Origin of the sequence: Brevibacterium aurantiacum (assembly GCF_007558825.1) — a bacterium.
GTDB classification, from domain to species: domain Bacteria; phylum Actinomycetota; class Actinomycetes; order Actinomycetales; family Brevibacteriaceae; genus Brevibacterium; species Brevibacterium aurantiacum_A.
Map to the genome: position 1 here is coordinate 57,004 of NZ_VLTK01000002.1, position 230,686 is coordinate 287,689.

195 protein-coding genes and 1 pseudogene (2 of these 196 running past the window's edge) are annotated in these 230,686 nt (G+C 62.0%); 105 read left to right on the top strand and 91 right to left on the bottom strand.

The genetic code is table 11. The features are described from left to right. On the bottom strand, window positions 1-180 hold the 5' portion of the coding sequence (locus tag FO013_RS02755) for a DUF202 domain-containing protein (RefSeq protein WP_143921063.1). It extends 171 nt beyond the left edge of the window; only the first 180 of its 351 coding nucleotides appear in the window; its start codon is at window positions 178-180; the stop codon falls past the left edge of the window. Continuing rightward, window positions 177-590 carry a YidH family protein gene (locus tag FO013_RS02760; RefSeq protein ID WP_143921064.1) on the bottom strand — a complete coding sequence of 138 codons (414 nt, stop codon included), beginning with the start codon at window positions 588-590 and terminating at the stop codon, window positions 177-179. Before FO013_RS02760 ends, FO013_RS02755 begins: the two co-directional genes overlap by 4 nt. Window positions 591-722: 132 nt before the next feature. On the opposite strand from FO013_RS02760, the gene FO013_RS02765 reads away from it, so the two are divergent. The 3 genes from FO013_RS02765 to hrpA all read left to right on the top strand — a co-directional run bounded on the left by FO013_RS02765 (window position 723) and on the right by hrpA (window position 7,107). Next, window positions 723-2,063 carry an Nramp family divalent metal transporter gene (locus tag FO013_RS02765; RefSeq protein ID WP_222103565.1) on the top strand — a complete coding sequence of 447 codons (1,341 nt, stop codon included), beginning with the start codon at window positions 723-725 and terminating at the stop codon, window positions 2,061-2,063. Between the two features lie 66 nt (window positions 2,064-2,129). Further along, window positions 2,130-2,717: a DinB family protein gene (locus FO013_RS02770; protein ID WP_143921065.1), complete on the top strand. Its 588-nt coding sequence runs from the start codon at window positions 2,130-2,132 to the stop codon at window positions 2,715-2,717. 106 nt (window positions 2,718-2,823) lie between these two features. Further along, window positions 2,824-7,107, top strand: coding sequence for an ATP-dependent RNA helicase HrpA (gene hrpA, locus FO013_RS02775; protein ID WP_260847944.1), 4,284 nt, complete (start codon window positions 2,824-2,826; stop codon window positions 7,105-7,107). A 150-nt stretch (window positions 7,108-7,257) separates the two neighbouring features. Here hrpA and FO013_RS02780 read toward each other — a convergent pair whose 3' ends face one another. Continuing rightward, window positions 7,258-7,632 (bottom strand): hypothetical protein, encoded by a 375-nt coding sequence (locus FO013_RS02780; protein ID WP_143921066.1) that lies wholly within the window; start codon window positions 7,630-7,632, stop codon window positions 7,258-7,260. A gap of 197 nt (window positions 7,633-7,829) precedes the next feature. Here FO013_RS02780 and FO013_RS02785 point away from each other — a divergent pair, with 197 nt between their 5' ends. Both FO013_RS02785 and FO013_RS02790 read left to right on the top strand, forming a co-directional pair. After that, window positions 7,830-9,422, top strand: a complete 1,593-nt coding sequence (locus FO013_RS02785; protein WP_143921067.1) for a peptide chain release factor 3 — start codon at window positions 7,830-7,832, stop codon at window positions 9,420-9,422. 186 nt (window positions 9,423-9,608) lie between these two features. Then, on the top strand, window positions 9,609-10,694 hold the full coding sequence (locus FO013_RS02790) for an inositol-3-phosphate synthase (protein WP_143921068.1): 1,086 nt from the start codon (window positions 9,609-9,611) through the stop codon (window positions 10,692-10,694). Window positions 10,695-10,780: 86 nt separating this feature from the next. On the opposite strand, the gene FO013_RS02795 is transcribed toward FO013_RS02790, so the two are convergent. After that, window positions 10,781-11,317: a hypothetical protein gene (locus tag FO013_RS02795; protein WP_260847945.1), complete on the bottom strand. Its 537-nt coding sequence runs from the start codon at window positions 11,315-11,317 to the stop codon at window positions 10,781-10,783. Window positions 11,318-11,586: 269 nt separating this feature from the next. Here FO013_RS02795 and FO013_RS02800 point away from each other — a divergent pair, with 269 nt between their 5' ends. The 7 genes from FO013_RS02800 (at window position 11,587) to FO013_RS02830 (ending at window position 19,007) form a co-directional block, all read left to right on the top strand. After that, complete coding sequence (locus FO013_RS02800; protein ID WP_143921069.1) at window positions 11,587-13,170, top strand: AbgT family transporter; 1,584 nt, start codon at window positions 11,587-11,589, stop codon at window positions 13,168-13,170. A gap of 235 nt (window positions 13,171-13,405) precedes the next feature. Continuing rightward, the gene (locus FO013_RS02805; RefSeq protein ID WP_143921430.1) at window positions 13,406-14,200 is read left to right on the top strand and encodes a Bax inhibitor-1/YccA family protein; all 795 of its coding nucleotides are present in this window, start codon (window positions 13,406-13,408) and stop codon (window positions 14,198-14,200) included. A 63-nt stretch (window positions 14,201-14,263) separates the two neighbouring features. Next, complete coding sequence (locus FO013_RS02810) at window positions 14,264-14,611, top strand: hypothetical protein (protein WP_143921070.1); 348 nt, start codon at window positions 14,264-14,266, stop codon at window positions 14,609-14,611. Between the two features lie 150 nt (window positions 14,612-14,761). Then, complete coding sequence (locus FO013_RS02815; RefSeq protein WP_143921071.1) at window positions 14,762-16,336, top strand: molybdopterin-dependent oxidoreductase; 1,575 nt, start codon at window positions 14,762-14,764, stop codon at window positions 16,334-16,336. A gap of 235 nt (window positions 16,337-16,571) precedes the next feature. Further along, complete coding sequence (locus FO013_RS02820) at window positions 16,572-16,871, top strand: hypothetical protein (RefSeq protein WP_260847946.1); 300 nt, start codon at window positions 16,572-16,574, stop codon at window positions 16,869-16,871. Next, entirely contained in the window at window positions 16,868-18,406 is a 1,539-nt protein-coding gene (locus tag FO013_RS02825; protein WP_143921072.1) for a sodium/proline symporter, read from the top strand. Before FO013_RS02820 ends, FO013_RS02825 begins: the two co-directional genes overlap by 4 nt. Next, window positions 18,399-19,007: a hypothetical protein gene (locus FO013_RS02830; RefSeq protein WP_143921073.1), complete on the top strand. Its 609-nt coding sequence runs from the start codon at window positions 18,399-18,401 to the stop codon at window positions 19,005-19,007. Before FO013_RS02825 ends, FO013_RS02830 begins: the two co-directional genes overlap by 8 nt. A gap of 44 nt (window positions 19,008-19,051) precedes the next feature. Here FO013_RS02830 and FO013_RS02835 read toward each other — a convergent pair whose 3' ends face one another. Further along, window positions 19,052-19,462 (bottom strand): VOC family protein, encoded by a 411-nt coding sequence (locus tag FO013_RS02835; RefSeq protein WP_260847947.1) that lies wholly within the window; start codon window positions 19,460-19,462, stop codon window positions 19,052-19,054. 18 nt (window positions 19,463-19,480) lie between these two features. On the opposite strand from FO013_RS02835, the gene FO013_RS02840 reads away from it, so the two are divergent. Further along, a complete protein-coding gene (locus FO013_RS02840) occupies window positions 19,481-20,398 on the top strand; it encodes a helix-turn-helix transcriptional regulator (RefSeq protein WP_143921075.1) in 918 nt (305 codons plus the stop codon). A 70-nt stretch (window positions 20,399-20,468) separates the two neighbouring features. On the opposite strand, the gene nhaC is transcribed toward FO013_RS02840, so the two are convergent. The 8 genes from nhaC to FO013_RS02880 all read right to left on the bottom strand — a co-directional run bounded on the left by nhaC (window position 20,469) and on the right by FO013_RS02880 (window position 30,343). Further along, complete coding sequence (nhaC, locus tag FO013_RS02845; RefSeq protein ID WP_186292970.1) at window positions 20,469-21,914, bottom strand: Na+/H+ antiporter NhaC; 1,446 nt, start codon at window positions 21,912-21,914, stop codon at window positions 20,469-20,471. Continuing rightward, window positions 21,911-23,053 (bottom strand): beta-aspartyl-peptidase, encoded by a 1,143-nt coding sequence (gene iadA, locus FO013_RS02850; protein ID WP_143921076.1) that lies wholly within the window; start codon window positions 23,051-23,053, stop codon window positions 21,911-21,913. The genes nhaC and iadA overlap by 4 nt, the downstream gene beginning before the upstream one ends. A 35-nt stretch (window positions 23,054-23,088) precedes the next feature. Continuing rightward, window positions 23,089-23,907, bottom strand: a complete 819-nt coding sequence (locus FO013_RS02855) for an ABC transporter ATP-binding protein (RefSeq protein ID WP_143921077.1) — start codon at window positions 23,905-23,907, stop codon at window positions 23,089-23,091. Next, the gene (locus tag FO013_RS02860; protein ID WP_143921078.1) at window positions 23,907-24,698 is read right to left on the bottom strand and encodes an ABC transporter ATP-binding protein; all 792 of its coding nucleotides are present in this window, start codon (window positions 24,696-24,698) and stop codon (window positions 23,907-23,909) included. Before FO013_RS02860 ends, FO013_RS02855 begins: the two co-directional genes overlap by 1 nt. Then, complete coding sequence (locus tag FO013_RS02865) at window positions 24,695-25,636, bottom strand: ABC transporter permease (protein WP_143921079.1); 942 nt, start codon at window positions 25,634-25,636, stop codon at window positions 24,695-24,697. Before FO013_RS02865 ends, FO013_RS02860 begins: the two co-directional genes overlap by 4 nt. Beyond that, on the bottom strand, window positions 25,633-26,733 hold the full coding sequence (locus tag FO013_RS02870; RefSeq protein WP_260847948.1) for an ABC transporter permease: 1,101 nt from the start codon (window positions 26,731-26,733) through the stop codon (window positions 25,633-25,635). Before FO013_RS02870 ends, FO013_RS02865 begins: the two co-directional genes overlap by 4 nt. A gap of 2 nt (window positions 26,734-26,735) precedes the next feature. Beyond that, complete coding sequence (locus FO013_RS02875; RefSeq protein WP_143921080.1) at window positions 26,736-28,301, bottom strand: ABC transporter substrate-binding protein; 1,566 nt, start codon at window positions 28,299-28,301, stop codon at window positions 26,736-26,738. A 362-nt stretch (window positions 28,302-28,663) separates the two neighbouring features. Continuing rightward, window positions 28,664-30,343: a malate:quinone oxidoreductase gene (locus tag FO013_RS02880; protein ID WP_143921081.1), complete on the bottom strand. Its 1,680-nt coding sequence runs from the start codon at window positions 30,341-30,343 to the stop codon at window positions 28,664-28,666. Window positions 30,344-30,407: 64 nt separating this feature from the next. Here FO013_RS02880 and FO013_RS02885 point away from each other — a divergent pair, with 64 nt between their 5' ends. After that, a complete protein-coding gene (locus FO013_RS02885; protein ID WP_143921082.1) occupies window positions 30,408-31,307 on the top strand; it encodes a LysR family transcriptional regulator in 900 nt (299 codons plus the stop codon). Between the two features lie 130 nt (window positions 31,308-31,437). On the opposite strand, the gene FO013_RS02890 is transcribed toward FO013_RS02885, so the two are convergent. Genes FO013_RS02890 through FO013_RS02900 form a run of 3 tightly spaced genes read right to left on the bottom strand, consistent with a single transcriptional unit; the run spans window position 31,438 to window position 35,552 of the window. After that, window positions 31,438-33,597 carry an iron ABC transporter permease gene (locus FO013_RS02890; protein WP_260847949.1) on the bottom strand — a complete coding sequence of 720 codons (2,160 nt, stop codon included), beginning with the start codon at window positions 33,595-33,597 and terminating at the stop codon, window positions 31,438-31,440. A 3-nt stretch (window positions 33,598-33,600) separates the two neighbouring features. After that, window positions 33,601-34,656, bottom strand: coding sequence for an ABC transporter substrate-binding protein (locus FO013_RS02895; RefSeq protein WP_260847950.1), 1,056 nt, complete (start codon window positions 34,654-34,656; stop codon window positions 33,601-33,603). Window positions 34,657-34,706: 50 nt separating this feature from the next. Then, on the bottom strand, window positions 34,707-35,552 hold the full coding sequence (locus tag FO013_RS02900; RefSeq protein ID WP_260847951.1) for an ABC transporter ATP-binding protein: 846 nt from the start codon (window positions 35,550-35,552) through the stop codon (window positions 34,707-34,709). 192 nt (window positions 35,553-35,744) lie between these two features. Between FO013_RS02900 and FO013_RS02905 the strand changes: the two genes are divergently transcribed. Continuing rightward, a complete protein-coding gene (locus FO013_RS02905; RefSeq protein ID WP_143921083.1) occupies window positions 35,745-36,878 on the top strand; it encodes a metallophosphoesterase family protein in 1,134 nt (377 codons plus the stop codon). Beyond that, on the top strand, window positions 36,875-39,523 hold the full coding sequence (locus FO013_RS02910; RefSeq protein ID WP_143921084.1) for an AAA family ATPase: 2,649 nt from the start codon (window positions 36,875-36,877) through the stop codon (window positions 39,521-39,523). Before FO013_RS02905 ends, FO013_RS02910 begins: the two co-directional genes overlap by 4 nt. A 132-nt stretch (window positions 39,524-39,655) precedes the next feature. On the opposite strand, the gene FO013_RS02915 is transcribed toward FO013_RS02910, so the two are convergent. Genes FO013_RS02915 through FO013_RS02930 form a run of 4 tightly spaced genes read right to left on the bottom strand, consistent with a single transcriptional unit; the run spans window position 39,656 to window position 44,540 of the window. After that, a complete protein-coding gene (locus FO013_RS02915; RefSeq protein ID WP_143921085.1) occupies window positions 39,656-41,392 on the bottom strand; it encodes a class I adenylate-forming enzyme family protein in 1,737 nt (578 codons plus the stop codon). A gap of 49 nt (window positions 41,393-41,441) precedes the next feature. Then, window positions 41,442-42,647, bottom strand: a complete 1,206-nt coding sequence (locus FO013_RS02920; RefSeq protein ID WP_143921086.1) for an acyl-CoA dehydrogenase family protein — start codon at window positions 42,645-42,647, stop codon at window positions 41,442-41,444. Beyond that, window positions 42,631-43,509 carry an SDR family oxidoreductase gene (locus FO013_RS02925; protein ID WP_143921087.1) on the bottom strand — a complete coding sequence of 293 codons (879 nt, stop codon included), beginning with the start codon at window positions 43,507-43,509 and terminating at the stop codon, window positions 42,631-42,633. Before FO013_RS02925 ends, FO013_RS02920 begins: the two co-directional genes overlap by 17 nt. After that, window positions 43,506-44,540 carry a phosphotransferase family protein gene (locus FO013_RS02930; RefSeq protein WP_143921088.1) on the bottom strand — a complete coding sequence of 345 codons (1,035 nt, stop codon included), beginning with the start codon at window positions 44,538-44,540 and terminating at the stop codon, window positions 43,506-43,508. The genes FO013_RS02925 and FO013_RS02930 overlap by 4 nt, the downstream gene beginning before the upstream one ends. 153 nt (window positions 44,541-44,693) lie before the next feature. On the opposite strand from FO013_RS02930, the gene FO013_RS02935 reads away from it, so the two are divergent. Further along, a complete protein-coding gene (locus tag FO013_RS02935; RefSeq protein ID WP_143921089.1) occupies window positions 44,694-45,665 on the top strand; it encodes an NADPH:quinone oxidoreductase family protein in 972 nt (323 codons plus the stop codon). Here FO013_RS02935 and FO013_RS02940 read toward each other — a convergent pair whose 3' ends face one another. Beyond that, window positions 45,666-46,832: an acyl-CoA dehydrogenase family protein gene (locus FO013_RS02940; protein WP_143921090.1), complete on the bottom strand. Its 1,167-nt coding sequence runs from the start codon at window positions 46,830-46,832 to the stop codon at window positions 45,666-45,668. It abuts the gene before it with no gap. Between the two features lie 37 nt (window positions 46,833-46,869). Continuing rightward, entirely contained in the window at window positions 46,870-48,012 is a 1,143-nt protein-coding gene (locus FO013_RS02945; protein WP_143921091.1) for a thiolase family protein, read from the bottom strand. Window positions 48,013-48,222: 210 nt separating this feature from the next. Here FO013_RS02945 and FO013_RS02950 point away from each other — a divergent pair, with 210 nt between their 5' ends. Genes FO013_RS02950 through FO013_RS02960 form a run of 3 tightly spaced genes read left to right on the top strand, consistent with a single transcriptional unit; the run spans window position 48,223 to window position 50,847 of the window. Next, the gene (locus FO013_RS02950) at window positions 48,223-48,546 is read left to right on the top strand and encodes an SDR family NAD(P)-dependent oxidoreductase (protein WP_143921092.1); all 324 of its coding nucleotides are present in this window, start codon (window positions 48,223-48,225) and stop codon (window positions 48,544-48,546) included. Window positions 48,547-48,548: 2 nt separating this feature from the next. Then, the gene (locus tag FO013_RS02955; protein ID WP_222103566.1) at window positions 48,549-49,235 is read left to right on the top strand and encodes a TetR/AcrR family transcriptional regulator; all 687 of its coding nucleotides are present in this window, start codon (window positions 48,549-48,551) and stop codon (window positions 49,233-49,235) included. A 49-nt stretch (window positions 49,236-49,284) separates the two neighbouring features. After that, window positions 49,285-50,847 carry an AMP-binding protein gene (locus FO013_RS02960; RefSeq protein WP_143921094.1) on the top strand — a complete coding sequence of 521 codons (1,563 nt, stop codon included), beginning with the start codon at window positions 49,285-49,287 and terminating at the stop codon, window positions 50,845-50,847. A gap of 28 nt (window positions 50,848-50,875) precedes the next feature. Here FO013_RS02960 and FO013_RS02965 read toward each other — a convergent pair whose 3' ends face one another. Continuing rightward, window positions 50,876-52,492, bottom strand: coding sequence for a nuclease-related domain-containing DEAD/DEAH box helicase (locus FO013_RS02965; protein ID WP_143921095.1), 1,617 nt, complete (start codon window positions 52,490-52,492; stop codon window positions 50,876-50,878). Window positions 52,493-52,517: 25 nt separating this feature from the next. Next, entirely contained in the window at window positions 52,518-54,467 is a 1,950-nt protein-coding gene (locus FO013_RS02970) for a TRAP transporter permease (RefSeq protein WP_143921096.1), read from the bottom strand. Between the two features lie 274 nt (window positions 54,468-54,741). Between FO013_RS02970 and FO013_RS02975 the strand changes: the two genes are divergently transcribed. Together FO013_RS02975 and FO013_RS02980 are read left to right on the top strand one after the other, a co-directional pair. Beyond that, window positions 54,742-55,857 carry a TAXI family TRAP transporter solute-binding subunit gene (locus FO013_RS02975; protein ID WP_143921097.1) on the top strand — a complete coding sequence of 372 codons (1,116 nt, stop codon included), beginning with the start codon at window positions 54,742-54,744 and terminating at the stop codon, window positions 55,855-55,857. 186 nt (window positions 55,858-56,043) lie between these two features. Further along, on the top strand, window positions 56,044-56,958 hold the full coding sequence (locus tag FO013_RS02980) for a LysR family transcriptional regulator (RefSeq protein ID WP_260847954.1): 915 nt from the start codon (window positions 56,044-56,046) through the stop codon (window positions 56,956-56,958). Between the two features lie 30 nt (window positions 56,959-56,988). On the opposite strand, the gene FO013_RS02985 is transcribed toward FO013_RS02980, so the two are convergent. Beyond that, window positions 56,989-58,074: an MFS transporter gene (locus FO013_RS02985; protein ID WP_143921098.1), complete on the bottom strand. Its 1,086-nt coding sequence runs from the start codon at window positions 58,072-58,074 to the stop codon at window positions 56,989-56,991. A gap of 119 nt (window positions 58,075-58,193) precedes the next feature. Next, the gene (locus FO013_RS02990) at window positions 58,194-59,195 is read right to left on the bottom strand and encodes a helix-turn-helix transcriptional regulator (RefSeq protein WP_186292971.1); all 1,002 of its coding nucleotides are present in this window, start codon (window positions 59,193-59,195) and stop codon (window positions 58,194-58,196) included. Window positions 59,196-59,355: 160 nt separating this feature from the next. Here FO013_RS02990 and FO013_RS02995 point away from each other — a divergent pair, with 160 nt between their 5' ends. Genes FO013_RS02995 through FO013_RS03005 form a run of 3 tightly spaced genes read left to right on the top strand, consistent with a single transcriptional unit; the run spans window position 59,356 to window position 63,283 of the window. Then, on the top strand, window positions 59,356-61,239 hold the full coding sequence (locus FO013_RS02995) for an FAD-dependent oxidoreductase (RefSeq protein WP_143921100.1): 1,884 nt from the start codon (window positions 59,356-59,358) through the stop codon (window positions 61,237-61,239). Next, window positions 61,236-62,306, top strand: a complete 1,071-nt coding sequence (locus FO013_RS03000; protein ID WP_143921101.1) for a maleylacetate reductase — start codon at window positions 61,236-61,238, stop codon at window positions 62,304-62,306. The genes FO013_RS02995 and FO013_RS03000 overlap by 4 nt, the downstream gene beginning before the upstream one ends. A gap of 59 nt (window positions 62,307-62,365) precedes the next feature. After that, the gene (locus FO013_RS03005; RefSeq protein WP_143921102.1) at window positions 62,366-63,283 is read left to right on the top strand and encodes a dioxygenase family protein; all 918 of its coding nucleotides are present in this window, start codon (window positions 62,366-62,368) and stop codon (window positions 63,281-63,283) included. Window positions 63,284-63,301: 18 nt separating this feature from the next. Here FO013_RS03005 and FO013_RS03010 read toward each other — a convergent pair whose 3' ends face one another. Next, on the bottom strand, window positions 63,302-63,739 hold the full coding sequence (locus FO013_RS03010; protein ID WP_143921103.1) for a type 2 periplasmic-binding domain-containing protein: 438 nt from the start codon (window positions 63,737-63,739) through the stop codon (window positions 63,302-63,304). 253 nt (window positions 63,740-63,992) lie between these two features. Between FO013_RS03010 and FO013_RS03015 the strand changes: the two genes are divergently transcribed. After that, window positions 63,993-64,967, top strand: a complete 975-nt coding sequence (locus FO013_RS03015; RefSeq protein ID WP_222103567.1) for an NADP-dependent oxidoreductase — start codon at window positions 63,993-63,995, stop codon at window positions 64,965-64,967. A 29-nt stretch (window positions 64,968-64,996) separates the two neighbouring features. On the opposite strand, the gene FO013_RS03020 is transcribed toward FO013_RS03015, so the two are convergent. Genes FO013_RS03020 through FO013_RS03035 form a run of 4 tightly spaced genes read right to left on the bottom strand, consistent with a single transcriptional unit; the run spans window position 64,997 to window position 69,707 of the window. Further along, window positions 64,997-65,728, bottom strand: coding sequence for a DeoR/GlpR family DNA-binding transcription regulator (locus FO013_RS03020; protein WP_143921104.1), 732 nt, complete (start codon window positions 65,726-65,728; stop codon window positions 64,997-64,999). Window positions 65,729-65,738: 10 nt separating this feature from the next. Continuing rightward, a complete protein-coding gene (gene pdxA / locus FO013_RS03025; RefSeq protein WP_186292972.1) occupies window positions 65,739-66,782 on the bottom strand; it encodes a 4-hydroxythreonine-4-phosphate dehydrogenase PdxA in 1,044 nt (347 codons plus the stop codon). Between the two features lie 34 nt (window positions 66,783-66,816). Then, on the bottom strand, window positions 66,817-68,199 hold the full coding sequence (locus FO013_RS03030; RefSeq protein WP_143921105.1) for a four-carbon acid sugar kinase family protein: 1,383 nt from the start codon (window positions 68,197-68,199) through the stop codon (window positions 66,817-66,819). Further along, on the bottom strand, window positions 68,196-69,707 hold the full coding sequence (locus FO013_RS03035; protein WP_143921106.1) for a GntP family permease: 1,512 nt from the start codon (window positions 69,705-69,707) through the stop codon (window positions 68,196-68,198). The genes FO013_RS03030 and FO013_RS03035 overlap by 4 nt, the downstream gene beginning before the upstream one ends. 237 nt (window positions 69,708-69,944) lie before the next feature. Here FO013_RS03035 and FO013_RS03040 point away from each other — a divergent pair, with 237 nt between their 5' ends. Continuing rightward, window positions 69,945-72,086 (top strand): heavy metal translocating P-type ATPase, encoded by a 2,142-nt coding sequence (locus FO013_RS03040; protein ID WP_143921107.1) that lies wholly within the window; start codon window positions 69,945-69,947, stop codon window positions 72,084-72,086. Window positions 72,087-72,190: 104 nt separating this feature from the next. Here the strand turns inward: FO013_RS03040 and FO013_RS03045 are convergent, their stop codons facing one another. Further along, window positions 72,191-73,141: a VOC family protein gene (locus FO013_RS03045; protein ID WP_143921108.1), complete on the bottom strand. Its 951-nt coding sequence runs from the start codon at window positions 73,139-73,141 to the stop codon at window positions 72,191-72,193. A gap of 225 nt (window positions 73,142-73,366) precedes the next feature. Between FO013_RS03045 and FO013_RS03050 the strand changes: the two genes are divergently transcribed. Beyond that, complete coding sequence (locus FO013_RS03050; RefSeq protein ID WP_143921109.1) at window positions 73,367-74,971, top strand: acetolactate synthase large subunit; 1,605 nt, start codon at window positions 73,367-73,369, stop codon at window positions 74,969-74,971. 16 nt (window positions 74,972-74,987) lie between these two features. Here FO013_RS03050 and FO013_RS03055 read toward each other — a convergent pair whose 3' ends face one another. After that, a complete protein-coding gene (locus tag FO013_RS03055) occupies window positions 74,988-75,218 on the bottom strand; it encodes a hypothetical protein (RefSeq protein WP_143921110.1) in 231 nt (76 codons plus the stop codon). A 157-nt stretch (window positions 75,219-75,375) separates the two neighbouring features. On the opposite strand from FO013_RS03055, the gene FO013_RS03060 reads away from it, so the two are divergent. Further along, complete coding sequence (locus FO013_RS03060) at window positions 75,376-75,873, top strand: hypothetical protein (protein WP_143921111.1); 498 nt, start codon at window positions 75,376-75,378, stop codon at window positions 75,871-75,873. Between the two features lie 128 nt (window positions 75,874-76,001). On the opposite strand, the gene rraA is transcribed toward FO013_RS03060, so the two are convergent. The 4 genes from rraA to FO013_RS03080 all read right to left on the bottom strand — a co-directional run bounded on the left by rraA (window position 76,002) and on the right by FO013_RS03080 (window position 79,664). Then, window positions 76,002-76,469 (bottom strand): ribonuclease E activity regulator RraA, encoded by a 468-nt coding sequence (rraA, locus tag FO013_RS03065; RefSeq protein ID WP_143921112.1) that lies wholly within the window; start codon window positions 76,467-76,469, stop codon window positions 76,002-76,004. A 70-nt stretch (window positions 76,470-76,539) separates the two neighbouring features. Further along, window positions 76,540-77,565 (bottom strand): D-cysteine desulfhydrase family protein, encoded by a 1,026-nt coding sequence (locus FO013_RS03070; RefSeq protein WP_143921113.1) that lies wholly within the window; start codon window positions 77,563-77,565, stop codon window positions 76,540-76,542. A 37-nt stretch (window positions 77,566-77,602) separates the two neighbouring features. Further along, window positions 77,603-77,875, bottom strand: a complete 273-nt coding sequence (locus tag FO013_RS03075) for a hypothetical protein (protein ID WP_143921114.1) — start codon at window positions 77,873-77,875, stop codon at window positions 77,603-77,605. Beyond that, window positions 77,835-79,664 carry a dicarboxylate/amino acid:cation symporter gene (locus FO013_RS03080; RefSeq protein ID WP_260847957.1) on the bottom strand — a complete coding sequence of 610 codons (1,830 nt, stop codon included), beginning with the start codon at window positions 79,662-79,664 and terminating at the stop codon, window positions 77,835-77,837. Before FO013_RS03080 ends, FO013_RS03075 begins: the two co-directional genes overlap by 41 nt. Window positions 79,665-79,827: 163 nt before the next feature. Here FO013_RS03080 and FO013_RS03085 point away from each other — a divergent pair, with 163 nt between their 5' ends. Further along, window positions 79,828-81,684: an acyl-CoA dehydrogenase family protein gene (locus FO013_RS03085; RefSeq protein ID WP_260847960.1), complete on the top strand. Its 1,857-nt coding sequence runs from the start codon at window positions 79,828-79,830 to the stop codon at window positions 81,682-81,684. 137 nt (window positions 81,685-81,821) lie between these two features. Continuing rightward, entirely contained in the window at window positions 81,822-82,727 is a 906-nt protein-coding gene (gene thpD, locus FO013_RS03090; protein ID WP_143921115.1) for an ectoine hydroxylase, read from the top strand. Between the two features lie 61 nt (window positions 82,728-82,788). Here thpD and FO013_RS03095 read toward each other — a convergent pair whose 3' ends face one another. Continuing rightward, a complete protein-coding gene (locus FO013_RS03095; protein WP_143921116.1) occupies window positions 82,789-83,046 on the bottom strand; it encodes a hypothetical protein in 258 nt (85 codons plus the stop codon). A gap of 216 nt (window positions 83,047-83,262) precedes the next feature. Between FO013_RS03095 and FO013_RS03100 the strand changes: the two genes are divergently transcribed. After that, window positions 83,263-83,445 (top strand): hypothetical protein, encoded by a 183-nt coding sequence (locus tag FO013_RS03100; RefSeq protein WP_143921117.1) that lies wholly within the window; start codon window positions 83,263-83,265, stop codon window positions 83,443-83,445. A gap of 150 nt (window positions 83,446-83,595) precedes the next feature. On the opposite strand, the gene FO013_RS03105 is transcribed toward FO013_RS03100, so the two are convergent. Next, a complete protein-coding gene (locus FO013_RS03105; protein WP_143921118.1) occupies window positions 83,596-84,525 on the bottom strand; it encodes a LysR family transcriptional regulator in 930 nt (309 codons plus the stop codon). A 126-nt stretch (window positions 84,526-84,651) separates the two neighbouring features. On the opposite strand from FO013_RS03105, the gene FO013_RS03110 reads away from it, so the two are divergent. The 4 genes from FO013_RS03110 (at window position 84,652) to FO013_RS03125 (ending at window position 88,550) form a co-directional block, all read left to right on the top strand. Continuing rightward, window positions 84,652-85,671: an MBL fold metallo-hydrolase gene (locus FO013_RS03110; protein ID WP_260847961.1), complete on the top strand. Its 1,020-nt coding sequence runs from the start codon at window positions 84,652-84,654 to the stop codon at window positions 85,669-85,671. A 7-nt stretch (window positions 85,672-85,678) separates the two neighbouring features. Next, on the top strand, window positions 85,679-87,058 hold the full coding sequence (locus FO013_RS03115; RefSeq protein WP_143921120.1) for an MFS transporter: 1,380 nt from the start codon (window positions 85,679-85,681) through the stop codon (window positions 87,056-87,058). A gap of 413 nt (window positions 87,059-87,471) precedes the next feature. Beyond that, window positions 87,472-87,975: a DUF805 domain-containing protein gene (locus FO013_RS03120; protein ID WP_260847963.1), complete on the top strand. Its 504-nt coding sequence runs from the start codon at window positions 87,472-87,474 to the stop codon at window positions 87,973-87,975. Window positions 87,976-88,043: 68 nt separating this feature from the next. Then, a complete protein-coding gene (locus FO013_RS03125; protein WP_143921121.1) occupies window positions 88,044-88,550 on the top strand; it encodes a DUF3237 domain-containing protein in 507 nt (168 codons plus the stop codon). A 59-nt stretch (window positions 88,551-88,609) separates the two neighbouring features. Here FO013_RS03125 and FO013_RS03130 read toward each other — a convergent pair whose 3' ends face one another. Further along, window positions 88,610-89,956, bottom strand: coding sequence for an MFS transporter (locus FO013_RS03130; protein ID WP_143921122.1), 1,347 nt, complete (start codon window positions 89,954-89,956; stop codon window positions 88,610-88,612). Between the two features lie 281 nt (window positions 89,957-90,237). Between FO013_RS03130 and FO013_RS03135 the strand changes: the two genes are divergently transcribed. The 10 genes from FO013_RS03135 to FO013_RS03180 all read left to right on the top strand — a co-directional run bounded on the left by FO013_RS03135 (window position 90,238) and on the right by FO013_RS03180 (window position 100,321). After that, the gene (locus tag FO013_RS03135; RefSeq protein ID WP_143921123.1) at window positions 90,238-91,089 is read left to right on the top strand and encodes a methylenetetrahydrofolate reductase; all 852 of its coding nucleotides are present in this window, start codon (window positions 90,238-90,240) and stop codon (window positions 91,087-91,089) included. Window positions 91,090-91,133: 44 nt separating this feature from the next. After that, on the top strand, window positions 91,134-92,537 hold the full coding sequence (gene ligM, locus FO013_RS03140) for a vanillate/3-O-methylgallate O-demethylase (protein ID WP_143921124.1): 1,404 nt from the start codon (window positions 91,134-91,136) through the stop codon (window positions 92,535-92,537). Window positions 92,538-92,607: 70 nt separating this feature from the next. Next, window positions 92,608-93,210 carry a PadR family transcriptional regulator gene (locus FO013_RS03145; protein ID WP_143921125.1) on the top strand — a complete coding sequence of 201 codons (603 nt, stop codon included), beginning with the start codon at window positions 92,608-92,610 and terminating at the stop codon, window positions 93,208-93,210. A 312-nt stretch (window positions 93,211-93,522) separates the two neighbouring features. Next, complete coding sequence (locus FO013_RS03150) at window positions 93,523-94,080, top strand: helix-turn-helix domain-containing protein (protein ID WP_186292974.1); 558 nt, start codon at window positions 93,523-93,525, stop codon at window positions 94,078-94,080. Window positions 94,081-94,087: 7 nt separating this feature from the next. After that, a complete protein-coding gene (locus FO013_RS03155; protein WP_143921127.1) occupies window positions 94,088-95,200 on the top strand; it encodes an ABC transporter substrate-binding protein in 1,113 nt (370 codons plus the stop codon). A 24-nt stretch (window positions 95,201-95,224) separates the two neighbouring features. Further along, on the top strand, window positions 95,225-96,067 hold the full coding sequence (locus tag FO013_RS03160) for an ABC transporter permease (protein ID WP_143921128.1): 843 nt from the start codon (window positions 95,225-95,227) through the stop codon (window positions 96,065-96,067). Next, entirely contained in the window at window positions 96,064-96,849 is a 786-nt protein-coding gene (locus FO013_RS03165) for an ABC transporter permease (protein WP_260847964.1), read from the top strand. Before FO013_RS03160 ends, FO013_RS03165 begins: the two co-directional genes overlap by 4 nt. Beyond that, window positions 96,846-97,949: an ABC transporter ATP-binding protein gene (locus FO013_RS03170; protein WP_143921129.1), complete on the top strand. Its 1,104-nt coding sequence runs from the start codon at window positions 96,846-96,848 to the stop codon at window positions 97,947-97,949. The genes FO013_RS03165 and FO013_RS03170 overlap by 4 nt, the downstream gene beginning before the upstream one ends. Next, window positions 97,946-99,325: an NAD(P)/FAD-dependent oxidoreductase gene (locus tag FO013_RS03175; protein WP_143921130.1), complete on the top strand. Its 1,380-nt coding sequence runs from the start codon at window positions 97,946-97,948 to the stop codon at window positions 99,323-99,325. The genes FO013_RS03170 and FO013_RS03175 overlap by 4 nt, the downstream gene beginning before the upstream one ends. Window positions 99,326-99,340: 15 nt before the next feature. Then, entirely contained in the window at window positions 99,341-100,321 is a 981-nt protein-coding gene (locus tag FO013_RS03180; RefSeq protein WP_143921131.1) for a D-2-hydroxyacid dehydrogenase, read from the top strand. 138 nt (window positions 100,322-100,459) lie between these two features. Here the strand turns inward: FO013_RS03180 and FO013_RS03185 are convergent, their stop codons facing one another. Continuing rightward, on the bottom strand, window positions 100,460-101,119 hold the full coding sequence (locus FO013_RS03185) for a phosphatase PAP2 family protein (protein ID WP_260847965.1): 660 nt from the start codon (window positions 101,117-101,119) through the stop codon (window positions 100,460-100,462). Window positions 101,120-101,355: 236 nt separating this feature from the next. Between FO013_RS03185 and FO013_RS03190 the strand changes: the two genes are divergently transcribed. Both FO013_RS03190 and FO013_RS03195 read left to right on the top strand, forming a co-directional pair. After that, on the top strand, window positions 101,356-102,357 hold the full coding sequence (locus FO013_RS03190) for an acetamidase/formamidase family protein (protein ID WP_143921133.1): 1,002 nt from the start codon (window positions 101,356-101,358) through the stop codon (window positions 102,355-102,357). Between the two features lie 33 nt (window positions 102,358-102,390). Beyond that, entirely contained in the window at window positions 102,391-103,149 is a 759-nt protein-coding gene (locus FO013_RS03195) for an SDR family NAD(P)-dependent oxidoreductase (RefSeq protein WP_096161645.1), read from the top strand. A gap of 24 nt (window positions 103,150-103,173) precedes the next feature. Here the strand turns inward: FO013_RS03195 and FO013_RS03200 are convergent, their stop codons facing one another. Genes FO013_RS03200 through FO013_RS03230 form a run of 7 tightly spaced genes read right to left on the bottom strand, consistent with a single transcriptional unit; the run spans window position 103,174 to window position 111,159 of the window. Further along, window positions 103,174-103,380: a hypothetical protein gene (locus tag FO013_RS03200; protein ID WP_133066725.1), complete on the bottom strand. Its 207-nt coding sequence runs from the start codon at window positions 103,378-103,380 to the stop codon at window positions 103,174-103,176. A gap of 53 nt (window positions 103,381-103,433) precedes the next feature. Next, window positions 103,434-104,318 (bottom strand): amidohydrolase family protein, encoded by an 885-nt coding sequence (locus FO013_RS03205; protein WP_143921134.1) that lies wholly within the window; start codon window positions 104,316-104,318, stop codon window positions 103,434-103,436. Window positions 104,319-104,371: 53 nt separating this feature from the next. Next, entirely contained in the window at window positions 104,372-105,310 is a 939-nt protein-coding gene (locus tag FO013_RS03210; RefSeq protein ID WP_143921135.1) for a 3-hydroxyacyl-CoA dehydrogenase NAD-binding domain-containing protein, read from the bottom strand. After that, window positions 105,307-107,334, bottom strand: coding sequence for an acetoacetate--CoA ligase (locus tag FO013_RS03215; protein ID WP_143921136.1), 2,028 nt, complete (start codon window positions 107,332-107,334; stop codon window positions 105,307-105,309). Before FO013_RS03215 ends, FO013_RS03210 begins: the two co-directional genes overlap by 4 nt. Window positions 107,335-107,345: 11 nt before the next feature. Continuing rightward, complete coding sequence (locus tag FO013_RS03220) at window positions 107,346-108,170, bottom strand: crotonase/enoyl-CoA hydratase family protein (protein ID WP_143921137.1); 825 nt, start codon at window positions 108,168-108,170, stop codon at window positions 107,346-107,348. Beyond that, window positions 108,167-109,777, bottom strand: a complete 1,611-nt coding sequence (locus FO013_RS03225; protein ID WP_222103568.1) for an acyl-CoA synthetase — start codon at window positions 109,775-109,777, stop codon at window positions 108,167-108,169. The genes FO013_RS03220 and FO013_RS03225 overlap by 4 nt, the downstream gene beginning before the upstream one ends. Beyond that, on the bottom strand, window positions 109,774-111,159 hold the full coding sequence (locus FO013_RS03230) for an MFS transporter (protein ID WP_143921138.1): 1,386 nt from the start codon (window positions 111,157-111,159) through the stop codon (window positions 109,774-109,776). The genes FO013_RS03225 and FO013_RS03230 overlap by 4 nt, the downstream gene beginning before the upstream one ends. Window positions 111,160-111,327: 168 nt before the next feature. Here FO013_RS03230 and FO013_RS03235 point away from each other — a divergent pair, with 168 nt between their 5' ends. Next, a complete protein-coding gene (locus FO013_RS03235; protein WP_143921139.1) occupies window positions 111,328-112,134 on the top strand; it encodes a PaaX family transcriptional regulator in 807 nt (268 codons plus the stop codon). Between the two features lie 385 nt (window positions 112,135-112,519). Further along, window positions 112,520-113,263, top strand: a complete 744-nt coding sequence (locus FO013_RS03240; protein ID WP_143921443.1) for a hypothetical protein — start codon at window positions 112,520-112,522, stop codon at window positions 113,261-113,263. Window positions 113,264-113,364: 101 nt separating this feature from the next. Here FO013_RS03240 and FO013_RS03245 read toward each other — a convergent pair whose 3' ends face one another. Next, window positions 113,365-114,036, bottom strand: a complete 672-nt coding sequence (locus tag FO013_RS03245; RefSeq protein WP_143921140.1) for a response regulator transcription factor — start codon at window positions 114,034-114,036, stop codon at window positions 113,365-113,367. A 63-nt stretch (window positions 114,037-114,099) separates the two neighbouring features. Then, a complete protein-coding gene (locus FO013_RS03250; protein WP_260847966.1) occupies window positions 114,100-115,503 on the bottom strand; it encodes a sensor histidine kinase in 1,404 nt (467 codons plus the stop codon). Between the two features lie 226 nt (window positions 115,504-115,729). Between FO013_RS03250 and FO013_RS03255 the strand changes: the two genes are divergently transcribed. Further along, window positions 115,730-116,485, top strand: coding sequence for an Ltp family lipoprotein (locus FO013_RS03255; RefSeq protein WP_260847967.1), 756 nt, complete (start codon window positions 115,730-115,732; stop codon window positions 116,483-116,485). 137 nt (window positions 116,486-116,622) lie between these two features. Here FO013_RS03255 and FO013_RS03260 read toward each other — a convergent pair whose 3' ends face one another. Next, entirely contained in the window at window positions 116,623-117,546 is a 924-nt protein-coding gene (locus FO013_RS03260) for a LysR substrate-binding domain-containing protein (RefSeq protein WP_143921141.1), read from the bottom strand. Between the two features lie 137 nt (window positions 117,547-117,683). Here FO013_RS03260 and FO013_RS03265 point away from each other — a divergent pair, with 137 nt between their 5' ends. The 4 genes from FO013_RS03265 to FO013_RS22605 are packed head-to-tail and all read left to right on the top strand — an operon-like array spanning window position 117,684 to window position 121,558. Next, the gene (locus FO013_RS03265; protein ID WP_260847968.1) at window positions 117,684-120,818 is read left to right on the top strand and encodes a cytochrome P450; all 3,135 of its coding nucleotides are present in this window, start codon (window positions 117,684-117,686) and stop codon (window positions 120,816-120,818) included. 43 nt (window positions 120,819-120,861) lie between these two features. Further along, window positions 120,862-120,990 (top strand): hypothetical protein, encoded by a 129-nt coding sequence (locus FO013_RS22760; protein WP_260847969.1) that lies wholly within the window; start codon window positions 120,862-120,864, stop codon window positions 120,988-120,990. A 4-nt stretch (window positions 120,991-120,994) separates the two neighbouring features. Beyond that, window positions 120,995-121,144 (top strand): hypothetical protein, encoded by a 150-nt coding sequence (locus FO013_RS22600; protein WP_222103569.1) that lies wholly within the window; start codon window positions 120,995-120,997, stop codon window positions 121,142-121,144. 45 nt (window positions 121,145-121,189) lie between these two features. Beyond that, the gene (locus FO013_RS22605; protein ID WP_222103570.1) at window positions 121,190-121,558 is read left to right on the top strand and encodes an MFS transporter; all 369 of its coding nucleotides are present in this window, start codon (window positions 121,190-121,192) and stop codon (window positions 121,556-121,558) included. 242 nt (window positions 121,559-121,800) lie between these two features. On the opposite strand, the gene FO013_RS03275 is transcribed toward FO013_RS22605, so the two are convergent. Genes FO013_RS03275 through FO013_RS03295 form a run of 4 tightly spaced genes read right to left on the bottom strand, consistent with a single transcriptional unit; the run spans window position 121,801 to window position 125,910 of the window. Next, on the bottom strand, window positions 121,801-123,318 hold the full coding sequence (locus FO013_RS03275; protein ID WP_143921142.1) for a gamma-glutamyltransferase: 1,518 nt from the start codon (window positions 123,316-123,318) through the stop codon (window positions 121,801-121,803). 54 nt (window positions 123,319-123,372) lie between these two features. After that, window positions 123,373-124,152 (bottom strand): amino acid ABC transporter ATP-binding protein, encoded by a 780-nt coding sequence (locus tag FO013_RS03285; RefSeq protein ID WP_313900565.1) that lies wholly within the window; start codon window positions 124,150-124,152, stop codon window positions 123,373-123,375. 46 nt (window positions 124,153-124,198) lie between these two features. Then, complete coding sequence (locus FO013_RS03290) at window positions 124,199-125,026, bottom strand: amino acid ABC transporter permease (RefSeq protein ID WP_143921144.1); 828 nt, start codon at window positions 125,024-125,026, stop codon at window positions 124,199-124,201. After that, window positions 125,023-125,910: an ABC transporter substrate-binding protein gene (locus FO013_RS03295; RefSeq protein ID WP_143921145.1), complete on the bottom strand. Its 888-nt coding sequence runs from the start codon at window positions 125,908-125,910 to the stop codon at window positions 125,023-125,025. The genes FO013_RS03290 and FO013_RS03295 overlap by 4 nt, the downstream gene beginning before the upstream one ends. Before the next feature lie 313 nt (window positions 125,911-126,223). Here FO013_RS03295 and FO013_RS03300 point away from each other — a divergent pair, with 313 nt between their 5' ends. After that, a complete protein-coding gene (locus FO013_RS03300; protein ID WP_143921146.1) occupies window positions 126,224-126,901 on the top strand; it encodes a FadR/GntR family transcriptional regulator in 678 nt (225 codons plus the stop codon). A gap of 208 nt (window positions 126,902-127,109) precedes the next feature. Here FO013_RS03300 and FO013_RS03305 read toward each other — a convergent pair whose 3' ends face one another. Together FO013_RS03305 and FO013_RS03310 are read right to left on the bottom strand one after the other, a co-directional pair. After that, complete coding sequence (locus FO013_RS03305; RefSeq protein ID WP_143921147.1) at window positions 127,110-127,898, bottom strand: fructosamine kinase family protein; 789 nt, start codon at window positions 127,896-127,898, stop codon at window positions 127,110-127,112. Window positions 127,899-127,952: 54 nt separating this feature from the next. Then, a complete protein-coding gene (locus tag FO013_RS03310) occupies window positions 127,953-129,395 on the bottom strand; it encodes a YfcC family protein (RefSeq protein ID WP_143921148.1) in 1,443 nt (480 codons plus the stop codon). Window positions 129,396-129,560: 165 nt separating this feature from the next. On the opposite strand from FO013_RS03310, the gene FO013_RS03315 reads away from it, so the two are divergent. The 7 genes from FO013_RS03315 (at window position 129,561) to FO013_RS03345 (ending at window position 135,766) form a co-directional block, all read left to right on the top strand. Beyond that, a complete protein-coding gene (locus FO013_RS03315; RefSeq protein ID WP_143921149.1) occupies window positions 129,561-130,562 on the top strand; it encodes a LysR family transcriptional regulator in 1,002 nt (333 codons plus the stop codon). A 118-nt stretch (window positions 130,563-130,680) separates the two neighbouring features. Further along, the gene (locus FO013_RS03320) at window positions 130,681-130,944 is read left to right on the top strand and encodes a (2Fe-2S)-binding protein (protein WP_143921150.1); all 264 of its coding nucleotides are present in this window, start codon (window positions 130,681-130,683) and stop codon (window positions 130,942-130,944) included. Then, on the top strand, window positions 130,941-131,246 hold the full coding sequence (locus FO013_RS03325) for a (2Fe-2S)-binding protein (protein WP_143921151.1): 306 nt from the start codon (window positions 130,941-130,943) through the stop codon (window positions 131,244-131,246). The genes FO013_RS03320 and FO013_RS03325 overlap by 4 nt, the downstream gene beginning before the upstream one ends. After that, on the top strand, window positions 131,243-132,451 hold the full coding sequence (locus FO013_RS03330; RefSeq protein ID WP_186292975.1) for an NAD(P)/FAD-dependent oxidoreductase: 1,209 nt from the start codon (window positions 131,243-131,245) through the stop codon (window positions 132,449-132,451). Before FO013_RS03325 ends, FO013_RS03330 begins: the two co-directional genes overlap by 4 nt. After that, a complete protein-coding gene (locus FO013_RS03335; RefSeq protein WP_143921153.1) occupies window positions 132,448-133,638 on the top strand; it encodes an NAD(P)/FAD-dependent oxidoreductase in 1,191 nt (396 codons plus the stop codon). The genes FO013_RS03330 and FO013_RS03335 overlap by 4 nt, the downstream gene beginning before the upstream one ends. Further along, the gene (locus FO013_RS03340) at window positions 133,635-135,056 is read left to right on the top strand and encodes a TRAP transporter large permease subunit (RefSeq protein ID WP_143921154.1); all 1,422 of its coding nucleotides are present in this window, start codon (window positions 133,635-133,637) and stop codon (window positions 135,054-135,056) included. The genes FO013_RS03335 and FO013_RS03340 overlap by 4 nt, the downstream gene beginning before the upstream one ends. An 8-nt stretch (window positions 135,057-135,064) precedes the next feature. Then, complete coding sequence (locus FO013_RS03345) at window positions 135,065-135,766, top strand: aspartate/glutamate racemase family protein (protein ID WP_143921155.1); 702 nt, start codon at window positions 135,065-135,067, stop codon at window positions 135,764-135,766. Window positions 135,767-135,849: 83 nt separating this feature from the next. Here the strand turns inward: FO013_RS03345 and FO013_RS03350 are convergent, their stop codons facing one another. The 8 genes from FO013_RS03350 to FO013_RS03385 form a co-directional block, all read right to left on the bottom strand. Beyond that, window positions 135,850-137,298 (bottom strand): dihydrolipoyl dehydrogenase family protein, encoded by a 1,449-nt coding sequence (locus FO013_RS03350; RefSeq protein WP_143921156.1) that lies wholly within the window; start codon window positions 137,296-137,298, stop codon window positions 135,850-135,852. Between the two features lie 18 nt (window positions 137,299-137,316). After that, window positions 137,317-138,216, bottom strand: coding sequence for a macrolide 2'-phosphotransferase (locus FO013_RS03355; RefSeq protein ID WP_143921157.1), 900 nt, complete (start codon window positions 138,214-138,216; stop codon window positions 137,317-137,319). 71 nt (window positions 138,217-138,287) lie between these two features. Next, the gene (locus tag FO013_RS03360) at window positions 138,288-139,289 is read right to left on the bottom strand and encodes a sugar kinase (protein ID WP_143921158.1); all 1,002 of its coding nucleotides are present in this window, start codon (window positions 139,287-139,289) and stop codon (window positions 138,288-138,290) included. Beyond that, a complete protein-coding gene (locus tag FO013_RS03365; RefSeq protein WP_143921159.1) occupies window positions 139,289-139,933 on the bottom strand; it encodes a bifunctional 4-hydroxy-2-oxoglutarate aldolase/2-dehydro-3-deoxy-phosphogluconate aldolase in 645 nt (214 codons plus the stop codon). Before FO013_RS03365 ends, FO013_RS03360 begins: the two co-directional genes overlap by 1 nt. Before the next feature lie 14 nt (window positions 139,934-139,947). Beyond that, window positions 139,948-141,192, bottom strand: coding sequence for a D-mannonate dehydratase ManD (gene manD / locus FO013_RS03370; protein ID WP_143921160.1), 1,245 nt, complete (start codon window positions 141,190-141,192; stop codon window positions 139,948-139,950). A 76-nt stretch (window positions 141,193-141,268) separates the two neighbouring features. Further along, window positions 141,269-142,669, bottom strand: a complete 1,401-nt coding sequence (locus tag FO013_RS03375) for an MFS transporter (protein ID WP_143921161.1) — start codon at window positions 142,667-142,669, stop codon at window positions 141,269-141,271. A 117-nt stretch (window positions 142,670-142,786) separates the two neighbouring features. Beyond that, entirely contained in the window at window positions 142,787-143,791 is a 1,005-nt protein-coding gene (locus FO013_RS03380) for an L-idonate 5-dehydrogenase (protein ID WP_143921162.1), read from the bottom strand. A 17-nt stretch (window positions 143,792-143,808) separates the two neighbouring features. Beyond that, entirely contained in the window at window positions 143,809-145,284 is a 1,476-nt protein-coding gene (locus tag FO013_RS03385) for a mannitol dehydrogenase family protein (RefSeq protein ID WP_143921163.1), read from the bottom strand. 185 nt (window positions 145,285-145,469) lie between these two features. Between FO013_RS03385 and FO013_RS03390 the strand changes: the two genes are divergently transcribed. Next, a complete protein-coding gene (locus FO013_RS03390; RefSeq protein ID WP_143921164.1) occupies window positions 145,470-146,249 on the top strand; it encodes an IclR family transcriptional regulator in 780 nt (259 codons plus the stop codon). Between the two features lie 167 nt (window positions 146,250-146,416). On the opposite strand, the gene FO013_RS03395 is transcribed toward FO013_RS03390, so the two are convergent. Together FO013_RS03395 and FO013_RS03400 are read right to left on the bottom strand one after the other, a co-directional pair. Continuing rightward, complete coding sequence (locus FO013_RS03395) at window positions 146,417-147,139, bottom strand: DUF998 domain-containing protein (protein ID WP_143921165.1); 723 nt, start codon at window positions 147,137-147,139, stop codon at window positions 146,417-146,419. Between the two features lie 149 nt (window positions 147,140-147,288). Further along, on the bottom strand, window positions 147,289-148,770 hold the full coding sequence (locus tag FO013_RS03400; protein ID WP_143921166.1) for a hypothetical protein: 1,482 nt from the start codon (window positions 148,768-148,770) through the stop codon (window positions 147,289-147,291). Between the two features lie 211 nt (window positions 148,771-148,981). Between FO013_RS03400 and FO013_RS03405 the strand changes: the two genes are divergently transcribed. Further along, complete coding sequence (locus FO013_RS03405) at window positions 148,982-149,443, top strand: nuclear transport factor 2 family protein (protein ID WP_143921167.1); 462 nt, start codon at window positions 148,982-148,984, stop codon at window positions 149,441-149,443. A gap of 149 nt (window positions 149,444-149,592) precedes the next feature. Here the strand turns inward: FO013_RS03405 and FO013_RS03410 are convergent, their stop codons facing one another. After that, on the bottom strand, window positions 149,593-150,120 hold the full coding sequence (locus tag FO013_RS03410) for a Dps family protein (RefSeq protein WP_143921168.1): 528 nt from the start codon (window positions 150,118-150,120) through the stop codon (window positions 149,593-149,595). Between the two features lie 125 nt (window positions 150,121-150,245). Between FO013_RS03410 and FO013_RS03415 the strand changes: the two genes are divergently transcribed. Beyond that, window positions 150,246-151,499: a phospholipase D-like domain-containing protein gene (locus FO013_RS03415; protein ID WP_143921169.1), complete on the top strand. Its 1,254-nt coding sequence runs from the start codon at window positions 150,246-150,248 to the stop codon at window positions 151,497-151,499. A gap of 24 nt (window positions 151,500-151,523) precedes the next feature. On the opposite strand, the gene FO013_RS03420 is transcribed toward FO013_RS03415, so the two are convergent. Together FO013_RS03420 and FO013_RS23220 are read right to left on the bottom strand one after the other, a co-directional pair. Next, window positions 151,524-152,243: a LysR substrate-binding domain-containing protein gene (locus FO013_RS03420; protein ID WP_222103571.1), complete on the bottom strand. Its 720-nt coding sequence runs from the start codon at window positions 152,241-152,243 to the stop codon at window positions 151,524-151,526. A 94-nt stretch (window positions 152,244-152,337) separates the two neighbouring features. After that, window positions 152,338-152,451, bottom strand: a pseudogene (locus FO013_RS23220) (helix-turn-helix domain-containing protein); the annotation flags it as partial. 223 nt (window positions 152,452-152,674) lie between these two features. On the opposite strand from FO013_RS23220, the gene FO013_RS03425 reads away from it, so the two are divergent. The 3 genes from FO013_RS03425 to FO013_RS03435 all read left to right on the top strand — a co-directional run bounded on the left by FO013_RS03425 (window position 152,675) and on the right by FO013_RS03435 (window position 157,008). After that, window positions 152,675-154,087, top strand: coding sequence for an MFS transporter (locus FO013_RS03425; protein WP_143921170.1), 1,413 nt, complete (start codon window positions 152,675-152,677; stop codon window positions 154,085-154,087). Further along, on the top strand, window positions 154,084-155,388 hold the full coding sequence (locus FO013_RS03430) for an amidohydrolase (RefSeq protein ID WP_143921171.1): 1,305 nt from the start codon (window positions 154,084-154,086) through the stop codon (window positions 155,386-155,388). The genes FO013_RS03425 and FO013_RS03430 overlap by 4 nt, the downstream gene beginning before the upstream one ends. A 114-nt stretch (window positions 155,389-155,502) precedes the next feature. Then, window positions 155,503-157,008: an acetyl-CoA hydrolase/transferase family protein gene (locus FO013_RS03435; protein WP_143921172.1), complete on the top strand. Its 1,506-nt coding sequence runs from the start codon at window positions 155,503-155,505 to the stop codon at window positions 157,006-157,008. Between the two features lie 81 nt (window positions 157,009-157,089). Here FO013_RS03435 and FO013_RS03440 read toward each other — a convergent pair whose 3' ends face one another. The 3 genes from FO013_RS03440 to FO013_RS03450 all read right to left on the bottom strand — a co-directional run bounded on the left by FO013_RS03440 (window position 157,090) and on the right by FO013_RS03450 (window position 161,041). Then, entirely contained in the window at window positions 157,090-158,385 is a 1,296-nt protein-coding gene (locus FO013_RS03440; protein ID WP_143921173.1) for an ArgE/DapE family deacylase, read from the bottom strand. Between the two features lie 159 nt (window positions 158,386-158,544). After that, window positions 158,545-159,672 carry an RsbRD N-terminal domain-containing protein gene (locus FO013_RS03445; protein WP_143921174.1) on the bottom strand — a complete coding sequence of 376 codons (1,128 nt, stop codon included), beginning with the start codon at window positions 159,670-159,672 and terminating at the stop codon, window positions 158,545-158,547. Between the two features lie 112 nt (window positions 159,673-159,784). After that, window positions 159,785-161,041 (bottom strand): SLC13 family permease, encoded by a 1,257-nt coding sequence (locus FO013_RS03450; protein WP_143921175.1) that lies wholly within the window; start codon window positions 161,039-161,041, stop codon window positions 159,785-159,787. Window positions 161,042-161,369: 328 nt separating this feature from the next. Here FO013_RS03450 and FO013_RS03455 point away from each other — a divergent pair, with 328 nt between their 5' ends. The 3 genes from FO013_RS03455 (at window position 161,370) to FO013_RS03465 (ending at window position 165,786) form a co-directional block, all read left to right on the top strand. Continuing rightward, window positions 161,370-161,837, top strand: a complete 468-nt coding sequence (locus FO013_RS03455) for a YybH family protein (RefSeq protein ID WP_143921176.1) — start codon at window positions 161,370-161,372, stop codon at window positions 161,835-161,837. Beyond that, window positions 161,834-163,204 (top strand): purine-cytosine permease family protein, encoded by a 1,371-nt coding sequence (locus tag FO013_RS03460; protein WP_260847972.1) that lies wholly within the window; start codon window positions 161,834-161,836, stop codon window positions 163,202-163,204. Before FO013_RS03455 ends, FO013_RS03460 begins: the two co-directional genes overlap by 4 nt. Before the next feature lie 230 nt (window positions 163,205-163,434). After that, entirely contained in the window at window positions 163,435-165,786 is a 2,352-nt protein-coding gene (locus FO013_RS03465) for an HNH endonuclease signature motif containing protein (RefSeq protein ID WP_143921177.1), read from the top strand. Window positions 165,787-165,961: 175 nt separating this feature from the next. Here FO013_RS03465 and FO013_RS03470 read toward each other — a convergent pair whose 3' ends face one another. Both FO013_RS03470 and FO013_RS03475 read right to left on the bottom strand, forming a co-directional pair. Then, window positions 165,962-166,648 (bottom strand): response regulator transcription factor, encoded by a 687-nt coding sequence (locus FO013_RS03470; RefSeq protein ID WP_143921178.1) that lies wholly within the window; start codon window positions 166,646-166,648, stop codon window positions 165,962-165,964. 205 nt (window positions 166,649-166,853) lie between these two features. Further along, a complete protein-coding gene (locus FO013_RS03475; protein ID WP_260847973.1) occupies window positions 166,854-168,137 on the bottom strand; it encodes a sensor histidine kinase in 1,284 nt (427 codons plus the stop codon). A gap of 366 nt (window positions 168,138-168,503) precedes the next feature. Here FO013_RS03475 and FO013_RS03480 point away from each other — a divergent pair, with 366 nt between their 5' ends. From FO013_RS03480 to FO013_RS03495, 4 genes are all read left to right on the top strand, one after another. Next, window positions 168,504-169,412, top strand: a complete 909-nt coding sequence (locus FO013_RS03480; protein WP_260847974.1) for a DUF4352 domain-containing protein — start codon at window positions 168,504-168,506, stop codon at window positions 169,410-169,412. A 314-nt stretch (window positions 169,413-169,726) separates the two neighbouring features. Further along, complete coding sequence (locus tag FO013_RS03485; protein WP_143921179.1) at window positions 169,727-171,175, top strand: histidine kinase; 1,449 nt, start codon at window positions 169,727-169,729, stop codon at window positions 171,173-171,175. Next, complete coding sequence (locus FO013_RS03490) at window positions 171,172-171,912, top strand: response regulator transcription factor (protein WP_143921180.1); 741 nt, start codon at window positions 171,172-171,174, stop codon at window positions 171,910-171,912. Before FO013_RS03485 ends, FO013_RS03490 begins: the two co-directional genes overlap by 4 nt. Window positions 171,913-171,999: 87 nt before the next feature. Next, window positions 172,000-173,151, top strand: coding sequence for a fatty acid desaturase family protein (locus tag FO013_RS03495; RefSeq protein WP_260847975.1), 1,152 nt, complete (start codon window positions 172,000-172,002; stop codon window positions 173,149-173,151). A gap of 131 nt (window positions 173,152-173,282) precedes the next feature. Here FO013_RS03495 and FO013_RS03500 read toward each other — a convergent pair whose 3' ends face one another. Then, window positions 173,283-174,110 carry an MBL fold metallo-hydrolase gene (locus FO013_RS03500; protein WP_143921181.1) on the bottom strand — a complete coding sequence of 276 codons (828 nt, stop codon included), beginning with the start codon at window positions 174,108-174,110 and terminating at the stop codon, window positions 173,283-173,285. 213 nt (window positions 174,111-174,323) lie between these two features. On the opposite strand from FO013_RS03500, the gene FO013_RS03505 reads away from it, so the two are divergent. The 6 genes from FO013_RS03505 to FO013_RS03530 all read left to right on the top strand — a co-directional run bounded on the left by FO013_RS03505 (window position 174,324) and on the right by FO013_RS03530 (window position 181,738). Next, complete coding sequence (locus FO013_RS03505) at window positions 174,324-176,456, top strand: CocE/NonD family hydrolase (protein WP_222103572.1); 2,133 nt, start codon at window positions 174,324-174,326, stop codon at window positions 176,454-176,456. Between the two features lie 6 nt (window positions 176,457-176,462). Next, the gene (locus tag FO013_RS03510) at window positions 176,463-177,416 is read left to right on the top strand and encodes an ABC transporter substrate-binding protein (RefSeq protein WP_222103573.1); all 954 of its coding nucleotides are present in this window, start codon (window positions 176,463-176,465) and stop codon (window positions 177,414-177,416) included. A 7-nt stretch (window positions 177,417-177,423) separates the two neighbouring features. Beyond that, the gene (locus tag FO013_RS03515; protein WP_143921183.1) at window positions 177,424-178,467 is read left to right on the top strand and encodes an ABC transporter ATP-binding protein; all 1,044 of its coding nucleotides are present in this window, start codon (window positions 177,424-177,426) and stop codon (window positions 178,465-178,467) included. Further along, the gene (locus tag FO013_RS03520; protein ID WP_143921184.1) at window positions 178,464-179,183 is read left to right on the top strand and encodes an ABC transporter permease; all 720 of its coding nucleotides are present in this window, start codon (window positions 178,464-178,466) and stop codon (window positions 179,181-179,183) included. Before FO013_RS03515 ends, FO013_RS03520 begins: the two co-directional genes overlap by 4 nt. Then, a complete protein-coding gene (locus FO013_RS03525; protein WP_222103574.1) occupies window positions 179,180-179,845 on the top strand; it encodes an ABC transporter permease in 666 nt (221 codons plus the stop codon). The genes FO013_RS03520 and FO013_RS03525 overlap by 4 nt, the downstream gene beginning before the upstream one ends. 90 nt (window positions 179,846-179,935) lie before the next feature. Beyond that, window positions 179,936-181,738, top strand: coding sequence for an ABC transporter family substrate-binding protein (locus tag FO013_RS03530; RefSeq protein WP_143921185.1), 1,803 nt, complete (start codon window positions 179,936-179,938; stop codon window positions 181,736-181,738). Window positions 181,739-181,747: 9 nt separating this feature from the next. On the opposite strand, the gene FO013_RS03535 is transcribed toward FO013_RS03530, so the two are convergent. Beyond that, window positions 181,748-183,436 carry a DUF885 domain-containing protein gene (locus FO013_RS03535; RefSeq protein ID WP_143921186.1) on the bottom strand — a complete coding sequence of 563 codons (1,689 nt, stop codon included), beginning with the start codon at window positions 183,434-183,436 and terminating at the stop codon, window positions 181,748-181,750. A 138-nt stretch (window positions 183,437-183,574) separates the two neighbouring features. Then, window positions 183,575-184,777 (bottom strand): ABC transporter permease, encoded by a 1,203-nt coding sequence (locus FO013_RS03540; protein WP_143921187.1) that lies wholly within the window; start codon window positions 184,775-184,777, stop codon window positions 183,575-183,577. A gap of 89 nt (window positions 184,778-184,866) precedes the next feature. On the opposite strand from FO013_RS03540, the gene FO013_RS03545 reads away from it, so the two are divergent. From FO013_RS03545 to FO013_RS03555, 3 genes are all read left to right on the top strand, one after another. Continuing rightward, a complete protein-coding gene (locus FO013_RS03545) occupies window positions 184,867-185,469 on the top strand; it encodes a TetR/AcrR family transcriptional regulator (RefSeq protein ID WP_143921188.1) in 603 nt (200 codons plus the stop codon). A 132-nt stretch (window positions 185,470-185,601) separates the two neighbouring features. Next, window positions 185,602-186,972, top strand: a complete 1,371-nt coding sequence (locus FO013_RS03550; protein WP_260847976.1) for a metal-dependent hydrolase family protein — start codon at window positions 185,602-185,604, stop codon at window positions 186,970-186,972. An 89-nt stretch (window positions 186,973-187,061) separates the two neighbouring features. Beyond that, entirely contained in the window at window positions 187,062-188,252 is a 1,191-nt protein-coding gene (locus FO013_RS03555; RefSeq protein WP_143921189.1) for a M20 metallopeptidase family protein, read from the top strand. 30 nt (window positions 188,253-188,282) lie between these two features. Here FO013_RS03555 and FO013_RS03560 read toward each other — a convergent pair whose 3' ends face one another. Next, window positions 188,283-189,020 carry an MgtC/SapB family protein gene (locus tag FO013_RS03560; protein WP_143921190.1) on the bottom strand — a complete coding sequence of 246 codons (738 nt, stop codon included), beginning with the start codon at window positions 189,018-189,020 and terminating at the stop codon, window positions 188,283-188,285. A gap of 156 nt (window positions 189,021-189,176) precedes the next feature. Beyond that, complete coding sequence (locus tag FO013_RS03565; RefSeq protein ID WP_260847977.1) at window positions 189,177-191,630, bottom strand: ABC transporter permease; 2,454 nt, start codon at window positions 191,628-191,630, stop codon at window positions 189,177-189,179. A gap of 202 nt (window positions 191,631-191,832) precedes the next feature. Between FO013_RS03565 and FO013_RS03570 the strand changes: the two genes are divergently transcribed. Further along, window positions 191,833-192,489 carry a TetR/AcrR family transcriptional regulator gene (locus FO013_RS03570; protein ID WP_143921191.1) on the top strand — a complete coding sequence of 219 codons (657 nt, stop codon included), beginning with the start codon at window positions 191,833-191,835 and terminating at the stop codon, window positions 192,487-192,489. A gap of 40 nt (window positions 192,490-192,529) precedes the next feature. Here FO013_RS03570 and FO013_RS03575 read toward each other — a convergent pair whose 3' ends face one another. Continuing rightward, window positions 192,530-193,240: a DsbA family oxidoreductase gene (locus FO013_RS03575; protein WP_143921192.1), complete on the bottom strand. Its 711-nt coding sequence runs from the start codon at window positions 193,238-193,240 to the stop codon at window positions 192,530-192,532. A 58-nt stretch (window positions 193,241-193,298) separates the two neighbouring features. Then, the gene (locus FO013_RS03580; protein ID WP_143921193.1) at window positions 193,299-194,420 is read right to left on the bottom strand and encodes an Rv2578c family radical SAM protein; all 1,122 of its coding nucleotides are present in this window, start codon (window positions 194,418-194,420) and stop codon (window positions 193,299-193,301) included. A gap of 77 nt (window positions 194,421-194,497) precedes the next feature. On the opposite strand from FO013_RS03580, the gene FO013_RS03585 reads away from it, so the two are divergent. Continuing rightward, a complete protein-coding gene (locus FO013_RS03585) occupies window positions 194,498-195,409 on the top strand; it encodes a phosphotriesterase family protein (protein ID WP_143921194.1) in 912 nt (303 codons plus the stop codon). A 46-nt stretch (window positions 195,410-195,455) separates the two neighbouring features. On the opposite strand, the gene FO013_RS03590 is transcribed toward FO013_RS03585, so the two are convergent. Further along, window positions 195,456-195,980 carry a flavin reductase family protein gene (locus FO013_RS03590; RefSeq protein ID WP_143921195.1) on the bottom strand — a complete coding sequence of 175 codons (525 nt, stop codon included), beginning with the start codon at window positions 195,978-195,980 and terminating at the stop codon, window positions 195,456-195,458. 271 nt (window positions 195,981-196,251) lie between these two features. Here FO013_RS03590 and FO013_RS03595 point away from each other — a divergent pair, with 271 nt between their 5' ends. The 3 genes from FO013_RS03595 to FO013_RS03605 all read left to right on the top strand — a co-directional run bounded on the left by FO013_RS03595 (window position 196,252) and on the right by FO013_RS03605 (window position 200,537). Continuing rightward, window positions 196,252-197,592 (top strand): MFS transporter, encoded by a 1,341-nt coding sequence (locus FO013_RS03595; protein WP_143921196.1) that lies wholly within the window; start codon window positions 196,252-196,254, stop codon window positions 197,590-197,592. Between the two features lie 72 nt (window positions 197,593-197,664). Beyond that, on the top strand, window positions 197,665-199,044 hold the full coding sequence (locus tag FO013_RS03600) for an LLM class flavin-dependent oxidoreductase (RefSeq protein WP_143921197.1): 1,380 nt from the start codon (window positions 197,665-197,667) through the stop codon (window positions 199,042-199,044). A 209-nt stretch (window positions 199,045-199,253) separates the two neighbouring features. Further along, a complete protein-coding gene (locus tag FO013_RS03605; RefSeq protein ID WP_143921198.1) occupies window positions 199,254-200,537 on the top strand; it encodes an MFS transporter in 1,284 nt (427 codons plus the stop codon). A 123-nt stretch (window positions 200,538-200,660) separates the two neighbouring features. Here FO013_RS03605 and FO013_RS03610 read toward each other — a convergent pair whose 3' ends face one another. Continuing rightward, a complete protein-coding gene (locus tag FO013_RS03610; RefSeq protein WP_143921199.1) occupies window positions 200,661-201,587 on the bottom strand; it encodes an endonuclease domain-containing protein in 927 nt (308 codons plus the stop codon). 572 nt (window positions 201,588-202,159) lie between these two features. On the opposite strand from FO013_RS03610, the gene FO013_RS03615 reads away from it, so the two are divergent. The 3 genes from FO013_RS03615 (at window position 202,160) to FO013_RS03625 (ending at window position 206,324) form a co-directional block, all read left to right on the top strand. Continuing rightward, window positions 202,160-203,671: an MFS transporter gene (locus FO013_RS03615; protein ID WP_143921200.1), complete on the top strand. Its 1,512-nt coding sequence runs from the start codon at window positions 202,160-202,162 to the stop codon at window positions 203,669-203,671. 348 nt (window positions 203,672-204,019) lie between these two features. After that, window positions 204,020-205,537 (top strand): NCS1 family nucleobase:cation symporter-1, encoded by a 1,518-nt coding sequence (locus FO013_RS03620; protein ID WP_143921201.1) that lies wholly within the window; start codon window positions 204,020-204,022, stop codon window positions 205,535-205,537. Between the two features lie 61 nt (window positions 205,538-205,598). Further along, on the top strand, window positions 205,599-206,324 hold the full coding sequence (locus FO013_RS03625; RefSeq protein WP_143921202.1) for an aspartate/glutamate racemase family protein: 726 nt from the start codon (window positions 205,599-205,601) through the stop codon (window positions 206,322-206,324). Between the two features lie 79 nt (window positions 206,325-206,403). Here FO013_RS03625 and FO013_RS03630 read toward each other — a convergent pair whose 3' ends face one another. After that, on the bottom strand, window positions 206,404-207,111 hold the full coding sequence (locus tag FO013_RS03630) for a GntR family transcriptional regulator (RefSeq protein WP_143921203.1): 708 nt from the start codon (window positions 207,109-207,111) through the stop codon (window positions 206,404-206,406). Window positions 207,112-207,144: 33 nt separating this feature from the next. After that, window positions 207,145-208,815: a DUF885 domain-containing protein gene (locus FO013_RS03635; protein WP_143921204.1), complete on the bottom strand. Its 1,671-nt coding sequence runs from the start codon at window positions 208,813-208,815 to the stop codon at window positions 207,145-207,147. Window positions 208,816-209,059: 244 nt separating this feature from the next. Between FO013_RS03635 and FO013_RS03640 the strand changes: the two genes are divergently transcribed. The 5 genes from FO013_RS03640 (at window position 209,060) to FO013_RS03660 (ending at window position 214,464) form a co-directional block, all read left to right on the top strand. Then, complete coding sequence (locus FO013_RS03640) at window positions 209,060-210,256, top strand: MFS transporter (protein ID WP_143921205.1); 1,197 nt, start codon at window positions 209,060-209,062, stop codon at window positions 210,254-210,256. 153 nt (window positions 210,257-210,409) lie between these two features. Continuing rightward, window positions 210,410-211,207 (top strand): carbon-nitrogen hydrolase family protein, encoded by a 798-nt coding sequence (locus FO013_RS03645; protein ID WP_143921206.1) that lies wholly within the window; start codon window positions 210,410-210,412, stop codon window positions 211,205-211,207. Between the two features lie 329 nt (window positions 211,208-211,536). Next, a complete protein-coding gene (locus tag FO013_RS22765; RefSeq protein ID WP_260847978.1) occupies window positions 211,537-211,695 on the top strand; it encodes a VOC family protein in 159 nt (52 codons plus the stop codon). Between the two features lie 112 nt (window positions 211,696-211,807). Beyond that, window positions 211,808-212,638 carry a TetR/AcrR family transcriptional regulator gene (locus FO013_RS03655; protein ID WP_143921207.1) on the top strand — a complete coding sequence of 277 codons (831 nt, stop codon included), beginning with the start codon at window positions 211,808-211,810 and terminating at the stop codon, window positions 212,636-212,638. After that, window positions 212,635-214,464 (top strand): MDR family MFS transporter, encoded by a 1,830-nt coding sequence (locus FO013_RS03660; protein WP_143921208.1) that lies wholly within the window; start codon window positions 212,635-212,637, stop codon window positions 214,462-214,464. The genes FO013_RS03655 and FO013_RS03660 overlap by 4 nt, the downstream gene beginning before the upstream one ends. 121 nt (window positions 214,465-214,585) lie before the next feature. Here the strand turns inward: FO013_RS03660 and FO013_RS03665 are convergent, their stop codons facing one another. Together FO013_RS03665 and FO013_RS03670 are read right to left on the bottom strand one after the other, a co-directional pair. Continuing rightward, complete coding sequence (locus tag FO013_RS03665; protein WP_143921209.1) at window positions 214,586-214,867, bottom strand: hypothetical protein; 282 nt, start codon at window positions 214,865-214,867, stop codon at window positions 214,586-214,588. Beyond that, window positions 214,864-216,444 carry an acyl-CoA carboxylase subunit beta gene (locus tag FO013_RS03670; RefSeq protein WP_143921210.1) on the bottom strand — a complete coding sequence of 527 codons (1,581 nt, stop codon included), beginning with the start codon at window positions 216,442-216,444 and terminating at the stop codon, window positions 214,864-214,866. Before FO013_RS03670 ends, FO013_RS03665 begins: the two co-directional genes overlap by 4 nt. A gap of 67 nt (window positions 216,445-216,511) precedes the next feature. On the opposite strand from FO013_RS03670, the gene FO013_RS03675 reads away from it, so the two are divergent. Further along, window positions 216,512-217,459, top strand: coding sequence for a biotin--[acetyl-CoA-carboxylase] ligase (locus tag FO013_RS03675; protein ID WP_143921211.1), 948 nt, complete (start codon window positions 216,512-216,514; stop codon window positions 217,457-217,459). Next, window positions 217,456-219,186 carry an adenylate/guanylate cyclase domain-containing protein gene (locus tag FO013_RS03680; RefSeq protein ID WP_260847979.1) on the top strand — a complete coding sequence of 577 codons (1,731 nt, stop codon included), beginning with the start codon at window positions 217,456-217,458 and terminating at the stop codon, window positions 219,184-219,186. The genes FO013_RS03675 and FO013_RS03680 overlap by 4 nt, the downstream gene beginning before the upstream one ends. Before the next feature lie 163 nt (window positions 219,187-219,349). On the opposite strand, the gene FO013_RS03685 is transcribed toward FO013_RS03680, so the two are convergent. From FO013_RS03685 to FO013_RS03695, 3 genes are all read right to left on the bottom strand, one after another. Further along, entirely contained in the window at window positions 219,350-222,097 is a 2,748-nt protein-coding gene (locus FO013_RS03685) for a DNA gyrase/topoisomerase IV subunit A (RefSeq protein WP_143921212.1), read from the bottom strand. A 286-nt stretch (window positions 222,098-222,383) separates the two neighbouring features. Continuing rightward, window positions 222,384-222,938, bottom strand: coding sequence for a TetR/AcrR family transcriptional regulator (locus FO013_RS03690; protein ID WP_143921213.1), 555 nt, complete (start codon window positions 222,936-222,938; stop codon window positions 222,384-222,386). Between the two features lie 239 nt (window positions 222,939-223,177). After that, a complete protein-coding gene (locus FO013_RS03695) occupies window positions 223,178-225,850 on the bottom strand; it encodes a bifunctional acetate--CoA ligase family protein/GNAT family N-acetyltransferase (protein WP_143921214.1) in 2,673 nt (890 codons plus the stop codon). A 122-nt stretch (window positions 225,851-225,972) separates the two neighbouring features. On the opposite strand from FO013_RS03695, the gene FO013_RS03700 reads away from it, so the two are divergent. From FO013_RS03700 to purE, 5 genes are all read left to right on the top strand, one after another. After that, window positions 225,973-226,560 carry a DUF5998 family protein gene (locus FO013_RS03700; protein WP_143921215.1) on the top strand — a complete coding sequence of 196 codons (588 nt, stop codon included), beginning with the start codon at window positions 225,973-225,975 and terminating at the stop codon, window positions 226,558-226,560. Continuing rightward, window positions 226,560-227,723: an alkaline phosphatase family protein gene (locus FO013_RS03705; protein ID WP_143921216.1), complete on the top strand. Its 1,164-nt coding sequence runs from the start codon at window positions 226,560-226,562 to the stop codon at window positions 227,721-227,723. Before FO013_RS03700 ends, FO013_RS03705 begins: the two co-directional genes overlap by 1 nt. A gap of 69 nt (window positions 227,724-227,792) precedes the next feature. Continuing rightward, window positions 227,793-229,073: a methyltransferase gene (locus FO013_RS03710; RefSeq protein WP_143921217.1), complete on the top strand. Its 1,281-nt coding sequence runs from the start codon at window positions 227,793-227,795 to the stop codon at window positions 229,071-229,073. A 54-nt stretch (window positions 229,074-229,127) separates the two neighbouring features. Further along, window positions 229,128-230,372: a 5-(carboxyamino)imidazole ribonucleotide synthase gene (locus FO013_RS03715; protein WP_143921218.1), complete on the top strand. Its 1,245-nt coding sequence runs from the start codon at window positions 229,128-229,130 to the stop codon at window positions 230,370-230,372. A gap of 136 nt (window positions 230,373-230,508) precedes the next feature. Further along, on the top strand, window positions 230,509-230,686 hold the start of the coding sequence (gene purE, locus FO013_RS03720) for a 5-(carboxyamino)imidazole ribonucleotide mutase (protein WP_143921456.1). The gene runs 296 nt beyond the window's last position; only the first 178 of its 474 coding nucleotides appear in the window; its start codon is at window positions 230,509-230,511; its stop codon lies beyond the right edge, outside the window.

The window sequence follows — 230,686 nt, forward strand, 5'->3', positions numbered from 1 at the left end:
TGCGATGCAGACGACGAAGATCACGACAGACAGTCCTTCGAACACGTTGATCCAGCGGATGAACAGGAGGCTGACAACGGTCATCGTCAGGCTGGTGCGCAGCCAGGACTGGGTCGTCCGCTCGGGTTGCAGGCCCGGATCGGCATGTGGCTGGGGCCGTCTGGGGCGCGGAGTGGTCATAGGACTCCGGCGAAGACCAGTACGAGGAGGCCGGCACCCAATGCGGTGGCCAGGCTGACGATGGGAATGATGAGAGGCAGCGGCAGCGACGTCTTGTGGCGCATGGCCGATTCGATGCGGTGCCATCTGAATGCCGCACCGGCGGCGAGGATGAATCCGATGACCATGAGCACGATCGATAGGGTCGCACGCAGGCCAGAGGTGAAGATCTCCGAGGTGAAGGCCTCGACCGCAATGCCGCCGCCGATGAATGCCAGCGCCGTGCGGATCCATGACAGGAATGTGCGTTCGTTGGCGAGGGTGAAACGCGGATCGGGATCTTCGCCGTCGGGAAATATCTGACGGGCGATCCTGCTGCGTGAGTCGTCGTGGGTCACGTATCGAGGATAACTGCTGTGGTCGAATACCATGTCAAGGTACGACGATTTCCGCTGAAGTTCGCCTCCAGACGCGAAGTCGCCGGTAGTGCGATGTGGGCGCGACGGTGAGTTCGATGTCAGTGGTGCGGGCGGTGCAGCCGAAGATGAAGGTGAAGACGCTACATGACTGACAGTGAAAACGGGCCGCAGCCATCCGGTCCCGGCGATCCGACAGCCCCCGGTCCGGCAGACCCAGGTGCAGGCACGGGTGTGCCCGAGGCCCAGGGGCCAGCCAAATGGAAGGTGATCGGCCCCGGCCTGGTCGTGGCCGCGACCGGTGTCGGCGCCGCCGACATGGTGGCGACTCTTGTAGCCGGCAGCCAGTTCGGCTACGGACTGATGTGGGCGGTGATCGTCGGTGTGATCCTCAAGATCGTCCTCGTCGAGGGCGCTGGTCGATTCACTCTGGCCACGGGGAAGACGATCTTCGAAGGTTGGACGTCTCTGGGACGGTGGACGACCTGGTACTTCGGGCCCTACATCATCATCTGGGGATTCGTCTACGGTGCCACCGCGATGAGTTCTGCCGCGCTCCCTCTGGCCGCACTGTTTCCAGGAGTCAACCTCACAGTCTGGGCGATCCTCATGGGCCTGGCCGGTTTCGCCATGGTCTGGTTCGGGCGGTACTCCGTCTTCGAGAAGATCACCGCGGCCCTCGTCGGAATCATGTTCGTCACCGTTGTGGGCCTGGCCATCATCGCCGTTCCCAACATTCCGGAAATGCTCACCGGACTCATCCCGCTGATTCCGGAAGGCGGCGTCATCTACACCTTGGCTCTGGCCGGCGGTGTCGGCGGCACCATCACCCTGGCTGCCTACGGATACTGGCTGCGTGAGAAGGGCTGGCACACACCCAAATGGATGCGTGTGATGCGCATCGACAACTCCATGGCCTACGTGCTGACAGGAATCTTCGTCATCGCTATGCTCATCGTCGGAGCCGAGGTCGTGCGCGCAGCCGGAGTCTCCATCTCTGCCGATGACAAGGGTCTGATCGAACTCGCAGAAGTCCTCAAAGCCAAATACGGCGATGTGGTCGGAACCGGCTTCCTCGTCGGCTTCTGGGCCGCATCCTTCTCCTCGATCATCGGAGTGTGGAACGGTGTGTCGCTCATGTTCGCCGACTTCTGGGGACACATGCGCAAGAGGCCCAGCGGTCACCCCGACACGCTGACCGGCGGAAAGTACTTCAAGTTCTACGTGTTGTGGCTGACCTTCCCACCCATGCTGCTCTTCCTGCTGGGCAAGCCGATCGGTCTGATCCTGGCCTACGGTGTGCTCGGATCGCTGTTCATGCCGTTCCTGGCAATCACACTGCTCGGTCTTCTCAATGGTAAGAAGATCCCGAAGAAGTGGGCCAACAAGCTGCACACCAATATCGCTCTGGCCATCACAGCGCTGCTCTTCATCATCCTCGGCGTTCAGCAGCTCTATTCGAGCCTGGCTCCGCTCTGGGGCGGATGAGATGTCGCCTGCCGCACCGGCGGGAAGACTCTGTTCTTCTTCTCGCCGGTACGGCAGACTGGAGACATGGCCCGCGACGATGCGATGAAGACGATCCTGAAGAACCACCTGCAGACATGCCGCAACGATCTGATGTGGAAGTTGGACGGTCTCGACGAACGTGACCGGCGGCTGCCGCGCACGGGCACGGGCCTCAATCTCGCCGGTGTCGTCAAACATATGGCCAACGTGGAGATCGGGTACTTCGGCGACACCTTCGGCAGGCCCTGGCCGAACCCCGCCGAGACCGTCTCCTATGAGCAGTTCGAAGCCGATCCGCAGGCCGACTGGTACGCGACGGAGAGCGAAACGGCGGAATCCGTCATCGACTTCTACAGACGTGTGTGGACCTTCGCCGACGAAACCATCGACACGCACTCTCTCGATGCGCAGGGCACGGTTCCACATTGGCCGACGGAGAAGGCTGCAGTGTCTCTGCAGCAGATCATGGTTCACGTCATCGTGGACCTTGCGCGGCATGTCGGACAGGTCGACATCGTTCGCGAAAGCATCGACGAGCAGGTCGGACTCAACCCGCGCAGTCTGAACATGCCGGAGGGCCATGACTGGGAGGCCTACCTCGCCAAGCTGCGGTCGTTGGCCGATAACGCCTGAGCACCCTCGAACACCGCTGCCGGGCGAGTCCGCGCACGTGGGACTGGATGCGTGCACCCACGGGAGGTGCCTACCTCGGCGGGTCAGGCGATAAGCTGGGACTGAAATGGCACATGAGAACTCAGCATCCTCGACCCCGCGCACTGAAACGTCGACCCCGAGCAAGGACGCGCAAACGCCGCGCCAAGACTCTCAGCCCTCACCCAAGGGCTCCCAGTCGGGCAAGCGCTCGCCTCGGCGGAAGAATCAGCGGCGCAAGAACACCGGTGCCGGTCACCGGGAGCGCCGGGCACGGCTGACCGCTGCCCGCCGGTCACAGTCCGTCGATGTCACCTACCCGTCCAACCTGCCGGTCTCCGCGGCGAAGGACGAGATCGCCGCGGCCATCCGTGACAACCAGGTCGTCATCGTCGCGGGTGAGACGGGATCGGGCAAGACCACCCAGCTGCCCAAGATCTGCCTCGAGTTGGGGCTGGGAGTCAACGGACTGATCGGGCACACACAGCCTCGGCGAATCGCCGCCAGGACCGTGGCCGATCGCATCGCCGACGAGCTCGGTGAGGACCTCGGCGGGACTATCGGCTACCAAGTTCGCTTCACCGCGCAGGTCGCGGATTCGACCCGAGTCAAGGTCATGACCGACGGCATCCTGCTCTCAGAGCTCTCTCGGGACAAACTGCTGCGCGACTACGAAGTCATCATCATCGACGAGGCTCACGAACGCAGCCTCAACATCGATTTCCTCCTCGGCTACCTCAAAGAAGTGATGGGGAAACGGCCTGAGCTCAAGGTCATCATCACCTCGGCGACGATTGATCCGCAGTCCTTCGCCGCGCACTTCGACGACGCACCGATCATCGAGGTCGCTGGCCGAACCTATCCGGTCGAAGTGCGCTACCGTCCGCTCGTCGACGACGAGGAAGATGACGAGGTCGATGGACCGGGGGAGTCAGGAAGCTACGAAACTGGGCCGGAGGAACAGACCGAAGGCATCATCGCAGCCTTCGACGAACTCAGCGCCGAAGATCCCGGCGACATCCTCGTCTTCCTCTCCGGCGAACGCGAGATCCGCGATACCGCGGATGCTCTCGAGGCCCACCTGCGCAAACGGCCACGCCTGAGCAATTGGGAGGTCGTGCCGCTCTTCGCCAGACTCTCCGCAGGTGAACAGCAGAAGGTCTTCAAACCCCACTCCAGGCCACGCCTCGTGCTGGCCACGAACGTCGCCGAAACGTCACTGACCGTGCCCGGCATCAAATACGTCATCGACGTCGGCACCGCCCGCATCTCCCGGTACTCCAACCGCACCCGCGTCCAACGTCTGCCGATCGAACGCATCTCCCAGGCGAGCGCGAACCAGCGCAAGGGCCGCTCGGGCCGTACCAGCGACGGCATCTGCATTCGCCTGTATTCGGAAGCTGACTTCGACTCGCGACCCGAGTTCACCGACCCGGAGATCCTGCGCACCAACCTGGCCAGCGTCATCCTGCAGATGACCGACCTCGGGTTCGCGTCGAGTGACAAGGAGATCCTCGAATTCCCGTTCCTCACTCCGCCGGAGGCCAAGGCCGTCCGTGACGGACGCACCATGCTCTCCGAACTGGGTGCCCTGACCAGCGATAAGGCCGGAACGATCACGGTCACCCCCACCGGTCGGCAGCTGTCACTGCTCCCGATCGACCCGAGGCTGGCACGCATGGTCATTGCCGGCGCCGAGGCGGGATATGGGGGAGAGGTCACCATCATCGTGGCCGCGCTGTCCATTCAGGACCCCCGCGAACGTCCCACCGAGGTGCGAGCCGCCGCCGACGAGAAGCACGCCCGCTTCACCCACCCGGGCAGTGACTTCCTCTCATACCTCAACTTGTGGAACTACCTGGACGACCAGCAATCGACGCTGACGAGTTCGAAGTTCCGTCGCCAGTGCAAGGCCGAATTCCTCAACTTCGTGCGCATCCGCGAATGGCAGGACCTCGTCGGCCAGCTGCGCTCTCTGCTCGGATCCGCCGGCATCCGCGTCAACAAATCTGTGTGGCGCCCGGTCGACGCGTCTGCTGCCGAGAATTCGCCGTCGTCCGGCTCGACTTCTGGGCCCAATGGCCCCGCCGAGGCGAGGCCCGGGTCCACCTCGAACACTGCCGCAGCGGCGACAGGGGCGAAAAGCGCCAACGGCAAGGTCGGATTCGCCGAACTCAGTGCGCAGAAGCGCAGCGCCAAGAAGAACGGAGGACACGACGACGCGAATGACTCCGGGCAGAGTGCTGCCAGCGCGCGGCTCGACCCGCATGCCGCGGCCATTCACCGTGCCCTGCTGACCGGGCTGCTGTCGATGATCGGCTCCAGGTCCGAGCGCAACAAGGACTATCAGGGGGCCCGAGGCACCCGCTTCGCGATCTTCCCCGGTTCTGGTCTGTTCAAGAAGAAGCCCGACTTCGTCATGGCCGCCGAGCTGGTCGAAACCTCCAGGCTGTGGGCACGCACCGTCTCAGCGATCGAACCCGATTGGGTCGTCGAAGCGGCCGGTGACCTGGTGACCAGACAGTATTCGGACCCGCACTGGTCGAAGAAGGCCGGCGGCTCGATGGTCTATGAGAAGATCTCGCTCTACGGCGTCACCCTCGTCTCCGACCGCCGCGTCGGATACGGCACCTTCGACCGGGAGGCTGCGCGTGACATGTTCATCCGCAAGGGCCTCATCGAAGGTGACTGGCACGAACGCTTCGGATTCCTCGACCACAATGCGACGATCATCGATGAGGCAGAGGCGCTGGCCTCACGCACACGCAACCGCAGGGTCCTGGATCAGGACGACGCCCTCTTCGAGTTCTACGATGAGCGGATACCGGCCACGACCACCTCGGCGGCGGACTTCCGCTCCTGGTGGAAGAAGCAGAAGCGTCGCGACTCGCATCTGCTGGATCTGACCACGTCGATCCTGCTCAGCGACGACAGTGAGGAACTGACCGCCTCGGTGGCCGACGACTTCCCGATGGAATGGGAACTGGTCGACGGTTCGATGGCGAAGCTGCGATACTCCTTCGAACCAGGCAGCACCGAGGACGGGGTGACCGTCGAGCTGCCTGCAGCCTCAGTGCCCCTCGTGGATTCCGACGAATTCACTTGGCAGGTCCCGGGACTGCGGGAGGAACTCGTCGCGGCCTACATTCGGTCGCTGCCGAAGAACAAGCGCCGCTACTTCGTGCCCGCACCGGACGTCGCCCGCGACATCCTGCCTGTCCTCACCCCCTATCGCGGGGCTCTGCCCGAGGTGCTCGCGGCTCAGCTGAGCGAACGCGCAGGCGGGGGAGGTCTGAACGACCTGGTGCCCATCACCGTTACCGCCGAGGACTTCGACCACGACCGCATTCCACCGCACCTGAGGATCCGATTCCGCGTCATCGACGGGACGACCACAGTCGGTATCGGCGAGGATCTGAATACACTGACGGCGACGGCGAAGCCCCAGGTGCGCAAGGCTCGGGCGAAGCAGGTTTCGTTCAACGCCAGAACCGGGCTGACCTCATGGTCGTTCGCCACACTGACCGACCCAGACGAGGCAGAAGTCGGTGCAGTACCGGGCCTGGCCGACCGTGGCAGCAGCGTCGACCTCATCGCCTTCGACACAGCTGCCCAGTCGCGCCTGGCCTCGCGTGAGGGATTGATCACCTTGCTGAGCCTGCGCACGACCGAGTCACTGAAATACCTGCGAGACGGACTGACGACCGATGAGAAACTCGTCCTCGCCGGCCACCAGAAGTCCTCGGACGAAATGCTCCACGCACTCATCAGAGCCGGCATCCGCACTGTCGTCGAGACTGATTTGGGACCAGCAGAGACCGCCTGGGTGGCAGATGCCGATGAGTTCAGACGTCTCGAAACCACCATGCAGGCCACGCTGACCGACATTTGCTCGAACATGCTGCCTCACCTGATGAAGGCGCTGCGGTCCACGAGCGAACTCGACCGGCATGTGTCGAAGGCCTCGTCCCTGGCGATCCTGTCCAACCTCGCCGATGTGCAGGCATGGCGCGGATCGCGAGTCACGGGTGCGTCGGTTGCCGCGATGTCCGGGCAGATGGTTCGCGACCTGCCGAGGTGGGTGCAGGCGGAGGTGGTCCGCATCGACGGAATGCAGAACTCGCCGATGCGTGACAAGCAGCTCATGGACCGTGTCAGCGGCAGCGCCGACTCTGTGATGAAGAAGGTCGGCAACAGGTTCCCCGAACTGGCCAAGTCAGACTGGTCGAAGATTGTGGTCTCGGTGCCCAGTGAGTGGCGGGACGTGATCATCATGCTCGAGGAGCTCCGCGTCAGCCTCTACGCGAACTCGCTGGGAACGGCCCACCCGGTGTCGGAGAAGAGGATCGCAAAGGCCCTCGCACAGTTGTGACGCGCACGCTACCTGCACGCACCCTGTGCCGTCAGTCGCTGAACGTACCTTTGCAACGAGATGTTCTGGTGCTGCGGGTGTGGGGTGAGTTGTGTAATAGAGGTGCCGAGTTCCGAGCACTGATGAGCGCCGGACGACGCGGCTGCGAAGCTAGGCGGGAGCGGAGGTGAAGTAGCCGGCGAACAGCCACCAGATGGGGAGGATGGCGGCGGCCAGGAACGCCGCGACAGACCACCAGATGCGCCACTTCCACGTTCGCCGGCGGGTGCCGATGAACAGGAACACGAGGTAGAAGACGAGGCAGAATGCACCGGAGAGACTGAGCATCACCATGCTGAAGGCCTCCAGGCCGGAGGTTCCGAGGTCGAAGAGGTAGCTGGTGACCTGACCGATCTCGAGTGAGAACTTGATCGCCAACACGAGGAAGGGGATGCCGAGGATCGCTGCGAGAATCAGCGGTAGGGCCTTGAGCAGGCGTTCCTTCGGTTCAGAGCGTCCGGCGTATTCAACAAATTCCTCATTCATCGCCACCCAGCCTAAACGCAGAATCCGACAGGACGCTGGACGCCCCTGCTGGACCGCTCACGCAGGCCGAACACAGCCGCAGACGCGCGCCGAACACAGCCGCAGACGCGCGCCCAACTCAGCCGCAGACGAGCACCGACCACAACTGTGACTGACCGGACACCCGGTCAGTCACAGAAGAGAGATAAGATATTTTGGTGACTTCTGGCCAGTATTCTGACAAGGACATTCGAACCCAGGCGGCTCGCCGCCGGACGTTCGCTGTCATTTCGCACCCCGACGCGGGTAAATCGACGACCACCGAGGCGCTCGCTCTGCACGCGCGAGCCATCGGCAAGGCAGGCGCCACCCACGGCAAGGCCGGTCGCCGCGCAACTGTCTCCGACTGGATGAAGATGGAGCAGGACCGCGGCATCTCGATCTCCTCGGCCGCGTTGCAGTTCGAGTACCGGGATGCGGTCTTCAACCTCGTTGACACCCCGGGCCACGCGGACTTCTCCGAGGACACCTACCGTGTGCTCTCAGCCGTCGACTGCGCCGTGATGCTCATCGATGCGGCCAAGGGCCTCGAGGCGCAGACCATGAAGCTCTTCGAAGTCTGTGCCCACCGCAACATTCCGATCATCACCGTGGTCAACAAATGGGACCGTGCCGGTCTCGACGCTCTGGAGCTCATGGACGAGGTCCAGGAGCGCACCGGCCTCCTGCCCACCCCGCTGACCTGGCCTGTCGGACAGTCCGGTGACTTCAGAGGAGTCCTTGACCGTCTCACCGGTGACTACACGAAGTACGACCGCACCAACGCCGGTGCCGCCATCGCCGGGGAAGAGACCTACGCCGCGGACAAAGCCATCGAGCTCGAAGGTGATGCCTGGCAGACCGCGGTCGACGAATCCGATCTCCTCGACATGGAAGATCAGAACCACGATCAGGAGACGTTCCTGGCCGGTAAATCGACACCGGTGATGTTCGCCTCGGCAGTGCTCAACTTCGGCATCCACAAACTCCTCGACATGCTCGTCGACCTGGCACCTGCTGCAGAGGCCCGGCTGGACAAGGACGATGACCCCCGTGACGTGGCCGATCCGTTCTCCGGATTCGTCTTCAAAGTCCAGGCTGGAATGGACTCCAACCACCGTGACCGGCTGGCCTATATCCGTGTCTGCTCCGGCGTCTTCGAACGCGGTTCCGTGCTCACCCACGCCGCGACCGGCAAACCCTTCGCCACGAAGTATGCGCAGCAGGTCTTCGGCCGCGATCGTGACGTCGTCGACGAAGCATTCCCAGGAGACGTCGTCGGTCTGGTCAACGCCAGTGCTCTGCGAGTCGGCGATTCGCTCTACTTGGACAAGAAGGTCGAATTCCCCGGGATTCCGACGTTCTCTCCCGAACACTTCATGGTCATCCGGGCCAAGGACTCCTCGAAGTACAAGCAGTTCCGCCGCGGCATCGAACAGCTCGACCACGAAGGCGTCATCCAGGTGCTGCGCTCTGACCTGCGCGGCGACCAGGCCCCAGTCCTCGGAGCCGTCGGGCCGATGCAGTTCGAGGTCGCCGAGGACCGGATGAACAACGAATTCCATGCACCCTGTGCGCTGGAGCGCCTCAACTTCTCGTTGGCCAGGCGCACCACACCGGAATGCGTGCCGACTCTGGCAAGGGAACGATCAGTTGAAGTTCTGCACCGGTCTGACGGTGAGCTGCTGGCCCTGTTCTCGGATCGGTGGCGGCTCCAGGGTGTGCAGAAGAATCACCCGGACCTGGTTTTGGAACCGCTCGTCGTCAGCTGAGCGCACATACCGCGATCGGCGGAGGCCAACCGCCAAGCCGATCACACGTCTCGCCGTTTCGACGAAGACGTCTCGCCGTTTTGACGAGGACATTAAGATGAATAGTCGGGGTCATTCCAAGGTGGCCCCAGTCGGGGAGACCCGACGCTCGGGGAGACCCGGAATGACAAAGGAGATATCACAGACGTGGGAACGAAATCGATTCGAGTCGCGATTGCCGGATTGGGCAACTGCGCCTCTTCCCTGATCCAAGGTGTTGAGTATTACCGGGAGACAGCCCCGGGCAGTAAAGTACCGGGCCTCATGCACGTTGAATTCGGGGACTATCACGTCGGTGACATCGAATTCGTCGCCGCATTCGATGTCGACGGCAAAAAGGTCGGCGCGGATATTGCTGAGGCGATCACGGCCAGCGAGAACAACACGATCAAGATCGCAGAGGTGCCATCTACCGGCGTCGAGGTTCAGCGCGGACCGACCCTGGACGGACTCGGCGAGTACTACCGCGAGACCATCGACGAATCCGAGGTCGAACCGGTTGACGTCGCGCAGGCGCTGCGCGACGCGAAGGCCGATGTTCTCGTCTGCTACCTGCCAGTGGGTTCGCAGGAGGCCGTCGAGTACTACGCACAGGCAGCAATCGATGCGAAGGTCGCCTTCGTCAACGCCCTGCCCGTCTTCATCGCCGGCACCAAGGAATGGGACGAGAAGTTCCGTGCCGCCGGTGTGCCGATCGTCGGCGACGACATCAAGAGCCAGATCGGTGCGACCATCACCCACCGTGTGATGGCCAAATTGTTCGAAGACCGCGGCGTCGTCCTTGATCGGACATACCAGCTCAACGTCGGCGGCAACATGGACTTCAAGAACATGCTCGAACGCAAGCGCCTCGAATCGAAGAAGATCTCGAAGACCCAGGCCGTGACCTCGAACACGACGGCCGAGCTCGCTCCCCGCAACGTCCACATCGGACCCAGCGACTACATCGAGTGGCTCGATGACCGCAAGTGGGCCTTCGTCCGCCTCGAGGGACGCAACTTCGGTGATGCTCCGGTGTCGCTTGAGTACAAGCTCGAGGTCTGGGACTCACCGAACTCGGCCGGAGTCATCATCGACGCCGTCCGTGCGGCGAAGATCGGCCTCGACCGCGGTGTCGGCGGAGCCCTCATCTCGGCATCCTCGTACTTCATGAAGTCGCCCCCGGAGCAGAAGGGCGACGACGCAGCACACGATGCCGTCGAAGCCTTCATCCAAGGAAACCTCGACCGTTGAGCTGAACTCCGCAGCAACCTGAGAATGCCGATCGCACCAACGTGTGGTCGGCATTCTCTCTGCCCGGCGGAGCGTCGGTGGTTGCGTCAACCGTGCTCCACTGCGGCGGATTCTGTACGGCTGCGTCTCAGCAGTCGGTCGAGGATCCAGGTGAGGAGCCCGACCCCAGCCCCGACGGCAGTGCCCGTGATCAGGCTCGAGGCAGCGGCGAATGTCCGAACTATCAGGTTCGATACCAACGGATCGAGATCCGAGAGATTCCCGCCGAGGCTGGGCGGCGCCCCGTCGAATTGCGCAGTCCAGAAGATCTGATGACCCACAGCCAGGAAGACTCCGTAGAAGACTCCGACCGCGAGCAGCGTGAGGAAAGCGTTCGGCACCGACGCCCACAGTACGACTCCGATCCAGACGAGGATCGGCACGAAGACGAAGGCAGCGTTTATCAGGGTGCCGGCTGCGATGATGTCGAGGTCGTGGAGGACGACGCGCGGTACGGCGAGCAGGGCGAGGGCGATGATCGCCCACAGCGGCAGCCCGAGGCGCCGAAGCGGTCGTGGAGGACGTGGCGAACGCTGGGGTGGAAAGGCAGATGGGTGCCCGTCGAAGGCAGCATGTGAACTCATGGTTCGAGCCTAGGGTTCGACGCCGAGCTGCACAGTCCGCGTCCGGCGACACATGGGTACGTCGACGGGCGACATGCACTCACCACCTCGGCGGATGCCCGCAGGCGATCCAGGATATGAGATCGGCTCGCCGCAATCGGCATTGTCTATGACACTGAGAACTTGCACACAGTGGTCCCTGCCACACTCAGGTCGTGACCGGCCGCCGAGGTGAGCGGCTTCGTCCGGCTCATCTGCACACCCCATTGACGAACCACCGAGGAGCATCGATGTCGCGCAACACCGCTGTCACCGACACGAAACCGAAGCAGCCAGCCGAACTCAGTTGGCTGATGCGCCTGCTGGTCATCATCGAGAAGGCCGGAAACAAGCTTCCGCACCCCTTCTGGCTGTTCCTGTCACTGGCCGTCGTGGTCATGATCCTCTCGGCAATCTTCTCCGCCTCCGGCCTGCAGGCCGTCAATCCGGCCACCGACAAGACGGTGACGGTGACCAACCTCTTCAGCACGGAATCCCTGCGTGAGATCGTTGCCGGAGCCACGAACAACTTCGTCACGTTCCCACCATTGGGCCTGGTCCTCATCGTGCTCATCGGCGTGGCCGTGGCCGAGCAGTCCGGGCTCATCCCGGCAATGCTGCGCGGAACCATCGCCGGTGCCTCACCGAAGTGGATCACGTTCATCGTGGCACTCGCCGGTACCGCCTCGTCGATCGCCTCCGACGCCTCCTACATGATCATGATTCCCCTCGGCGGGCTTGCGTTCAAAGCTGTGGGACGCAATCCGCTGCTCGGCTGCCTCGTCGCCTACGCCGCCACCTCGGGCGGATATTCGGCAGCACCCATGGTCAACTCCTTGGATACGATCCTCGGCGGGCTCTCCACATCGGCGGCTCAGATCATCGACCCGGAATATGTGGTCAGCCCCGTCGCGAACTTCTACTTCAACTTCGTCTCGATGTTCGTCGTCGCAGCCGCGGTCACCCTGGTCACTGAACTCCTGCTGACCAAGCGCGCCGACCAGATCGAACTCGACGAACCGGATGAGAACGACCCCGACAACTTCGACGTCAAATTGGCACTGGACTCCAACGAGAAGCGCGGAGTGGTCTTCGCTGTGCTCAGCATCGTCGCCTGCGCCGCCATCCTGTTCTTCCTCGCACTGCCCGAAGGCTCCTTCCTGCGCGATGAAGCCGGCGGCTTCGGCCCCGAATCGGGCCTGATGGCGGGTATCGCTGCCATCATCGGCTTCGGCTTCTTCATCATCGGCATCGTCTACGGCTACGCCACCGGATCGATCAAGAAGACCTCCGACATCCCCGACATGATGGGCAAGGGGCTTCTTCCTTTCGTGCCCGTCATCGTCCTGTTCTTCGCCGCCAGCCAGTTCCTCGCGCTGTTCAAGATGTCCAGCCTCGGCGAGATCCTCGCGATCCGCGGAGCCGAGTTCTTCGGTTCACTCGACACCGGAACGTTCGTCATCCTCCTCGGCGGATGGCTGTTGGTTGCCCTCGGCGCACTGTTCCTGACCTCCGGATCGGGACTGTGGACGCTCATGGCACCGGTCCTCGTTCCGATGTTCATGCTCCTGTCCATCGCCCCGGAGACCACGCAGGCCCTCTACCGCATCGGTGACTCGACGACGAACATCATCTCCCCGATGAGCCCGTACTTCGTCGTGGTCCTCGGCTTCATCCAGCGGTATAAGAGGGATGCCGGAATCGGCACCGTGCTGTCGTTCACCATTCCGCTCTCATTCGCGATGTTCGTTCTCTGGGGACTGCTCTTCTTCATCTGGTGGGCCACCGGAATTCCATGGGGCCCCGGAGCCGCCACGAGCTACCACATGGGCTGAGGGCTCTGGTTCGGCTCGCGAGGTGGGGCGGTTACAACGCCTGCCGTGGAAGTGGGAATAACCTGGCCGCCGACGAGCGTTACGATCGTGCAACGCTCGTTGGCTCGGGCACTGGTTCTTCAGTGACTGTCCAGCTCAGGTGATTAGACTGAGACCATGATTCAACTCTCGTGCGGCATATCGTCTGCGCGAGCAACCTGCTCAGATCGAAAGGATCTCGACCGTGAGTAACCCCATGATGAACCGGGCTCTCAACCAGGGAGTCCAAGCCGGACGCAACGAACCGGTCATGTCCGACCAGGATCTCAACAACCTGTTCGACCAGCCTGCCGCGCAGAACCGCAACGCCGGCCCGCAGACCGCCGAACGCGCAATGACCTACGACGACGTCATGATGAAGACCGGTGTTCTCTTCGCCATTCTTCTCGCCGGTGCCGTCGTCGGCTGGTTCGTTCCGCCCCTCGCCCTTCCCGCGATGCTCATCGCCCTGGTCCTCGGCCTGGTCAACGCCTTCAAGAAGGAACCGAGCAAGGCCCTGATCATCGGCTATGCGGTCTTCGAGGGGGTCTTCCTCGGTGGCATCTCCGCGATCTTCGAAGCCCAGTTCTCCGGAATCGTCGTCCAGGCCGTTCTGGCCACGCTCTGCGTCTTCGGCGTCATGCTCGCCCTGTTCAAGTTCAAGGGCGTGCGCTACGGCTCGAAGATGAAGAAGTTCATGATGATCGCCATCGGCGGTTATGCGATCTTCTCGCTCATCAACTTCGGCATCGCGATGTTCACCGGCACTGGTGGTGCGCGCAGCATCGAAATCAACATCATGGGATTTGAAATGCCGCTCGGTGTCATCATCGGCATCGTCGCCACCGTGCTCGCAGCCATGACACTCATCATGGACTTCCAGATGATCGAGCAGGGTGTGAAGCAGCAGATCCCGGAGAAGTACTCCTGGATGTGCGCATTCTCCCTCATGGTCACCCTCGTGTGGCTCTACATCGAAATCCTGCGCCTCATCTCCTACTTCAGGAACTAGACACCTCGGATCCCGGGACCACCCCAACTGCACGGTTCCGGAAGCAGTGTCTATGATTGAGCCATGAACAACGTGACGGCGGACCTCGACACAGAGGTCCGCCGTCTGCGTATCCGCATCATCGGACTCAACCCGCGTCAGCTCGCCGAGGCGGGTCCGAATTCCCGTGTCACTACAGCGGGCGCGCACTCCCGCAGGGACACGATCGCCGAGGCGCTCGCACAGTTCTCGTCGATCGGCTCCGATGGCAGGGCGGTCCCGGATCTGGGCGATCAGAGCCTGGCCGATCAGGTCGTCGTGCTCATCGAAGAGGGTGCGGCCTCGGCCGAGGATCTCCCAGAGGCGCAACAGCAAGAGCGGTTGGCTCAGCTTCTTGACGCGGCAGTGCGACTGCGTCGGCGCCTCGCCTAGGATCGATCGGACCTCGATGTCGAGCGCCGTCGATTTTGGGCCGTGAACCCACCCGTCATCGTTCTGTAAGGTTTCCCGTCCCCACCGGCAGGCGAAGACGAGGATAATCAACAGCACCATCCGCTGCTTTGAGAAGGTGCCACACTGACGATGACAGATCGCCGCCCGCTGCTCTTCACTCTCGCCGGAATCGTCGCGACCCTCGTGTACTTCGGCGCCGCCGAGTTCATCGCCGGCGCCTTCTCCGCCACCTCGGCGCCGCTGCTGATCCTGGGGCAGACGATCATCCCGCTCGTGCCGACAGCCATGATCAAGGCCGCCATCAGCATCTTCGGCACAAACGACAAACTCGCCCTCGTCATCACTCTGGTCATCGTCGGAGCGATACTCGGAGGAGTGATCGGCCGGGTCGGCCTGCACCGGCGTACCCTGTCCTTCGTCCTCCTCATCGGCCTCGGGATTCTACCCGTGGTCCTGCTGGTGAGCACTGGCGGATCGCTCCTCGACGCGGTCCCGGCCCTTGGAGGAGTGGTACTGGGCTGCGCGGCATACGTAGGGTTGATCCGCCTCGGCGATGGCCGAGAACTGCGAGCCGAAGACTCTCAGGACAGAGACCGGAGTGCCGACATCGACGGCCAGCCGGACAGCGACCGTCGTGCCTTCTTCGGTCTCGTCGCAGGACTGAGCGCGGTCGGCATCGCCGCGATCGCGGCAGGCCAGTCGGCATCGATTCTCGCCCGGAATGCGGCAGGAGCGGTAACGAAGCTCGTGCTGCCACGGCCGGCCACCTCGGCGCCTAAGATCCCAGCTGGAGCCGAGCTGGACATCGACGGACTCGCACCGATCATGACACCCACTGACGACTTCTACCGCATCGACACCGCGCTCATCCCACCGTCCGTCGACGCTTCCTCGTGGTCGCTGCGAATCCACGGCATGGTCGACGAGGAAGTGACGATCACCATGGCACAACTGCTCGAGCTGCCGTTGGAGGAACACCGCGTGAGCCTGACCTGCGTATCGAACGAAGTGGGCGGTGACCTCGTGGGCAACGCCACCTGGTTGGGCTACCCGGTCCGAGACCTGCTCAAACGTGCGCAGCCGAATGACGAGGCTGACATGGTGCTCTCGACATCCGATGACGGCTTCACAGCCTCGACACCTCTCGAGGTGCTCACCGACGACCGAGCGTCCCTCTTGGCAGTCGGCATGAACGGCGAACCGCTGCCCCGCGACCACGGATTCCCCGCTAGGCTCGTCGTGCCCGGACTCTACGGCTTCGTGTCGGCGACGAAATGGGTGACGGAACTCGAAGTCACTCGATTCGCCGACAAGGAGGCCTATTGGACGAAGCGCGGCTGGTCCACGCACGGGCCCGTGCTCGTGGCCTCCCGTGTTGATGTTCCCCGCGCCGGTGTCCATGTCAGCCCGAACAAGGACGGGCAGATCATCACCGCGGGGATGGCCTGGGCCCAGCACGTCGGCATCGCCGAGGTGCGCGTGCGCATCGACAACGGCGACTGGCACACAGCGGAGCTGAGCGAGGAGCTGACCACCGACACCTGGCGACAATGGCGATGCCACTTCGACGACGTGGAACCGGGCACCCACACCGTGACTGTCAGAGCGGTCGACAAAGACGGCAACGAACAGATCGCCGAACGTCGCCCCGCGATCCCCGGCAGCGCCACCGGCCTCCATGAACGGGACTTCACCGTCGACTGAGCACCCGGATCGCAGGGACCGACCAAGCGAGCGGGCCGGACGCCGAGCCAAGTCGGAGGCGCGCCCGATTCACTGTGGACAAATGGTCGTTTCGGCCGACGAAATCGACCATTTGCGGACAGGGAAATCCGTTTGTCGACAGCGAAGGACCGATGTTGCCGGACCGCTGGGCCGAGAAGCTTGAGAACTATCTGACAAAACGATGTATCCTCGCCTCAACATGGTGGTGAGCTCCGTGGAAGCACAGGTCGCCCAACGCAGCCTGTGGTTCGGCACGGTTCCGACACTGCCGCATCCTGTTCAGCGTCACAATGAGGTGGTCTCAATGTTCGGTCTCCCGACGGCAACCGTCGTCGTCATCTTCGGCATCCCCGCGATATGGGTGATCTACACGTTGGTCTTCGTCTACCTCTCGCGCGGTTGGAAGGCCGAGGACGTCGCCGAAGACCAGGACCTGACCTCACGCAATGCCAGTGGAGGGAACGGGCCAAACGGCCCGGCCACCTCGGCAGATGAGAACGGGGGACTGGCATGAACCTCGAAACCTGGTTCCTCGTCATCTACTTCGCCGCCATGGCCGGCATCGGCGTGTGGACGCTCAAGGTCGGCAACAAGGACAGCGAAGGCTACTTGCTGGGCGGGCGCAGCCTGGGTCCGGCCGTGACGGCGCTGCGCCTGCAGAGTTCGTCGATGTCGGGGTATATGTTCCTCGGTGCCGGATCGCTGGCGTACACCAAGGGTTACTTCTCACTCTGGTACGCGATGGGCGACATCGGCGGCGGAGTGCTCAACCTGTCCATCCTCGGCAGGCGGATGCGCAAACTCTCCCAGATCTTGGGGTCCCTGACCTCGATCGAATACCTCGAGCACCGCTACCCGTCGCCGTGGATCCGCGCCATCGCGGCCCCCGTCGCCGTATTCTGCATCTTCTTCTACGTCATGAGCCAGTTCATCGCCGGAGGCCGCGGCCTCGAGATGGTCACCGGCATCCCCTACGCATGGGCGCTGCTCATCGCCGTCGGCGTCATCGTCTTCTACACGTTCCTCGGCGGCTACCTTGCCGTGGCCTACACCGACTTCGTGCAGGCCATCATCATGCTCATCGGCATGGTCTGGATTCTCATCGGCACGTTGCAGGCAGTCGGCGGTTGGACGGCCGGCAACAACGCCGTCGGTGAGATCAACCCGAATCTGCTGACCATGTGGGGCCCCGACGGCATCGGTTCCGTACAGTGGGGCGTCATCATCGGCGCGGTCCTCGTGTTCTCCATCGGCTACATGGGCTGGCCGCACGTCAACGTCAGCCACATGGCTATGAAGCGGCCCTCGGTCGCGCGCACGGCGAGCATGTACGCCACCGGTTTCAACCTCCTGTTCATCCCCGCCCCCTACATCGTGGGCATCATGGCGCTCATCATCCTGCCCAACCTCGACAACCCCGAACTCGCGGTCTTCCAGGTCGCGGACACGGTGCTGCCGAACTTTGCCGTCGGCATCGTCATGGCCGGCATCATGGCGGCCATCATGTCGACCGCGGACGCGCTGCTTCTGCAGTCGGGCACGATCGCCAGCCAGGACCTGTTCCAGCGCTTCATCAAAAAGGACATGTCCGACAGCCAGTCCGTGTGGGTCTCGCGCTTCACCGTCCTCATCCTCGCCATGATCGGCTACATCGTCGCCGTCAACGATCCGCCGGCCGTCGCCGAGGTGGTCATCTTCTCCACGACCGTGCTCGGTGCCGCATTCGTCCCCGTCTACGTGGCCGCAGCGTGGTGGAAGAAGGCCAATGTTCCTGGTGCGATCTCCTCGATGGTGCTCGGAACCGTGTCCTCGGTCGTCTGGCAGCTGACCGGGCTCGTCGATGTCACCGGTGTCGACCCGATGGGAATCGGCATCGTCTGCTCAACCCTGGCACTCATCCTCGTGTCTCTGGCCACCCAGAAATCCCACCCGGTGCCCGCACACGTCGTCGCCGCTTTGAAGGAGACGGACAAGATCGGTGCCATCCCAGCCCACATGCTCACCGGGCAGAACGATGCGCTGGCAGCACAGGTGCCCAAAGATGCGTGAGCATTCTGCTTCCGGTTCTGCTGGCGAATCCAGTCTGATCGCTCCCGATTCGGTGCTGAAGCTGGCGCCGAACATCACCGCCGCCGAGGCGCTCGCCGTATTCCAGCGCAAGCTCCCCGACACGGAGGCTGAGGTTCGGGAGGTGCTCCACCCGTTCTGGTGGACGGCGCTGCGTGCCCGGACCCGCGGCGTATTCACCCGATCCGCGAAACCAGGGTCTGCGGTGTCGCTGGGCCAACGGATGAACGTTCTGGTCAACGCCTGCTCGGGCAAGGGCTACATCGCGGACTTCGAACCCCGTGGAGAAAGTGTGGCCGTCGTTGATTGGGTCGGTGCTCTCGATTCCTCGGATCAGGGCGGCCCCCAGCCGGGTGTGGACCAGGTGAGGCGAACAGCGCGTTCACTGGTGCGCACGAAGGTTGTGAAGACGGTGAAACTGGGTATGAGCATCAGTATTGACGAAGCCGCCGCACCAAGCGGGGTCCTCAAACCGAATTGGATCGTGACAGGAGCCAACGAGAAGTTCTCGGCGACGATCCTCGTCGACGGCCTCGATTCCTCCCATTACATCGTTCGGGTCGAGAAGCTGACCCGGGACTGAGACGCGTCCCTGCGGGGACGCATTGGTGGGACAGCACAGATGCGTCAGCCCCAGTTCTTCGCGTCAGAAAGGCAGAACGGGTGGCCGGCCGGATCGATGAGCACCACCCAGGTTTCGCCTGGCTGTGGATCGGCGAGGGTCGCTCCGAGTTCGATGCAGCGAGCGGCCGCGGCGTCGATGTCATCGGCGGCGAGATCGAGGTGGAACTGCTTGTGCCCGTCGTCGGGCCAATCGGGGCGTTGGTAGTCCGGTATCGTCCCGATGCCCAGAGCGTTGCTGGGGCCGGTGAGCATTGCGTAGTTCTCATCTGAGTACGCCACCGGCCAACCCAGCACCGCGGAATAGAAGTCGCCGAGCGCCGAAGCGTCCGGGGCGTCGAGCGTGACCATCGCGAGCTTCGCGACAGGGGTCGTCGAGGAGGTGGAATCGGAAACTTTCATCTCTGAGTCAGTCATGTCTGCCATTCTTGTTCCATGGACGAGGTCGTCGATAGGAAAAACCCGCCACGCGGCGAATCACCGCCCGACCACTTCTACGGGCGGGTGCTCAAACCGGCAGAGATGCTCGAGCACGCTCACTACTGCGCCGTCATGGAAGTTGCCGAAGAGCTGCGGCCATGGGTGAAGCGCTATTGGTCGGTGAACTGGGATCTGGCCGCTGACGAGCGTTATCAGACAGCGACGGTTTCGGAGCCTACGATCAATCTCACTCTCGAATACGGTGACATCGGCCGAGCGAACACGAACGGTGCAGGAATCTGGCTGACCGGTCCGGTGACGGGACGTCGTTTCGATGTCGGACTCTTCGGCCGCGGCGGCGTCATCGGAGTCGATTTCCACCTCGGCGGCACTGTGGCCTTCGCGAACGAATCACCCGCGACGATTCGGGATACGACGGTGCCTGCTCGGACCTGGTTCCCGGGCATCGACGGCGACCTGCCGGTCCTCGGCGTTCTGCCTGTCGGTGATCACGTGAAAGCCGAGGACGGCCTGGTCGCTGCCGTGAGTGCGATCGAGAGTTGGCTGCTGTCCCTTCGCCCACAGATGACCGAGAGCTATGCCAGGTTCCGCCAGATCCTCGGCCGACTCGATGACCCGGCGATCATCAGCCTCGGCGATCTGGCGCTGCACAGCGGGACAAGCGAGCGTTCGCTGCAGCGACTGTTTCAAGCTCACTGCGGTGTCGGGGTCAAACAGATCCTGGTCCGGGCACGGATCAGGGACGCCATTGCCGCGTTCGACCGGGGTTGGGATGGAGCTTTCGGTGACTTGGCTGCAGAGCTCGGATGGTTCGACCAATCGCACTTCACGGCGGATTTCCACCGCGTCACCGGGTACACACCGGCCGAATACATCCGTGCTCACGAGAGGAGTGGCCAGCCACAGAAGTGAATCAGTGTGGCACGCTTGATCAGCGGCGCTTGGCCATCACTGGCAGGGCCGGAGTCGGGTCCATCGCAGGTCAGCGGCGTTTGGCGATGCCGATTCCGGTATAGCCGAGGATGATTGCGAAGGCGAAGCCGACATAGCAGAACACTGCCCACGGGGCGTAGTCGAGGACGGAGACTCCCAGCACTCCGGCCATGTACACGCCTGCCGAAGACCACGGGACGAGCGGAACGACGACGGTGCCGGAATCCTCAAGTGTGCGTGAGAGGTTCTTGGCGTCCAGGCCCCGATCGGCGTAGGCCGTCTTGAACAGCTCGCCCGGAACGATGATCGACAGGTAGGAATTGCCGGTCACGATGGCCATCGTGATGCATGAGAGCACCGTGGAGAGGACAAGATCTCCAGTGCGCTTCACGAATTTCAGCAACGAGCGGATGATGGTCTCGAGAGCACCGGACTTGGACATGATGCCGGCGAACGCGAAGGCACTGAACGCGATGAGGATGACACCGGTCATCGACGCCATCCCACCCTGTGAGACCAACTCGACGACCTGAGGATCCAGATTCTTCAGGGTCGTGGGCCCGACCTCGAGCATGTCCGGGGTGAACCCGTCGACAGTGGACGCGAAGATCGATTCGAGGCTGACCTTCTGGAAGATGGCAGCGAGGATACCGGCCACCAGAGACGAGCCGATGATCGTCGGAAGTGTGGGCAGTTTGAGAACCGCTCCGCCGAGGACGATGAGCATCGGCAGAAGCAGGAGGACGTTGAAGGAGAAGAGACTGTCCAAGGTTCCCGTGACGGCATTGATCTGCTCCGAATCGGTCCCGCCGGACTTCTGATTGATGCCGACGAACAGATAGAGCGCCAGCGCCACGACCGTGGCCGGAATCGTGGTGTAGAGCATGTGCCGAATGTGCTCCCACAGGGTGGTGCCGGCAGCGATCGGAGCCAGGTTCGTGGTGTCCGACAGCGGGGAGAGCTTGTCGCCGAAGTACGCACCGGCGACGATGGCGCCAGCGGTGGCCGCCAGCGGTGCGTCGAGGCCCGCGGCGATTCCCATCAGGGCGACTCCAACAGTTCCGGCCGAACCCCACGACGTTCCGGTGATGACGGAGACGATCGCGGAGATGACGAATGCGATGAGAACGATGAACTGTGCGCTGATGAGCCCAAGGCCGTAGTAGATCATCATCGGAATGGTTCCCGCGATCATCCACGTGCCGATGAGGATGCCGATCGAGATGAGCACGAGCAGAGCCGGCATCGCAGTGTCGAGCTTCTCCCTGATGCCCAGCAGCATCTCGTCCCAGCTCAGCCCCATCCGCAGAGCCACCAGGCCGGCGATGATCGCGGAGAGGATCAGCAGCGGTTCGGGTGCGAGCCCGAGAACACCGTAGCCCACCGCCAACAGGACGAGCATCGCGACCAGGGGGATCAGTGACCAGCCCAAGGGCGGACGCTTCTCCTCCACATCGACGGAGGTGGGAGTCGTCGTGTCGTGCTCGTGGCTCATTCGAAGGTTCCTTGGATCTGCGGGGCGCCGCTGCGGACGCTCTCTCGTCCGCGGGCGAAGGCGAGCTGAATGGTGTGGCTGTCATCGGTGAGGAGGATATCGGCATCTGCTCCGACGCGGAGGCGTCCCTTGTGTTCGAGGCCGAGGACATCTGCCGTATTGGAGGTGACGAGAGAGATAGCCTGAGACAGGTCGACACCGGGCAGGTCGGCACACGCCCACACCTGCTCATACAGAGTCGCCTGCTTGGCGACATCCATGCCGATGAGCCGACCATCGGAGTCGAATTCCGGCAGGCTGCCGTTGGCATCGGAGGAGAGAGTGAGTCGGCTGAGATCTCCGCCGAGGTCGATGTAGCGTTTCAGTGAATCAGTCGTCGTCGACGAGGCCGTCATATCGACCATGGCACCCTTGGCAGCCAGATCCACCGCGTCGGCCAGAAGCTCGGGGGACCGGGTGATGTGGGTGGCGTAGATGGTCTGGGGCGCGATCGGATACTCGTCGAGGAGCCGGTGAAGTGGGGCAAGTCGGGTCGAGTAGGGACCGACGTGGAAGTGAGTGATTCCGGCCTTGCCGGACAGCAGCCCACCGACATGTGACTGGCTGACGAGTTCGGCAAGAGCCTCGACGGTGGGTTGGAACGACCGCCGATCCGAGATCGCGACCTCTCCGACACCGATGACCTTGTCGATGAGGACGAGATCATCGACGACAGCGCCGGTCAAAGTCCGGGCCGGGACCTGGTAGCTGCCCGTATAGATATAGGTGGTGATGCCCTCGGTCTCGAGAGCTCGGGCCTTGGCGAGGAGATCAGCGTGACTGCGGGTGACTCCGTCGGTCCCCAGGCAGCCGATGACGGTGGTGACTCCGGCGCTCACGATGTCGCCGATGCGGATCTCGGGGGTGCGGTTTGCGTACCCGCCTTCGCCCCCACCGCCGGCGATGTGGACATGTGGGTCGATGAAACCGGGAGTGGCCGTCAGTCCCTGGGCATCAACGACTGTGGCGTTGGGAAGACCCTGGAGCGCTTCGGCAGGTAGGTCACCGATGAAGGTGATCTGCTGTCCCTCGATGAGGATGTCCTGCTTCCCGAGCCGTTCCGGGGCGCAGATGTCTGCTCCGCGCAGCAATATCACCATGTTTCGCTATCTCCTTGCGACGTCTCCTGCAGCACTTACCCGGGAATGATCCCCTTGCCGTCGACCTTCGGGATGGCCGCGAGCAGCTTCTTCGTATAGGGATGCTGCGGGTCATTCCAGATCTGATCTGTCGAACCGACCTCGACAATGTTACCTGCCTCCATCACGGCTACGCGGTCCGCGATGTCGCGGACGACCGAAAGATCGTGGCTGATGAAGATCATGGACGCACCGGAGTCGATGGCAAGGTCCCTCATCATCCGCGCGATCCTGGCTTGGAGGAAGGCATCCAGGGAGGCGATCGGCTCATCACCTACGAGCACCTTGGGCCCGGCAGCCAGTGCCCGCGCAATGGCGATGCGTTGCCGCTGTCCGCCCGAGAACGAATGCGAGAACCTCTGCGCAGCATCGAGGGGCAGATCGACCGCTTCGAGGAGGGACTCCACTGTCCAATTGTGTTCCGGGTCGAGGGCGAGTGCGTCAGTGAGCTGATCCCTGATGCGTCTGCGCGGATTCAACGATGCGTAGGGGTTCTGAAAGACCATCTGGACTCCCAGGAGATTCTTGGGCCGACGGCCAAGGCCCAAGGGCTTCACCGGGTGGGATTCGAAGGTGATGGTGCCGCCTGCGGTTTTCTCGAGTCCGCAGATGAGCTTGGCCAGCGTGGACTTTCCGCAACCGGATTCGCCCACGAGGCCAAGCACCTCTGAGCGGCCCAGCTGCAGTGAGACGTTGCTGACGGCACGGAATCGGCCGCCGCCGTTGAGCTTGTATTCGCAGGAGACGTTGTCGAGTTCGAGCAGTGGAACCTTGGATGCCCGAGGAGTGTCCTCGGTCGTTGTCGTGGTTGTCATCAGCGTGGGACCTCCGCTCCGGGCAGTGATTCGATGAGCGATCTGGTGTACTCATGCTTCGGTGCGGTGATGACAGGTTCACGATCTCCGGTCTCGACCACCAAACCGTTCTTCATCACGACGATGGTGTCGGCCACCGAGGACAGCACTCCGAAGTCGTGAGTCACGAGGAGGACGGCCAAGTTGAGGTCATCGCAGAGTTCGCGCAGCAGGCGCAGGATTCCAGCCTGCACAGTCACATCGAGGGCGGTGGTCGGTTCATCGGCGATGAGCACGTTCGGATCGCAGATGATCGCCGAGGCGAACGCGATGCGCTGCAGTTGACCACCGGAGAACTGGTGCGGGTACTTCCCGATCGCTTCATCGGGGTGGGGGACATGAGTGCGTTCGAGGATGTGGACGGCGCGCTCGAGGGCGTCCTTCTTCGAGGCCTTCTTGTGGTGCCGGTAGTGATCGGTCATCTGATCGCCGATGGTGAGCATGGGATGGAATGCTGAAGCTGGATCCTGGAACACCATCGACAGCTGCACGCCGCGCAGGCGGTTGTGGACCTTGGCAGGCATCCCGACCAACTCGGTGCCGTCGAAGTCGATGCTGCCGCTGAGTTGGGCACCGGCGGGGGAGAGGCCCATGATCGCCAGTCCTGTCTGCGTCTTGCCCGAACCGGAGGCACCGGCGACACCGGTGATCTTTCCCGCCTCCAGATCGAATGAGACATTGCGCAGGATGTGCTTCTCCACCTTGCCCGTCGTCACCGACAGGTTGAGGTCTTGGATGCTGATCATGCTCATGAGGTGGTTTCTCCCACTTCCTGTGCGGTATGCGGGTCAAGGGAGTCGCGCAGGCTGTCTCCGATGAAGTTGAAGGCCATGACGATCGTGAGGATGCACAGGCCGGGGAAGAACGCGATCCACCAGGCGGCGAACTGCGAGACCCCCTCGCTGATCATGGCACCCCAGTCCGGTGTCGGTGGGACGACTCCCAGGGACAGGAACGAGAGACCGGCCATCGTGAGAATCGCCGAGCCCACATCGAGGGTGGCAAGAACCACGACGGGGGAGAGCACATTCGGTGAGATCTCCCGGATGAGGGACTTTCCGGCGCTGAAGCCGAGCAGGCGTCCGGCGACGACGTATTCGCTGTTGCGAGCAGACATGACCAGAGATCTGGTGACACGGGCGTATGAAGGCCAGGAGACGAGGAGGATGGCGATGATCGCGTTCTTCAGGCCCGGGCCTAATGCTGCGGCGATGACCATGGCGAGGATGATCGTGGGGAAGGCGAAGACGAGGTCGGCGATGCGCATGATGATCTCGTCGACGGCTCGTCCGAAGTAGCCGGCGATCGCACCGAGGACGGAACCGAGCACGGCCGAGCAGATGACGACGAAGACGGCTGCCGGCAGTGTGGTGCGTGCGGCCACGATGAGTCGCGACAGAACATCACGACCCAAGGTGTCTGTGCCCAGGAGGTTTCCACCTCCGGGAGCACTGAGCCGGGGGAAATCCTGCGCCAGCGGATTGAACGGTGCCAGAAGTGGTGCGAAGAGTGCCACAATCAGCCAGATGCTCAGGATGATGGCTCCGATGAATCCCAGCGGAGTGCGCAGTGCCTTCGGAAAGCGAAACTGCCACCGTTTGACACCGCGGTCGACAGGATTGCGATCTGCCACCTCGGCGCTGGCAGATGTGGTGTTCGTCGGCGGCTGTTTGGGGGTCCCGATGCTCATCGCACCCTCACTCTCGGATCCACGAAGCCGTAGATCAGGTCGACGATGAAATTGACGATGATGTAGACGATGCCGATGACGAGTCCGACTCCCATGATGACGGGCAGGTCGAGTGTCGTCGCACCGCGGAAGGCGTACTGTCCCAGGCCGTTCCAAGCGAACACGGTCTCTGTCAGGACTGCGCCGGACAGGAGCGAGCCGAAGGCCAGGCCGACGACCGTGATGATCGGGACGAGAGCACCACGGAAGATGTATTTGAAGACGACCGTGCGAGCCGGCAGCCCCTTTGCTCTGGCAGCGGTGACGTAGTCGAGTCGGATGATGTCGAGAACGCTTGAGCGGCTGAATCGGGTGAGCAGGCCGATCGTGAACAGGGCCAGCACACACGAGGGCAGAATCAGATGCCCGAATGCGTTGATGAACGTCGACATCTGACCGGCCAAGAGAGAGTCGACGGTGTAGAGACCGGTGACCCTCGGCGGTGGGGTGATCCACGGGTCAAGGCGCCCGGCGCCGGGGACGACGCGGAGTTTGAAGAAGAAGACGTAGTAGCCGACCGCGGCGATCCAGAATGTGGGTGCTGAGATACCGATGAGGCTCAAGGCGCGGATGGCGTGATCGAGGATCGTGTTCTGCTTGAGCGCGCTGGCCAGTCCAAGCAGCAGACCGATGATGACCGAGATCAGGATGGCTCCGATGCCCAGCTCGATCGAGGCAGGGAAGACCTGGCCGATCGACTGGAGGACTGGTGTCCGGGTCTGGTTGGATACACCCATATCGCCTTGGAGCAGGTTGCTCAGATACGTGAAGTACTGGACGATGAGTGGCTGGTCGAGACCGAGGCGCTCACGGGTCGCGGCGACGATCTCCGGGTCCGCCGCCGCCCGGTCGCCGAGGATGGCGGCGACCGGGTCGGTGGGGACCAGGTTGGTCATCAGGAACGTCACAATCGTGACACCCCAGATGAGGATGAGGCTGATCCCGATCCGAATGAGGATGTAGCGCAGCAGCGGGGGCAGCAGCGGTGGCTTGATGCGCTGTGCTTCGTCGCTGCTCGGCGGGTGGGCGGTGGAGCTATCGGTGGTTGAGACCGACATCCTCACTCAGCTTTCGCGAAGTCGAATGTGATGTCGGCGTTGGAGACGTACGTGTTGATGCTCGATCCCACTGCCACGGTGTTGACGGGCTGGACGAGAGGAATCCAGACTCCGGTGTCCGTGGTCGCCTTGTAGAGCTTGGCGTAGGCGGCGTCACGGTCACTGTCCTTGGCCTTCTCCGCTTCGGCTGCGAGCTTCTTCAGCTTCGGATCGGACTTCCAGTTGACGCGGTCGGCGACGCTGCCGCCGGGGATGAAGACGTTGTAGTTCGTGGGATCCGGGTAGTCCGCACCCCAGGTGCCGATGCCCATGGGCTGCTTGGCCGAGCGGAATCCGTCGAGCTGTGTCGAACTGGGTGCCGGTTTCAGCGCGAGGTTGATGCCGGCCTCTTTCAGCTGAGCCTGCAGGGTCTCCGCCAGCTGAGCCAAGTCGACTCCGTTGACTGACTGGTCGCTCGAATAGTGGAAGGGAATCTTCTCACCGTCGTACCCAGCCTTCTTCAGCAGTTTCTTCGTCTTGGCTAGATCCTTCTCTGGTGCCTGATCTTTCGGAACGGCACCGACGAACTCGTTGGGGACGAGGCTGGCCATGCGCTGCGATCCTTCTCCGGCGAGGTCGGTGAGCTTGTCGTAGTCGATGGCAGACATGACGGCCTTGCGGAAGTTCGGATCGGCGGCAGGTCCGCCGAGCTTCTCGTCGGTGTTGTTGAAGATGTAGAGGCTGCGCGTCGAGGGCAGGCTCGCGATCTCACCCATGGAGCCATCGATCTGCTTCGCCTGCTCGGAGTTGAGGTCGTAGGCGACCTGTGCCTGGCCGGACTGGATGTCGGTCAGCTGGGTCTCTGCGGAGACGTTGCGCAATACGACGCGTTTGTACTTCGGTTCCGGGCCGTTGTAGTGCTCGTTCGCCGTCAGCACCACCTGACTGTCGGCATCGTACTTCTCAACCTTGTACGGACCCGAGCCCTGCGAGTTCTCGTTGAGGAAGGCTTCGGCGCCGTCCTTCTCGTCGGTGGTGCCTTCATTCTCCTTCACGACCTTCGAGTTCACGATTCCGATCGAGGCGTTGGGGAGAATGTAGGGGAGTGCAGGATTGGGCTTCTTGCTGGTCAGCTCGACGGTCTCCTCGTCGACCTTCTTGATGGAGACACCGTCGAGGAAGAACGAAGGATTGCCCTTGATGCCCTTGAGTCGTTCAAAGGAGAAGACGACGTCATCCATGGTGACAGGATCGCCGCTGGAGAACTTCGCGTCCTTCTGCTTGAGCTTCAGCGTCATCTTCTTGTCGTCTTCGGACATCTCGAAGGAGCACAGGCCGTCGGTCGGCTTGGTCAGGTCGCCGTCCTTGAATTCCAAGGCGGTCTGATAGATGGCAGTGTCGATTGTCGACCCGGTGAACTCGAACTGCCGGTGGGGATCGATCGTCTTGAGGTTGAACGCGGTCTCAGCCACGATCGTGTCGCCGGCCTCGCCTCCTCCCTGGTCTCCTCCGCTGCAAGCAGCCAGACCGAAGGTGAGAGCGAGAGCTGATCCGATTGCGAGCGCTCGGCGGGGGAGGCGGACCTTCATGTGAGATTCCTTACGTTAGGTGTTGTAGCTCACACTAAATCCCAACCGGCCCCCGTTCAATCAGCAATGCCACAACGCTGAGTGTTTTCTGCTGTGGCATTCTGCCAATGTCTCACCAGGTGGGAGCCTTGACCCGACGGCGCTCCAGGCAGGCGTCGGGGCTCCCGCAGCAACCGCTAGGCAGGCGTGCATACGTGCGTCACTTGTGCTCGACATTCACACCTTTGGCTAGCGGTCACAGCCTGCGGGCCCGGGAGGAGAAGGCAGCCTCGCCGAGGTGGGCCCGCATGCCGTGCGTGCTGGGCGGTGTTGCACGGGGTGCGCGGCGTTGCACGGGGCTGCTCAGTGTTGCATCGGGCTGCTCAGTTTCGCATGGATGTGCCCACGTGGGATGTGCCCGGGCCGGAAGCCCTCACGTGGGATGTCCCTCGGTGGGATGTGCCCGAGTCGGAAGCGCCCGGGCCGGAAGCCCGCACGTGGGATGTGCCGGGGCAGGAAGCACCCAGGTCGGAAGCCCGTGAGCCGGATGCGCCCAGTCCGAGTGCGACGTCGGTGGCTGCGGAACTGGCCCCAACCGCCTCGGCGTTCCAGTCGGTCCTCTCGATGTCGGGGATCGCTTGGCTCATGGCATCTTTCCAGCCGCGATGCCATTGGGCTGGGAAGGCCGAGCGCAGCAGGTCGAGCATGATCGGCACGGCCGTCGACGCGCCGGGCGAGGCTCCGAGCAGTCCGGCGATCGACCCGTCTGCGCCGACGACGAGCTCGGTGCCCTGCTGCAGGGCACCGACGCGCTTCGGGTCAGGTTTCACCAGCTGCGCACGCTGCCCGGCTGGCACCAGGGTCCATTCGTTGAATCTGGCCTTCGGGTAGAAGCGGCGCAATTGCGAGAACTTCTTCTTTGGCCCCGCCGCCAGCTCTGTGACGAGGAACTTCACGAGGTCGAGGTTCTGCAGGCCGGCGGCCGCGATCACATGGAGATTGTCGGGTCGCAGGGTCGTGAAGAAGTCTCTGAGGTGACCGTGCTTGAGCAGCTTGGTGCTGAACGTCGCATAGGGGCCGAACAGCAGGTGCTCCTCATCGTCGATGATGCGTTTGTCGAGGTGAGGAACCGACATCGGCGGAGCGCCGACATCGGCTTGCCCGTAGACCTTGGCGTCATGGCGGCTGACGACGGCAGGAGTGGCGCTGCGGTAGAACGAGGCTCCGACGGGCAGCACGGCATAGCCTCTGACCTCGGGGATTCCGCTCTTCTGCAGGAGTTTGAGGGCGAACCCGCCGGCGCCGACGAAGACGTGCTTCGCATTGACAGAGAAGGGCCGGGTTGGCCTCGACGCTGTGCCCGAGGCCGTTGCCGGGGCAGCAGTCTTCCCGCTGACAGTCCAGCCTGCTTCGGTGCTGTGCAGTCCGGTGACCCCGTGGTTGGTGTGGACCTCGTTATGGGCTTGGTCTGAGACGATGTCCAACAGGCCTCGGGTCAGGGCGCCGAAGTCGACATCCGTGCCGCGCGGATTCCTGGCCGCGGCAATCGGCTCACCGTCATCGGGGCGACCCTCCATCGTCAGCGGCGCCCACTGTGCGATCTCACCGCGATCTGTGGTGAAGTCCATGTCTGCGAACAGGGGGTCAGCACGCAGCGTCTCCACACGCTGTCGCAGGTAGTCCACGTCGCGGTCACCGAAGACGAGGTTCATGTGAGTTGTGGAGTGAACGAATTCGGTGGGGTCCAAACGCCCGGACTGGGCCAGGTGAGCCCACCACTGCCGGCTGAGGTGAAACTGCTCGGCGATTGAGGCGGCCTTCGTCCCATCACCGGGGTCGGGCATGTAGTTGAGTTCGCAGAAACCGGAATGTCCGGTGCCTGCATTGTTCCAGGCTCGGCTGCTTTCGCCGGCGATGTCGCTGGCCTTCTCAAGGACGACGATGCGCATGTCAGGGTTGAGATCGGCGAGCATCGATCCCAATGTCGCCGACATGATGCCCGCCCCGATGAGAACGACATCGGCGTCGGGCAGGTGCTGTGGTGTGACGGGGCTTCGCTTCATATATTCACCATGAGCTTTCTGTAATCATCCGTCCAATGAATAAGAACATCGATACAATCCGTATATGGATGAAATGCGCCCCGGTCAGGCCCCGCAGTTGGCGGCACTGCTCGAGCTCGTCGAACAGAACGGACATATGACCGATGCGGCGGCAACCCTCGGCATCCCGCAGTCGACGATGAGCCGACGCATCCACGGTCTGGAGGACCACCTCGGCGTGCCCCTCATCGTTCCCGACGGTCGGGCGATCAGCCTGACCGCCGCAGCACGCGAACTCGCGGATTCGATCAGGGGACCGCTGCGAGAGATCGAGATCGCGATCACGGACATCGCCGAGGCTGCCGACCCTGATCATGGTGCCATCCGGTTCGGCTTTCCGCTCACAATGGGAGCGGGCCAGATCCCCGATCTGCTGGCCGCCTTCAGCTCCCGGCACCCGGGCATCAGACTCGACCTCAAGCAGGCACACGGTGCTGAGCTCGCCCGCGACCTGCAGAAGGGAGCGCTGGATCTGGCAATCATCATTCCGCCCCCGGTTGAGCTGCAACATGAGGTTCTCGCCTCACAGGAAATCGTGGCCGCACTCCCTGCTGACCATCGGCTTGCCGGTAGGCGCAGCATTACCGTTGCTCAGTTGGCGAGAGAAGAGTTCATCGCCAACCCCGCGACCTACAATCTGCGCAGCCTCACTGATCTGTGGTGTGCAGACGCCGGGTTCGTCCCGCGGGTCAAGACCGAAGTCACCGAGTTCTCGACGATCCGCGAATTCGTCAGCCGGGGGATGGGAGTGGCGCTGATCCCGCGCAATGTTCGTTTCATGGCGGGCATCGCCGAGGTTGAGCTGCATGGCGGTGACTATGTCCGTGAGGTCTCACTGTGCTCCGCGGTGCGCCGACCCAGTCGCGTCGTCGCTCGCCTGCGCGACTTCATCCACGAACGTGCCCAGGAGTGGGCCGCTCCGTAGCCGCGGTACCGGCCGTCGCACCGTGACAACCGCTTGGCAAAGGTGCGCAGGTGCGTCATTTGTGCTCTACCTCCACACGTTTGGCAAGCGGTTGCGAAGAGACAGCCGTCGGGGAGTTCGGGGTCGCTTCTCACGCCTTCGAGCGTGCCAGCAGGTACACGAAGTAGGGGGCGCCGATGAGAGCGACGATGAGACCGGCGGGAATCTGTGCAGGAGCGATGACCGTGCGGCCCAATGCGTCGGCGACGACAAGGCCAAGGGCGCCGAGGAGCATGGCCGTCGGGACCACCCGGGCGTGCTGAGCGCCGACCAGAGCCCTGGCGGCGTGCGGGGCGACGAGGCCGATGAACCCGACCACTCCGACTGCGGAGACGCTGACGGCGGCGAGCACCGCGGCCGTGATGAGCACGCCCAGGCGAACGGGTTCACGTGGGACTCCGACCAGCCTCGGCGTATCGTCGTCGAGGGCCAACAGATCCAGCTCACGCGTCCACACGAAGGCCAGGGGGATTGCAGCCAGGAGGACGAGTGCCACGGGCGCGACATCGGCCCAGACGCGGCCGTAGGTGGAGCCGGAGAGCCAGGTGAAGAGTGCCGGTGTATCCCAAGGGTTCGCCCGCACGAGGAACAGTGTGGTCAGGGCGGTGAAGCCGAACCACATGCCGATGCCGATGAGCACGAGCCTGTCGGTGTTCATCCCCCCGCGCCAGGAGAGTCCGTAGACGATGGCGAATGCCACGAGCGCACCAGCGACCCCCGCACTTGAGATCAGCACGACGGTGGCGCCGGGAACAAGGGTGATGACGATGACGGCACCAAGCCCGGCGCCGCCGGTGATGCCGAGCAGGCCCGGCTCAGCCAGCGGGTTGCGGGCGCTGGCCTGGACAAATGTTCCCGACAATCCGAGGGCGGCACCGGCGGCAAGTGCTGCGGCCACGCGTGGGGCCCGGGAGTCGAAGGCGAAGGAGATCACCGGTGCCGCCTGGTCCTGCATCCACAGCATCACATCACCGAGGAGGTAGAAGCGTTCCCCTGAGAGCAATGAGAGGACTGCACCCACGATGAGCACGACCGTGCCCAGCACGATGACGAGCACGGCGCGACGTGGTCCGTGGACCCGGGACCGAGCCGCAGACGTTGCCTGAGCGGGACCCGAAGACCGCATGGACCGTGCCAGTAGGACGAGGACGATCGCTCCGAGCACCGTCGTCGTCACCCCCGAAGGCAGAGTGATCGCCTCGGTAGCTCCGACGATGGCGCGCAGCACGGCGTCGGCGAGGATGACGATGATTGCGCCGATGAGCGCTGTGGCCGGGATCATCACTGCATGCCGGCCCAGCGCCGGCACCAGGCGAGCGAGCAGCCGGGCGATGACCGGTGCGCACAGGCCGACGAATCCGATCGGCCCGGCCAAAGTCACAGCCGTTGCGGTGAGGGTGACTGCGAGCAGAATCCCGATCGCTCGAGTCGACCGGATCGGCACACCGAGGACAGAGGCGGCATCATCGCCGAGGCTGAGCAGATCCAGGCGTCGTGACAGCAGGATTGCAGCAGCGACGATGATGGTGATGACGGGAATGCTGCGGATCGCGGCGGTCCCATCGAGCTGATTCAAGGTGCCTGAACCCCAAGAGTAGAGGCTCGTCGTCTCCTCTTGGAACAGGATGAGCAGGGTCGAGGTGCCGGCTTGCAACGCCAAGGCGGTCGCAGTGCCGGCGAGCACGAGGCGGGTCGTCGAGGATGCCGCACCACCGGCAAGCCCGAGCACCAGAGCTGCGGCGAGCAGCCCGCCTAGGAAGGCGACGCCTCCGGAGGCCCATACCGGGATCGCGATGCCGAAGGCGGTGACCACGGTGACTGCGAAGTACGAACCACCGGTCACGGCAAGGGTGTCTGGTGAGGCCAGCGGGTTACGGGCCAGCGACTGGAACAGCGCACCGGCAACGCCGAGGGCGACGCCGACGAGTATCCCCGCGCCCACGCGCGGAAGCCGGGACCCGATGAGGACGTCACGGGCACTCGGACCCACCTCGGCGGGGGAAGACATGGATCCGGTCAGGGCCGCGAACAGGTCCCGGAATCCGATCCCCGAGGTGCCCTGCGTGATGTGCCATGCCGAGAGCAGAGCAAGGACGATGACCAGGCTGAGCAGGATCCCGGTGGCCGAGAGCGCGCTGAAGAGTCCAGCCTTCCGCTCGGTTGCGGCAGGATTCGGCTCCGAGCCATCGCTCGCCGAGATCGTCGTAGGCATGGTCGTGGGTGAGACGGTCGTGGGTGAGGGAGGAGTCATGGACTACTTGGTCAGTGCCTCGACGTAGGCGTCGAGAGCCTGTTCGGACGATTTCGGTCCGCCGAAGGTCCAGATCCCGGAGGGGAACGCAAAGGTGCGCTCATCCTTGACGGCGGGAATGTTGGACCAGATGTCGTTCTTCTGCAGCAGCTTCACATAGTCCTCGGACTCGGGATCATCGGTGCCGGTGTAGAAGAAGTTCGCATCGCCGACCTTCGAGATGCCCTCGATGTCTGTCTGGCCCAGTCCGTATGCGGGATCGACCTCGCCGGTCCATACGTTCTTCAGGCCCAGTTCCTCGCCGAGTTCACCGAAGAGCGATCCCTGGCCGAAGGGACGCAGCGCCACATTCGAGCCGTTGACCCAACCGTCGAAGTAGACGAATTCCTTTGTTTCGAGGTCGGCGGATTCGAGAGCCTTCTTCGACTCCTCGACCTTCGCATCGAACTCGGACAGCACGGTGTCGGCGCGCTCGCCGCGGCCGGTGACCTCGGCGATGGTGGAGAAGGTGTCCTTCATGTAGGCGATCGGGTCCTTGCCGTCGGCACCGGTCATCGCCATGACAGGGATGCCCTGGTCCTCGAGCTGGCTGACGATCTTGTCGTCACGGGACGTTGTCTCGATGATGACGAGATCAGGGTTGGCCGAGAGGACCGACTCCACATTCGGCTCCTGCCGGGTGCCGACGTCGGTCGTGTCCTCGGGCAGCTTCTCAGCCGTATCCCAGGTGGTGAAGCCCTTCGCATCGGCGACGGCAGCGGGATCGACGCACAGGGAGAGCAGGTCTTCGGTGTACTGCCATTCGAGTGAGACGACCGTAGATGCGGGCTTGTCGAGTTTGATCTGGTGGCCGGTGTCGTCCTTGACGGAGACCGGGTCCGCCGAGGTGGTGCTCGAGTCGTCCGCGCATGCTTCGGAGATCGACTCGGAGTTCCCGTCATCGGCCGAAGCGTCGGTGCCTGTAGTGCCGCAGGCAGACAGTGCGAGGGCGCAGACGGCGGAGAGGGAAGCCAGGGCGAATAGGGGCTTGCGCAGAGGGGCAGAGGGCGGAGTTGTCACAGAGGTGTCTCTTTCTTGAGAGGTGAAACGGCGGTATTTCAGTGAAGATGTCAGGAGGCCGCGGCGAGGGTGCGACGGCGGCGTCGCGGCAGTGCCTCGATGCGCACCATCCCGGTGTCCTCATCGACGAGCGTGCGGATCGGCAGTCCGTAGACCTCGGTGAGCACATCGGCGGTGAAGACCTCTTCGCAGGTCCCCGTGGATCTGACTCGGCCCTGGCTGAGCAGGACGACGTCATCGGCGACGGCGGCAGCATGGTTGAGATCGTGGAGAACGACGCCGACGGCCGTTCCGTGATCGTCGGCGAGGTCGCGCATGAGGTCGAGAATCTCTGCCTGATAGCGCAGATCCAGGTGATTGGTGGGCTCATCGAGGAGGAGCACCCCGGTCTCCTGGGCCAGGCAGGTGGCCAGCCAGACGCGCTGGAGCTCGCCACCGGAGAGCTGATCGACGGAACGCTCGGCCATCGTGTCGGTGCCGGTCAGTTCCAGAGCCTTATCGATCGCGGCCCTGTCGGCATCGGTGAGTGAGGCGAAGCGGCGCCGGTGCGGGTGGCGACCGAACGCGACGATCTCGCGCACACTCAGCCCGGAAGGATGCGGTCGGGACTGGGAGAGCAGTGTGACCGTACGGGCGAATTCGCGTGCCGACAGTGCAGGCGTCGGAGTGGTCGACCCCGGCGTGGCGATTGTGACTTCACCGGAGCTGATCGGATGCAGACGAGCCAGGGACCGCAGGACGGTCGACTTTCCGCTGCCGTTGGGTCCGATGAGTGCCGTGACCCGACCGGGAGTGATCGAGACGGACACGTCATGGACAACCGGTGCACGTTCATAGCCCAAGTGCAGGCCCGAGGCGTGCAGCGCAATGGAGTTCATCGTCCCCGTCGTGTTCATAGTGCATAGCCTAACCTAAGTAAGGGTGGGCTGGGTCTCACGTCGAGGCGGTGACGGTCCGAGGAACCTGCAAGAGCGGCGGAATCGCTGACTTCGCGCGTGTGGAACATGACGTACCTCACGTTCCATGTCAGTGCCCGTCCGTAGGGTGGATGTGCATACATAGGATGGGGGAGAGCCTAGGAGGAACCCATGAGATTCGTCGCCACCGGAGACTGGCAGTTGGGCATGACGGCGCACTATCTCAGTGCCGAAGCCCGCCCGCGGTTTCACCGTGCCCGCCTCGATGCCGTCAAACGCATCGGTGAGATCGCTGCCGAGCAGTCATGCGAATTCGTCGTCGTCTGCGGTGACGTGTTCGAGTCCAACCAACTCGACCGAGCCATCATCTCCCGCACCTTCGAGGTTCTGGCCGCCTTCACCGTGCCCGTCGTCCTGCTGCCGGGCAATCACGATCCCCTCGACGCAGCCTCCATCTACGATTCCCCCGCCTTCACCTCACGGCAGCCTGACCACGTCCACGTTCTGCGCGACAGTGAACCGTTCGAAGTCATCCCGGGCGTCGAAATCGTCGGTGCTCCGTGGTTCTCGAAACGTCCCCAAGGCGACCTGGTGGACCAGGCAACTCAGAATCTCGCCGAGGTGGCCCCAGGTCGCGTGCGCATCGTCGCCGGTCACGGTGCCGTGAGCACCTTGGACCCCGACCGGGAGTCTTTGGCCACGATCGACACCGACAGCCTCAAGGCTGTGGTGAAAGAGGGCCGTGCCCAGTTCGTCGCACTCGGTGACAGGCACGCCACCTACTCCGTCGACGAGAGGATCTGGTACCCCGGCGCCCTGGAGGTCACCTCTCGACGCGAGGACGATCCCGGCAACGTCCTCCTCGTCGATGTCGACCCCCAGACGCATGCAAGCACGGTGGAGAAGGTGCACATCGGCCGCTGGACCTACCTCGTCGTCGAGGAGGACGTGAACTCGGATGAGGACGTCACCCGCCTCGAACAGCGACTGACGGACATCCCGAATAAGGACAGCACCGCAGTCTGGCTCGTCCTCAGAGGCACCCTGTCCACAGCAGCGAAGGCGCGCCTCGACGAAGTCCTCGACCATGCCGCAGACCTCTTCGCCCTCGTCTCGCTGTGGGAGCGGCATACGGACATTGCAGTCGTCGCCGCCGACGAAGACTTCGCCGGCCTCGGTCTGAGCGGATACCTGCAGGAGACCCTCGACGAATTGGCGGAATCCGCGGCAGGAGAGGACCCAACTGCTGCAGCGGCACAGGACGCTCTGGGGCTGCTGTATCGATTTGCGAGGAGCGGATCATGAAATTCCATTCCATCCACCTGCGCAACTACCGCGGTATAGCGGACTCCCGGGTTGAGTTCGGCGATGGCGTCACCGTCGTCGAAGGACCCAACGAGGTCGGCAAGTCCTCAATCCATGAAGCCATCACCCATCTGCGCGAAGACAAATCGAGCTCACGCAAAGCCAGCGTCAAAGAGACCCAACCCGTCGGTGTCGATGCCGGACCCGAGGTGGAACTGCACCTGAGCACAGGGGACTACGAACTCAAGTACCGGAAACGGTGGATCAAACAGCCTTTCACCGAACTCAGCGTGATCAGACCCAGACCGGAACAGCTGAGCAGCGATGATGCCCACGACCGGTTCCTCTCGATCCTCGCCGACACCGTCGATGTCGATCTCCTCGTCGCCCTCGACGTAGCACAGGGAGAAAGCCTGGCCCAGGCACCGCTGGCGCAGATCAAGGCACTGCACTCCGCGCTCAACGAATCGGGCATCGAGGTCGCCGACCACGATGACTTCCTCGATCGGATCGAAGCCGAGTATTCGAAGTACTTCACAAAGTCCGGAAAGGAGACCGGTGACTACAAGGCGGCGAACGCTGAAGTCCCCAGTGCCGAAGCTGCGTTTGAAGAGCTGCGCGAACGCAGCCACGAGATGGACGAGCTCGTCGACAACCACGCCAGGGCGGCTGCCCGCCTGGAATCTGTCCGGGGGCAGCTGACGCAGGCCCTGAGCGACCGTGACGAAGCCGAACAGGCGGCGAAGGCTGTGGCTGAACTCAAGGCAGTGCTCGATCAGACAATGGAGCAGGCGAAGTCGGCACAGCGTGATGAACAGATCGCACGGGAAGCTCTGGACCGACGCACACGGCTCATCGATGATGTCGCTGCGGCCGAGGAGACTGTGACTGCGACCCGGTCTTCGGTCACTGACCTTGAAGCGACGCAAAATGACATCGACTCGGACTTCGCTCACGCACAGAAGACCCTCGAGGACAAGCAGAGCACGCTCGACGAGGCACGTGCACTGGCGAAGGCTGCAGCCAAAGACGTGACCGAGGCGCGTGCCCGAACTGAACTCACCGAACTCACACGTCGACTCGACACTATTCGTGACCATGATGAGAAGAAGAGCCGGGCACAGGCGACGATCGGATCGATTGCGGTCAGCACCAAGGACGTCGAGGCGCTGATCTCGCTGGACACAGAGGTGAGGATCGCGGAGAACGCGAAGACCTCCGCCGCGGCACAGATCGTCGCGAAACGCCTCGGCTCGCAGGCCGTCGATGTCGATGGAACCGAGTTGGGTGATGGTGCAACTGGAGAATTCGCCGCAGTCAAGGACGTGCGAATCACGATCGAGGGCATCGCTGACATCACTGTCCGCCCGGGAGCATCACACGTCGAGCTGGACAAGGCACTGACCTCGGCCAAACAAGCATTCGACGCAGAGTTGCAACGCCTCGACGTCGACTCCGTGGCCCAAGCCCGGGAAAGAGCCGATGTTCGTGCTGATGCAGAAGCCGTCAAGGCAGAGGCCGATTCGACGCTCAAGGTGCTGCTGGGCCAGGATAGGCGCGACAAGCTTGAAGCTGCGCTCGCTCGGGCACAGCAGATCCTCGGAACCGATGGAACCCGCCCAATCTCCGATGGCAAACCTGTGGACGGCGCCGAAGCAGAAGGCAGTCATGATGAGAGGAGCCTGCGCGAGCTCGAAACGGCAGTCACCGAGTCCGAGAAGACTGCCGACGACGCTCAATCCGCGGTGGATGCCGCCCGCGTCGAACTCGAACGAACTCGCACGAACAGAGATGACGCGCGCGTGGAGACGGTCCGGGCACAGACCAGCCTGAAAGAAGCCGAAACTCAGCACGAGCGATTGACGAGCAGCCTGGCTGAGGCAAGGACGACGAACTCTGACGCCGACCTGGCAGAAGCGGTGAAGTCTGCGAAGGCTCGAGCGTCGAATGTCGACTCACAAGTCAGCGAAGCACGAGTCGCCTACAAGGCAGCCGATCCCGAGTCCTTGGAGATGCAGCTGCAGAACGTGCGGCAACTTGTCGGCAGCAAGGAAGCCCAGCGAGAGGAAGTGCGGCAGGAGGTCGATCGTCTCTCGGCCCTCATCGACGATCGTGCCAGCGAAGGCATCTACGAAAAGCTTGCGACTGCCGAAGAAGCGCTGGAATCGGCTCTGAGGAAGCAGGCACGACTGCGCCGTCAGGCGACGGCAATCAACCTGCTGCGCACTGCAGTCCTCAAACACAAGGAACAGTCCCAGCGGAAGTACGTGGCTCCTTTCAAGGAGCAGATCGAGCGTCTGGGCAGGCTGGTATTCGGTCAGGGACTGTCGGTTGAGGTCTCCGAAGACCTCGAGATCGTCTCACGCACCTTGAACGAACGAACCGTGCCCTTCGAATCACTGTCGGGCGGGACGAAGGAACAGCTTGCGCTCATCGGCAGGCTCGCAGTGGCAACACTCGTCGACAGCGATTCTGGGGCACCTGTGGTCCTCGACGATGCCTTCGGCTTCGCCGATGCGCAGCGGCTGAACGCGCTGAACGTCATCCTCTCCACGGTGGGCCAGAGCGCCCAGGTCATACTGCTCACCTGCCAGCCGGACCGTTTCGCCCGCCTCGGTGGGGCGAAGACCGTGAGCCTGACGTAACCCAGCATCATGCAACAGACCCAGACGGACCCGACAATAGGAGTCTGTACAGGCAGTCACGGCCGCCGCGTCAAGCAGACGCGACGGCCGTGACAGGCTGACATCATTGGCAGAGTTTCGGCGACTTCCAGTTCACTCGGAGCCGGTTGCGCTGGCTTTCGCCTCCTGAGCCGCAGCAACGGCATCGGCGCGAATGGTGCGGCGCAGAATCTTGCCTGAGCTGGTTTTGGGCAGCTCGTCGATGATGGTCACCTGCCGTGGTGCCTTGTATGAGGCCAACTTCTCGCGACAGAACTCGATGATCGCGGCCTCGGTGACCTCGTCGGCTTCGGGCCCCGACTGAAGAGTCACGAATGCGGCAACACTCTCGCCGCGATACTCGTCGGGAATGCCGACGACTGCTGCCTCTTGGATTGCAGGGTGTGTGTAGAGGACGTCCTCAACCTCCCGCGGCCAGACCTTGAAGCCGGAGGCGTTGATCATGTCCTTCTTGCGATCGACGATGAAGAGCCATCCTTCCTCATTCATGTAACCGACATCGCCGGTGCGCAGCTCCCCGTTCGGGATCTGTTCGGCGGTGGCCTTCTCATTGTTGATGTATTCGGAAACGACCTCAGGTCCCGAGATGGCGACTTCGCCGATCTCATTGGGCCCCAGAGGTTCGCCGAAGTCATCGAGAATGCGGATCATGGTGTCTGGTTGGGGCAGACCGCAGGAGAGATTGCCGCTGTCAGGGTCAACCGGTGCTCGCAGTCCAGGTGGGACGGTGGCGACTTGCGCGCAGGTCTCTGTCAGGCCGTATCCCTGGCCGATGTAGACGCCGGTTTTCTGCTCGAACTTGTTGACCAATCCCTCGGGCAGCGGCGCACCCCCGGACATGATGCGTTTGAACGATGAGAAGTGATCGGGTGTCGCAGACGGATGAGCCAGCATCGCGGTGTAGACCGTCGCCGGTCCGGCCATATAAGTCGGCCTCTCGCGCAGGAAGAGTTCGAGAAGCGATCCCGGGTCGAATCGATAGTTGAGGACCAGACGTGCGCCACCGCTGACTCCAGCGATGAACTGGCAGACGAACCCGGTGATGTGGAAGATGGGGGCCAAGGTGAGGAAGCCATCGCCTGGCTCGAACGACGGTGTTCGCACACAGTAGCGGGAATTGCTCGACACGGAAGCGTGAGTCCCCGATGCTCCCTTCGACCGGCCCGAAGTTCCCGAGGTGTAGACGACAATCGCTCTGTCTTCGGGATTCGGAGCAGCCGGTATGAAATCGGTATCCAGCCTCGACTGGACGACGGCTTGGAAGTCGGGAAGATTCGGCACCTGGTCAGGACCAGGATTCTCACCAGGGGTTCCGGGCAGCTTATCGAACATGGAGAAGATCGCCTCGGGGCCATCGGTCTGGAAGCCGCGATCATCATTGAGCACAACCACAGGAAGCGACGCCGCATAAGGAGCGACGCGATTCAGGAATGCAGCCTTCGAGACCATGAGCCCCTTCACCTCTGCATCGGCGAAGATATGCTCGAGCTCGCCCCGATACATGGGATTGAGCGGGACAACCACACCACCGACCTTCCAGATGCCATAGGTGGCGATCATGAAGGCAGGAGTGTTCTGATCATAGATGGCGACTCGGTCGCCGAACCCGATGCCCTGCTCCGACAGATAGGCAGCGAACGCGGTGGAGTACCGGTCGAATTCCGACCAGGTCAGCGTGAACCCGTAGTAGCTGATGGCCTCTTCGCCGCCGTACGCAGCGACCGTCGCGGCCAGGTCGCGCAGCGTTGTGGATTTCTCCAAGGTATAAGGCTCGTTCGCAAGATCTCCCCAGGTCTTCAGCCAGGGACGGGTGTCTGTCCACGTGCTCATCTCTTCACTTCCTTCATCGTTGAATGGGGTGGTGCACAGCTTGTGCCAGCTACTTGCGGTACTTCTTCATCTCGTTCCGAGCGATTGAGCGTTTGTGCACCTCATCGGGGCCATCTGCCAGACGCAGGGTGCGCATGTGCGCCCACATGCTGGCCAATGGGAAGTCCTCGGTGACACCGGCACCGCCGTGGACCTGAATCGCGCGATCGATGATCTTCAGAGCCATGGCCGGTGCGACGACCTTGATCTCAGCGATCTCGTTCTTCGCGACCTTGTTGCCGTGCTTGTCCATCATGTCCGCCGCATGCAGCGTCAGCAGCCTGGCCTGATCGATCTCGATCCGGGCCTCGGCGATCCAGTCCTGGATGTTCGCCCGAGACGACAGCCTCTCACCGAAGGTCACCCTTTCCTCGGCGCGCTTGACCATGAGCTCCAGCGCCCGTTCGGCCGCACCGATCGCACGCATGCAGTGGTGGATTCGGCCCGGGCCCAGGCGGGCCTGACTGATCGCGAAACCCTCACCTTCGCCCTTGAGGATGTCGCTGGCGGGGACGCGGACGTCTTCGAATGTGATCTCGGCATGTCCCTCCCGATCGTGGTAGCCGAAGACGGGGAGGTTGCGCACCACGGTGACACCGGGGGCATCGATCGGGACGACGAGCATCGACTGCTGACGGTGCACCTCGGCGTCGGGGGAGGTTTTGCCCATGACGATGAGGACACGGCAGTGAGGGTGCATGCCGTTCGAGGCGAACCATTTGCGGCCGTTGAGGACGAACCCGTCATCCGTGGGCTCCATGCGCATCTCGACGTTCGTGGCATCGGAGCTGGCGACCGCGGGTTCGGTCATGGCGAATGCCGAGGCGATCTCACCGTTGAGCAGCGGCCCCAGGTACTTCTCCTTGTGCTCATCGGAGCCGAAGCGGGTGAAGACTTCCATGTTGCCCGTGTCAGGGGCGTTGCAGTTGATGGATTCGGGAGCGATCTCGATGCTATGCCCGGTGATCTCGGCCAGGGGAGCGTATTCGAGGTTCGTCAGCCCCGGTCCCCACTGGGGATCGGGGTGGAAGAGGTTCCACAGTCCCTGGCTCTTGGCCTCGGCCTTGAGGTCCTCGAGGATCTGCGGCTGAGTGTGCGGGCTGTCTGCCGCGGCCATCTGCTGAGCATAGACGGACTCCGCGGGGTAGACGAAGTCGTCCATGAACTTCCTCAGACGTTCCTGGTAGTCGCGGCCGCGTTCAGTCGTTTCCAGCATGTGTGGTCTCCTCGTTGAGTCGGTTCGCTTCGTTGAGTCGGTTCTGATAGCGGCTCATGCCCTTGAGCCAGCGGTCGTAGTCGCTGCCCTTCATGCGGTACATGTCGAGCACCTCGGGGTGGGGGAGGATGAGGAACTGCTCTGCTTCGACGGCATCGAGGGCGACGTTCGCGACGGCGGCGGGTGTGAGCACCGTGCCGGCTTCGGTGACTGCTGCCTGTGCCGGCCCGTCGGCTCCACTGGCCCGCAGCAGGTCGGTGTCGACGCCCATCGGAGCGATGACCGAGGCCCGGATTCCGTCATCGCGGTAGGTGAGGGACAGCCATTCGGCGAACCCGACCGAGGCGTGCTTGGTCACCGAATACGCGGCCGATCCGATCTGTGTGAGCAGGCCCGCCGCCGAGGCGGTCGCGACGAAATATCCTGCCCCGGCCTCCTGCCAGCGGGGGACGAGTGCTTGGGCGGCGCGGATATGGGCGCGCATGTTGACGTCGATGATCGCGTCCCAATCGCCGTCGGAATCACCGAGTCCCGTGGGACCGATGATGCCGGCGTTCGCGAAGTACATGTCGACCCCGCCGAGGCGGTCATCGGCGAAGGCGATGAGCTCGGCGATCCCGTCGACAGAGGATACGTCGCCCACCCACGCGTGCACTGCGGCGGGGGAGCCGAGTCCCACGGCGGTGTCGGTGACCGCGGGGGAGAGATCGGCGAGGACGACTCGGGCACCTCGTGCGGTCAGCTCGGTCGCCAGCGCCGCACCGATCCCGCCTGCGGCGCCGGTGACGATGACGCGCTTATCGGCAACAGGGTTCTTCGCGCTGTCGACGGAGGCCGTCGCATTGTTCACAGGCGCGGTCATGACTTCTCCAGAAGTGTCAGGGCCTGCCGGGCCAGGTCTTCGACTCCTGCGCCGGCGACTTCCGGATCAAGGTCGAGGTCGCCCATCTTGCCGGTCACCAGGCGCGTGTAGACACCTTCGCGGATGCACGCGAGCTTCCACATCGCGAAGGCCTCGTAGTAGCCGACGTCGTGGACCTCGTGTCCGCTGACATCTTGGTAGCGGTCGATGAGCTCCTCGGCTTCCGGGAAACCGAGGTCGGGGGTCGGCACCCAGATGCTCGTGTAGTCCGTGGGCACCGTGAGCATCGCGACGAAGTACCCCAGATCGGTGAGCACCTCGCCGACTGCTGTGAGCTCCCAGTCAACGACCGCGTTGACTCCGCCGTCGGGAGCGAAGATCATGTTGTTGGGTTTGAAGTCGCCGTGGGCCAGACCAACGGGGCTGCCAGCCGGATCTGGCATACTCTGGGCCAGAGCGTCGTGGACCTCACGGATGACGGGGATGTCGCGCATGGAGATCTCTTCGACCTGCCCGAGCCAGCGTCGCAGCTGCCGTTCGATGAGACCGCCGTTTCGGCGCAGATCTCCGAGCCCCACGTCGTCGATGTCGACGCGATGGATCGCCGCCAGCGTATCGACCATGCCGAACGCGCACGCCCGCTTGTCGTTCGGTCCCGGTCCGGCAGGTATCCGCGCCCAATCAGAGGGTTCATTGATGGCGAACCCGGGGCAGTGATCCATGAAGACGAAGGGCACGTCGAGGACCTCAGGATCGTCGACGATGTCGATGACGTGGGGGACGGGCACGGGGCTGTCAGACAGCGCTGCCATGATCCGACCCTCACGGGAGACATTGTGGGCACTTCCACCGGAGTGACCGAGCGGCGGACGTCGGAGCACCCAGCGGGGGAGCCCGTCCACGGAGATCGCGAAGGTGAGATTTGAGCGTCCGATGGACATGACTTCGACGTCGAAGTCTGTGACTCCGAACCGGTCCTCAAGCCATCGCCCGATGGTTGAGGGATCGAATCCTGCAGGTGCTGTGGTCAACGTCGACCCTCCCGAGTGAACAATCGTTCAGTTTCCATCACAGTATTCAACCCGAGCGTGCGAGTCAAGCTGAAATCGTGATGCCGGTCACCACCGAATGTGATAGTGATGAGTGGGTCATCCCACGCTTCTTTCATCCACAGTGAGGAAATCATGAGAGCCATTCGCGTTGCCACCCTGACCGGACCAGACGATGTAGAGCTTGCGGAAGTCGACCGGCCTGCTCCGGGACAGGGCGAGGTCCTCATCGAGGTCGCCTATGCCGGCGTGACGTTCCCCGAACTGCTCCAGACCAGGGGCATGTACCAGGTCAAGCATGACCTGCCCTTCGTCCTCGGGTCGGAGGCAGCCGGCATCGTCGCCGAAGCGGGCCCTGGGTCCCGGTTCTCGGCAGGTGACCGTGTGGCTGCGATTCCCGGCAAAGGCTCGTTCGCCGAGTTCGTGGTCGCCTCCGACGAGCAGACAGTGCCCGTGCCTGACGGAATCAGTTTGGCCCACGCTGCTGGAATGCCGATGAACGTGCTCACCGCGGACTTCGCGCTGCGCCTGAGGGCGCAGGCGAAGGCCGGACAGGCCATCCTCGTCCATGGCGCAGCCGGGGGACTCGGATCGGCGGCGGTGCAGATGGCGCTGGCCATCGGCCTCGAAGTCATCGGCGTGGTCTCAACCGAGGCCAAGGCCCAGACCGTGCGCGAGCTCGGCGCCACACATGTGGTCATGGCAGAGGGCTTCAAGGACGCGACCAAGGAGATCTACCCGAACGGGGTCGACTATGTCTTCGACCCGGTCGGCGGGGACCGCTTCACGGACTCGACCCGAGTCCTCGCGCCCTACGGTCGACTTCTCGTCCTCGGATTCACCGCCGGTGAGATCCCCTCGGTCAAGGTCAACCGTCTGCTGCTGAAGAACATCTCCGTCGACGGCGTGGCCTGGGGTGCCGCGACCCGCGAGCGGCCCGGCTACATCGCCGAACAGTGGGACGCGATCGCTGACTATGTGGCTGCTGGCAAGCTCAATCCCGCGATCCACGGCACCTACCCGCTCAGCGACGCTGCGACCGCGATCGGCGAACTCGACTCACGCAACGTCAGGGGAAAGGTCCTCCTCGAAGTCAACGGCGAGTAACTACTTCCTGCGGTAGCGCTTGGCGATATCGCGGCCGACGAGTTCCTTCATCACCTCGTTCGATCCGCCGAAGATGGCCTGGACGCGGCTGTCCTTGAACGCCCGGGTGATCGGGTATTCGAGCATGTAGCCATAGCCGCCGAATAGCTGCAGACACCGGTTGATGACCTCGATCTCGAGATCAGACCCGAGGTACTTCGCCTTGGCCGCATCGACGGGGGACAGTTCTCCGGCGTTGAGCGCCAGGGCGCAGCGGTCGACGAATGCCTCGAGGGCATCGACGCGGGTCTCGAGCTCGGCGAGCTCGAAGCGGGTGTTCTGGAAGTCACCGATCGTCTGCCCGAAGGCCGGCCTGGTGAAGACGTACTCGCCCGTCCATGCAAGTGCTGCTCGGGCGCCCGCCAAAGTCCCGGATCCGATGAGCATGCGTTCGGTCGGCAAGTTGACCATGAGGTGGATGAAGCCTTGGTCGAGCTCGCCGAGGAGGGCATCAGCGGGCACACGCACATCGGAGAACGACAGCTCCGAGGTGTCCTGGGCATCCATGCCCAGCTTCTTCAGCTTGCGTCCTCGTTCGAAGCCCGGTGTGCCGTCATCGACGATGAACAGGGACGTGCCCTGGGACGGTTTGGCATCGGGGTTTGTGCGTGCGACGACGATGACGAAGTCGCAGTGATAGCCGTTGGTGATGAAGGTCTTCGCACCGTTGATCACCCAGTCGTCGCCGTCGCGTACGGCCTTGGTCGTGATGCCCTGGAGGTCTGAGCCGGCATTCGGTTCGGTCATGGCGATCGCACCGATCGAATCGCCTGAGGCCAGGCCCGGCAGGTACTTCTCCTTCTGAGCCTGAGTGCCGAAGGCCAGAAGATAGCCGGGAACGATGCCGTCGGACACGCCCCATCCGCTCGTGGTCCCGCCGACACCTCGGCGGGCGATCTCTTCGGCCCGGACCATCTCGAACCGGAAGTCATCGACCCCGGCCCCACCGAATTCCTCGGGGATGGTCAGGCCGATGACGCCTGCCTCGGCGGCCTTCTTCCACATCGATCTGTCGACGAGATGGTCTTCCTCCCAGGCCTCGACATGGGGTATGACCTCACGGTCGAGGAAGGTGGCGACGGTGCCGCGGAAGGCTTCGTGGTCCTCGTTGTACAGGTTTCTCTTCACAGGTGGTGTCCTCTTCGTCGATCGGGTTCAAGCAGCTTCAGAGCAGTTCGAGGATGGTGGCGTTGGCCTGTCCGCCACCCTCGCACATCGATTGCAGACCGTAGCGGATCCCCTGCTGCCGCATGTGGTGGATCATCGTCGTCATCAGCCTCGCACCCGAGCCGCCGAGGGGGTGGCCCAGCGCGATGGCCCCGCCGTTCGGGTTGAGGCGGTTGATGTCGGCACCGGTCTCCTCCAGCCAAGCCAGGGGCACCGAAGCGAAGGCTTCGTTGATCTCGAAGACTCCGATGTCGTCGATGGAGAGCCCGGATCTCTTCAGCGCCTTCGCGGTCGCGGGGATGGGGCCGGTGAGCATGATGACGGGATCGGCGCCGGCGAGGACTGCTGTGTGCACCTTCGCAATCGGAGCCAGGCCCAGTTCCTTGGCCTTGGCCGAGGTCATCAGCAGCAGGGCCGCCGAACCGTCGGAGATCTGGGAGGCGTTGCCTGCAGTGACGACGCCGTCCTGTTTGAACACGGTGTCGAGACCGGCCAGCGTGTCCACACTTGAACCGCGGCGGATGCCCTCATCGGTTCTGACCTCTCCGGCCTGCGTCGGGACGGGGATGATCTGTGAGTCGAAGCGACCTGCATCGGTGGCTGCGGCTGCGAGTTCATGGGAGCGCACGGCGAGTTCGTCGAGCTGGGTTCGGCCCAGTTTCCACTGTTCGGCGATCATCTCAGCGCCGATGCCCTGGTTCGGCTTGACGTTGTCATAGCGGGCGTTGAACTTCTCCCCGTACGGGGACGCGCCGGCGGCAGATGAGCCCATGGGTACGCGGGACATGGACTCGACGCCGCCTGCGACGACGACATCGTACTGACCGGCGATGAGCCCGGCGGCAGCGAAGTGCACGGCCTGCTGCGAGGAGCCGCATTGCCGGTCGACGGTGACGCCGGGAACTGACTCGGGGAGTCCGGCGGAGAGGGCGACGGTGCGTGCGATGTCACCGGTCTGTTCGCCGGACTGGGACACGCATCCGAAGATGACGTCATCGATGGCTGCCGGATCGATTCCGGTCTGGGCAACGACGTCGGCCACAGCGGTGGCACCCAGGTCGGCCGGGTGGATGCCCGAGAGCATGCCCTTGCGCTTGCCGGTCGGGGTGCGTCGTGCGGCGACGATGACTGCGTCGTTCATCTGTGCTCCTCTGTGACGGTGATCGTGCCGTGCCGGTTCCTGTGCCGGCTTCTGCACCGAGTGACGAAAAGATCTGCTGTGATAAATGTGACCCAGATAACTGATCGTGCGTTAAGATTTTCACGAAGATGAGAAACAGTCAAGACGGACCGTAAGTTCGCCAGGTGTTGGTCTCGGCGAATGCAGAGTCGCATGCAGAGGAGTCATCAGATGGAGATTCGCGACCAGGTTGCGCTCATCACCGGCGAAGCCTCGGGGCTCGGCCTGGCCACGGCGAAGCGACTGCTGGCGGCCGGGGGCAAAGTGCTCATCGTCGACCTGCCGAACTCTCGCGGGGACGATGCGGCCGCCGAGCTCGGAGAGAACGCCCGTTTCTTCGCGGCCGACGTCACCAGTGAAGAGCAGGTGCCCCATCCCTCCCGCCTCGGCGACCCCGATGAGTACGCGTCACTGGCTGAGCACATCGTGTCCAACCCGATGCTCAATGGGGAGGTCATCAGGCTCGACGGTGCGATCCGGATGGCCCCGAAGTGACTGTGAGTCAGCCCGAAGCAGCTGGCGTCGGAAGCCGCCAGCCCGACCGCGTGGGTCAGGCGGATCGGACCGCGCGATCGAAGGAACTCATCCTCGATGCGACGATCGAATGCCTTCTCGCCGAAGGATATTCGGCGACGACCACGATGAAGATCCAGGCCAAGGCCGGCGTGACCCGGGGCAGGCTTCTGCACCATTTTCCGTCGAAGCGGGAGCTGCTCACGGCTGCGGTCGCGCGCCTCGGGAAACAGCGTCTGAACCGGAATCTCGAAGACCGCACCGACGGCTTCAGCCGGTCCCTGGTCAGGGGGCGTCCGCCCGTCGGCGAGGTGGAGGCGCGCTCCGACTGGGCCGTGACGACCCTGTGGGCGGGACTGATGCACTCGAGTTTCTTCACTGCACTCGAGCTGTGGATCGCGTCGCGGACCGACGATGCGCTCGCCGACAAGGTCAGAGCTCACGAGAAGAACGTGTTCGAGAGAGTGAGGGAGAACGCCCGCGAGCTGTTCGGCCCGGTCGTCGCAGCACAGCCAGGGTACGACCACCTGTTCTCCGTGCTCTTCTCGAGCATGCGGGGGATGGCCGTGACCTACACGTTCTCCCATCTCGACCCCCAGACCGAACCGATGATCGCAACCTGGCAGCAGATCGCACGATCTCTCCTGACCGATGCACCTGTCGAGGACTGACCTGAACCGACCCGATGACCACCGATGTCGACGATGACAAGGAAGTGACATGTATCCAGGAAAATGGGCCGTGAAGAACCCCGACAAGCCCGCCCTCATCATGGCTGATACCGAGGCGGTGCTCACCTTCGGCGAGCTCGAGGACCGGTCCCTGCGGCTGGCCAACCACCTGCGCTCGATAGGCTTTGAGAAGGGCGATCACATCGCGGTCATGGCAGAGAACCGGTTCGAGATCGTCGAGGCCCTGTGGGCAGCACTGCGCACCGGGGTGATCATCACAGTCGTCAATTCTCACCTGACTGCAGCGGAATCGGCCTACATCGTCGATGACTGCGATGCTCGAGCTCTCCTCCTGTCGACCCGGTTGGAGAAATCGAGCGAGGTCGCCGCCGGGTGCCAGCAGGTCGAGAACAGGATCCGCATCGATGCTGTTCCCGACGGTGAGGCGGGGGAGGTCTTCGCCGGCTGGGATGAGTATGAGGCGGTGCTTGCGGCCGCCTCGGCAATCAGACCCGAAGTCGAACCTCGCGGCGACGACATGCTCTACTCCTCGGGCACGACCGGACGACCGAAGGGCATCCTGCCCGGAGCCACCGAACTGCTCATCGAGGACGAGGACGTTGCGCTCATCAGCCTGTTCCGCGCCCTCTACGGGTTCGACGATGAGACGATCTACCTCTCGCCTGCGCCTCTCTACCATGCGGCACCGCTGCGGTTCGTGATGACGACTCACTCACAGGGCGGGACCGTCGTCGTCATGCCCCGGTTCGACGCTGAGGAGGCACTGGGCCTGATCGAGAAGCACCGTGTCACGCACTCGCAGTGGGTGCCCACGATGTTCATCCGGATGCTCAAGCTGCCCGAGGAAATTCGATGCTCCTTCGACGTCTCCAGTCTCAAAGTCGCCATCCACGCCGCCGCACCGTGCCCGCCCGAGGTGAAGCGGGCCATGATCGAGTGGTGGGGTCCGGTGGTCTATGAGTACTATGCCGCGACAGAGAGCAATGGATTGACCATCATCAACAGTCAGCAGGCGCTGGAGAGGCCGGGCTCGGTCGGCCGTGACGGGGTCAAGGGCGTCGTCCACATCTGCGGACCAGATGGAGAGGAGCTGCCTGCCGGTGAGGTCGGAGTCATCTACTTCGAGGCTACGTCGGCACTGTTCGAGTACTACAAGGACCCGTCGAAGACCGCGGCCTCCAGGCACCCGAATCATCCCGACACGTGGGCGACGACAGGGGACATGGGCTACCTCGACGAGGACAGGTTCCTCTACATCGTCGAACGCACCACGGGCCTCATCATCGTCGGGGGAGTCAACATCTACCCGCAGGAGATCGAGAATGCGTTGGCGCTGCGGCCTTCGATCGCCGATGTCGCCGTGGTGGGCAAGACCGATGATGAGCTGGGGCAGGTTCCGGTCGCGTTCGTGCAGTTGGCCGATGGCGTCGCCGAGGCGGGGCAGGCCGAAGAGATTCGCAGCTGGCTCAGCGATCGCTTGGCTCGGTTCAAGATTCCCCGCGAGATCTACTTCGTCCCTGAACTGCCGCGAACTCCGACCGGGAAGCTGATCAAGCGCAATCTGCCGGATCCTGCGACGCTGGCCGGGTGAATCGCACTGTGCTGATGGTCAGTTGTTCTCACGCACCGTAGACCTGGTCGAAGACACCCATTTCACCGACGATGACGAGTTTCGTCGTCGCCCGCGACATTCCGACGTAGAGCATGTCCAATGCGCGGTCAGGGTCGCGGAACCCGTTGATACACAGCACCACGACGGGGCGTTCGAGGCCCTTGAAGCCGAGGACGTGTCCGTAGAAGACGTCCTCGGTGGCGAAGAACTGGTCCCAGTAGGCCGACGTCCCCTCGGTCTCGACGATCTCTCGTTGGACCGGGTGTCGGCTTCCGGTCGTCAGCAGTGCGATGTCGCCGGGGTTCCAGCCGGCGTCCATGAGGGATTCCACCTGTGAATCCGCCTCGGCGAGGGCGTCGTCGATGTCGACCTCGCTCCACTCGATCTCCTCACCGGGCCCGTTGCGGGAAATGGGCGGTTCGAACGCGAGGTCAGCGAAGCCGGCGACGATCTGTTCGGAGTTGCGCAGATTCTCATCGAGTTGGATGGGATTCATCGTGATCGGTGATGCTCCCTCACGGCCGAAGATCCGCTGTCTCTCGTCGGTGAAGACATAGAGAATACCCTCGACCTGATTGCGCAGACAGGACTGGACCGCCTCCCACCACAGCAGGCTGAAATCCTGACCCTCGTCGATGACGATCGCGTCGAAGAGGCTCGTGCGCGGCCGCTCATCGGCAAGGACCTTGAGCTGCAGAGGAAGATTGTGCTCCCAGTAGTCGGAGTCGTCATCGCTGCCGTGAGCCGCTCCCCAGGAGATCGGCAGGTCGTGGAACAGGCCCACATATGCGGGACGATCCTCCTCCGGCCATTGAGTGGTGAAGAGTTGGAGGAACCGGCCCAGGCCACGCGAGTAGCACATGAGCGCGACCTTCTTGCCTGCCTGAGTCAGCGCCCTGGCCTTGTGCAGCGCCAGGTAAGTCTTCCCCGAACCCGCACCGCCGCTGATCTCCGCACGATTCTGATGGCGCAGAATGCTGATGAGCTTTGCCTGTTCCCGGCTCAGCGCATCGGCGCGGTCGGAGATTTCGGAAGCTCTGAGGCTGACGTTCTCGACCGCCTGATTCGTCCGGCGCAGGTTCTTGAGGACGAATTCGTGTGGCGTATCGAGATTGTCACGCGCAGGGTCGAAGTCGAAGCGCAGCTGAGTGGAGATCGCCGCTGCGATCGAGTTGAGCTGGGTGGAGTCGACGAGCTGCCGCCTCGGTGCATCCGGTTGGTCCCAGTCCGGCGGCAGCTGAGTGTATGGGAGGACGGCGAGGTGACTGATGGGGCCCGGCATTGCCGAGACTCGAGTCCGCAGATAGCCGACGAGGGTGTGCTTGGCGACCATCGCCTGCTCAAGGGGGGAGACCTTGAGCCGATTGCGATGACCTTGAGTATCCTGCGTGATCCAACGACCGTCCTCGACTCCGACCCGACCGCCCTTGACCTCGACGACAGCGATGCCGAAGCCTGGCCAGAGCACGAGGATGTCGATCTCGACGTCCTTATCATCTCCGGTCAGGCGCTGGCCGTGAACCATCGTCGTCTCGTCGGGAAGCTGCTCGCACAGGGCATTCCACACTGCCTCCTCGGCGGTGGAACCATTGAAATCAGGCTGCTGCGGGATCACCGTGACCATAGCCTGAGACTAGCCGAGGATAGGACTATTTCTCAGCAAGCACGGATTCTTCTGAAGGAGCGTCTTTGTCGATTCCGAGCGGAGTATGCTCACCCCCGAGGTTCCAGAAGCGGGTGACGAGGAAGCAGATGGCTCCGATGGCAACTCCGATGACCGAGAATGCGAACTGCGGCGCAAAGGTCAGCAATCCAGCCACGATGAGGAGGGCCCGCATCACCCAGTTGGGCCTCCGTCCGACGATGACCAGCCAGCCTTCGAAGGCACATCCGAGGAAGAAGACCCCGACGATGGCGAAGACGAAGGTGATGAAGACTTCGGGCAAAGGTGCCTGCGCGACGAGGGCAGGATTGAGGGCGAAGGCGAACGGGACCACATATTTCACGGCGCCCAAGCGCATCGCGACCAGGGAAGTCTGCATCGGTGGAGTTCTCGCGATGTTCGCCGCGGCAAAGGACGCGAGGGCAACTGGGGGAGTGATGTAGGAAACCGTTGCCCAGTAGATGACGAAGAGGTGGCCCGCGATGGGATTGACGCCCAGCTCCACGAGCGCCGGGGCCATGACAATGGCGAGGAAGACGTATACCGCAGAGACCGTCATGCCCATGCCGAGAACAAACGACGTGATGGCTGCGGCGATGAGGACAAGGAAGAGGTTGCCGGAGAATGCGTTGACGAGTTCGCGAGCCAGCGACAAGCTCACTCCGGTCATCGACAGACCGCCGACGATCAGACCGACGCCGGCGATGATGCCGAGAATTTCGGCAATTGTCTTACCCGAGCTGAAGAGGAATTCTCCGAATCCCTTGATGCCCATGCGGTACTTCTTGGAGAAGACCGCCACGACGAGAAGGAACCCAACGATCCAATAAGGAGCCTGGCTCTCATTCTTTTGGATCACCAGGAGGAGGACGAGGCCGACAAGGGCAGCCAGATATGCCCAACCGAGCACGACGACTTTGCCGACATCGGGAAGAAGACTCTTCGCAACACCTTTCAGGCCCGCTTTGGCAGAATAGGCGTCAGCCTGAACGAAGATTCCGATGTAGTACAGAAGAGCCGGGATGGCAGCGGCGAGTGCAATCTGTCCGTAGGGGACGCCGACGAAGGACACCATGAGGAACGCGGCGGTGCCCATGATCGGCGGCATGATCGTACCGCCGGTGGCAGCCGTCGCTTCGATGCCAGCCGCGTAGCGTCCGGTGAAGCCCGCCTTCTTCATCGCCGGGATAGTCATCGGACCAGTGGTGAGCACGTTGGAGACGGCGGACCCACTCATCATCCCCATGAATGCCGAAGAGATGACTGAGACTTTGGCAGAGCCGCCTCGGAAGCGGCCGAACAGGCCCATCGCCAGATCGTAGAAGAACGTGGCCCCGCCGGAGTGCTGAAGCGCGACGCCGAAGAGCAGGAAGCCGACGAGAATAGTCGCACCGGTCTGGAGAGGCAGTCCTAAGATGGAATCCACTCCCATGGCGTGGATCTGTGCAGCAGTCTTGATGTCAAAGGGGATTCCCTGCAGGAACGGGATCGGAATGTAGGCCGTGAATATGGGGTACAGGGAGAAGACCAGGGCGATGATCGTGACGACGAGGCCCGCAGTGCGGCGCAGCGCTTCGAGCACAACGATCCAGAACACGAATGACAGCACTGAGGCAGTGGGCACTGGTGCGTAGTCCCATCCCAGGGTCACGATATTCTCTGCGTTGACGCAGAAGTAGGCGCAAGTGGCCAAGGTGATGACGGCCAACGCGATGTCGTAGAAGGGGACCGGTCTGTCATTCTGCGACTTCTTCGCAGGGAAGACGATGAAGACGACGGGAAGAAACGCGGCGAGGACGGCGTACATGTACGCGTTCTTCAGCAACGAGATCCCGCCCGGATTCCAGAAGAACGCCTGGTTCATCGCAACGAGCACGCCGATCACGGTGAGCGTGATGACGATGGCTTTCCAGAAAGGGGTGATTCGGACGTTCATTGTCGTTCCTCAACTGATTCGCGGCCTGGGCACTGGCGGTGTCGTGGTGCTGAGTCTGATCCGTCGGCGTGAACGTCTGCACTTCTTCCTTGAAAGTTGCAGACGTGCCCGAACGAATAGTGTGGTGTGTTGCATATATTACTTGAATGACAATAATCTAGGTTTATATATTCTGCAATATCTGTCAGCGGAACGTCCGTGTCTGAATTACTGAGACTTCGCTCGTGCCACTGAGAACGACACCGTGATCCATGCCGATGTGGAAGGCCGAACAATGAAGTTTCGCGCATTACTCGCAATTCTCTTAGCTCTTACGCTGGCGCTGAGCGCCTGCACCCCGCCGACGAAGAAGGTGAACGGGATCCGCGACCCGTTGGTATTCGCCACCTACGGCACCGGAACGTCGACCTATGCGGACTTAGCCGCAGTCACGGATGCGGTGTCGACGGATACCGACGCGCGACTGCGCATCATCACCTCCGACACGGCGATCGGCCGACTGGCGCCGATGAAGGCCGGGATCGCCCAGATGGGCAGGCTCGGTGATGAGTACATCTTCGGGTTCGAGGGCCAGAACGAGTTCGCCAGCGAGAACTGGGGGCCACAGGACCTGCGGGTCGTCTGGGCTCCGCTGTCGCCGCACTCGCTGCTCACCCGCAAGTCTGACGGGATCAAGACCCCCGCCGATCTCAAGGGCAAGAAGATCCCCAACGTGACCGCAAACCCCTCAGTGAACGGAAAGATCGAAGCCTACCTCGCATATGCGGGGCTGACGCTGAACGATGTGGAGCTGGTCGACGTCGCCTATTCGGAGCAGCCGGCAGCGCTTGAGTCCGGCCAGATCGATGCTCTCTATCAGCAGGTCTATGGTTCTTCGCTCTTCGAGCTCGAGTCGAAGTTCGACGTCAGTTGGATTGAACTCGACCCCAAAGACAAAAAGGGAATCGAACGGGTGCACAAGTTGGCACCGCAGCTCAACATCCTGCCGTTCGAAGATGCACCAGGTCAGGAGAAGGGCGCCAGCACACATGGATTCGTCTACACCTTGCCGATTTCCACGTATGCGGATGCGTCGGATGACGAGGTGCAAAAGCTGGTGAGCTCGATGGCATCGACATTTCCGAAGTACGAAGCGTCAACGCTGAACACACCGAGGTGGAAGCCCGATGAGGTTGAGACCACACCTCGAGTCATTCCCTACCACCCGGGCACTATCGCGTGGCTCAAGGAGAACGGTCAGTGGACGGACGAAGCGCAGAAGCGCAATGACGCGCTGATCGAGCGTGGCGAGAAGCTTCGCGCGGAATGGAAGAAGTTCATGGAGACCAAACCGAAGAAGGACGACATTCCCAAGAAGTGGGGCGAGTGGAAGGCCTCGGCTGATCTGTAAGAGGCGAGGCTCAACAGGGTCTAGAATTTGAGACCACCAGTCGGCCAGGCGCGGATCTGCGACTGACTGATCGCGTACTGGGCCGACTGCAACATCGCCGACCTGCGTTTCACGCAGTAACAGACGTCATTGCGGGGAAGTCCTTTCGTCCAAGGCGGCGAGTACGAACGGCGTGGAAGGTGAAGAGTGGAAGTTCAACAGGCGCGTGTGTTCATGGCGCTCGCAGAAGAGCTGCATTTCGGCCGGGCTGCGGAACGTCTGGGGATGGGGCAGTCGTTGCTGAGTCGGACGATTCGGCAACTTGAGGAAGAGCTCGGCGCTACCCTGTTCCAGCGGACGACTCGACACGTGCGCCTGGCGCCGGCAGGGTTGGCACTTTTCGAACCAGCTCGACAGATGATCAGTCTGCAGCGCGTGGCGGTCGATTCGGTGAAACGCGCGGCGACTGGAGAAGTCGGACAATTGGGCTTCGGATTTGCACGCGCTTCCTCGCGTGGCATGGCCGCCTCATTGGTGGCGGCGGCATACGAAGACCATCCCGGCATCACTTTCGCCATTGAATCCAATGTCTTCGCCGACGAAGGACTGACCCGGCTGGCTGATGGGAGCCTCGATCTTGCTCTTGTGAGGTGGACCCGGCAGCCGCCGACCATCACCGGGCGGCCCGTGTTGATCGAACGCCCCGTCGTCACCCTGCCTGACTCGCACCGTCTCGCCCGGAGGAAACTCATTCGCGTCGATGAACTGGCAGATGAAGACCTGCTCTCTCTCCCAGCGAACCCGAACTCGACGCTTCGAGAGACGACAATCCGACTGTGCCACAACGCAGGCTTTTCACCTCGGGTGATTCTAGAGCTTCCCGACGCTCAGACGATCTCTGCCCTGATAGCTGCGGGCATGGGAATCACCATCACCTTTGACTCAGTCGCGGAAACCATGCGTGAGCCCGGCACTGTGACAGTTCCACTCGACGTTGTGGACGAAGCGTCGGTGGTCTACCTTGCGCATCTGCGGACCCATGGAAGTGCGTCGTTGTCTGCCGTGTTGGCAATTGCAGAGACCGTCCTGCCGACGGTGAGCAGCACCAGTGAACGATTTTGACTGGTGCTGCTCGTTGGGTTCACTCGATTCTCACTTCGACTCGTCGACGAGTTCCTGCTCTTCGAAGACAATGTCGGCGCCCTCTTCGGGAAGACCAGAGCCGCGCAGCGACACGCCCTTGGTCTCCTTCATGAAGATGGTTGCCATGAAGCCGATGACACACGCACCCATCACAAAGTAGGCGGGCACGACCGTGTTCCCTGTGGCCCCGATGATCGCTTCATTGGCTGAGGGCGCGGTGCCGCCGAAGATTGCGGGCGAGACGTTGTAGGAGATCGCGAATCCCGCGAAGCGCACCGGTCCGGGGAACATTGCCGGGAACGTAGCCGAGATCGTCGAAATCTGCGGAATGTAGAGGATGCCGAGAACGGTCAGGCCGATGAGTGCCCAGACGAAGCCGTTGGCCATGAGCGTAAACATCGGAATGGCTGCAGCGAACAGGCCGATGAGAGAGAAGTACCAGACCGGTTTGCGTCCGACCTTGTCCGAGAGTATTCCGCCGAACGGAATGAGGATCATCATGAACGCCTGGGCCAGGAACATCACCGTCAGCGCGGAGTTCGAGTCCATGCCGACCGGATCCTGCAGGTAGGCGGGCATATAGGACAGCAGCGTGTAGTTGACGACGTTGACGGCGACTACCATGCCGCCGAGGATGAGCAGCTGCTTCCAGCAGTCGGTGAAGAGAATTAGGAAGACTTCCTTGACCGACTTGCCCTGGTCGTTGTCGTCGAGCTCCTCATAGACAGGGGATTCGTCGAGCTTGGTCCTCATGTAGAGACCAACCACGCCGAGGACGCCGGCGAAGACGAAGGGAATCCTCCAGCCCCAATCCATCATGGTCTCTTCACCGAGACCCAGCTGCAGCAGCAGAACGAAGAGCGAGCCGGCGGCCATGCCGACCAGGGTGCCGAATTCGAGGAAGCTGCCGAAGAATCCGCGGCGGTTGTCTGGGGCGTATTCGGCCATGAACGTCGCGGCACCGCCGTATTCGCCGCCCGAGGAGAAGCCTTGGATGACGCGGAGGAGGACGAGGATGATCGGTGCGACGGGTCCTCGGTGCGTGGGCCGTTGGGGCGGATCGTCCTCGGCAGTACGACCGATCGTCTCGTCCACTGCTCACCGCTGCCGATCTCGCTGGTGCCCCGCTGCCACAACTCGGACCGCGCGCATATCATGCGCCACTCGCTGGCTCCGATGGTTCTGCTGGCCCAGCCCCGGCGCTGACCGTGCAGCTATCCCGCGTCCTCCAGCAGCTGTTTCCGGTGACGTAGCGGACCGATTCCGAAGCGAAGGCGATAGCCGCGCGAGAGTTGAGCCTGCGAGCCGAACCCGCAGGTAGAGGCGATCTCGGCCATGGGCGCCGTGGCCCATGCAGGGTCGGCGAGTGTGCGGCGTGCCGTGGTCAGGCGCGCATCGAGAATGGTCTGCGGGACACTGCGACCAGTGGCGGAGAACAATCGGGAGAGTTGGCGTTCTGAGACGCCGATGAACTGTGCGAGGCAAGAGGCGTTCAGCTTCGGATCGCAGTGTGACTCGGAGATCACGGCCAAGGCTTCCTGGATGGGCCCGGTGTCCGTCAGCGGTCGTGAGATGACCCCGGAGAGAAGATCGAGCAGGCGAGTCTCGAGTCTCTGCCCGTGACGCAGCCCGCGGTCCAGAGCACCAGCGGCCAGCTGTGTGAGTTCACGAGCCGCATGGTTGGAAGGATGGTCGGGATCAAGATAGAGCGGTGTCGGCCGTCGCAAGGAGGCTGTGTCGGTGAGCTGGGACAGCGTCTCGCGGGGGAGCTGGATGACCAGTTCACTGACGCCCTGAGGGAAGGTGCGGGCGAACGCCGTGTCGCCGTCGCAGACGAGACCGCGTCCGGGCCCGACGGTGATCGACCCGGTGCGGTGGGTGAATTCGTTGATGCCCTGCAGGGGGATGTAGACGATGACTCCCGATACTGGGTGTGCGGCGACGTCTTCGGCCGTTCTGCGCACGGAATGCGGGCTGCCGTTGACCTTCGCGACCCGAATCCGGGGCAGTCGCAGCGTTGAGGTCTGTGCACGCAGCTGTGTGCCTGTGCCCAAGCGAGTTCTCAGCCCGACGAGCATGCTGGCGTGGTGAGTCTCCCACTCCGCGATCCGGCGGCTCGGCGGCACGGAGTCGGTGGAGAACCAGGTCTGTTCTGGTGCGGCCAGGGAACGCGAACCGTCGACTGTGCTCGCCGTTGCCCTGCCTCCGCTGACCATGCCCACCATGGTAGTCGTGACTGGGCACTGACGTGTGAGCACTCACATTTTTGACGATTTCGGCCATGTTCTCTCCACGCTCGTGCTCCGAAGGGGCCGGAATGGCAGGCTGTGGGATCAACGCCATGTTTCACCGCAGCAGCAGGCAAGGAGCACCATCATGGTCATCTTCAACGACGGAGTCGCAGAGACCCGCACCCCCGAATCGCAGGTCGTCGACACCGACGTCCTCATCGTCGGCTCAGGCCCGGCAGGAGCCTCGGCAGCACTCTTCCTCTCCACCCTCGGGGTGGACAACATCATGATCACGAAGTATCGGTGGACGGCAAACACGCCGCGGGCACACATCACCAACCAGCGCACGATGGAGATCTTCCGCGACGTCGGGATCGAAGATCAGGTACTGGCGGACGCGACCCCGCATGACATGATCGGCGACACCGTCTTCTGCACCTCGATCGCCGGCGATGAGATCGGCAGGATCCTCACGTGGGGCAATCATCCGGCCAGGCACGCCGACTATGAGCTGGCCTCACCCTCACTCAACTGCGACATTCCCCAGACCTACCTCGAACCCATCCTCGTCAGGAATGCGACGATGCGTGGGACGCAGACGCAGTTCTCCACCGAGTACCTCTCCCATGAACAAGACGCCGAAGGCGTGAATGTGCGTGTGCTCAACCGGCTCACCGGAAGCGAATACACCATCCGTGCCAAATACGTCATCGGAGCCGACGGGGCACGGTCGAAGGTGGCCGCAGACATTGAGCTGCCACTCGAAGGAGAGATGGACATCGCCGGATCGATGAACATCACCTTCAAGGCAGACCTGGCGGAGCTGGTCGGACACCGCCCCTCCGTCCTCTATTGGGTCGTCCAGCCGGGGTCGAACATCGGCGGCATCGGAGCCGGACTCGTCCGCATGATCCGACCGTGGAACGAATGGCTCATCGTCTGGGGGTTCGACATCAGCCAAGGCGCCCCGGACGTCACCCAAGCCGATGCCCTGGAAGTAGTGCGCAACCTCATCGGTGTGCCCGACCTCGACGCGGAGATCACCGGCATCTCCCTGTGGGGAAACAACGAACAGTATGCGACCCACCTGCAGAATGGAAGTGTCTTCTGTGCCGGGGACGCGGTGCACAAGCATCCGCCGTCGAACGGACTGGGATCGAACACCTCGATCCAGGATTCCTACAACCTGGCGTGGAAGATCGCAGCAGTCGTCAACGGACAGGCCGAGGACTCGCTGCTTGAGACCTACAGCGTCGAACGAGCACCGGTGGCCAAACAGATCGTCACCCGCGCCAACCAGTCCGGCCGCGAGTTCGGACAGCTCTTCGAAGCTCTCGGACTCGAACCAGGCCAATCCGAAGACGAGATGCATGCCGCCATCGCCTCCCGGAAGGACAACTCGGCCGCAGGAGCGAACAAGCGGGCAAAGGTCAGAGAGGCCATGGAGCTGAAGAACTACGAATTCAACGCTCACGGCGTCGAACTCGGACAGCGCTACGCTTCAACCGCCGTCGTCACCGATGACCGGGAGCCGACCCCGAACCCACGGGACCCGCAGCTCTACTACGAGGCCTGCACCGACCCCGGGGTTCGTCTGCCTCATGTGTGGATCGGGGATTCGGCCGACAAGCACTCGACCCACGACCTCGCTGCCTACGCACGCTTCACCGTGTTCACCGGCACGACAGGGGCAGCCTGGGAAGATGCAGCACTCAAAGTCAGTGACCGCCTCGGCGTTCGCATCGACACGATCGTGATCGGACCCGACCGGGACACCACCGACCTCTACTTCGATTGGGATCGAGTGCGCGGCATCGCCGAGGATGGTGCCATACTCGTACGCCCCGACAAACATATCGCTTGGAGAATCCAGAGCCTGCCGGACAATCCGGCAGCGGAGCTGGAACAAGCACTGTCATCGGTTCTGGGCCGAACAACCAGCAGGACGTCGAACCTCGGTGGGAATCCGAGCGTCGGAGGCAGCCGGGCACACGCAGACTCGCACGACAAGGAGACAGTTCGCTCATGACTTTGAACTTCGAACACACGACACTGGGCCAACGGGTCATCTTCGGCGCAGGAGAAGCCGCGGAGAAAATCGCCGCTGAGATCGACCGACTCGGCGCAGATAACGTCATGGTCATCATCTCCAAGTCGGCAACCGAGAAGGTCGCTGACTTCGACGAGCACTTCACCGTGGCCCTGTGGCACCGGGAGGTCGTCATGCACGTCCCCGCCGAGGTGGCTGATCGGGCCGTTGTCGCAGCTCGTGGCAAGGACATCGACCTCGTCGTCACCGTCGGAGGCGGTTCAGCGACAGGACTGGGCAAAGCGGTGGCGCTGGAGACGAAGGTCCCGATCATCGCCGTACCGACCACGTTCTCTGGTTCGGAAGCGACGAACGTGTGGGGCCGAACCGAGAACGCCCGCAAAAAGACAGGCATCGACGATGCGGTTCTGCCGGCGACAGTCGTCTACGATGCTGAACTCATCCGTGACCTGCCCGGCGACCTCGCCGTGGCCTCCGGGCTCAACGCACTGGCGCACTGCATCGACTCGCTCTGGGGTCCTCGAGTCGACCCGATCAACCAGGCGCTTGCCGTCGAAGGGATTCGGGCGCTGAACGAGGGGCTGCCGTCGGTGCGGGCAGACTCGACGGACCTCGACGGACTCGAACGCACCCTCTACGGCGCTTATCTCGCTGCGGTGGCGTTCGCCTCGGCGGGGTCGGGGATGCATCACAAGATTGCCCATGTGCTCGGCGGAACCTTCAACCTGCCGCACGCGCAGACGCACGCCACGATCCTGCCCTACGTTCTGGCCTTCAATGCTCCGGCCGCCGGAGACGCGGAGCAGCGCATGGCCGCAGCCTTCGGCGCACCGACTGCACTCGACGGGCTCCAGAGACTTCGCGGCGTCGTCGGCGCACCGACGGCGCTGTCGGAACTCGGCTTCACCGCCGCCGACGTCACCCAAGCAGCCGAACTGTCGCTGCAGGCCATTCCCGCGAACAACCCGCGTGAAGTCACCGCCGAAGAGCTGAGTGAACTGCTGACCGCGGCACTGAACGGCAGCGACCCCGCAACCCTGAGCTGAACACCAACCGCTGAGCCGAGCACCGGCCCCAGTTCTGACGCACCACGGGAGGACACACCATGACGAACGACAATGACACCACACCAGCCAGCGGAGCCCAGGGGCTCACCCCGGCCGAAGTGGAAGAGAGGCTCATCGACACGGTGACGGCCTCGTTCGCAGGCTGCACCGACGAACGACTCACCCAGCTCATGACCTCCCTGGTCAAGCACCTGCACGGCTTCATCAGGGACGTGCGTCTGACCGAGGCCGAATGGACCGCCACGATCGAGTTCCTCACGAAGGTCGGGGACATCACGGATGACCAGCGACAGGAGTTCATCCTCCTCTCCGACGTCCTCGGCGCCTCCATGCAGACGATCAATGTGAGCAATCAGCCATACAAGAACGCCACCGAGGCGACTGTCTTCGGTCCCTTCTTCGTCGACGACGCACCACTGATCGACAATGGTGGCGACATCGCCGGGGGAGGGGCAGGCCAGCCCAGCTGGGTCGAAGGGGTCGTTCGCGACACCGAGGACAATCCGATTCCCGGCGCCCGCATCGAGGTGTGGGAGGCCGACGAGGAAGGACTCTACGACGTCCAACACGACGACGACCGGGTCTATGGACGGGCACACCTGTTCGCGGAGGAGGACGGTTCGTTCCGCTTCTGGGGCCTGACTCCGACGCCGTACTCGATTCCAGACGACGGACCGGTCGGTCAGTTGCTTGCCGACACAGGGCGCTCGCCGATGCGGGCCAGCCACCTGCACTTCATGGTCACCGCACCCCAGATGCGCACGCTTGTCACCCACATCTTCGTCGAGGGCGATGAGCTGCTGACCTCGGACACCGTCTTCGGGGTCAAAGAGTCACTCATCAAGAACTTCGAACAGCAATCCGCGGACACCCCCACTCCGGACGGTCGTGACCTGGCAGGCCAGACCTGGTCGCGGGCGCGCTTCGACATCGTGCTGGCACCTGACGGGGCCTGAAGCCGACGGAATGTCGGCCTAACCGAACCACGATTCTTCGGCCTTGTCATACGTTCCGTCGTTCTTGGCGATATGCAGCCAAGTGTTCACGTACTGGAGCATTTCCCCGTCGCCGAGGCGCACGGCGTAGCCCTGCTCGCTGAAGGACAACGGCTTGCCGGGATTGACTGCGCACAGTTCCTTCTCGGTGTGCGCGACCCATTTCGTCTCCGGTGCATCCGTGACCATGACGTCTGCGTCTCCAGCGATGATCTGGTCGAAGATCGTGTTGTTGTCGTCCCACTTGATGTCGTTGGCATCGGGGAAGTTGTCCTCGGCGAAATCTTCATTGGTGCCGCCTACAGGTGTGATGACGTCGACCGCTTCATCATTGATCTTCTTCACCGAGTCGTATCTGCTCTTGTTCTCACACAGGGTGATCGGGGTCTTCCCGTCCTGAACAGTCGCAACTGACATGTAGAGCTGTGAAGCTCGCTCAGTGTATTGAAAAGCCAGTGATGGTCTGAGCGATCGGTTTTCGGTCAGTCATGTTCTCGTCTTCCTCGTCGGGAACGCCTCTTGCAGGACGAGGCAGCCTTGTTGGAATCCTAGCCCGAAGAGGGAAGCCAGCCGTGGACATGCACCCGTTTCGACATTGCGCCAGCACCTGAATGGGCCTGAGCACCCCGATGCACTGGTATCGATCTTCGGCATCGGACATGATGAGGATATGACTGACGCAAACAGGAGTGCCCACACAGACACAGCGATGATGAAGGCCATGAGTCAGACCGAATTCGGTGGACCCGAGGTTCTTCACCAGGTGGAGCTGCCCAAGCCGAAACCGGGGCCCAGCCAGATCCTCATCGAGGTCAAAGCCTCAGGCGTGAATCCCACGGATTGGAAGCACCGCAGCGGCCCCCGCTTCCTCCCCGACCCACCATTCGTCCTCGGCTGGGACGTGTCAGGGGTCGTTGAACAGGTAGGTGTCGGAGTGACTCTCTTCAAGCCCGGCGATGAGGTCTTCGGGATGTTGCCCTATCCCTTCGGCGTCGGTGCGCACGCCGAATACGCGGCGGGTCCGACACGAGCCTTCGTACCGAAGCCGGGCACCGTCGACCATGTGCAGGCGGGAGCCATCCCACTCGTGGCGCTGACCGCGTGGCAGTCCCTGGTCGACACTGCGAAGATCGCTGCGGGCGACCGGGTTCTCGTCCATGCCGCGGCCGGCGGAGTGGGGCACGTGGCGGTGCAGATCGCAAAGGCGCGTGGAGCCTATGTGATCGGAACAGCGAGTGCGCCGAAGCACGATTTCGTCCGCGGCCTGGGTGCTGACGAGATGATCGACTATCGCGAGGAGGACTTCGTCGAGGCGGCTCGCGATATCGACATCGCCTTTGACACCATCGGCGGTGACTACCAGCTGCGTTCTCTTCGGACTCTCAAGCCAGGTGGAATCATGGTGTCGACGGTTCCTGTCCCGGCCAAGGGCCTCTTCGAGGAGGCCGAGGCCCTGGGAGTCAGGGGTGAGACCATCCTTGTCGAAGCCGATCAGGCGGGCATGCTCGAAATCGCTGCTCTTGTCGAGACCGGACAGCTGCGGGCTACGATCGCAGACACGTTCGCACTGACCGATGCCGCGAAAGCTCATGAGGCAGGCGAGACCAACGCGACGACTGGCAAACTGGTGCTGACCATGGAATGAGCCAGGAGGTGACCCCCTCTGCGCAATGTTCAGCTTTGATTCCGGCCATGCACTCCGAGCTCGTTGATCCAGATCCACCCCTCGGGCAGGGGCGCCCATGCAGCCACATCGCGTCTGGCCTTCGAGCTGTCCGCGAGGACAACGACGTGCCGGGCGCGTTCGGCGATGAGCTCCTTCGTCCGGGCCTCGTCGAGGGTCGGCTCGCCGAGTCCCTTGGCAGGATCCACCGCGTCGGCACCGAGGAAGGCGGCATCGACGTGGAGTCGGCTGAGCGCATGGTCGCTCAGCGCACCCGTCGTCCCATGGGACATCGTCGAGACCTCACCGCCGACCATGATGACCTTCGGTCCCATGGGGTGGGCAAGAGCCAGCGCAATCTCGAGCCCGCGCGTGATGATGGTGAGATCACGACGATCGCGGATGCGCTCGGCCAAACGCACCGTCGTCGACCCCGCGTCGAGGAAAACCGTGCGCACAGTCCCCTCGCCGAGGTGGTTCATCGCGGCCGCGGCAATCGCATCCTTGGCCTCGGCGTTGGCCTCCATCCGCTGACCCAGCGGAGGTTCGACATAGCCGGCGGCAGTGGCTCCGCCGATGGTGCGAATGACCTCCCCGGTCTCCGACATCTCGCGCAGGTCGCGACGGATCGTCGACTCTGAGGTCTCCAGCTCGTCGGCCAGCCGGGAGATTGTCCACGAACCGGTCTTGAGCAGAGACAGGATGTCCTCGCGGCGTTTCTGTGTGCCCGTGCGAATCGCCATGGTGAAAATCCTACTTGGGCAGGTATTCGGCGCGGATGCCGTCGACGAACGGTGCGTAGCCGATCGCTGCAGTGTAGGCCGAGCGCATGGTGCCGGCATCGGCGATGCCCTGACCAGCGATGTCGAAGGCCGTGCCGTGATCGACCGAGGTGCGCAGGATCGGCAGGCCCACGGTCACGGAGATCGTGCCGTCGAAGTCGAAGGTCTTCGAGGCGATGTGACCCTGGTCGTGGTACTGGGAGAGGATTCCGTCGAAGCGGCCGGACAAGCCCTGGTGGAAGACCGAGTCCGCTGGAATCGGACCGGTCACCTCGAGACCGGAGTCGACGACGCGCTCAACGGCGGGACGCAGAATCTCGATCTCCTCGTCACCGAAGGCACCATTCTCACCACCGTGCGGATTGAGCGCGGCGACGGCCAGCCTCGGCGAGGCCACACCGTAGAGCTGCAGGGCCCGGTGGGCTCGTTCGATGGAATCGACCTGGGTGTCGATCGTCAGCGCGTCGATGGCCTTGCGCAGCGACATGTGGCGGGTGGCGAAGAAGATCTGCAGCTTGTGTTCGGGGACCTTCGTGTTCTCGACGACGAACATCGTGTCCTGCTTGGTCACGCCGGTGAGCTCGCCGAGCATCTCCGTGTGGCCCAGGTGCTTCGACCCGGACTTCCACACGGCTTCCTTGTTGATGGGGCCGGTGACGATGCCGGCGATCTCACGATTCATCGCGGCCTTTGTGGCGACCTCGATCGCGGTCACTGCGGCCTGACCTGCGCGAGCATCTACGACGCCCCATTCCGGCAGATCATCGCCGAGCACGCCGATGTCGAAGACGTCGATGACGCCCTGCCCTGGAGCGGGTGTCGACCAGTCGGTGATGGTTCTCAGTTCCACGTCGAGTCCCAGGACGTCGACGGCGCGTTTCATCACGGCCAGATCGGCTACTGCGACACCGTGTTGGTCCTCGCGGCCGGAGAATTCGGCGAGCACGGTCGCGGTGATCTCGGGGCCGATGCCCACAGGGTCGCCCACGGTCATGGCGAGTACGGGTGCGGTCATGTCAGTCTCCTTGTGTGGTTTCATCTGTGAAATGTCATCCTTGTCCGACGCGAGAGGTCGCCATGAGGTAGTCGAGGCACTTGGCAGCCGTACCCGAGTCCCCGATGAGTCCGCCTTTCGTCACGATCGGCAGACCGTCTGCGCTTCCTCCGACGAGGCGACCGCCCACGGCCAGTGGGACGATCTCCTTCTCGATCTCCATGCCGACTGCGCCCACGGCTCTCATCACCATGGCCGTGACATCGCCTCCAGTCGTATAGAGACCAGTGATCACGAGGGAGCTCATGACAGCGGCCGCAATCATGGCCAGTCGCTTCGTCGTCACCTCCGATTGCTCATTGCTGAGATCGAGCAGATCACCGGGCTCGAGTACGGTGGCGATGATGATCGCCCGCGCCGAGGTGACCTCCTCGACCCGTTTGAGCGTGGCGTCGACATCGGGGAGGTTCTCCTCATCGAGGATGGTGCGGATCAAGGCGATCGTCGGATCCTCGGCGAGCTTGGCCAGCTGGGCTCGTGTCACCTCAGTGGCCGATCCCGAGATTCCGAGGATGGCACCGGCGGGACGAGTCGGCAGCAGGGACAGTGCGAGGGCGAGGCTGCCGGGACCGGGGTCGACGGTCACCCAGTCGAGGATCTCGCCGTTGTGCAGACCGGCCCGTGCTCGGGCGCCGAAGCTGTCCGCCCCGGTGGTGTCTTCTGCAATTTCTCTCGTGACCGAAGCGACGACAGATCCGACAAGTCTGACGTGGTCCTCAGTCAGGGCATCGGCGATGATGATGTCAGCCCCATTGGAGATCGCATCGAGGACCTCGGACCGAATCGCCCAGTGCCCGGACAGCACCGTCGAGATCTCGATGAGGTGAGCATCGAGATCGGTGCCGGTTCGCAGGATCGCGTCGACATCGGACGTGTGCATAGGGGAGCGGACATCGTGTTTGAGTTCAGTGTGCTCGAGCAGTCGGCCCTCAAGCAGCTGTTGGCCCTGGACGGTGGTTCGACCCGCTGTGGGAAACGCAGGAACGCAGAGACCCATGACCCGCTTCTTCTGTCCTCCGCGTCCAGCGGCCGCTTCGGCTGCCCTTCTGCGAGCGTTGAGCGCCGCCTGGGCAGAAGGGCCGACATTGCCTCGCAGCGTTGTGTCGATGCGGCAGGCAACGAGGTCTATGTTGCTGGTGATGCCGATCAGCGATTCGGTGAGCTCGGCGGCCTTCTCCGGCGGCAGATGCCGGGAGTCGGCGTTGAGCACGACTGCGTCGTAGTCGTCGAGGAGGTCATCGAGGTTGACCGTCTCGGACCGACTCGTCCCGGTCACGGTGATGGTCCGCAGACCCGCCTCGGCGAAGAGAGCACCGCAGGCGTTGCCGCCGGTGAGGTCGTCGGCGACGATGAGAATACGAGGGCTGCGCTGGCTCATACGATCAAGTCGAGCACGAACAGCAGCGGAATGGAACCGGCCCACACGGCGGTGGTGATGCCCGACCAGCCCTTGATGGCGTTGATGCCGTCGAGGCCGGTGAAGCGGGTGACGACCCAGAAGTAGGAATCGTTGAAGTAGGAGAAGACCATCGAGCCGGCGGTGCAGGCCATGACCGCGACCAGTGGGCTCAGACCCAGCGGGGCGATGAGTGGGGCGGTGACCGAGGCCGCGGTGATCATCGCGACCGTGCCGGATCCCTGTGCGATGCGCACCAGGGAGGCGATGAGGAAGGGCACGAGGAAGGCCGGCAGGCTGATCGAGGCGATCGCCTCGGCCAGGGCATCACCGACGCCCGACTCGGTGAGCACCATGCCGAAGGCTCCACCGGCACCGGTGATGAGCAGGATGAGACCCGCCGAGGCAGCTGCATCGGCCAGCCAGTTCTGCACCTTATTGCGAGAGGTCACGCGGGGCAGCAAGGTGTAGACGGCGAGGACGAGGCCGATCATCAGCGCGATGACCGGGTTGCCGAGGAACGCCAGCGGGGCGACCCAGGACGAAGGCTCGTAGGCGTCGCCGGAGAGTTCACCCTGATTGCTCTTGTCGATGGCCGTCGACACGGTGTTGGCGACGATGAGCAGCAGGGGAACGATGAGCGGGAGGAATCCGAGGAAGGCTCCGGGCTTCTTCGTCGAACCGGTTTCGCTGTTGACGGTGTCCGCGTCGTCACCAGAGCCTGCGGCGTCCGCGTTGTCATCAGTCGCGGTGGCAACTCCGCCGTGGCCGGCATCCTCGCTGCCGCTTTCGCGTGTCTCGCCTGTGGCATGTCCTTCCGCCGAGGTGGTCGTGACCGAGCCGTATACATCGTGCTTGACCGTTGCGTTGAGCACGGGTTCGAGCTTTGGTCCGATCCAACGGGCGTAGATGACGACGACCGGGAGGAGGAAGACGGTGAAGATGACGCCGGTGAGGATGACGGCACCGATGTCGGCGCCGAGGATGCCTGTCGCGGCAAGCGGTCCTGGGGTCGGTGGGACCATATGGTGGGTCAGCGTCATGCCGCAGCCCAGGGCGAGAGCGAGGGTGACGTAGCCGCCGCGCTTGACGCGGGCGATCGAGCGGGCCAGCGGGTTCATGATGACGTAGCCGGAGTCGCAGAAGACGGGGATGGACACGAGTGAACCCACTGTGCCCATGGCCCAAGGCTCGCGGCCCTTGCCGAAAGCGCTCAGGAAGGCACGGGCCAGTGAGTCCGCGGCACCGGAGACCTCGAGGATCTTGCCGATTCCGACGCCCAGGCCGATGACGATGCCGATGCTGGCCAGTGTGTTGCCGAAACCGGTGGTGATGGCGTCGATGAGCGAGAGCAGGTCCTGGCCGGCGACGATGCCGGTGACGACCGCTGCCGTGAGAAGCGCGATGAAGGCGTCGAGGCGGGTCGCTAAGACGATGACGACGATCGTCGCGATTCCGGCGATGAGCGCCACGATGAGTTGCAGATCCATGAGATCCTCCGCAGTGAGGCCGACTCGGTCAGCGAGCCGGGATTGATCCGAGTCGACTCTCAGCGAAGCGGATGAGTCTGACACGAAGTTGAACAGCATGAGCAAGTATTGCCGATACATGCGCAACTATGCAACGTGTGCCGCAGCTTGAGGTGCGAGGGCGGGTGCCCCATGGTTGGCCTTCTGTGTGACGACTTACACCTTCCTTTATACCCCCGAGGGGTATATGGTGTCGGTATGAGTACACAGCATGAGCATGAGAATCACAACGTTCACGCGGGGCATGATGGCCACATCAGTCATGGTGCTCACGCCGATCACATGAATCACGACAGCAGCCACGCCAGCCACGCAGGTCAAGGCGATCACACTGACCACACTGACCACGCGGGTCATGGCGACCATGTCGCGCAATTCCGGCGGCTGTTCTGGATCATGCTCGTCATCGCGATCCCGGTCATCGCCTTCAGCCCCATGTTCGGCCACCTCGTGGGCTATGCGGTTCCGGAGACCGGCATCCTCGGCTGGCTGCGATGGCTCTCACCGATACTGGGCACGCTCATGTATTTCTGGGGCGGCAAGCCGTTCCTGACCGGCGGTCTCAGCGAGCTGAGGGATCGCAATCCGGGGATGATGCTCCTCATCGCACTGGCCATCACCGTCGCATTCCTCTCCTCCTGGGGTTCTGCACTTGGTCTCCTCGATGCCGAGCTCGACTTCTGGTGGGAGCTGGCACTGCTTGTCGTCATCATGCTGGCCGGGCACTGGCTGGAGATGCGTTCCCTGGCACAGACCACCTCGGCGCTGGACAGTTTGGCAGCGCTGCTGCCCGACGAGGCAGAGACGATCGTCGACGGCGAAACAGTGATGGTCGATCCAGCCGACCTCAGACTCGGCGACACTGTCGTCGTCCGCCCTGGTGCAGCGGTCCCCGCCGACGGTCGGGTCATTGACGGCTCGGCCAGCATGGACGAGTCCATGGTCACGGGAGAATCGACGACCGTTCGCCGCGCGGAAGGCGATACCGTCGTGGCGGGCACCGTCGCCACCGACTCCGGACTACGTCTGGAGATCACGGCCACCGGTGATGACACTGCGCTCGCCGGCATCCAGAAGCTGGTCTCCGAGGCACAGAACTCGACATCACGGGCCCAGCGCATCGCCGACAAGGCTTCGGCTTGGCTGTTCTGGTTCGCTCTCGGAGTCGCCGTGGTCACCGCGAGCGTGTGGTCCCTAGTAGGTATGCCGGACTCGGCGGTCGTGCGCACTATCACCGTCCTCGTCATCGCCTGTCCCCACGCTTTGGGCCTGGCTATCCCGCTCGTCGTGTCCATCGCCACGGAGCGGGCAGCCCGCGGCGGCGTCCTCGTCAAGGACAGGCTGGCGCTGGAGACGATGCGCACAATCGATTCGGTGCTCTTCGACAAGACCGGCACTCTGACCAAGGGTGAACCGACAGTCACCGCGGTTGAGGTCACGACCGAGAACTGCACCGAGGATGAGATCCTTGCGCTCGCCGCGGCTGCAGAGACGGACAGCGAGCACCCCTTGGCGCGTGCGATCGTTCGCGCTGCCCGGAATCGTGGTCTCGAGGTCCCGGTGGCCGCGAATTTCTTGTCCTCTCCGGCGGTCGGGGTCAAGGCTCAGATCGATGGCGCCGAGGTGGCCGTGGGCGGGCCGAATCTGCTCAGTGAGCACGGTGTGGGCGAAGCCCCGATAACCGCGCAGTGGAGCAGGGAAGGTGCCATCATCCTCCACGTCATCGTTGATGGAAGCGTCATCGGCGCACTCAAATTCGCCGATGAGATCCGACCTGAATCTCGCGAAGCCGTCGATGCGCTGCACCGACGTGGTGCGCAGGTGGTCATGATCACCGGCGACGCCGAGGCGGTTGCCCAGGCCGTGGCTGCCGAACTCGGCATCGACCGCGTCTTCGCCGGGGTCCACCCTGCGGACAAGGCGGCCAAGGTCGCCGAGCTGCACGGAGAGGGCCGTAAGGTCGCGATGGTCGGTGACGGAGTCAATGATGCGCCGGCCTTGGCCGCCGCAGATGTCGGCATCGCCATTGGAGCAGGAACAGATGTGGCCATCGGCTCGGCCGGAGTCATCCTGGCCTCCGATGATCCCCGGTCCGTGTTGTCGGTCATCGAACTCTCACGGGCGACGTTCAGGAAGATGAAGCAGAACCTGTGGTGGGCCGCAGGCTACAACCTCATCTCAGTCCCGCTCGCTGCCGGTATTCTGGCGCCCATCGGCTTCGTGCTGCCGATGAGCGTGGGCGCGATCCTCATGTCGATCTCCACGATCGTCGTCGCGCTCAACGCCCAGCTGTTGCGCCGGCTGGATCTTCGCCCGGAGGCGTCGGCGTCGGGGGTCTGACAAGGCGGATGTGCAGAATGACCCACCCGGCGCTGCCCTCCGATATGAGAGGACAGCGCCGGGCGCCTGTGCGTTGATGGTGTTACGTGCCTCGCTCTGGCAGGTTACCGCCTCAGTGCTTCGTCGACGGAGCTGCTGTCGGCGGCGACAGTGATCTGAGTTCCCCATGGGTCAGAGACCTGCACCGAGCGACCGTCGTCGGCGAACTGCAGCTTGTGTGCGCTCAGTCGAGCAGCGAGTGCATCGAGGTCTTCGCGTCCGGGAACGGTGATCGCGACGTCGCCGAGGCCCAGGCTGGCTGCACGTGGTCCTGCGCCTTGGCTGTTCCAGGTATTCATCGCAACGTGGTGGTGGTAGCCGCCGGCCGAGGCGAAGAGGACTCCTGGCATCGAGGAGAAGCTCGGCTCGAAGCCGAGTGCCTCCACGTAGAAGGAGCGTGCCGTGGGCACGTCGCCGACCTGCAGGTGGACGTGTCCGACTTTGCCGGGCTGCGTGGAAGTATTGGCCAGGACCTGGTCGTCGAGATGCTTGGCGAGGAAGTCGTTGGGGTCGAGGTAGATCGTGTCCATGCGGACTTCCCCGTCGGAAGTGTGCAGCCACTGCGAGCGATCGCGGTCGACATAGAGTTCGATGCCGTTGCCCTCGGGGTCGGTGAAATAGAAGGCCTCGCTGACGAGATGATCACTCGAGCCCACGAAGCGGGAGTTCGTGTTCTGTGCCGCGTGGGCGACCGTTGCTGCCAAGGAGGCCTGATCCTCGTAGAGGAAGGCGGTGTGGAAGAGGCCGGCTTGGCCCGGGTCGACTCCGGGCAGGTTGGGAGTCGAGACGAGCTTGACCATCGGAGTGTCGCCGCGGCCGAGCACCCGGTGGACCTCGTTTCCGCGGGAGACCTCTTCGATGGGCTCCATGGCAAGGGCATTCGAGTAGTAGGTCGACATGTTCTCGAGGTCGCCGACGCGCAGGGTGACGGCGTCCATGCCGGTGTCGACGTTGAGAGTGGTGTCGTTCACGCCCGGACGCACATGGGGGGATGTGGCATTGTCAGTGGCAGTCATGTCATCGTCCTTAAAGTGAGCCTCGATGGCGAAATGTAATTAAGATTTCAACTATTAGTGTACAGGGGCACAACTGAGAACCCAAGGCGAATATTCCCCGCGCTGTTTCGGTCGACTCCGATTCAGACGCTCGAGCGACACATCAGTACGGCGTGATAGGACTGAATGAACTGCTGATCACGGATGCCGAAGTCCTCCGTGGCCGACTTCAAAGGAGATGATGGCATGAATGGCGCCGAGAGCCTGCTGGAGACGCTGGGTCACAACGGAATCGAGGTCTGCTTCGCCAACCCTGGCACCTCGGAGATGCACTTCGTAGCGGCTCTGGACCGACAGCCTCATGTCCGCGGTGTGCTCGGTCTCTTCGAGGGTGTCGTCACGGGGGCTGCCGATGGCTACTCGCGGATGCTCGACAAGCCCGCGGCCACCCTGCTGCATTTGGGTCCAGGTGCCGCCAACGGTCTCTCCAGTCTTCACAATGCTCTGCGTGCCCGGGTCTCGATGGTCAACATCATCGGCGATCATGCCGGCTACCACCGAAGCCTCGACGCACCGCTGACCTCTGACATCGAAGGCGCACTGCGGCCCTTCAGCAACTGGGTGCGCACATCACCATCGGCGAACTCCATCGCCAAAGATGCCGCGGATGCCATCGGCTACAGCCTTTCAGGACAGATCAGCTCGCTCATCCTCCCTGCCGACACTGCGTGGAATAGTGCCGATGAGTACACGCAGCCACCGAACGCGATCGCGCTCACCCCTGCCTCAGCCAATCCGCCCGAGATCGAAGCCGCGGCAGTCCGACTGCGCGCTTCCGGCCCACGCACGGCCATCCTCCTCGGCGGGCGGGCCCTGCGTTCGGCGCAGCTGGAAGCGGCGGCTCAGATTGCCGAAGCGACCGGTGCGACTCTGCTGGCAGAGACCTTTGCCGCACGGACCGAACGAGGTGCCGGTCGGCCGATGGTGACGAAGATTCCGTACCCTGTTGAGCCATCGGTGGAGCTGCTGAAGGATTTCGACGCTGTCATCCTCGTCGATGCTAAACCGCCTGTGGCCTTCTTCGCCTACCCTGACAAGCCAAGCGTGCTCACCGCTCCTGGCACCACCTTCTTCACTCTCAGCCCCATCGGTGCTCGCTCCTCGGAAGCACTCGATGCCCTACGAGAAGCAGTCGGTGTGGGGCCAAGCAACCGCAGGTCGATCCCGGCCGACGCTGCGCTTTCGGCTGACAGTGAACTCGTCAGATCCGCCCACAGGGCCGGTTTTGCCCCGGCGCCGATGCCCAGTGGATCCATCAATGTGGGTAAGCTCGCTGCCTGGCTATCGAGAGCCATCCCCGAGAACGCGATCGTCCTCGACGAATCCATCACTACGGGCCGGGACTTCTACGCACAGACGGCCGGGTCACAACCCCACGACTACCTCGGCGGCACCGGCGGATCCATCGGCTGGGCACTTCCCGTCGGTGCTGGGGCTGCAGTCTCGAGTCCCGACCGGAAGGTCATCGTCTTAGAATCTGACGGTTCGGGAATGTACAACCCGCAGTCTCTGTGGACTTACGCGCGGGAGCAGCTCGACATCGTCGTCCTCATCTTCGCCAATCGGAAATATCAGATTCTGCGCAATGAGATGTCCAACGTCGGCGTCCCCGATTTCGGGCCCAAAGCTGAATCTCTGCTCGACATCGGCAACCCCGCCATCGACTGGGTCTCACTCTCCCACGGCATGGGCGTACCAGCGACACGAGTCGAGTCGATCGAAGACCTTGATCGCGACTTCCGTGCGGGCCTGGCTGATTCGGGGCCACGACTCATCGAAGTCCTCGTCTGATCTCACCTGAGCGATGTCAGCCGAAGGTGTCGCCTGCCTTCGACTCGTCAACAGCCTCATGTGAGCCATCGGGATTGAGATAGAGCTTCACTCCCTCGTGCATGGCAATGGGCTGGAGACGGGCCTCTGAGTGGTCCTCGGTGTAGCCGACCTTCTCTCCCTGACCGATGTTCACACTTGTGAATCGATTTGCCAGACGGCTGATCGGATTGGTGGATTTGTGTGACTTCTTCACTTCTGCGGTCATGATGTTTCGCCCCGATTCAACGCAGATGTCGTAGCTCCATTATAGTTCTGGCGGCTGTGAAAGCTCTTGGGATTCTGCTCGGAGTGAGCAATCGGCGACAGTGCCTCAGGAGCACCCGGAGTGCAGAGAACTGGCCGGATATCGATAGAGTGGAACCATGAAGTCTGTTCCTCATCTCGTCTCGACATTGACCGTGGCTTCTGCCCTTGCGCTCGGCGGCTGCAGCGCCAAAGAGGCCGACTCGAATGATATCGAGCCCGGACAGAGCGCCGAGGTGCCCACCAGCGACTTCGATAGCACCGAAGTGCTCGGTGACTTCCTTCGCAGCAGCATCGATGAGGTTAACGTGCACCGTGAGTCCGAGAGCAACCCGGACTTCGACCATGCAAGCGACGTCGACCGCCTGCACGTCGAGTTCCCCTCATCCGGACAGCCGAACACCGATAAGAAGGCCACCGCCGACGCGGTTCAAGGCGCAGGAAACGCCGAGTTCGACTATGACATGCTCATGGTCACCGGCACTACCGATGAAGGCACCTGGTCATACATGTTCAGCACCGACACGGTGAAGGACCTGACCGAAAGCGGCGAGGCCGTCGAAGCGGATACGGTGTGGGACTCGGCTGACCAGGACTTCGACTCAGTGCATCGCTGAGACACAGCACGCGTGTCTGACCCCGCTCGGCCCGCAGGTCAGTGAGGCGATGACGGCCTGGGCGATGAGAACGCCGAGACGCGGATGGTTCTGTATGCGGCTGGGGTCTCTCCAAGGTGAGCGGGCGGCTATTTTTCGACGACGACCCCGTCAGGATCGGCGAACACCATTGCGCCGGGGCGAATTGTGGCTCCACCGATCTCGACAGTCACATCGAGCTCTCCCTCACCGGTCTTGGAACTCTTGCGAGGGTTGCTGGCCAGGGCTTTGATTCCCAAGCCCATGGACGACAGCGCCACTCGATCACGGACGGCTCCGTTGATGACGACGCCTGCCCAGCCGTTGCTCACGGCGAGCTCGGCGATCATGTCACCCATGAGTGCGGTCGCGATCGAACCGCCGCCGTCGATGACGAGCACGGCACCGTCGCCGGGTTGGGACAGTGTCGACTTTGCCAGTGCATTGTCCTGATAGCATCGCACGGTTCGAGCCGGACCGGAGAACGAGTCCTTGGCGCCGAAATCACCGAAGTTCAGGGCTATCGAATCCAGTTCTGGTCCTCGTTCGTCCCAGAGATCAGCGGTCGAGACTGTCATGGTGTTTTCCTCCAGGTAGGTGAGTCACGCAAATAGATCAATTGAGAAGACGTTCGTCATCGGATCCAGACTATGCGAATGCTCCGGCGCGAGCATAGAGTCCGGGCACTCCACCCGAATGAATGAAGACCACGTTGTCATCGGACTCGAACCGCCCCTGGCGGACCAGGTCGATGAGGCCGGCCGCGGCTTTCCCTGTATAGACCGGATCAAGCAGGATGCCTTGGGTCTGAGCAAAGAGCCGCACGGCTTCGACCATCTCCGGCGTCGGCAGCGCATACCCGGTGCCGAAGTAGTCGCCCAGGCCGAGACTGCGATCGCGGGGGACTAATGGGAGGTGAAGGAACGAGGCCACCTCGTCGACGAGGTTCACGATCTTCGGCTCTTGGTCCTCCTGCGTGCGACTGACATTGATACCGACCACGGGAATCAGACTGCCTGCGGCGTGCAGGCCTGCGACGAGTCCGGCCTGCATTCCAGCAGATCCGCTCGGGGCCACGATCGACGATACGTCCAGGCCCACCTCGGCGAACTGGGCAAGCAGCTCCTGTGCACAATCGACATAGCCCAGGGCACCGATGACGTTCGAGCCGCCGACCGGGATGACATAGGGATTGCGCCCCTGAGCCTCGAGCTCGCCGGCCAGCTCGGTGGCACGAGCAATGAGGTCGCTGCCATTGGGGTGAACCTCGGTCGAATCCGCGCCGAGGAGGTCGAAGAGCAGAAAATTGCCCGTGTGCTCCGGTGGATTGCCACCGGCATCTGCTGGGATCGGAGCGCCGTCGGAGCCGAGATCCTCTTCGAGGACCAGGTGACATTCGAGCCCCTCACGCCTGGCTGCCGAGAGCGTGAGTCGACAGTGATTGGACTGCACCCCGCCCGCGGTGACGAGGGTGTCAGCCCCTTGTGCCAGAGCATCGGCGATGAGGAACTCGAGCTTACGAGTCTTGTTCCCACCTTGGGTCAGACCCAGCTGGTCATCACGTTTGATCCAGATCTGCGGCCCGCCCAACTGCGTGCTCAGGCGCTCGAGATGTTCAAGCGCGGTGGGTCCGTTGGTGTACCGGCGGCGGGGCAATGTGTTCAGGTCAACCATGGTTCCCGAGTGTACTTGCCACCCGCTTTCGGCTGGTTCAGTGAGACGGCTGGGTGCGGTCCTTGAACTGAACGTGGTGAACCGCCGGGTGCAGGCCATGTGTCGCGGCTTCATTGTCGACGCCGAAGGTCAGAAGTTCTCCGGTGACCTTGTTCTTGTAGACCACGGAGGACGATTCGGCGGCTCCGTCAGCGGCAATGCGATCCCACGAAGCCGCATGCTCGTCACCATGCTCTGACAAGGCTTCGACGACGCCGGGTGTGGCGTATTCATTGACTTCCTCGTCGGAGCCGACACCCCACGCCTTCACGAGCGCATCCGCGTAGCCGGACGCATTCCTCGGGTGGCCATCGCTGTGCGCATCGCTGGCAACATTGACTTCGGCGCCGGACCCGGAATCTGCTGTGGAGTTCGTTGCAGCCAGCGCGGATCCGCCGGTGAGCGCAACTCCCGCAAAGCCGGCGATCGCGGCGACTGACAGTGCTGCTGCTCGATTGCGAAAGGTGGTGTTCATAGCGTCCTTGCCTCCTGCTGTGACGGTCAGTGCGCGTGGCCGTCAGTGATATGTCATCGATCCCGCTGATTATCGTCATTGCAGGTGAGCGACGAACAACGGTCCCTGAGAAAACTCTCAGTGACTGTTGCAGTTCTGCGAACTTCACGTTGCGATGGAGTCGCAACTTTGAGATATTCGCATGAAACCTTGTGGAAAAGCCGCATGAGGGCACCGACAAGGAACCTTTTAGGCAAGATGTCGAAATAGGATCGTGATCAAGAATTCTTGGGGAGGCCACCTCGGCGGGGAAGATCTCCGAATCATCCGCCCTGTCCATCCAGTCCTTCCCGTCGAGCACGCGGGCGACCATCATTGAACTGGCCTGGTCGCCGACCGCGTTGACGGTGGTGGCCGGGGGATCGATGACGGTGCCGATGATCTGGATGATGGGCAGGGCCGCGGCGGGGAAGCCGTAGAGGGTGATGATCATCAGCTCGCCGATGAATCCGCCCGAGGGGATACCTGCCATGACCATGCCGGCCAGCAGTGCCACGGCGATGCCGATGAGGATGTTGCCGGGGGTGAAGAAGTCGCGGCCGAAGACAGCGAAGAGGAAGGCGATCTTGAGGATCGCGGACAGGCTCGAGCCCTCCATGTGGATCGTCGCCCCGATCGGAACGATCGTCTCCCGGATATCGCGAGGCACGCCGATGCGTTTTCCGGCTCGCAGATTGGCCGGGATCGCCGCCACAGAGGAGGAGGTGCCCAAAGAGATCGCCGTCGGTTCGATGATGTTCGACCAGAACGCGGTGACGCCGCGTCGGCCGCCTGCGAGGAATGCATAGAGCGTGAAGGCGAGAATGAAGTAGCCGATCGCCACTGGGTAGTAGACGAGGAAAGCGCGGACGTAATCGCCGACCAGCTGTGCCCCGAGCTCACCGATGAGGGCCGCGAAGTAGGCACCCAGGCCGACCGGGGCGTAGTACATGATGATCGAGGTGAATTTGAGGAAGACCTCGGAGCCGGAATGGAGAAACTGAGCGAACGGTTTGCCTGCCGGACCGATCTTGGACGTGGCGATGCCGACGATGACGGCGAAGACGATGAGGGCCAGCATGTGCTCGGCGGAGAGGATCTTCGAGAAGTCATCGACGACGAAGGTCGACACGAGCTCATCGCCGATCGACCCGACCTCTTCCACGTCCTGGGGTTGGTTCATCTCGACCTGGACTCCCTCGGTGGCCTTGGTGATCCACAGGGCGGCGATCATCACGATGGAGGCGATGACGCCGGTGACGGCGAAGATGCCGAGCATGCTGCCCAGGATCTTGCCCAGCCTCGTGGCAGAGGACATGCCCGCCACCGACGAGGAGATGGAGAAGAAGACCAGCGGCACGACGAGGGTGAACATCATGTTGATGAACAAGGTGCCGAAGGGTTTGATGACCGTGGCCTTCTCGCCGAAGATCAGCCCGATGATCGCTCCGATGACGACGCCGGTGAGGATGAATAGCGGGAACCGATAGTTGCGTAGGACCTGCCCGAATTTCGACGAAGTCTTGGGTGTTGTCTCGGCAGTTGGAGTGCCTGAAGCGGATGCCATGACTCGACGACCTTTCCGGGAATATCGGGGTGTTCTGAGAGCAAGATGAACTGTTCTGGAAAGCCTAAGGGATTGAGCGGATGCAGGTTGAGGCATCCTCCACTATGAGAGTGGCGATCGAATTTCTCTCTGCTTAACGATCAATTAGTTTAGACTGAGTTTCGTGAATGATCAGAACCTGGACAATGCTGTCCCACCTGCCTCCACCGACTCCCTGCTGTCGTCAGCAGACATCGAGTTCCTCCTCTACGACTGGCTGCGCGTCGACGAGCTCTGTGAGCGTGAACGATTTGCCGGGCACTCCCGTGAAACCTTCGACTCGGTACTGGCTGCCAGTGAGGAACTGGCAAAGGAGCACTTCGCACCGCATGCGAGGAAGTCCGATCTCAACGAACCGACCTTCGACGGTGAGAGCGTCACCCTCATCCCCGAGATCAAGACCGCACTGGACCGATTCGCCGACGTCGGCTTGCTCTCGGCGACCATGGACGAGAAGGTCGGTGGCATCCAGCTGCCCCAGACCGTGGCCACGGCCTGCTTCACCTGGTTCCAATCGGCCAATATCGCGACATCGAGCTACCCGATGCTGACCATGGCCAATGCGAGCCTGCTGCTCGAATACGGGACACAGGAGCAGATTGAGACCTTCGTCTTCCCCGAGATCGAGGGCCGGTTCTTCGGCACCATGTGCCTGTCCGAGCCCGAAATCGGCTCCTCACTCGGCGACGTCACCACACGAGCCGTTCCCGACCCAGATGGCACCGAAGCCAGCTACCGGGTGCACGGGACGAAGATGTGGATCTCCGGCGGCGACCACGAACTGTCCGAGAACATCGTTCACCTCGTCCTCGCCCGGGCCGACGGCGACGGGCCTGGAACCAAGGGGCTCAGCCTCTTCATCGTCCCCAAGCACCTCGTCAACGACGACGGCAGCCTCGGGCAGCGCAATGACGTCGTGCTCTCAGGCCTCAACCACAAGATGGGCTGGCGCGGGACCACGAACACGCTGCTCAACTTCGGGGAGGGCACGCACACACCACACGGTTCATCCGGTGCTATCGGCTACCTCGTCGGGGAGCGCGGCAAGGGCCTGTCCTACATGTTCCACATGATGAACTCGGCGCGCATCGGCGTCGGCGCCGGAGCCGTCGCACTCGGCTACCACGGTTACCTCGACGCACTGCGCTACGCCCGTGACCGTCGCCAGGGTCGCTCAGACGATGGTCGCGGCAAAGATTCCCCGCAGGTGCCGATCATCGAACACGCCGATGTCCGCCGCATGCTCCTGTCCTCGAAGAGCTACGTCGAAGGAGGCCTCGGCCTCATCCTCTACGCTGCCATGCTCCTCGACGAATCCGATACCGCAGACACCGAGGCCGACCGCGCACGCGCAGCCCTCCTCCTCGACGTGCTCACCCCGATCGTGAAGACCTGGCCAAGCGTGTGGGGTCTGAAAGCCAATGACCACGCGATTCAGGTCCTCGGCGGGGCCGGCTATACCCGCGACCACGCCGTCGAGCAGCTCTTCCGCGACAATCGACTCAACCCGATCCACGAAGGCACGCACGGCATCCAGGCCAAGGATCTCCTGGGCCGTAAAGTCATCATGCGTGGGGGAGAAGGGCTCACAGTGCTTCTGACGGAGATGAGATCCATCCTCGCCGAGGCGGGCGCTTCGGCCTCGTGGAAGGCCGAATCCGCCGCGTTGGGGGAAGCCATCGACCGCATCGAGACCGCTACCGCCGCCGTGTGGAAGTCCGGTGATCCCGTTCATGCGCTGGAGAATGCGTGGACCTACCTCGAAGCGGTCGGGCACACGGTCATCGCCTGGATCTGGCTGCAACAGGGCATGGCCGCCGAGGCCGCCGCGCACTCGCGTGGTGACTCGAGGCTGCTGAGTGGCAAGATCGCTGCCGCCCGATACTTCTTCGTACACGAACTGCCGCAGACCGGACCCTGGTTCGACCTCGTGGAAAGCGGCCCGTCGACGTTCACGAGCCTGGACGACAGGTGCCTGTGAAGAGGTGAAGCTGCTCCGATTTTCACCGAGAGCATCCCCTTGTTACGGTGGCGGAACAAGCGGAATGGTCCTGTCGTTCCCCTCAGAATCAGTTCCGGAGCGACGAGGCTTCCGCACTATCCGAGGAAGGAAGCACGATGACAGTACTCTCACCGTCGACAACCACGGATCTCTACCCCACTCGCACCGGGGAGACCACTGAAGTCCTTGACCGCAGAGGTCCGATCATCTTCGGCTCGGCCGAGCAGGGCCCCCTCGATGCGAAGTCGCTGCAGCACTACGACGATAAGGGCTATCTCACGATCGACGAGCTCATCACCCCTGAAGAACTCGAGGCGTTCCGGGCCGAGCTGCACCGCCTCGCCAACGACCCGAAGGTCAAGGACGATGACGCCACTATCGTCGAGGCGAAGTCCAACGAAGTCAGATCGATCTTCGACATCCACCGCAGCAATGAGATCTTTCGCAAGATCGCCAATGATCCCCGGGTCATCGCCCGCGCGGAGCAGCTGCTGGGTTCCGAGGTCTACATCCACCAGAGCCGCATCAACTACAAGCCCGGGTTCGTCGGCAAGGAGTTCTCCTGGCACTCCGACTTCGAAACCTGGCACGCTGAGGACGGCATGCCCGAGCCACGTGCAGTGAGCCTGTCATTGTCGCTGACTGACAACTACTCGTTCAACGGGCCGCTGATGATCATGCCCGGTTCGCACCAGCGCTACATCAGCTGTGTCGGCGGCACCCCGGAGGACAATTACAAGAAGTCACTGGTCATGCAGGGTGCAGGCACTCCCGATCCGCAGACGCTGACTGACTTCGCCGATGACTACGGCATCGATGTTCTTGAGGGACCTGCCGGTGGTGCGGTGATGTTCGACTCCAACTGCATGCACGCCTCGAACGGCAACGTCACGCCGTATTCGAGGTCGAACATCTTCATCGTCTACAACTCGGTGGAGAACACGTGTGTCGCACCGTTCGCCGCATCGAAGCCGCGGCCGGAGTTCGCTGGCAGCACGGACTTCACTCCGGCTGGTTCCTAAGAGGTGAAGCCCGGCACCTGGACGAACAGGTGCCGGGCTTCGTGCTTGGTTCGTGTGAGTGTCAGCCGTTTGAGTCGTGGGAGTCCGCTTCCGGATCGATCTTCGACTCGTCGACCGCTTCGTGCGAGCCGTCCGGGTTGCGGTAGAGCTTCACGCCTTCCTGTTCGGCGGCAGCCTGGGCCTCGTCTTCACGATTCTCTTCGACATATCCAGGAGTGGATCCGTAGGAGACGTTCGGACCGACGGCCTTCGAAGCCACCTCTTCGAGCTTCTCGTTGATCTTCTCGATCTTGTTCTGCTGATCTTGATCATTATTCATGTCTCAACACCTCGCTTTGGTCAGATCGTACGTGGCCCTCATGGTACTCCGGGAGCGCCGAGACAGCGGGAGACTGATGCAGTCCGCGCCGTCATCGTGGGGAATGTGACCTCAACGGATCATGTAAATCATGGTCTTGCAGTATCGCAAAGGTGATTGAGCGCGCATGATGGTGATATCAGCTTCAAGCACTGAATTCCGAGGGGAGGTGCAGCCATGTCGGAGAACCACCAGCCGGAGAACGGGCAGGACGAGTCCTCAACCTCCCCCGCCGAGGCGACCGACGGTTCCGCTGAAAGGTCAGAATCCGCGCAGATCCGTCACGACCACGAAGACAAGATGGTCGATGAATGGGAAGACGAATCATTCCCCGCCAGTGACCCGCCGGGACATTACTGACCGGGTCGGTCCGGGAGACGGGGCCGTCCGGAGGGCAGAACGAAATGATCAGTGCACTGCCCCGACAGATCGAGACATCGGTTTGTCGGGGCAGTGCACTGTGTTGTGTGGTTGGGACTCGCTGTTTGAAATGGCTGAGTTCTGTTCCCCTCATGCCGTCCATCGTGAAGGATCGGTATCCTCAGCGACTTGGCTGAGCACGTCCAGCGCGGTGGCCACCTTCTTCGACACTCGCGCCTCGGCCATCGTCACTGCCACAATCGTGTTCGAGAATTCAGGGTTCGTCACAGGCAAATATCTCACGCGCATGCCCTGAAACGACCGGATCTCTGGGTGGGGGACAGCATTGGCCAGTGAGAACCCGAGGCCCCAAGCCACCATTGACCGAATTGTTTCCGCGTTCGGCAGGAGCCATCTGACCTTCGGCTCGTGCCCCAAGCCTCTGATCTGCCCGATGAGTAGATCTGCGGTTGGTGGCGAGTCGAGGAGAATTAGCGGGTCGTCGATGAGTTCGGCGATTTCGACTCCGCTGCGATCCGCCAAAGGATGATCCGCTGCAACTACTGCGTGTAGCTGTACCTCGGACAATGGGTGCTTTTGGAGTCCCTCGATCTGAACCTGCTTGCGATACATCACAGCCAGATCTATCTCACCCCTAAGGATCATCTGCTGAATGGTGGTCGGGTGGGCTTCGACGAAGCTGACATCAATCTTGGGAAATCGGCGGCCGAAATTTGAGGCAGTTCCAGGAAGCATCCGCGGAGCCGCAGTCGGGATGCAGCCGATGCGCAATGGCCCATGCAGGACGGCAGAGTCTTCGCTTACCGAATCTACAGCTTCAGTGACTGTGGCCAGAATCGACTTGGCGCGAATTCCGAACTCCCTGCCGGCGCTTGTCGGTCGGGCACGTCTCGCTGGCCCGCGGGCAACAAGTGTTACGTCCAACTGCTTCTCCAGTTGGCTGAGTGCTGCCGACATTGTCGCCTGAGACACGTTGGATGCGGCGGCCGCAGCGCTGAGGGAACCTTGGTCAAGGATGGCGAGAAAGTACTCGATTTGTCGGAGGGTAATATCCTTCATCGGTTTTACCTATGTTCTTGGTGACAATAATTTGATTTTCTTTTTGATCTTGTCGCGGAAGACTGAACGGAGTCAACTCATCTATGCAATGAAGCACGAGGCATTCTCACAATGAACAGTTCCACAATGAAAGTCATCACCCTGGGTACCGCGGGGGGACCGCGATGGTGGAAGGGTGATCTCAAAGACCGCGCTGGCATCTCCACCGCGGTTGTCGTTGGAGACCGGTTCTATCTCATTGACGCCGGACATGGAGTCGGGCGTAGGGTCCGGCAAGCTGGATTGGATCTCGGAGATCTAGGCGGAGTGTTCATCACCCACTTGCATTCGGACCATACAATCGACCTGCCCTCTCTCGTCGTATTCGGAATGCACGAACTTCAGCAACGAGTCGACACTCCTGTCCCGCTCGTCGGGCCGGGGCAGCGCGGAGCGCTCCCTCCAATCTCCACGCGAGCGAAGTCCACGCCCAAACCAGTTGCTCCTACTAATCCGACTCCTGGAGTCGCCAGCATGTTCAAGAGCATCGTTGAGGCCTTTGCCACCGATATCAATGATCGGGTCCTCGATTCTCTTCGACCGTCGCCAGAGCTGCTATTCGACCCACGCGAAATTGAGATACCCGAGGATTCCGGTTATCACCCGAATGATCATCCGACGCCCGATATGGAACCTTTCGTCATCTTCACAGATGACCTGGTGACCGTCTCGGCAATCCTGGTTGAGCACCCGCCCATTGCGCCGGCCTTCGCGTTCCGCTTCGACAGCGAATACGGTTCAGTGACCGTTTCGGGTGACACCTGTGAAACGGCAAACATGGTGCGTTTGGCTCGAGAGACCGATCTGCTTCTGCACGAAGCTATTGACTTCAGCTGGGTGGAAGACAAATACAGCCACCGCACCGATGACGAAGGAATAGCGTCGCGCGACCACCACTACAAGTCACATACTTCAGTCGATGGTGCGATCCGGATCGCAGACGAAGCCGGAGCGCGAACTTTGGCACTGCACCACCTGGTACCCGGTTCTGCGGACGAGTCCGTCTGGTCTCGAGGGAGCGAACAGTTCCCTGGGACGTTCCTCGTCCCGGAGGACCTCGACTCTTTGTCTATTTCAACACCAACACGCGCGACACTCAGGAGCTGAACGCACAATGACGAACAACAATGACGTTGTCGATTCCGAAGGTCTGCAGACTTCGCTTAAGACTCCAGAGATGCGACGAATCCTGGCATCGAGTTTCGTTGGGTCTGCAATCGAGTTCTACGATTTCATTCTCTACGCCACAGCGTCGTCGATAGTCTTCGCACAGCTCTTCTTTGCCGGATTGGGTCCAGGGCTCTCGCTCTTTGCTTCCTTCAGTACTCTTGCGGCAGGCTATCTGGCCCGACCGCTCGGAGGCATAATCTTTGGGCACTTCGGCGACCGTGTGGGTCGCAAGAAAGCACTCATCGTATCAATGGTGATGATGGGGGTGGTCACAGTCGTTATCGGGCTCATGCCACCGACCGAATCGATCGGAATGATCGCACCGATATCCCTTTTCATCCTTCGGATCGTCCAAGGAGTCGCGGTCGGCGGAGAATGGGGAGGAGCGGCCCTTATGGCGTTGGAGCATGCACCGAAGAATCGCCGAGGTCTGGCCGCGGCATTCGCCAATGCCGGTGGTCCGGCAGGTGCCATCCTGGCGACCCTCGTCCTTTCTCTGACAGCTACGTTGACAGGAGATGGATTCGCGACTTGGGGTTGGCGACTGCCGTTCCTCTTGTCTGCTGTGCTCATCGTTGTCGGTCTCGTGATTCGTCTCAAAGTGAGTGAGACTCCAGCGTTTCAGCGACTCGAGTCGGAAAGCGACGAGCGGAAGGTCCCGTTGCTTACAGTCTTTGCCAGCTACAAGCGACAAGTACTCGTCGCACTGATGGCTACGATGACCATCTATGTCACGCAGGGACTGACTACAGTCTGGGGCGTTTCGGTCGCAGTGGCGGCTGGTGAGGACAAGTCAGAGGTCCTCAATTGGAAGGCGCTCGGAGCGTTGACCACTCTGATCGTCACCTTTCTGGTCGCTCGGCTCAGTGATCGAATCGGTCGCAAGCTGACCCTGATCGGGGCGCATATTGTGGCGGCCGCGTTAGCACTGCCGGTCGTGCTGCTCATCGTCAGCGGGGAAGTCCACCAGTACGCGATCGCGATCATCCTTGGAAATGGCCTCGTTCAGGGCTTGTGCTACGGACCGATCGCAGCCTACGTCTCGGAGCTATTTCCACCACAGGTCAGATACTCAGGTGCGTCCGTCGGATACCAACTGGCTGCTGCATTGGGCGCCGGCCTCTCTCCGATGGTCGCCTCGGCGCTCATCCTCGTTCCTGGCGCCGGCCCGTATCTGATCGCTGCAGCTTGGGCGTTGATTGCGCTTCTCGGCGCAGTCGCAGTATTCATGAGCCGTTCCTACTCAGAGGGAGGGGCCTCTCAGACAGAACCTGCGATTGGAGGCGTTCAGAAAATCAAAGGAAATCAGCGAACTGCAGTGTGAAGTCTCCTGTAGTGCAGCACAAAGTCCGATCTCTCAACTGCTCACCCGTCTCCCGAAGACCTCATTGATCTCCGGGAGACGGGTGGGGTGCACAACTGGCAGGTGACTTCATTCCAAGAACTGAGAGAGCCCCTACCGTGAGACGTCGGACCGGACAGGCAGAATGCCGGGGAACGCCGACCTTCTGCTGTCGCCCCCTACAGCAGAATGGAGGTCTGCAGGGATCGACATACACTTTTCAGAAATGGTCGACGAAGGGGAAGACGAACCATTCCGGCTGGTGTTTCACCGGGACACGACTGATCAGTTCATGATTGAGATGAACAACGTACTTTCGGGGAGGGCAGGGAAGTCGGGTTGGCCGCGTCAGTCCACTGCAGATCACACTAATCGTGTCCGAGTAGTCTGATTGCATGACCCACGACCCCATGCTCACGAATAGCCCGAGCACGCAGGATGAGAACACTGGCAGGGCGACCACGGGCAACACCGACGCGCCGATTCTGGGGGCAGCGCCGGGTGCCGCAGTGGGGCGCTACTTCCGCAAGTACGCTGTCTTCTCAGGGCGAGCCAGTCGCAGTGAGTACTGGTGGATCGCGCTGCTCAGTCTTATCATCTACGGTGTCGGCGGAGCCCTCGCCGGTGTGATCCAAGTCGCAACCGCTGGAACGAACGCCTACGGCGACGTCAGCGACGAAACCACGTTCGGTGCGGGACTGATCAGCTCACTGCTGTTCCTGTATTTCCTTTCGACCATCCTTCCCAACATCGGTCTCGGCGTGCGCAGACTCCACGACGTGAGTCTGAGCGGATGGGTCATACTCATCGGCATCGTGCCCTTCTTCGGTTCGCTCATTCTCTTCGTCCTCTCGTTGCTGTCGAGCAACCCTTCCGGACAGCGATTCGACCGACGTTGAGCGCGGACGACACGACCCCGATCGCTAAAGGGCAGCCTCGGCGGTGACCACAGAAAGGAAGCAGGACATTGCCACAAGCACCAGGTCCTCAAAGCACCGGAATCGCAAGCGGGATCAGCCCACCGGAATTGTCCTACTTGGCCACCATCGACGTTGATGTGGACGCACCGATCACCATCGGAACCACGGTCGACGGGCTGCGCAAGGTCGTCCCGATCCGCGGTGGAAAGGTCTCGGGCGCGGGCTTCAACGGAGAGGTGCTCGACGCCGGTGCCGACTTCCAGCAATACCCGAGCGAGACCGTGTCCTACTTGGCCGCCGACTACGTATTGAAAACCGACGACGGGCACCACATCCTCGTCGAGAATCGAGCATTGCGCACCGGCAGCAGCAGTGATCTGAACAAGCTGATGAACGGCGAACAGATTGATCCCGAGCGAATCTATTTCCGCTGCGTACCGCGATTGAGCGCCGACCAGTCCGGCCCATATGCCTGGCTCAGCGACGTCCTGTTCATCGGCTCCGGAGTACGCAGCCCCACCGGCGTGCGAATCGACATCTTCCAGGTCCACTGACGCCTGCCACTCCGCTGGCACCAACCAGCGCCACAGGCATCTGGTCTATGACCTGACCATCACACTCCTGCAGGTTCTCTGACGTCCGGGCGACGGTTGGCCTCAACGTCGACTCCGCGCATGCCCAGAAGCACGACTGCAGCCAGCAGAAGCACCACGCCGACGAAGACATAGATCGCCTGCGGAGTCCATCCGCCGTCGAGCATCGCACCGGTGGCCGTCGGGGCGATGATCGCGCCGAAGCGACCGATCCCGATTCCCCAACCCACACCGGTCGAACGCAGTGAAGACGAGTAGGACTGCGGGGTGAGAACGTAGAGGCCGGCAATGCAGCCGTTGCTGAACATGCCGACCAGGACGCCGACGATGACGACCAGAACGATCCACTGCGCGGTGAAGATGAACACCGCCATCAGAATCGCGGCCAGCACTGAGAAGCATGTCAGCACCGACCGGGTCGACCAGCGGGAGGTGAACAGACCGAAGACGACAGAGCCGATGGCCCCGCCCAAGGTCAGTCCGACTGTGACGATCATTGACAGGGTGTCGGTGAGCCCGGTTTCGTGCATGAGGCGCGGGGTCCAAGAGTTGACGAAGTAGAAGCCGAACATCACGATGAAGAACGTAGCCCAGACGACGAATGTGACCCGGCGGTTGCGACGGTTGAACAGAGCCAGGACACCTGAGTCGCTCGTGGCGTTCTCCTCGGCGATGGTCGTGGCAGAGAGATCGACCGTGTCGGTGAAGCCCAGCTTCCGGGCAATGTCGTCGAGCTTCTTCTGCGCGTTCGCCGGTTTCCGGGTGTAGAGATAGGACGGCGACTCGGGGACCAGCAGCAGGACGAGAAGGAGGGACACCGTGGCGAGGCATCCGCCGAGGACGAAGACCGAGCGCCAGCCTGAGGTGGCGATGAGCGAGACCATCACCGATCCGCCGAGTGCTGCACCGATGCCGTAGCCGGCGGTGTAGATGCTGATGACCAGGCCGCGGCGCTTGCGGGAGGCGTACTCCGCGCAGATGACATTCGTGCCCACCAGAATGCCGCCGACACCCAGTCCCGTGACGACGCGCCAGATACCCAGCTGAGCCGCCGAGGTGGCGGTGGCGGAGAGGAAGAGACCGCAGATATTGACGATGAGAGCCACAATCGTCATGTTCCGTCGCCCGATCCGGTCCGCAACCGGGCCCAGGACCAGGGCGCCGATCGCCATGCCGAGCAGCGCCGCACTCATCACCAGTCCGAGCGCCGTCCCCGAGAGGGAGAACTCCTCGCTGACCTGGTTCGAGGAGAAGGAGATGGCAAGGACGTCATAGCCGTCCAGAGCGTTGAGGAAGGTGCAGATGCCGACGATCAGCCATTGATAGGCCGACATTCGAGAGGTGTTGAGTCGTTCGCGCAGGTCCACCGCATACTCCGATTCTGAGGTGAGATAAGCACCCGCATCATTGCGAGATACCTATGATGATAGGGAAAGCGTGACGCTCAGCACATTATCAGTGGCTTCAGGCTCGGGCAATGCCTGTGCTTTGCTGAGTGTGCCCATTGCACCCAAGTGTGACCAGTCGAGGAGTCAGCAGCGGGAGACGGGTTGCCTATGGGAGACCATTTACCTATGGACATAGGTAAATACCTATGCGTATAGTGATTTCAAGAACCCACCGCAGTGTTCACGAAAGGACTCACCACGTGGAGGCAACGACCACTACCAAGGTGCTGGACGACTTCTCCTTGGAGATGACCGGCAAAGACGTTCCCAGCCTGCAGCAGGCTGCTCATGCGATTCCGCAGGGAACGCGCGTGAATGTCACGTTCCTCGGCAACGAGAATCTGCAGATGCGTGTCGAGGCTGCCAAAGAAGTCCTCGACCTCGGGTTCGTTCCCGTTCCTCATATCTCGGCCCGCAGGCTGAAGTCAGAGACTGAGCTGTGTGAGTTCCTCGAGGCTCTGCAGCAGGCCGGAGCCAGCGAGCATGTCTTCGTCGTCGGGGGAGACCCGGCGACCCCCGAGGGCCCCTATTCCGATTCGCTCTCGGTCATTCGCACCGGCATCCTGCAGAGCTACGGAGTGACTGAGGTGGGAATCGCGGGTTACCCCGAGGGCCACCCGGACATCAACACTGAGGCACTTTGGGAACACATGGAGGCCAAGTGCACTTCCCTGGCAGAACAGGGGCTTGGCCAAGTCGTCCTCACCCAGTTCGCTTTCGATGCCGAGGCGGTCGTGGCGTGGGTCCATGAAGTGCGCAGCCACGGCATCGAGGCTGACCTTCGCATCGGCACCCCCGGTCCCGCAGGCATCAAGCGACTCCTGGGCTATGCCCGCCGCTTCGGTGTGGGCACCAGTGCGGGTATCGCGAAGAAGTACGGGTTCTCCCTGACGAATCTGATCGGCACTGCCGGACCGGAGCGATTCCTCAAGGATATGACCTCTTACGAATCCATCACCTCGGCGTCGTCAGGGGTCAAGGCCCACTTCTACACCTTCGGCGGACTCGCAGCCACAGCCGAATGGGTCCAAGACTTCACCGCACAGGCCTGAACACCAGGCACACACAGAGATAAGAACAGAGAGGTTCATCGACCATGACCGACAATCTCCAGCAGATCCTCGATTCGACCAATGCCGTCGACCATCTGCGCAATTCGCAGATCGGCTCGTACATCTATCCGGTCGTCCCCGCTGACTTCACCAACTGGATCAAGGAACAGAAGGCATGGCGTGAGACCGCCGTCCTCTACGATCAGTCGCACCATATGGACAACGTGTTCCTCAAGGGCCCCGATGCCATCAAGCTGATCTCCGACACCGCGATCAACTCGGTCGCCAAGTTCGCCGTGAACAAGGCCAAGCAGTACGTGCCCACCACCGAATCCGGCCACGTCATCGGCGACGGCATCCTCTTCCACGAGGCCGAAGACGAGTACGTGTACGTGGGACGCTCACCTGCGTCGAACTGGCTGCTCTACCATGGTGAGACCGGCGGCTATTCGAACCTCGACATCGAGGTCGACCGCAGGTCCCCATCACGGCCATACGGTCATGCCGTCAGCCGCCGCTACTACCGCTTCCAGATCCAGGGCCCCAATGCTTGGGCGATCATCGAAAAGCTCAACGGCGGCGAGCTGGAGAAGCTGAAATTCTTCAACATGTCGACCATGACCATTGCAGGCAAGCAGGTCCGCACCCTGCGCCACGGCATGGCCGGTGCCCCCGGCCTCGAGATCTGGGGACCCTACGAGGACCACGACGCGATCCGAGATGCCATCGTCGAGGCGGGTGTCGAGTTCGGTCTGCTGCCGGTCGGTGCGCGGGCCTACCCGTCAAACACGCTGGAGTCGGGCTGGATCCCCTCGCCGCTGCCGGCCATCTACTCCGGAGAGGCCGAACGCGGTTACCGCGAATGGCTCGGCGCCGACAGCTACGAAGCCACCGGCACACTGGCCGGATCGTTCGTCTCTGACAACATTGAGGACTATTACCTGACCCCATGGGAGCTCGGCTACGGGTCGTTCGTGAAGTTCGACCACGACTTCATCGGCCGCAGTACCTTGGAAGCCATGGATCCGGCAGCCCAGCGCAAGAAGGTGACTCTGGCCTGGGATGCCGATGATCTGGGTGAAGTGCTGGCCTCCCCGCTCAACGTCGATGGACCGAATTACAAGTACTTCGATCTGCCCTTGGCCAACTACGGTTCGGCGAACTATGACTCGGTCGTCGATGCCGATGGCAATGTCGTCGGCTTCTCGATGTTCACCGGATACTCGGCCAATGAGCGCCGAGGTCTGTCCTTGGCCACGGTCAATCCCGACGTCCCCGAGGGAGCTGAGCTCAAGGTCGTCTGGGGCGAGCCCGACGGCGGTACATCGAAGGCATCGGTGGAGAAGCACGAGCAGACAGAAGTCGGCGTCGTCGTGAGCCCCGTTCCGTATTCGACAGTTGCACGTCAGACCTACCGTGGCGGATGGCGAACCGGCCAAGACGCCTGAGAGTTGTAGTCTGAGGGGGTTCGGGCAGCAGGCCTGGACCCCCTCGCTGATTCACAGAATAGGAACCACGATGAGTCTCCGAAGCGCTCTCCTGGCGTTGCTGCGCATCGGCCCGATGTCCGGCTACGAGCTGCAGAAGCAGTTCTCCCAATCCGTCGGTCATGTGTGGCATGCCCCGGATTCGCAGATCTATCCCGAGTTGCGGAAGATGGCGAAAGAAGAGCTCATCATCGCTGAGGAGCAGACTCGCGGATCTGCTGGAATGCGCCGTGTCTATCATGTCACCGAGGCGGGGGAGCAAGTCTTCATCGAATGGATGCACAGTCCGTTGAAGTACCAGCGCACGCGCGATGCCGCTCACTTGAGGGCCGCATACCTCGAGTCGGCTGACCAGGCCGCCGTCTTTACGTTCCTCAGTGAGCACATAGCTCACTGGACGAGAGAGCTCAAAGTCTGGGAGGACGAGATCGCCACCATCGAAGCTCTCGAATCTCCAATGCTCAATCGTCGTCTGGCAGTCACATCTGATGAAGACCGTGAAGTCACCATCGCGTATAAGAAGTTCGCCTACGAAGGCCTGGCCGCCCGAGCCCGCAGCGAGATCGAATGGGCCCAGCGAGGTCTGAAGCTCAGCAAAAGGCTCGAACGAAAGAACGCACAGACCGCACAATAGAGCGCTGGGGCTTTCCTGCGAGACGATTCCAGCGCACTTCATGCGGACAGTCGTCAGTGCATCCGCGGTCCAGAATCCAGATCACAGCGGCGGTCATCGGTGTGGCCTCGTTAGTTGCGTCTTACGGCGACTGACTTCTCGAGCAGGCGCTGGTCGGGTTAAGTGTGATTGTGAGCTAGGTCAAAAAATAAAGTGCCACTCTTGTAAAAATGTGATCTGTTTCATACTATTGTCATACTTCGAAGGAGAAGAGGGCAAATGGCTCAGAGTGCTTCACTGTCACCAGAATCCGTCAAAAAGAGTGAGCCATACATGTCAGGAAATGACGCGTCTCAGGCCCTTGCGGAATCCATCAAGAAGCTGCGCACATCGCAGAAGATGACTCAGAGGGGGCTTGCTTCAAGAGCGCAACTGAGCACCTCATTCATCAGCCAGCTCGAGCGAGGAAACACAGATGTCACCTTCAGCACGCTGACACGATTATGTGCGGCTCTCGGCACGACAATCGGCCATCTGTTCCCGGCAGACCAGCCGAATGGCCGAATAGTACGATTCGACGAATATAGGCACCTGGACTACAACGGGGTCGACAAGTACGTCCTCACCCGTGAAGAGATGGCAGACGTCGATGTCTGCCTGTTCGACTTTCCACCGGGGTCAAGCACCGGCACACGAGTCCCTCCAGGGGTCGATCGCACCGAACTGTGGATCTGCCTGACAGAGTACCTCGGCATCGACATCGGCTCAGATGTTCACTTCCTCAAAGCCGGTGACAGTCTTGACTTCGCTTCCGATCGAACGAACACGGTCTACAACCCAGGCCCGAATTCAAGCAGAGCTCTCTTAGTGATCAAGAATCATAAGAAATAGAGGAATCATGATGAAACGATATTCTGCAATTGCTGCGGCACTGATATTGCCATTTGCCCTCACCGCATGCATGCAAGGGGGAGAGAGCACCAGCGAACTCAACGCAGACGATTTCAAGGACCCGGTTGCCGGTGAAGTCGCCGAAGGGTCGTTGGACGGTACGACGATGACGTTTGTCTCCTGGGGCGGAGGGTTCCAAGATGGTCAGACTAAGGCCTTCTCTGAACCGTTTGCCAAACAGTCCGGGGCAGAAGTGCTTTCGGATGGCCCTACAGATGCCGCTAAGCTCAAAGCTCAGGTCGATTCCGGCAATGTCTCCTGGGACGCAATCAACGCAAGCCCCACGCAGAATGCCGCGAATTGCGGCACTTTGTTCGAGAAGCTGGATCTCTCGCTCATCGATACCAGCAAGATCCCCGAAGGTACCCCGCAGGGCGACTGCTACCTCCCATCCCTGGTCTACGTCTATGGAATGTTCTATGACGCGGACAAATACGGCGACAATCCTCCCACCGGGTGGAAAGACTTCTTCGATACGGACAAGTTCCCCGGCACACGAGCCGTTGAAGGCCGACCGTCGGCTACCGCTGGAACATTCGAAGCAGCGCTGTTGGCTGATGGTGTGAAGCCGGATGACCTGTTTCCCCTCGACACCAAACGGTCATTGAAGAAATGGGACACTATCAAGAAGGACGTCAAATACTGGCAGACAGGTGCTGAGCAGACTCAGATGGCCCAGGCCGGCGAAGCCGATATGATCTTCGGCTGGAGTGGCCGGATCTATGAGGCCAATCAAAACGGTTCCAACTTCAAACCAGTCTGGGATCAGGGATTCCTTGCCAGCGATACCTTCTCGATTGCCAAAGACTCGCCGAACAAGATCGCTGCACATGCCTACATCAACTACGCGTTGGGAGCGAAGCAACAGGCAGAAATGGCGGAGGCGACCAGCTATTCGCCTGTCAACGTGGATTCCAAACCGAAATTTGAAGGCGAAGCCAAGGAATTCAATGTAACGCGGCCCGAAGTGCTCGACGTGACGCTCCCACAGAATGCCGATTACTGGGGAGAGAACCAGGAGGAGCTTTACGCCGCGTGGGGAGATTGGCTCAACAAATGAGTGGTTTCGTGAAGGTGTTCTCTCATGAGTACTAAGCAATCGCGAACAGCAGTGCTGGCATGGCCAGCACTGCTGTTGGTGGCGCTCGGCTTCATCGTCCCTGTCGCAATCATCTTGGTGATGAGTGTGACGGACCCGGAGCCGGGCACCCAGAACTTCGAGTGGTTGGCCACGAACTCGACCGCTCACGATATCCTGTGGCGAACGATCTACATTGCGGTGTTGGCAACCCTGATCACCGCAGTGTTGGCCTACCCGTTCGCTTATCTGATGGCAACCAGTTCGACCTTGGTCCGCTCGATTCTCATGGTGGTGGTCCTGCTGCCATTCTGGACCTCGATGATGGTCCGGGCATTTGCGTGGATCATCATCCTCCAGAAGAACGGACTGCTCAATACGGTCGTCGGCGCTTTCGGCATCGATCCTCTGACCGTTCTGGGCACGAATACTGCTGTGCTCATCGGCATGTGCCAGATACTCATGCCGTTTATGGTCCTGCCGATGGTGTCTGTCATGGTCGGGATCGACTCCCGATTGCCCTTGGCAGCACGCATCATGGGGGCTCCGAAGTGGAAAGCATTCCTTCAGGTTTATTTTCCGCTGTCCCTGCCCGGGGTTTTCGCTGGGTCGTTGATCGTTTTCATCCTGTCGTTGGGCTTCTACGTCACACCGGCACTTCTGGGTTCACCGAGGCAGCAGCTCATTCCCAATGCTCTGTTCACACAGGTGCTTGAGCTGCTCTCGTGGGGCAGGGGAGGCGCATTGGCAGTTGCCACGCTGGTCATGGTCGGAGCAGTCTTCCTGCTTCTCTTCCTTGTAGCCAAGGTGATGGGCATCAAGATCGGAAAGATCGGGGGCGGGCTGTGAATAAATCACGCGTAACGCTATGGGCCGCATGCGTCTTCATCGGGCTGTGGCTTGTTGCTCCGACGCTCATCGTCATCCCGATGAGCTTCAATGAACAGCGATCGCTGGCGTTCCCTCCCAAGGGCTTCTCGTTGCGATGGTTCGAGAACTTCTTCAGCGACGCACAGTGGCTCGGAGGTTTCCTCAACTCTGTGCAGATTGCGCTACTGACAGCTGTCTTGGCAACAGTGCTGGGAACACTGGCTGCCTACGGCTTGTCCAAGGTCAAGGGCATCAGGGCATCATTCGGCCGCAACGTCCTCGTCATACCGATGATCATTCCGTCCGTCATCTTCGGCGTCGGACTCTACAGCCTGTTCCTCAGACTCGGTCTGGTCGGAACGCTGCCTGGATTCCTCATCGCCCATACCGCACTGGCCGTCCCCTACGTTGTCGTGACGGTGGGGTCGACGCTGGCTGCATATAACGTGTCTCTCGAAAGAGCAGCTTGGGTCTGCGGAGCCAATAAGTTCCGCGCATTCATCGGCGTCACCGTTCCCATGCTGATGCCGGGCATTCTCTCCGGAGCATTCTTCGCATTCATCACCTCCTTCGATGAAGTGGTGGTGTCGATGTTCATCTCAAGCCCGTACCTGCAGACACTGCCCGTCACGATGTTCGCCGGGATGCAGCGTGAGGTCGATCCGACGATTGCCGCCGCGGCGACTCTCATCATGATCACTACGACCGCTGCCGCTATCGGCGGAATCCTGTCTCAACATCTCAAGAGGAAACGCACATGAGCACACAAGTCATCGGTGCAGCACTGAGTCTTCGCGACATCAGCAAACGATTCGGATCCGTCACTGCTGCTGCGGACGTCAACCTCGACGTCGAGCCGGGAGAGTTCATCTCCCTGCTGGGGCCCAGCGGTTCCGGTAAGACAACGACGCTCAACATGATCGCAGGGTTCGAAGAGCCCAGCGGCGGTCGAATCATGATCAACGAGAAAGACATCACCGATATCCCCATCCATCGCCGCAACATCGGCATGGTGTTCCAGGGATATGCCCTGTTCCCGCATATGACAGTGGAGAAGAACGTCGAATACCCGCTCAAACAGCATGGGTTCGACAAGGCCGAGAGGAAGCGAGCCACCGACGAGGCTCTGTCAAAGGTCTCCCTCGAGAAGTACCGTGCTCGGATGCCGGCACAGCTGTCCGGAGGTCAGCAGCAGCGAGTGGCACTTGCGCGTGCGATCGCTTATAGGCCGCCACTGCTGCTGATGGATGAGCCGTTGAGCGCACTGGACAAGGCGTTGCGTGAAGGGCTGCAGACAGAGATTCGTCGCATTCACCGAGATCTGGGCACCACGGTCGTCTATGTCACTCACGATCAAGATGAAGCGATGGCACTGTCCGACCGTATCGTGGTGTTCAATGAGGGGCGGATTCAACAGATCGGAACACCCAACGAGCTGTACAAGAACCCGAGCAATGAATTCGTTTCGCAGTTCCTCGGCGAATCAATCCATCTCGACGGATTGATCGAAGAGCAGGGAAGCGGCCACGAGTTCGTCAGAGATGACTTCCACTTGCCCACCGAGGTCGATCATCGTGGTCCGGCGCAGTTGATGATCCGACCCGAAAGCGTCGAGCTCATCAGCGCTTCGAGCGCTGAACAGTCAGGTCCGACCGTGGAAGCAGAGATTCTTGACAGGGTCTACGTCGGACATTCGGTGAAATACATGGTCTCCTGCCGAGGTGGGGGAGGCGTTGTCCGATCGCGGGCGACCGACGTCGATGACTTCGCCATCGGTCAGGAAGTGCTCTTGACCTGGGAAGCTGATCGATCTCGCATCCTGCCACTGGCCACCTCGGCGAAGAACGGGGAAGAATCATGAAGAACGGACATCTGTCCCACTGGCTCGACTCCACCAGGGACCTCAGTCGAACTCGGCAGCGGATCGAAGGATCCACTCAAGCGGACGTGGTCATCATCGGCGGCGGATATACAGGACTATGGACCGCCTATTGGACCAAGAAGCAGGATCCGTCACTCGATATCGTTGTGTTGGAGAAGGAATTCGTGGGATACGGAGCCTCCGGACGAAACGGCGGTTGGATCAGCGGAAAGACTGTCGGCCTGCGCCGAAATCTCATGTCTGAATCGGTCAGTGCAGAACAGGTCTTAGAGATCGAGCGCACGTGCCACCAAGCCGTCTTTGAGATCGACGATCTGATGGCCGCCGCAGGCAAAGACATCGACGCGCACAGAGGCGGTTGGATGCAGATCGCTCGCAGTGACAGCGAATTTGCCCGGTTGCGGAGCCATGTCGAAGAAGACCGGAGCTGGGGGTTGACCGAAGATGAAATCGCTCTGCTGAGTGCGGAAGAGACCTACGACAGAATCCATGTGCCGGGAGTGCAGGGTGCCGTCTACAGCCCCTATTCGGTCAAATGCAATCCGGCGAAATTGGTGTACGCACTCGCGGAACTATGTGAAGATCTCGGTGTCAGAATCTATGAGAATTCTCCAGTAGAGGAGTTCTCCGATGGCGATTGTCAGACCACTCGTGGACACGTGCGTGGGTCAGTGGTCGTTCTGGCGACCGAGGGATACACCTCGGCGCTGCCAGGCAGGAAACGGGACCAGTTGCCGATGGTGTCGTCGATGGTTGTCACTGAGCAGATTCCTGAGTCGCAATGGGAATCCATCGGCTGGTCGGGCTACGAATGTTTGAGCGGCGCACAGCACATCTACTTCTATGCCCAGCGAACTGCCGACAATAGGATCGCTATCGGCGGGCGCGGAGTGCCATATTTCTGGGGATCGCGATTCGATACGAGCGGGGAGCTCGACCCAGGGACCACATCTCAATTGGGAGAGATCCTGCAAGGACTGTTCCCGACTGTGCCCATCAAACTTGCCCACTCGTGGCGAGGGGTTTTGGGAGTTCCTCGTGACTGGTCGCCCTTCATCGACTATTCCAAGTCGAATCGACTGGTTCGTGTCGGAGGCTACGCCGGGCAGGGGGTGACGGCCTCCTACGTAGCCGGACGCACGGTGGCAGGACTCATCTCCGAGCAGGATTCTTCGCTGACAGGGTCGGCGTGGGTCCGGAACATGCCGCGTAAATGGGAGGCTGAACCATTGCGCTGGATCGGCTCGCGATCTGTGCAGATGATGTACAAGGCGGCAGACACGATCGAGCATCGAAGGGGAGGTGCGGACACATCTGTGTTCGGTCGCCTGGCCACTAAGATCTCGGGACGATAGGACGGAGGCGGCCGGATGATCTTGAGAATTGTCATCGTCGACCGATCTGATGGCGCGGATTCCTCCCGTTTGGGCGACCTGGGCTCGGCAGTGAACGTCCCGGGTGCCGAGTTCAAGGTTCAGCGGTTGCTGCCCGCGGATCTTCGACAGGTCCATCCCGACACATCGGTGGTGTTCGTGCGTGCGGGATATTGGAATGACGTCGAGCGTCTTCTCGAACTGGCACCGGCAGTGTCATGGGTACATGTGAACATGACCGGTGTCGACCATTTGCCCGTGGATCGCATGGAATCAGCCGGAGTCATTCTCACGAATTGTCGCGGAGTCCTCGACCTTGCAATTGCCGAATTCGTCCTCGGCAGTGTGCTCCTATGGTCCAAGGGGCTGCTCCGTTCAGCCCTCGATACACGAGAGCGCCGAACAGATTACCGAGAGCCGAAAGCGAATTCCGAACTGAACGCTCTGATCATCGGAACGGGAAACATCGGTTCGGAGTGTGCGCGAGTGTTTCGGCAGGCGGGTTTCGGACGCATCGTCGGCATTCGCCGAACACCTGTTCCGCTTCCTGACTTCGACGATGTGGCCAGTGTGGAGGTGCTGCCGATTCAAATCAGTCAACATGATGTAGTTGTGTCCTGCCTGCCGGCCACCAGCGCGACCGATGGGCTGATCGGCTCCGCCGTGCTCAGGCAGCTGCGCAAAGAATCCGTCTTCATCAACGTCGGGCGAGGATCAACCGTCGATCACATGGCGCTGGCAGAAGAGATGAATGCTCGCGCTGGAACTGTTGCCGTCCTGGACGTCACCGAACCCGAGCCACTTCCGATGGATCATCCGCTGTGGGATTGTTCCAACGTCGTGATCAGCCCACACATGTCAGGAGATACCGTCGGCAGGCACGACGCCTTCGCAGCTCTGTTCGTGGAGAATCTGCGGCGCTATTGTTCTGGGGACGAACTGCTCAATCGCGTCGGACAACCGCCTGAGTCAGCGTAAACGCTTACCAGCATCAGTTGACGGACCATGCCGCGTAATCACTTCGCCCGATAGTCCGGGACTTCAGACTCCTACGCCCGCAACTGGTGACAGCGAACTACGACTTGGTTTGCAGGGCGAAAGCATGAGTGCTTATCGTCAGGAGCTTATGCCGGCTCGTTCGAAGCCCTGTATACGAGTCCACCGGTAGCGCGTCCGTCTGTCGCACTGCACCAGGATTCGCAGGAACAGGCCGCCCGCAATGAGGCCACCGAGGAGATCTGTGGCCCAGTGCCACCCGAGGAGGAATGAGACCACCACGGAGTTCACGCTGATGGCGACGACGACCCAGCACAGAATATGAACGAGCCGTCGGGATGCGCCACTGTAGTGGGCGATGAGGTAGACGGCGGCACCATAGATGAGCACCGCCTCGGCGGCGTGTCCGGAGGGAAAACTGATCCCACGATCGCCGAACTCGAGCAGACCGCCTTGGAAGAATCTCGGATCGTGCAAGGTCGTCGATGGGCGGGCCAGCAGAACCTTCAGCCCTCCGATGCCGATGAAGAAGGCGGCCTCGGCTGCCAGAGCGAACCCGATAGGACGCCAGGACTGACTTCTGCGCGCGATCACAATAGCAACAATCGCCAGCACGGGCATGCAGACTGCCTGCCCGGCGATGCTGTCGAGGATATTCTGTGCGAACCACACCAGATCAGGGTTGTAGAGGTAGAGCCAGCGACGATTGAGTTGGTAGTCCCAGACTCGCAAGGGCCCCGTGGCGAAGATCGTCAACACGACGAATCCGAGTGCCAGCACCCAAATTGAGGTTGCCCGAGTAAGCCATCCCCTACTCTTCGCCTGTACTCGGTCTTGATCGGTGGGAAGGCCGGTCTGACCATCAGGCGCCATGCGAGAATCGACAACCATCAAGGGCGAGTTTAGTCGGTTCTCGGTGTCCAAGTGGAAACGGCTGGATAATGGGAGCTGAACCATTGACGCTTTACGTCGATCAGCACTATTGGCGTTATGACGTGGCTCACGTAGCATCAAGTATGGACGTCGTTGACTTTGTTCCAGAGCCCAATCAGTTCGTCTACACCTTTGGCGGATCCCAACCGGCAGCCACGATCGCACCCGGTACAGCTCTACGACTGTGGTCGGAGGACGCCTTCAACAATGCGATCACATCGGTCGCTGACATTCCGAGCGAGAAGCTCGATTCACGATACCTCAACCCGCAGACGGGACCGTTCTACGTCGAAGGAGCCCAACCGGGGGACACCCTGGCCGTCCACATCGTCGATCTCACGCCTGCACGCAGTTGGGGAGCCTCGGCGATGATCCCGTTCTTCGGCGGGCTGACGGCGACGGACAGAACCAGCCTCCTGCACGATCCTCTGCCGGAAGGAGTGTGGATCTACGAGATCGATTCCGCCGCGCAGACGGTGGGATTCCAGCCTCGCAGAGGCGACTTCGAACTGGCGCTGCCGCTCGAGCCCATGCTCGGCACCGTCGGCGTGGCGCCGGCCGGCGGCGAGGTGCATTCCTCACTGACACCCGAACGATATGGCGGAAACATGGACACCCCCGAGATGAAGATCGGCACGACAGCCTATTTCGGAGTCAACGTCGACGGCGCCATGTTCTCCATCGGCGACGGTCACTACCGCCAGGGCGAGGGGGAAGCGTGCGGCACAGCGGTCGAGGGCGCGATGAACTCGACGATCATCGTCGACCTCATCAAAGGCGGCGCTCCGGCGTGGCCGCGGCTGGAGACCGACGGCCATTGGATGGTCGTCGGGTCCTCGAGACCGATGGAGGACTCGTGGAGGATCTCCCAAGTTGAAATGATCCGCTGGCTCGGTGAGCTCTACGGGCTGGAGACCATGGACGCCTATCAGCTGCTCACCCAGATCTCTCTTGTCCCCGTCGCCAATGTGGTCGACACCAACTACAGCGTCGTGACGAAGATCGCGAAGTCCCTCCTGCCCACGCGCAGTGCGTTCGATGGGATCCACGCGGACCTGCGTGATCGCGCACGTTCCTTGTCCTAGTTCCAGAGAGCATCGAGGAGAAAGAGTTCCGTCATGGACCTGAAGATCAGCGGGAAGACAGCAATGGTCACCGGGGGTACACGGGGTATCGGGCGTGCCATCGTCGAGGCGTTCATCGCCGAGGGCGCCAATGTGGCCTTCTGCGCACGAAACGCCTCAGAGGTCGCCGAGGCGGAAGAATCCTTGGCCTCGAAGGGCAGAGCCACCGGCACGGTCCTTGATGTCCAAGACTCCACGTCTCTGTCCGAATGGGTCGAAGCCACGGCCACAGAGTTCGGCGGAATCGACATGGTCGTCAACAGCGTCAGCGCCCTGGCGATTCCTGATACCGAAGAGAACTGGTACGAGTCGTTCAACGTCGACCTGATGGGCACAGTCAATCTGTCCAAGCTCGTGATCCCATATCTGGAGAAGAGCGGTGTGGCATCGTTGATCTCCATCTCGAGCGTCTCTGGTCGAGAAGCTGACTTCGCCTCCGGGCCCTATGGCACAATGAAGACCGCGATCATCGGCTACATGGCCGGACTGGCGCTCAGCCTTGCTGACAAGGGAATCAGGGTGAACACGGTGTCGCCGGGCAACACCTATCACGAGGATGGAGTGTGGCCGGGAATCGAGTCATCCGACCCCGAGCTGTTCGCACAGGCGATGAGCCTGAATCCCACAGGACGTATGGGAACACCGCAGGAGACGGCTGCGAGTGTCGTGTTCTTGTCGAGTCCGCTGTCGAGCCGGACGACGGGGGCGAACCTGCTGATCGACGGAGCGTTGACTCGCGGAATCCAGTTCTGAAGTCAGAGAGCCTGAGGAGACTGCTCAGCCGTTGGATTCGTCGTGCTCGTCATGTTCCCTGTTCGCGGTCGTCGAACCCAGTGCATCTCCCTCGAAATTCTGTCGACGTTCCTCTGCTGCCAAGTCCTTCGTGTCGAATTCGATTTGGTCGACTCGTTTCTGGGACGGTGCCGCATCAGCAGCTTGGTCAAGGTTCTCGGTTGCTTTGCGAATACCGTCTTCGGTGGACATGCTGATCACCTTTCGCATTCGAGAGTGAGCTGGCGCCCAGTCTACGCTTCTGCTCACAACCCCAACACCCTTACAGCGTTGTCCTTCATGATCAGCGGCACGGCGTCCTCTCTGATGCCCAGGGCTTCGAAGTCGTTGATCCAGCGCTCTGGGGTGATGAGTGGGAAGTCGGACCCGAAGAGCGTCTTCGTCCTGAGCATCGACCCGATCGCCCGTGTCAGCTGTGGTGGGAAGTACTTCGGTGACCACCCGGAGAGGTCGATGTAGACGTTGGCCTTGTGAGTGGCGATCGAGATCGAGGCATCGGCCCAGGGAACCGAGGGGTGGGCGAAGATCATCGTCAGTTCAGGCAGATCAGCGGCCACATCGTCGAGCAGCATCGGGTCCGAGTACCGGAGTTTGATGCCGCGGCCACCGGGCAGTCCGGCACCTATCCCCGTCTGGCCGGTGTGGAACAGCGCGACGAGTCCTTGCTCGGCGCAGGCTTCGTAGATCGGGTAGTACTTGCGGTCGCTGGGGTCGACGCCCTGCAGGCTCGGGTGGAATTTCATGCCCCTGACCCCGTAGTTCACAGCGAGGTCCTGGACTCGGGCGACCGCCTCGGCGACGTTATGAGGATCGACGGAGCCGAAGGGGATGAGGACATCGTTGTGTTCAGCAGCCTTCTGGGCGATCTTCTCGGACGAGACAGGGGGATGCCCGCCCAGGGCTGTCCTGGCGTCGACGGTGAAGATCACCGCGGCCATGTTGCGTTCCCGGTAGTAGGCGGCGAGGTCATCGACGGTAGGCGTGCGGGGGACCGATGCTTTGAAGTATCCCGCCGAGGCGTCGAGGAGCTCCCGATCGAGAGACGTGTGCTGGTCGTCGTCGGCCTCGACATGGGTGTGCACGTCGATTGCGGTGATCTTCGAGAGGTCGATGTTGGGCTGGTAGATCATGAGTGTCCTTCCGGAAGCGGGGTGGTCGGCATAGTGTTTGTGCGGGGCAGGACCTACGGCAGCTCGCCGTACTTGCGTTTGAGTGCGATGAGTTCGAGAAGCATGTTGTCGCGTTGCTTCGATAGCACTGCCGGGTCACGACCCTGAAGCTCCTCATCAACACCGGAGATGAGCTTCTCCTTGAGATCCTCGCCGAGGTGGACCTGCCTCAGATCGTGCATCCACACTTCCTGAGGTGGCCCCAGATGGTCGAGCACGTGCCGCATTCCGCCGGACCCACCCGACAGGGACTGCTGCGCGAGCGGCCCGAGGATGGCCCAGCGCAGACCGGGCCCGTAGGAGATAGCGGTGTCGATGTCGGCCACAGACACGACTCCACGATCGACGAGTGAGTACGCTTCCTGCCACATGGCGGCCTGGAGGCGGTTGGCCACATGGCCGGGGAGTTCTGCGCGGACGAGGATCGGCTTCTTCCCGATAGCCTCATAGACGGTCAGTGCACGATCGACGACCTCGGCCGGGGTATCGGGGGACGGGACGACCTCGACGAGGGGAACCAGGTGGGCCGGGTTGAACGGATGACCGACGACGATGCGTCCCGGTGCCTTCGTCGCCTGTGCGTTCAATTGGCTCGGGGAGAACCCGGAAGTGGAGGAGGCGATGATCGCGGCCTTCGGGGCTGCGGCATCGATTTCGGCGAGCATGGGCTGCTTGACTTCGAGGCGTTCGGGCCCGTTCTCCTGCACGAAATCGGCACCGGCGACGGCCTCGGAGAGGCTGGGCGCGAAGGTGAGGTTGTCAAGGATTGAGGCGGCACTGCCGGAACCGGCGTCCTCAACACAGTTGGTCACCTGCTCGCGCAGCTGTTCTTCCGCTCCTTCGGCCGGGTCGAACGTCGTGACCCTGTGTCCCGCCGTCAGAAACCCGGTCGCCCAGGCGGCCCCGATGACACCGGTGCCGATGATCGCCACGTCAATTGACTGTGTGCTCATGCGTTCATCTTCGCCTTCCGTGCCTGCGCATACTCCACATACTCATCGAGGGAGCGTGGGTCCTGCAGAGCCCCGGCGCTCGCCACCGAATCGGCGGTCGCGCCCTGAACGATGCGTTTGACCGGGACCTCGAGCTTCTTGCCCGTTCGACCCAGTGGGATCCGGGCCACCGGGACCACCTCGTCGGGGGTGTGACGAGGCGAGAGGCGTGTCTTCAGCTCACGCGAAATCCGACCCGAGAGCTCAGAAGTGAACGACACACCGGGCTCGCACTGGACGAAGAGGACGAGCTCGCCCATCCCACCATCGGGATCCTCGAGGTGGATGACGAGGGCATCGGCCACCTCGGCGAGGGTGTCGAGGACGGAATAGAAGTCCGCGGTGCCAAGCCGCACCCCGCCCCGGTTAAGGGTGGCATCGGAACGGCCGGTGACGACGACCCCGCCACCGGTGGTGAACTTCGCCCAGTCGCCGTGGCGCCAGATGCCGAGGTATTTGTCGAAGTACGCAGCTGCGTAGCGGGCATCACCGTCGGGTCCCCAGAAGGTCACGGGCATGGACGGTGTCGGCTGGGTGATGACGAGTTCGCCAAGATCATCGATAACCTCATTGCCGGATGCGTCGAAGGCCGTGGCGGCGAATCCCAGGGAGATTCCCGACATCTCACCGGAGTACACGGGGGTCAGCGGGGAGGCTTGGAGGATGCCGGTGCACACATCGGTGCCCCCGCAGCCGACGTTGAGCAGCACCGACTGCCCGAATCGGTCCATGACCCATTCGTAGCCCTCGGCCGGCAGTGGTGCGCCGGCGGCCCCGAACTGCGAGACCGAGGACAGGTCGAATTCCTCAGTGGGGTTGAACCCGGCCTTGCGTGCGGACATGATCGCCCCGGGCGCGACCCCCATGAGAGTGGCCCTCGTCTTCGCGGCGATGCGCCAGAGCTCCTTGGGATCGGGGTAGTTGGGATTGCCGTCGATCATGACGATTGCGGATCCCACGACCAACCCACCGACGAGGGCATTCCACATCATCCACGCGGTCGTGGAGAACCAGCAGAACTGGCTGCCCGGGCCCAGATCGAAGTGCAGCCCGTGGTTCTTCAGCGTCTCGAGCAGAATGCCGCCATGGCTATGCACGATGGCCTTCGGCTTGCCCGTCGTGCCGGAGGAGAAGAGGATGAACAGCGGATGGTCGAAGGGGACCGGTTCGAATTCCAATTCGGCAGATTCACCCGCCGAGGCGGCCCCGAGTCCCGCATAGTCAACGACATCGATCGCGTGATTGAGCCCCGATCCGGTGGTGAACTGTTCGCGGGTGCTCTCATCGAGGGTGAAGTCCCCGTAGTCAAGGGATACGAGGTGGGTCAGTGAGGGGAGTGCTGCGAGGACCTCGGTGAGTTCGGCGCTGCGATCGATGCCCTTGTCGCCGTACATGTATCCGGGGATGGCGAAGAGCACGGTGGGTTCGACCTGGCTGAAGCGGTCGATGACGGACTGCGTGCCGAACTCGGGAGCGCAGCTGGCCCAGATCGCGCCGAGACTGGCCGAGGCGAGGAAGGCGACGAGGGCCTCGGGCTGGTTGGGCAGATACCCGACCACCCGATCACCCTTCCTCACCCCCAAGTCCACGAGCCCGGCACGGACTCTGGCCACCTCGGTGCGCAGCTCGGCAAATGTCAGAGTGAAGTCATCTCGAGTCTGGGATACCGCGGTCACGGCCACGTCGTCGGCCTGATCGGGAGTGCCGAATGAGTGCTCGGCGTAGTTGAGCGTTGCGCCGGAAAACCAGCGAGCGTGCGGCATGACCCGTTCGCCGAGCACCGAGATGTATGGGGTGTGGGACTGGACGCCGAAGTACTCCCAGACAGATTCCCAGAAGTCCTCGATGTCGGTGATCGACCAGGTGTAGAGCTCGTCCCAACTGGTGAACGAGTACCCGAATTTTTGGTTGACCCAACCGAGGAAGTCACCGATGCGGCTGGTCTCAAGGGCATCGGAGGGAACCTCGCGGATGATTGTCGACATATAGGGTCCTCTCACTTCGTGACTTTGGGGCCGGAGCCGTCGAGGAAGGCGTGCATGAGGTCCTTGGCCTCGGTACTCGACTGGGCCACGGTGGCCATGAGGGACTCCATCATGTAGCCCTCGTCGCGGCCGGATTCGACGATGCGGGGCAGCGCCTGGGTGATCGCATAGTTCGTCACCGGGGAGTTCGAAGCGATCGAAGCGGCGAGTTCGCGTGCCTTGGCCATTCCTCCACCGGCGTCGACGCGGTAGTTGACGAGGCCGATGGCTTCAGCCTCGACCGCGTCGAAGCGGCGGCCGGTGAGCATCATGTCCTGGACGCGGGAGAGTCCGATGAGGCGGGGGACGCGGACAGAGGCGCCGCCACCGACGAAGAGTCCGCGCTTGCCTTCGGGCAGTGCGAAGTACGCGGTCTCTTCGGCCACACGCAGGTGAGCCGCGGTGGCGAGTTCGAGTCCGCCGCCGATGACTCCGCCCTGGAGGACGGCGACGACGGGGATCTGGGATTCGGTGATCCGGTTCATCGTCGTGTGCCAGCCGCGCGAGTGGTGGAGGCCGGCCACGGCATCGCGTTCGGCCATTTCGGCCAGGTCGAGGCCCGCGCAGAAGTGATCGCCGGTGGAATTGAGGATGATCGCGGAGACCTCGGGTGGGGTGCGGAAGAACTCTCCGAGGCTGGCTACCGTCGCATCATCGAGTGCGTTGCGTTTGGCAGGACGGTCGAGGGTGAGGATGCCGATGTTGCCCTCGGCGCTGAAGTGCAGCGTGTCGGAGATGTCGACCGTGGTCGGCTGTGCGGAGACATCGGTGAGGTGGGAAGTGGGGAGATCGGTCATGCGTTGTCCTTCGGTGCTGGTGCACAGTTGTCAGTGCTGGGGGCTGAGGGGCCGGTGGTGGCATGGGCGCCGAGTCCGCCGGCTGTGCGCAGGGAGACCTTGTGCACCTTTCCGGAGCCGGTGCGTGGCAGTTCGTCGACGAGGTCGAAGTACTTCGGCACCTTGTACTTGGCTAGGCGGGCCAGGAGGAAGTCGCGCAGCTCTTCGCAAGTTGGGGCTGAAGCCGCAGACTCGACTCCGGCATCAGCGCCAGACTCGGTCTCTGGAACAGACACGATGACGAAGGCGTGGCCGACTTCGCCCCACCGTTCATCTGGTGCCGCGACGACCGCGGCCTCAGCCACGCCCGGGTGGTCGAAGAGGGCCGATTCCACCTCGGCGGGATAGACGTTCTCGCCTCCGGAGATGAACATGTCCTTGAGTCGGTCGACGATGAAGAGGAACCCATCGGCATCGAGATAGCCGATATCGCCGGTGTGGAACCAGCCGCCGGGAGAGAACGCCGCATCGGTTGCGGCCTGATTGTTCCAGTAGCCGCCGGTGACATTGGGTCCGCGGACGACGATCTCACCTTTGACTCCGGACGAACATAGGTTCCCTGAGGCATCGCGGACCTCCACCTCGGTGAAGGGCACGGCCCGTCCCGCCGATCCCGGCTTGTCCAAGGCGCTCGCGGCGGGCAGGAACGTGCAACCGGGGGAGGTTTCGGTGAGCCCGTAGCCCTGACAGAACATGATGTCTTTGGCCTGGAAAGCCTCGATGAGGGAGACCGGGATCGGGGCACCACCGGAGTTGACGAAGCGCAGCGATGTGAGGTCCGCAGTATTCCACCTCGGTGATTGGAGCATGTCGGAGAACATGGTCGTCACCCCGGCCATCCAGGTCAGTCCCTCGTGTTCGATGGCGTCGAAGGCACGGTCAACGTCCCACGTGGATTCGATGAGCATGTGCGCCCCGCGCAGATAACTGGTCATCACCTGTTGGTCGAGGCCGATGACGTGGAAGAGCGGAGCGGTGACCAGGGTGACGTCATCGGCGGTGAGATCCGTGTTGAGGAGGAGGTTGAAGGAGTTCCACAGCAGGTTGGCATGAGTCAGCACCGCGCCCTTGGGTCGCCCGGTCGTCCCGGAGGTGAAGAGCAGGAACGCCGGTTCGTCACCAGTGACTTCGGCGGCAGGCACAACCGGAATGTTCGACGAGGTGGCAGGGTCCTCCCAACGCACCATTTCAGGGGCGACGTCCGCGCTGAGTTTCCCTGCGGTCGCGGACATATCGGGTGCGACGTACAGGTGGGCCACCTCGGCGAGGGCGAGCTGATAGTCGAGCTCGGCCGGGGCCAGGCGCCAGTTGAGCGGGATGAAGATTGCTCCCAGGCGCAGGCAAGCCAGCAGAACGACGATCGTCGCTGGGTGGTTGGGACCCAGGTAGGCGACACGGTCACCTCGCCGAACACCCTGGTTGTGCAGGTCAGCGGCGCAGGCCAGGGTGCGTTCGTGCATCTGAGTATAGGAATATGCGTCGTCGGCGAAGGTGATCGCGATCTTCTCGCCGTAGTCGGTGGCCTGGCGTTCGGAGAGCCTGGCCAGGCTGGGATGGGCGAAGGTCACAGAGTTGGTCCTTCCACGGCTGCCGGTGGGGTGGTGTTCGTCGATGGTGTGCGAGAGGTTCCTGGAGTCTCGGCGAAGTGCTGTTCGGACAGGGTCCGTGACTTCGTCTCTCCCAGGCGCCAGATGCAGAGGATGCTGATAGCGGCCACCGCCAGGAGAACGATGGACAGCGGAATGGTCGACGGAGACCCGGTCGAGCTCATGATCGCGGCGAAGAGCACGGGGGAGATGCCCGCACCGATGCCGGCGATCTGGTAGCCCAGTGAGGCACCTGTGTAGCGGTGTTCGGTGTCGAAGAGCTCCGAGTAGAGACCGGCCAGCGGGCCGTAGATCATCGGGTGGATGATGCCCTGGCCGATGACCATGCCGATGGTGATGATCAGACCGTTCTTCGTCTCCAGCATGGGGAAGAGGGCGAAGCCCCAAGCGGCGATGAGCACGGCTCCGGCGATGACGAGGGGCCTGCGCCCGATCGTGTCGGAAAGGCGGGACCAGCCGATGATGCCGAAGATTGCGAAGAAGGAGGAGAAGGACAGGGCATTGAGGATCGTCTGTCGTTCGATGCCGATCTGGACGCCGTAGGCGATGGAGTAGGTGGTGAGCAGACCCTGGAACATGAAGGCCGAGAGACCTACGCCGACGGCGAGCACCAGCGTCAGCGGCTGCTTGCGCAGGGTCGCGATGATCGGGATGCCACGCTTTGGCGTGCGCTTCTTCGCTGCGAGGAATTCAGGCGATTCGTCGACGGCGGAGCGGACGATGACGCCGATGATCAGTAGGAGGACCGAGGCGAGGAACGGCAGGCGCCAGCCCCAGGCGATGAAGGCATCCGGGCCCATGGCTGCCAGGGTGCCGGCGATGACGAGTGCGGAGACGAGCTGACCGGTGGGCGCTCCGGCGCTGGTGAAGCTGGCCCAGAAGCCGCGGTTCTTGGTGGCGTGCTCGGCAGACATGAGCATGGCGCCGCCCCATTCGCCGCCGATGGCAACACCCTGGATGACGCGGATGAGGATGAGGAGGACCGGGGCGATGAGCCCTGCCTGGTCGTAGGTGGGCAGCAGTCCGATCGCGGTGGAGGCGATGCCGATGGTGAACATGCTGAGCACGAGCATGCGTTTGCGCCCCAGCTTGTCGCCGAAGTGGCCGAAGATGATGCCGCCCAGGGGGCGAGCCAGATAGCCGGTGGCGAATGTGGCCAAGCTGGCCAGTGTGCCGATGGCTGGGGTGAGGTTGGAGAAGAACACCTCCTTGAAGACAAGGGCGGCGCAGACGGAGTAGACGAAGAAGTCGTAGTACTCGATGACGCTGCCCAGGTACGCCGAGGCGGCTGCTCGCTTGAGCATCGGTGTCGATTTCGTTGGCGTGGAGTTCGCGGAAGCCATGTGATCCTCGCTGATTATTTGGCTTGAACGGTTGTCGGGCGCGGTGGGGAGGAAGCCCGATCCTCACTGACCGGGCTCGGATCGATACTATGCATCACATAGCGGTCACGTCAACGAATTGCGATATATTATCGCGGTTGAGTGCGGAGGAGACCGTAAAGTAGTTCCATGACGGTTCACCCTCAGTCCCTCTTCTTCGCGCTCGCCGGCCTGCACATGCTCGATGACCCCAGGCCGCTGAGTGGCACGTCGATTGTGTTCGTCATGGGCGAGCTGGGTGTGGGGGAGTCGGCCGCCCGGTCCGTGCTGCAGCGGATGACGGCAAAGGAGTTCATCGTCCGTCACAAGGAGGGGCGCAAGACCTTCTACACCCTGTCTGACCGGGGCCGTGCGATTCTGCGCGAAGGTCAAGAGAAGATGTTCGCCGGCTGGCAGCCCCAGGATTGGGATGGCCGCTGGACCTTTGTCCGAATCCAGGTCCCGGAGTCGAAGAGGACTCTGCGCCACCAGATGTCGTCGCGACTGTCTTGGGCCGGCTTCGGTCAAGTCGACGGAGGTCCCTGGGTGGCACCTGGGCCGCATGATGTGGCTACGATCCTGGGGCCTGAGCAGTCCGAGATCTCCCCGATCGTCGTCTACGGCAGGCCGCAGCCGCCGACGACCGAACAGATGCTAGTCGCAGCGTTTGATCTGGGGGAGCAGGCAGAGCGGTACGGAGAGTTTGGTGAGAAGTGGTCCTGTACGGACCCGGCGGCATTATCTCCGATGGGCGCGTTGGTTAAGCGTGTGGAGCTGCATTTCGATTGGCTGACGCTGACGCGTACTGATCCCCAGCTACCCGCGTCGTTGTTGCCTGAGGGCTGGCCGGGGAGTGCGCAGAATGAATTGTTCCGAAGCGTCAATTTGGGATTGAGTAACCAGGAGTATGCTGCCGCTGCGGATTTTATTGCGGGGACTACATCGGAATTTTGGTGATATCTTCGATTTATGATATCCACTGGTCAGATTATTGATACTACGTACGTACCCGACATCGCAAGAGGCCTCGAGTCGTATGTAACATTTGAGTAACCATTGCGGTAGTTTTGTATCCCGGTGGGCAGGTTGCTGATTTTCGACGGGTACTCTGATGGAAAGTTGAACTTTCTATTATCGAGGTAAAATGAGCCAGAATTTTGACCCAAACAGCCGTCCCCCGCAGACTCCGATCCAGGGGCAAGCTGAGGCTCCTGCGTATCAAGTTCCCGCTATGCAAGGTGACGGACAGCCCACGCACCGCGGCGGCAACCCATATGATGGCAGTGGGCAGCGACCCGATGGAAACTTTGTGAGTCCTCCGCGGAAACGTCAGAAGAACGTGATGGGCATTATCGCGTTCATAATCGCTGTCGTAGGGTTCATCTTCGCATGTATTCCAGGCGCACTGATTATGGGATGGGTTCTTCTTCCAATCGCATTCCTTTTGGCAATTATTTCGTTTTTCCTTAAAGGCGGAAAGGGTCTCTCCATTGCCGCATTGATTGTGTCGGTTGTCGGAACCATTGTGGCTATTCTAGTATTCTTCTTTGTTGTTGCCTCTTCGTTCGATGAGGCTTTCAGCGATGATGTTTCAGCTGAAGCTCCGGCCGAAGAGGTCGCGGCCGAGGCCGGCGGCGCTGAGGATGCTGATGCCGACGAAGGTACACGTGAGAACCCTTACGCGATCGGAACCAAGATCAGCAGCGACGCCTGGGACGTGACGATTACGAACGTCACCTTGGATGCCACTGACGAGGTCGTTGCGGAGAATGAGTTCAACGAGAAACCCGATGACGGCAACCAGTACATGATGATCGACGTCGAAATGACATACACGGGTGACGCGCCTGACGGTGAAATGCCTATGGCTACCTTTGAATATGTATCAGCAGGTGGAAACACGTTCGATGGTCTCGACGATATGGTGGTAGCGCCAGACGCCCTCGACACTCTGGAAGAGATGTACAACGGTGCGACGACTTCCGGGGCCATTGCGATCCAGATTCCCGCGGAGGACGCCGAGGCCGGTGTAGTGGCAGTCAATCCCGACATGTTCGCAGACAAGGTTTATGTCGCCGTTGAATGAATAGGGTCAATCAGGTCAGTGCCATGATCCGATGCGTTGGGGTTGTCGATCTCGAGAGATTGACAACCCCAACAGTGTGTCCTGATGGCGTGCATAGCGCACTAGCGAGCTAGTTGGGATCGTTCGACGATGACGGCAACCCCGACGCGGCTGCTGGCATCGAGCTTGACCATGACGCGGTTGAGATGGGTCTTCACCGTTGCCTCACTGAGGAACAAGGACTCGGCCACCTCTCGATTCAGCAGCCCCCGAGTCACGAGAACCGCGACCTCGCGTTCTTTGGCAGTGAGTGTCGACATGAGGCCGGCGGCGTCCTGCTGCGCTCGTCGCGCGTCATTGTCTCGCGACTGAGTGATCAATCGACGCAGCGACTGCGGGGACAGAAAAGGGTCTCCGGCCATCACCTTGCGCAGAGCCTCAGAGAGGTCCACTGGAGCGATGTCCTTGAGGAGATAGCCCGCGGCACCGGCATCGAGGGCTTGGATCAGGTGGTCGTCGGTGTCGAAGCTGGTGAGCGCGACGACCTGCGGCGGACGCGCGCTGTTGACGAGTCGCCGGGTCGCTTCGATACCGCCGATGCCGGGCATCTGAATATCCATGAGGACGAGATCGGGGAAGTGCAGGGCGACCTGGTCGAGGGCTTCGTCGCCGCTCGAAGCCGTACCCACCACCTCGATGTCTTCGGCATTGCCGAGGATGCTCCTGAGTCCGCTGACAACCATGGGATCGTCATCGACGAGAAGGACACGGATTGTGGTATCGCTGTGAAGCATATCCTGAGACTACAGGAGGGCTATGACGTGAGGTCCGGGTGTCGAACATGGGAGAGGTCGTGGTCAGCGGGGTTGCTGAACCGGAAACGGTGGGAAGGAGACCTCGATGACGAAGGTTTCGCCTCGGGGGCCGCTGGATGCACTGCCGCCGAGCATCCTGGCGCGTTCGCGTATGCTCTCCACACCTGCGCCCGAGCCGGAAGCGGCGAGTTCAGACGAGCCAGCTCGAAGCCCCTGTGCGTTGGACGGATCGGGACGCGAGAATCGTGTCTGTGGGTTCGGAAGAGGATTTGAGACGACGATATGGCAGCCCTGGGCTGCGGATGTTGTGATCATGAGTGTCACGGGAAACCCGGGGGCGTGCTTCATCGCATTCGTCAGCGCCTCCTGGATGACGCGGTAGACCGCGCGATGGAGGACGGTGGGGGCGGACTCGACGTCCTGCATGATCAGCGATGGTCGCACCTCGGTGCCGGTGGCCTGAACGGACCTGATCAGTGCGGGAAGTGACGACAGCGAAGCCGAATTCGGGGGAGTGAGCGCCGGCTGCGGCGGAGAGCGAACTCCCAGAGTGCCTTCCCGGACTCCTCCGACGAGGTGGCGAAGATCGTCCAACGAGGCGCGCGCTTCCGTCCGAAGAGCGTGGGCGGTGGCCGACACTTCGGGGTCGGCTCGGTCGCCGGTCTCCAGCGCGCCGCTGTGCAGCGAGATTACCGAGAGCCGGTGCGAGAGCGTGTCGTGTAGTTCGCGGGCGAGGAGCTCGCGCTCTGACTTGCGTGCGAGTTGGGCCGACAGGTCCTCATTGCGCTGAGTCTCCGCCTCGGCGAAGCTTTCGACGGCCTTCATCCGTCGAGTCCGGCGAAGCAGATAGCCGAATCCAAGACTGACGGCCAGTCCGATGAGACCGGCGATCACCGTGAGCATGTTCATGCCGAAGACCGACTCGTCGGCCGGCAGTGAGGTTTCGACCCCGGGAATCTGGTCCGGTTCAGTGAGGAAGAGTATTCCGAAGGGGTTGTGGGCCGGACTCAGACGGTACAGGCGCAGCACGCCGACGAGGATGAGAATCGACCCGATGATTGTGGCGATGACAGCCTGCCGGCGCGGGGAACGGACGATGAGATGGAACATTCCGATGAGCAGTAGTGTGCCATCGCCCCAGGCGGAAGCGAGTACAGCACCGATGATGAACGGTACCCAGGGCCATCTGTGTCGCAGGAAGACCGAGAACCAGAAGATGCTGACCAGCAGGGCGAAGATCACCCCCAGGGTGTTCAGGGTGCCCGTGCCGTCGAATGCGGGAGGGAAGCCAAGGAGCGCTGCAAAGGACATCGGTACGCACACGATCCAGACGAGAAGGCCAACGACGATGCTCACGACGATGCGCACTGTTCGGCGACGCCGGGAGCCCCGCACGATCGGTGAGAGCGCAGCGCTTGACTGCGGTGGAAGCTGATGACCTGACACGAATGCATCGTATCCTTCGACACTGACGTGCGTAGTCCACCCATCGGATGGTTGAGGGTCCATCGTTCGGTGAACGCAGTCGAGCCGTTCGGTCGATCCCAGCAACGGCGAGATTCGAGAGGCTTGGGGAGTCGAAAACCACAGCTCAGCCTGTATCGCAGCGATGCGGTGACCGCAGGTACTGGCACACAAGATGCCCTGAGTGCTCTCTCAATCAAGGAGTGTCATGTCAAACCCTCAGCAACCACAGAACCCACAGCCCATGAATCCTCAGCAGCCCATGCCGTCGCAGAACGGACACTTCGGGTCCACGGGTGGACCCGATCTGGGGCCGCGTCCACCGCAGTACTTTCCCCAGATGCCGCAAGGGCAGAAGCCGGTCAAGGCGAAGAAGTCGCTGCTCAAACGGTGGTGGTTCTGGGCAATCGTGGTCGTCGTGTTCATCGTCATCGTCGCCAACCTCGGCGGCGGGGGTGGAGACACGACATCCAGCACCTCAGCTTCACAGGAGCAGGCGGATACGACATCGGCCGAGGAAGAATCTGGCGCCGGTGAATCCCTCGCCGAGGAACAGACCGAAGAAGAGCCAGCGGAGGAGGCCCCGGTCGAAGAAGAGCCAGCGGAGGAGGCTCCGGCAGAAGAGGACGCTCCTGCGGAGGAGGAAGAGCCGGAGGTTTCGGCGGAATTCACCTCGGCTCTCAACCAGGCCGACACGTACTCAAATACAATGCATATGAGCAAGGCCGGGGTCTTCGACCAGCTCACCAGCGAATACGGCGGTCAGTTCTCTGAGGACGCCGCGCAGTACGCGGTGGACAACGTCGACGCGGACTGGGAACAGAACGCCCTGGAGTCGGCCAAGACCTACCAGGACGACATGTCGATGTCGCCCGACGCCATCCATGATCAGCTGACAAGTGAATACGGAGGTCAGTTCACTCAGGCAGAGGCCGATTATGCGATCGAGAATCTCAACGGCTGAGTTACGAGCACCATCGACTTGCAGGTCAGGCGGCGTGGCCCGGGATCCCAAGAGGGTTCCGGGTCCGTCTGCGTGAAGGGAACTGCGTCGAAGAGGACGGTGCGAAGGAACGATTGCTTTGGGCACGCGTCACGTGCTCAATCCCGCCGCACCCACTGCACCCCCACAGCATGGTCGATCAATGCTGTTACCCGCGGGACCGCTGCACGATTCGACGGCCAGATCACCTCAACACCAACCGGTTCCACTGCCGGCTCGATCTCTTTGACCACCAGCGGATATCCTTCGTAACTTGCTGAGTTGGTGAGCCTCTGCACCAGCACGCCATATCCAAGGCCACGTGCAACGAGTGTCCGCACAACCTCATAACTGGTTGTCCGATGCCGGATTCTCGGCTGCAAGCCTCGCTCATGGAACATGCCGAGGGTGTGCTGGCTCGACGGTGGGGAGTCGAGGAGAATCATGTCCCGCTCGACCAGGTCCTCCAGACGCACGGTGTTGCGCGCAGAGAAGGGGTCGTCGGCGGCGAGGACGACGTGGGCCGGATGGGCGAAGAGCTGAGCGCGCTTCGGATTGCCGGGAACGAGAGTCTCATAGACGAATGCGACGTCGATTTCACCGGATTCCAGTTTTCCTGCCATGAGGTCCTGGGTGGTTTCGACGATCTCGAGGCTCACACGCGGATGCTGCTGGCCGAACTCAGCGAGGAGGACCGGCAGGATCATCGGTGCCAGCGTCGGATAGCAGCCGATGGTGATCGGCCCGGCGAGCTCGCCATCGCGGGTTTTGAGGTCGCGTTCCAGTTCGTTCGCCTCGTTGATGAGACTTGCTGCTCGCGCTGCCACCTGCTTTCCGGCTGCGGTAAGCACCAGGCCGTGTGCCTTCTTACGGATACACAACTGTGCACCCATCTCATGCTCGAGGGCAGTGATCGAATCAGAAATCGCAGACGACGAAACGTGCAGTTCGGACGCCGCGGCAGAGATCGTGCCCAGCCGTGCCGCCGTAATGAGATACGAGAGCTGGCGCAGTGAGAAGTTCGGGACCTGGTCAATGTACATATTTGCTTTTCCGGACTAGTTGTTAGATTTATTCCGCTTTTCCTTTTATAGCATCAGTCCCAGACTGGACGGTGAACGCGGTCACACCGACCGCATCCAACAAGTGCATGACGAACTCAACGATGAGGGAGACGACGATGACTTCTGGGCTCCACATGAACACGGACCAAGCGACCACCTCGGTGCCGGTGGCGGACTGGGTGAGGATTCCGGATCTCTATGAGAACCCGTTCCCGATCTACGAACGGCTCCGCGCCGAAGGCGGTGTCCACTGGGTGCCCGCGGTCAACCGCTTCCTCATCACCAGCTACGAGGCCGTCAGCGCCACCGAACACGACCAGAAGATCTTCTCCGCAGACGAAGAGGGCTCCCTTCAAATCCGCGCCATGGGCCACTCCATGCTCCGCCGCGACGACCCCGAACACTACGAACAGCGCCGCGCCTGGCAGACCTTCCTCAAGCCCGGATACGTCAAGCGTGTCTGGACCAAGATGTACCGCGAAGTCGCCGAAGACCTGCTGGCCGAACTCATCGACAAAGGCCCCGGTGTCGACCTGATCTGGGATTTCTCCGCGCCGTACGCCGCGGAGACTCTCCGGCGCATGCTCGGTCTTTACAACGCCGACCAATCCGACCTCCAGCGCTGGTCCCAGACCCTCATCGACGCCACCGGCAACTACGCAGATGACCCCGACGTTTGGGCCAAAGGCGAGAAGTCCTTCAGCGAAGTCGACACGGCCCTCGACGAGATGCTCGAATACCACCTCACCCACCGCGACGACTCGCTCATCTCCGGACTGCTGTCCATGCCCGGCGACATCATGCCGATCGAGAAGATCCGAGCGAACATCAAGATGACCATCGGTGGCGGACTCAACGAACCTCGCGACGCCCTCGGCGTGGCAGCCCTGGCCATGTTCACCCACCCCGAGCAGCGCACCGCCGCCATCGCCAACCCCGCGCTGTGGCCGACCGTGTTCGAAGAGACAATCCGCTGGATCGCCCCCATCGGCATGTACTCCCGCCAGACCACCCAGGACACCGTGCTTGCTGGCACCCACCTGCCCGCCGGTGCGAAGCTGGGCATCTGCGTGCTTTCGGCGAACCGGGACGAAGCCATCTGGGACCGGGCTGATCAGTTCGACATCCACCGCGAGGCCAAACCACACCTTGCCTTCAGCAAGGGTGTCCACGTGTGCCTGGGCAACTGGGCGGCACGAGCCGAGATTGCCGAGGTGGCCCTGCCGCTGCTCTTCAACAGCCTCGACGGTCTCGCCATCGACGAGACCCAGGAAACCCGTGTGGGCGGCTGGGTCTTCCGCGGAATGCTCAACCTCCCCGTCACCTGGTCCAAAGCCAGCGCCGGGCCCAACTACGGGGTCACGGCCAGCGGGGGAGCCACCTCGGCGGGGGATTCCGCTTCCGCCGAGGGGAAGGGACCGAAGGTTGCGGTCATCGGTGCCGGGCCGGCTGGCTGCTTCAGTGCGAAGGAGATCCTGCGCCAGGTGCCCGGATCCACCGCTGACGTCTACGACCGACTGCCCGTGCCCTACGGGCTGCTGCGCTACGGTGTCGCCGCCGACCACCAGGGCACCAAATCCGTGTCCACACAGTTCGACCGCCTCTTCGCCGATACCCGGGCGACATTCATTGGGAACACCGAGTTGGGCACCGACGTGACCATGGACGAGCTCAAAGCCAACTACGATGCTGTAGTCCTCGCCAGCGGTCTCTCCCACGACCGTCCCCTCGGCATCCCCGGCACCGAACTCAAACACGTCTACCGAGCCGGCACCATCACCCGCCTGCTCAACGGCCACCCCGACGAGACTGAGACTGATTCTTCCGAAGCCGAGTCGATGGTGCTCGGATCGCGGGTGGCCGTAGTCGGCCAGGGCAATGTCGCCGTCGACATCCTGCGTTTGCTGACCTGCCCGTCGGCGACATTGGAGGGCAGCGACATCGATGACCTCATTCACGGATCTCTGCGCAGTGACATCGCTCGCATCGAAGTCATCGGCCGCTCCGAACCGCGTGCCGCGAAGTTCGACCCTGTCATGATCCGCGAGCTCGCTCGCGTGCCGGGGCTGACCCATGTGCTCCACGGGGTCGATCTCGACGCGGTTCCTGACGGCAAGGATGCGAAGCTCGACGCGCTGCGCGATCTGCTCGACCCGGAGAGTCGGGTGGGTGGTGACTTAGATCAGGGATATGCCTCGGCGAAGGATATCGAACTGCACTGGTGGTTCGCGAGCACCCCGGAGCAGATCACCGGGTCATCTGTCGGCGAGTCTTCGCCGTCGGAATCGGCTGATGCTGTCGCCGGAATCGACTTCACCCATGCTGGTGAGGCGGTCCACCTCGATGTGGACTCGGTCATCACCGCCATAGGCTTCGTCCGTGACCCGATGGCGGTCGCGAAGCAGGGCATCTGCCCGGTCTCGCCCATCCCCACCGACGGGAAGATCAACGACGGACTCTTCGCCATCGGCTGGCTCAAGGGCAATGGCCGAGGTACGATCCCCGACCAGCGCATCGACGCTCGCGCCTTGGCCGCGACGATTGCCGCCGAGGTGACCGCCGGGTCGATCTCAACCGATGCAGCAGGCATCGAACCGCATGAGAACGCCACCGACTTCAACGGGTGGCGCCGGATCGATCTCAAGGAGCGCCTCGGCGCTGGTGTCGGTCGATGCCGCGCGAAGATCAGGACTCGTGCGGAACTGCTGGAGGCTGCACGGGACGACAGTCTCGACGAGCAGCTCACGGTCGCCTCCGCGAGTGCTGCGAAGGACCTGGCTCCGGGCACGCCGTTGTCCATCCTCTTCGGTACGGAATCAGGCAACGCAGAACTCGTCGCAGAGGAACTAGGCACGTTCCTGGGGGAGAGGTCAGATCTGGAGGTCTCGGACCTGGCAACGATGTCTGCGGGGGACCTGGACCCGGAACGGTTCTACCTGCTCGTGAGCTCGACGTATGGAGACGGTGACGTCCCGAGCTCGGCCACACGGTTCTATGACGAGCTGAAAGGGATGGACGTCGACCTCGCAGGAGTGCACTTCGCCGTGTTCGGGATGGGCGATGCCAGCTACACGAAGACGTACTCGCGCGGAAGCGAGCTGCTCACCGAAGCGCTCGAAGCTCTTGGCGCCACCCGAGTGGGCGAATACGGTCGCCACGACGCCGGGGGACCCGTGCCCGCAGTGGAAGCCGCCAGCGAATGGGCTCAAGGAGTGCTGACGAGCCTGACGACGGAACTCGTGCGGGCCTGAACCGGGCCCACCGTTACATCTCTCCTGATACACCACGAACGACATGACACCGCTGACCAAGGATGTTGCCAGCGGACCGGGACTGGGCGTCGAGATCAACGAGGAAGACGTAATCGAACGCGCTTCTGAGGGGCACCGCTGGCGCAATCCGATCTGGCGCCAAGCGTCATAAGCGGATGCGCTACTTCATCGCCGCCCTACTGTTCATCACTGTCGTGGTCAATGACATGGACCGGGCAAATCCGTCCATTGCGATGCTGGCGCTCTCTGCCGAGTTCGACATCTACACCGCTCAGCAAGGACTGCTGCTCTCGGCATTCGGCTGAATCTACGCCGTCAGGAAGCTGCCCGGCGGCTGGCTCGTTGACAGCGTGAGTCCACGCGTTCTCTATGTCTCGTACCTGATTCTCTGGTCAATGGCCACCCTGTTCATGGGCATGTCAGGCGGCTTCATCGCCTTCATCATCCGGGGATTGCTTGTCGGCGGCTTTGAAGCACCGGCACATCCCATCATTAACAAGGTCGCCACGGCCTGGTTCCCGGAGAGCGAACGGGGACGTGTCATTGCGTTCTACACCTCCGGCCAATTCATCGGTCTGGCGCTGCTGGCCCTGTACTGTCGTTGCTGCAGACTGTCCTCACCTGGCACTGGGTCTTCAGTCTCACGGGTGTCGTCGGCATCATATGGGCTGGCATCTGGTGGTTCGTCTACCGCGAGCCGCGGAATAAGGAAGGAGTGAATCAGGCCGAGATCGACTACATTGCAGATGGTGCGGACTGATCGACGTCGAGACCGGGTCGACGAAAGAATCGAAGTCGAAGCTGTCCTGAACCGACGTCAAGGTCGTCCTCTCAAGGCGGAAGCTCTGGGGAATCTACATCGGCCAATTCTGCTTGACATCGACGCTCTGGTTCTTCCTCATGTCTGAGATGGCCAAGCGCTCGCGCCGGTACGCTTCCGCAACGATTCAACGCAATGGGGTCACCCGATCCAAGCCGAACCATCGGATCGCGGGTCCGAGGCTGCAAGAATCTTCGCACCGCGCAGATCGATGACGTTGGCGTGGCCGAGAGAATCGGAATGCTCCGGGGTTGTCCGGACATCCCCTTCGGCGCCGTGACTCAGGATGGTCCTCAGCTCGGTCGACACATCGTCCTCGACCGTGATGGTTCGGGCCGGGTCCTGTTCCGCCTTCGCTCCCGACACCCAGCGGGGCCTGGAAATCGCCTCACTCGGAGAGTCTCCTCGCAGCAGATGGATGAGTAGGCGAGCATGGATCTGAGCCTGGGCTTTGCCTCCCATGGTGGATTGCACGATCTTCGGGACATTGGCTTTGTCGGTGATCATGACGGGCATCAGTGTGTGTGGTGGTCGCACTCGGGGCTTCACATACTGAGGCGACGAGGCGTCGAGTGCGAACATCGAGCCGCGGCTCTGAAACAGCACACCGGTCTCGGGATCGAAGCACAGTGAACCGAACGACGAGTACAGGCTTTGGATGAGAGAGATCGATATGTGACCATCCGTGGCAGCCAGTCCGATCGTGTCGCCGCCGGCGGACGGCGCCGGCACTGAATTCGATGCGCTGAGGGAGGGAGAGAGCAGCGTCTCGCCGTTCACTCCTTCAGCAAGTATGGAGTCTCTGATGGCATCGGAACGGGTGAATGAATCGATCCAAACTTCCGCGAGTGCGGCATCGGTCATGGCCGTTACATCAGAATCTGTGCCCAGTGACTCTCTGAGGTCATGGAGGAATCGGAGGAATGAGAATCCTTGTGAAGGTGCACCTCCCGTGTGTACCCGCAGACCGGCGAATTGCATCGAGAGTGACTGCTCCAGCTTCACTTCGTAGTCGGCGAGATCGGATAGGGCGAAATCTGGTCGTATCGAGCGAAGATAGGAATCGATTTTCATCGCTACCTCGCCACGGTAGAAGTCGTCGAGGCCAGCCGCCGCGAGTCGCTCCAGAGTTGTTCCCAAGGCGGGATTGCTCGCGGTTGTGGCAGTCTCGAAATCATTGCCGAACAGTGAAATTATGAGTGCCCGACCGGCCTCCGACTCCTGCGACACCTTCTCGATGAGAGTGCGAACCGAGCGGCCGATTTCGTAGCCGTGGGAATGTTCAATTGCCGGAGCCAGGATGGTCGCCAGTGGCAAGGACCCGTACTCATCGTGGAGGTGCTTCCAGCCCTTCACCGCGCCTGGGACGGTGATCGACTCAGGACCCCGGGAGGGAACTCGCCCCGACGACCCCCATCGTGTGCCGTCGACACCAGCGGGCGCGTAGCCGAACCCATCGACAAGCACGGGGTCGGTCGACCCTGTCGATACAAGCGCGGTGAGGTCACCGCCGATCGAGGTGTTATGGGGATAGACGACCGTCAGTACAGCCGCGGCCGCAAGCGCGGCGTCGACTGCATTGCCGCCTTTGGCGAACATGTGTTCTCCGGCTGAGGTGGCAAGGTGATGGGGCGTGGCGATGGCGCGATCTCTGGTCATAGAACTCCTCCGTGAGCTTCTTGATTCAGGCAAATGGGTGTGGCGGGCGGTCGATCAGAGGATGCGAGAGAAGAATGACTTCGTTCTCTCGTTCTTCGGCCGTTCGAAGACTTCTGCCGGTGGACCTTCCTCGACGATTCCGCCATCGGCCATGACGACGAGGCGGTGAGCCACTTCCCGAGCGAAGCCCATTTCGTGGGTGACGAGCATCATCGTCATGTCATCCTCGGCGAGTTCTCGGACGACGTCGAGGACTTCGCCGACCATTTCGGGATCGAGCGCCGAAGTGGGCTCGTCGAACAGCATGAGTCGGGGTCGCATGGCCAAGGCGCGAGCAATCGCCACACGTTGCTTCTGACCGCCAGACAGGCGAGAGGGTTTCGTATCTGCGCGATTCGACAGACCGACCCGTTCGAGCAACTGTAGCCCGCGTTCATTCGCCTCGGATCGCGAGAGACCAAGGACTTTGCGCGGAGCATGGACGATGTTCTCCAATGCGGTCAGGTGTGGAAAGAGATTGAAGTGTTGGAAGACGAATCCGATCTCCTTGCGGGCGTCCCTGAGCTTGGGCCCTTTGAGCTTGCGCGGAGTTACTTCGCCGTGCTGCCGCTGTTGCACCTCGATTCCGGCAACGTGCACCTGCCCGCTGGTGATCGGGTTGAGTCCGTTGACGGTGCGAAGAAGGCTGGTCTTTCCGGCGCCGGACGGGCCGACAAGGACGACGACCTCTCCTCGGTTGACCTCCAGGCTGACAGAATCGAGGATTTTGACCCCGCCGAGTTCGAGATGGACGTCTTCGATCCGAACCAGGGGAGCAGTAGGAGAACTATTCATGGATCGTGTCGTCTCCTTGGATGATGGTGTAAGAATTTCTGACATATCAGACCGCCGTCCTTGCCTGGTCATTGACAGAGATAGGAGAGATGACGCCGGGGCGGTTCGCCCGACGGCTGGGAACGAGCAGCTCCACGATCCGAGACAGAACTCCTTGCTGAGAATCGATGCCCATGTACTTGTCGAGACGATTTTCGATGAGCCCTTGAATGAGAGTCCAGACAGTCGTCAGCACCAGATAGTACAAGGCGGCGACAAGGAAGATCTCGAAGGTCCGGAAGGTTGCTGCGCTGAATCCCTGGGCCACAAGGAACATCTCACTGACTCCGATGATGCTGAGCACGCTCGTCTCCTTCATCAGCTGATTGAAGATGTTTCCCAATGGAGGAATCATTGTGCGTACTGCCTGTGGAAGCACGATGGTGAGCATCGTGTGGTGAGGTTTGAGTGCAAGCACTTCTGAGGCTTCGAACTGCCCCGTGTCGACGCTCGAGATGCCGCTGCGGACGATTTCCGCGATATAGGCCGCTTCGTGGATGGTCAGAGTCACGATGGCTGCCTGAATGACAGCCTGGATGGTGAACGCACCTGCGGTGATGTCGTTGAAACGGTAGATTCCCGCCGCAGCCAATCCCGAATAGACGATGACCAGTTGCACCAGCAGAGGCGTCCCCCTGATCACCCAGATATAGATGTTGCCGATCGTCCTGAGGACGATGTTGCGTGAACGCAGCAGTAAGGCAATGAGTACACCCAACAGAAGAGACAGCACCATGGCGACGACGGATATTCCGATCGTCACCCAGAGCCCTTCGATGAAGTCGGCGTTCGGAGTGAGGAGATTTGTCCAGAAGAACGGCCAATCGAATGTCATTTCTTTGCCTCGAGCGCCATGTCGGCCGAATCGTACTGGCTCAGGATCTCCTCGTACTGGCCGGAGGCCATCAGCTCATCAAGGGCCTTCGAGAGCGCATCCTGCAACTGGGCGTTGTCTTTCTGCACAGCCGCACCGATCTCAATGAGTCCGAAAGGCTTGCCGACGACCTGCAATTCCCCATTAGTTTTGCCTGCAGTGTAGACCGAGGCTGAATTGGTATCGATGAAGGTGTCGACCTGGCCTGTCTGAACCTGTTGCATTCCCATCGTGCCGTCTTCGACTTTGACCGTGGCGATCTCTTCGCCTCCGCCTTCGCTGCACTTCTTTATCTGCTTTTTGACATACTCCTCAGCAGTGGTCGAAACCTGGAAACCGATCTTCGCTCCGCACAGGGAATCGTCGTAGCCGGTGATCTTTTTGGGGTTGTCCTTGCTCACCACCACGGCTTGACCGGACTGCATATATGGCACGAAATCGACGATCTCCTCTCGCTCCGGCTTGATGTAGAGAGACGCCATGATGACGTCGCACTGCGTAGCTTGAAGGGTCGGGATGAGGGAGGCGAATTTGGTTTCGTGGAACTGCGTCTCCAGACCCATGAGCGGACCGAGGACACGAGCGATATCGGTCTCGGCCCCAGTCTCGACATGATCGGAGGTGTAGTACGCATTGGGTGGATTGCCGAATGAGGCGCAGACTGTGAGAGTCCCGTCTGTCATCGTCTTGGGTGCGTCGACGACTGCCTTCACATCTTTTCCGAGGTCCTCATTGGCGGTTTCGGCCGCCGGACTGTCGGAGCTCTCAGATGACCCGCACGCCGAGAGAGCTAATACCGCGGCGGCTGCAGCTGCAACCGATGTCCTAAGCAAGGGAGACTTCATCGTCTATGCCTTTCAAGTGGTCCGACCAGTTTGCTGTGGTTGACAGTAGCAGGGCAAATGTGACGTGCGCAACAATCCTCGTGTAGATTCAGGCTCATGGCCTGTGTCTCTGGGAATTATCCCAATGGTCGATGTGAGGCGTCGTGAGTATGGATGCGCTAGGAGACCTATCGCAGCGTGTTCGAGAGTAGTGGTTGGACCAGTGTGTACAGGTGCTCAGCGATTGTACTAGGAGGATTCGCAGCATGATCAGGGGCTCGGGTGCAGGTATTTTGGAGTCCAGTTGTGTCTATCCCAGGGAGGTGTTCTGACCATGGCGAGTATCGGTCACACTGGTACATCGGCTGTGATGCAAGCGGTCATGAAATCCATCCGTGTTGGAGAGCTCGACCAGGGGGAGAAGCTCGAATCGGAGCGCACCCTCGCTTCTCGGTTCGGGATCAGCCGGACCACTGTGCGTGAAGGTCTCAAGGAGCTGGAAGTGCGCGGCTTCGTACGCCGAGTGCAGGGCAGTGGCACATTCGTCAGCTTCGATCGAGATAATGAACATAAGAAATCTATGCTGGGAACGGGTACTGAGACCGAACGGCAGTTCCGCGAAGTGATGGATCTGCGGCAGTCCCTCGAGCCTGCAATCGCCTTTCGCGCTGCGAAGCGCAGCAGCGCCGAAACCGACAGTCTGGATGAGATCATTGCCCGCGCAGAATCGCTGGACCCCTCCCACCTGGAAGAGCTCGCTGCGCTCGACACTGAATTCCACATCGCTATCGCGGCTCTGACACTGAACCCACTCCTTGTTGATTTGCTGACCGAGACACATGAGGTCTTTGGTTTTACTCGGCGATCGGAGTTTCAATCGGCAAGCCGAATCCGAACCTCGTTGAGCGGACATCGCGCGATCGCGGATGCGATCAGCCGGGGCGATGGTCCCGCGGCACGAAGCTGTATGGAGGAACATCTTTACGACGTGTCCCAATCAATCGTTTTCTGAACCCCGCTTTCTGAGGATGAGCGGTGCGCTGATGATCGGACTACGAGAGGTTCCTCGTATCGCGCATGCCATTGCTTCAATCGAAGACTTCGACATCCAGCGCCACGGAAAATTCGGAGACCTATCGTCGGTCTTATAGAACAGGAAAAGTCGTGAGACTGAGGTTTCAATACTCGACGCGAATCGTCTTGGAGAGCTGCCTGAGTTGTCAGGCCTCAAGCTCGGCGGCCCGGTCGATGATCGCCCGCGCTGCATCAAGCGTCTGACCCAGGAATCCCGCCCCGAACAGCTTCACATGGGCAAGCAGTGCGAAGAAGTTATGCACCGGAAGGTCGTCTCTCCACCCCTCGGCCATCGGATGGACCGCCTCATAACCGGTGAAGATCTCCTCAAGGTGGGGTGTGCCGAAGAGCGCCAGCATTGCGAGGTCCTCGAGCCGATGACCACCGTGGGCGGCCGGATCGATGAGGGTGCAGCCCCCTGGCGTCCACATGAGGTTCCCAGACCATAGGTCGCCATGGACTCGAGCGGGCTTCTCCTGCCCGGTCCCGGAGATTCCGTCGAAGACACCAGTGGAGATCGCATCGATCGCCGAGGTGATTGCTGACTGGTGATCCTGCGACAAACTCCCGCTGATGGCTGCGGCGATCGGATTCAGCCGGCATTCCACCCAGAATTCGGTGAACGTGGCACACGAGGCGACTTCGACTTCGAAAGGGGAGTTGAGAGGGCCGAACCACGCGGGTTCCGCTGGTGCCCAACCAAAATCTGGCGCACCGGAGTCGTGCAGCAGCGCGAGCTGGCGACCGAAGCTGAACGCCGAGCGGGCATCTGGTGCAGAAGCCTCGAGACGGTCCAGGCGCAGACCGTTCTGATCCTGATCGACAACACCGACCACAGGAACGACGTCAGGTTCGGCCAACCAATTCAGGCCGGCAGCCTCGGCAGCGAAGAAACCCCGCGGGGCACCGGTACGTTCCTTGTCGAAAGTAGCCATGTACCCAGGCTAGTAGTTCATCCGGTCAGTTGCAGAAGCGGGGACAGCCGGCGCTCAGCTGTACCCGATGAGGTGTGCAAACACGACGGCGGCGATCGCGATGGTGATCTGAACGGCGATCAGCGGCAGCATCCAGCGAACCCATCGGATCCAGGGAACTTTGGCCAGAGCCAACGCGGCCATGAAGAAGCCGCTGGTGGGGAAGCAGAGATTGCCGATGCCGTCAGCGAGTTGGAAAGCCAGGACCGCGGTCTGCTGAGTCACGCCGACCATTTCTGCCAAGGGCGAGAGAATCGGCATCGTCAGTGCCGCTTGGCCGCTGCCGGAGGGAACGATGAAGCTGACCAGGCCCTGGAAGAAGAACATGCCGACGGTTGACAGCCACGGCGGCAGGTGACTGATGGCCGCGGCGAGGTTGACCAGAATGGTGTCCAGGATCTGACCGTCTTGGAAGATCACGAGGATTCCGTAGGCGACGCCGATGACGAGTGCACCGGTGACGAGGTCCCTGGCACCATCAATGAAGGCCTCGGCGGTTCCGTTCATTCCGAGCCCACCGACAATGCCCATGACGATTCCCATGAGCAGGAAGAGCCCTGCGATCTCCGTGAGGTACCAGCCCAAGGTGGAGACACAGATGGCGAGTGTCACCAGCGTGGCGATGAGGACAACGAAGACCAGCTTGTGGCGCAGAGTGAAAGTCAGGGTCTCCGAGTCGCCCTTCTGCCTGATCTCGTCGGCGAGGGAGTCCTGACCGTAGAGCATGCCCTTTGTCGGATCCTTTTTCATCCGCTGCGCGTAACGCATGACGAAGATGATCGCGACACCGAGGAGGAGGACCCAGAGGACGAGTCGCAGCCACATGCCGGAGAACAGGGGGAGTCCAGCGATGCCCTGGGCAACGCCGACGGTGAAAGGGTTCATGAATGCGGCCATGAAGCCTGAACCGGTTCCAAGAAGCACGACCGCTGCGCCGACCATCGAGTCGTAGCCGAGGGCGACCGCTATCGGCACAAGGATCGTGATGTAGGGGATGGTCTCCTCGGCTAGCCCGAGCATGGCGCCGGTCAGTGAGAAGAACGTCATGAGGACAGGGATGAAGAGGATTTCCTTGCCCCGCAGCTTGCTCGTCATCGCAGCCACCGCAGAGTCGATGGCACCTGTTGCCCGCAGAACCCCGAAGGATGCTCCGACGATGAAGACATAGAAGATGATGTCGGCGGCGCCGATCATCCCGTTGAACACCGCGGTCAGGACGTCCCAGAACGATGCCGGTGTCGGATCGACTGCATGGAATGTTCCATCGATGATGACGTCGCGGCCATCGACCGTTTTGCGATCGAAGACGCCGGCCGGCACGAAGTGAGTGAGAATCGCGGCGATCGCGGTGACAGCCATAAGAATGACGAAGACGTGCGGCATCTCGCGTTTTCGCCGAGGTAGGGCAGTGGTTTCACGAACATCGGTGTCCTGTGATGACATTTCGGAATCAGCCATGATTCTCCTGCTTCATTGCATAGGCACGACAAGAATATTTCCGTTGAATCACCCTACCCTGGGCGCAATTCGGTGAGACGGCATTCAGCATCGGACCAGTACTGCTGGTTTGAACGAGACCAGATGTACTCTGATGGGGTATCTCGTACGGCAAAGGAGCAATGAGTGGACGCACGGTTCCAGTCCGCGCTTTCGACCGTGAGCTTCACACATGTGCGTGCGCTCAGAGCAGTCGTCGAACACGGGTCACTGAGCTCAGCGGCGAAAGATCTCGGGTACACCACCTCGGCGATCTCACAGCAGATATCTGCACTTGAGCGAAGCCTTGGCGTCTCTCTCTTCGAACGTGGACCACGAAGCGTCCGGGTCACAGCCGCCGGAGAACGGATGTACGAGCTGAGCGCGGATCTGCTGGAAAGCATCGCTGGGATCGCAGATGTTATGCGCGGATATGCAAGCGCAGAACAGGGCGTGCTCCGTCTCACTGCTGCGGGAAGCGGTGCCGCGCAGCTGCTTCCCCGCGCAGTCGCCGGCATTGCCTCGAAACATCCGGCAGCCGAGATCTCCTTGGTCACCCCGGGAACCTCCGACAGCGTTGTCGAGTCGATCAAGGCCGGATTCGCCGATATCGGAGTCATCTACGAATACTCACCGACGCCCCAACAGCTCCTTGAAGGATTGACCAGTACACCTCTCCTTCACGAAGAGATGGTGGTCATCGGCCGCGAACAAGGTCCTTCCGGTGAACGCAGCTCGATCAGAGACTTCGCTGAGGAGAATTGGGTCTGCGGAAGCAAGGGAAGTACCCAAGACCAGATTCTCAAGCACCTCGGCGAACGTGAGGGTTTCGTACCGAGGATTGCCCACCGCAGCGACGACCCTGACGTCATTCGAGGATTGGTCAACCAGGGCCTGGGAATCGCATTGGTCCCTGTCCTGTCGCTCGGCATCGACCGCAGCATCCATCTGTATCGACTCACGGATCGCCCGGTGCACCGTCGAGTCCAGCTCCTCCATCGCGCAACGGATCACAATCCGCTCATTGCCTCGGCCATTCACGCTTTCGTGAAGGCTGCTGACGACTATCTCACCTGGACTCTGACCGCATTCGGAGTGACCTTCGACCTCCCCATGCTCACCTTGGACACCGAGCTTCAGGGAAACTGAACCTTTCCTTCAATAACCTTCAACCTGAAAATCCACTCGATGTGCGGCGGCATGCGCTTGAATGAGTATCCATACATACTCGTGACACAGCAGTCGCGAACGGGGGAGAGGGCCGAGTATGGACGACTACATCGTCTGCCGCTGCGAAGACGTCTCTTTCGACGATATCCGGCACTGTGTCGACGAATCCGACACCATCGATATCCATGAGGCGAAACTCCGACTGAGAGTCGGAATGGGCACCTGCCAGGGCCGTGTGTGCGGGCCGCTGCTCGAACGGTGCTTCGCAGGTCACGCGATCGGTACGCTCGAGCGCAACTCAGTACTCAGGCCAGTGCTTCTGGCCGACATTGCCTCCGAGATGGTTGAGGGCAAAGAATGAGGCGTATCGAGAACCACCCTGTCCTGGGCCCCGATAGCTCTGAAGATGTCGGGATCACCGTCGACGGCCGAGAGGTGACCGCGAAGGCGGGCGACTCCGTCGCCGTCGCGCTGTGGGCCGATGGGCAGAAGGTCCTGCGACGCAGCAAGACGGGTCAGCCGCGGGGAATGTACTGCGGGATCGGCCATTGCTTTGAGTGCCGCCTCCTCGTGACCGGCGACGACGGTGCGAAAGTCAGCGTTCGTTCATGCCTCACACCTGTGCAGCAGGATATGCGCATCACCACGGAGTCCGGAGAATGAGAACCGTTGACGTGGTTGTCATCGGTGCGGGACCCGCTGGGCTGTCGGCAGCCTCCCGCATCGCCGAGGCTGGTCCCACCCAGGTGCTCGTCGTCGATGAAGGACCGACCCCGGGTGGACGACTGCGGTCCCAGCTCTATCGTCGCGGAAGCGATTGGCACATCGGTGCCGAACGCGCCGCATCCCTGACACAGCGGGCGCTCCGAGCCGGCGTCATCATCGAATCCGGTCGGCAGGTCTGGTCGCTCGACCCGGGGTTCGTCCTCGGGCTCAGCGGCGGGGAGTCGATCAGCGCCGACTACATCGTCATCGCCACGGGTGCGGCAGAGAAGACATTTGGTCTGCCGGGGTGGACGATTCCGGGAGTCCTTGCCGTCGGTGCCGTTCAGACGATGCTCAATGTCAACCGTGTTCTGCCGGGGGCGCGCCTCGCCGTCATCGGAATCGACCCGCTCTCCCTGTCAATCGTCGACGAGCTCGCCGCCGCCGACATCGGTGTCGCAGGCGTTTACCTCCCGCCCCCAGCCAAGTTCAGCGCGCCGGAACAACCGAGCGCCGTGTTCACACGGCTGGGCAGTCTGCATCGTCTTGCCCCGAACCGGTTGCTCGGCCTGGCTATGAAGGCATTGACGATCTCCGGTATAGCCGAGGTTGTTGCACGAATATGGCCCACTACTGGTGTCCGCATGGCCGGAATGCCCCTCCATCTGCGTGAATGTGTCGTGGGTATCGACGGTGACGACGATGTGCGATCCATCCGCACGAGGCGAGTGAACACGAACGGTGAACCTGTCGGTAGGGAACGTGTGATTCCCGTGGACGCCGTCTGCCTCAGCGGCGGTCTGTACCCCCTGCAGGACCTCACTCGTGACTGTCTGCTCGTCGACGTACCGGAGCTCGGCGGGCGAGTCCCCCTCCATGGACCCAACCTGGAGACAGGCACCGCTGGCATGTTCGTCGCCGGCAACATCACGGGAATCGAATCCGCCGAGGTGGCTCGCGCCCAGGGTGAACTCGTCGGGACCGTCATCGCCGAGAAGATCGCGGGCCACGAAGACCAGTCGGAAGCTGTGATCACTGCACGGGCTGACGTCGAAGAGGCTCGTGCCGCTGCACCTCTGACGTTCATGCCGGAGATCCATGCAGGGCGGCGTCGAATGCACGAACTCTGGTGCGATCACCTCGGCCAGGATGTGCGCGCATGAACGACCCCGCCGTCGACGTCGTGGTCATCGGCGCGGGAGTCATCGGCACATCGGTGGCCTGGCGACTGGCTCAGTCAGGTCTGCGCGTTGTCGTCATCGATTCCATGGCCCCAGGAGCTGGCGCATCCGGATCCTGTGACAAAGCGATCTACCTCCAGTCGAAACGGCCCGGACTGCCGATGCACATGGCACTGGAATCACGTGCGATGTATTCGACCCTGTCCGAAGAACTCGACGCGGACATCGAGTTCGCCCCTGATGGGGGAATGGTGGTGATCGAAACCGAATCGCAGCTGGAGTTCATGAAACGGTTCATCGTCGAACAGAAGAAGGCAGGGATACGGGTTGAACTTCTCAACGGTGACCGTGCCAGAGATCATCAGCCAGCTCTTGCCGAGCATGTTCTGGGAGCCAGTTACAGTCCCGACGACGCCGAGGTGAGTCCGCTGGCTCTCAATGCCGCGCTCGCCGACGCAGCTGTTCGCGCCGGTGCTCGCATACATCGGCATCGAGAGTTCCTCGGGGTCATAGCCAAGCGTGGACGAATCGAAGGTGTGAGGACTGCGACCGGTGTGATTCCGACGCAGATGGTCATCAACGCTGCGGGACCGTTCGCCGGCCAGGTCGGGGAGCGCGCTGGCATCCGCACGCCGATCACACCGCGGCGGGGGGCCATCCTCATCTCCGACGCGCAGCCGCAGATGGTCCGAGGCAATCTGCTGTGCGCTCAGTACGTCGCAGCTAAACATCTGGCAGATATGCCCGGTGCCGAAGAGCCGCCGCCATACGGCATCGGGCTCTCACTGGGCCAGACCGCATCGGGGACCCTTCTGGTGGGTGGAAGCCGCGAATTCGCCGGATTCGATAAGCGTCCGCCCCGGAACGTGTTGACCGCGATAGCTTCCCACGCGGCACGGATCGTTCCGGGGCTGCAGAACGTGCGCATCATCCGCGCGATGACCGGTTTCCGCCCCTACACCGGTGACGGTCTTCCGATCATCGAACGTCATGACGAACTCGACGGGTGGATCACTGCCGCCGGCCATGAAGGCGACGGCATCGCCTTGACTCCGATCACCGGTGTCCTCGTGAGAGACCTTGTGACGGGAGAACGCACAGCAGGAGACTACCTTCCGCACTTAAGCAGAGCACGGTCGACATTGAACCCACGAAAGCAGGCATCATGATCGTCGTCATCGGATCCTTGGTGGTGCTCTTCGCCATCGCGCTGATCAAGAAGATTCCCTATATCGGCGGCAATATCCAAGTCGCGCTGCTCGGTGGTGGCCTCGCTGCTGCTCTGCTGTCCGGAATGGCGCCGCTGAGCTACATACAGGCGACTATCGACGGGATCGACACACTCGCCTGGGTCATCGCGTTGAGCATCTTCGGCAGCATCTACGCCGAGACCCAGGTGAGGATCGGTGCGATGGACACGACGATGTCGTTCCTGCGCATCCTCTTCGGCAGATCACCTCGGGGACTCATCGCCGCGACATTCGTGACACTCACGCTTGCCGGCTCCCTCCTCGGCGATGCCATCGCCGCAGCCACTGTCATCGGCTTCCTTGTGATCCATTCTCTGGCGGAGATGAAGATCAAACCGGCGCAGATCGGCATGATCATCCTTCTCGGTGCTTCCCTCGGCTCGATCATGCCTCCTATCAGCCAAGCAGTGTATCTGGCAGCTTCGCTGGTCGATACCGACCCTGACCCGGTGACCCTCTGGTCGTATCTCACAGTGACGATCGGAGTGATCCTGGCGATACTCGAATCCTTCCGATTCGTGCGTCGGCCCCGGATCCCAGGAACTGATTCCTCTGCAGAATTCGACCCGGGCGGCAGCTTCACAACGGTAGCTGCAGTCCACGAAGCTCAAGAGACACGATTCAGTCAGTTGCGCACGTTGGGCCGGGAACGGTGGGCCAGCATGATCCCTCTGGCCGTCCTGGTCGTCATAGTTCTGCTCAAGACTGGACTCGGATATGACATCTTTGCGGAGATCCCTGGGATCAAACAGGCGACGGCGTGGATGAACACCGTGCCGATTCTTGCCGGTCTGGCATTTCCTGTCGTCATGGCAATCATCGTGGCCACAGTCGTCTCCTTCTTCTTCAAGAAGGTGCGTCGGGAACCCATGACAACGGTGAGGAAAGGTCTGAAGAATGTCAGGCAGACCGTCGCTATTCAGCTGTGCGCAGCCTTTCTCATCGGATGTTTCTACGAGAGTGGTGCGGTCGATACAGTCTCTGCCATGGCCGAGCACGTTGCCGGCTCCGGAGTCGCCGTCATCAGCACCATTGCCTTGATGATCCTGGGTATGCTCATCGGCTCGCAGACCGCTGCGCAGACCGTCGTGGTGCCATTCGCTTCACCGATACTGGAGAACGCCGGCGTCGACCCGACGAACATCGCCGTGGGAATGAGCCACATTGCTGCTTCCTCTCAGAACCTGCCGCCTGTTGGCCTCACCGCGTTCGTCGTGTGTGGTTTGGTGGGCGCGACTTTGAAGACCAAGGTTGATCCGGTGAAGGTCATGGTCCTGGCTCTGCCGAACTCGATGTACTTCATCATCCTCGGATTGCTGTTCCTCCTCCTCGGGTGAGAACAAGAATGACACAGAATAATCGACCGCTCGGTGTGCTCATGCTGGAGAACGGATTCGATCGGATTCCCGGCGATATCGGCAACCCGGATACCTTCGACTTTCCCGTCATCTATCGCACCGTGACAGGCGCGACGTCGAAGCGAGTCGTGCACCAACAGGACGCTGGCCTGATCGATCTCTTCGCCGAGGCGGCAATCGAACTCGTCGATGACGGTGCTGCTGCGATGACGACGAGTTGTGGGTTCCTTGCGAGATTCCAAAGCGAGCTCTCCGCCCGGATACCCGTTCCATTCACAGCCTCGTCCATCGACTATCTGAATAGGCTCAAGGGGTTTCACTCTGCGGTGGCAGTGATCACGGCGGATGCCGGCGCACTCAATCCGAACGTCCTGGGCCCGACGGCTCTGATTCCAGCCGCGATCGTCGGGTTGGAGAACTGCCCAGCCTTCAGATCCGCCATCCTTGAAGAGACTGCTCGGCTCGATCCAGCAGTCGTCGCGCGAGAAGTCGCCGGCGTAGCACTTCAGCTCGCTCATGAGCATCCTGGGCTGGACGCCGTCGTCCTCGAATGCACAAATCTTCCGCCCTACCGGGCTGCCATCGCAGAAGTCCTGCAGATTCCGATCTACGACTCGGTGACTCTGGCTCATGATCTTATGGGGGAGACCACCACGGATCACGGAAATGCGGCTGATCGCGACCTGTGAGGGGCGCAGGTCGAAGACGACCAGCCACATCTGATCATGGCGACCGTAGCCTGGTGGGCCTTGCCGGCGTCAAATACGTGTTTTCAACTGCTGAAACGGAGCTGGCGAGGCAATCCCTCCAGCAACGGCAGCCACAGTTCAGAAGCTGCTGGGAAGCTCGGAACCGCATGGCGCAGAACATGAACAGGTAACTGCCCGACGATCGCCACCGTCGCTGGGTGAACCAGTTCGGCGGCTTCTGGGCCGACGAACGTGGCTCCGAGGAGCAGGCCGGTACGAGCGTCGACGACAATCTGTGCCGTTCCCTCGGCATCATCGCGCAGAAGGGATGTGCCTGCGCTGCTGGTGAACGGCAGTTGGGAGACTTCAATCTCGTGCCCATCCTTCTGGGCTTCTGCCTCTGTCATTCCCACCGAGGCAACCTGCGGATCGCTGTAGACGACTTGAGGGACCGGAACGTCTTCGGGGACGGATTCGGATTCTTCGCCTGTGGCACGGGCACGGATCTGTGCGCCGATGACGCGTGCACGATATTTGCCCCAATGCGTCAGCGGTGCTTCACTGCTGGCATCTCCGACGGCATACAGCCAATCGGGCAGACGTCCCGCTGCGATGTCCTCGCCAGCGAGTCCCACGCTCTCAAGTCCGAGTTCGTTGAGCCGAGGCTCTCGGCCCGTTGCCACGAGGATCTCATCCGCTGTGACTGTGGACTCTCCGGCGGGGCCGAGCGTCTGGACTGTGACCTGTCCGCCGTGGACCTGGCCCAGCCCGGTGTCTTCGGCACCAGGACGGTAGCAGGCCTCAACCTTGGTTTCCAGGTCGATGATGACTCCTGCACTCTCGAGTGCCTTGGCGACGTGCTCTCCTGCGAACGGTTCCTGACCGGATAGAAGGCCCTGACCTCGCACGAGCATGTGGACACGAGTGCCAAGTGCTGCCATCCACGTTGCGGCTTCCACTGCAACGACACCGCCACCGACGATGATCAGCGAGTTCGGCACCTCCCTGACGCCGGTCGCATCACGGGAGAGCCAGGGTGCGACATCGACAAACATCTGAGGCACGGTCGGCTGAGAACCGGTGGCGATGACAACCGCATGTCGCGCTTGAACGACTACTGGATTCGGTTCGTTGATCATGACTCGCCGTTCGTCGATCAGCTGTGCGTGGCCGCGTTCTACCCGCAGGCCAGCACCCTGAGCCCAGTCGATCTGGCCCTTGTCTTCGTAATGATTGACCCACTCATCGCGTCGCTGCAGAAGTGCCTCAGCATCGATATGAGCACCGCTGAGACCATCCAGGTGCTGGGTCACGTGGGCCAGTTCAATGGGACGCAGCATCGTCTTCGAAGGGATGCATGCATAGTAAGAGCACTCTCCGCCCAGCAGCTCCTCCTCAACGATGATTGCCTGAAGATCGGAGTCTTCGGTCGCATACTGGGCCGCGTTCTCACCGACAGGGCCACCGCCGATGACGATGATATCTGTGGTCAGTGTTTCAGCCTTGGCGATGTTGGCGTCTTCGGCACTCATCTCGAACCTGCGCTTCCTTCATTCGGTGGGATTCAGTTGTGCTTTCGCTGCCTCTATATGGCCAGCATCGCCCGTCTGCAGTGCGTAGAGCCCGAGCTCGACCGGCGAAGTGGAGAACAGTTCGCCGCAGTGTTCGGCGAATTTCGGCCAGATCCTGCCGCCCTTGTCGACATAGCGTTTGATCGTCGCGTCGAAGACCTCGGTCGAGACGCTGGCGTGATGGAACATGAAGTCTCGTGCAGGATCCCCGATGGCGGCGGTCGTCCAGTCGAGAATGCTGAGATTGCTCTCACCGTCCATGAGCTGATGTGCCGGATAGACCTCACCGTGGGTCACCGTCGTCCATTCAGGCCAGTAGCTGTCGTCGTCGAGCCACTCGGCCCACCGTTCACGCAAACTCTGGGCCACATCGAACTCAGCCACGACGCGAGCGATGTCATCACTCTTGCGCTGCCTGACCTCGGCGGGGGAGTACTCAGCGATGCCCGAGGGGCGAACGACCGAGGGATCGACGGAGTGGAGCTCAGCGAGGAAATCGCCGAGGGATTCGGCATACTCGCGCGACTCGAGGTCGAAGTGCCATTGCGGCTGACCCTGCTCATCGATCGTCAGCCCAGGTTTGCCGGGCAGAAGCGGGTAGGCGATGAGGTCGTCAGTGTGGACCTGCCAATCGGGGACCGCGACACTGAGATGGGGTGCGATGGACCGCAGAAAACGCCCCTCGACGGCGGCTCGATCGGTGACGTCTGGGCGACGTGGGATCCTCAGCACCCACGACCGGCCATCGACCGCCTCGGCGATGGCGACCTGGAAATCGAGACCCAGCTCATTGACGGTGATGGTCTCGAGGACGATGTCGAGTCCATGGCTCGAGGCCAGGTCGCGGATTGCGGCTGTGCCGGCGGAGTGCATCTGCATGCTTCACAGCTTCCTGGTCGGGACAGACAAATGCAAGAGCACGAACGATGAGCTCTGCTGCTGCCGCGGTCCTAGCGCTGCACAGGGTCCGCACCGGAATCGAGGAACTCATCAAGCTCCGCCGGAGTGGGTGAGGCCTCCCAATCCCCGGGGATCGTGCACATGAGCGCGCCGCAGGCATTCGCCCGGGCCAACTTCTGCTCGATCGTCCATCCTTGCACATCTCCGCTGAGATAGCCGGCGACGAACGCATCACCGGCGCCGACGGTATCTACGACGTCGACCGTGTGGCCTGCCGCCGTGACGGAAGCACCTCCGTTGACGGACGTGGCCCCGAAGGCACCGCGCTTGACCACGACCTCGCGACGTCCATCGGGATCGAAGGAGCGGACCAAACCGGCGATCGCCTCGGCGCTGGTGGTCCCAAACGAGGTTCCCTCGCGCAACTGTGAAACAGGGGACACGAGGGCGATCTCTTCCGGTGACCCGAAGACGAGGTCCGCGTATCCACACACCTCGCCGATGGCTTCGGCTGCGACGCCGGGCTCAGCGAGGGAACACCGGTAGTTGATGTCCAGGCTGACCCGCACCCCGGCGTCATGAGCACGCCTGACGACGCTCAGACAGGTCCTGCGTGCCGACTCAGATAGCAGGGGAGTGATCCCCGTAAGATGAACAAGCGAAGCGTTCTCGACGACCCCGGCCGCGATGTCGGCGGGAGAGAGCCGCGAACCTGCAGAATTCGAACGATAGTAGGTCACCCGTGAGGTGCCGCGACCACGGAACTCCTTGAGCATGAGGCCGGTGGGGACATCCGGATCAAGAGTCGCACGAACATCGACTCCCTCGCCGCGGATCTCCCGCACTACGCGGTTGCCCAGCGAATCATCGCCGACACGACCCACCCAGGACACTGGAATGCCGAGCCTGGCCAATCCGACAGCGACATTCGACTCGGCCCCGCCGATGCCGATGGTTGTCTGAGCCACATGGGCAAAGGATCCGGTCTGAGCACCTGAGAACAGGCCCATGGTCTCGCCGAGAGTGAGTACAGAGCCGCTCGTGTTGGCCATCAGAAATCACTTCCGGCACACAGATCGACGAAGGCGCGGCCACGATCGGCAAGTGCACTCAGATCGCCGCCGGCCAGAGCATCACCGAGCAGCGGCCCACCGACGCTGACCGCAGCCGCACCGGCACGAAGCCACTGGGCCGCCGACTCCAGGTCGACGCCACCTGACGGAACTACGACCATATCTGGAAACGGTCCCCGCAGATCCTTGACGTAACCTGCACCGAGGCGACCGGCCGGAAACACCTTGACCGCGGCAACTCCGCGACTCCACGTCGAGAACAGCTCACTGGGAGTGAACCCGCCGGGAATGAGCGGGACACCGGTCTTCAAGCCACGGTCGATGACAGAAGGGTCGGTGACCGGAGTGACAAGGTAATTCGCTCCCGCACTGATGGCTTGGTTCAACTGATCGGGTGCGGTGACAGTACCGATCCCGAAGTCCACCTCCTCGCCATACTGCTGTGTGAGGGAAGGAAGCAGGCCAAAGACGCCAGGGGTGGTGAGGGTGAGCTCGAAACTGCGCACACCCTGCTCCGCCAGCGTTTCGATGACCGGGGGCAGATCCTCCGATCGATTTCCCCGGAGGACGACGACGAGTCGGGATTCGGCGGTAGCCTGAGGCAGCACCTGACGGTTGTTCATCTGGGGTCTCTTTCTCACCAGTCGTGGAGGCTGCCGTCTTGAAGACGGTTCACCGGAAGGTACGCGGCAGTGTACGGGTGTTCGGCCGCGAGCTGTTCGTCGAGTTCGACTCCGAGGCCGGGTGCTTCGCCGGGGTGGAGGAATCCGCTGTCGAAGGTGTAGGAGGTCTTGAAGACCTCGAGTGTCGCGTCGCTGTGCGGCATGTACTCCTGGATCCCGAAGTTGTGGATGGCCAGGCCGAGGTGCATGTTGGCGGCCATGCCGACAGGGGAGACATCCGTGGGACCGTGCAGACCCGAGCGGATGCCGTAGATATCGGCGAAATCGAGGATCTTCTTCATCGCAGTGATCCCACCAGTGTGAGTGGTCGAGGAGCGCACATAGTCGATGAGCCGATCGGTGATGAGCGTCTGATAGTCGTAGACGGAATTGAACACTTCACCCGTGGCCAGTGGTGTTGTCGAGTGCTGCCGGATGAGACGGACGGCTTCCTGGTCCTCGGCAGGGGTCGAATCCTCGAGCCAGAACAGATCGTAGGGTTCGAGCGACTTCGCCAGTCGTGCCGCTTCGATGGGGGAAAGACGGTGGTGGGCGTCGTGGAGCAGGCTCAGTCCGGGCCCGAACTCCTCGCGGACCTGGGCAAAGATCTGCGGAACATGGCGCAGATAGGAATGAGTGTCCCAGTCCTCTTCTTCCGGGCGGGTCGCAGCCGTTCCGTCTGCGGCACGGTGGGCCGGCTCGTAGTCGTACTTCTCGCCCGGCTTCGCTGTCGCCGAGACCCCGTAGACCGTGTCCAGACCCGGTACTCCGGTCTGAACGCGAATCGCGGTATATCCCTGATCCACGTATCCGCGCATCGCTGCCGACAGGGTCGCATAGTCGTTTCCGGAGGCATGGGCATAGACCCGCAGAGCGTTGCGGCTTGCTCCGCCGAGGAGCTGGTAGAGGGGCACGCCGGCACGTTTGGCCTTGATGTCCCACAATGCCATGTCGACAGCGGCGATCGCACACATCGTCACGGGGCCTCGGCGCCAATACGCTCCTCGGTAGAGGTACTGCCACGTATCCTCGATGCGGTTCTCGTCGCGACCGATGAGCGTGGATGCGAGATGGTCGCTCAGGTATGACGCGACGGAGAGCTCGCGACCGTTGAGGGTGGCATCACCCCACCCGACGAATCCGTCGTCGGTGGTGATCTTCAGTGTGACGAAGTTGCGTCCGGGACTGGTGATGATGATTTCGGCTTTCGAAATGCTCACAGCGGCAGTGTCCTTTCGAGAACCGCCGACCGGCGGTGGCGATTGATAGGTGGAGTGTATTCAGAGGCCATCGCGGTCAGACTGCGTTTCGCGGATCGCGCAGGTCACGGCCAGCGACCTCAGGCATGAGGAATGTTCCGATGAGCGGGCAGACGGTGAAGAACGCGAGCATGACGGCCACGGGGACCCATGAGCCAGTGGTGGCGCCCACCCATGCTGCGGCAATGACTGGACCGATGCCTGTCGCTATCATGGCCGCGATCTCACGGATGATTCCGGTTGAGGCATAACGATGGCGTGAGCCGAAGATCTCCGGCAGGGTGAGGTTCTCCAACGAGGCCAAAGCCATGACGGATACATTGTGCATAACGACGTAGGCGATGAGCAGGGTCGGCATCTGGGCACCGGAGATTGCCATCATCGTGGGGACGATGAGAATGAGCGAAATGATGCTCATCACCTGGTACATGCGGCGTCGGCCGAACTTGTCGCCGAGGGCGCCGACGATCGGGACAGTCGCGAAAGCGACCAGGGAGGACACGATGACAACGGTCGTGCCGACCGACGGTGACATGGCGAGGGTGATGGTGATGAACGAGACCATGTAGGTCTGCAGGATTCCCGAGTTTCCTGCCTGTCCGAAGCGAAGGAGGAAGGCCGGCACCATGGCACGCCACTTCTTCTGTTCGAGGGCTTCGAGCATGACGGAGTCATTTTCGGCGGTCGCTTTGGCACGAGTCTCGTCCTTGGACAGTGCGACTCCCTGGTCGACGTGGGTACTCTCCTCGAAGACCGGACTCTCCTTGAGCCGGTAGCGGATCCACACTGCGAAGACGAGGATGAGCGCGCTGGCGAGGAACGGGATCCGCCACCCCCAGCTGAGCAACTGCTCTTCGGAGAGCACGGCGACGAGGATACCCCAGATGGCCGAGGCGCCGAGGGTTCCGCAATTGGTTCCAAGGGCCACGAGTGAAGCAATGACTCCGCGTCGGTCCTTTGGGGCATATTCAGCGAGCATGACACCGGCGCCGGAGATCTCCGCACCCGCGCCGAAACCCTGGACCAAGCGGAGAACGACAAGGAGGATGGGAGCGAGAATTCCGACCTGATGGGCAGTGGGGAGCGCCCCGATGAGCGTCGTGGCACCACCCATGAGAGCGATCGTGATGAACAGAATCTTTGTGCGTCCGATCCTGTCACCAAGGCGACCGAAGTACCAGGCGCCCAACGGCCGGGCCAGGTAGCCGACAGCATAGGTCGCCATTGCCGACACGACCGCGAGTGCGGGGCTTTCACCGACGAAGAACAACTGACCGAAGACGAGTGCTGCTGCCAGCGAATAGAGCTGGAAGTCCATGAACTCGAGTGCGGTACCCAACCAGCCGGACATGGCGGCGCGCACAAGATCTCCAGTGCTGCGTTTTGCCTCTGCGGGCGAGGTGCCGCCCGCAGCAGATGGGTTGGTGGAAGTCGACATCGTTGTTCCTCCTGTGGTGGTGCGGAACCCTCGTTGGTGCCGCTGAACGTCTTGTAGGTGATGTAGCGGGTGATGCTGGGGACGTCGAAAATGACGAGCACTCTCGAGTCCAGGTTTCTAGAACTCGATGAGAACCTTGCCGGACACGGCCGAGTCCTTCGCGATCTCAAATGCGGAGACAGCCTCGGCAGCAGGAAGGACGTGCGTGACGACCGCCGCAGCCGCAGAGTCCGCCGTGAGCATTTCGATCGCATCGTCGATCTCAGTGCTGAAGCGGAAGGTGCCTCGCAATTGGATCTCCTTTGACACGAGTCCCGAGAGATTCACGGTGATGTCGGCGTCGGCGAGCGTTCCCACCTGAACGATGACACCGGCCCGGCTCGCTGAGGTGATGGCTTGGGAAAGTGAAGGCGGTGCAGCCGAGCATTCGAAGACGATGGGAAATGCAGTCGAGGGAATCTCATCCCTGCCGACAACGAAGGTCTCATCGGCGCCGAGGCTGCGGGCACGGTCAAGGGCGGATTCCTGGATGTCACCGACTGCGACGTGTTCCACACCGCGAGCTACGAGGGCAGCGACAATGAGGAGACCCACCGGGCCTGCCCCGAGGACGAGTGCCCGATTGCCCAACTGCTGCCCGGCGGTGGTGAGTGCGTGGAGCGCCACCCCGAGCGGTTCGGCCAGAGTGGCGTCGCGCAGGGACAGATTCGGCGGAAGTCTGCGCAGCATGTGCTTCTCGACGAGGATGTACTCGGCTGCGGCACCTTGTCGGTGCGGGAAGCCTGCGGCGCTGCCGAGGTAGTCACCTCCGGGCCACAGATGAGGATGATCCGCGATGTCGTCCTCTGGGGTGCCGTATCGTGCCGGGTGGACGGTGACGGGAGTCCCGGGCCCCCACTGCCCGGATGGGTCGCTCTCAACAAGGGCTGAGAGTTCGTGACCCGGAGTGAAAGGTTCGCGGATCAGGTTCTCGCCGTTCTTCCCGTGGAAATAGTAGTGCAGATCCGAGCCGCAGATGCCGACGAAGCGCACACGCAGCAGGACTTCGCCCGCACTGGGTTCGGGGACGGTTGTGTCATCGAATCGCATATCTTCGGCACCGTGGATGAATAGTGTCTTCATGGCGGAATGCTCCTGTTTCAGCGTGCTGTGGAGATGTCGGCGACGGCGGCCCGTGGGCCCTTGCTGATGATGAGGGTGAGCAGCTGGGTCACTCGCGTCGTGAACGCGTCGTGACCGGCGAGCTCGCGGGGGAAGAAGCCTCCGTCGATAATTCGATGAACGTGATCGTAGATGGTCGTTGCTCCACAGACGGCTTCGGCGAGGGACTTCCTGGCCGGTTCGACGATCGATGCTGCGAGTGGACCTGGAGAGAAGTCCAACGGCGGTGCGACACATGCGATCCATGCCGCTGTGCACAGGGCCAGGCTGTGTGGAACCGTGCCGCGTTCGAGATTGAACAGTGCCGCCTCGGGGATGCGTTGGAGGAGTTTGAGTGATCCGTCGGAGGCGACCTGAGTCGTAGCGTGTCCGATGAGGGGATTTCGCCAACGCGCGTCGAGTGCCGAGACATAGGCCTTGGCATCGAATCCAGTAGGGAGATTGATCGTCGGCAGGTAGTCGTGCTCGATTCCGCTGATGACAGCTTCCTGCACGAAGTCCAGACTCCATGCGGTGTCGATCGTGGCAGCATCGGAGAGGATACCGAGGTAGGCGATGAGTGAATGTGAGCCGTTGAGTAAGCGCAGTTTGACCAGCTCATAGGCTTCGACCTCGTCGGTGAAGAGCGCGCCTGCAGACTCCCATGACGGGCGTCCAGCGGCGAAGTCGTCTTCGAGGACCCACATGGAGAATTCCTCGGCAGGCACGGGGGAGAGGTCCGTGATTCCGAGTAGCTCGGCGACCTTGGCGCTGTGGGCATCGGTGGTCTTCGGTACGATCCGGTCGACCATCCCATTGGGGAAAGTCACCGATGACGCGACGAAGTCGACGACGTCAGAAGGTGCTCCGGTGGCATCGAGATATTGGGTGACGACGTCTCGAGTGACGTCTCCAGCCGACTGCAGATTGTCGCAGCTGAGGATGGTCATCGGCTCGCCGGTCTGAGCGCGGTGGCTGAGCCCACGGGCGATGAGGCCGATCGTCGACCTCGGCGTTGTGGTGCCTGCGATCTCAGCGGCGATGGCGGGGGAATCGACGGCGAGATCTCCGGTGGTGGGATCGCGTGTGTAGCCGGCTTCTGAGACCGTGAGGGTGACGATGCGATGTGCCGGATCGCTGATGGCGTCGATGACCGCATCCGGATCCGCCGAGGCGACGCCCGAGTTGCGATGGACATCGATGAGGCCCGCGCTTGCGCCGGACTCCGTCAGCTGGAGAACCGAGTAGAGATTGTCCTGAGCTTGCATTGGGTCAACGACACGAGCCGATGAATGGGCGAACCCGCGGATTCCCCAATCGCCTCCGGCCGCAGCCATGGCCTGGGCAGTGTAGACCGCGGCGTGCGCGCGATGGAAATTCCCCAATCCGAGGTGGACGATGCCGGTGCGGTCTGAGGCGCAAGCCCCGATGAGGGAATCAAATGGTGCAGTGGAGCGGTCGAGTGCTGGTGTCATGACGTCGTTGTCTCTCCCGGACGCGTTGCTATTGAACTAACGACGTTTCGATATACGAAACGCAGATTTCGTTTAACAAAATGGACTGTACTCTGGGAGCGTACCCAGCGCAAGAACATGCCGGGTGCAGTGGACTTGAGTTCGGAAGCGAGGCAACGATGACTGTGACGCGCAATAATGGGAGTATGACCGCACGCGACACTCCTTCGGCCCCTGTGACCAGTCTCGATCGCGCTCTGGATGTGCTCGAGGTGGTTGCAGCTGCGGGCCCAGAGGGAATGGCGCTTGGCGACATCGCAAAGACGACGGTAATCAACAAGGGCTCGGTTCATCGACTGCTTTCGGGTTTGGTTCGTCGGGGATATGTCCTCCAAGACGACAGTGACCGGAGGTACGTGCTCGGCGAGGCTTCTCACCGGCTGGTGCAGTCATTCGGGGTCGAGGCCAACCTTCCGACCCTGTTCCGACCGCTGCTGTTGGAGCTCTCACGTCAGACCGAAGAGCTGGTCCATTTGGGAACGCTGGACGGGCGGAGAGTGGTCTACCTCGACAAAATCGAGCCGGAGCGATCCATGCGAGTGTGGTCGCGAGTGGGACGTCGCGTCCATCTTGCAACGACCGCACTCGGGCGCGCCTTGACTGCGGCGGAGCCGCACAGTGACTCCTTGGTGTCCAGCCTCGTCGCCGAGGCAGATCCTGGACACGACCAGCCTGACCTGGAAGCGCGCTTCGTTTCCGCTGTTGACAGCGCGCGTGAGAGCGGTTGGGCGATTGAGAACCAGGAGAACGAACCGGGCATCGCCTGTGTGGGAATTGCACTGGTGTCATCGACTTCGAGCGACGTAGCCATCAGCGTCACCGGCCCCGCCGACCGGATGTCCAGCGCGCGCTTGGACGAGGTGGGTCAGCTGCTGCTGTCTTTGGGGGCGCGGCTGGCGCCTGAAGGGTATCGGACCACCGTATGAGGCGAGCAGAATGATCCGCTACCTTCATCTCTGAATGACGGCCCGCATCTCTGAATGACGGCCTGGTCAGTCGCACCATTAGCCGGGAGCCGACACCGTCACCCTGGAGTACCTGTTCCCAGGTGATGCTTGCCTCGGCGAGGCAGAGAGACTATGCCGAAGACGGCTCAGCCCAGTGCTCCGACCGGGGAACCTGTTGGGATCGATTGTCTGTGCTGACGGCCGAGCAGAACAGCACCGATGAACATCTCCCACGCCACGATCGCGTACATGCCGATGCGCTCCCAGGCGCCGTCTGGAAGAAGCGTCCCCGGCAGGGCGCGGACGTCGACCTGGAGCATGACGATGCCGAGAATCCCGATGGCCCCGATCATGACGCTGAAGACTCCAACGCGGCGGCTGCGGCGGGTGAGAAGCAGGGAAGCGCCCATGCAGATCGCCGTCAGGTGTCCGCCGAAGAAGGCGAAGAACGCGCCGAGGAGGTGAACCCAGCCGAGACCGAGGTCGTTGTTGTGCTGACCGCCGTTGACGACCGCAATCATCACCATTCCCAGGGCGTGGAGGCATGCGAAACTGATGGTCCCTGGCCGCAGGGGAAGCTTCAGGCTGCGTGCTGCGTACAGCGCCGCGGTCGCGAACAGGAGCCCCTGGATGACGAAGGCGACGTTGATGACCAGGTGAAGGGGCGAGTCAATGGGCCTATTGCCCAGCATTTCGATATCTGGCACGCCGAGGTCGCTGATGTAGTTGAACGAATACGAATAGTGGTTGAACGCGGCGGCGGTGACAGCTTCGGCGAAGAGATAGACCACGCCGGCGAAGATCCAGCAGATCGCCGCTGTGACGGTCGACCGGTTTGAGGCGGCAGCATCAGATTGAGTCTCACGCATGCCGCCAATAGTAGACGGGAAAGTAGGTTGGACAAGCCGTTTTGCCACTTTGAATCGACCGACACACCCTGAACGGGATTCTGAATGCCCTTGTCAGGGGTGAATTGCCGTGCAAATATGAAATCATCCTGTTGATCGGATCCACATGATCAATGAGAACCGAATAGGCAGCAAGGAGAGAGCGCATGAGTACAACTACCATTATCTGGATAGTCGTTGCGATCGTCGTTATTTTGATTGTCGTCGGCATCATCATCGCGGTCAGCCGTAAGGCCGCAGCTAAGAAGCGCGAACACCAGCGCAAGGAGGCCGCCCGGATCCGTCAGGAGACAGCTGAGTCCGAGCATGAAGTTCATGCTCGGGAAGCGGACGCCGAACAGCGTAAGGCAGAGGCCAAGAAGGCCGATGCCGACGCCGAGGTTCAGGCCGCAGAGGCTAAGCGCAAGCAGGCTGAAGCCGAGAAGCTGGACGCTGACGCCGCTGAACGTGATCGTCTTGCCCAGGAGAAGCGTCTCGAACAGGAACGCCAACTTAAGCGCGCCGATGAGCTCGATCCCGACGTCGACACGCACGGCAACAAGAACGCCGCTCCCGGTGCAGCTGCTGGAGCCGGTGCCGCCGCTGGTGCGGGGGCCGGTGCAGTGGCCGGTCATGACCGTCACAATGACGACCGTCCGGTCGCCGATGACCATCACCAGGATGGTCGGCCTGTCGCCGATGGTCGTCACCAGGATGGTCGGCCTGTGGCCGATGAGCGCCACCATGACGGTCAACCGGCTGCCGGTGGTCGTCCGATTGCGGACGAGCGTCATGCGGGCCACGATCCTCGTGCTGCCGATCAGCGTCCCGCCGATGACGGTCGCCCCGTTGCAGACGGTCGACCTGTTCCCGATGAGCGCCGCGTAGCCGATGACCGTCCAGTCGCTGATGGTCGTCCGGTTGCCGATGATCGTCACCATGAGGGACGCCCCGTTGCAGACGGTCGACCTGTTGGCGACGGCCGTCCCGTTGCCGATGAGCAGCATCACGCGGGTCACGATCCTCGTGTCGCTGACCAGGGGCAGGACGCAGGCCAGCAGCCGCCAGCTGCCAACGACCCACGGGTCGCTGACCAGCGTCAGGCTCAGGAGCCGCCGGTCGCCAACGATCCTCGTTTTGCTGATCAGGGTCAGCAGCCACAGGGTCAGCAGCCACAGGGTCAGCAGCCACAGGGCCAACAGCTTCCGGCTGCCCACGACCCTCGCTTCGCTGATCAGGGTCAGCAGCCACAGGGACAGCAGTCCCAGGGTCAGCAGCCTCCCGCTGCCCACGACCCTCGGGTCGCTGACCAGCGTCAGGCGCCGGCCGGACAGGATCCGCGCTTTGCCGACAACGGTACAGGCCGCGAACCGGGCGATCGTCTCGGCGATCGACCTGTCGACGATGGCCGTCCGGTGGCGGACGACGACCAGCCGGTCGAGGACGATTACCGTATGGGCGGCCGCAACCGACCAACTGCGGATGGTCGTGCTCCTCGGGCTCCCGAGGGCGATCCGCGTGCCGCTGAGAACGATCCTCGTCTCAACGACCGCAGCTACGATCCTCGGCCCACCGAGAAGAGGACTTTCGAGGACCCGGACACTCCGCGGCACTGAGAGAGCTTCCGACTCCCAGCAGGTTCCTAGACCTATCCTGACCTGCCGAGACACCACCGCGGCGCCTCAACCCACTTCAGGGTTGGGGCGCCGCAGTGCGTTGTCGGCATATGTGTCACGGAGTCATCCGCAACGTCCAGCACCGGGGCAGGTGCGGGGCTACAGTGGCTGGTGACACCCGACGTCATTGACTCAGAGAGGAACCGTCATGTCAGAGGCTCGCCCGCCTTTCCCACCTTTCACCGCCGAAACCGCCGCACAGAAGGTGCAGGGCGCCGAGGATGCGTGGAATACCCGTGACCCCCAGAAGGTCTCGCTGGCGTACACACCGGATTCGGTGTGGCGTAATCGCGATCAGTTCCTCTCCGGTCGCGCGGAGATCGTCGACTTCCTCACCAAGAAGTGGGAACGCGAACTCGACTACGCACTGCGCAAGAGTCTGTGGTCGTTCAGTGAAGATCGGATTGCCGTGCGCTTTCAGTACGAATGGCATGACACGACCGGCCAGTGGTGGCGCAGCTACGGCAACGAACTGTGGGAATTCACCGGTGATGGTCTCATGTCCCGTCGCGAGGCAAGCATCAATGATGTCACCATCGCCGAGGCGGATCGGCGGATATTCGGTCCCCGTCCAACCGGGGACCGCGGCCAGGACATCGACCTCCGCTGACGGAGAGCCACCTCGGCGGCGGTGCCGGATTTGTACGGACCTTGCACGGTGCTGACAGCATAGAAGGACCACCGGTGATCAGGTCTGCCTGCGACGTGATCACCGGTGGTTGTCAGTCTGCGGACCGTCACGGGTGACGGTCCGTCATGTCAGTTCGACGGAGAGCGGGTCTCCGCGCTGAGGAACCATGCCTGCTGCTCCAGCTGTGAGATGAACTCATGGAAGATGTCTGCCGTGGTCGGGTCGGCCTCATCGACTTCGTCGTGGACCTTGCGCATGGTCGCGACCGTGGCTTCGACGGCGCGCACGCTGAGGTCGATGGCGTCATGAGTCGTGATCTCTCCGGCCGGGAATTCCGGCAGCGACGACTGCTCAGCAACAACGCTGGGGCGACCGTCGGCGGTGGCATGCAGGGCTCTCATCCGCTCGGCAATGCTGTCCGACCCGGTGCGGGCGATGTCCACAACCTCATCGAGGTTGAGGTGCAGGTCGCGGAAGTTAGGGCCCACGATATTCCAATGAGCCTGCTTGGCGACCAGCTGCAGGGCAATGAAGTCGACGAGGACGGACTGCATATTCTTGGCCAGAGCGGGGGAGGCGGTGAAGCCATGTTCCGCGTTCTCGGCCTTGGTGGTTTTCGTTCCGGCTGGCTGGGGTACCTTGACTGATTGAGCCATGATTCGTTCCTCCTAGAACAGTGCAACGACGTGCCGTATCCGGGCACCTGGTGCCGACGATAGCCCTCATTCTTGGGTATGAGGTTAACGTTGCCCAGAATTGGGAGCAGTTAGACTGCACGGTTATGGGATCTACTCCACGCAACCTTCGTCAGGGAATACAACGTCTGCGCACCATCGCCCCCTGGGCTGCCGCCGGTGTCGCGTGCGCAGTCCCCCTCACCGTGGGTGCATCGATGGCCATCGACCTGGTCCAGAAACGCGGCCGAAAACAGCGTAACGCACCACGACCAGGCACCTTCCACGCCGACGTCGAAGACTCGCGGCTGAGCATCTACACCGACGGATCGACGCTCTACGATGACATGCTCGATGAGATCGGGTCCGCGACGGAGTCGATCCAGATGGAGACCTTCATCTGGAAGAACGACGAGGTGGGCCAGAAGTTCATCGACGCTTTCAACGCAGCAGCCAAGCGCGGCGTCGACATCCACCTGATCTACGACGGCTTCGCCAATTTGACCATTCCCCGGTCCTTCTACGACCAGCTCGACGAGTCGATCAAGGTTCTGCGGCTGCCGGTGGCCAGGAAGCTCTGGAAGGGGCCGGTGCGTCAATCCGGTTTCAACCACTCCAAGATCCTCGTCATCGACAATGACGTCGCCTTCGTCGGCGGCTTCAACATCGGTTCGCTCTACGCCCGTCACTGGAGGGACACCCACCTCAAGGCTGCCGGACCAGGTACCTGGGGGTTGCGCCAGTCCATCGCGCAGATGTGGAACGAATTCCATGACTCCGATGAGCAGATCGAATGGGTCGCACCGACCGCATGGGAGTCGAAGCTTCGGGTCTCAGCCAACCTGCCGATCCAGCTCGTCTACCCGATCCGCTCGATGTACATCAACGCCTTCGAGCGCGCGCAGGACCGGATCTGGTTGACGACACCGTACTTCATCCCCGATCAGCAGCTGCTCAAGGCACTGATCGACGCGGCCGCCCGTGGAGTCGATGTGCGGGTCATGGTGCCCCGGGAATCAAACCACATCCTCGGCGACTATCTCTCACGAGGATTCTTCGAAGAGATGTTGCGCTCCGAGGTCACAGTTCTGCTCTACGACGCGGCCATGATCCACTCGAAGATCGCCACGGTCGACGGGAAATGGTCGACGATCGGCACCGCGAACATCGACCGTCTCTCACTGTCGTTCAACTATGAGACCAATGTCGAAGTCATTGATCCCGACTTTGCCGCCGAGGTGGAGAAGACCTTCCTCAGCGACGCCGAGCACAGCAGAGTGTTGGGCCGCGACTGGCTGGACCGGCACCCGCTGGCCCAGGTCGTCGAGTTCGCGTTGCGGCCCATGCGGCCTTTCCTGTGAGGGGCTGACCGTCGCGCAGAGCTCCTAGCCGAGGTCTCTGCCGAGTTGGGTCATGACTCTCTGTGTCTCCGAAGTCAGGAGTTCGAGGGCGAAGCGAATCGTGGGTCGGCTCTCGGCTCCTGCACGAGTGACCGCGGCGATATGGCGAGTGGGTGCGTGTTCACCGGAAAGAGGGATGCGTCGAACGGGATGGAGATCCTGAGACCGGGAGAGGCGAGAGGCGACGCAGACGCCGAATCCGTCGTGAACGAGGGCAGTGCCGGTGTTCCAGTCGTTGGCGTAATGGCCGATTCGGGGAGTGAAGCCGGCGCTGGCGCAGTTGGCCACGACCAGCTGATGGTAGGTCGTGCCCGGTCGGCCGAGTATCCACGTCTCTTCCTTGGCGTCGGCGATCGAGACCGATGCATGATTGGCCAGGTGATGGTCGAGAGGGACCATGAGATCGAGAGGATCATCGGCGAGGAACTTCTGTGTGAAGCGATCGTCGGCTCCCGTCGGCGTCTCGGTCGTCACGGCTACGATACCCAGGTCGACTTCTCCTGAGAGCAGAAGGTCGTAGCACTCGCTTGGTTCGGCTTCGATGGTCTGCGTGGCGAGGTGTGGGAACTCTGCATTGAGAGCACGCATGGTCTGTGGCAGCAGGATGCTCGCCGCGGTGGAGAACGCGCAGAGAGTGATTGATCCGGTGACGGTCGTAACATAGGCGTCGATGTCCGCCAGAGCCCGCTCCCATTCGGCAGCCATGACGTCGAAGTGCCCGAGCAACGAGTGTGCCGCATGTCAGTCGAATGTTGCGACCGCGCTGCTCAAGGAGAGTGACACCCAGTTCCGTTGCCAACTGCTTGACCTGGTGAGAGACGGTCGAAGGCGAGTAACGCAATGATTCAGCGGCGGCGGTGACCGTGCCGTGCCTGGCGATCATGCTCAACATCATGAGCCGATTGTCAATCATTCGTTTCCTTCGAACGGTATCTTGTTCTTTCTTACGATAGACAACACTACTTCATGCACCGCACCCTGGACTTAGGACGCCATCAGGGCCCGAACGAATGTGCTGATCCCAATGATGCACACCCGCTCAGGGTCCGTTTTCGATCGTGGCGTTCCAATGACACCCGAGGGCAGCTCTGGACTCTGCTGCTCGAAAGGCACCACGTTCAGAAGGAGGTTCCTGATTGCCCGAATACGCTCGCATCAGAGGGTCGAGGCGACAGTTGTGGATCGGTGCCGCTGTGCTTTTCGCATTGTCTGCCGCAGCTAACCTCGCCAGCCCGCTGTATCCTCACTTCAAACTGGCCTACGCCATGACGGATTGGACGATGACCGCGCTGTATGCGACCTACGTCGTCAGCTGCCTGCCCGCCCTGCTCCTGTTCGGTTCAGCCGCCGATGCCTTCGGTCGCAGACCGGTGCTGCTCGCAGCAATCGGAAGTGTCAGCGTCGGCACCGCCCTGTTCACCATCGATACGATCGGGGTGAGCGGACTCTTCGCCGGACGTGTACTTACCGGTGTCGGTTTGGGACTGGGAACGGGCGCCGGCATTGCACTCATGGTCGAAGCTTCACCTGCCCGCCGCGCATGGCTGGGGTCGACCGCAGCCACCATGTCTTTCGTGCTCGGTACAGGAGCGGGACCTATCATCGCCGGCGTCGTATCTGAGATGACCGCCGGGTCCGCGTCAGGAGCCACGTTGTTGGTGGCACCTTTCTCGGTGATGCTTGCTCTCCTCATCGTCACCGGTCTGCTCGTGACCACCCTGCGTTTCCACAGCCCCATGACCCGGCAGCGCTGGCAGCCGACCTGGCCGTCGGTGCCGGGACCGATGCGCTCGAGCTTCTACATAGCCGCGGTCACCGGGCTTCTCGGTTGGGCTGCGCTCGGGCTCTTCCTCGCTCTGCTGCCTTCGATGACCGAGGCGACCCTGCCCGAGCCGAGCACGCTGACGTCGGGACTCATCGTGGGCACCGTGCTCGTCATCTCCGCTGCCAGTCAGCTCCTGGCTCCGAAACTCCAGCCACGGGCCGCGCAGACCATCGGCCTGACGCTCTTGGGGCTCGGAGCTGCCTTACTGCTCAGTTCCAACCTGCCGAGTCTGGGAGCCACCACGGCACTTGTCCTCATGACAACCGCTGCCGTCGCCACAGGTACCGGGCACGGTTTGAGCTATTGGGGAGCAAACCGGGAGATCGACATGCTCGCCCCTTCGCGTCAACGCGCTGGAATCACTGCGGCTCTCTATCTCGCGTTCTACACGGGAGCGGGCTTGCCTGCGATCGTCGTCGGTGCGATCGCCATCGGCACCTCACTCATCGACGCGATTATGATCTTCACCCTGGTGCTGCTCCTGGCCGTCATAGTCTTCATTCCGGTGCCAAGCCTCGCACTGACGACAGTGCGCAGGTCCCGTGCTGCGGCGGCGGCAGCACTGGAGGCCGATAGTCATGCCGGTCGCATCCCCGGGGTGGCGGTCCTGCAGGGTGAACCCGCAGCTCATCTCACTGAGGAGCCGTCAGCACCCTTCTCATTTGAGGAGGACTACCATTCGAACGGAGGAGTTTCAGCCACCGATCCAAGGACCCCACTATGACGTTGACGCCAGCACTGACGACCCAGCTGAAAGCTTGGCGACGAGACTTTCACAAGTACGCGGAACCGGGATGGACGGAGTTCCGGACCACCTCGGCGATCATCGCTGTGTTGCGTGACTTGGGATGGGACACGGTGTACGGTCCCGAACTCCACGACGCCGATTCTCGGCTGGGGGTGCCCGACGCCGAGGTGCTCGCGGGTGAACGCGATCGCGCGGTGTCGCAGGGCGCGGACCCGGAGCTCGTCGAGGCGATGGGTGACGGATTCACCGGTGTCCTCGGCATGTTGGAGACCGGACGGCCCGGGCCGGTCGTGTGCTTCCGCTTCGACATCGACTCCAACGATCTGGTGGAACTGGCCGATGAGACCCATCGGCCCTTCGCCGAAGGATTCGCCTCGGCCAACGAGGGTGCCATGCACGGGTGCGGTCATGACGGCCATGCCGCCATCGGACTGGGGTTGGCCACGAGATTGTCCCAGCTTAAGGACGAGCTGTCCGGGAGGGTGAAGATCATCTTCCAACCCGCCGAGGAGGGGGTGCGTGGCGCTCATTCGATCGTGGCCGCGGGATGGTTCGACGATGTCGATCTGTTCGTCGCCACCCACCTGAAGTCCGATGATGAGAAGGGCAATGTGCTCACCGGGTCCGATGGGTACCTGGCGAGCACGAAGCTCGATGTCACCTTCACCGGCGTCGGTTCACACGCCGGGGGAGACCCCGAGAAAGGCAGGAACGCGCTTCTCGCAGCCGCCTCGGCGACCTTGAATCTGCATGCGATACCCCGGCACTCGGCAGGGGCCAGTCGCATCAACGTCGGCACCTTCCATGCTGGTGAGGGCCGCAATGTCGTGCCCAGGGCAGCGACGCTCAGGGTCGAGACGCGCGGCCAGTCGAGCAAGATCAACGAATTCATGTTCGAGCGGGCGCAGGACGTCATTGCTGGTGCCGCGAGGATGTACGACGTCGACGTCGAGTCGACTGTCGTCGGCAAGGCGGACCAGGAATCACCGAGTCCGGAACTGCTGCCCTATATCCGGACCTGTTTCGAGGGTGTCGATGGAGTCGCCGAGATCAGCGACACCGGCGGACTGGGCGGATCCGAGGACGCAACGGCGATGATGAAGCGAGTCAAGGAACGCGGCGGCCTGGCGACCTACGTCCAGATCGGCATGGACACCTCCTGGGGCCACCACACCGAACGCTTCGACGTCGACGAGGACATGCTCGCCGTCGGCGTGGAGGCCGAGGCGAAGATTGCGCTTGGGGCGGGGGAGTTCTTGACAGGGCTGGGGCGCTAGTCGACTGGCGGTGATGGCCGCGGTGTCTCTGCTCCCACTTCGGCGAGTGCACGGGTCTTCGTCTCGAAGCAGGCGGAGTCAAAGACGGAAACAGCGTCCGATAAACTCATGTGAATGTCGAGAATTACGTGCCCTGACCTGAGTTCGAAGGTCGTCACCGCAGAGGCAGCGGCTGTTCACATCGGTCACGGCGACCGCGTCGCCATGAGTGGATTCACCGGTTCGGGATACCCGAAGTCGGTGCCGGGTGCCATTGCAGCGCAGGCTCGCACTGAGCACGATGCCGGTCGTGACTTCGGCATCGAGCTGTGGACCGGCGCCTCGACCGCACCCGAACTTGACGGAGTCCTCGCCGAGGCGGGAGCCGTGAGCAAACGACTGCCCTTCCAGTCCGACCCGGCAATGCGGAAGTCGATCAACGCCGGCGACACGGAATACGTCGACACACACCTCAGCCACTCTGCCCAGCAGGCCTGGTTCGGCTTCTATGGAAACCTCGACGTCGCCGTCGTCGAAGTCGCTGCGGTCCTACCCAACGGTCTGCTGATTCCCGGCAGCTCCGTGGGCAATTCGAAGACATGGCTCGACCTGGCCGACAAGGTCATCCTCGAGGTCAACTCCTGGCACCCGCGCGCCTACGAAGGCTTCCACGACGTCTACTACGGCACCCGCCGCCCGCCCGAGCGCCTGCCCATCCAGCTCCTCGAGCCCATGCAGCGCATCGGCGACCCATACCTGCGCGTGGACCCGTCCAAGGTCGTTGCCGTCGTTGAGACGAACGCACCCGATCGGAACCTGCCGTTCAAGCCCGCCGACGAAGATTCGAAGGCCATTGCCTCCCACCTCGTGGACTTCCTGCGCCACGAGATCAAGGCCGACAGGCTGCCGGAGGACCTGCTGCCGCTGCAGTCGGGCGTCGGCAACGTCGCAAACGCCGTCATGGGCAACCTGGCCGACAGCGAATTCGAGGGCCTGAGCGCCTACACCGAGGTTATCCAAGACGGGATGCTCGACCTCATCGACAACGGCAAGCTCGCCTCTGTCTCGGCCACAGCCTTCTCGCTCTCAGCCGAGCGCGCCGCTGACTTCAACGAGAACATCGAGTCCTATAAGGGACGCATCCTCCTGCGCACGCAAGAGATGTCGAATCATCCGGAAGCCATCCGCCGCCTCGGCGTCATTGCGATCAACGGGATGGTCGAAGCCGACATCTACGGCAACGTGAACTCCACCCACGTGATGGGTTCGTCCATCATCAACGGCATCGGCGGGTCCGGCGACTTCGCTCGCAATGCCTACCTCAACTTCTTCGTGTCGAACTCCTTGGCAAAAGACGGAGCGATCTCCTCGATCGTGCCCTTCGCCAGCCACATCGACCACACGGAACACGACACCCAGATCCTCGTCACCGAGCAGGGGCTGGCCGATCTGCGCGGACTCTCCCCGGTGGCGCGAGCACGCACGATCATCGCCAACTGCGCGCACCCGAGCTACCGGGACCGCCTCGGCGACTATCTGGATCGGGCGATCGCAGAGAACCCGAACGGACGCCACACTCCACACCTGCTGGGTGAGGCCCTGTCCTGGCACGGAAACTTCCAGACCAACGGGAGCATGTGAAGCCCGCCAGTGCGGTCTCCTGAATCAACCAGTGCGGTTTCCTGATTCAAGGAGCCGGCCTATGCGTCGATCCCGCTTCACCTATTCGACGATCCCGCACCACTCGGCGATGAAGAGCGCCATGGATTTCGTGCACTTGCGCACAGACTCGATGCTCACACGCTCGTCGAATCCGTGGATGTTCTCTGAGACGGGACCATAGACCAGGGTCGGCATCTGTCCGTAGTTGACGAAGACTCGACCGTCGAGATAGCCGGGAGTGGTGAAGCTGGTGAGCTCGGCGTCGAAGGTCTCACGGTGGGTGCGTTCGAGGAGCTCTTCGGCATCACTGCCGGGCTCGAGGACGTAGCCGTCGGCGTAGAAGCCGTTCGGAGTCAGGACCGTTTCAAAGGTCGGGCGAGCTGAGTCGCCGCCGTCCGCTGATCGTCCGGCTCCGGCATCGGACACGCATTTCTCGACTTCGGCCCAGGCCTCATCGGCGTTGGTTCCGGGGTAGGTGGCAACGCGGACCTGGAGTTCGCACCAGGCCGGCACGCTCGAGGGCCAGTCGCCGCCGCGGATCTCACCGAAGTTGAAGTTGATCGGGTGATCGAGGTCCTCGAAATACGGATGCTCACCCTTCCTGTCATTCCATGTCTGTTCGAGCACGCGCAGAGCCTGCATCACGTCGAATGCGGCATCGATGGCGTTGAAGCCATTGGCCATCTCGCGTGGATGTGTGGGGTTGCCGCTGACTCGTACGGTGAACCACAGAACCCCCACATTGGCTCTGACCAGGGCATCTTCCTCTGGCTCGGAGATGATGACCGCGTCTGCGGTGTATCCGCGCAGCAGTGCCGCCAAAGAGCCGTTTCCGGTGCATTCCTCTTCGACGACGGACTGGAGGTGGACGCGGCCGGTGAGGTCGAAACCGGCCTGACGGATGGCGTCGAATGCGAACAGATTGGCGATCAGCCCTGCCTTCATGTCACCGGCACCGCGGCCGTACATCCACCCGTCGACCACTTCGGCGTCCCAGGGTGAGCGCGACCATCTGTCGTCTGGACCCTGTGGCACGACATCGATGTGGCCGTTGAGGATCAGGGACTTCCCGCTGTCCTGGGCAGGCTGGTACGTGCCGACGATATTGGTCATCCCCGTGTAGTCGACGGTGGAGGGGCCGAAGCCGGGGTGGGCCTCCAGCTCGGGGGAGTCGATGATCCATCGGTCGATGTCGAGGCCGAGGTTCTGCAGTCGGGACTCGATGAGATCCTGTGCGGGCTCCTCATGCTCACGTCTGGATGGCGAATTCACCAGCTCGGCGGTCGCCGCCAACTGTTGGTCGAATCGGGCGTCGACCGCCGCGAGGATCCGTTGTTTTGCGTCGTTGGTGATCATTGGCTCTCCTTCGAGTGCAGCTCGTTGAGGTGTGGGGTGTCGTCGAGGTGTGCGGTGCTGATTCGAGACTAGGGGACCGCAGATAAAGGGTCATTGGATGAATGTCTCGGCTTTGAGCACCGCGGTGTGCATTTGAACCTCTGTGCCGGTCAGCGTCGGTCAGTACTGCTGCGTGTCCTGCGTCAGGATCAGCGCGATCGCCGCATCACGGGGAATGGTCACGTCCAAACCGGTGATGTCGTGGAAGGACTGCAGACGTTTGAACACGGTGTTCCTGTGGACATAGAGCGAGTCCGCCGCCTCCTGAACCGAACCGTTTTCCAAGTAGGCGGCGATGGTTGTGGCCAGACGTTTCAACCTCTCATTGGGCTTTTCGCCCACCGAGCTGACAAAGTCACCGAGCAGTTCATGCTCGAAGCCGCTGATGAGGGTCTCCATCGCGGTGCGGGCGATGGCGGCGAATCCTTCCTTCAAATTGACTGCAGGGCGACCAGGATGAAGCTCGCCGAGGTGTTTGGCCAGTGCCGCTGCCCGTGACACCTGGCTCAATCCGTCGACTTTCGAGATGTATCCGCCTGCGAGCTCGGGCAGTTCGTCGACCAAGCTGATCAGCGTGCGCCGATGACGGAACACATAGGTCATCTGTTCGTCTTCGTACGAATGTGCCTCGAGGGTCGAGAAGCTCTGCTCCAGACCATCGGTGATGACGTTGGTGGGAATTGCCATGAGTTCGAATTCACCGTCGTCTCTCATGCCGAGAACCGTGGCGATGGCACTGACGTCGTCATCGTCGGCGTGACCGGAGAACAGTTTTGTCAGGGCGCGTTCGCGGGCGGTTCTGCGTGAACGCGCCATTTCCCCCGTCTCGTTGAGAAAGGACCGCTGCACTTCTGTCGCATAACGTTCGACAACATCGAGAACGCGTTCCCCGTAGTCCATGAGCACACCGGTGAGATCTGGCTGCGCGGCCCGATGAAGTGCTCGCCACAGCACCCGAAAGTTGATGCGCACAGCCTCAGTGAACTGATCGACTCGCAGGCCCTGTCTGGCACGTCGTCGTCCCAGAGCATCTGGAAGGGACGATTCGTCGGCCATATGTTCAGCGGTGTACAGCCGCCGGAGGAAGAGGTCGAAGACCTGCTCAGCGGTTCCGGTGAGATCGGAGACGGGAACGCGACCGTGGGCGTAGCCCTCAAGCTGAGCAAGTTCGGCGATGAAGTCGTTGAGAAGCTGCGGGGTGTCCTGTCGCACTCGCTCGAGGAGTTCGTGCCAAAGCGGATCGTTCATACTGCATTGTTGCACTGAGGAACTCAACCCTGGTGAGCTGAGGGGCCTGGACGAGACGAACGGACGCCGGGCCAGGGCTTTCACACGGTCATCAACCTTGACAGGTCAGCACTCACCTCGTGAGAACCGTCGGCACCGCTGCGACTACCCAGGCCAATCCGGGACCGATGAGGCACATGAGGCCGGCGTAGCCGATCATCTGCTTGTAGTAGCGATCACGGATCGTAGTGTGCACATTGGCCAACAGCATCGCACCATTGGTCGAGAACGGACTGATGTCGACGATGGTTGCCGCGATCGCCAGCGCGGCGACGAAGCCACCCACATGCACGTCACCTGATTCGAGGAACGGCACGGCCAGGGCGATGACGACGCCGATGATCGCCAACGATGACGCCAGTGCAGAGATGAGGCCCGACATGTAGAAGAGCAGCAGAGCAGCCAGCAGCGGGATGCCGATGGCCGAGATCCCGGCCGACACCCATCCGACGGTGCCCGCGGCCTGGAGCACGGCGATGTAGGTGAGGACTCCGGTGATGAGAATGACGACCGACCATGACACCTTGGTCATCGCGGCCTTACCCGCTGCCGGGTTGATGAAGGTGAGAACGACGGCGATTGTGATCGTCACGATCCCGACGTCCCAGCTGAAGATCAGCACGGACAGAGCCATCGCGATGAGTCCGATCAAGGTCGGCACCTGGCTCCGAGTCAATCTGATGGTGCTGGGACGCTCGGTCTCGGCGGATAGGGCATCGTCCGCCTCGGCGCGCAATCCGGGTCGCCGGTGAAGGACGAAGTAGACAACGAGAGCGAAGACTAAGTTGAAGATCAGCGGTGCCAAGAACAATGACAACGGTGTCGGAGTCAGGCCGTTCTTGGCCAGGTAGTCGTTGATGAAGATGCCGTAGACGCTGATGGGGGAGAAGGCCCCAGCCAGTGCACCGTGGACGACGAGGAGGCCGACCATGAACTGGTTGATCCGATGTTTGCGTGCGAACGACAATGCCAGCGGCGCGATGATGGCCACGGCGAAGAGAGCACCCAAGGAGATGAGGATCGCGGTGAGGGCGAAGAAGATCCACGGCATGAGCGCTGTCCGACCGCCGACGAGCTTGACACACCAGTTGACGATGACTTCGATGACGCCGTTGTTCTGGGCGAAGCCGAACAGATAGGTCAGCCCCACAAGGGTGAGGAACAGGTCGACGGGGAAGCCGGCGAGGAACTCCTCTGGGGCCTGGTGGAGGACGAGTCCGCCGACTCCTGCCGCTGCGACGAAGCCCAGCAGGCCCATGTTGATGTCACGCCATGTGCCGATGACGAACATCAGGCCGAGGACGATCACGCAGATCAGTTCCGCACTCATGGAAGCAGTGTCTCCTTCATCTTCACTATGACGATCATCGACGCACGGTTGCGGCGGGAGCTGCGGATGCAGCCGCACGTCACACGCTCTTCAACCTAAGCGAAATCTCAATTGCTGACAGCGCTATCTCGCAATGCAGGCAGCAGCTTGGATGTGGAGTGCGCCGCTCTGGGTGGTCGGTGGTGCAGTCCGCAGTGGACAAGCAACTCCAAAATCTCTCCACTGCGTACAGTGTGCTGGGTCACCAAATCACTAGAGTTTCACTCGGCCCATCAGCTCTGCTTGCGACCGGCCGCGAGAACTGCGACAAAGAAAGTTGACGATCGTCATGCCCAACGATGTGAATGAACCCAGCCACGCCGAGGTGCTTCGCGCCGCCGACGCCATCGTCGCCGCCTATACGGCGACTGATGCGAAGGCTTACTTCGCAGCCTTTGCCCCCGACGCCACATTCATCTTCCACCCCGAGAACAGCCGCTTGGATTCACGTGCGGAGTACGAGGAAGCTTGGAACTTGTGGATAGCCGACGGATGGTCAGTCGCCGACTGCGTCTCCTCTGCCAGGCTTGTGCAGACTTTCCCGGGCGGAGCGATCTTCTCTCACACCGTCGATACGACGGTGATGACGAGGGAAGGCGAGGAATCGTATCGGGAACGTGAGAGCATCATCTTCCGCCACCTCGGCGACGGTAGACTCCTGGCGATCCACGAACACCTGTCGACTGTCCCCGACGCTGTGCCTGCGGATGCCTCCGCTGATGCAGAGCCGAACGTCGCCGAGGTGATCGCCCAGTGAACTGGTACCGCAGCCTCGAATCGCGCTTGGAATCTGGAAGCGACGACTCGGGAGTCATCCGCGGGCACTTGGGCACCAGACGAATGTTCTTGATCTGGTTGGCCGCCAACCTCGTCGTGACAACCATGCTCACCGGCACACTCTTCGTCCCGGGCATCGACTACGTCACCGCCGTCATCGTCATCATCGCAGGCACGATCATCGGCACAATCGTGCTCACTCTGATCGGGAACATCGGCACTCGCACCGGCCTGGCCACCATGGCGATCACCAGGGGAGCATTCGGACCCAAGGGCAGCTATCTGCCTGTCGCAGCCAACGTCGTCATCCTCATGGGCTGGAGTTGGGTCCAAGCCATGCTCGCGGGCATCAGCGTCAACTTCGTCGTCGCGCAGACAACCGGATTCTCCAACCCGATCCTCTTCTCCGTGCTGCGCCAGGCCCTGGTCGTCGGGCTTGCCATCCTCGGGCATGAGGGCATTGAGAAGGCCGAACCTTGGTTCGCGCTGCTCATTCTGTTGGTCATGGCCTACGTCTTCGTCATCGCCTTCAACGGGCACTCGCCGAGCGAATACGCTGCGATCCAGGCCGATCCCAGTCTGGAATTCACCTCTGTGCTCGCTCTCGACATCGTCATCTCGACTGCGATCTCGTGGACTGTGCTCTCTGGTGACCTCAACCGCCTGGCCAAGAGTCAGAAGTCGGGGATCATCGGCTCAGGCCTCGGCTATATCGCCTCCACGGTGCTTGCTATGGTCCTCGGTCTCACCGCCTACAGCTACATCCTCCTCGACGGTGCAGACGCGGCTCCCTTCGACCCGACCGTGCTGGCCGCGGAATTCGGGTGGGCGTTGGCGATCGTCATCTTCCTGTCCGTGATGGCGACGAACACGATGGTGGTCTATGGGATGGTCAACTCGGTCGTCGGCGCGCAGAGGCGGACACAGCTGAAGTTCCTGCCGGTGGCATTGGTGCTCGGAATCGTCTCGATTCTCGGATCGACCTGGTTGGCCCTGCTCGACCAGTACACCGACTTCCTCACGATGATCGGGGCCTTCTTCGTTCCCGTGTTCGCGATCCTCATCGTCGACTACTACATCATCAAGCGCCGGACCTATACGAGGGACATCGTGAGTGACGCCGGAGGTATCTACTCCTACACGCGCGGCGTCAATTGGGCAGCAGTCGCCGTGTGGATAGTCGGCGCCTTTGTGTCCTACCTGCTCACCTATGCCTTCCCGAGTCCGATGGGCGCAACGATCCCGTCGTTTGTGGCGTCATTCCTTCTGTATCTGGGGCTCTCATGGCGTTCACGACAGCAGTTCGCCGAGGTTGCCAGTGGTCATCTGTCCAAGTCCAGTGAGTGAATGGGTTGGGCCGTCAGTGCCGCACGACCGTTTTCATGTCAGCGCCGTCTGCGAGCATCAACCAACAAAACGATCCGGACGGCTCCAAAGCATCGGGCAAATTTCGGAAGTGGTCATAGATTACATCTGTACAATTAGCATTCGAATAGTTTAGAATATGAATATCAGTTAGATTCGTCAGTGCTCTACTCACTCTTCCCGACATAGATGTACGAGGCAGGTGATACACGATGAAAAGCACATCCGAAACGCATGACCGGCAATGCAGCGAACGAAGCAAAAAGCCCGACTCTGCTGGCAAAGACGCCGGCGCGAGTGCAGATGAAAGTGCGTCGCCACGTTACAGCGTTCGCTATGAATCGAGCGTCACCAATCTTGGCCGTGCATCGGCTGAATACGACCGGGCGCAGCTGAAGGTGTTCGAACTCAGTGCGGGAGCCATCCTTGAGCAGGTCATCCAGCACAACGGAGCCGACGTTCCCGAAGGGGACGACCCGTACACCTTCGCCACGATTGCCGGCTCAGTCGATCGATACCCAGAAGCTTCGGAAGAGGAACGAGTCAGAGAAGCCAACCTACGAATGACCGTCAGCGATTTGGCTTGGAACTCGGGACCACCGGAAGAATTCTATCTCGACGAGCCCTGCACCGAGCTCGTACTCGTTGTCGACACTCCGACGACCGTGATGGCCTACGATGCCGAATTCGCGCAGAGCGTTCGAACGCCCACGGTTGACCCCGAGCCAGAAGCTCCTGAACCTCCGGACTTCCCTGGTTTCGAGCCCGACACCGACTTCTCGCGGTGGATCCACGACAATGTGTTCACCGAGGACCTCGTTGAGATTTCGGCAATCTTCGGAACCTCGACTCCGCGCACCTACCGCCGCCTGACTGCGGCGATGACCGTGATACACGGTCTCCCACGATTCGCCGACCGAGTCCGAGGCGGCGAGTTCACGCAGGCTCATGTTGATGCCGCTGCCGACCTATGCCAAACGGTTGCCATGCGATTCCTGCCCCGACTGGACGAACATCTCTCTGCCAGGAGAGCAGACGTGACGAGCGAGTACTTCCGAACCGCACTGCGGAAGAAGATCCAACTCCTCGAACGTGCAGAAGACCGGGCAGAAACAGCCGCCCGTCGACGTAGAGTCGATGTCGACACATTCAAGGATGGAACGGCATGCATGACTCTGACAGGGCCGGCGGCTGAGGTGCATGCCAGCTTTCAGCGCATCCAGGCCATGGCGCGTGCGATTCATGCGGGACAGGCCAACACGTTCAACCTGGCGCCTGGAGTTGAGGTGATCGACGAGCGCACCATCAGCAATCTCATGTTTGACATTGCGACCCGGCCACAGCCGAAGCTGAGCATCAGGGTCAGACGAATCGACCCGGTGACGGGAATCCAAGGCACCACAGAATCCTCGCTTCTTGATGACAGGGGAAACCCACTGTTTGATTTCGACGACCAAGGAGTCAGTGGGCTGATCGATTGTGCGAAAGATGCCGCAGGGTCGACTCCGAAAGGCACCGCCTTCTGCCAGGCTCCGCCGCCGCAAGAAGAGATCACAGAATATGACGTAACGGTCGGCATGCCCACTGATCAGTGGTGGATAGCCAACCAAGCCGCCGTCGTGGTCACGGTCCCTTACCTGACGTTGACCGGCGAATCAGAGCTTCCGGGAACTCTCGCTGACGGTTCGCCGGTGCCAGCAGAGACAGCCCGACGCATCGGTGCCCGTTCGAAAACACTGACGAGAATACTGACGGATCCGGCGACAGGCACCCCCATCGACGCGAAGGCCACCACCTACAGAATTCCGAACGATGTTCGGAGAACGCTCATCGCAAAATGGGCGATCTGCACAGTACCGGGGTGCAGTCGAAGGGCGGAGAAGTCGGAGATCGACCACGTCATTCCATTCGACCATGACCATCCTGACCAGGGCGGACTCACTCGCTTCAGCAACCTGCATTGTTTGTGTAAAAAGCACCACGCGGTGAAGACTGCTCGAAACTACTCAGTGCGGATGCCGGAATCTGGCCTGGTCGAATACGAATTCTCCCATGGCGTGACAACCACGGTCGCGGCTCCCGACCAGCCTGTCGACGCAGCTCAAGCCATCGAGTTCTACGCACTGACTGGTATCCGTCCCAGACAGTGGCGATTTCCGAAAGATAAGGTTCCTCCACCGCCGTACGTCCTTGAACTCATGCCCGGAGAGACGGCGATTCGAGAACGCGACGAAGCGAGGCAACGCGAACAAGTAATCGCCGACCATCAGCGACACCTGCAGGAGAGCTATGACCTGGCGAAAGCCACGCGCCGACAATTGATGATCGATCGGATGTCGGACTGGCAGAACGCGGTATTCCAGCGCTGCCTGCCGCCGGGGACGGACCCGGTGACGATGAAACGTCTGCCGAGAGGTCGCCGCAGGAACCAGCCCTACCGCAGAGCGAAGAAGACAGCCGATCACCGTGCTTCCAAGGTCGAGTACGTGCGCATCAAGAAGGCCTGGCAAGAGGCACGCGTGCAATGGGAACACGATCTCGCGAAAGACCCGCCGCCGTTCTGAGCAGGCCGCCATTTCGAGCAGACTGGATACGTCCGGACAGGATAAGTTCACACCGGTTCAGGCAGGACTGGGGCAGTCCACCTGGCTCGATTCCCACCTGGTTCAGATTCCCATCTGGTTCAATTCACGAGGTATTATCCGTGTTGGTTTTGAGACCTGAAAACGACGAGCCCGTTCAGATGATGCCGGAACCCGCGGTCAAACCGGACCGCTCGACAAGGACAGCGATACGGACCCGGTTGCTGGCATCGAGTTTGACGTTCACCCGGTTGAGATGAGTCTTCACGGTGGCCTCGCTGGAGTAAGTCGCCTCGGCGATCTCACGATTCGACAGCCCTCGTGCGACGAGGACAGCGATCTCACGTTCCTTCGCTGTCAGGGTGGAGATGAGTGTGGCGGCATCGCGTTTGGTCCGATGATCCTGTTTGGCCGTGATGGTTCTGATGATCCGCAGCGTCGCCTGCGGTGCCAGAATCGACTCACCGGCATGGACCTTCCTGATGGCCTCGGCAAGCTCCGCAGGACCGATGTCCTTGAGGAGGAAGCCACTGGCACCGGCTTCGAGAGCCCCGAAGAGATAATCATCGGAATCGAAGCTGGTGAGAGCAATGACCTTGGGCGGTCGCACGCTGTTGGTCAACCGCCGTGTTGCTTCGATGCCACCGATTCCCGGCATCCGCACATCCATGAGCACGATGTCGGGAAAATGAAGTGAAGCTTGCTCCAGTGCACCTTCGCCATTGAGGGCAGTTCCGACCGTGTCAATGTCCTCAGCGACCTGAAGTATGGCCCTGAGACCAGTCAGCACCATCGAGTCATCGTCGACGAGGAGGACGCGGATACTGGGAGAAGTCTGAGGCATGAAAACAGACTACAGGAGGCCTAGGACACGACAGTGGCGAAGCCGCGTGGGCACAGCATCGGCAGGGAAACGGTGCCACAGAAAAGCGCCTTGGCACCGGTGACGAGCGTCAGCCCCGAGTTTGGTCAGCCCCGAGTTCGGTCAGCGCTGAGAATGGTCAGCGCTGAGAAGGGTCAACGGGGAACCTGGAAAACGCCGAGCCTGTTCAGCGTTGGGGCCGGCGTTCGAAAGGCGGGAAGGATACATCGACGACGAACAAGCCCTCACGCGGTCCGATGCTGACCGTGCCCGAGAGCAGGTGCGTTCTTTCGCGGATTCCCTCGAGCCCGGCTCCCGAACCACTCGTCGATAAGTCCGATTCCGGATATTCGTTCGTCCTGGTCGTCGGCAGCGCGTTCGCTACGACGATGCGCGCTCCCTGGTTGGCCGAAACGCTCAGGCTCAGATCCACAGGTGCGCCGGGGGAGTGCTTCAATGCGTTCGTCAGGGACTCCTGCACGATGCGATAAACCGCCCGGTCAAGCACCGTGGGCGCACTCTCAAGGTCCTGCATGATGATTGACGGACGAATCTGCGTGCCCGTCGCCTGAACCGAGGCGATGAGCTGCGGAATGGAGCCCATGGAGGGCAGACTCGGCGGAGTCGACGTCGGCCCCAGCTGGCTCTGTCCACCGAAGGTTCCTTCACGCACGCCGCCGACAAGGTCGCGCAGATCGTCCAACGATGCACGTGCCTCTCGGCGCAGCGCCGAGGCGACAGTCGCCACCTCGGCGTCATCCTGGGTTCCGACTTCAAGCGCACCGGAGTGCAGGGAGATGACGGATAAGCGGTGGGAGAGGGTGTCGTGAAGCTCGCGGGCCAGAAGGTTGCGCTCGGACTGGCGAGCGAGTTCCGTGGACAGCGATTCGCTGCGCTCGGTTTCACGCTGGGCGATCGTCTCGACGGCTTTCATTCTGCGAGTCCGGCGCAGCAGCAGCCCGAACCCGATGCTCACCCCGAGTCCGACGACGCCGGCGATGACCGTCAGCAGATTCATAGCCAACAGAGAGTCCGCAGGTGGGGCAGAAGCTTCGACGTCGGTGATCACCGCAGGATCACCCACGATCATGAGACCGAATGGGTTGAGCGCAGGAGGCAGGAGACAGTGACGGATCACTCCGGCGATGACGAGCACCGACCCGATGACGGCGGTGACGATCATCCGCACTCGGGTTCCGCGAATAACGATGTGGAACAGGCCGATGAGGAGCAGGAGACCATCGCCCCAACTCGCGGCGAGGAGAGCTCCGGCGATGAATGGCACGAGAGGCCAACGACGCCGGACGAAGACGCTGAGCCAAACGAGACTCAGCAGCAAAACCACGACGATTCCCGTATTCGTGAGTTCACCGTTGCTGCCGAAGGCCCACGGGTTAGCCTGCAGCGCCAGCGCCGAAATGACTAAGCCCGTCACATAGGCGATGACGCCCACGAGGATGCTCGCCGCCAACTGGACTCCGTGCCGTAGACGCCGTTTGCGTTCCGAGTGCGAGGCAGCACCCGGGTGTGGCCTCGCGGAGGCAGCAGGCATCGGTGGCTGGGCCGGCCTCGGCGGGACGGAAGAGCCATGATGCGGCGGCGGGAACGGATGAGCTGTCACAACAGGAATCGTAACTGCACACACTGACACCGGACGTCAGCCATCAGGCTGCCGTCGCCTGGCCGATCGATGATCGAGGTTGAGCCGATCGGTTGATGTCCGATCTTCGCCGAGGCGGAATGCTGAAGGAGTATCAACGCGAACCTCACGATTTCAATTGCGCCAGCCACTTAGAACCGCCTTCCAACGGAGCACGGCGCTCATCATCAAAGGAGCATGATGTCCACTCACAACGACCCACACACGCAGCCCGGTGCCCAGCCTCAGCCCGGTGTCGACGCGCAAGGTTCCACCTACCGCGTGCCTGGCCCGCAGATGGCCGGCACGCCTATGGCCGACCCGCAGGCGTCCGGTTTCCCGGGTGCTGGACATCCGAGCACGGGACCCACAGGACCCAGCGGCTACGGCGGACCCGGTGGGTACGATTCAGGTGCGTATGGCCAGGGCGCCTATGGATCCGGTGGTTACGGTCCCGGCGCCTATGGTCCAGGCAACTCAGGGCAGAAACCACCGAAGCGGAAGAAGCCGCTGCTCAAACGCTGGTGGTTCTGGATTGTTCTCATCCTGGTTGTCGTCATCATCGGAAGTGCCATCTCCGGCGGGGGAGACGATTCGGCAGAGAATACCGAATCCTCTGCTGCCGTCGCCGAGGATGAGACGGCGAGCGGTGACAATGCGAAGGAAGAACCTGCGGCGGATAAACCGGCCGAAGAAGACGCTGCTGCCAGCTACGGAATCGGCGATGTGGTGGCTGCCGATGACTGGGAAGTCGCCGTCAACTCGGTCAAGGACGGCGTCTCCTCAGTCGGCGACGAGTACATGGGTGCAGAGGCCCAAGGCCAGTTCGTCACCGTCAACCTGTCCGTCAAGAACACGGCCTCGGCGCCGGACTTCTTCTGGGAGGACAATATCAAGCTCGGCGACGAAGCCGGGAACACCTATTCCGCGGACTCGAAGGCCGGACTCTACGCCGACGCTGACTCCATTCTCTTCGCCGAGGAGATCAACCCGGGCAACACGGCCAAGGGCGTTCTCGTCTTCGATGTCCCCGCCGATGTCTCACCGGACAAGCTCACCTTCGAAGGGGGACTCTTCGCTGAGCCGATAGAGATCTCACTCGGCTGAGAGTCGTGGTCGGACCGGGTCAACCATGATCGGACTGGGCTGAACCACGCCGGATCGGACTGGACCACACCGGATCGGACTGGACGACTGGCAGAAGCCAGAGACCACCTCGGCGGTCTCTGGCTTCTGCTTTCCCATTTACCGGTCAATGGCAGTGTTCTCTGGTTCACGGCCGTGACGGATCCGAACTCTCACGGGACGCCTAGCCGTGTTTGCTACTGTCACACTGACGAAGTGTGCCAGGTGAGTCGACCTTTCGGGTCGACGCCGGGCCGAATAATCGGCGCAGGGCCGCAGAAGGAGAACCGGAATTCGTGCTGTTCAGCAAGCTGTTCGACAGATTCCTGCCACCGGACCGCAGATTCAACCCTGAGGCGCTGGCTTGGGTGGCGGTGATCTTCACTGCCATCGTGATGCTCGCCGTCGAGTCCTCCATCGCGGTGGGAGTCCATGAAGCTCCTGTGGCCCTGGCGTTCATCGTCACTGTGATCCACGCGGGGTCGATGCCGCTGTCGATGCTGCGCCCGCTCTTCGGCGCGATCGTCTCCGTCGTCGCCTGCGGTGCCCTTCCGCTGCTCGGCCCGTACCTCTCGGGTGTTCCCTGGCCATGGATGGTGCCGATGATGATCACCCAGATCCTCATCATCCTCATTGTGGGGCTCCGTGCCCACTGGGGGGTGGCCTTGGCGGCGCTGCTGGCGAGCATCGCAATCTCAGCGGCGGCTGCCGTCTTCGGGCATATTCAGTACCCCGAGAGCAGGTCGGAGTCCTCGATCGTCAACATCGTCATCTTCTCCTGTATCGCAGGTGGCTTCTATGTCGCCGCGGTCATCGTCCAACAGTGGCATCTGATCCGATCGCAGCTGCTGCAGGAACAGGAGAATACCGCCGAGGAGCATTCGAAGCGCGTCGTGGTCGAGGAGAAGACGCGGATTGCCCGTGAACTGCACGACATCGTCGCCCACAGCATGTCGATCATCAACATCCAGGCCTCGAGCGCACCGTTTCGCCACCCCAACATCGACGCAGACGTGGGGAAGGAGTTCGAAGACATCTCCATCTCCGCCCGCAACGCCCTCACCGAGATGCGCGGACTGCTGGGAGTTCTGCGCAATGATGATTCGAACCAGGAGCTTGCACCTCAGCCGAAGTTCTCAGAGGTCGAAGGCCTGGTCAAGAAGGCACAGCAGGCTGGAGTCAACGTCACGATGGAACGCAGCGGGGGACCGCTGGATCGCAGTCTGCGCGACAGCACCGGGCTGGCCGGATACCGCATCGTCCAGGAAGCGCTGAGCAACGCCATTCGCCACGCCACCGAATCCCAGATTCACATCAAGGTCGACAGCGGCGGCACCGCCCTGTGGATCAACGTCGTCAACACTGCTGGGAAGGGCCCGTCAGAGGCGGCGAAGAACGAGGTCCACCGTCATCAGGGCCTCATCGGAATGCGAGAACGTGCGGCCTCGGTCGGAGGGGAACTCCGAACCGGCTGGACCCGCAGCGGAGGTTTCGAAGTCGAGGCCGTGCTGCCGCTGGCCGTGGCCGATTCGCCTCGCCCCGATTCCGGTGAGCGTGATTCGAGCGACCGTGATCGGGGCGAGGCTGACTCGCCCCAGGCTGACGCGCCCGAGGCTGACTCGCCCGAAGGCGGCGGTCGCGAAGTACTCGCGGACTCAGCCCCAGACGCCGTCGCAGATGACACAGACTTCAACGCAGACGACACATCAGATCAATCGCAGGGTGATGAGAGGAGCAACGCGTGATTCGCATCGTGATTGCTGATGATCAGGCAATGGTTCGAGCTGGCTTCGCCGCGCTGTTGGATGCGCACCCCGACATCGACGTGGTGGGTCAGGCGCAGGACGGCGTCGAATGCGTCGGCCTCGTTGCCGAGCTGAAGCCGGACATCGTGCTCATGGATGTGCGCATGCCGGAGCTCGACGGCATCGAAGCCACCCGTGAGATCCTCTCGGCCAGATCGCGGCAGGCGGTCCGGCAGACAACGACCCCGCAGGCGTCGGCGTCGGCATTGAGCACCCAAGACACAAGCGCCATCGACGAAGACGTGACGCGCATCATCATGCTCACGACCTTCGACATCGACGACTATGTCTTCGATGCGATCCGTGCCGGTGCCAGCGGCTTTCTCCTCAAGGACGCCCCACCCAGCGAACTCGCCGAGGCTGTGCGGGTGGTGGCATCGGGTGAGGGGCTGCTGGCCCCGAGCGTCACCCGCAGAGTCATCGAGCACTTCGCCGCAGGACCGCAGACATCGAACGCTGCGGCCCTGCCCGACCTCACCGACCGCGAACGCGAGATCCTAGTGCTGGTGGCGCGTGGTGAGACCAACACGGAGATCGCTGCCTCACTGTTCATCGCAGTGCAGACCGTCAAGACCCATGTTTCGCGAATTCTCTACAAACTCGACGCCCGAGACCGCGCTCAAGCGGTCATCGCCGCCTATGAATCAGGGCTCATCGTGCCTGGCGCCCAGGTCTGATGACACGACCCCCTACCTGGGTAGGGGGTGAAATACGGTGCTCTGGGGTGATGCCAAGGCGACGACCCACCTCGTACGGTAAGTAATATGGAACCAGTAGATGTCGTGAATAGGACGCTGTCGACGCCCACTCTTGGAAAAGAGTCAAGGGCTGAGGTGCTCGAGCAGAGGCGAGCCAATCGCGGAACCGAAAATCAGGAATTCACCAGCGACTTCAGTGCGCTGATGGCCCAGGTCAAAGAGGCCGGTCTGCTGGCACGACGCCCCGGCTGGAACACGCTGCGCTTCGTCCTCCTCGGACTCTCCTACGTCGTCGCCTTCGCGATGCTCTTCCTCATCGGCGAAAGCTGGTGGCAGATGGCCACAGCAGTCGTCTTCGGAATCCTCTTCACTCAGACGGCATATGTCGCCCACGATGCGGCGCACCGTCAGATCTTCACCAACGGCAAGGTCGGCGAGTGGGTATCCACCATCATCGGCAACCTGTTCATCGGCCTCAGCTACGGCTGGTGGCTGAAGAAGCACAACGCTCTCCACCACGCCAACCCGAACAAAGCCGGCGTCGACGGCGATATCGCACCGGGTGCTCTGATCTTCGACCCCGAAGATGCTCAAGGGCTCACCGGAGTGCGGAAATGGTTCGCCTCACACCAAGGCTGGTTCTTCTTCCCTCTGCTGACCCTGGCGGGCCTGCAGCTGCACGTGAACTCGATCAAGGCGATCATCAAGGGACAGTCCTCGATCAAGCGCCGCTGGATCGAAGGCATCTTCCTCGCCATCCGTATGATCGGATTCCCCATCATCGCCATCTGGGCTGCAGGACCGCTCATCGGCAGTGTCTTCTTCATCGTGCAGGTCATGGTCTTCGGACTGCACATGGGCGGTTCATTCGCTCCCAATCACAAGGGACAGCCGATCGTTCCCAAGGACGTGAAGATCGACTTCCTGCGCCGTCAGACACTGATGTCACGCAATATCTCGGGCGGTCGTCCGATGGGCTTCCTCATGGGTGGACTGAACTACCAGATCGAACACCACCTGTTCCCCAGCATGCCCAGCGTCAACCTGCACAAAGTTCAGCCGATGGTCCGTGAGTACTGTGCTCAGAAGGACATCAAATATACGGAGACGACGCTCTTCGAATCATTCGGCATCATCGTCCGGTACCTCAACCGGGCCGGACTCGGCCAGGCCGATCCCTTCGACTGCCCGGTCACCGCGCAGTTCCGCTCACGCTGATCTTCACAGCATCGCTGGATTCTCCGGCCAGGTCCGTCAACTCGGACCTGGCCGGTTTTTCGCATTTCGATGTGTGCCCTGACAGGAGTATTCAGGGCACGGTCTTCTGGACAGGAACTCGAACCGTATTCTCAGGTGAGCTCGTCGTGGGCCCCTGAGACCCATTCGGCGTAGCGTTCGGCCGAGGTCGCCACAGCCTCCCTGGCTCCGCTCGAGATGGTCTGCCCGAAGTTGCCGTACATCCGATCGAAATCGAGGTCGGCCACCGAGGCTGCGATGCGTCTGACAACACCTGCCGACAGCGGCAGATAGTTGGGGAAGCTGCGCATGAACGTCACCCACCCTGAGCGGGCAACCGGCGCGATCGTGTCTCCGCTGAGCATCACGCCTCGACCGTCCTTGCCGGTCCACATGGCTACCGCGCTGCCGGGGAAATGACCGCCTATGCGCATCAAGCGGACTCCGGGAACTGGTTCAGCAAACTGATAGTAGCGCCAGATGTTCAATCCCTCGCGCTGGACCCAGCCGGCATCTGCACGGCAGACGAAGATCGGTGCATCGTCGAAGGCCGCGCTCCACTCGAGCTGCAGGCCGAACATGTGAGGATGACTGGCAGCGATGGCCTGAACCCCGCCGAGGTCCGAGACTGCGGCGATGACGTCCTCGTCGATGTAGGGCGGGACCTCGAAGAGCAGATTGCCATACTCGGTCTGCGCCAGATAGCACGTCTGCCCGATGCCCAGCTTCGGCTCCACACGCAGCGCGTAGAGACCTGGTTCTCGTTCGACGACGGAGACGCTGTGGTGTTCGAACTCGAGTTGTTCACGCGTCGTCCAGACCTGACCTGACTCCGGCAGCCACTGGCGGTCATCCGAACAGATCGGACACGCATCCGGTGGAGGCGTACTCGTCTCGACACCGCACGTGCGGCATATCGTCACGTTCGCCAGTGCTGTCATCGGTGTGTACCCCCTGCACCCGAGGATAGTCGCCGAGTGCAGGTGGGGCCAGGTAGCCGGTGTCAGGTGTGGTTGGATGTCATCCATATCACTGAGCGAAACAACTGAACAGCCATGCAGTTACCGCTGTTAACCTCGGGCACTATGGCACCAACTTCTTCGCACCAGCACACACGTACAGCACCACCAGCCGATGCCACGGAGGCATTCTCTGTGAGCAGCAATTGCGGACCTGCCGACCGATATCGCACGAATCCTCGCGGCGTTGACGTCATCGAGCACACGCGCATTCCCCTGTCAGACGGGGTCGAACTCGCCGCCCGGATCTGGCTGCCGGACGACCTCAAAGACAAACAGGTTCCAGCCGTCTTGGAATACATCCCCTACCGCAAGAACGACATGACCGCTGGTCGCGACCAGACGATCCATCCCGAATTTGCCCGCGCCGGCTACGCAAGCATCCGCGTTGATATGCGCGGCTGCGGGGATTCGTCCGGGATCATGACGGACGAATATTCCGAAACCGAGCTTGATGACGGTCTTCAGGTGCTCAGATGGATCGCAGCTCAGCAGTGGTCGAACGGTAAGGCAGGAGTGATCGGAAAGTCGTGGGGCGGATTCAACGGGTTGCAGCTCGCCGCACTGCAACCACCAGAACTCGCCGCCATCATCACAATCTGCTCCACCGACGATCGTTTTGCCGACGATGTTCATTACAACGGCGGTGCCATTGTCGGCGACCAAATGCTCTCCTGGGCCTCCACCATGTGGGGATACAACGCACGCCCACAGGATCCTGCGGTCATGGGCGAAGGCTGGGCTCAGGACTGGAAACGTCGGATCGACGAAGCACCGGTCAATATCAACGACTGGCTCAGCCACCAGCGCCGAGACGCCTACTGGAAACATGCTTCAGTCTGCGACACCCCGGAAGCCATCAAGGTTCCGATCCTTGCCGTCGGCGGACTTCTTGACGAGTACCGAACTACCCTGTTCCGGCTGATGGAGAATGCGAACCACCAGCGTGAGACGAATCCCGACTACCCGCCGGTTCACGCACTGCTCGGCCCCTGGGCACACAACTATCCGCACCAGGCAGCACCGGGGCCGGGAATAGACTTCATCGCCGAAGCCGTGCGCTGGTGGGACCAGTGGATGAGTGGAATCGACAACGGAGTCAAGGACCAGCCGCAATTGCGTGCCTATGTCCCTGACAGTGCCCCCGTTCACTCCGACCGGGAGACTCGACCGGGACGCTGGGTCGCAGAGAGCAGCTGGCCCTCACCAGGAATCGAAGACGTCAGCTGGGATGTGCAGGACTCGACTCAGGCAGGTCCCCGTCAGCTGCGCAGCACCGATCTCATAGGCTACAACGCCGGCAGCTGGCTGCAGTTCGGTGAGGCAGCGGGCATGGCCGGTGACCAGGCCGCCGATGACGCACGCTCCTACACCGCAGACTGGGATCTTCCTGCTGGCCTGGAGATCGTCGGCACCCCGAGCCTCAAAGCGACACTGACTTCGAGTTCAGACCGCGGAGTCATCGCAGCCCGCTTATGCGACGTCGCTCCAGACGGCACCTCACGACTGGTGACCATGGGCCTATTCAATCTGACTCATCATTCCTCCCATGAACATCCCGAACCTCTGGCTCCGGGCCAGGACGTCACCATCGACTTCCCGCTCCTATCCACCGCCCACCGATTCCTGCCAGGCCACCGTCTGCGGTTGAGCATCTCTGCGAGCTTCTGGCCCATGCTCTGGCCGTCGCCCGAAGAGACTCTCCTCACGGTCACGGACGATCCGGAGCTTCGACTGCCCGTGCGCAGCGTCGACTCGGCCGAGGCCGACGCTGAAACCTCCCTGGAACTCACCGACCACCTCGGCGTGCCTCCGACCCCGCCAGTGTCCACGATCGATGCGTCAGGGCCGCCCATGACCCGCACCCTGGAGACTGATTTGGTCAATCGCAGCGCGACTGTGACCACTGTGTCCGAGGGCTGGCAGACCAACTCGAGCGACGGACTCTTCTATTACACGCTCGAGCGTGATTCCTATGAGCGCAGTGAAACCGATCCTCTCTCGCCGACAGCAATCTGCGAACGAGTCATCCGCTACCGGAGGCCCGCGCTTGCGGATCCTGTCAGCAGTCAGGCGTTGCTGCAGCAGGCCGATGCCGATGCGCTGACGAAGGATGATCAGGGATGGGATGTTGAGCTGCGGACACGCAGCACCATGAGCGGTGACACAGCGAACTTCCTCGTGACCAATGAACTCGTTGCCTACAAGGACGGAAGGCAGTTCCATTCGAGGACGACCACGAAGACCGTTCCGCGCGACCTGAACTGAGCAACGATGTACAAACTGAATAGACACGCACTCAATCGGCGCCGGGTCCTGGGAACGCTCGGCGCACTCAGCGTTGGAATGGCAGCGGCCACGCTGAGCGGTTGTACCTCCACCACGGCCAGCGTCGGTGGTGCCAAATCAGGAGCTGCCAGACGCAGGATCACCATCGGATCCAAAGGATTCGCCGAGAGCTGGATCATGGGCGAACTCTACGCTCAAGGGCTGCGAGCTCGCGGATACCAAGTGGATCTGAAGACGAACGTCGGATCCAGCGACATCATCAATACCGCACTCCAGTCGGGCCAGATCGACATCTACCCCGAATACACCGGGGTCATCGTGGTGAATTGGGTTGGCATTGACACTGCGCTGGGCACGGCCGATGAAACCTATGACATAGCGAAGGGGTGGGAGAACGAGCATGGAGTGACCACACTTCAGGCCACACCCTTCGAGAACAAGAACGCGGTCGCTGTGCGTAAGGAATTCGCCGACGAACATGGGCTGAAGAAGGTGTCCGATCTCAAGGGCATCGGAGATTTCACCTATTCGACGTACCCGGACAATGTCTCCGGAGCAATCGGGTATGAGGGCATCGTCGACACATACGGTCTGACGAACATGAAACTCAAGACTCTGAGCATCGGACTGAACTACCAGGCAATCGAACGTGGCGAGATCCAAGCCGCGGACGTGTTCACCACCGATCCGCAGTTGCTGAGATCCGACCTTGTCGTTCTCGAAGACGACAAGAAGCTCTTCGGATTCCAGAACGTCGTACCGCTGATCAGGGACGATGTCTTTAACGACCTCGACGAGGACGCGCCCGAGTTCTTGAACAGACTTCATTCACTCCTGACGATCGACGCCATCCAGGCGCTGAACGAAGCTTCCGCCATCAATAGGATCGACCCCGCTCAAGTGGCCAGGGTCTTTCTGCAAGCAAACGGACTGATGTGAGAACACGATGACATTTCCATCCACCGACCCGAAGACGACGTCGACCACGAACTCGTCCATCGTCTTCGACCAGGTCACCAAGCTCTACCCCGGACAGGCCGCACCGGCTCTCGATTCGCTTGACATCGTGGTGAAGTCGGGCGAACTCGTCTGCCTAGTGGGTCCGTCCGGTGGCGGTAAGACGACAGCTCTCCAGCTGGTCAATCGTCTTGTCGACCTCAGCAGCGGAGAAATCCGCATCGGTGACCGAAGCATCATGGACATACCCGCCATCGAGCTGCGTCGAACTATCGGCTATGCAATTCAGCAGTCCGGTCTGTTTCCGCACTACACGGTGGCGGAGAACATCGCGATCGTGCCGACCATTCTCAAATGGGACAAGGCACGAATCACGCGCCGGACTGCCGAACTGCTCGAACTGGTCGGACTGACTCCGGTGGACAGCTGGTTGGGCAGGTATCCGTCCCAGCTCTCCGGCGGTCAGCAGCAACGAGTCGGAATCGCGCGCGCACTCGCGGCCGATCCTCCGGTCATGCTCATGGACGAACCCTTCGGAGCACTCGATCCGATCACCCGGATGGCGGTCCAGGACGAATTCCTTGAAATTCATCGGGCTGTCGGGAAGACGACCCTCTTCGTCACGCACGACATCGACGAGGCCATCAAGATGGCCGATCGGATCGCGATCCTCAAGCCTGGGGGCAAGCTGGCCCAGTACGACACTCCCGCCGAGGTGCTCACTCACCCTGCCGATGAGTTCGTCGCGGAATTCCTCGGTGCAGAACGTGGCCTCAAGCGCCTCGCCCTGACCACTGTCGCCGAGGTACTCGTCGCCAAGGCTGAATCCGAGCTGCCGGTGGAGTCTGATCTGCCTCAGGTCGAGGCCGACGTGACATTGAGGGAAGCACTGTCCGTGGTTTCCGCTGCTGGGGCACACGGTGCACGTGTGATGGAGCGGGGGAGCCACCTCGGCGACGTCACCCTGCACGATCTGGTCGATCCGCCAGCTAACGCCGTTGGCGCGAGGAACGGGGAAGGTGTCGGATCATGAGCGGGATCGCGCCTGCCGGCGATCCTGTCATCCCGGACTACGGACAGGCCTCCGACTGTGTGATCGGCAACGGCCCGTTCTGCGGTGATTGGTTCGTCGACCAGTGGTCGACTGTCTTCTGGCCGCCGCTGGTCGACCACATCTACATGGTCGTCATCGCCGTCGTGATCGGATTCGTCATCGCATTCGCCGCCGCGCTGATCGCCTACCGAAAGAAGTGGCTGGCCGGGCCCATCGGGATCGTCGCAACGTTCCTGTACACGCTTCCTCCTCTGGCGTTGTTTCAGCTGCTGGTTCCGTTCACCGGTCTGACTCTGCTGACCGTTGAGATCGCGTTGGTGTGTTTCACGCTTGTGATCATCTTTCAGGCAGTGCTCGCCGGTCTGGCGGCGGTCCCGGACGATGTGAAGAGATCAGCAATCGGGATGGGTCTGAACCAGAGGCAACTCATGGTCAAGGTCGAATTGCCGCTGGCCCTGCCATCGATCATCTCGGGTCTGCGCATCGCTACGGTGCTGACAGTGAGTGTGGCTACGATTGCGGCATTCGTCGTCGACAGCGGTCTGGGGTCGCCAATCCTCAAGGCCGTGTCGTCGCCGTTCAATACGCAGTTCATCGGGGCCGGAGCACTCGCGGTCCTCCTGGCCTTCGTCCTCGACGGGCTACTGGTGATTGTCGGCAGAGTACTGACACCCTGGACGAGAGCGAGGGTATGATGAAAGAGATATTCGGGGCATTTCCCTTCATCGCAGCCAACTTCGGGATGCTCATGGAGAAGACGAGCGAGCATCTGATCATCAGCCTCGTCCCATTGCTCGCAGCCATCGTCATCGGCGTGCCGATCGGCATCTGGCTCGGCCACATCCACAAGGGCGAATTTCTGGCAGTGAGCATCACGAACATCGGTCGGGCACTTCCAAGCTTGGCCCTCATCGCGATTCTCATCGGCTTCGTGGGCATCGGAATGCTCAACGCAATGATCGCACTGTTCCTGCTCGCTTTCCCGCCGATACTCAGTTACGCCTTCCAAGCCGTGAATTCTGCGGATCGTGATCTGACGAGAGCTGCGAGAGGAATGGGAATGACGCCTCTGCAGGTGCTGAACAAGGTGGAACTTCCCCTTGGCCTGCCGATGATCATCAGCGGCATTCGCACTGCGGCCGTGCTGACAGTGAGCTCCGCAACGATCGCTACAATCGCCGGCAGCGGCGGATTGGGCGACGTTATTCTCAACCAAGTGGCATACGGGATCGAAGGCGTTCTCGCCGGTGCCGTGTGGGTTGCGATCTTGGCGATCCTCGTGGACCAGATCTTCGCTCTGCTGCTGCGAGTGGCTGCCCCGACAGGGGTGAAACAGCTGCGGGCGACGACGGTGTGAAGCCGAGTCCGCAATAGGAGACAGAAATACGGAACGACTCAATCAGCTGAGCATCAACTGCTCGATCATCTTTCACACACAGGAGTGAACATGAAGAAACGTCTGACCACTATTGCAGGAGTCGCCGCGATGGCGCTCATCGTGACCGGATGTACGCCGCCAGGGGGCAGCTCGGATTCCGCCGGGACAGGATCGGTTCTCAACGTCGGATGGAATGAAGCATTTCGTTCGATGAATGACATGACCAATGACGGCAATGCCGTTGCCAACACGATCATCGCCTACATGATGAACGACAACTTCAAATATTACGACGACGAGCTTGAACTGCACGACGGTGCGCTCGGTACCATCGAGAAGGTCTCCGAAGACCCGTTGAAGGTGAAATATACGTTCAACGAGGACTCCAACTGGTCGGATGGAACTCCTGTCGATGCCGTCGACCTGGCGCTGACCTGGGCGGCCCGCTCAACCAACTTCAATACCGTCGATGAGAACAATGACGACGCCGGAATGGTGAAGAAGAACGACGCCGACACCGTCTATTTCGACTCGACGAGTGTTGGCGCACCCCTGATCAAAGACTTTCCCGAGATCAGCGAGGATCGGAAGTCCCTGACCTTCACCTACTCTCAGCCCTTTGCCGACTGGGAGACAGAATTCGGCCTCGGCGCCTATGGATCGGGCGTTCCCGCTCACATCGTCGCTAAGAACGCCTTGGGCGCCGAATCTTCCGAAGAAGGAAAGACATCGATCATCGAGGCCATCAAGAACAACGATGTCGAAGCCCTATCGAAGATCTCGAATTTCTGGAACACAGGTTTCGATTTCACATCCATGCCGGACAACGAGGACCTTCTCGTCCACAGCGGACCGTACAAGATCACCGCTTTCGAAGAGGGGCAGTACCTCACCCTTGAACGCGATGAGGCATACACCGGTCCCGTTGATCCGAAGATGGACACCATCACGGTTCGCTACAACGGCGATCCCATGGCGATGGTCCAAGCCATTGAGAACGGCGAAGTCGATATCACTCAGCCTCAGTCGACGGCTGACGTCCTCAAAGCGGCTGAAGATATCGACGGTGTCAGCATCATTCCCGGTGAAGATGCCACATTCGAGCACGTCGACCTCACATTCGACAACAACGGACCCTTCGACCCTGCTTCGTATGGCGGCGACGAAGACAAAGCTCTGCAGGTCAGGCGGGCATTCCTCAAAACCCTTCCGAGACAGGAGATCGTCGATCGTCTGATCAAGCCGCTCAACGAGGAGGCAGGGGTCCGTGACTCCTTCAACCAGGCACCAGATTCCCCGCTGTACAAGGAGATCGCGGAGGGCTCTGGTATCTCGGATTACGACTCCGTCGACGTCGAGGGCGCGAAGAAGCTGCTCGATGAGGCGGGGGTGAAGGAGCCGACTGTCCGTTTCCTCTATGACAATACGAACGCACGCCGTGAACAGATCTTCCAGTTGGTCAAGGAATCGGCGGAGAAGGCAGGGTTCGCCGTCGAGGATTCCGGCGACGTCAACTGGGGTACGCGCCTCGGTGACGGAACCTACGATGCCTCCCTCTTCGGTTGGGCCCTGACGACGACCGGTGTCACGGAATCGGATTCGTACTACCGCAAGGGCGCGCAGAACAACTACAGCGGATATCACAACCCGACGACGGCGAAGAAGCTCGATCAGATGCTCGTGAGCATTGATCCTGAAGAGCAGAAGACACTGGCCGCGGACATAGAGAAGCAACTCATCGACGATGGGTTCGGGCTGCCGCTCTTCCAGTTCCCTTCGCTGACGATCCACCAGGATTCAGTGAAGAACGCCTCGACGACCACTCTTGATCCGTCGATGTTCTGGAACTACTGGGAATGGGAGAAGGAATAGCCGCTGACGTCAGCGGCGCATGGCCCTTGACAAGGTGTCCAGCCCGAGTGACCCAAGATTGAGTGCCTTCGAGTGGAAGCCCTTGAGATCGAAAGTCTCACCGGCTTCCGCTTCGGCATCGTGTCGAATCTGCTGCCACAGGCGATGCCCGATCTTATAGCTCGGGGCCTGCCCCGGCCAGCCCAGGTAACGGTCGAGTTCGAACGCCAGGAATGTGCGATCCGTGGCGACATTGTCCTTGAGGAACTGCCATGCCTTGGCACGGTCCCAGGTCCCACCACCCAGATGTGTCGGTGCTTTGAGGCCGAGGTGGAATCCGATGTCGAGTGCTACTCGTGTGGTCCGCAAGCGTTGGGCATCCAGCATGCCGAGCCGATCGGCAGGATCGTCCAGGAACCCGAGTTCTTCCATCAGCTGTTCGGCGTAGAGAGCCCATCCTTCGCCGTGACCGGATACCCAGCAGACGTGGCGGCGCCAGCGATTGAGTGAATCGGCAAGATAAGATGCCTGACCCATCTGCAGATGATGTCCGGGGACTCCTTCATGATAGACGGTGGTCTTCTCCTGCCAGGTCGCGAATTCGGTGACGCCATGAGGCACAGACCACCACATTCGTCCGGGGCGGGAGAAATCCTCGCTGGGCTGTGAATAGTAGACAGCGCCTGTGGCGGAGGGCGCAATCATGCACTCGATTGTCTGGAGCGGTTCGGGAATGTCGAAGTGCGTCTGCCCGAGTTTCTCAATGGCCTCATCGGCGACATCCTGCATCCAGGCTTGAAGCGCCTCGGTCCCGTGCAGAGCACGGTGCGGATCATTGTCGAGCATTGCCATGACGTCGAAGAGCCCGACCCCTGGGGCGATGGCCCTCGCGATCGCTTTCTGTTCGGAGTCGATTCGATTGAGTTCATCGAGTGCCCAGCTGTATGTCTCTTCGAAGTCGACCTCAGCTCCCAGGTAGTTTCTGGAATGCAGCGCATAGGCGTCCCGACCACATGCTTCGTCATCGAGCGCCCGAGTCATGAGCTCTGCGAAGTAGTCGCTCAGCTCTGCAAACGAGTCCTTGGCCGCAGCGGCGGCGGCAGCAAGGTCGTTTCGCAGACCGCTCGAGAGGTTCGCGGCACCTTCGATGAGTGTGTCGAACCGACTGTTCTCCTTCGCCAGGGCAAGTGACTGCTCACGAACTCGTTCGATCTGCGCTCGGGCCGGGGTGCGGCCCATGCGCTGCTGCGCGTAGGTCAAAGATTCTTGATACCCAGATATTGACGCTGGCAGGCCGGCAAGCGTCGACTTGATCGTCTCCCAATCTCTCGTCGTCCGTGTCGGCAAGAGATCGAAGATATCTCTCATCTGTTGGACTGGAGATTCAATCACGTTGAGGACGGTGTGACTGAGGCCGCTGTCGAAGAGGTCATCGGCGACACTGAATCGTTCGCGCATAGCATCGATGGTCACATCATCGGTGTCATCCAGACTGGGAGAACCGTTCATCGCTGCGGTCGTTTCAAGGTCAGCGAGTCTGTTCAAGGCGCGGGCCCGGAGATCCTTCGCGGCTTCGAATCCGGCAGGGGAGTAGTCATCGAAACCCTTGTCGTTGTCAAGGCCGAGGAATAGGGGAATCGACGGATAGAGGTCTGAAAGTCCGTCGAAGTAATCTTCGGCAATTCCATCGACGATTGATGGCTCTCTCACTGTGCTCATTGAGGAACGGTATCGCAGGGATGGAGCAGACGGCTGACGGTTCCAGCCTGTGGATACTTACTTTCGTCGGATGCCGACGCGGAGCCTGACCCTGTGCCTTCTGGGGTCGGCTCCACGTCGTTGGGGAGAAGGAACAGGTCAGCTCACGGCAGTCCGCTGCTTCGAGTGAGCCTTGAGGTGACCGACGAGGATGAGGGCGATGCCCAAGGAGAACCAACCGATGAGCGCCCACCATTGCATCGCCATGGGTGCATCCGGGAAGTAGGACAGGTTGCGCAGCAGGCTACCCGACGCGCCGGGAACGAAGAACTGGCCGATGTCTCCCCAGGCCCCTGCGAGGAACTCCTTCGGTGCCTGGAGCGAGGCGATCGGATTGCCGATGAACATCGTGAGCACCGCGCCGATCGCTATGCCACCCGGACCTATCAGTGAGACGAAGCCGTTGATGAGTGCCGCCGTCGCCGCGACTGCCAGGCCTGCAGCAAGTACGTTGAGCCCGAAGTTGCCCTGCAGAATGCCGAACCACGTCTGCAGGACGAGGGTGAGTGCAAGTCCGCCGATCGTGCCGTAGGCGACGACCGCGACCGCACGCATTCGGCGAGAGTGGACGAGCATGCTGGTGAGCACGCCGCCGACGATGCCGCCGATGGTCAGGGGCAGACCCGCGATCGCAAGGCCGGCACCGGTGGAATCGTTGTCGTTGAGCGGCACGACATCCGTGACCGTGACCTCAGGGACCTCCATCGCCGAGGCGTCTGGGGTCTGTGCCTGGTCGCCTGGGTTTTGCTGTGGTGCACCAGGACTGGGCTGAGATCCGGCTGGCTGAGAGGCCGCTGCGAGTGCGTCCTGCATCTCCTGCATTCCGTCCTGCATGCCCGAGATCGCCTGCTTGTCGATCTTCTGCTGCATCTGAGCGGCAATCCCGCCCAGCTGCTGGGCAACAGGAGGGGAGGCGGCAGTCGAGGTGAGGATCTCAGGGTCGTCGCCAAGCAGGAGCGCCCCGTAGACCTCACGTTCACGGATGAGCTGCTGCGCCTCGGCGCGGGAGTCGACCTTCTTCAGATCGAGCATCCCCTCGGGAGCATCGGCCGTGATCTGATCGATCTGTTCCTGATCGCCGACGGCCGCAACCGGAAGATCTTTGGGCTCAGACGTGACAGTCGGCCAGCTGAATGCCAGCAGGATGACTGTGACGATCGCCGCGGCGAAGACCGCGGCGAGCAGTGCCTGTTTGAGGCTGGGCTTGTGCGCCCTCGTGTCGGCCGCCCTCGTGTCGGCCGTGCTCGTTCTGCCGCGGCTATCGTCCGTGCCGTCCGAGCTGCTGAGGATTCTCGTCGCCATGCCTATCCAATCATTGAAAACGAATACTCGTTCTTTTTACTCTTTCGAGTACGATATATCAAGAATGGTCATTCGTTTTTGGAGGTTTGGTGCCGAAGGTCACGGACGAACACAGGGAAGCTATGCGCACGCGGATTCAGGATGCCGCGCTTGCGTGTTTCTTTCGCAAGGGCTTCGCCGGAGCGTCGATGGCAGACATCATCAAGGAGGCGGACTTGTCCGCCGGAGCCGTCTACGTCTACTACTCGTCCAAGGCGGAGCTCACGCTCGACGCCGGCAGGCGAATCATGGAGGAGCGTGTGGCCGAGCTGCAGGACTTCGGAATAGCAGAAGAGGTTCCACCTCCACATGAGGTCTTCCCGCAGCTTCTGGACAAGATCCTCCATGACACCCAATTCGCTCCGCTGCTGCTGCAGGTATGGGGAGAGGCGTCGCATTCCCCGGATTTCGCCACAATCGCCGCTGAGATCTACCACGAACTCATCAGACGATTCGAGGCCTATCTGAATGTGTACTTCCATCGGAGTGCAGGGCTTGCCGAAGGCGTCGCACAGGCCAGGGCGCATCGGATCGCGCCGGCCGTCCTCGCGCTCATGCAGGGCGCCATCGTTCAGACCGCGATCTTCGATGATGCTTCGCATGCGCGGATCACGGATTCCGTCGAAGCCATGTTCGCTCAGCTCGTGGACTGAGGTTTCGCTGGCAGAGTTCGCGGACTGAGGTTCTGTCGAGACTTGAGCGCCTGCCCTTCGCCGCCGGAGCCTGCCCGCTCTTCCTGGTCATGATGCGATCACTGTGCACCGCTGTGTGCGGAATGATCGACAATGGCACATGCAGCGCACGATCTCCCGTTGAAAGGATCACCATCACTGATGTCGACCGCCTACCTGCCCACCACGATCAACGATTCCGACCACACTGTTCTTCGCGGAGCTGCCCTCATCGATGGCAACGGCGGTGATCCCCTCTCCAGTGCGGAGATCGAGATCAAGGGCGGACGCATCGTCTACGCGGGACCCGAGCGCACCGAAGGCACCAGCTCGGCGGGGGAGGGCCACGACACTGGTGGCAAAGCCCCTCGTGTCATCGACCTGCAGGGCAAGACGATCATGCCCGGTTTCATCGACTCTCATGTGCACTTCGGACTCTCGATCGAGAACCAGGCGGCGAACCTCGCCCGCTTCGCCTCGGAGCGGATCGTGCGCAGCGCTGTCAACGCCCGGGCCACCCTCATGGCCGGAGTCACCACTGCTCGTGACCTCGGCGGAACCGACCGCGGCGTGCGCGACAGCATCCAGCAGGGGCTGATCCTCGGGCCCCGGATGCACCTGGCCATCACACCGCTGTCACCGACCGGCGGGCACACCGATTTCACGATGCCCAACGGTTTGTCCACCATGCCTGCCATGCCCGTCGACCCGATCATCGACACCGATGACGACGTCCGCCGGACAATTCGCACCCTCGTACGTTCGGGTGCGGACGTGATCAAGGTCTGCACCACCGGCGGCGTCTCGAGCCCATCGGACACCCCCGATGACATCGGCGTTCCCGAAGAGCATGTGCGACTCATCGTTGAAGAGACAGCCAAACGAGCAGGACAGCCCGTCGCCGCCCATGCCCAAGGAGCCGATGGCATCAAGGCAGCCATCCGCGGCGGTGTCCGCTCCGTCGAACACGGTTACGGAATCGACGACGAAGGCATCGAGCTCATGCTCGAGCGCGGAACGTTCCTCGTCCCGACGCTCAGCAGCGCACTGCGGATTCCGGACCCGAAGAACGTGCCCGACTACCTATACGAGAAGAAGGTCAGATGGTCCGCGATCGCGCGCGAACGCGTGGCCGTGGCGATGGCCGCCGGTGTGAAGGTTGCGCTGGGAACCGACGCGGGTGTGTGCCCACACGGACTCAATCTGCGTGAGGAGATGCATGCCGTCGAGCTCGGCCTGACACCGATGCAGGCGATTGTGGCGGGGACGAGGAACGCGGCGGAACTGCTGCGCCTGTCTGCTGACGTGGGCACACTCGAGGAAGGCAAACTGGCTGACCTTGTCATCGTCGACTTCGACCCGTTGGCCGATATCACCCAGTTGGCCGACCCGGCGAAAATCAAAGTCGTCATGCAGGGCGGGGCGCTGATGAAGGACTCCGCGAGTTGGTTCCCCAGCGCCCCCGTCCGGTCGCTGCTCGGGTGAGTTCGCGTCGACCGCCGAAACAGTTCGAACTCCATCCACCCACCGCTTCATCCACCCACCGCTTCATCCACGATCAGAGAGGAACTAGTATGACCCACGATTTCGCTGCCGAGGCACAGTCTCTGGCGACCGAACTCATTGACCTTCGCCGTGACCTGCACCGCAACCCCGAGCTGGGTCTCGAACTCCCATTGACTCAGCGCATGATTCTCGACGCCCTCGAGGGACTGCCCTTGGAGATCACAACCGGCAAGGGGCTGAGCTCCATCGTTGCTGTGCTCCGAGGCGGCCGGCCCGGTCCAACGGTACTCCTGCGCGGTGACATGGATGCCCTGCCCGTTGCGGAGGAGAACGATCTGGACTTCGCCTCGACCAACGGCAATATGCACGCCTGCGGCCATGATCTGCACGTTACTGGTTTGGTCGGGGCCGCGAAGCTGCTCAGCGCACACCAGGAGGAACTCGCCGGTACCGTGGCCTTCATGTTCCAACCCGGTGAAGAAGGTCCGGGTGGTGCCAAAGACATGATAGACGAGGGCATGTTCGACACCATCGGTGCAGTCCCCGATGCGGCGTATGCCATCCATGTCGCTCCTGGAGCACACGGCATCTTCACCACGAGACCCGGCACCTTGATGGCCGGAGCGAACACCCTTCACGTCACCTTCCACGGACGCGGCGGCCACAGCTCACAGCCGCATGCCAGCATCGATCCCGTCCGGCCCACTCTCGAATTCGGCCAGGCGCTCTACTCGATGGTCACCAGCACGTTCAGCGTCTTCGATCCGGTTGTCGCCGAAGTCACGCAGCTGCAGGCCGGCGAGGCCGTCAACGTCATCCCACCCTCGGCGAAGATCGGCGCTTCCGTGCGGACGCTGTCAGCAGCTTCGACGAAGAAGTTCGCCGAGGTGGCCCCACGTCTGGCCGAGTCGATCGCTGCCGCTCACGGGTGCACCGCCGAGGTGGTGTGGACCGAACAGTACCCCGTCACGGTCAACGACGACGGCGAGGCCGCGTTCGTCGCAGACACGATGACCGAGGCTTTCGGTGAGGACCGGTACGTCGAGGCGCCGACCCCGCTCATGGGGTCCGAGGACTTCTCCTATGTGCTCAACGAAGTTCCGGGCGCGTTTCTGTTCTTCCTCGTGTCTCCGCAGGATATCGACCTGGAGACTGCAGCGTGGAACCATTCGCCACAGGTGCTCTTCGATGACGCCCATCTGCCGGATCAGGCCGCAGCCCTCGCCACCCTCGCATGGAAGCGCTCGCTTCGGGACTGAAGGCGCGTGTGGTGCGCGGAGAGCGGCGAATCACACGGAGTCACCGTCATCGTCGACCGAGTGGACCTGGTCCTCGCGCATGCTCACCTTGTTCACGCCGGAGAGGTCCAGCAGTGCAGGGATGAGCATGTGCAGGGGCGGTCTCCCCTCGAACTTCACGTCGATCTGGACCATCCGCACGCCGTTTTCGGTCTCGAAGCGTTTGGAATCGAGGATGGTGTTCGAGTAGCCCATGTCGCCTGCCACGGCGAGGATGTCACGGAGGATTCCTGAGCCGTCCTCGTAGGCGATGCGCAGCAGTTTTCGGTGGTCGCTGTCGGGGATCCTGCGGATGAGGGGCGCGACGACGAACAGCGTGAGCAGGTGCAGTGCGGTGAGCATGATGGCCAGTGACAGCATCCCTGCGCCGCAGGCCATGCCCACGGCCGCCGTCACCCAAACGGTGGCGGCAGTCGTGAGGCCACGCACCATATTTCGGCCCTTGAAGATCACGCCCGCGCCCAGGAAGCCCACACCCGAGACGATCTGTGCGGCGATCCGTGACGGATCCAGACGAGCCTCGTCCCCGAGCACACCGGCGAACCCGTAGGCGGAGACCAATGTGAATGCACATGTGCCGATCCCCACAAGAACATGGGTGCGATAGCCCGCGCTCTTCTGCCGGAACTGCCGTTCGAAGCCGATCAGCGAGCACAGGACGAAGCTGGCCAGGAGCAGCTCGGCCTCGATGAGGCCAGTCGGACCGAAGAAATCGATATGTGAACCCATAGTTATCCGACTGTAGACCCAAAGCTTTCCACACTGAAGATCACGTCACATCAGAGACTCATCTGGCCGGCGGGTGCACTTCTCCGCAGAAAGTGGCGATGTCGGCGCCGAAGAGCGCCGCCGGGGTGAGGGATCCGGGTTGTCCTGGCCAGCTGATCACACGGTGGAGGGGATCCGCCCCTGCTGATCTGCCGATTTGGGATCCGTGGGGTAGTGACTGTCATCATAGGAATGCTCAATCCCCACCTCGGCGGATCGATGTTTCAGCCCGTCGCCTGCAGTGGGCGCGGCTGTATAGGCTCTCTGGTCCGTCGACTCTGCTTGTCTTGCAGGCTCGAACCGGTCGTCGTCGACGATCGTCGAGCGCACGGTCGCAGTGGAGCTTGAGCCTTCGAGGGCCTTCGCCTGCTTCCGGGCCTGCTTGTTCCGTTCCCTCTCCTGCTCAAGGTGGAGATTGCCGAAGTCATGTTCTGTACGCGGCGGTTTGATGCTGTCGATGAGGAACACCAGTGCCAGGGACACGAGGCCCCAGAGCCCGAGGACCTGCATATGCTCGGTGACGACATCGCTGTCGAAGTAGATGATCGAACGGATGGTCTCCACCGCTGCCGCCATCGGCAGGAAGTCGTGCAGCGTGGTGAAGAACGACGGGATCATGTACTCGGAGATCGCCCCGTTCGAGGCCGGCATCCCCGCGAACATGAGAGTGCCGATGACCGGAATGATCGCGAGCATGCCGATGAGTCGCTCGAAGACCATGGCGAACATGGCGATGCAGAAGATCGCGATGGTTCCGGCTCCCCACAGCGCAGCGAAATGACCGTCGACGGCTCCGGTGATCGGGCCGGCGATGAGGGCGACGACCAGTGACATGAACGGTGCGTACACAGCGGTCAGGGGGATCATCCGCTTCAGTGGTCGGCTCCACGGGTTGGCGTTCGCACCGACGATGACCACCATGAATCCGGAGAGGACCCAGCCCATGGCAACGTACATGACGACTACGCCGTTCGTGTCCCGGTCCGGCAGCACATTGACGTTGTCGACATTGAGCTCCACGTCCTGTTGGGAGGCGACCTCATCGAAGATCCGGTTGACGACCTGGTAGGCACTTTTGTTTCCGGCTTCGTTCGCAGTGAGACCGAAATCGGCATTCTTCTGACTCGGCAGCACGAGTGCTGCGACCTCGTCCCGATCTTCGACCTGGGCACGTGCCTCTTCTTTGTCCGTCGTGGCAGTGAAGTCGAACATGTCCTTGCCCAAGGACTTCTCGAGGTCGGCGATGGTGTCCTTCGCCTGCTCGGTCGAGGAACCGACCACGGTCACGGGCATGTCCTTGGGCGTGGGGGAGCCCATCGCACCGAGCATGAAGGTGAGCATCATCGTGACCATTGCCAAGGGGAAGACGATGAGTGAGATGTAGCGCCACACCTTCGAATCCGGACGCCGGCCGCCGTGCAGCGACGGGATGTTGACATCGAGTGGTTTCGGATCCGGATTGCGCCGGTGGGAGATGAAGTCGTAGGCCTTCGTCAGCAGCAGACCGACGACGGCGCCGATGGCCAGCACGAGGAGGTGCTCGGTGACGCCCGCGCCATCGAAGTACAGAACGGAGCGCAGCGCTTCACCGATCGCGGGCATCGGCAGAATTTCGTGCGTGAAGCGGTAGAACGCCGGCATCGTGTACACAGGGTAGGACAGGTTCGACGACGGCATGCCGAGGACCATGAGGAAGAAGATGCCGACGATCACTCCCAGGGCACCGGCGATTCGGGTGATGAGCAGCTGCACGCAGGAGATCGCGAACACACCCAGCCAGGCGACGCCGAGAACGGCGACCGTGTCCTTGATATCGACGATGTCGAGGATCGGGCAGGCGACCGTCCAGACCAGCCCGGCGATCACCGCGGCCCAGGCCCCGAGGATGGGGACGATGCGTGTGAACTTCAGCAGTTCGGGAGAGTTCGAGCGCAGGACGCTGAAGGGCAGGTATCCGGCCATGACGATGGCTGTCATGAGGAACATGGCTCCGAGACCGGAAGGATCGTCGTCCGGCAGGGATGCAATGTCCTCGGTGTCGACGTCGAGTCCCTCCTCCTGTAGGGCGGGCATGACGAGGCTGGTGACTGTCGTCTGCTGTTGGACTCCTGCACCACCCGCGGTGTAGAGCGTAGCTTTGTCGCCCGTGATGACGACCGCCGCCGAGGCTTCGCGATCGTAGACCATCTCACGCGCGGTGTGAGCGTCATCGACGGTATCGACGTCGAGGGCATCCGGTTCGGAACCGTCGAGCGCAAACTTCATGTCCGCGGCCTTCGAGTCCGAACCGGCCACGACGACGGGCATGTCATTGGCTGAGGGAGAGTGCATGGTGCCGAGGTATCCCGTGATCATCATGCCCACCAGGATGAGCGGCATGATGAAGATCGCTGCCGTCCTGCCGATCAGTTCTGCCTTGGCCCGCTTCGCGGCTGCAGCCTCTGCCTCAGCGGTGTGCTGCTCGTCCGTCGACTCCGGAACCTGGTCCTGGTCATAGTCGTCGTCTTGACTGGTGTCGTGTGAGTCATGCCCACTGGCCTCGCGGCGGGTAAGCGGCGGTGGTGTGCCCACTGTCGTCCTCCTGATGGATCGGAAGTCGAGTGATCACCGTTGACCACCTTGAACTCGATCAGTTTAAGACACGTGACTTATACTTGTGAAATCGACATGGATTTGCCAAGGTGGCGGCGATGCTCGCCGAGGTGGTCGGGTCGCTGATATCGCGGCAGGGAGTCCGCATCTTGAGCGGCTTGGGAATGGAAGAATAGGGACTATGGGAATCCAGAGTGACAGAGCGCGCGTGGTGCTGCTCAACTCCGCCGAGGAGCTCTTCGCCATCCACGGCATCGATGCTGTGTCGAATCGCCGCATCGTCGACTATGCAGGGGCGGCGAATCATTCCGCGGTCTCATACCACTTCGGGGGTCGAGACGGTCTGCTGCGTGCGCTCGTGGAGCGTCATGTCGCCGAGATGTCCCTCCGCAGGGACGCTTACGTCGCAGGCCTGGGTGAGGCCCCGAGCATTCATGATTTCGTCCGCAGCAGAATGGGCCCGCTGTTCGACGTTCTCGCCGATCTGCCGCGGCCAAGCTGGCGTGCACAGTTTCTCGCACAGGTGGGGGCCGTGCCCTCGGCTGTCGAGATCATGAAGTCCGTGATGGCTGAGTCCTCCCTGCCCGAGGGGCTGAGATTCATCCACGGCGACGTCGAAGGCATTCCCGAAGCGGTCCTGCGTGGCAGGGCCTATCTGCTGGCCCATATGGTCACCAGCGCGTGTTCGGACCAGGAGGTGAAGATGAATGAGGGGACTCACAAAGGCGACTGGGAGCAGGTAGGGCGGTTCCTCATCGATGCCGCGGCAGGCATGCTCGCAGGCCCCGTGACATCACCGGACGGTGCGATCCGCTATCCGTCGATGCCGTTTCTCTGACGAGTGTCCCTGCGGGACGAATCAGTCGCAGCCTGTCGAATCAGCTGCAGCCATCGGGGCCGCACACCGTGCCGTCACGAAAGGCTTCGTCTCCACCGGCGAGTACCGTGAGCTTCTGGCTTTCTTCCCACGCTGTTGCGAGGGCCTGTGCAAATGCTTCGGGTGGCTGGGCACCGGAGATTCCGTATTTGCGGTCGATGACGAAGAACGGGACTCCATTGGCGCCGAGCGCTCGTGCCTCGGCGATGTCGGACTTCACCTCGGCGGTGAATTCGTCGGTGGAGAGGACCCGACGGGTCTCGTCGGCGTCGATGCCGACAGTTCGGGCCACCTCGGCGAGATAGTCGACGTCACCGATATCGCGGCCCTTCTCGAAATGACCGGACAACAGGGCTTCTTTGGCCTGGTTCATGGCCCCGTAGGTCTTGGCCAGGTGGAGGAAGCGGTGGGCGGTGAAGCTGTTGGCCACGACGATGGAATCGAAGTCGTAGTTCAACCCCTCATCAGCGGCCTGCGCGGTGACGTGATCGAACATCTGCCGGACCTGATCGGCGGGCATGCCCTTGGCCTGGCTGAGGTACTCGGTCTCTGTTCCCGTGTAGTGGTCGGGCAGGCTCGGGTCGAGCTGGTAGCTGCGCCACTCTACCTCGACATCGTCCTTGTGTGCGAAGCCCTCCAAGGCAGTCTCGAAGCGACGTTTTCCGATGAAGCACCAGGGGCAGGCGATGTCTGACCAGATCTCAATCCTCATAACAGGTCAAACCTGGGCGCGACTCGGGTTATTCCCCACAACGAAAGGTACGAGTGGATCAGAACAGTGCTTCCTGGGGCGGGGGTGTCAGACTCGCGGCCTGAGTCTGGTTGAGCGCAGGGCTTTTCGTTCGGTCACCGCGCTTGGTCTTCGGGTAGTCGTCATCGCCGGAACCGCGCAGGTCGTACTTGTCAATGAGCGGATTGATGCGCCGACTCAGCCAGGCTCGGTACTCTTTCGACGCGTACGAGGACTTCGCGTACATGCGACGGTAGCGGGGGAGCAGTTCCGGATATTCGCGTTCCAGCCAGGTGAAGAACCATTCGCGGGCACCCGGCCGAAGATGCAGGGCGCCATAGACGACCCTGCTCGCGCCCGCCTCTTTGATTGCACGAAGTGCGGTATCAAGATGCTCCATCGAGTCGGTGAGCTTCGGCATCACCGGCATGAGGAAGACCGTGACTCTGAATCCGAGGTTCGCGGCCGCTTTGACTGTCGCTAGGCGTGCTGTGGTCGTCGGTGTGCCTGGCTCGATCGTCTGTTGGAGGGTGTCATCGTAGACAGCGATCGACATGCTGATCTCCACGTCGACGTCCTCCTTGGCGCGGGCGAGCAGCGGCAGATCGCGCCGCAGCAGAGTGCCCTTGGTCAGCACCGACATCGGAGTTCCATGCTCGGCCAGGACGGTGATGATGCCCGGCATGAGTGAGTAGCGACCCTCAGCGCGCTGGTAGGGGTCCGTGTTCGTGCCCAGAGCCACCAGCTCTCGTGACCACTTCGGTTTGGCCACCTCGGCGGCGAGGACTTCGGGGGTGTTGACCTTGACGATGACCTGCCGGTCGAAGTCCTCACCGGAATCAAGATCGAGATATCGGTGGGTGTTGCGGGCAAAGCAGTAGACGCAGGCATGAGAACACCCGCGGTAGGGATTGATCGTCCAGGTGAATGGCATTGAGCTGGCCGCGGGCACCTTATTCAGCGCCGACTTCGCGAGCACCTCATGGAAGGTGACGCCTGCGAACTCCGGTGTTCGAACACTGCGCACCAGGCCCTTGAGGCCGAAGAGTTCGGCAGGAGATGCATCGCTGCCCTTGCCTGGCGTGCTCGTCGGAGAGCTCGTCTTAGGGCTTGTCTCTGCACCGACAGCTGGTCCAAGAGTGCTCTGCTGATTCCACCTCATGAGTATATTCGAACATGCGTTCTAGTGGGAGTCAAGAGTGCGTAGAGTGGTGGCAACCTCTTTGATTGGAAAGTCTGATGATCCAAACCGTCACGGGCCCTATAGAAGCTGCGGATCTCGGCGTCACACTTCCGCATGAGCACCTTTTCATCAATCTCATGCGTGAGTATCGAGGTGACGGTCTGCTCAACGACCCAGACCTGGTGGAACATGAGTTGCGTCTATACAGTGACCTGGGCGGGAGCTCGATAGTCGATGTGACAAGCAGCGGCCTGGATCGCAACCCGCTTGCGCTGCTCGATGCATCGCGACGCACGGGCCTCAACGTTGTCATGGGATGCGGTTACTACAGGGATCCGTATCTTCCGAACGAGGATGTGGATACGACGACCGTCGAAGGGCTGAGCGAACGGATCGTCAACGACCTGGACGTAGGTGTCGACGGAACCGGAATACGGGCGGGTGTTATCGGAGAGGTCGGCAGCGACAAGTGGTTCGTCAGCGCGCGGGAAGAAAGGTCTCTGCGCGCCGCTGGTCGAGCCCAAGCGCGCACAGGTGCAGCGCTCACGACTCATTCGGCGCGTTGGCCGGTCGGGATGCCGCAGCTCGACATCCTCGAGGAAGAAGGCGTCGATCTCAGGCGTGTGATCGTTGGGCACTCTGACTCGGTGCCGGATACGGAGTACCATCTCGCTCTGGCTCGGCGCGGTGCATATGTGCAATTCGACATGCTCGGTATATACACCTCCGAATACGACCAAGAGCAACGCATCCGGTATATCAAGAACTTGGTCGAATCGGGGTTCGGCGATCATGTACTGCTTTCCCATGACGTCTGCCTGAGGGGGATGCTCACCGTCAACGGGGGCGTCGGCTACGGTCACATACTGAGAGATTTCGTTCCTCGGATGCGTGCAGCCGACATCTCGGATGACCTGATCGAAAGAATGTTGGTCACCAATCCTGCTCGGGCGCTCGAGCCACAATGACAACCCTCAAGGAGTGACAACCCTCAAGGTCGGAAGCCACCGCAGTCTATGAGACTCTCATGCCCTTGAATTCGCTGCGATGGAAGACAAGTGCTTCGGTTTCAGAGTCAGCACCGGAATCGGCACGACTGCCGGTGTCGAGGATCTCGAGAAGTGCGACGGTGTGATCGCCTGCCTCGATCTCGTTATAGAGACGCGTCCACAAGTGGGCAGGGCTGCCCGGGATAGTCAGAGCGCCATCTGCCGTGACCTCGGGGTCGATCCCAGCGAAGCGCGAAGTACGGTCCTTCGAGGCCAGCTGTCTGGCCAGGTGTGACTGATGGGTGCCGAGGAGGGAGACTCCCAATGCGGGTGCAGTCCGCAGGAGTGGCCACGTGCTTGAGCTGGTCTGGACTGCGACGCTGATCAGGGGAGGGTCGAGTGAGACTCCTGCAGTGACGGTCGAGGCGACGAGTCCGAGGGGAGTCCCGTCGACCTCCGCGCCGATGAGCGCAACGCCCTGTGGGAAGTGCGAAAAGGTCTCGCGCAGAGCATCCGGTGACACGGCTGCGGCTCGTGCGATCGTCGACATGAACTTGCCTCCGGTGGAATGTAGTTGTTGAGGGGTGAGGATGCTGAGATATTCCGCTCAACAATGCCTTACTGATCTCAAGTGATCATCACAGATATTGCCACCAAGCGCATCCCGATGTGACACAAGTGAGTCTTCGTGTGTCCCCATATGACGATCAAAGTCCAACAGTGACGCGGCGGCGACATGAACCGCCACGGAGTCCCTAGATTGCTCAACGAAACTCTGGCCTTGAATAGACATTCTGACCACGTAGATGAGGGAGAACCCGATGGCACAGTCCTCCGTAGCGGAGACGATCACCCAGGCCCCACCTCGGCGGCTCTTGGCCGGGAAGAAGAGAGTCCTCGCCTCAGCCTTCGCCGGCACCACCATCGAGTGGTACGACTTCTACCTCTACGGCACAGCGGCGGCACTGATCTTCAACGTTCAGTTCTTCCCCAGCGACAGCGAGCTCGGCAGCAGCCTGGCCGCGTTCGCCAGCCTCGCGGTCGGATTCTTCGCGCGACCACTGGGCGGCATCATCGCCGGGCACCTCGGAGACCGAGTCGGCCGCAAGGCACTCCTTGTCGTCTCCCTGCTGTCCATGGGCATCGCCTCAACGCTCATCGGCCTGGTGCCGAACTTCGAGGCCATCGGCTGGTGGGCCGCTGCCGCACTTGTCGTCCTCCGGATTGTGCAGGGACTGTCCGCCGGTGCCGAATGGGGCGGATCCGCACTGCTCTCGGTCGAACACGCCCCACCCCGCAAACGAGGGCTGTTCGGATCCTTCACCCAGATCGGCTCGGCGGCCGGCATGCTGCTGGCCACCAGCGCCTTCTTCGCCGTGCAGAGGCTGCTCACACCCGAGCAGTTCGAAGCCTTCGGATGGCGCATCCCCTTCCTGGCTTCGGCACTGCTCGTGGCACTGGGACTGTGGATTCGCCTCGGCGTCTCCGATGCACCGGAATTCCAAGAGCTCAAGGCCTCGGGCAATGTCGCCAAGGCGCCACTGCGCGACGTGCTGACCAAGCATCCGCGCGTCCTCCTGGTGACAATCGGACTCCGCCTGGCGCAGAACAGCGTCTTCTACCTCATCACCGTCTACATGCTCAGCTACCTGGCCGAGAACCGCAATGACTCGACCGCCGGCGTCGCTGCCGTCATGATCGCCTCGGCCATCGGTCTGTTCACCGGGCCTCTGTGGGGGTGGGTCTCTGACAAGGTCGGTCGCAGACGCGTGACCATCGGCGGCATCATCGGGGTGGCCGTATTCGGGTGGATCTTCTTCGCCTTCCTCGACGCCGGCCCACTGGCCTTCCTGCCGATCGTGGTCATCCTCGGCATGAACCTCGCCCACGACGCCATCTATGGCCCCCAGGCAGCCTGGTTCGCCGAACAGTTCCCCATCGAGATCCGCTATTCAGGGGTGAACATGGGCTACCAGCTGGGCACTGTCATCGGAGGTGGCATCATGCCGATGGTCGCGGCGCTGCTCTACGTCTTCGGCGGCCACTCGCCATGGCTGATCTGCGGCTACCTCACACTGCTGTGCCTGCTCTCGCTCATCGCGGCACTGGCGGCAAAGGACCCTGCTCGCGAGCTCGCGATCAGCGACCCTGCCCACGACTGAGATCCATGACCTGACACTGAGGTTCATGACCTGACAACTGCCACCTGACACCGACAAGGAAAGAGACACACGATGACGAAACCCATTATTCTCAACGCCTTCGACATGATGACCCCGGTCCACCAGTCACCCGGACTGTGGCGCCACCCTGACTCCAGGGTCGACCAATTCACTCAGTTGTCCTTCTGGACGGATCTGGCTAAGACCCTCGAAGAAGGAGGATTCTCCTCCCTGTTCCTCGCCGACATCCTCGGCGTCTATGACGTCTACGGGGGCAATGCCGACGTGACGAACCGCGGGGGAGTCCAGTTCCCCCTCTTGGACCCACTCGTCGCAGTTCCCGCTATGGCCGCAGCGACGAAGACTCTGGGATTCGGCGTCACCGCCTCGGTGACCTACGAACAGCCCTACCTGCTGGCCCGGACCCTGACGACACTTGATCACTTCACCAACGGGCGCGTGGCCTGGAACATCGTCACCAGCTACGTCGACTCCGCGGCACGCAACCTTGGACTCGAAGGCCAGATCCCACACGACGAGCGCTACGACCGGGCCGACGAGTACATGGACGTCATGTACAAGCTCTTCGAAGGCTCGATCACCCCCGAAGCACTGCGTGCCGACGCCGAGGCCAACGTGTTCGTCGACCCCGAACAGGTCCACGACATCAACCACGAGGGCAAGTTCTTCACCGTTCCCGGACAGGCGCTCGCCGTGCCCGGACCACAGGGAACACCGCTGCTGTTCCAGGCCGGTGCCTCCAAGCGCGGACAGGAGTTCGCCCTCGACCACGCCGAGGCGATCTTCTTCTCCGGACCCACGCCGCAGATCCTGCGCACCTGGGTCGACAAGGTTCGTGACGGACTCGAAGAACGTGGCCGCGCCCGCGACAGCGTGAAGATCTTCGCGCTCGCCACCATCATCGTCGACGACACCGACGAAGCAGCCGAAGCCAGGCTCGCCGACTACACACGCTACGTCGACACCGAATCCGCGCTCTCACTCTTCGGCGGCTGGACCGGCGTCGACCTCTCCGGTGCCAAGCCGGACGACCCGCTGGAATACGTCGCCACGGACGCGAACCAGTCCGCGCTCGCCTCCTTCACCACCATGGCCGGCGACAAGACCTGGACCATCCGCGATCTGGCGGAGTTCGTCGCCATCGGCGGACGCGGACCCGTCATCACGGGTTCGCCCGCAACGGTCGCCGACGAGTTCGAACGTTGGATGTCCGAGGCCGACATCGACGGATTCAACATCGCCGCTGCCGTCCGCCCTGCCGACGCCGAGCGATTCACCAAGTACGTTTCGCCCGAACTGCGTCGCCGTGGTCTCCTGCCAGAGCCGATCGAGGGTGCCACAGTCCGCGAACAGCTGACCGGGCAGGGCCCCCGCCTGGCCGATGACCACAAAGGTGCAGGGTTCCGGCTGGGAGCCGACGCGCTCGTATGAGTCGGTACATGTGAGCCTGTGAGCTCGCCTGTGTGTGGGCTCGCCCGTGCATGAGTCCACTCTGTATGGGGGCTGGCCCGTGTGGGAGCTCGCCCCCGTGGCTGGTGGATGAACGTCTCGTGATGACCCGCGAGTTCATCTGCCGGCCACTTCTGGTGGATAATGGTCTGCGGCCATTTTCCGATCCGCCGATCACCTGAGGATCCAGCATGAGCGCAGCGACGCCACAGACTTCTGCCGAGTCCATCTCGGCACCCGCCTACAAACGCAAGGCGCTCTTCGCCGCAGCTGTCGGTTACGGACTCGACGGCTTCGACCTGCTCATCCTCAGCTTTGCCCTCGGCGGCATCATCGCAACCTTCGGACTCAGCGACGTCGAGGCAGGATCGCTGTCGACGATCACCCTCTTCGGTGCGGTCCTCGGCGGCATCATCTTCGGATCACTGGCCGACCGCTACGGCCGCGTCCGGGTTCTGACCTGGACCGTTCTCATCTTCGCCGTGTTCACCGGGTTGAGCTCAATTGCCCAGGGATATTGGGACATGGCCGCCTACCGGTTCATCGCCGGTATCGGCATAGGCGGCGAGTTCGGCATCGGCATGGCATTGGCCGCCGAAGCAGTGCCGGCCAACCAGCGTGCCCGAGCCACCTCTTGGGTGGGAGTGGGATTCCAGATCGGCGTCTTCGCCGCCGCGATCGTCTCCGCTCCGGTCATCGCTCTGTGGGGTTGGCGGGCGCTGTTCGTCATCGGTCTCTTCCCCGCCATCTTCGCCTTCGTCATTCGCCGAGGTGTCGAGGAGCCAGACAAGTTCGTGCAGTCCCAGCGGGGCCGTGCAGTGGGGGAGTCGGGAGACTCAAGCGAGTCGGCAGGCTCACCGGACCTTCCGACCTTCGGTGCAAAGATCCGTGCGTTGGTCAAGGACAAGGCAACCGTGAGGATCTCCTTCGCCTTGATCGTCCTCTCGACGGTGCAGAACTTCGGATACTTCGGCATCATCGCCTGGCTGCCCAACTATCTTTCTGAGAAGTTGGACCTCGGTGTGACGAAGGGATCGCTGTGGACGGCGGTGACGGTGATCGGAATGCTCGCGGGCATCCTCATCTTCGGGCAGGTCGCCGACCGGCTGGGCAGGCGTCCGGCGTTTTGGATCTTCCAGGCTGGGGCGATCGTCTCGATCCTGGTCTACAGCCAGATGACCGACCCGACGGCACTGCTCATCGGCGGCTTCTTCATGGGAGCCTTCGCCAACGGCATGCTCGGCGGTCATGGTGCCCTGCTGGCAGAAATGTACCCGACACAGGTTCGGGCCACCGCACAGAACGTCATCTTCAACATCGGCCGTGCCCTGGGCGGACTCGCCCCCGTGGTCATCGCCCTGCTTGCCGACTCCTTCGGATTCGCGTTCGCACTTGCGCTGCTGCCGACCATCTACATCATCCAGTTCCTCGCCATGTTCCTGCTGCCGGAGAAACGCGGCATCGAACTGGAGTAGATGCACATCGTCGAACTGAGTCAGAAGGGGATACCCAGAGTCGTTACTGTCTATAGATGGTTGTTCAGGAGCGTTCTGAGGACCATTTGCGGACAGTGAATGAGTTGAGAACTCGGGGGTGAGTCAGTTGTGAGCGAGGTGGTGCCTGAGAAGCTGACGGAACTGGTCCATATTCGTCGCTTTCGACACGCGCAACACGGTCCACCCCTGTGCAACGAGATTCTGAATCCGCTCATTGTCGGCGGCGAACTGCTTGTCTGAGCTTCTGTGGTGATCGCCTTCATACTCGATGGCGAGGCGAAGCTCGGGATATCCGAGATCGGGGTGAAGAACGTAACTGAGGTTCGAGCACTGCACGGGAGGGTGAACCATCGGCTCCGGGAATCCTTGGCTTATGATCCATAGACGTAACCAAGTTTCCTGGGGCGAATCGACGTTCTGCCGCATGCGCGTGAGCACGGAGGCAAGTAAGGGCCGATTTCGCACATATCGGCGACTGTCGACTTCGGCTCTGATTGCTTTGGGGGTCGCCAGCGGGCCGCTGTGCCATTTCCCGATTGCGGCCTCGGCCACAGCGATCAGCTCATCAACTGTAAGGATTGTGGCGAGTTCAACGATCAGCTGAGGGACTGAGATCAGCGGCAGCTCGCAGAAGTTGGCGACCTTCAGGGACGTGTAACGGTGAAGTACAACGCCTCTCCTCGTCAGCGTGAAATCAGGAGAAGCGGAAGCAACATGAATTCGACGGTCGGTGAGCCTCCGTGGGAGCGGCAGCCCATACAGTCGAGCTGCGGTGATGCCTGTACCAGCTAAACCCTCGTGGAGACGCAGGATCCCGGATAGGCCGACTTGCACCTTGGCCCATTCGAGGCCGGCCCACATCGGTGCCGGCACTGCGGTATCGGGTTCATTGTCGATCCAGACGCCGTGGAAGAGCTGAGTGTAGCGAGGGCTGTTCCTCAGCGCGTGCAAGCTGAGTCCGAGCGGGCCAACCTGATCGCGCATGAACGGGACCGGGGCGGTGAGGAATTGTATGGGTTCATTGTTCATGAACGGTGACTCTGCCGGAGATGCGGTTCGAGAGGAACCGAGTGCTCAGCGACTGTGTATCGACGTTTGTCATCCACTGCCGAATCGCGCGCAAGTGAGAAGACTCTCCACAGTCAAGGACGCTCGAGTCAATGCGCTTGTCTGAGTGAGATGCACCTCGACATCGTCGACACCTAAGCGTGGTTGCCTGTTGCAATATGCGGAACGTGGAGACCCTCAGGCCGCGAGGTCGTGTGCAGGTGCGCGGTACATATGTGAAAGTGCGGCCGAGCTCTGAGCGACCAGTCATGGAGAATTTGTGGTTGAGAAATGGTCGCTTTTCCCCAGGCAGACGAACTTAAGTCCACACTGAAATCCGTTTGTCGACTGTAAATCTCGTCGTAGAGGGAGGCGAGTCGTGTGTGCGGCAGTGTGTGACCCGAGATCTGAGTGGGAGCAGGCTTGTTCGACGCTGAGACGCTGAGACGCTGAGACGCTGAGACGCTGAGACTCTGAGACGCCTCGACGGTCCGTGACATATTGTGACGGCGTGGGGAGCGGGCGGGGACGTGCCCAGACCATACTGAGCGATTGTGAATAGTCCAGAACCAGCCGGCACTTCGGCGCACGCACCAGACAAGACCGACCCAGGCCCCACCTCGGCGGGGGAAGGCACAGCCGATGCAACGAAGCCTCCGCGGATCATCCGCAGCGCATCCGACATCCACTCGGTCCTCGCCGAATTCGGGTCCCAGGGCACGAAGACCAAGGCGGTCATCATCCTCGCACTCGGCGGGATCTTCATGGACGCCTACGACTTCTCCTCTCTGGCCTTCGGGATCACCGCGATCAAGGAACAGTTCGGACTGACCGGATTCATGACCGGGCTCGTCAACGCCTCGATCATGGTCGGAGCGGTCATCGGTGCGCTGTTCGGCGGATACCTCGTCGACCGGTTCGGGCGCTACAAACTGTTCATGGCCGACATGGTGTTCTTCGTCATCGCCGCCATCGGCTGTGCCGTAGCCCCGAACGAATGGGTCCTCATTCTCTTCCGCTTCGTCATGGGCATCGGCGTCGGACTCGACCTGCCCGTGGCGATGGCCTTCCTCGCCGAATTCTCCAAGCTCAAGGGCAAAGGCAACCGCTCGCAGCGCGTCAACGCCTGGTCACCTGCCTGGTACATCGCGACCGGCGTCGGCTACCTCATCGTACTCATCATCTTCGTCAGCCTGCCCTACGACCAGCACGCCATCCTGTGGCGCCTCGTCGTCGGGTTCGGCGCAGTCCCGGCACTCATCGTGCTCCTCGTCCGTCGCCGCTACCTCGCAGAATCGCCCGAATGGCTCGCGAACCAGGGTGACCTGCGTGGCGCCGTCGACGTCATGCGCTCACACCACCACCTCGACGTGGAACTCGCCGCCGATGCCGGCAGCACAGGGAAGGCCGGAGCTGCAGAGCCGAAGCGCGGCGGCAAATGGAGCGGATTCGCCGAACTCTTCGCCCCGCAGTACCGTGTACGCACGATCGTCGCCCTCTGCGTGTCAGTGTTCTCGACCTTCGGCTACAACGCCGTCGCCTACGGCACGCCACTGATCATTACGACGCTGTTCCACCAGACGCCGCTGGTCACCATCATCGCCTCACTCGTCATCAACCTCGGCTTCGGCGCCATCGGCGGACTGCTGGGCATGAGCATCGTCAACCGGTTCGGCACCCGCCGCATCACCCTCGTCGGATTCGCGATCCAGGCAGCATCACTTGCCCTGCTGGCTATCGTCGGCATACCGACCGGTGCACTCGTGCTCGTCTCAGTAGCGATGCTCGCGGCCTTCGTCTTCGCACAGGCCGGCGGACCCGGAGCCAACCTGATGAACTACGCGACTCTGTCCTACCCGACGCGACTGCGCGGAATCGGCATCGGCTTCAATCAGTCGGTACTGCGTGCGTTCTCGATCGTCTCCCTCATCATGTTCCCGATCCTGGCGGGTTCGATGGGCACGGGAGTCTTCTGGATCGTCGCCTGTGCCCCGCTGGCCGGAGCCATCGCGGTCGGCATCGTCAAATGGGACCCGACAGCGAAGGATGTGGAAGAAGAGGCGTGATTGTCTGACGCAGGGGCGTCATGCCTTCGGGCACCATCGGTTGGAACTCAACTGATGGTGCCCGCTCTTGTCTGCAGGAGGCGCTGCGTAGGCGTTTCTGATCGCTGTTCAGAATAAATGGTATGCCAAATGTGTTTGGTGCCGGAAGTCACCGAAAGGCTCGTGGCCAGCACGGATGCAGTCCGCACGATCGGCGTATTTGAGGTTGTTCTGTGGGAATCGGCGTCAGTGCTGTTGCACGTAATCTGTGACTCAGGTTACGCTGATATCGACAGTACTCGCCGCCACAGCGTTGTGATCAGAGGTTTGGTATCCCAGCGATGTGCTTTTCAGATTTGAGTGACCAGCATGAGAAAGACTGAGATTGCGCAGGATCCTGCACCCAGCTGGATGGGCCCGAGCCCCGAACAGTTGGCGGCACATCGCATCAGTCCGCGGTTCTACAACTCGGACCTGGCACCGAGCAGGAAGGAAGGGCGAAGCTGGACCGCCTACAGCCTGTTCACCCTGTGGGCCAATGACGTCCATTCGCTGGGCAATTACGGGTTCGCCCTCGGTCTCTTCGCGCTGGGGCTCGGTGCCTGGCAGATTCTCGTTGCACTGCTCGTCGGCGCCGGCCTCCTGTTCTTCCTCCTGACGCTCTCGGGTTTCATGGGACACAAGACGGGAGTGCCCTATCCGGTGATGAGCCGCATTGCCTTCGGCATCCACGGCGCTCAACTCGCGGCCTCCGTGCGCGGCATCGTTGCCATCGCCTGGTTCGGCATCCAGACCTACCTGGCCTCGAGCGTCCTCAACGTCCTGCTCCTCACCCTCGTGCCCAGCCTCCAGTCATGGGCCGACACCGAGTTCCTCGGCCTCTCCGGCCTGGGGTGGTTCTCCTTCACCCTGCTCTGGGTCGTCCAGGTCGTGATCGTCAGCTACGGGATGGAGATGATCCGCAAGTACGAGGCGATCGCCGGACCGATCATCCTCGTCACCTTCCTCTCCTTGGCCGTCTGGATGCTCTCACGCGTCGATTTCTCGATCTCCTGGGCGCGGGAAGATGCCCTGAGTGGGTGGGAGATGTGGATGCACATCCTCGGTGGTGGATCACTGTGGGTCGCGATCTACGGCACCTTCGTCCTCAACTTCTCCGACTTCACCCGTGCCGCGAAGAAGAAGGGCTCCATCGTCGTCGGCAACTTCTGGGGCATTCCGATCAACATGCTCGTCTTCGGCCTCGTCGTCATCTCCTTAGCCGGTGCCCAATACGAGCTCGACGGAACGGTCATCACCTCACCCGCCGACATCGTCCAGTCGATCGGCAACCCCGTCCTGCTGGCACTGGCTTCGGTGGCACTGCTCATCCTCACGATCGCGGTCAACCTCATGGCGAATTTCGTGGCACCGACCTACGCGCTGACCAACATGTTCCCGCGTCACCTCAACTTCCGCAGCGCCGCGCTCATCAGTGCCATCATCGGCTTCGTCATCCTGCCCTGGAACCTCTACGACTCTCCGATTGTGATCGTCTACTTCCTCGGCGGGCTCGGCGCGCTGCTGGGGCCTCTGTTCGGGATCATCATGATCGACTACTGGGTGATTCGGAAGACGAAGGTCAACGTGCCCCAGCTCTACACCGAGGCTGGCGACGGCGAGTACTTCTACCACCGGGGTGTCAATTGGCGCGCGATCGGCGCCTTCATCCCCGCCTCGCTCATCTCGCTCGTCTTCGCGCTGGTGCCCGCGTTCGTCAGCGTCTCCCAGTTCTCCTGGTTCAGTGGGGCGGGTATCGCGGCGATCATCTACTTCTTCATCGCCCGACGCAGCTTCACCTTCCGCGAGGTCGATGGCGAAGAGATCGCCGTCCCCACGACGCACTGAAGTCGCATCGCGCCAACCATCGATCGCTTGCAGCCCACGCACAATTCACCGGGAGACATACGTGAAGATTCTCGTCGTCAACGTCAACACGACCGAGTCGATGACCGAAGGCATCGTCCATGCGGCACAAGAGGTCGCCGCGGCGGGCACTGAGATCATCGGGCTGACCCCCAGTTTCGGGGCTGAATCCTGCGAAGGCAATGTCGAGAGCTACCTCGCGGCATTGGGCGTCATGGACGCGGTGATGAAGTATCCCGGCGAGTTCGATGCCGTCATTCAGGCCGGATACGGCGAACACGGGCGTGAGGGACTTCAGGAGCTCCTCGACGTGCCTGTCATCGACATCACCGAGGCGGGTGCTGCCCTGGCAATGTTCCTCGGCCACCGGTACGCGGTCGTCACGACCCTCGACCGCACCGTTCCCCTCATCGAGGACCGGCTCCTCCTGGCCGGATTGAACACTCACTGCGCCTCGGTGCGGGCGTCGGGGATGGCTGTGCTCGAGCTCGAGAACCAGCCCGACCGTGCCATTGCCGCGATCGCAGATCAGGCCGCCGAGGCGGTCGAGTCCGATCGTGCGGAGGCCATCGTCCTCGGGTGCGGGGGAATGGCAGAACTTAAGGAGACCATCGTCCAGCGATGCGACGTGCCCGTCGTCGACGGAGTCACCGCAGCGGTGAAACTGGCCGAGTCACTGGTCGGGCTGGGGCTGAAGACCTCGAAGGTCCGAACCTATGCCACGGCCCGACCGAAGCAGATGAGCGGATGGCCCTTCAATGCGGCGTGAATTTGCTGCCTGACCTGTGCTGAGCCCGAAGCTGCCTGCGTCAGTCGCCGGAGGTCGCGCTGTCGCCGCTGATCGATTGTCATTCGTCTGATTCGGTGCCCTCGTCGGTGCCCTCTTCGACGGCCCGGGCGAGGCGTTCTTTGTGCTTGTCATGCTGGTCTTGGCTCGTTCCGAGGTGCCGGGCGGCCAGATCTCTGACCTTCGCCTGATCACGATGGGCAATCGCATCGTAGAGCTGCGCGTGCTCTGTGGCGACGAAATCGAGGTCGTCGTGCTGGCTCAGCTGCCAGCGCATACGCGAGTCGAGGAGCTCACCGATCTCGGCCAGCAGTCGGTTGCCGGAGAGCTCGGTGACGATGGCATGGAAGTCCGCCGCCGAACGGTGGGCGCCGACGACGTCGCCGGCCTTCGATAGTTCCTTGCCCTTGGCCATGGTGGCCTCGAGCTTGGCCAGGCCCTCCCGATTGTGTCGCTGCGCGGCGAGCTCGAAGGACAGAATGTCGAAGACGGCCCGCACTTCGTTGAGATCGGCGATGTCACTGGGGGAGAATTCGCGCACCGTCGACCAGGTGTTGGGCCGATTCGCCACCAATCCCTCGGCGGCGAGCTGTTTGAGAGCTTCGCGGATCGGCACACGACTGACCCCGAGCTCGGTGGCCAGGTTCCGCTCGACCAGTCTGCTGCCGGGCAGCCTGACGCCGTCGATGATCTCGTTGCGCAGCACTTCGGTGACCCGCACTGTCTCAGAGCGCGGGCCATCGCTGCGCGGACTGTCATTGTTCTTCACCAGGTCATTCTCCCACCAGTGTTCTGCACAGCGTCAGCGCTTCATGGCTCGCCCGAGGGCATCGAGGCCGACCGATCCCAGGTTCAGCGCTTTGGTGTGGAAGGCCTTGAGGTCGAAGTCCGCTCCGGCTTCGGCCTTGGCCTCGTCGCGGAACTGCTCCCACAGTCGCTGCCCGATCTTGTAGCTCGGTGCCTGTCCCGGCCAGCCGAGGTAGCGGTCGAGTTCGAAGGCGAGGAAAGACCGGTCCATCGCGACGTTGTCGGTGAGGAACTGCCAGGCCTTCTCTCGGTCCCAGATCCCTCCGCCGAGGCTCTCGGGCGCGTCGAGTCCCAGGTGGAAGCCGATGTCGAGAACCACTCGTGCCGCGCGCAGACGCTGCGAGTCGAGCATACCCAGATAGTCTGCGGGGTCGTCGAGGAAGCCGAGGTCGGCCATGAGCTTCTCCGCGTAGAGGGCCCAGCCCTCACCGTGCCCGGAGACCCAGCACATGAGTCGGCGCCAGCGGTTGAGGGTGTCAGAGACATAGGTGGCCTGGCCGACCTGCAGATGATGGCCGGGCACCCCTTCGTGATAGACGGTGGTCTTCTCCTGCCAGGTGGCGAACTCGGTGACGCCTTCGGGCACCGACCACCACATGCGACCCGGGCGGGAGAAGTCGTCGGTGGGTCCGGTGTAGTAGATGCCGCCGGTGGCCGAGGGCGCGATCATGCATTCGATCGTGCGCACGGGTTCGGGAATGTCGAAGTGGGACTTCCCGAGCTCCGTGATCGCCTCGTCGGCGACCTTCTGCATCCACTCACGCAACCCCTCGGATCCGTGCAGGGTCCGCTCGGGATCGTTGTTCAACGTCTCCATGACCTCGAACAGGTCGGCACCGGGCTGGATTCTCGCCGCGACCTCACGCTGCTCGGCATCGATGCGGGCCAATTCCTCAAGGCCCCACGCATAGGTCTCATCGAAGTCGACCTCGGCGCCGAGGAAGTCACGCGAGTGCAGGGTGTAGGCCTCGCGACCGCAGGCCTCATTCTCCGGGGCTGCCGGGAGGAGTTCGGCAGCCAGGAAATCGGCGAGGTGGGCGAAGGACTCACGGGCCGCCTCGGCGTGGTGGCTCAGCTGTTCGCCCAGCGACGACGGGACGTCGGTGGCGCGGGCGATGAGCTGGTCGAAGTTGCCGCCCGGTTCGGCCAGTGTGCGGGCCTGTTCGATGACCTTCTCTATCTGGATCCGGGCCGCGACCTGACTGCGGCTCTTGGCCAGAGCCAGGGACTCCTGATAGCCGGCCACGGAGGTCGGGACTGCTTCCATCGTCGTGGCGATGGTCTCCCAGCCCTCGGTGGTGTCTGTGGGCATGAGGTCGAATGCGTCGCGGATGGACTGCAGGGGAGACTCGATGACGTTGAGGCTCGAATGCTTGAGCCCGGCCTCGAAATAGTCGCGATCAACGCTCAGACGGTCACGCATCGCATCGATGGTCACGAGGTCGACGTCGTCGAGTTCGGCCGTCCTCTCAACCTCGGCGAGCTTGGCCAGCGTCTCGACGGTGAGATCGTTGGCGGCGGCCAGACCGGCGGGGGAGAAGTCATCGAAGCCCTGAGCGCCCTCGATGCCGAGGTAGAGGGCGAGGGAAGGGGAGAGCGCAAGTGATCTGTCGACAAATTCTTCAGCAACGGCGTCAACGGCCGAAGGGGTTCTCTTCTGGGTCATGATTCTCACCCTATATGACCGAGAACACAGCAATCAGGTGACTAGAGCAAGATCACCCTGGAATGGGCCGCCGACAACTGGGGTCACCGGATACCATGGATAGGTTCCCAGCCCGATCTCAGAGATTCGCCGATCTCAACGATCAGCCGATCACAGCCGATCAGCTCTGACCGCCGAGCACCGATCTCAACGGGCATCCTGGGGACTGAGCGCATCATTCGACAGGAAGAGAGACTGATCTTCAGTGGCACGGGCACAGCTATGGACCAAGGACTTCGTCGTCGGCATCGGTCTCAACCTGGCGATGTCGATGGTGTTCTACCTCCTCATGACGTCCATGGCAGGCTACGCCGTCGCCAGATTCTCCGCAGGGGAGGCAGCCGCCGGCTTCGCGTCCTCCTCCTTCGTCGTGGGTGCCGTCGTCGCGCGTGTGCTGACCGGAAAGTACCTCGACTTCATCGGTCGACGGAAACTGCTCATCATCACGATGGCGATCTCGATCCTCGCCTCCGTCGCCTATATCTTCGCCGACACCTTGGTCTGGCTCCTCGCCATTCGCATCATCCACGGCATCGCCTTCGGGGCCGGCAACACGGCCATCATGACCGCGATCCAAAGCGTGATCCCCACCTCTCGCCGAGGTGAGGGCACCGGCTACTTCGGCACCGCCACCACGCTGTCGACGGCTCTGGGGCCCTATCTGGGTGTCATCCTTCCGCGCGCCTACGACTTCCCGATGCTCTTCGCGGCCTCGGCATTCATGTCGCTCGTCGCCTTCATCCTCTGTGTCGTCATCAAGCTGCCCCAGCAGGAGCTCAGCGAGGAGCAGCGTCGATCCAAATGGCACTTGAAGGTCAGTACGCTCGTTGACCGCGATGGTCTGCGCATCGGTTCGATCATGCTCATCGCCGGAACCGCCTATGCCGCGGCTCTGGTGTTTCTCGCCGGCTACGCCGAGGACAACGGAGTCGCGAGTGCGGCTTCTCTGTTCTTCGTCGCCTTCGCCGTGGCGTCACTGATAGCACGACTGTTCGTCGGTCGCCTGCAGGACACCATCGGCGACAACTTCGTCATCTATCCTGTCTTCGTCTTCAACCTCGTGGGCAACGTTCTGCTGGCGATGTGGCCCACCATGACCGGGATCATCCTCGCCGGCGTCTTCGTCGGCCTGGGCTTCGGCTCGCTCATGCCGTGTATGCAGGCGATCACTGTGAAGTCTGTACCGATGTCGAGAGTGCCGGTGGCCACGGCCTCGTTCTTCCTCCTCCTCGACGCAGGGTCGGGGATCGGTCCGATCATTCTCGGCGCCATTATGCCGCTGACCGGCGGCAACGGCATGTTTATGCTGTGTGCGGGGCTCGTGGCCCTCGGCATGATCGTCTACTACTTCGTCCACGGCCGTCGCCGAGGTGGCCGTCCCGGTCGCGAGTACCTGCACTGAGGTGGTGCCGGCTGGACGGAGCGCTCCGTTGGCCGGATGGAGGTCACTGCTGGCTGGACCGAGGTCACTGCCCGCTGGACGCAGGTTTCTCCGCGCGTGCGGTCGCGATAGTCTGAATGCACCGTTGACACTCCCGGATCGCAAGGACTGGCCATGAAATTCGCACTCGCGCAGATCAACTCCACCACCACAGTTGCGGACAATCTCGTCAAGGTCCGGGACTACACGAACAGGGCCGCCGAGGCAGGAGCCGAGTTCGTCGTCTTCCCCGAGGCCACGATGTCCGCCTTCGGCCCAGGCCTGCGAGATGTGGCCGAGGCGAACACCGAGTCCTGGCAGACGGCGATGGCTGAGCTGGCGACCGAGGCCGGAATCACCGTGATCGTCGGCGAGTTCGCGACTTCAGGTGAAAAGGTGATCAACCTGCTTGCCGTCTACCCGCCACGGGGTGAGCGTCGCGACTATGCGAAGATCCACCTCTACGATGCCTTCGGCTTCAAAGAATCCGACACAGTCGTCCCCGGTGAGGACCCGGTCGTCATCGACCTCGCAGGTGAGAGCGTCGGACTGACCCTGTGCTACGACATCCGCTTCCCGAAGCTGTACGCAGAGATCAGCCGTCGTGGTGCCAAACTCGCCATCGTCTCCGCATCCTGGGGTGCAGGGAAGGGCAAGGTCGAACAATGGGAGACTCTGGCTCGTGCCCGGGCACTGGACTCCAATATGTTCGTTGCCGCCATCGGCCAAGCCGACCCTGAAGTCAGCGGGGTGGAGGTGCCGAAGAAGGGACCGACCGGCGTCGGCCACAGTCTCGTCTCCGATCCCTTCGGCCACGTCGTCTCCTCACTTGAGGGTGAAGAGGCTCTCGAGGTCGTCGACGTGGACCTCGCCGTAGCCGACAAGGCCGCCGAAACGATTCCGGTGCTGACGAACGCCAAGCTCGGGTACTGAACTTCATCTTTATGCTGCGTTCCTGGAGCGACCTGTATGCTCCAGGCCATGGCGATACAGAGGATGGACAACGTCGGGATCGTCGTTGAGAACCTGAATTCAGCGGTCGACTACTTCGCCGCGCTCGGCATGGAGCTGGAAAGCAGGACAGTGGTCGAAGGCGACTGGGCGGACAAGACCGTCGGGCTTGACGGCATTCGCAGCGAGATCGCGATGATGCGAACTCCGGACGGCCACAGCAAGGTCGAACTCACCGCGTACCACGCACCCACGGCCGTGGGTGCCGAAGGGCAGCCCCCTGCGCCCAATACGTGGGACTGCATCGGATCATGTTCGCCGTCGACGACATCGATGACACCATCTCTCGGCTGCGTGAGCACGGAGGCGAACTGCTCGGTGAGGTGGCGGAGTTCGAGTCGATCTTCCGGCTCTGCTGCATTCGCGGCCCAGAGGGCATCGTCGTGGCCCTGGCCGAGCGGTTCGACTGAGACGGGGCATGGTGTGAGCATCGTCTCGCATTTCGGGTGCTCGCTGTGAGTGTGCCATAAGACACAATATTTGCACTTGAGGCAAAAATGCACTGGGTGCAATAATGTGATTATGAATTCCACATCTTCTGGCGAGCCCACTCGCGCAGACTCGGCTGCGGCCGAGCCTGGACGCGCAGCCGACTCTGCCGCGCCCGATCCAGTCGAGACCACAGGCCATGCCGACCAGCCCGAGGGGCTGCGCGAGCGCAAGAAGCGCGAGCGTGGTCAGGCTCTGCGTCAGGCGGCCCTCGAGCTGGCACTCGAGAACGGATACGCCAACGTCACCATCGAAGACATCTGCGAACGCTGCGGGGTCTCCCGGCGCACCTTCTTCAACTACTTCTCCAGCAAAGAAGAAGCTCTGCTGGGCCGTGCCGACACCGTCTTCGACGATGAGGACCAGCCCGATATCGAGGCCTTCGAGGCCGGCGGCCCGAGCGGGCGACTCCTGGCCGACCTCCAGCATCTGTTGGCCTCGGTTGTGCGGACACGTCTGAACAGGCGCGAAGAGATGCACCAATACCACCAGCTGCTGAAGCAGGACCCTTCGCTCATGCAGGTTCAGATGTCTCGTATGGGCAACAACGAGCGCCTGTTCCGCGAGATGATCCAACGTCGCCTCGATGGGGCGACGACGACCTCGGGCGCCCCTGCGACCGACGAGAACTCGGCGGCCACCTCGGCGACCAAAGCTACTTCCGATGATTCCGGCTCAGGTCACTGCCATGACGACGGCGACGGGGTGTCGGTGTCCATCCGCGCCGAGGCACTCGCTGCTTTGGCGATGATGTCGATCAAGGCGACGTTCATGCGTCTGCGCAAGGTCGAGGGCGACCCGGCCCCGGTCATCGAAGAACTGTTCGACGAACTACGAGACATCTTTGAGGAGGAATCGGCATGAGTTCAACAGCCGAAACTGCTGAGAAGGCCCCGATGGTCTTGACCAAGAAGACGATCGTCTTGATCTTCTCCGCGCTCATGGCCGCCATGTTCCTGGCAACCCTGGACCAGACGATCGTGTCGACGGCAATGCCGACGATCGTGGGTGAACTCGACGGTGTCGAGCATCAGGCCTGGCTGGTGACCATCTACCTGCTGGCGATGACCATCGTCATGCCGCTGTATGGAAAGTTCGGCGACATGTGGGGCAGGAAGGTCATCTTCCTCGTCGCGATCGCGATCTTCGTCGTCGGCTCATTCGGGTCCGGCATGGCCCAGACCTTCTGGGAACTCATCGCCTGGCGCGGCTTCCAGGGACTGGGCGGCGGCGGTCTGATGATCCTGTCGCAGGCCATCATCGCCGACATCATTCCCGCCAGCGAACGCGGCAAGTACATGGGCCCCCTCGGCGGCCTGTTTGCGATCTCGAGCGTGCTCGGTCCGGTCCTGGGCGGATTCTTCACCCAGCACATGGACTGGCGCTGGTGCTTCTGGATCAACGTCCCGATCGGCATCATCGCATTCTTCATCGCGCTCTTCGCCCTCAAGCTGCCGAGCCACAAGTCGGACAAGAAGGTCGACGTCCTGGGCATCATCTTCATGGTGGCCGCGACCTCGCAGCTGATCCTCGTCACCAGCTGGGGCGGCCACGACTATGACTGGAACTCGCCGACAATCATCTCCCTGATCATCGGCACCGTGGTCTCCGCTGCCATCTTCGTCTACGTCGAATCCAAGGTCAGCAACCCGATCATCCCGATCTTCCTGTTCAAGAACAAGACCTTCGTCCTCTCGACAGTCATCGGCCTGCTGCTGGGCCTGGGCATGTTCTCCGCAATGGCATTCCTGCCCACCTTCATGCAGATGGCATCCGGGACAGACGTGACAGGATCCGGCCTGCTCATGCTGCCGATGATGGCCGGCGTCATGCTGACCTCCATCGTCTCCGGCTTCATCGTGTCGAAGACCGGCAAGTACAAGATCTACCCGCTCTTCGGCACCCTCATCGCCGGCATTGCTTTGGCCTGGATGACCACGTTGACGGCCGATACCTCTATGGTGCTCATCGGATGCATGATCTTCACCATGGGCTTCGGCCTTGGCCTGGTCATGCAGATCATCGTCCTCGTCATTCAGAACTCCGTGGCCCCGGAGTTGGTGGGCACCGCGACGTCGACGAACAACTACTTCCGCGAGATCGGTGCCTCTGTGGGCACGGCACTGTTCGGGTCGATATTCACCTCCCGGCTGGCAGACAAGGTCGGCGAAGCGATGTCGCAGGCTCCCGGCAGTGGTGCAGGCGCGGGCGGTGCTGGGGCAGGTGCTCCGACCACCGACTCGCTGACACCGGAGTCCGTGGCCTCGCTGCCCGGCCCCATCCATGACCTCGTCGTCAATGCCTACGCGGATGCTTTGGCGCCCTCGTTCTGGTACATGGTGCCGGTGTTCCTCGTCGCCTTCGTCCTCGCTTGGTTCCTGCCGCAGCTCAAGCTCTCCGATGTCGCTGGAATGGTGGCTCGCGGTGAAGCTGTCTACGGTGACGATATGGGCGGCCCGACGCGAGGCGTGACGAGCGTTTCGGGTGAAGCAGCAGCCGGTTTGGGTGACTCGTCGGCCGGTTCGTCGGCGGCCGACGGGCGCAGTCCTCAGCGTCTGAGCACGGTCTCCATCGATGACGGATCCGCACCTCGGCCTGGAGTCGATACAGGAACCATTCATCAGGTGGAGCCCGATCACCGGGTGGGGCCCGGAGCCGACCCGGCGAAGGACCAATACCGGCTGCGATGAGCTGACGTCCGATGTCACCGACTCACCGGTGGCATAGAGGGGGCTGCTTACCGTCGGGAGGACGACTTACCTTCGAGAGACCCAGCTGCAATCTGCCCGCGTCAGGGTCAGTGCCCCACCGTCAGCGCCCCAGAGTCTGGGTCCAGGCTTGGGGGAGGCGGCGGCGCACGTTGCGGCGTGGGGCATTGAACCCTGCGCGATCGTGCTTCGCCGTCTCCATCTGGTCCAATGCCGCCGCCTGATTGGCAGCGTAGGCAAGGGCCACCTGTCGGATCGCAACGACGGCCGCCACCGCTGCGGCATTGGCCATGTCATCGCTGACGGGCTCGCCGTCGTGGGCTCGCACCTGCGTCCGTTCCTCGACCGCCGAGGTGGCTGTGGCCTCGTGTGCATCCTGGCTCATAGTGGGATGTTACCGTGCTTGCGCGCTGGAGCGTCAACATGCTTGTTCTTCAGCGCCCGCAGGCCGCGCACGATGCGGTTCCGGGTCTCGCTCGGCTTGATGACCGCGTCGATGTAGCCCTCTTCGGCCGCCAGATACGGGTTGAGGAGGGCATCCTCGTAGTCCTGGATCAGCTCGTCCCGCAGCGCATCGACGTCTTCGCCCGCTTCACCGGCGGCCTTGAGCTTGCGCCGGTAGACGATGTTCGCCGCACCCTGAGCGCCCATGACCGCGATCTGCGCGCTGGGCCAGGCGAGGTTGATGTCTGCGCCGAGTTGTTTGGAACCCATGACGCAGTACGCTCCGCCGTAGGCTTTGCGGGTGATGAGAGTGATCAGGGGAACTGTCGCCTCACCGTAGGCGTAGATGAGCTTGGCCCCGCGGCGGATGATGCCGCTGAACTCCTGATCGGTGCCGGGCAGGAAGCCGGGCACGTCGACGAACGTGAGGATCGGAATGTTGAAGGCATCGCAGAGGCGCACGAAACGGGCGGCCTTCTCCGAGGCATCGATGTCCAAAGTCCCCGCCAGCTGCATCGGCTGGTTGGCGATGACCCCGACGCTGACTCCCTCGACGCGTCCGAATCCGGTGACGACGTTCGGGGCGAAGAGTTCGGAGACCTGCAGAAATTCTGCATCGTCGAGGACAGTGGTGACGACATCGAGGATGTCATAGGGCTGTGAAGGCGAATCCGGCATGAGCGTATCCAGGGCCTCGTCCTCAGGTGCGACGCTCAGGTCCGATTCGAATTCGTCGGCATCGGCGGGGTCGAGGTTGTTCTGCGGCAGGAATGAGAGCAGGTCGCGCACATAGTTCAGTGCATCGTCCTCGTCGCTGGCCAGATAGTGGGCATTGCCGGACACGGTGTTGTTCGTGCGGCCGCCGCCGAGCTCCTCATGGCCGACCTCTTCGCCGGTGACGGTTTTGATGACGTCGGGGCCTGTGATGTACATGTGGCTGGTCTGATCGACCATGATCGTGACGTCGGTCAGTGCGGGGGAGTAGACGGCGCCGCCGGCCGAGGGGCCCATGATGAGCGAGATCTGCGGGATCACACCGGAGGAGGCCACATTGAGGCGGAAGATCTCTGCGAACAGAGCGATCGAGCCCACACCCTCCTGGATTCTGGCGCCGCCGGAGTCGTTGATGCCGATGATGGGGCAGCCCAGCTTGATGGCAAGCTTCTGGACCTTGACGATCTTCCGACCATTCGCCTCGGCGAGGGAGCCGCCGAGGACGGTGAAGTCGTGAGCGAATACGGCCACGGTCTTGCCCTCGATCGTGCCCAGACCGCACACGACGCCGTCGCCATCGGGGCGGTTGTTCTCCATCCCGAATTGGTGGTTGTGGTGGCGCGCGAACTCGTCGATCTCCTGGAACGAATCCTCGTCGAGGAGCGCTTCGATCCGTTCGCGAGCGGTCTGCTTGCCGCGTTTGTGCTGGTTCTCCACCGACTTCACATTGCCGGTGTGGGCCGCATCCCGGCGCTGGACGAAAGCGTCGATGCGCTCAACTGTTGTACGTGGGGTATCCGTCATGCCTCCACAATAACGACGCACGGTGGGATCATTGTGCACTCTCGCCAAAAGAATCTAAAGTGGACTGGTGAACAGCCAACACAATTCCTTCCTCATCGATGTCGAATCACTGCGCCGCAAGGCCGCGGACCGTGGTCTCGCTCTACCCACTGTCATCTGGGACGACGTGTGTTCGTCGACGAACGACGAGCTGGCTGCACTGGTGCGCGGACAATCCACCCTCACCGACGACCCCACCGATCGCATGCGCCGGATCGCGAGCTCCGAGAGCAGCGGCCTCGCCGAGGTGCCCGCCGAGTTCTCCGTCTACGGAACCGATCATCAGAACGCCGGCCACGGCCGGTTGGGTCGGACCTGGACAGTGCCCCCGCGCCGGTCCCTGACGTTTTCGATCCTGCTGGCACCGGGTGGCGTCTTCGACTCGTGGGGATGGATTCCCCTGATTGCCGGTGAGGCCGTTCGAGCCGCCATCGCCGAGGTGGGTGTGCCTGCCGTACTCAAGTGGCCCAATGATGTGCTGACGCAGGACGGGAAGAAGCTGTGCGGGATCCTCGCTCGGGTCGAACCGCTGCCGACAGGGCCGCGAATCGTTCTGGGGATGGGGATCAACACTCGTCTGCAACCTGACGATCTGCCTCGTGAGAGCGCCAGCTCCATTGCGATCGAAAAGGACGGCGACGGCTCAGAAGTTGCTCATGAAGACTTGTTAATCTCGATTCTGAGCACACTGATTCCTGCCTACAGGGAGCTTGTCGAGTATGACGATGACGATTTCAGCCGGAGCACGGTCGGCGAAGAGGTGCGTGCGAATATGGTGACTCTCGGGACACGGGTCAGGGTCGAACGCCCCGACGGAAGCAACCTCTACGGCCGTGCCACAGGGCTCGACGCCGGTGGCGACCTCATCATCGACGATGACATCTGCGTCAGCGCAGGCGATGTCCACCACCTGCGACCGGCCGGTGACAGTACGGGGCCGGAAACCACGGGGACAGAAGCTGGGGGCCGCAGATGACGGGCGTCTCGGATTTCACCGCCGAATTCAACATCGTGCCCGATGAGAGTGCCGATGGCACCGACATGCACTCGTCGAACGGCGTCGACTCGACCCACGCCGGTTCGGACGACTCAGCCTCGAACGACACACCTTCGAGTGGCACCGCTTCGAACCGCACCGCTTCGAACGACACAGCGTCGAATAGAACTGAAGAGCAGGACTCCGCCCAAGAGCAGGACAGCAGCGGCACTAGGGGGTCTTCTGAAGCTCGGGAATCCAGCGAGAACAATTCAGGAGCAGCCGAACCAGAGGATTCGCACCAGGCCAGCGGCCCGAACCGGACTGGTAACTCAAGCCAGGAACCCAGCACCGACCAGGAACCCAGCACGATCCAGGAACCGAACTCGATTCCGGTGATCACGGACGATCAGATCGACTCGTCGCCGGATGCCGCTGAGCCTCCAGCCGCCTCGGCGCCACCCTCTGTCCAAGGTATTGAGCACGGCGACGAGGACCTGCCCGCCACACTGCCCGCCACCTCGGCGATGTCGACGGTCCCGTGGGCAGAAGACGAGGAATCAACTGACGACTCTTCCGGCAATGAGGTGGGCGGCGACTTCTTCGGAGGATTGCACGAGGATCCGCGCACCGCGGCCCTGCAGATCCTCGACGAGGCAGACGAAGACGACACCATCTACGAAACCCGCACCGCGGCTGAACGGCTCGAAGAGATCCTGCTCGACGGCAAACGCGTGCTCGACCGGCGTGAAGCGGCGAAACTCGGGGGAATCTCCACGGTCTCTGCGCGCAAGATGTGGCGAGCGTTGGGCATGTCCCAGACGGACGGCACGGAGAAGGCCTACACCGTCAGCGATGCCCATGCGCTGCGCATGTGGGCCAAGCCTGTGGCCGACGGCCTCATCGACCAGGGCACCGCGCTGTCGCTGGCTCGCGCGATCGGCCAGACCACGGATCGTCTCGTGGTGTGGCAGATGGAGACTCTCGTCGACTTCCTCACCGAGGAGAAGGGGCTGACCGATCCCGAAGCCAGGCGCGACGCTCTGCAGGTCGTCGAGGACATGGTCGATCCCCTGCAGAAGATGCTGACGTATTCCTGGCGACGCAACCTCGCCGAGGTGATGGGACGACTCAACGTCAACGTCTCCGATGGTCTGGCCATCGACAACAGGCAGGGCTGGTATGACTCCTCGATGCCGCTTGCACGTGCGGTCGGCTTCATCGACCTCGTCTCCTACACGCGTCTTTCACAGAAGATGGAGCCCAGACAGCTGGCGAATCTGGTGCAGGAGTTCCAGGGAATGGCCTACAACATCGTGGCCACCGGAGGCGGTCGAGTCATCAAGACCGTCGGCGATGAGGTGTTCTTCGCCGCCGAGACGCCGTTGGGCGGAGCAGAGATCGCGATGACCTTGATGGAGCGTGTGACTGCGGCCGAGGATCTGCCGCAGGCCCGCGTCGGGTTCGTCTGGGGCAGGGTTCTGTCTCGCCTGGGCGACATCTTCGGGTCGAGCGTCAATCTGGCTGCCCGGCTGACCGCCGTTGCCGATCCGGGCACGATCTTCACCGATGAGGACACCGCTCGGGTTCTCTCTGCCTCGGATGCCTATGTGTTCGAGCGGCGCGAATCTATCTCGCTCCAAGGGCTGGGGGAGACCGGCATCGGCGAGATGAAGCGTGGAACGGCTGCCCGAATGAAGCTGGACCTCGACGACGACGAAAACTGAGCCTGACGCCACGGCGTACCCCGCACCGTTGACAGCGCTTCGCACTGTTAGCTGGAAGTCATACAGCTGCAGTGGTTGTCTACGCGAGTACGGGTACCACTAGTGAAGTGGCCCGTGATCGCGATCACTGCTGACGGCAGGGCAGCTTTTCTCAGCCAATTCCTCAGAACAGCGCTGTGTCGTCGTCATCGTCGTCGTCATGGGAGACGATGACGGCGTCGTCGGAGTCGATCTTCGAACGGGCGATCTCTTCTTTCGCCTCATCGAGATCACGCCCGTCGTCAAGGTCGAGGTCGAGCTCGTCGAAACTCGTCGCCAATCCCTGCGAGCGGGTCGCAGCCGGGGACGTCGAACCTCCGCCGGACTCGCCACCTGCAGCGGAACCGCCGCCCGCGTCATCGCCGTCACCCGCAGAACCGCCACCTGCAGCACCGCCGACAGGACCTTCGGCGCCACCGAGGCGAGGGACCGTTCCGATGACGTCGATCTTTGACTCGAGGGGCGAGCCCGTGGCATCGCGCTTGGACATCTCGGCCGGAAGCGTCCTGGCCCCTCCTGCCTGGGCAGCCGCCTGCGGGGTGTCGCCGACCCAGGCCAGGGACAGCTCGGTTTCGCCCTTGAGGAACTTGTGAGCACGCACACCCGAGGTCGCACGGCCCTTGGTCGGATATTCGGAGAAGTCGCTGACCTTGATCGACGACGATGGTGCGCCGTAGAAGTTCTCGCCACTTGCGACTGTGACCACGGCGAACGTGCCGATTCTGGTGTCGGCGTCGCCGTCCTCGTCGGTTTTGGCCTCCTTGGGAGTCATACCGAAGAACAGCGCGCGCGCATCGGCGGCAACCTTCATCCCGGCCACACCTGAGGCGTTCCAGCCCTGTGCTCGCAGTCCGGAGGCATCGAAGGCCAGCAGCTGCGCATTCGAGGTCACGAACACCGCCAGGGACTCATCGATGTCCTTCGGCTGAGCAACGCCGATCACGGAGTCTTTGCCCTTGAGTGTGATCGCCTCCCACTCGCTCTTGTTCGGCTTGGCAGCCACGGACACGCGTTTGACGACACCGCCTGCGGTGCCGACGACGAACTCACGGTCGAGGTCGATGAGACCGAGGACAGTCTCATTCTTCTCCAACGTCACGTAGTCGGCGATCTTGACGCCGCCGGCGACGTTCGGACGTGTCGCGGCCGGCGGCAGAGCCGGGAGGTCGACGACATCGACCATGTGCAGACGACCTGTCGAGGTCACCGCCCCGACCTTGCCCTGAGTCGTCGATACGATCTCCGCTCGCAGCGCATCATGGCTCGAGCGCTTCCCGATCCTCTGCAGTGCCGAGGCATCAGCGGTTCGGGCGATGCGCCCGGAGGTCGAGAGGAGGACCCGGCAGGGGGCGTCGGCGATCTTGAGATCAGACTGAGCTTTCTTGCCCTTGGCTGAAAGCTCCTTCATCGATCCTTCGATGAGGACCGTGCGCCGAGGTGAACCGATGGCCTCTGCCGTCGCCTCGAGCTCCGTGGCGACGAGTTCACGCAGCTTGGCCTCATCGGCGAGCAGGTCCTCGAGGTAGTCGATCTTCTTGCGCAGTTCGTCACGCTCGGCTTCGAGCTCGATGCGCGAGAACTTGGTCAGCCTGCGCAGCTGCAGATCGAGGATGTAGGTGGCCTGGAGCTCGGAGAGCTCGAAGACGTCCATCAGGCGAGTGCGCGCCGTGGCTGCATCGTCGGAGGAGCGGATGAGTTGGATGACCTCGTCGATGTCGAGGATCGCAATGAGCAGACCCTCGACGAGGTGGAGGCGGTCCTTGGCCTTGCGCAGCTGGAACACGGTGCGGCGGCGGATGACGTTGATGCGGTGGGCGAGGTAGACGGTCAGGAGCTCGCGCAGTCCCAGTGTCCGCGGCTGGCCGTCGACGAGGCAGACGTTGTTCATGCTGAACGATTCCTCGAGCGGGGTCTGCCGATAGAGTTCAGCGAGGACTGCCTCCGGATTGAACCCGTTCTTGATGCCGATGACCAGACGCATTCCGTTCTTGCGGTCCGAGTAGTCATCGATCGAAGCGATGCCGGTGAGCTTCTTCGCCCCGACAGCGTCCTTGACCTTGGACACGACCTTCTCCGGTCCCACAAGGTAGGGCAGCTCGGTGACGACGATGCCCTTGCGGCGGGCATTGATGTTCTCGATTGAGACCGTGGCTCTGGTGCGGAACGTACCGCGACCGGTCTCGTAGGCCTCACGGACCCCATCGAGGCCGATGATCCGTCCGCCGGTGGGCAGATCGGGACCGGGGATGAAGCGCATAAGCTCGGCCAGGCCAGCCTCGGGATTGCGGATCAGGTGGCAGCAGGCGGCGATGACCTCACCCGGATTGTGCGGAGCCATATTGGTGGCCATGCCCACGGCGATTCCGGACGTGCCGTTGATGAGCAGATTCGGGAAAGCACTGGGCAGAACGTCGGGCTGGGTAAGTGTGTTGTCGTAGTTCCCGACGAAGTCGACGACGTCCTCATCGAGGCCGGCGATCATCTGCATGGAGGCCGAGGTCAGCCGGGCCTCCGTGTAACGCGGGGCGGCAGGACCGTCGTCGAGGGAGCCGAAGTTACCGTGGCCGTCGACGAGCGGTACGCGCATGATGAAGCTTTGGCTCAGGCGCACCAGCGCATCGTAGATCGCAGTGTCGCCGTGCGGGTGGAGCTTGCCCATGACATCGCCGACGATGCGAGAGGACTTCACATGCCCACGCTCGGGGCGCAGACCCATGTCGCCCATCTGGTAGACGATGCGACGCTGGACGGGCTTGAGCCCATCCCTGGCATCGGGCAGGGCGCGGGAGTGGATGACCGAGACCGCATATTCGAGGAACGAACTCTCCATCTCTGACGAGACGTCGACATCGATGACTCTGCCTTCGGTCATGGAACTCCTTTGACGCACGAATTTTCCGCTCCGGGTGCTCTCTTACACGCCGAGGTTCGGCATCGACAACGGAGAGCACCCGTCGATTCTAGCGTTCGATTTGAGTTCTACGGCTCAAGCCCGCATTTCCGGGGCGTCCGTGTCGTTGTCTGCCAGCGTCCGCGGTGTGATGATCGGCTGTGTGTGTTGTGTCGAAGTGTGCGAGCGTCTGTGCGCCGAAGCGGCATCGGAACTGTGCCAGCGAAGGGATCAGGTTCGGAGAGTTCAGGCCCGTTCTTCGGAAAGGTCAGGCCTGCGTCGTGTTGTTGCCCACCCATGTGAGGAATTGCCCCATGAATGATTCGACGTGGGAGCGATCGGCCGTTCCTGCGATCAGCTCGGTGATCATCATTCCCATCACGGAGCTATTCATCGCGCGAGCCATCTCAGCATCGACATTGGCCAATCGCATGACGAACTCGTCGATCTTCGCAGTGTTCTTCTGCTTCGCGGCCAAGGCTTCGTTCGGAAGCGCCGGGTCGAGGCTGAGCATGATCATCGTGTAGAAGCGGTTGCGGTCGGTCGTCAGCCAGTTCATGCAGAAATCGACGGAGATCTCCAGCGCGGGTTTTCCGCTGTCCCGGAACATGTCCGGCAGACGGTCGAGCTGCTGCGAGTTGAGGTCTCCGATGCGCTCCATGATTCCAGTGATCAGGGCATCACGGGTACGGTAGACATTCGATGTCGAGCCGACGGGCAGTTCGGCAAGGGCATCGACTGCCCTGTGGGTGAGTCCACGAACTCCCTGTTCGGCGACTACAGCAATCGCGGAGTCGGTGACGACGTCTCTTCGTGAAATCATTTCTTTCATGCCTCACTCTCGTGAGGCACCCGCAGTACAGGTGCCTTTTGGATGGTGGGTGGCCAGTGGCTGGCCACAGACTATGGCCAATGTATGGCCACACACTAAAACACGAATTCATAACGTTTCGTGCCGAACGGATACAGACACTACCTGGAATAGAGAAGAATTGGTATAAGACTCGCCAAACTGACAGTCGGTTCTCACTAAATGGGCCGTCTCTGAATTCCCCGGGGGCGTCAGCTCAGCAGTCTCCGCGTCGAATCGATTCGTGTGGAATCGGTGAGCAGATCAATCCTCACACTCAGAAGATGTCCGCCGGTCACAGTGGCGACCATGGGGTGGATTTCGAGTTCGAGGATCTGCGGGTGCCTCTCGACGAGCACCGACAGGCGTTCGAGCACATCCTTGAGGGGATCGATATTCACCGGCGGCAGACCCCGATAGCCGAACAGCCTCGGCGAGGACTTGACCGATCGGATCATGTCCTCAGCATCTTTGTCCGTCAACGGGGCCACGCGATGCTCGACATCGCCGAGCAACTCCGTCGTATCCCCGGCCAGGGAGAACGACAGCAGCGGCCCCAGCAGGCGGTCCTCGCCCGCACGGATGACGCAGGGGACTCCCGGGGGAGCCATGGCCTGAACGTCGACCAGAGGGTCCTCGTCGACGAGCAGGGAGCTGATGGTCTCCTGGATCGCTTGGAAGTCCTCGCGCAGCTCCTCCGGTGAGTCGATGTTCAGTCGCACACCGCCCAGCTCCATCCGATGGCGCAGGGTGTTCGATACGGCCTTGAGTGCGACCGGATATCCGATGTCGTCGGCAGCGGACAGGGCTTCATCCACCGAGGCCGCGGTGATGTGGGGCAGCACCTCGATCCCGTAGCAGGACAGCAGAGCCCTCGCCTGATCCCGCTCGAGTCGAACGGGCCGGCCCGTCTGGGCCTCGGAGAGTGCAGATTCGATGATCGTGCGCACGCCCTTGTCGTCGAGGTCTTCGACCTCAAGGAATCGGCCGTGGTCAGCGCCTCGCCAGCGGGCGTAGTCGGTGGCCCTGGCCAGGGACCATACGGCGTCTTCGGGTCCGACGTAGCTGGGTACGGTGTGTGAGTTCCGGTTGCCTTCGCTGTCGCTGAGGTGAGTGGTCAGCTCGTCCTGGACACCTTGGATGCCGAGGAAGCAGGCCACGGTCGTCTTCTTCGAACGGGCCGCCGCTTCGGCGAGGTGGGCCGCGATCTCGGATTCCTCTGCTCCGGCCGAGGGGGTGAAGGTGACGATCACGGAGTCGATGTCTTCGCGGGCATACATCGCCTCGAGCTCGTCCCGGAACGTCTCTGCCTCGACCTCAGGGTGCAGAGACACCGGGTCGGCTTCGACGTGCAGACCCTCAGAGCGAGCCCGCTGAATGACGAGTGTGGCCATCGCCGCCGAGTTGCCGATGACACCCAGGCGCCTGCCCGCGGGCAGGGACTGGGTCGAGAACACCTGGGCTAAGTCGAAGAGCTGGTGGATCGTATCGGCCCTGATCACGCCCGCCTGACCAAGCACCTGGTCGAGGGTGTTCGGTGCCAGAGACGAGGTGCGCACGATGTGCCCGGGCGGCAGCTCGCGGCCGGTGAGGTCGGATTTGATGACGATGACCGGTTTGACGCGTGAGACCCGGCGGGCGATGCGGGCGAACTTGCGCGGGTTGCCGATCGATTCGAGGTAGAGGCCGACGGTCTTCGTCGCCGGATCCTCCTCCCAGTATTGGAGGACGTCGTTGCCGGAGAGGTCGGCGCGATTGCCTGCGGATACGAACGTGGAGATGCCGAGTCCGCGCTTCTTCGCCGCCGCCAGCAGTGCGGTGCCCAGCGCGCCCGACTGGCTGAACAGGCCGAGCGTGCCCGATGCCGGCAGGAACGGGGCCAGCGATGTGTTCAGCGAGATGTTCTCGGACTCGTTGACGAGGCCGAAGGAGTTCGGGCCGACCACGCGCATCCCGTAGGCGCGGGCGGTGGAGACCATCTGGCGCTGCAGCTCGGCCCCGGCCTCACCGGTCTCGGCGAATCCCGAGGAGATGACGAGGACCGCTTTCACCCCGTGGGCCGCGCACTCCTGGACCACCTCGGTGGCGGACTCCGCAGGCACCGCGATCACGGCGAGGTCTGCCTTGCCGGGCAGATCATCCAGGCTCGGATACGCCTGGACTCCGGCGATCTGGTCCACTTCCGGGTGGACGACCCAGAGGTCGCCGGTGAACTTCGCCGAGGTGATGTTGCGGATCAGGAGATGGCCGGTGGAATTGCGTTTGCGGCTGGCGCCGATGACCACCACCGAGGTGGGGTGGAGGACCGTGCGCACGCTCAGTGCCTCGGCACGGTGCTCCCGAGAGGCCTGGACTTCGATCGACCGTGCCGTCGGGTCGATGTCGAAGTTCACGGCTACGACGCCGTCGTCGAAACCGCGAGAGACCTCGTAGCCGGCGGCTTGGAAGACCTGCAGCATCGATCGGTTCTGAGGCAGCACCTCGGCGGTGAATCTGCGGATCCCCAGATCCCGGGCTGCGGCTGCGAGATGCTCAAGGAGGATCGAACCGATGCCGCGTCCCTGGTGGGCATCGGCGATATTGAAGGCCACCTCGGCGGAGGTGGCTGAGATCTTGTCGAAGCGCCCGACGCCGATGATATCGGATCCGACCAGCATGATCATGGCCACTCGGTCGTGATGGTCAACGGTGACGAACCGGTCCAGATCGCGCTTGGGCAACCTGGGCAGCGGGGCGAAGAAACGCAGGTAGATGGACTCGGGCGACTGGGCCTCATGCATCTTCGAGAGTGCATCGGCATCGCCAGGGACGATGGGACGCAGATGGGCGGTGCCACCATCGCGCAGGACGACATCGGCTTCCCACTCGGAAGGATAGTTTTCCATGTTCCCAGCATAAGCGGATGGCGAGAGTCCCAGGCCGTACAAGACCTGCAAGGTCGCAGAACGGGAGCCGAAGGAATGGGGCGAAGTGGGAAGAGGCGGGCGAGTACGGCACAATGGGAGTCATGGCTTTACCCGAAGTTCTCGTTCACGATCTGCAGTCGGCCGGATATTACCCACAGCTCACACAGGGGATTCTGGCTGATTCTCTGTTCGACGAACCGGTGCTCGCTCATTTCGTTCACATCGACACGCATGTCGACATCGAATCCATTCACCGTCACGTCACCGCCTTCGTGCTCACCGAGACACGGCTGCTGCTTGCGCACGTCGACGATGACCCGAATGCTGCACCCGGTTCCAAACCGCGGGCCGTGACGAGCAGCGAAGACATCGAACTCGAGCGCCTCGGCACCGTCATGGTCGGCCGGACGTTTGCCGACCCTGCTGCATTCATTCCCGGCGACAAGCCTGTCGAGGTGTCCCTGACCATGTCATGGGGCGCTTCTCGACGCATCGAAGCCTTCCCGGAGACCTGTGGTGACCCGGACTGCGCGGCCGATCACGGCTACGGCGGATCCATCTTCTCTGAAGACGTCATGCTGCGCGTGTCCGCCGAGGCCGAAGGCCAGGCGGCAGTTGATCGCATCGGAGAATTCGCCGGAAAGCTGCGTGCCGCGGTGTTCCAAGCCAGGCTGCGGTCTCGCCGCTGATGGCAGATGCGAGCACCTCACCCCTGACGGGGCCACCCGACTACTCCGGGCCCATCCTCTCCGACGTGGTTCCCGCCGCGGCCCTCAGCCTCGGCGCGGGGGACATCTTCGATGACTCGGTGCGCGCTCGGGCTCAGTCGCTGGGCCTTGACCGGGACTCGAGGACGACGATCGTCGTCCTCATCGACGGTATGGGGGAGAGCCAGCTCAAGCAGTACAGCGGCTACACTCCATTCTTCCGGTCTCTGGCGGCCTCACGACGGACCCTGTCCACAGGGTTCCCCTCGACGACCGCGAACTCCTTGTCTTCGTTGGCCACAGGGCGTCTGCCCGGCGGCCACGGCGTCGTCGGATACCGCGTCCTCGACCCAGCCAGAGACGCTGTGTTCAACCAGCTGACCTGGGACCTCGACGTCGACCCGGTTGCCTGGGTGCCTGATGCGACCCTGTTCGAGCGACTCACCGCGGCCGAGGTCGACGTGGTCAGTCTCGGCGAGGCGAAGTTCGCCGGTCGCGGCCTGAACCGTGCTTCCCTGCGTGGGGGCCGGTTCCGGGCGTCGAAGACGCTCGAACAGCGCTGCGCTCAGGCCATCGAAGAGGCGAAGGCTCCCGGCCGTCGGCTGGTCTACCTCTACTGGGGCAACCTCGATAAGACGGGCCACGTCCACGGATCGAACTCCCTGCAGTGGACCGAGGAGCTCGAACACGTCGACCTGGCACTGTCGCAGCTGGCCAACGGTCTGCCGGCCGATTCGACGATGATCGTCACCGCCGATCACGGCATGGTCGACATCGATCACAACCTACGTCTCGACCTTGCCGATGCTCCTGAACTGCGGCAGGGAGTCAGGCATGTCGGCGGCGAACCGCGCGCCGTCCACCTCTATGCCGCTCAGGGCGCCGAGGCTGACGTCTGCTCGGCCTGGACCGAGACAGTGGGGGACAGGGCGCTCATCCTCAGCCGCGATGAGGCCATCCGGCGCGGCTACTTCGGTCCTGTCGACCCCCGCTTCCGCCAGCGCATCGGGGACTTCATGGTCATCTGCCAGGACGAATTCGCCATCGTCGACTCGGACAACGAATCCGCCTCCGCTATCGCGCTCATCGGCCACCATGGGTCGACGACGGAACGCGAACTCCACATTCCCCTGCTCGTGGTGTGAGTAGGGTCCGTGAACAGAGTTGTGTGATGAACGGAGCCTTTCGATGAGCAGCGCCTTGAGGAACCCACAGTGACAGAACCCGGATCCTCGGCGACCGCACTCGGCTGGACTGAGGACGGAGCCCAACGATCGGCGACCTGGCATTCGGAGAACCAGTCGGCCGCCCCGGCACAGGTGACGGTCATCAGCGACGACATCGCCGCCGATGCCGCCTACCGGCTGGCCCGGTCGGGGACCGGGCTGCTGTGGCGCGGGGACTATCACAACGGCCGTCAGCTGCTGCAGGCGATGGACCGCCGTTTCAAACGCCACAGTGCCCGCCACGGCGGCGGCAAACATGGAGCCGGCAAGCGCGCTGGCCGCAAGCTGGGCAACCCGGGCGGCGGTGATGCTGGAGGACCGAGCGATGCAGGAGGCCCCGGCGGTGCGGCTGCCTTTCAAGCACAGCGTCGATACATTGCTCAACGAGCCCGTCTGCTTGGTGCACTGATCGTCGAACTCGACGGCGACTACCTGCTGAACCTGCGCCGAGCTCCCGATGTGAGCTTGGCCTGCGAGGCCGCCTACGGCCCGTCGACGGGACCGATGTGCGTCTCGCTGACCGAGCTGAACGGGGTGCTCAGCGCCTACCAGTGGCAGCTCAAGGGCGTGGCCATCCCCGCCCTCGGCGAGGACATCCACCCGAGATATGGTGTGTTCTCCCCGATCCGCGGCGAATACGTCGACCTCGTCGCCCAGACGCCGTTTCCCGAGTCCGGCACCGGCAGCTCCTCCGCACCGAAGTCACCCACGTCGACCTCTTCTGCACCGAAGACGGCCTTCGACCTCGGCACAGGCACCGGCGTCCTCGCCGCTGTGCTGTTGCGCCGCGGTGTCGAACGGGTCGTGGCCACGGACATCAATCCGCGCGCGGTCACGTGTGCCCAAGAGAATCTGGACCGCCTCGGTCTCGCTTCGTCCGCCGAGGTGGTCAAGGCCGATCTCTTCCCGCAGGGACGCGCCGACCTCATCGTGTGCAACCCGCCGTGGCTGCCTGCCCGTCCGACGTCCGCCCTCGAGGCCGGCATCTACGACCCGGGATCCGATGTGCTCCACCGCTTCATCGACGGGCTGGCTGCGCATCTGAGCCCGTCGGGCGAGGGATGGCTGATTCTGTCCGATCTTGCCGAGCGTCTTGGCCTGCGGACCCGAGAAGAACTGCTCGAACGCATCACCGCTGCCCGCCTGCGAGTCCACGATCGGCACGATACGACCCCGCGCCACCCCCGTGCCTCGGATCCCGGGGACGAACTCCACAGGGCCCGCAGCGCCGAGGTCACCTCGCTGTGGCGCATACGACTCTCCGACTGAGGGCAGGACTCGCATGCTGAACCTGTGCGCCTCATGTCCGCGGCGGACGATAGGATGGCGAACGTGACTTTTCCTCGTGTTGGTGTCATTGGCGGCGGCCAATTGGCACGTATGCTTGCCCCTGCCGCAGAAGCCCTCGGCATCCGCTTCTCGGTCCTCGCCGAGACCGCTGATGCTCCGGCCACACAGGTCATCAATGAGGTGAGCGTCGGAGACTATACGGACTTCGCGACCCTCAAGGCCTTCGCCGAGACGGTCGACGTGGTGACCTTCGACCATGAGCATGTTCCTCCCGAACATCTGCAGGCTCTCGCCGAGGCGGGCCATGTTGTCCGCCCGGGACCGCAGGCCCTCATCTTTGCTCAGGACAAGATCCTCATGCGCAGGAGAATGGACGAACTCGGCCTGCCGAACCCGGCCTGGGCAGAGATCACCTCGCGCACCGATGTCGAATCATTCGCGCAGCGAGTCGGATTCCCCTTTATCCTCAAGACGCCTCGCGGCGGCTATGACGGCAAGGGCGTGCGTGTCATCGACTCCATCGATGAGGCCGTGACCTGGCTCGACGAGGTCGGGCAGCTGCTCGCCGAGGAGAAGGTGGACTTCACCCGCGAGCTCGCCGTCATGGTCGGACGCTCCCCGATGGGCCAGACTGCGGTGTGGCCAGTAGTTGAGACCTGGCAGCAGAACGGCGTGTGCAAGGAAGCCATTGCTCCCGCACCGGGACTGGCAGCAGGCAAATCCAGAGAGATCACCGAGGCGATCCTCAAGGTCGCCGGTGCTCTCGACGTCACCGGTGTGATGGCGATGGAGTTGTTCGAGACCGCCGATGGCTTCCTCATCAACGAATTTGCGATGCGTCCCCACAACACCGGTCACTGGACCCAGGATGGGGCCGTCACCAGCCAGTTCGAACAGCATCTTCGCGCGGTCCTCGACCTGCCCCTGGGCAGCCCTGCGGCCCGTGAGGACGTCTCTGTGATGGTCAACATCCTCGGCGCCGACCACGACGACCTCTACCACCCCTATCTGCATGTGATGGCCCACGACCCTGCGGTCAAGGTCCACCTCTACGGCAAGGGCGTGCGCCCGGGCCGTAAGGTCGGCCATGTCAACGCCTACGGACGGGACGCGGATCTCGTACTGGCTCGCGCCCGTCATGCTGCGGACTTCATCGCCGGCATCGACATCAACCCGCATCCGCAGATGCCGGCCCCGGCAGATCTCGACGCAAACACGACGCCATCGGCCGATGACTCCGCTGGCACTGCCGCCACCTCCAGCGACGAAAGGGCCTGATATGCCTCCAACGAATGACGACGGATCCACGGGCAACGAGAACTCCGCGGCCAGCCGGAACGCGGGGACCGCTTCGGCGCCGGGAGCTGCGGAATCGGGCGCAGCGGAATCAGACTCCGCTGTCGTCGGAATCGTCATGGGTTCGGACTCGGACTGGCCGACGATGAAGGCCGCGGCCGAGGCCCTCGACGAACTGGGCATCGGGTCGACCGCTGAGGTCGTCTCTGCCCACCGCATGCCCGAGGACATGGTCGAGTGGGCCAAGACCGCCGCAGACCGCGGCTTGCGCGTCATCATCGCCGGCGCCGGGGGAG

Coding starts and splice junctions, on each gene's coding strand:
- FO013_RS03380 (WP_143921162.1), bottom strand. CDS start 143,791: ATGAAGACACTATTCATCCACGGTGCCGAAGATATGCGATTCGATGAC.
- FO013_RS03345 (WP_143921155.1), top strand. CDS start 135,065: ATGACACAGAATAATCGACCGCTCGGTGTGCTCATGCTGGAGAACGGA.
- FO013_RS03180 (WP_143921131.1), top strand. CDS start 99,341: ATGATCTTGAGAATTGTCATCGTCGACCGATCTGATGGCGCGGATTCC.
- FO013_RS03295 (WP_143921145.1), bottom strand. CDS start 125,910: ATGAAGTCTCCCTTGCTTAGGACATCGGTTGCAGCTGCAGCCGCCGCG.
- FO013_RS02825 (WP_143921072.1), top strand. CDS start 16,868: ATGAACCTCGAAACCTGGTTCCTCGTCATCTACTTCGCCGCCATGGCC.
- FO013_RS02965 (WP_143921095.1), bottom strand. CDS start 52,492: ATGGTCACGGTGATCCCGCAGCAGCCTGATTTCAATGGTTCCACCGCC.
- FO013_RS03205 (WP_143921134.1), bottom strand. CDS start 104,318: ATGATCTACCAGCCCAACATCGACCTCTCGAAGATCACCGCAATCGAC.
- nhaC (WP_186292970.1), bottom strand. CDS start 21,914: ATGAGCCACGAGCACGACACGACGACTCCCACCTCCGTCGATGTGGAG.
- FO013_RS03080 (WP_260847957.1), bottom strand. CDS start 79,664: ATGGCATCCGCTTCAGGCACTCCAACTGCCGAGACAACACCCAAGACT.
- FO013_RS02975 (WP_143921097.1), top strand. CDS start 54,742: ATGAAGTTTCGCGCATTACTCGCAATTCTCTTAGCTCTTACGCTGGCG.
- FO013_RS03580 (WP_143921193.1), bottom strand. CDS start 194,420: ATGAGGTGGAATCAGCAGAGCACTCTTGGACCAGCTGTCGGTGCAGAG.
- FO013_RS02945 (WP_143921091.1), bottom strand. CDS start 48,012: ATGAACGACGCAGTCATCGTCGCCGCACGACGCACCCCGACCGGCAAG.
- FO013_RS03390 (WP_143921164.1), top strand. CDS start 145,470: ATGACCGCACGCGACACTCCTTCGGCCCCTGTGACCAGTCTCGATCGC.
- FO013_RS03495 (WP_260847975.1), top strand. CDS start 172,000: ATGGAACCAGTAGATGTCGTGAATAGGACGCTGTCGACGCCCACTCTT.
- FO013_RS03560 (WP_143921190.1), bottom strand. CDS start 189,020: ATGGGTTCACATATCGATTTCTTCGGTCCGACTGGCCTCATCGAGGCC.
- FO013_RS03395 (WP_143921165.1), bottom strand. CDS start 147,139: ATGCGTGAGACTCAATCTGATGCTGCCGCCTCAAACCGGTCGACCGTC.
- FO013_RS03055 (WP_143921110.1), bottom strand. CDS start 75,218: ATGACCGCAGAAGTGAAGAAGTCACACAAATCCACCAATCCGATCAGC.
- FO013_RS03435 (WP_143921172.1), top strand. CDS start 155,503: ATGTCGAGAATTACGTGCCCTGACCTGAGTTCGAAGGTCGTCACCGCA.
- FO013_RS02810 (WP_143921070.1), top strand. CDS start 14,264: ATGAACAACGTGACGGCGGACCTCGACACAGAGGTCCGCCGTCTGCGT.
- FO013_RS03150 (WP_186292974.1), top strand. CDS start 93,523: ATGTCAGGAAATGACGCGTCTCAGGCCCTTGCGGAATCCATCAAGAAG.
- FO013_RS03310 (WP_143921148.1), bottom strand. CDS start 129,395: ATGGCTGATTCCGAAATGTCATCACAGGACACCGATGTTCGTGAAACC.
- FO013_RS03595 (WP_143921196.1), top strand. CDS start 196,252: ATGGCACAGTCCTCCGTAGCGGAGACGATCACCCAGGCCCCACCTCGG.
- FO013_RS03550 (WP_260847976.1), top strand. CDS start 185,602: ATGGCACATGCAGCGCACGATCTCCCGTTGAAAGGATCACCATCACTG.
- FO013_RS03120 (WP_260847963.1), top strand. CDS start 87,472: ATGACCCACGACCCCATGCTCACGAATAGCCCGAGCACGCAGGATGAG.
- FO013_RS03100 (WP_143921117.1), top strand. CDS start 83,263: ATGTCGGAGAACCACCAGCCGGAGAACGGGCAGGACGAGTCCTCAACC.
- FO013_RS02795 (WP_260847945.1), bottom strand. CDS start 11,317: ATGAGTTCACATGCTGCCTTCGACGGGCACCCATCTGCCTTTCCACCC.
- FO013_RS03255 (WP_260847967.1), top strand. CDS start 115,730: ATGTCAAACCCTCAGCAACCACAGAACCCACAGCCCATGAATCCTCAG.
- FO013_RS03155 (WP_143921127.1), top strand. CDS start 94,088: ATGATGAAACGATATTCTGCAATTGCTGCGGCACTGATATTGCCATTT.
- FO013_RS03405 (WP_143921167.1), top strand. CDS start 148,982: ATGTCAGAGGCTCGCCCGCCTTTCCCACCTTTCACCGCCGAAACCGCC.
- FO013_RS03535 (WP_143921186.1), bottom strand. CDS start 183,436: ATGAGCACAGTGAGAGAGCCATCAATCGTCGATGGAATTGCCGAAGAT.
- thpD (WP_143921115.1), top strand. CDS start 81,822: ATGACAGTACTCTCACCGTCGACAACCACGGATCTCTACCCCACTCGC.
- FO013_RS03610 (WP_143921199.1), bottom strand. CDS start 201,587: ATGAACAATGAACCCATACAATTCCTCACCGCCCCGGTCCCGTTCATG.
- FO013_RS02900 (WP_260847951.1), bottom strand. CDS start 35,552: ATGAACACGACGGGGACGATGAACTCCATTGCGCTGCACGCCTCGGGC.
- FO013_RS03160 (WP_143921128.1), top strand. CDS start 95,225: ATGAGTACTAAGCAATCGCGAACAGCAGTGCTGGCATGGCCAGCACTG.
- FO013_RS03335 (WP_143921153.1), top strand. CDS start 132,448: ATGAACGACCCCGCCGTCGACGTCGTGGTCATCGGCGCGGGAGTCATC.
- FO013_RS03190 (WP_143921133.1), top strand. CDS start 101,356: ATGGACGTCGTTGACTTTGTTCCAGAGCCCAATCAGTTCGTCTACACC.
- FO013_RS02770 (WP_143921065.1), top strand. CDS start 2,130: ATGGCCCGCGACGATGCGATGAAGACGATCCTGAAGAACCACCTGCAG.
- FO013_RS03665 (WP_143921209.1), bottom strand. CDS start 214,867: ATGAGCCAGGATGCACACGAGGCCACAGCCACCTCGGCGGTCGAGGAA.
- FO013_RS03350 (WP_143921156.1), bottom strand. CDS start 137,298: ATGAGTGCCGAAGACGCCAACATCGCCAAGGCTGAAACACTGACCACA.
- FO013_RS03695 (WP_143921214.1), bottom strand. CDS start 225,850: ATGGAAAACTATCCTTCCGAGTGGGAAGCCGATGTCGTCCTGCGCGAT.
- FO013_RS03590 (WP_143921195.1), bottom strand. CDS start 195,980: ATGTCGACGATCGCACGAGCCGCAGCCGTGTCACCGGATGCTCTGCGC.
- FO013_RS02870 (WP_260847948.1), bottom strand. CDS start 26,733: ATGTCGGTCTCAACCACCGATAGCTCCACCGCCCACCCGCCGAGCAGC.
- FO013_RS02935 (WP_143921089.1), top strand. CDS start 44,694: ATGAGAGCCATTCGCGTTGCCACCCTGACCGGACCAGACGATGTAGAG.
- FO013_RS03455 (WP_143921176.1), top strand. CDS start 161,370: ATGCCCAACGATGTGAATGAACCCAGCCACGCCGAGGTGCTTCGCGCC.
- FO013_RS03555 (WP_143921189.1), top strand. CDS start 187,062: ATGACCCACGATTTCGCTGCCGAGGCACAGTCTCTGGCGACCGAACTC.
- FO013_RS03260 (WP_143921141.1), bottom strand. CDS start 117,546: ATGTACATTGACCAGGTCCCGAACTTCTCACTGCGCCAGCTCTCGTAT.
- FO013_RS03210 (WP_143921135.1), bottom strand. CDS start 105,310: ATGAGCACACAGTCAATTGACGTGGCGATCATCGGCACCGGTGTCATC.
- FO013_RS02915 (WP_143921085.1), bottom strand. CDS start 41,392: ATGAGCACGTGGACAGACACCCGTCCCTGGCTGAAGACCTGGGGAGAT.
- FO013_RS03570 (WP_143921191.1), top strand. CDS start 191,833: ATGGGAATCCAGAGTGACAGAGCGCGCGTGGTGCTGCTCAACTCCGCC.
- FO013_RS03465 (WP_143921177.1), top strand. CDS start 163,435: ATGAAAAGCACATCCGAAACGCATGACCGGCAATGCAGCGAACGAAGC.
- FO013_RS03170 (WP_143921129.1), top strand. CDS start 96,846: ATGAGCACACAAGTCATCGGTGCAGCACTGAGTCTTCGCGACATCAGC.
- FO013_RS03525 (WP_222103574.1), top strand. CDS start 179,180: ATGATGAAAGAGATATTCGGGGCATTTCCCTTCATCGCAGCCAACTTC.
- FO013_RS02960 (WP_143921094.1), top strand. CDS start 49,285: ATGTATCCAGGAAAATGGGCCGTGAAGAACCCCGACAAGCCCGCCCTC.
- FO013_RS02765 (WP_222103565.1), top strand. CDS start 723: ATGACTGACAGTGAAAACGGGCCGCAGCCATCCGGTCCCGGCGATCCG.
- FO013_RS03605 (WP_143921198.1), top strand. CDS start 199,254: ATGAGCGCAGCGACGCCACAGACTTCTGCCGAGTCCATCTCGGCACCC.
- FO013_RS02885 (WP_143921082.1), top strand. CDS start 30,408: ATGGATGAAATGCGCCCCGGTCAGGCCCCGCAGTTGGCGGCACTGCTC.
- FO013_RS03000 (WP_143921101.1), top strand. CDS start 61,236: ATGACTTTGAACTTCGAACACACGACACTGGGCCAACGGGTCATCTTC.
- FO013_RS02800 (WP_143921069.1), top strand. CDS start 11,587: ATGTCGCGCAACACCGCTGTCACCGACACGAAACCGAAGCAGCCAGCC.
- FO013_RS03175 (WP_143921130.1), top strand. CDS start 97,946: ATGAAGAACGGACATCTGTCCCACTGGCTCGACTCCACCAGGGACCTC.
- iadA (WP_143921076.1), bottom strand. CDS start 23,053: ATGGTGATATTGCTGCGCGGAGCAGACATCTGCGCCCCGGAACGGCTC.
- ligM (WP_143921124.1), top strand. CDS start 91,134: ATGACCGACAATCTCCAGCAGATCCTCGATTCGACCAATGCCGTCGAC.
- FO013_RS03575 (WP_143921192.1), bottom strand. CDS start 193,240: ATGAGGATTGAGATCTGGTCAGACATCGCCTGCCCCTGGTGCTTCATC.
- FO013_RS03645 (WP_143921206.1), top strand. CDS start 210,410: ATGAAATTCGCACTCGCGCAGATCAACTCCACCACCACAGTTGCGGAC.
- FO013_RS03105 (WP_143921118.1), bottom strand. CDS start 84,525: ATGAAGGATATTACCCTCCGACAAATCGAGTACTTTCTCGCCATCCTT.
- FO013_RS03015 (WP_222103567.1), top strand. CDS start 63,993: ATGACTGACGCAAACAGGAGTGCCCACACAGACACAGCGATGATGAAG.
- FO013_RS02925 (WP_143921087.1), bottom strand. CDS start 43,509: ATGACCGCGCCTGTGAACAATGCGACGGCCTCCGTCGACAGCGCGAAG.
- FO013_RS02860 (WP_143921078.1), bottom strand. CDS start 24,698: ATGAGCATGATCAGCATCCAAGACCTCAACCTGTCGGTGACGACGGGC.
- FO013_RS03145 (WP_143921125.1), top strand. CDS start 92,608: ATGAGTCTCCGAAGCGCTCTCCTGGCGTTGCTGCGCATCGGCCCGATG.
- FO013_RS03410 (WP_143921168.1), bottom strand. CDS start 150,120: ATGGCTCAATCAGTCAAGGTACCCCAGCCAGCCGGAACGAAAACCACC.
- FO013_RS03320 (WP_143921150.1), top strand. CDS start 130,681: ATGGACGACTACATCGTCTGCCGCTGCGAAGACGTCTCTTTCGACGAT.
- FO013_RS03620 (WP_143921201.1), top strand. CDS start 204,020: ATGAGAAAGACTGAGATTGCGCAGGATCCTGCACCCAGCTGGATGGGC.
- FO013_RS03200 (WP_133066725.1), bottom strand. CDS start 103,380: ATGTCCACCGAAGACGGTATTCGCAAAGCAACCGAGAACCTTGACCAA.
- FO013_RS03070 (WP_143921113.1), bottom strand. CDS start 77,565: ATGGTTGACCTGAACACATTGCCCCGCCGCCGGTACACCAACGGACCC.
- FO013_RS02970 (WP_143921096.1), bottom strand. CDS start 54,467: ATGAACGTCCGAATCACCCCTTTCTGGAAAGCCATCGTCATCACGCTC.
- FO013_RS03060 (WP_143921111.1), top strand. CDS start 75,376: ATGAAGTCTGTTCCTCATCTCGTCTCGACATTGACCGTGGCTTCTGCC.
- FO013_RS03355 (WP_143921157.1), bottom strand. CDS start 138,216: ATGCAGATGCACTCCGCCGGCACAGCCGCAATCCGCGACCTGGCCTCG.
- FO013_RS03195 (WP_096161645.1), top strand. CDS start 102,391: ATGGACCTGAAGATCAGCGGGAAGACAGCAATGGTCACCGGGGGTACA.
- FO013_RS03010 (WP_143921103.1), bottom strand. CDS start 63,739: ATGTCAGTTGCGACTGTTCAGGACGGGAAGACCCCGATCACCCTGTGT.
- FO013_RS03245 (WP_143921140.1), bottom strand. CDS start 114,036: ATGCTTCACAGCGATACCACAATCCGTGTCCTTCTCGTCGATGACGAT.
- FO013_RS02910 (WP_143921084.1), top strand. CDS start 36,875: ATGAAATTCCATTCCATCCACCTGCGCAACTACCGCGGTATAGCGGAC.
- FO013_RS03265 (WP_260847968.1), top strand. CDS start 117,684: ATGACTTCTGGGCTCCACATGAACACGGACCAAGCGACCACCTCGGTG.
- FO013_RS03095 (WP_143921116.1), bottom strand. CDS start 83,046: ATGAATAATGATCAAGATCAGCAGAACAAGATCGAGAAGATCAACGAG.
- FO013_RS03660 (WP_143921208.1), top strand. CDS start 212,635: ATGAGTTCAACAGCCGAAACTGCTGAGAAGGCCCCGATGGTCTTGACC.
- FO013_RS03240 (WP_143921443.1), top strand. CDS start 112,520: ATGGGCATTATCGCGTTCATAATCGCTGTCGTAGGGTTCATCTTCGCA.
- FO013_RS03705 (WP_143921216.1), top strand. CDS start 226,560: ATGGCAGATGCGAGCACCTCACCCCTGACGGGGCCACCCGACTACTCC.
- FO013_RS02865 (WP_143921079.1), bottom strand. CDS start 25,636: ATGAGCATCGGGACCCCCAAACAGCCGCCGACGAACACCACATCTGCC.
- FO013_RS03290 (WP_143921144.1), bottom strand. CDS start 125,026: ATGACATTCGATTGGCCGTTCTTCTGGACAAATCTCCTCACTCCGAAC.
- FO013_RS02920 (WP_143921086.1), bottom strand. CDS start 42,647: ATGCTGGAAACGACTGAACGCGGCCGCGACTACCAGGAACGTCTGAGG.
- FO013_RS02805 (WP_143921430.1), top strand. CDS start 13,406: ATGATGAACCGGGCTCTCAACCAGGGAGTCCAAGCCGGACGCAACGAA.
- hrpA (WP_260847944.1), top strand. CDS start 2,824: ATGGCACATGAGAACTCAGCATCCTCGACCCCGCGCACTGAAACGTCG.
- FO013_RS22760 (WP_260847969.1), top strand. CDS start 120,862: ATGACACCGCTGACCAAGGATGTTGCCAGCGGACCGGGACTGGGCGTC.
- FO013_RS03340 (WP_143921154.1), top strand. CDS start 133,635: ATGATCGTCGTCATCGGATCCTTGGTGGTGCTCTTCGCCATCGCGCTG.
- FO013_RS03480 (WP_260847974.1), top strand. CDS start 168,504: ATGATGTCCACTCACAACGACCCACACACGCAGCCCGGTGCCCAGCCT.
- FO013_RS03020 (WP_143921104.1), bottom strand. CDS start 65,728: ATGGCGATTCGCACGGGCACACAGAAACGCCGCGAGGACATCCTGTCT.
- FO013_RS03420 (WP_222103571.1), bottom strand. CDS start 152,243: ATGGCTGCCGAATGGGAGCGGGCTCTGGCGGACATCGACGCCTATGTT.
- FO013_RS03115 (WP_143921120.1), top strand. CDS start 85,679: ATGACGAACAACAATGACGTTGTCGATTCCGAAGGTCTGCAGACTTCG.
- FO013_RS03700 (WP_143921215.1), top strand. CDS start 225,973: ATGGCTTTACCCGAAGTTCTCGTTCACGATCTGCAGTCGGCCGGATAT.
- FO013_RS03360 (WP_143921158.1), bottom strand. CDS start 139,289: ATGGCCAACACGAGCGGCTCTGTACTCACTCTCGGCGAGACCATGGGC.
- FO013_RS02950 (WP_143921092.1), top strand. CDS start 48,223: ATGGAGATTCGCGACCAGGTTGCGCTCATCACCGGCGAAGCCTCGGGG.
- pdxA (WP_186292972.1), bottom strand. CDS start 66,782: ATGACCGCACCCGTACTCGCCATGACCGTGGGCGACCCTGTGGGCATC.
- FO013_RS02815 (WP_143921071.1), top strand. CDS start 14,762: ATGACAGATCGCCGCCCGCTGCTCTTCACTCTCGCCGGAATCGTCGCG.
- FO013_RS03500 (WP_143921181.1), bottom strand. CDS start 174,110: ATGACAGCACTGGCGAACGTGACGATATGCCGCACGTGCGGTGTCGAG.
- FO013_RS03520 (WP_143921184.1), top strand. CDS start 178,464: ATGAGCGGGATCGCGCCTGCCGGCGATCCTGTCATCCCGGACTACGGA.
- FO013_RS03375 (WP_143921161.1), bottom strand. CDS start 142,669: ATGTCGACTTCCACCAACCCATCTGCTGCGGGCGGCACCTCGCCCGCA.
- FO013_RS02905 (WP_143921083.1), top strand. CDS start 35,745: ATGAGATTCGTCGCCACCGGAGACTGGCAGTTGGGCATGACGGCGCAC.
- FO013_RS03655 (WP_143921207.1), top strand. CDS start 211,808: ATGAATTCCACATCTTCTGGCGAGCCCACTCGCGCAGACTCGGCTGCG.
- FO013_RS03215 (WP_143921136.1), bottom strand. CDS start 107,334: ATGTCGACAATCATCCGCGAGGTTCCCTCCGATGCCCTTGAGACCAGC.
- FO013_RS03365 (WP_143921159.1), bottom strand. CDS start 139,933: ATGAACAACCGTCAGGTGCTGCCTCAGGCTACCGCCGAATCCCGACTC.
- FO013_RS02830 (WP_143921073.1), top strand. CDS start 18,399: ATGCGTGAGCATTCTGCTTCCGGTTCTGCTGGCGAATCCAGTCTGATC.
- FO013_RS02760 (WP_143921064.1), bottom strand. CDS start 590: ATGGTATTCGACCACAGCAGTTATCCTCGATACGTGACCCACGACGAC.
- FO013_RS03005 (WP_143921102.1), top strand. CDS start 62,366: ATGACGAACGACAATGACACCACACCAGCCAGCGGAGCCCAGGGGCTC.
- FO013_RS03235 (WP_143921139.1), top strand. CDS start 111,328: ATGACGGTTCACCCTCAGTCCCTCTTCTTCGCGCTCGCCGGCCTGCAC.
- FO013_RS02855 (WP_143921077.1), bottom strand. CDS start 23,907: ATGACAACCACGACAACGACCGAGGACACTCCTCGGGCATCCAAGGTT.
- FO013_RS03035 (WP_143921106.1), bottom strand. CDS start 69,707: ATGGATCTGCAACTCATCGTGGCGCTCATCGCCGGAATCGCGACGATC.
- FO013_RS03325 (WP_143921151.1), top strand. CDS start 130,941: ATGAGGCGTATCGAGAACCACCCTGTCCTGGGCCCCGATAGCTCTGAA.
- FO013_RS03585 (WP_143921194.1), top strand. CDS start 194,498: ATGATCCAAACCGTCACGGGCCCTATAGAAGCTGCGGATCTCGGCGTC.
- FO013_RS03385 (WP_143921163.1), bottom strand. CDS start 145,284: ATGACACCAGCACTCGACCGCTCCACTGCACCATTTGATTCCCTCATC.
- FO013_RS02890 (WP_260847949.1), bottom strand. CDS start 33,597: ATGACTCCTCCCTCACCCACGACCGTCTCACCCACGACCATGCCTACG.
- FO013_RS03285 (WP_313900565.1), bottom strand. CDS start 124,152: ATGAATAGTTCTCCTACTGCTCCCCTGGTTCGGATCGAAGACGTCCAT.
- FO013_RS03690 (WP_143921213.1), bottom strand. CDS start 222,938: ATGATTTCACGAAGAGACGTCGTCACCGACTCCGCGATTGCTGTAGTC.
- FO013_RS03680 (WP_260847979.1), top strand. CDS start 217,456: ATGACGGGCGTCTCGGATTTCACCGCCGAATTCAACATCGTGCCCGAT.
- FO013_RS03110 (WP_260847961.1), top strand. CDS start 84,652: ATGAAAGTCATCACCCTGGGTACCGCGGGGGGACCGCGATGGTGGAAG.
- FO013_RS03445 (WP_143921174.1), bottom strand. CDS start 159,672: ATGAACGATCCGCTTTGGCACGAACTCCTCGAGCGAGTGCGACAGGAC.
- FO013_RS03045 (WP_143921108.1), bottom strand. CDS start 73,141: ATGACTGCCACTGACAATGCCACATCCCCCCATGTGCGTCCGGGCGTG.
- FO013_RS03685 (WP_143921212.1), bottom strand. CDS start 222,097: ATGACCGAAGGCAGAGTCATCGATGTCGACGTCTCGTCAGAGATGGAG.
- FO013_RS03220 (WP_143921137.1), bottom strand. CDS start 108,170: ATGACCGATCTCCCCACTTCCCACCTCACCGATGTCTCCGCACAGCCG.
- FO013_RS03330 (WP_186292975.1), top strand. CDS start 131,243: ATGAGAACCGTTGACGTGGTTGTCATCGGTGCGGGACCCGCTGGGCTG.
- FO013_RS03230 (WP_143921138.1), bottom strand. CDS start 111,159: ATGGCTTCCGCGAACTCCACGCCAACGAAATCGACACCGATGCTCAAG.
- rraA (WP_143921112.1), bottom strand. CDS start 76,469: ATGACAGTCTCGACCGCTGATCTCTGGGACGAACGAGGACCAGAACTG.
- FO013_RS03275 (WP_143921142.1), bottom strand. CDS start 123,318: ATGACCAGAGATCGCGCCATCGCCACGCCCCATCACCTTGCCACCTCA.
- FO013_RS02990 (WP_186292971.1), bottom strand. CDS start 59,195: ATGGTCAGCGGAGGCAGGGCAACGGCGAGCACAGTCGACGGTTCGCGT.
- FO013_RS03635 (WP_143921204.1), bottom strand. CDS start 208,815: ATGACCCAGAAGAGAACCCCTTCGGCCGTTGACGCCGTTGCTGAAGAA.
- FO013_RS22600 (WP_222103569.1), top strand. CDS start 120,995: ATGCGCTACTTCATCGCCGCCCTACTGTTCATCACTGTCGTGGTCAAT.
- FO013_RS03540 (WP_143921187.1), bottom strand. CDS start 184,777: ATGGCGACGAGAATCCTCAGCAGCTCGGACGGCACGGACGATAGCCGC.
- FO013_RS03600 (WP_143921197.1), top strand. CDS start 197,665: ATGACGAAACCCATTATTCTCAACGCCTTCGACATGATGACCCCGGTC.
- FO013_RS03470 (WP_143921178.1), bottom strand. CDS start 166,648: ATGCCTCAGACTTCTCCCAGTATCCGCGTCCTCCTCGTCGACGATGAC.
- FO013_RS02880 (WP_143921081.1), bottom strand. CDS start 30,343: ATGAAGCGAAGCCCCGTCACACCACAGCACCTGCCCGACGCCGATGTC.
- FO013_RS03300 (WP_143921146.1), top strand. CDS start 126,224: ATGGCGAGTATCGGTCACACTGGTACATCGGCTGTGATGCAAGCGGTC.
- FO013_RS03030 (WP_143921105.1), bottom strand. CDS start 68,199: ATGAGCCAGCGCAGCCCTCGTATTCTCATCGTCGCCGACGACCTCACC.
- FO013_RS03050 (WP_143921109.1), top strand. CDS start 73,367: ATGAATGGCGCCGAGAGCCTGCTGGAGACGCTGGGTCACAACGGAATC.
- FO013_RS03415 (WP_143921169.1), top strand. CDS start 150,246: ATGGGATCTACTCCACGCAACCTTCGTCAGGGAATACAACGTCTGCGC.
- FO013_RS02875 (WP_143921080.1), bottom strand. CDS start 28,301: ATGAAGGTCCGCCTCCCCCGCCGAGCGCTCGCAATCGGATCAGCTCTC.
- FO013_RS03715 (WP_143921218.1), top strand. CDS start 229,128: ATGGCGAACGTGACTTTTCCTCGTGTTGGTGTCATTGGCGGCGGCCAA.
- FO013_RS22765 (WP_260847978.1), top strand. CDS start 211,537: ATGTTCGCCGTCGACGACATCGATGACACCATCTCTCGGCTGCGTGAG.
- FO013_RS03450 (WP_143921175.1), bottom strand. CDS start 161,041: ATGAGTGCGGAACTGATCTGCGTGATCGTCCTCGGCCTGATGTTCGTC.
- FO013_RS02835 (WP_260847947.1), bottom strand. CDS start 19,462: ATGACTGACTCAGAGATGAAAGTTTCCGATTCCACCTCCTCGACGACC.
- FO013_RS03305 (WP_143921147.1), bottom strand. CDS start 127,898: ATGGCTACTTTCGACAAGGAACGTACCGGTGCCCCGCGGGGTTTCTTC.
- FO013_RS02840 (WP_143921075.1), top strand. CDS start 19,481: ATGGACGAGGTCGTCGATAGGAAAAACCCGCCACGCGGCGAATCACCG.
- FO013_RS03430 (WP_143921171.1), top strand. CDS start 154,084: ATGACGTTGACGCCAGCACTGACGACCCAGCTGAAAGCTTGGCGACGA.
- FO013_RS03530 (WP_143921185.1), top strand. CDS start 179,936: ATGAAGAAACGTCTGACCACTATTGCAGGAGTCGCCGCGATGGCGCTC.
- FO013_RS03510 (WP_222103573.1), top strand. CDS start 176,463: ATGTACAAACTGAATAGACACGCACTCAATCGGCGCCGGGTCCTGGGA.
- FO013_RS02780 (WP_143921066.1), bottom strand. CDS start 7,632: ATGAATGAGGAATTTGTTGAATACGCCGGACGCTCTGAACCGAAGGAA.
- FO013_RS03670 (WP_143921210.1), bottom strand. CDS start 216,444: ATGACGGATACCCCACGTACAACAGTTGAGCGCATCGACGCTTTCGTC.
- FO013_RS03040 (WP_143921107.1), top strand. CDS start 69,945: ATGAGTACACAGCATGAGCATGAGAATCACAACGTTCACGCGGGGCAT.
- FO013_RS03515 (WP_143921183.1), top strand. CDS start 177,424: ATGACATTTCCATCCACCGACCCGAAGACGACGTCGACCACGAACTCG.
- FO013_RS03440 (WP_143921173.1), bottom strand. CDS start 158,385: ATGATCACCAACGACGCAAAACAACGGATCCTCGCGGCGGTCGACGCC.
- FO013_RS02995 (WP_143921100.1), top strand. CDS start 59,356: ATGGTCATCTTCAACGACGGAGTCGCAGAGACCCGCACCCCCGAATCG.